Here is a 230,686-nt window from a genome sequence, read left to right as displayed (position 1 = left end):
CGGTGGCGAGGTTGCGCAGGAGTCGTCCGAACCCGAGGAGGGAATGCCTTCAGGGCCCTTGACGCCTCCCGAAGCCACCCCTACAGTCTCAACCCGAGCCTCTTGAAACGATTCATAAAGGGGTCGGATGAGCCCCCGGACGAGCGGGCGCCCGCCGGCAGGCGGAGGCGACCCCGTTCGTCGTCAACATCGAGGCACACCTCGGCGCCCCGACGGGAGAAGCACCATGACGCAGAGCGACGCGAACCGCGACCGGGTGGCACAGGCCTTGCGCGCGCAGCGCATCGAGACCCCCTCCTGGGCGTACGCGAACTCCGGCACCCGGTTCAAGGTCTTTCCACAGGAGGGCGTGCCGCGCGACCCGTACGAGAAGATCGCCGACGCGGCCGTGGTGCACCGGCTCACCGGGGTCGCGCCGACCGTCGCCCTGCACATCCCGTGGGACCGGGTCGACGACTACGCCGCCCTGGCCAGGTACGCGGCCGACCAGGGCGTCGCCCTCGGCGCGATCAACGCCAACGTCTTCCAGGACAACGACTACCGGCTGGGCAGCGTCACCAACCCGGACCCGGCGGTCCGGCGTAAGGCCATCGACCACCTGCTCGAATGCGTCGACATCATGGACCGCACCGGCTCCCGCGACCTGAAGCTCTGGTTCTCCGACGGCACCAACTACCCCGGGCAGGACGACATCCGCACCCGCCAGGACCGGCTCGCCGTCGCGCTGCGGGAGACGTACGACCGGCTCGGCGACCACCAGCGGATGCTGCTGGAGTACAAGCTGTTCGAGCCGGCCTTCTACACCACCGACGTGCCGGACTGGGGCACCGCGTACGCGCACTGCCTGGAACTCGGGCCGAAGGCGCAGGTCGTCATCGACACCGGACACCACGCGCCCGGCACCAACATCGAGTTCATCGTGGCGTTCCTGCTGCGCGTCGGGAAGCTCGGCGCGTTCGACTTCAACTCCCGGTTCTACGCCGACGACGACCTCATGGTCGGGTCGGCCGATCCGTTCCAGCTGTTCCGCATCATGTACGAGATCGTGCGCGGCGACGCCCTGCGCCCGGAGGCCGGTATCGCCTTCATGCTCGACCAGTGCCACAACATCGAGGCGAAGATCCCGGCGATCATCCGTTCGGTGCTGAACGTGCAGGAGGCCACCGCCAAGGCACTGCTCGTCGACGCCGACGCGCTCGCCGCCGCGCAGCAGGCGGGTGACGTACTCGGCGCCAACGCGGTGCTGATGGACGCGTACCACACCGACGTGCGGCCGCTGCTTGCCGAACTCCGCGCCGACCTGGGCCTGGACCCGGACCCGATGGCCGCCTACGCCCGCTCCGGCTACTTCGAGCGCATCCGGGCCGAGCGCGCCGGCGGACAGCAGGCCGGCTGGGGCGCCTGACGCCCACCCGCCCGACGACCCGCACCCCAGCCGGCGCAGTCACCGAGAACGCACACAGGAGACGTGAGGACAATGCATTCCCAGGTACAGGCGCTGATCGCGCGCAGCAACCGGCTCGGCGCCGACCCGACCACGACCAACTACGCCGGCGGCAACACCTCCGCCAAGGGCGACGGCGTCGACCCGGTGACCGGTGGCCCCGTCGAACTGCTCTGGGTCAAGGGCTCCGGCGGCGACCTCGGCACGCTCACCGAGGCCGGCCTGGCCGTGCTCCGGCTCGACCGGCTCCGCGCACTCGTCGACGTCTACCCCGGTGTCGACCGCGAGGACGAGATGGTCGCCGCGTTCGACTACTGCCTGCACGGGCGGGGCGGCGCGGCCCCGTCGATCGACACCGCCATGCACGGCCTGGTCGACGCCGCACACGTCGACCACCTGCACCCCGACGCCGGTATCGCCATCGCCACCGCCGCCGACGGGCCCGAGTTGACCAAGGAGATCTTCGGCGACCGGGTGCTCTGGGTGCCGTGGCGGCGGCCCGGCTTCCAGCTCGGCCTCGACATCGCCGCCGTCGCGCAGGCCAACCCGCAGGCCATCGGCGTCATCCTCGGTGGACACGGCATCACCGCCTGGGGGCCAGCAGCGAGGAGTGCGAACGCAACTCGCTGGAGATCATTCGCACCGCGCAGGCGTACCTCGACCAGCACGGCCGAAGCGAGCCGTTCGGCCCGGTCGTCCCCGGCTACGAGCCGCTGCCGGCGGTCGAGCGGCGCGCCCGCGCCGCGGCGCTGGCGCCGGTGATCCGGGGCCTGGCCTCGGCCGACCGGCCGCAGGTCGGGCACTTCACCGACACCGACGTGGTGCTCGACTTCGTCGCCCGCGAGCGGCACCCGGCGCTCGCCGCGCTCGGCACCTCCTGCCCGGACCACTTCCTGCGCACCAAGGTCCGCCCGCTGGTGCTCGACCTGCCACCCACCGCACCGATCGAGGAGACCATCGCCCGGCTTCGGGAACTGCACGCCGCCTACCGCGACGACTACCGCGCCTACTACGAACGGCACGCCACCGACGACAGCCCGGCGATGCGCGGCGCCGACCCGGCCATCGTCCTCGTCCCCGGCGTGGGCATGTTCAGCTACGGGGCCAACAAGCAGACCGCCCGGGTCGCCGGTGAGTTCTACGTCAACGCCATCAACGTCATGCGCGGCGCCGAGTCGGTGTCCCGGTACGCGCCGATCGACGAGGCCGAGAAATTCCGCATCGAGTACTGGGCCCTCGAGGAGGCCAAGCTCGCCCGGATGCCCAAGCCGAAGCCGCTGGCCACCCGGATCGCCCTGGTCACCGGCGCCGGCTCCGGCATCGGCCGGGCCATCGCCCACCGGCTCGCCGCCGAGGGCGCCTGCGTCGTCGTCGCCGACCGGGACACCGCCGCCGCCGAACGGGTGGCCGCCGAGCTGGGCGGCCCGGACGTCGCGGCCGCCGTACCGGTGGACGTCACCGACGCCGAGACGGTGGCCGCGGCGGTCCGCGCGGCGGTGCTCGCCTACGGTGGCCTGGACCTGGTGGTCAACAACGCCGGGCTGTCACTGTCGAAGTCGCTGCTGGAGACGACCGAGGCGGACTGGGACATCCAGCACGACGTGATGGCCAAGGGCTCCTTCCTGGTCTCCCGCGAGGCCGCCCGGGTCCTCATCGACCAGGGGATGGGCGGCGACATCGTCTACATCTCCAGCAAGAACTCGCTCTTCGCCGGCCCGAACAACGTCGCGTACGGTGCGGCCAAGGCCGACCAGGCCCACCAGGTTCGCCTGCTCGCCGCCGAACTCGGCGGCCACGGCATCCGGGTCAACGGCATCAACCCCGACGGGGTGGTGCGCGGCTCCGGCATCTTCGCCGCTGGCTGGGGCGCCCAGCGCGCCGCCGTCTACGGGGTGCCGGAGGAGAAGCTAGGCGAGTTCTACGCCCAACGCACCCTGCTCAAGCGGGAGGTGCTGCCCGAGCACGTCGCCAACGCGGTCTTCGTACTCACCGCCGGCGACCTGTCGCACACGACCGGTCTGCACGTCCCCGTCGACGCCGGCGTCGCCGCGGCCTTCCTCCGCTGATCCCGGCTGGCGCGCGATGGGGGCGACAGTGATCGTGGAAGATCCGGTGCTCGACGAGGAGGACCTGCGGTGAACGGCGTCGCCCACCTCGCCGCCGTCGACCTGGGCGCGTCCAGCGGCCGCGTCATGCTCGGTCGCGTCGAAGCTGGCCGGTTGACGCTGACCGAGGCGCACCGGTTCCCCAACGAACCGGTGCGCGCCGGGGGCAGGCTGCACTGGGACGTCCTCGGCCTGTGGCGTGGCGTCCTCGACGGCCTGCGCGCCGCCGGCCCGGTGACCAGCATCGGGATCGACTCCTGGGCGGTCGACTACGGGCTGCTCGACGCGTCCGGCGCGCTGCTCGGCAACCCGGTGCACTACCGCGACGCCCGCACCGACGGGGTGGCCGAGCGGGTCGCGAAGCAACTGGGGGAGGAGCGGCTCTACACCACCACCGGGCTGCAGCAACTGCCGTTCAACACCGTCTACCAGCTCGTCGCGGCGGTCGGCACGCCACAGCTGGACGCCGCCGACCGGCTGCTGCTGATCCCGGACCTGATCGCGTACTGGCTCACCGGGGAGCTCGGCGCCGAGATCACCAACGCCTCCACCACCCAGCTGTACGACGTCCGCCGCCGCGCCTGGGCCGTCGACCTGATGACCGACGCGGGCATCCGCAGCGACCTGTTCCCGCCGCTACGCGAGCCGGGCAGCCGGATCGGGCCGGTCCTGGCCGACCTGGCGCTGCCCGGCGAGCCGGACGTGGTGGCGGTGGGCTCGCACGACACCGCGTCGGCGGTGGTGGGCGTGCCGGCGGCGGGGGAGAACTTCGCCTACATCTCCTGCGGCACGTGGTCGCTGGTGGGGCTCGAGCTCGACGCCCCGGTGCTCACCGAGGCGAGCCGACGGGCCAACTTCACCAACGAGTCCGGTGTGGACGGCACCATTCGCTACCTGCGTAACGTGATGGGCCTGTGGCTGCTGCAGGAGTCGCTGCGGACCTGGGGCGCGACCGACCTGCCCGACCTGCTGCTCCGGGCGGCCCGGGAGCCGGCCTTCCGGTCGGTCGTGGACCCGGACGACCCGGCGTTCCTGCCGCCCGGCGACATGCCGGCGCGCATCGCGGACGCCTGCCGGCGCGCCGGTGAGCCGGTACCCGCCAGCCCGGCCGCCACCGTCCGCTGCATCGTCGACAGCCTGGCCCTGGCGCACCGCCGCGCCGTCCGTCAGGCGCAGCAGCTCTCCGGACGGCACGTCGACGTCCTGCACGTCGTCGGTGGCGGCGCCCGCAACGAACTGCTGTGCCAGCTCACCGCCGACGCCTGCGGACTACCGGTGCTCGCCGGACCCGTCGAGGCCACCGCCTTCGGCAACATCCTGGTGCAGGCCCGCGCGGCCGGTATCCTCGACGGTGACCTGACCGCCCTGCGCGCCGTGCTGCGCCAGACCCAGCACATCGTGCGGTACGAGCCGCGCGGCCACGAGGCGGCGTGGCGCGCCGCCGAGGACCGGATGGGCGGCTGAGGATGCGCATCGCTCTGTTCGTCACCTGCCTCGCCGACACGCTGTTCCCTGAGGCGGCGAAGTCGACGGTTCGGCTGCTGGAGCGCCTCGGCCACGAGGTGGTGTTCCCGCCGGACCAGACTTGCTGCGGCCAGATGCACGTCAACACCGGCTACCCGGACGACGCGGTGCGGCTGGTCCGCCGGCATGTGCGGGTCTTCGCGCCGTACGACGTGGTGGTGGCTCCGTCGGGCTCGTGTGTGGGGTCGGTGCGGCATCAGCACGCGATGCTGGCGCGCCGGGCGGGGGACGAGCGGCTGGCCTGGCGGGCGGAGGAGGTGGCCCGGCGTACGTTCGAGCTGTCGGAGTTTCTGGTGGACGTGTTGGGGGTGACGGACGTGGGGGCGTACTACCCGCACCGGGTGACGTACCACCCGACGTGTCATTCGCTGCGGATGATCCGGGTGGAGGACAAGCCGTTGCGGCTGCTGCGCGCGGTGCGGGGCCTGGATCTGGTGGAGTTGCCGCAGGCCGAGCAGTGCTGCGGGTTCGGGGGACGTTCGCGGTGAAGAACGCGGACACGTCGACGGCGATGCTGGCGGACAAGATGCGCAACGTGTTGGCGACGGGGGCCGACGTCTGTACGGCCGGGGACTCCTCGTGTCTGATGCACATCGGCGGCGGGTTGTCCCGGCTGCGGGCCGGGGTGCGGACGGTGCACCTGGCGGAGATCCTGGCCTCGACCGAACCCGGCGAGACCAGCAGCGCACCCGCCGAGACCGGCGGCGAACCCGGCGAGACGGGTGGAGAACCCGGCGAGACCGGCGGCGAGCGCGGGCGACCGGGGGTGCGGCCGTGACCCGGACGTTCCTCGGCATGCCCGCCACCGCACCGCGCGGGGTCGGGCATCTGCGCGGCGACGAGTCCTTTCCCGCGGCGGCCCGCCGGGCCCTCGGTGACGCGCAACTGCGCCGCAACCTGGGCCACGCGACCACGACGATCCGGGCCAAGTCCGGCGCGGTGATCGGCGAGGTGCCGGACTGGCAGGAACTGCGCGCCGCCGGCTCGGCGATCAAGGCCGACACCATGGCCCGCCTGCCGGAGCTGCTGGAGCAGTTGGAGGCGGCGGTGACCGCCGCGGGCGGCACGGTGCACTGGGCGGCCGACGCGGTGGAGGCGAACCGGATCGTCACCGACCTCGTCCGGGCCGCCGGCGCGGACCGGGTGATGAAGGTCAAGTCGATGGCCACCCAGGAGATCGGCCTGAACGAGGCCCTCGAGGCGGCCGGGATCGAACCGGTCGAGACCGACCTGGCGGAGCTGATCGTCCAGCTGGGCAGGGACAAGCCGAGTCACATCCTGGTGCCGGCCATCCACCGCAACCGGGCCGAGATCCGGGAGATCTTCCTGCGCGAGATGCCTGGCGTCGACCCCGGGCTGACGGACGAGCCGGTGGCCCTCGCCGCAGCGGCCCGGCAACACCTGCGGCGGACCTTCCTCAGTACGAAGGTCGCGGTCTCCGGGGCGAACTTCGCCGTGGCCGAGACCGGCACCCTCGCCGTCGTGGAGTCCGAGGGAAACGGGCGGATGTGCCTGACCCTGCCGCAGACCCTGATCACCGTGATGGGCATCGAGAAGGTCGTCCCGACCTGGGACGACCTGGCCGTGTTCCTGCAACTGCTGCCCCGGGCCTCTACCGGGGAACGGATGAACCCCTACACCTCGATGTGGACCGGGGTCACTCCCGGTGACGGGCCGCAGCAGGTGCACCTGGTGCTGCTGGACAACGGCCGCAGCGCGGTCCTGGCCGACGACGTCGGCCGGCAGGCGCTGCACTGCATCCGCTGCTCGGCCTGCCTCAACGTCTGCCCGGTCTACGAACGCACCGGCGGGCACGCCTACGGTTCGGTCTACCCCGGACCGATCGGCGCGGTGCTCTCCCCACAGCTCACCGGGGTGGCGGACAACGCCTCCCTGCCGTACGCGTCGTCGCTCTGCGGCGCCTGCTACGACGCCTGTCCCGTGAAGATCAACATTCCGGAGCTGCTGGTCCACCTCCGTGCCGAGGCCCCCCACCCACGCAGCGAGGCGATCGCGATGGCCGCCGCCGCGTACACCCTGGACCACCCCCGCCTGTACGCCGCCGCGCAACGTGCCGCGAAGCTGAGCCGGCTCGCCGGCCCGCGCGGCGGTGGCCTGCCACCGCCCCTGAACGGCTGGACGGCGAGCCGGGACATCCCGGCCACCCCGCCGCAGACCTTCCGCCAGTGGTGGGCGGCGCGATGAGCACCCGGGAACTCGTCCTCGGCCGCCTCCGGGCCGCGCTCGGTGAGCCACGGCCGACACCGGCCGAGGTGCCTCGGGACTACCGGCCCGCCGGCTCCGTCCCGGTCGACCTCGACGTGCTCGTGGACCGCCTCACCGACTACCGGGCCACCGTGCACCAGTGCGCCGACGCCGACGTCGCCCGGGTCGTCGACGAGGTGCTCGGGGGCGGGCGGGTCGTGGTGCCGCCGGGCCTGCCCCGGCGCTGGCTGCCGGACAGCGTCGTCCAGGTGGTGGACGACGACCTCAGCACGGAGGAGATCGCCGCCTCGAACGGCGTCGTCACCGCGGCGGCGCTGGCCGTCGCCGAGACCGGCACCATCGTGCTCGACGGGAGCCCGGACCAGGGCCGCCGTATCGTCACGCTGCTGCCCGACGTGCACCTGTGCGTGCTGCGGGCCGACCAGGTGGTCGCCACCGTGCCGGACGCCATCGCCCGCGTCGATCCGCACCGGCCACTGACCTGGATCAGTGGCCCGTCGGCCACCAGCGACATCGAACTCAACCGGGTCGAGGGCGTGCACGGGCCGCGCAACCTGCACGTGGTGATCACGACGTGAGTCCGGCCGGCGGGAGTGACGATCACGCCGGCCGTGCCGCTTCACCGACACCCTGCCGTAATAGGCTTCTGCGCAGCACTGATGCGCCACGACCGCCGGAAGGACCTGCCGTGTCGTCGACCCCGACAATCGCCACGCCGAGGGTGGTGGTGTTCGGTCTCGGTGGCACGATCGCCATGACCAGCGGCACCGGCGAAGGCGTCAGTCCCACCCTGTCCGCGCGCGACCTGCTCGACGCCGTACCGGGACTGGCCTCGGCTGGCATCGAGATCGAGGTGGTGGACTTCCGCCGCCGTCCCGGGGCGTCCCTCACGTTCGCCGACGTCGTCGCGCTCGCCACCGCGGCGACCCGCGAACTCGCCGCGGGCGCGAGCGGGGTGGTCGTCACCCAGGGCACCGACACGATCGAGGAGACGGCGTACCTGCTCGACCTGCTCCACCACCGACCCGAACCCCTGGTCGTCACCGGCGCGATGCGTAACCCCACGATGGCCGGCGCCGACGGCCCCGCCAACCTGCTCGCCGCCATCCAGGTCGCGGCCTCCCCGGCCGCTCGGGACCAGGGCTGTCTCGTCGTCTTCGCCGACGAGGTCCATTCTGCCCGCTGGGTCGCGAAGACCCACTCCACCAGCGGCGCCACGTTCCGCTCGCTGGACACCGGCCCGATCGGCTACGTCCTCGAGGGTGCCGTGCGGCTGCTGACCCGCGTGCCACACCGGCTCGCCATCCCCGCCCCGCATCCCGGTACGCGCGTCAACGTCGGTCTCTACCCGGTCACCCTCGACGACGATCCGAGCCTGCTCGACGCCATGGGTCTGCACTGCGACGGCCTCGTCGTCGGCGGCTTCGGGGTCGGTCACGTACCCGAACCCCTCGTCGACACCCTCACCGCCCTCGCCGGACGGATCCCCGTCGTCCTGGCCTCCCGGACCCCGGCCGGTCCGACGCTCACCCGCACCTACGGCTTTCCCGGGTCCGAGCGTGACCTCCTGACCCGCGGGCTCATTCCGGCCGGCTGGCTGCACCCCTACAAGGCCCGCATCCTGCTCCGCGCGCTCCTCGCGGCCCAGGCCAAGCCAACGGACATCGCCACTGCGTTCTCCGTTGCCGGTGGCCTCGGTGAACCTTCCTCGTGGCCCTGGCCCACACCGACCCTGCCGTGAGGTCCGGGCGATCCGAGCCCGCGGTCGACCCGGCAGATCGCGTTGCTGGCCTGCCGGTGGTCCCGCCACGGCCCGCCCGGGCTGTGCCGGCAGCAGCGGTACCGGCACAGCCCACGGACGGACGACGGGACGCCGTCAGAAGTTGACGACCCCCTCCACGACGGGGGTCACGCTCCGGAACGTGTATCGGCGGGCCGGGTAGAGCGACGTGCTGACCAGCCGCACCTTCGGCTCGGTGTCCATGGCGATCGACTGGCGTACCAGCAGTGGTTCGCCTCTTTCGATCTCGAGGATGATCGCGTGCGTCGGGTCGGCCAACCGCGCGTTGATGTCCGACTGCATGATCGTCACCCGGACGCCGGCCCGGGCCAGGACGGTGAACACCGGCGCCTTCTCAAAGTCCTCGCGCGTGGTGCGCTCGAACAGTTCGGCCGGCATCCATCGCCCGTCCCAGGCGACCGGCTGGCCATCCGCGCGCCGCAGCCGCTCCAGATAGGTCATGACCGTGCCCGGCGCCACGCCGAAACGCTTCGCGATGTGCTCGGGCGTCTCGCGCTGGTCGAACGTCAGCACCTCGGACGTTATCTCGTCGGCCTGCCAGGTTTCGGTGTAGGGACGCCCGGTCAGTTGGCCGAGGTCGTCGGTGATGTGGGTGACGGCCCAGGTGCCGCGGAACGGCTTTCTCGTCACCGCACCGGCGTTCACCAGCGCGTTGTACGCCTGGCGGACCGTCATGATGCTGACGCCGAACTCACGCGAGAGATCGACCTCGCTGGGCATCGCCTCGTTGATCCCGGCGCCGCTGTCGAGGAGCTCCCACAGGTGCCGCTCGATCCGCGCGTACGCGGGCTCCCTGCGCCGCGTGCTGGGTTTCGCGTCCCGGTCGGCCATTACCGAATCCCCCTCTAGATATGTAACACGACGACCGTATCCAATGGACGGACACGTGTCACGGCATGACGCCGCGAGACCCCGGCGTGTCAATCTGACGGTGCGGTCAACGCCGTCAACGCGTCCACCTCGTCGTCGTCCAGGACGAGTCCGGCAGCGGGCAGGATGTCGTCCAACTGCTCGAGCGTGCGCACGCCCGACAGCGGGAGTGCGACCGTGGGCCGGGAGGTGAGCCACGCGAGTCCCACGGCGGACATGGTCGTGTCGTGTCGACGTGCGATCGTCTCGACGGTGCCGAGCAGTTCCGTGCCGTATTTCTCTAGGTACGAGGTGGCGATCGACGTGTGCGTCGTCTCCTGCCAGGAGCCGCCCGGCCGGTAGCGTCCCGAGAGGAAGCCCTTGGCGAGGCTGCGGTAGGGGATGTTGACCAGCCCGAACTCGACGGCGACCGGCATTGTGCCGGTCTCGAACGGCTGCCGGTTGACCAGGCTGTACTCGTCCTGGATGACCTGGTAGCTGTGCAGGCCGCGCTGTCGCGCGAGGGTCAGGGCGCTGCGCAGCCGGTCGGGGGAGAAGTTCGACGCGCCCAGCGTGCGGACGAGGCCGGCGCGCACGAGCCCGTCGAAGGCCGCCGCGGTGTCCTCCTGGGAAGTGTTCAGGTCGTCCTGGTGGGCGTAGTAGAGGTCGATCCGGTCTGTGCGGAGACGGTCCAGTGAGCGCGCCAGCGCCTCGTCGATGTGCTTCCTGTCGAGGACGGTGTAGGGCTCCAGCATGCCCACCTTCGTCGCGACGACCATCTCGTCGCGACAGCCGCGGGACTCCAACCACTCACCGATGACGGTCTCGGACTCCCCGCCGACGTTGCCGGGCGCCCAGACGCTGTAGAAGTCGGCGGTGTCGATGAAGTTGCCGCCGGCCGACGCGTACGCGTCGAGAATGCGGAAGGACGTGTCCCGGTCGGCGGTGAAGCCGAGGGTGTTGCCGCCCAACTGCAGGGGGAAGACCTTCAGGCCGGTCCCGCCGAGGTTGATTCTCATTGCGCACCGTCCCCGAGGTGGGCCAGGGCGGCGACGGTCAGGGTGCGTACGCCGACGTCGAGCGTCCGACGCGCCTCCGGCGCGAAGCGCGCGTCGTGCAGCCGTGGGATCTCCTGCGCCACGCGGTCGCGCGCCAGCGCGTCGGCGTACCTGGCCGGATCGGTGCTGCCGATGAACCAGTACAGGTGCGGCACGCCCAGCCGCTCGCCGATGATGCCGAAGTCCTCGCTGCCCATCACCGCGTCCGGCACGGTCACCCGGGCCGAGGGGAGGTGCTCGCCGAAGGCGTCGGCCACGCGTCGGGCGACCTCCGCGTCGTTGACCAGCGGCGGGAGCCCTTCCTTCCCCACGTACTCGGGCGGCGTGGTGACGCCGTTGGCGGCCAGCGCGCCCTCGATCGTCCGCCGGACCGACTCCCACGTCCGGGCGCGTACGACGGGATCGAGCGCCCGGATGTTGACGGTGAAGTAGCCCTCGTTGGCCAGGATGTTCTCCTTGGTGCCGATGTGGATGTTGGCGATCGTCACCACCGCGGAGTCGCGCGCCGACGTCTGCCGGGCCACCACGTTCTGCGCCATGGTGATGGCGTTCGCCGCGGCCAGCACGAGATCGTCGCTCTGGTGCGGCCACGCGCCATGGCCGCCCTTGCCGCGCAGCACGACACGCCACGAGTCGGAGCTGGCCATGAGGGGCCCGGCGGTCACCAGCAGTTCGTCGAGCGGCCCGGCGTCGACGTGCTGGCCGAGCACGACCTCCGGACGGGGCACCCGGTCGAAGATCCCGGAGTCGACCACGGCCTGGGCGCCGAGGCCGCCCTCCTCCGCGGGCTGGAAGATCAGTACGAGGACGCCCGACCAGGCGTCGCGCGCCGCCGCGAGCAGGCTGGCCGCGCCGAGCAGGCTCGTGACGTGGATGTCGTGACCGCAGGCGTGCATGAGCGGTACCGGTGCGCCGTCGACGAGCTGGGTCGCGGTGCTGGCGAAGTCGAGGCCGGTCTGCTCGAGGATCGGCAGGGCGTCCATGTCCGCCCGCAGCGCGATCACCGGACCGTCGCCGTTGCGTAGTACGCCCAGCACACCGGTGCCGCCGACGCCGGTGTGCGTCTCGTAGCCGAGGGCGGACAGCCGCTCCGCGACGCGACCGGCGGTCTCGAACTCGCGGTAACCCAGCTCGGGGTGGGCGTGGAACCAGCGGTAGTCCTCGACGAGGCCGTCCAGGACGCGCTCGTCGAGGGTCGCGAGCACGTCCCTTGCGGGAGAGGAAGAAGTCTTCATGGCACCTTCCAAGTGATTGACGGGGCGACTCTATCTCCATATATAGTCATGGCGCCAGACAGCAGGTATGGCGAATCTCGCGCCTCGCCACGAGTGCCCGCCGCCCCGCTCCGGGGCAGCCGAGGTGGAGCGACGACGCCTGTACGAAGGAGGCCACGACGGTGCTGGCAATGGATCCCGCGACCCGAGAGAAGGTCCGGGCGCACGTCACCGGGAACCTCGACGCGACCATCGAAGAGCTGAAGGAGTACATCCGTATCCCGACGGTCAGCGTCGGCGACGGCACGGGCATGCGCGAGGCCGCCGAGTTCCTCGCCAGGCGCTACCGGGACTTCGGCTGTCAAGAGGTCGAGATCGTGGAGACGGAGACGTTCCCCGGCGTCTGGGCGTACTACGACGCGGGATCGCCGATCACGATCCTGAACTACAACATGTACGACGTCCGCGCGGTCGGCGACCTCACGGCGTGGGACACCGATCCGTTCGAGCCGGTCGTCGCCCCGCGTGGCGACATCCCGGCCGTCCTCTACGGCCGTGGCGCCCGGGTGCCGAAGGGTCCGGACACCGCGTGGATGGCGGGCCTGAAGGCGCTACGGGAGGCCGTCGGAGAGCTGCCCGTGAACATCGCGTTCCTCGCGGAGGGCGACGAGATCCTGGGCAGCATCTCGTACGCCGGACTGCTCGACCGCTACCGGGACCGCCTCGCCGACGTCGCGGGCCTCATCTACCTCCGGGCCGACCAGAACGACGAGAACGTCGTCTCCGTGCGGCTCGGGTACAAGTCGTTCATCACCTTCGAGCTGACGGCCAGCGGAGAGTCGTGGGGCCGTGGCCCCACCGCCGTCGGTGGCGCGCACAGCGCCCTGCGCACCATCGTGGACAGTCCGGCCCTGCGTCTCACCCAGGCGGTGGGAACGCTGTTCACCGAGGACGGCCGGATGGCCGTGGACGGGTGGGCGGAACACCTCGAGCCAGCGACGCCGCCCGCCGCCGACCTGACTGTCATCGAGGAGTTGCTGGCGCACTACGCCGGCAGGCCGATGAGCCAGGTCATCCCGGGCCTGGCGGGCACCGGGGTGACCGCGTACGTCGACGGGCTCGCCGACCGCGCCCTGCTGGAGCGCTACATGTACGGCTCGGCCCTGAACATCCAGGGCCTGCGCGCCGGGTACACCGGCCCGGGAACCCGCACCCACACGATCCCGGAGTCCGCCGTCGCGCGGCTCGACGCCCGGCTGTGCACGTCCGCCTCCCCGAGCGTCTTCATGGACGCGCTGCGCGCACACCTGGACGCACGGGGCTTCGCCGACGTCGAAATCGACGTGCTGAGCGCCTACCCGGCGTCGCGCAGCTCGCTGGACAGCCCACTGATGTCGGCGTTCCTCGACGCCGTGCGGGAGTGGGGTGGGAAGCCCGTCGTCTGGCCGGTGCAGGCGTACGGCGGCCCGTGGTCGTTCCTCGCCCACGACTGGGGGACGCCACTGGTGTTCGGCACCGGCATCGGACACGGCGGCGGGGTCGCCCAGCCGAACGAGTACGTCGTCGTCGACGGCGGCGGCCGCCGAAACGGGCTGGCCGAGGTCGCGATGTTCGCCGCCGACCTCGTGATGGGGCTGGCCGACCGGATGAAGGAGCGGAGCTGATGGCGTACCCAGGTATCCGTGCCGCGGTCGCCGACCGACGCGCGCGAGCGGTGAGCGTCAGTCGGGCGATCCACGCCGACCCCGAGCTCGCCCTCCGCGAGCACCGGTCGAGCGCTCTCCTGCAGGACTGGCTGCGCGACGAGGGCTTCACGGTGGCCGCCGGGGTCGCCGGCCTCGACACCGCGTTCGTCGGCGAGTGGGGCACTGGCAGGCCCCGGATCGCCTTCATGGCGGAGTACGACGCGCTCCCGGGCATCGGGCACGCGTGTGGGCACAACCTCATCGCCTCCGGCGGGCTGCTGGCCGCCGCCGCCGTACGCGCCGAGCTTGAGCGGACCGGCGCGGCCGGCACCGTCGTGGTCATCGGCACACCCGGCGAGGAGGGCGCGGGCGGCAAGGTCATCGAGCTGGACGCCGGGGTGTTCGACGGCGTCGACGCGGCGATGATGTTCCACCCCGCCGACCGGACCATCCTCACCCGGCGGATGCTCGCCTGCCTGCACTTCGACGTGCACTTCCACGGAGTCGCCGCGCACGCCGCGAAGAACCCCGCCGACGGGCGCAGCGCGCTCGCCGCGATGCTGCTGTTCTTCAACGGCGTCGACGCGCTGCGCCAGCATGCCGGCGACGGGTCGCGGATGCACGGGATCATCACCGACGGTGGCCAGGCACCCAACATCGTGCCCGAGCACACCAGCGCGACCTTCATCGTGCGGGACGTCACGCTGGAGCGCGCCCAAGCGCTCGCCGAGCGTGTGTACGAGGTGGCCCGGGGCGCGGCGGCCATGACCGGGACGCGCACCGAGATCGTCCCGACCTCGCCGCCGTACGCCCACCTGAACTCGAACCACACGATGGCCGCGCGGGTCGGGGAGCACCTGGCGACCCTCGGCCACCCGCACGAGGCGCCCTCGCCGACCGACGGCACCGGGAGCACGGACGCCGGGAACGTGAGCCTCGCGGTCCCGACGGTGCATCCCTTCATGCAGATCGCCGACCGTGGCACCCCCGGCCACTCGCGGGTGTTCGCCCAGGCGTCCGGGACGGAACGCGCCGAGGAGGCGATGGTCGCGATGGCCACCGCGCTGGCCGGACTGGGGTGGGACCTGTTCACCTCGCCGACCCTGCTCGCCGAGGCCACCGAGGAGTTCCGGGCGGGCGGGCACGACCCGGCCGCCGCGCTCGAGGCGGTGATCGCGTGACCGCGCGTACGCCGAGCCAACGCGTGCTCGACCGCAGCGTCGGCGAGAACCTCGACCGGCTCATCACCGTCGACGCGCGCGGCGACGGGATCTGCCGGGTCATCTACGACGCGGCACGCGCGCTGACCGACGAACCCCTCACCCTCACCGCGGCCCGCCTGCTCGTCGATCACGTCGCCCCCGGCGATCGGGTGCTGATCCTGACCGGTTTCCTCATTCCCCCGGGTGACGTGCCCGAGACCGACGGGCCCATCGGCAGCGCGGTGCTGGCCCACGCGCTGGTGCGCGCACTGCGCGCGGTGCCGGTGTTCGCGTGCGAACCACAGGCGTTCGCCGTGGTCGACGCCGCGCTGCGCGGCGCGGGACTCGCCGTCGTCGACGACGTCGCGACCGCCGAGGAGCGCGGCAACACCGCGGCCCTGGTGCCGTTCCCGCGCGACGCCGCTGATCCCGCCGCGCTGGCCGCCGCGCTCGCGCAGGACATCCGTCCCGCCGTCTGCGTCGCGGTCGAACGGCCCGGTGCGAACCGCCAGGGCCAGTACCACTTCGCCGGCGGTGCCAACGTGACGGCGTCGATCGCGCGCGTCGACGCGCTCTTCGCCGAGGTCGCCAGGCGTGGCAGCCGGACGGTCGCGATCGGTGACTTCGGCAACGAACTGGGGATGGGCGCGATCGCCGACGCCGTGCGGGCGGAGACGCCCGCAGGTGGGTCCTGCGGCTGTGGCTGCGGCGGCGGTACGGCGAACGAGGCGTCGGCCGACGCCACCGTCGCCTGCACGGTCTCCGACTGGGGGGCGTACGCGCTCGCCGCCGCGGTCGGCCACCTGACGGACCGTCCGGAGGCGCTGCCGACGACCGAGACGTACCGGCGCGTCGCCGAGGCGGCCTGCGCTGCCGGAGCCATCGACGGGACCTCCCGGCTGGCCGTACCCGACATCGACGGGGTTCCCGCCGCATACCACCTGCGGCTCTTCGACCAGTTGCGCGACGTCGTCGCCCTGCCGCGCCGCCCGTACCTCGACAACGCCGGCCGGGCCTTCCGCGCCGGCCGCTACTTCCCGGAGACGTCGGAATGACCATCAGCACGTACTTTCCGAACTCCCGCCGGCCCACCGGCGCCTTCAGTCCCGCGGTACGGGCGGGCGCGATGGTGTTCACCTCGGGTCACGTCGGCACCGACCCCGAGACCGGGCAGGTCGCCGGCGACGACATCGCCGCGCAGACCCGCGCGACCATGGAGAGCATCGGCCGGACCCTGGAGGCCGCCGGTGCCGGCTTCGCCGACGTCGTCTCGATGACGGTCTACCTCACCCACGGCGAGGACCTGCGCGGCATGGACGCCGTCTACCGGGAGTTCTTCGACGGCACCTTCCCGGCCCGCTCGACCGTCACCGTCGCCGGTCTGGCCCGCCCCGACTTCCGCGTCGAGATCGACGCGATCGCCATCGCCTGACCGGGAGTGGACACATGGCACCCAAGAAGATGATCATAAATCTGGATATCCGCGCCTCGCAGTTCAACGCGTTCTGGCGGCTGCCGGAGACCGACGTCGCGGCCCTGTACGACTTCGAGACGTACCGCCGTCTCGCGCAACGAGCCGAGGCCGTGGCGATCCACGCTCTGTTCGACGCGGACAGCCTCGGCATCAACCCCGAGGACGCCGCGTACACCCCTTCGCGGATCTTCGAGCCCACCGGCTACTTCAGCGCCCTGGCCGCCTCGACCAGCCGGATCGGTCTGATCGGCACCTGGTCGACGACCTTCAACGAGCCGTTCAACCTGGCCCGCAAACTCGCCTCGCTCGACCACCTGTCCAAGGGGCGTGCCGGGTTCAACCTCGTGACCAGTGCGCTCGACGCGGCCGCCCGGAACTTCGGCCTGGACGAGCTGCCCGAACACGACCAGCGTTACGCGCGCGCCGCAGAGTTCGTCGAGGTGATCCGCAAGCTGTGGACCAGCTTCGACGCGGACGCGCTGGTCGCCGACAAGGAGACGGGTCTGTTCACCGACCCCGGCCGGGTCCACCGGATCGACCACGAGGGCACGTTCTTCAAGGTCCGTGGACCGCTGACCACGTTCCGCCCGCCGCAGGGCTGGCCGGTGCTGTCGCAGGCGGGGGAGTCCGAGGCCGGCAAGGCACTCGCGGCCCGGTACGCGGAGCTGGTCTACACCGGTGCCCACAACCGGGAGACGGCGAAGGCGTACCGTGACGAGCTGCGTGTGCGTGCCGAGAAGGAGGGGCGCGACCCGGACTCGATCAAGCTGGTGCAGGCGCTGCACGGTGCGATGGCCGACACCCGCGCCGAGGTCGAGGACTACATGGCCCGGATCACCGCGTTGACGCCGGCAACGGACGAGTTGCGTCGGTGGGAGCGGATGACGGGCTGGGACCTCAGCGCCCTGGCCGAGAGCGACCCACTGCCGCCGCTGCCGGATCCGCGTTCCACCAACAACTACCAGACGCAGCTCATCCGCATGCACCAGATGGTGGAGTCCGAGGGCATCACGACCGTGGGCGAACTCATCGAGAACACGCGCCAGCGCAAGCACAGCAAGCTCGTCGTCGGCAGCGTCGGCGAGGTCGCCGACCACATGCAGGACTGGGTCGAGTACGGAGCCGTCGACGGCTTCGTCGTGGGACACGGCGACCAGACCCGGTACGGCGTGGATGCCGTGCTCGACAAGCTGGTGCCCGAACTGCAGCGTCGCGGGGCGTTCCGGACCGAGTACACCGGGACCACGCTCCGGGAGAACTACGGACTGCCGGCGGCGCCCTGATCTCTCCCCGCATCCGGCCTCTCCCCGTATCCGGGCGGGAGTACCCGAGGTGCCCGAAAGCCGCGCGATCCGTGGTTCCCGCTCGGTGAGAAGTCCGGCGCCGCTCGTCGGCGGGGCCGATGGCGGATCGACAGGATCGTATATCTAGATATGAAATCTTCGGGAGTTCTGCACGTAACAGGGGTGGAATCAGTGGGCCTTAAGGTTTTGTCATGGTCGAGTCATCTCTAGAGCTGGACGATGCCCTCGTCGTTGAGGATCTCACCATTCAGTACGGCGACGACGCGCCGGCGATCGACGGCGTGAGCCTCCGCGTGGGTCGGGGCGAGACGGTCGCGGTGGTCGGCGAGTCCGGATCGGGGAAGTCGACCCTGATCAGCGCCATTCTGGCGATGCTCCCGGCCAACGGCCGGATCACGGCCGGTCGCGTCGTCGTGGGTGCCCACGACGTCGCGCACCTCGAGGGCGATGCGGTCAGCGCGCTGCGCGGCCAGTGGGTCGGACTGGTTCCGCAGGATCCCATCGCGAACTTCAACCCGGTCGCCAAGGTCGTGTCGCAGTCGGTCGACGTCGACCGTGCCCACAGCGACCGCACCCGCGCCGAGGCCCGCCGGCACGTCCTGGACGCCTACGAGGAGGCGGGGCTGGCCGACGCGCACATGACGATACCGAACAAGTACCCGCACGAGCTCTCCGGCGGCATGCGGCAACGGGCGCTCATCGCGACCGCGCTGCTGCACAACCCGACGCTCGTGCTCGCGGACGAACCGACCTCCGCACTCGACGTGATCACCCAGCAGCGGGTGCTCGACCTGTTCGGACGTCTCACCGCCGAACACGGCTCGTCGGTCCTGTTCATCACGCACGACCTCGAGCTCGCGCTCGAACGCGCGGACCGCGTGATCGTGATGAAGGGCGGGCGCATCGTCGAGGAGAGCACGGGCGAGCAACTGCGGACGGCCCCCCGCACCGCCTACACGAAGGCGTTCCTCGCGGCATCCGAGCGGTTCACCCACGACCCGGCTGGCACCGACGACCATCTCCAGCGCCCGATCGTGCTGCAGGGCAGCGGGCTGCGTAAACAGTTCGGCCGTCGGTCGCGGCTCCGGCTCGGGCGGGGGTATCCGACGATTACCGCGCTCGACGGTGTCGACTTCGCTCTCCGGGCGAAGAGCACGCTCGCCGTGGTCGGACAGTCGGGCTCGGGAAAGACGACCCTGTCGTCGATCGCCCTGGGTCTGCTCAAGCCGGACGCCGGAGAGCTCCACTGGAACGGGCAGAGCATGCTCGACCCGTCGCGTCAGCGGCGTGCGGGGTTCCGGTCCGCGGTGCAGCCCGTCTTCCAGGATCCGCACACCAGCCTCGATCCGAGCTTCACCGTGGAACGCACGCTCTTCGAGTCGCTCGGTCAGGCGGGCGTCTCCGGGCGTACGGAGAAGACCCGCCGGGCCCGCGAACTGCTCGACCAGGTCGCGCTCCCGTCCCGGGTGCTGCAGAGCCTGCCCCACGAGCTGTCCGGTGGACAGAAGCAGCGGGTCGCGATCGCCCGTGCCCTCTCGCTCAGCCCGCAGATTCTCGTGTGCGACGAACCCGTGTCGGCGCTGGACGTCATCGTGCAGGCACAGGTCATCGACCTGCTCAAGCAGATCCAGCAGGAGAGCGACCTGAGCATCCTGCTGATCTCACACGACCTGGGCGTGGTGAGCAGCATCGCCGACGACGTGATCGTGCTCCGCGACGGTGTCGCCGTCGACGCGGGCACCTGCCGTGCCGTATTCGCGGCGCCCACCTCGGAATACACGAAGGCGCTCCTGGCGGCCATCCCCGGCCGTCCCCGGTCGCTGTCGCCCGCGGTGGGTGCCTGATCCCCCCGTAGCACATCCCCCAGTTGAACTAGGAGCGTCATGAAACGCAGAGTGGGCGCAGCGGTCGCCCTCGTAGCCGTGCTCGCGGCCACAGCATGCTCCTCAGCGGACTCCCAGAACGAGGACGCGGCCGCGGCCCGGGAACCGCTGCGCGTGGCGACGATGCAGCCGGCGAGCCTGTTCCCGCCGGACTCCTCCGGCGCGTACGCGTTCGAGGTACTCGACAACCTCTACGACGGCCTCATCCGGTTCGACCAGAAGACCGGCGAGCCGGTGATGATGGTCGCCGAGTCCATCAAGACCGAGGACAACGTCGTCTTCGACATCCGGCTGCGCACCGGATGGACCTTCAGCAGCGGCGAGGCGATCACCGCCAAGACGTTCCAGAAGTCCTGGAGCGAGGCGGCGACCGTCAAGAACGAGTGGCGCAACAGCGCGAAGTTCGCCCAGATCACGGGCTACGCGGAGCTGAACGCCGCGGGTGGCGCCGGGGAGTTCCTCAGCGGCGTCCAGGTCGTGGACGACCAGACCCTGAAGGTGACCCTCACCGCTCCCGACAACCAGTTCATCTACGCGCTGGGCACGGCGCCGTTCTACCCCCTCCCGGCCTCCGCGTACGACGACGTCGAGGCGTACACGAAGCAGCCCGTCGGCAACGGCCCCTACAAGATGGCCAAGGCGTGGGACGGTGAGGCGGAGATCGAGCTCGTGCGCGACGAGGCGTACAAGGGCCCGAAGCCGGCCGCGAACCCCGGCATCCACTTCACGATCGTGACCGAGGAGGCCACCCCCTGGGTGCAGTTGCAGGCCGACGAGCTCGACATCGCGCTGGTCGCCGCCGCGGACCAGCCGAACGCGAAGAAGCAGCTGAGCGACCGTTTCGTGCGCAAGGCGCAGAGCAACGACCTCGTCTACCTCATGGTGCCGACGCACCTGGCCGGTTGGAACGACCCGCGCGTGCGCCAGGCGCTGTCGATGGCGATCGACCGTGAGGCGATCATCAAGGCGTTCTTCGACGAGAGCACGGTTCCGCTCACCGACTTCTCCGTTCCGGCGAGCGTCGGGTACCGGCAGAAGACCGACCTGCCGTACCTGAAGTACGACCCGGCCGCCGCCAAGGCGCTCTGGGAACAGGTCAAGGCGGACGTCGGTGGGGAGGTCGCGCCCATCTCGCTGGGTGTGCCGGCCAACTACGGCTGGGACGAGTGGGGTCTCGCGGTGCTCAACGGGTGGCGCGACGTCCTCGGCATCGAGGTCGCCAAGTTGGAGCCGCTCGCGAACGTCTCGACGGCGTACGAAGGCGGCTTCGCCGACCCGGTCACCCGGTCCCGCTACTCGGACACGCCCAGCCCCGCGACCATCCTCGTCCAGCAGTTCACCAAGGGCGGCACGGCCAACTGGACCGACTGGCACAACCCGGAGTTCGAGACGACCATCCAGAAGGCCCTCCAGCAACGTGACCAGCAGGCCGCGGTGGCGGCGTTCGACGAGGCGAAGGACATCCTGATCGAGCAGATGCCGATCATCATGCTCTGGAGTCAGGGCGACGCCTTCGGACTGTCGGACCGGGTGGTCGACTTCCCGGTCGACAACTTCAACAAGAGCAACTACCGCGACGTCAAGGTAGTCGATCTGAACTGAGCCGCCAGGGGCGTCGGGCGCTCGAACGCGCCTCGGTCGCCGCAGCCGCCGGCCGTCGCGCCAGGCGCCCGGCGCCCCTCGAAAGAAGGTCGCACCATGCTCAACCGCATCCTCCAATCCGTTGTCACGGTGATCGGCGCATCCTTCCTGATCTTCGCCGCGGTCTTCGTCCTGCCCGGTGACGCCATCGACGCGCTCGTGGGCGACAACCCGGTCAGCCCGGAGGTCGAAGCGGCGCTCCGCGCGCGGTTCAACCTCGACGGTTCGCTCTGGGACCAGTACACCGGCTACGTCCAGGCGGTCCTCAGCGGTGACTTCGGACGGACGACCGACGGGCGCAACGTGTCGCGCATGCTGGAGCTCGCGTGGCCCGTGACACTGCTCCTCGCGGCGACGGCCTGGATCCTCGAACTCGTGATCGGACTCGGGATCGGGATCGCGTCGGCGCTCCTCCCGGGCCGGCTCGTCGACCGGCTCGGCTGGGCGCTCACGCTGCTGTCGCTGGCCGTTCCCACCTTCGCCGTCGCGCTGCTGCTGCAGCACTACGTCGGTCTCGGAACCGGGCTCTTCCCGGTCGCCGGCACCAGGGCGGGATGGCCGATGGCCTACATCCTGCCGGCGGCCGCGCTCGCGCTGGTCGGCTTCGGCTCGACCGCACGCCTCACGCGGGTCAGCGTCGCCAACACCATGGACAGTGAGTTCGTCCGACTGGCCCGAGCGCGGGGGATCAGCGGGTCACGGGTGATCTTCTCCTACATCCTCCGGCCGGGCATCATCCCCCTCGTCACCCATCTCGGCGTCTCGTTCGCGGGAATGCTCGGCGGCGCGGTGATCGTCGAGGCGATCTTCAACCTCGGCGGGGTCGGCGGCCTCATCGTGAACGCCGTCTCGCGCCGCGAGGGATCGACGATTGTCGGCCTCGTCACGATCCTGGTGGTGCTCGTGGCCGTCATCAACATCGTCATCGATCTCGCCTACCGCTTCCTCGACCCCCGGTTGCGGACCACCACGTGAGCGGGCACATGGCGACCAAACGGGAAGGACGGTAACGGACGATGACGGTGGACACGGCGAAGATCGATCCGGTCAGCGACGACGCGCCGAAGGTCGGACGTCGGTGGTCGCACCTGCGCCGGGACGTCGGATTCTGGACCGGCAGCGCGATCATCGGCCTGTTCCTGCTGGTCGCGGCGGTGCCGTGGCTGTTCGCCGGGCTGTTCGGCAACGGCGATCCGGACGCCTGCGCGCTCGCGGACAGCCGTCGACCTCCGGCACCGGGGCACCCGTTCGGGTTCACCATCCAGGGCTGTGACATGTACGCGCACGTGCTCCACGGAGCGAGCAACTCGATCGCGATCGGCCTCCTCGCGGCGGGGCTGGCCGGCGTGTTGGGCACGACCGTGGGACTGGTGACCGGGTACTTCGGCGGGGGGACCGACGCGCTGCTGTCCCGCCTCGCGGAGATCGTCTTCGCCTTCCCCATGGTGCTCGGCGCGATCGTCATCCTCGCCTCGGTCTCGTCGCGGGGAGTGGTCGTGGTCAGCGTGACGCTCGGCATCCTGAGCTGGGTGCCGATGATGCGGGTGGTGCGGTCGGCGACGATCGCGGCGAAGGCACGCAGCTACGTGCGTGCCGCGCAGGCGATGGGACGCCCCACGGTCGCCATCATCGTCCAGCACATCCTGCCGAACGTCCTCGGGCCCATCCTCGTGATCTTCACGACGTCGATCGGTGTGATCATCGGCGCGGAGTCGACCCTGACCTACCTCGGTATCGGCCTGCAGGTGCCGGCGATCTCGTGGGGCCTGCAACTCGGTTCGGCGCAGAGCTACTTCAGCTCGGCACCTCACCTGCTCGTCTTTCCAGTCCTCGCGCTCGGCTTGTCGGTGGCGGGCTTCATCCTGCTCGGCGACGCGATCCGACGCGCGTTCGGTGTACAGAGGGATGCGATCTAGTGACTGACTCCAGGAGTGCGGTTCCCCGCCATGTCTCCCAGTTCAAGCGGACCGGCCCGGAGTGGATTCGCGAGGCGACGAAGCTCTATCCGGCCGGGGTCGCGGCGATCTGCGCGATGGTCGACGGTCAGCCGGTCGGATTCGTGGCGACGTCGTTCACCGTGGGCATCTCCTTCGAACCGCCGCTGGTGCTCTTCGCCGTACAGAACAGCTCACGGACCTGGCCGCTCCTCCGGGACCGCCAGCACCTGGGCGTGTCCGCGCTGGCCGCCGACCAGATGCCCGCGGTCTACCAACTGGCCTCCCGGAGCAGGGACAGGTTCGCCGGTCTGTCCATCGCGCAGACCGACACCGGAGCGCTGTTCATCGACGGCGCGGCGCTGTGGCTCGAGTGTCACGTCGAGACGTCAACGCCGGCCGGCGACCACGAGGTGGTCATCCTGCACGTGGAGGGGGCGGCCAGCGGTGAACCGCGCACGCCGCTCATCCAGCACGGGCCACGGCTGTGGACGCTGGCCGAACCGCTGCAACGGTAGGCGTCGACCTGCCCGGCAACAGGTGACCACCGACAGACACGCCACCTTCCCTGCGGGGGAGTGTCGACAACGAGAGTGTTCCTGGGAGTGAGACATGCGGATTACGGTGCTCGTCGGCAACCCCAAGCCGGGGTCGCGAACCCTGGCGGTCGGCGCGGCGCTGGCCGAGCGGCTGGCGGCCCTGGCGGGCGGCGCGGAGGTCCTGGTCGTGGATCTCGCTGACGTCTCGGACCGGCTGTTCCGCTGGCCGGACGACGAGTTGGCGGCGCTCGGACGGACGGTGGCGTCCAGCGACCTGTTGGTGGTCGCGTCACCGACCTACAAGGCGACGTACACCGGGCTCCTGAAGGCGTTCCTCGATAGATACGGCGAGGCGGCCCTCACCGGAGTGCCCACCATCCCGGTGATGACGGCCGGGTCGGACCGCCACGCCCTCGCCTCGGACGTGCACCTTCGGCCGCTCCTCGTCGAGTTGGGCGCCTGTGTGCCGACGCCGGGCTTCTTCCTCCCGATGGCCGACCTGGAGCGACTGGACCAGGTCCTGGACACCTGGTTGGCGGTGAACGCCCGACCAGTTCAGCTCCTGCTGGCCGGGCTGCGCCCCCAGCCCGCCGTCGAGTGAGGAAGATCAGATGACAAGCGCCAACCCGCCGGCCATGTGTCCACCGGTCACCGACGCCGACCTGCTCGCGCTCGCCCAGAATCGTGGGCTCGCCCTGTTGCCCCGCTCCGAGGTGCCGCCGACAGTGGCCACCGTGGCCGGTCCGGTGCGCGTCCGGACCGTGCACGGGCCCGTGGACGCGTTCGTCTTCCAGTTCCCGGGCGAGTCGGCGGAACATCTCGTCCTGACCCGGGGAATCGCCTCCGGCCCGGAGACCGCTGGCCCCGTTCCCGCAGTCCTCGTCCACAACGAATGCGTCGCCGGTGACGTGTTCCGCAGCGGACTGTGCGACTGTCGGCGCAAGCTGACCGAATCGTTGGCGACCCTCGCAGGAGTTGATTCGGGTGCCCTGATCTACCTGCGGTCGACGGCGAACACGTCACTGTCCCACCGGGCCCACCTGACCTATCGGATTCTTGTCCGGCTCGGTCTGCCGCTGGTCAGTTTCGACGGTGTCGACGCCGCCGCGGGCGGGATCCTGCCCTCGCCCGCCGTGATCGAGCCACACGTCCGAGCCCGGATGTGCCGCACGCCGCACCTGCTGTAGACCGTGACCGGCGGCCAGAACCTCAGCCGGTCGCCGCCTCCTGCGGTACGACAAGCCGCACGAGGTGGTCGAGCCGTGGCCGGTCGGGGCGCGCGAGGACGCGCGGCAGGATCAGCGTGGTGATGCCCACCTCGGTGGCCCCGCCGTCGTTCGTGGCGAGGTCTCCCACCATCAGGGTCCGCTGCGGCGTGGTGCCCAGCGTCCGGAGGCCGATCAGGAAGAGCCGTGGATCAGGTTTCTGCAGACCGTGCTCGCACGACAGGACGTATCCGTCGAGGAGGTCAGCCGCACCGTGGTACGCCAGCAGCGGACGTAGGTCGAGGTGGATGTCGCTGAGCACCACCAGCCGGATCCGAGCAGCGCGGAGGCGGCGCAGGACGTCGAGGACGTCGGGGTAGAGCGGCCGGTTCGGGGCGTGCGCGTCGAAGTCGTACAGCTGCTCGGCCAGTTCGGCGTCGAGCCCGGCTGCGGCGTACCAGAGCATCTCGCCGCTGCGATGCCGCTATGGGCTGCAATCCTGGCCGCGCAACGCGTCCACGACCTCCGGTAGCTGGAGGGCCTGCTCCAGTCGGTCGACCAGCGGGTTCACCACGGCGTCGGCGCAGGGACGGTGCAACCGTCGGAGCGCCCAGCGGACCCCGTTCGCTGGGCTCGGGATCGTGCACGAGGGTCCCGCTCCAGTCCAGCAGCACACCATCGAACAACCGCATGAGCAACATCCTTCCTGGACTGCTGGGTTTCGGGCGACCCGAAGCTCGGCCGGTCACCACGGTGCGCCGCCGTTACGATCATGGTCCTGGCCGGGTTCTGTGGGGGAGGACCGGAGTGGGTGGCAGGGTTTTCGGCGCACGTCGGATGCGGCGACGTGTCGTCGGTGTCGGTGTCGTCGCGCTGCTGCTTGCCAGCGCTCCCTGGTTGTGGACGACGATTTCCGCGCAGGGCCACCTGTACGACGCCTCCGACGCGCCCACCGCGGACGTGGTCGTCGTGCTCGGGACGGCGGTCGCGCAGGACGGTCGCGAGCCGGGGGCGCGGCTGTCCGGCCGGTTGCAGACCGCCGCCGAACTCGTGCGCGACGGTCGGGCCCGGGTGGTCCTGGTGTCCGGGGACGGCGGGGGTACGTCGGGCGACGAGACTTCAGTGATGACCGCGTACCTGACCGAACGGCTGGGCGTCGATCCCCGTCGGGTCGTCGCCGACCCGCACGGCCTGGACACGTACGACAGTTGTGTGCGCGTCCGGGAGGTGTACGGAGTCACCCGGGTGCTGGTGGTGACCCAGTCGTACCACCTGGCCCGCGCGGTGACGCTGTGCCGGCACGTCGGTCTCGACGCCGACGGGGTGGCCGCGCGCTGCGACGACTGTTCGGCGACGCTGCTCGTGGGGAAGACGGTCCGGGACTACTTCGCCAGCGGGAAGGCGGCGTGGGACGCGGTGCGGCGTCGACCCCCGGCCGTGGTCTCACCGGCGGACCCGGGCGTGCGGGACGCGCTCCGGGACTGACCGGCGTTCCGGGTCGGGGTGCCGGTCCGGCCGGAGGTCAGCGTACGGACACCTGACCGCCGTCCACGGGAACAAGTTGGCCGGCGCGCGGGTGGTGCCTGGCGGTTGAACTCCCACCAGGCCGACCGAGGCTGCCCGTACGGGCGCTGCGGGCCGGCTCGGTGGGGCGCGGCGGGCGCCGGCCGGTTGGCGGGTTCGACGCGCTCGTCCCATCGACGGTGGTTGCCGCGTGTCCCTACCATCAGCGGCCAGGTGGAGCTGGTGTCTGCTGTGGACAGGAGCAGCCATGCGACGTCGTCAGCCGAAGCCCGATCCGGTACCGCAGCGACTGCGTCCGCGTACCCCGGCGCCCGGACGGCGCAGGTGGTGGCAGGGCTGGCAGCTCAAGACGGCGGTCGTCGCGGCGCTGGTCCCGCTCGTCATCGGCGCAGTGTGGGCCCAGGGCGCGAAACTGGTGCGGCACGCCTGGTCCGGTCCCGCGCCGAGCGCCTCCGCGTCACCGACTCCCGCGACCGTCAGCAGTCGCCCTGACGCCACCCCGTTGCCCGGCGGGCCGTCCTCGGATCGCGGGGAGTCGGGTGGCCCGGTGACGAGCGACGGTCCGTCCGATGACCCGATCGAGCCCACTGGGCCCGCGCCCGAACCGGACCGGACCACACCCCCGCAACCCCCGCCGACCACCGCCCAGGTCGAGGCGCAGGTGCGGCGGAGCGGGACGCTGGTCATGGCCGACTACACCGCGTACGACCTGGACTCGATGGCCGCCGACTGGAATCCGACCCGGGACGACTGGGGACCCGACCGCGACGCCGGGTACGCCTCCTGGCGGGACGACGCCAACAACAACGTGCTGGTCAGCCGGGAGGATCCGAAGTACGCGGCGGCGCTGTCGGGTGACGGACCATGGCGGCGTACCGACTGTGTCCGTGCCCGGTACGGCGATCCGTCGGCCCGTCCGGTGGGTGACCGGCTGCTGGAGGGGCGGGGAGTCTGTGTGGTCACGTCGGCCGGGCGCTACGCGCTGCTGGTGGTGACCAGGTCGGTGGAGAAGCAGCTCACCGTCCGGGTGACCGTCTGGGAGTGAGGCTTTCGGCCCTCACCGCCGTCGGGGTGAGGCCCCCGAGGGGGAGCCTCACCGGTGTGATGTTTCAGCGGAAGGAGAGCACCGCCCGGTCGATCGTGGTGGTGCTGGGACAGAGGAACCCGGAGACCCGGCTGGCGGTGTACGGGCCGCCGACGTAGTCGCGGGTGGTGCCCTGGCGGTTGAAGACCGGGTTGGTGACCCGGTACCGGCAGGTGATCCCGATGGTGACGCTCACGTCGACGGCGTCCGCGGTGGCGGTGGCGTTGGTGTCGTTGAACGTCACGGTGGGGCTGTTGTTGAGCGCCACGGTCGAGCCGCTGCTGCACGACAGGTTGCCGCCGGGCGGGTTGATGCTCGTGCGGTCGATGGTCAGCGTGCTCGGCGGATTGGCGCTGGTCCGACCGTTGGTCCAACTGCAGACCGAGCTGCCGGCGGTGATGCTGCCGTCGACCGTGTTGGTGGCGGCATAGGCCGGCTGCCCACCGGCGAAGACGATGGCCAGTGCAGAGAGTGCGATCAGCTTGCGGTGTCGCATGACTTTCCTCTCCTTGTGAAGGGCCGGTAGCCGAGACATGTCGCAGCTGTTAATTAACTAAATTAAATGAGGTCCATCAATGCGTCAAGGCTCCGATTTGGCGCTGACCAGGAAGTTCGGTGGTGGTTGGGGGGCCTAGCCGGTCTGCGCGGCCTGGTGGGAGCGCTCGATGATCTCGCGTAGCGCGGTCGGGTCGGCCTGGTCGACGCGCTTCAGGTAGAGACAGCCCTTGCCCATGGTGTGCGGTCCGAGGCGGGCCAACAGGTCCGCGTAGTCCTCCGGCACGCCGGTCAGGTAGAGCACGGTCTGGGCCTTGCGGGGGGAGAACGAGACAGCGGCGACGTCGCCCTCCCGCCCCGAGGCGTAGCGGTAGTGCCGGGAGCCGAAGCCGACGATGGAGGGGCCCCACATCACCGGCGGCTCGCCGGTGACCTCACTCATCAGGCCGGCCAGGAACTGGCCGTCCGCGCGTCGCCGCTCGTCGGGAACCGCGGCCAGGAAGGCGGCTACGTCGCCGTCGGTGGGCCGGGTCTTGTTCGCACTGTCCACCGGGCCAGGCTAGTACCGGGCCGGTGGCGCTCGGGCCGTAGGTCGGCAGGCCCGCTGCGTCAGCCCGCCTCGACGGTGTCGACCGTCAACGTGGGCTGCCAGAAGGCCAGGGCCAGGGTCAGCTCCAGCACCGAGGCCGGGTCGGTGAGCCGATCCCCGTACAACTCCCGGAGCTGGCCCATCCGGTACCGGACGGTCTGCGGATGGACGAAGAGATCGGCCGCGACGTCGTCGCGTCGGCCGTGCCGCAGTAGCCACGACCGCAGCGTCTCGGCGAGCCGGTGTGCGGTGGCCGGCGGCAGTGACGCCAGCGGCTCGAGCGCCCGCGTGCGCAGGTCGGCCAGCCCCTCCGGGTCCGCGCCGAGCACCAGCTCGGCCAGGTGGTGCTCGGTGTCCAGCGGCGCGCCGTCCGTCGGCGGGTCGACGCCCAGGGCCAGCAGGCGGCAGGCCCGCCGGAACGACACGGCGACCCGCTGCCAGGGGCGGGACGGCCCCAGCACCGCCCGGCGTCCGTGCAGTACCCGGGCCAACTGCCGGCGCCGGGCACCGTGCATGTCCGGGACGAGCAGCACGGCGGTCTCCGCGCCCGCCTCCGCTCCGGGCAGGTCTTCACCGGCCTCGAGGGTCTGCGAACTGAGCAGGGCCAGCGGCACGCGCAGGTTCGCCCGGGGAACCAGGACGGCGGTGAGCGTCTGCGGCGGCGGCCAGTCCGCCCGTTCGGCGCTGGCCAGCAGCACATCCTCGGGCTCACCGGTGAGCAGGTGCTGGGCCAGCCGCTCCAGGTTGCGCCGTCGGGCCCGCCCGGCGCTGGCCAGCTCGTCGGCGTGCCCGGCCACGCTGGCGGCGGAGAGTTCGTCGATGTAGGCGAAGAGCAGTTCGGCGAACTCCGCCACCGTCGCGGCGGGCAGCCCGCTGCGGACCGTGGTGGTGGACATCTCCCGCCAGGCGACCCGGGCCCCGATCCGGTACGCGGCCAGCAGCGCGTCCATGCTGCGGCCGGCGCGCGCCTCGCCGCTGCCCAGGGCGTACGCCGCCTCCAGCGCCGGGGCCAGCGGTGTGCTCGGGTCGCTGCCCTGGGGGTGGGCGAGCAGGTTGAGGAAGGTGCCCAGGGCGATCTGCACGGCGTTGGAGATCTTGTCGCGCATCTGGCCGGTGAGCGTGCCGGAGTAGCTGGGCACCTCGCCGGTGATCGCGGTCACCGTTCGTTCGGCCAGCAGCGGTAGCCGGTCCTGCAACTCCCGGGCCACCCGCTCGTCCAGGGCCAGCCGGGCCGCCTCGCGGGTGGAACGGAAGGTCTCTGACATGTTTGTTCCCTCGGTACAAGAAGGCAGGCCCTTTTTACCCTGCCGAGCCAAGATTTTGTACGAATGGTGCGGTCACCATGGTGACATGGCCACCACCGTTTCGCGTCGGTCCACCCGGATGCCCCTCCGGGACCGGCTCCTGCGGCTCGCCGGCGCGGTCACCACCCCGCTCCTGCCCGACGACTACCTCGACCTCGTCGCACCGTTGCGCGCCGGGGCCGACCTGCGTGGTCGGATCCTCGACGTCCGGCCGGAGACCCCCGACGCGGCGACCGTCGTGATCCGTCCAGGACGCGGCTGGCGTGGTCACCTGCCCGGCCAGTACGTCCGGCTCGGCGTGGACGTCGACGGGGTGCGCCAGTGGCGGGCGTACTCGCTCACCGCACCCCCCGGGCGGGGCAACGCCCCCGTCACGATCACCGTCAAGGCGATCCCGGACGGCGTGGTCAGCAACCACCTCGTCCGGCGGGTCCGGCCCGGCACCATCGTCCAGCTCGACCAGGCGCAGGGGGACTTCGTCCTGCCCCGGCCGGCACCGCCCCGGGTCCTGTTCGTCACCGCCGGCAGCGGCGTCACCCCGGTCATGGGGATGCTGCGCTGCGGCGCCCTGGCCGACAGCGACGTCGTCCTGGTGCACTCCGCGCCCACCCCGACCGACGTGATCTTCGGTGCCGAGCTGCGCGATCTCGCCGCGCAGGGCGTCCTGCGCCTGGTCGAGCGGCACACCGACCGCGACGGGCAGCTCGACGTGACCGAACTCGCCGACCTCGTGCCGGACCACCTCGACCGGCAGACCTGGGCCTGCGGCCCGGTCGGGCTGCTCGACGCGGTCGAGCGGCACTGGGCCGACGCCGGCGCCGCCGACCGGCTGCACACCGAGCGGTTCCGCCCGACCGTGATCACCGCCGGCGAGGGCGGGCCGGTCACCTTCACCCGCAGCGGCGTCACCGTCCAGGCCGACGGATCCCGGGCGCTGCTCGACGCGGGCGAGGAGGCCGGGGTGCTGATGCCCTCCGGCTGCCGGATGGGCATCTGCTTCGGCTGCGTCCTGCCGTTGCGCCAGGGGGCGGTTCGTGACCTGCGTACCGGGGAACTGACCACCGCACTGCCCGGCGACGGCGTGCTCGTCCAGACCTGTGTGTCGGCGGCGGCCGGCCCCTGCGACATCGACCTCTGACGACGGGAGTTGCGTGCATGACCGTGATCCAGAAGAAGCCGCACAATCCGATCGCCCACCTCACCCCGGCGGACATCGAGGCGCTCGCCGCCGAGCTCGACGCGATTCGGGACCGGGTCATGGCCAACCGGGGTGAGCGGGACGCCGCGTACATCCGCCGGGTCATCGGCACCCAGCGCAAGCTGGAACTGGGCAGCCGGGCCGTACTGCTCTTCTCGCTCTTTCCGCCCGCCTGGGTGGTCGGCACCGCCGGCCTGGCGGTGGCGAAGATCCTGGAGAACATGGAGATCGGGCACAACGTCCTGCACGGCCAGTGGGACTGGATGCGCGACCCGAAGATCCACTCGACCACCTGGGAATGGGACCACGTCTCCCCGGCCGAGCAGTGGAAGCAGTCGCACAACGAGCTGCACCACAAGTACACCAACGTCGTCGGCCGGGACAACGACCTCGGCTACGGCATCATGCGGGTCGACGAGGACCAGCCCTGGCAGCCGATGCACCTGGGCCAGCCGTTCTGGAACCTGCTCAACGCCTGCTTCTTCGAGTACGGCATCGCCGCGTACGACCTGGAGCTGGGCCGTCACCTCCAGGAGAAGAGCACCCGGGACCCGGTGTTCCGGAGCCGCGCCAAGGCGGTGCTGCGCAAGATCCGCCGCCAGGTGCTCAAGGACTATGTCCTCCACCCGCTGCTGTCCGGGCCGTCCTTCCTCAGCACCCTGGCCGCCACCTTCACCGCGAACCTGATCCGCAACGTGTGGAGCCACTCGGTGATCATGTGCGGGCACTTCCCCAGCGGGGTGGAGACCTTCGAGAAGACCTCCATCGAGGGGGAGACGAAGGGGGAGTGGTACCTGCGGCAAATGCTCGGCTCGGGCAACATCAGCGGTGGCCGGCTGCTGCACCTGATGGCCGGCAACCTCTCCCACCAGATCGAGCACCACCTCTTCCCCGACCTGCCCAGCAACCGCTACCGGGAGATCGCCCCGGAGGTACGCGAGGTCTTCCGGCGGTACGGGTTGTCGTACACCACCGGATCGCTGCCGAAGCAGGTGGCCTCGGCGTGGTGGAAGGTGATCCGGCTGTCCCTGCCGAACCGCTCCGCCGCCGGCCCGGTGGACGACCAGCCGACGGTGGTGCGCGAGCCTTCGCTGGTGGCCTGACCCGCCCGGACCCGCCGAGGCGCCCGGCCGGGCAGCCCCGGCAACGCCACCTCGACGGCGGCGCCGGTCGCCCGGGGGCGGTCAGCCCCGACGGACGACCTGGAGGTCGATTCGTCCGCTGTCGTACCAGTGCCGGCTGAACAGCGCCACCCGGTCCGTCCGGGTCGCCGGGAAGTGCCGCTGCTCGAGCAGCAGCACCGGCGCGTCGGAGGCCAGATCGAGCCGGTCGCGCAGGTCGGCGTCGGGAAGCACCGGTACGAGCCGCGCGACCGCCTGCCGCAGCGGCAGGCCCAGCGCGGCGAGCCGGTCGTGGAGCGAGTCCGCCGCGCCGAACGCGTCGAGCGCGGTGGGCTCGGGCAGCAGGTCCGCCGGGATCCACTCGGCGCAGTGCACCACCGGCACCTCGTCGGCGGTGCGGGTACGGCTGATCCGTACGAGCGGATCGCCCGGCGCGACGTGCAGCTGGGCGGCGATCGACGCGTCCGCGCCGACGTGTCGGACCCGCAATCCGGTGGTGCCCGGCCGCCGCCCGAGCAGCGCGATGCCGTGCCCGGTGCCGACCAGCCGCTCCAGACCGTGCGTCGAGCGGGGCACCGCCGAGACGAACGTGCCGACACCACGACGACGTACCAGGAGCAGGTCCGCGATCAGTTCGGTGACGGCCGCGCGCAGGGTCGGTCGGCTCACCCCGAGGCGGCGGGCCAGCTCCGGCTCGGCCGGCAGCCGCGCGCCGGGAGCGAAGACGCCGTCCCGGATCAGCTCCCGGAGGCGGGTCGCGGTACGGTCCCCGAGCGTCCGGGCCTCGGTGTCGAGTCGTACCGACCAGTTCGTGTCCATGGGGCCTCCCTCCTCAACCACGGCCTCGTGAGCCGGAGACATTCGTGTCGATCGGTATTCTCGCCTGTACGGTCCGTGCGCGCAGCCCCGGAGAGTGGATCTACCACCCGTCCGGCGGGCGGGACAGAATGCGGGCATGGACCCCGACGTGCAGACGTACCTTGACGAGCTGGTCGACGCCGCCCGTGACGTGCTGGGCGACAACCTGGTGGGCGCGTACGCCGCCGGGTCGCTCGCGCTCGACGCGTACGAACCGGGCCGCAGCGACATCGACGTGGCCCTGGTCTGCGCGGACCCGCCGGGGGTCGCGCGCGGCCGGGAGCTGGTGGCGCGGCTGCGGCACGAGGCACTCCCGTGCCCGGCGCGCGGCCTGGAACTGGTCCTCTACCGCGCGGCGGTGACCCGCTCCGGCACCCCCGAGCCCGGCTACGAGGTCGAGTTGAACACCGGACGGGCGATGCCGTTCCGGGCCGGGGTGGACGGCCCCGACCGGCCCGCCGCCGACGGGCTGTTCTGGTACGGGCTCGACCGCAGCATCCTGCACCAGCACGGACGCGTCCTGTTCGGACCGCCCGCCGCCGAGATGTTCGCCGACCCCGCACCGGCGGACCTGCGTCGCCTGCTGGTCGACGCGCTCCGGTGGTGGCTGGCGCTGCCCACACCCGACGGCGACGCCCCGGCCCCCGGGGCCGAGGACGCGGTGCTGGGCGCCTGCCGTTCCCTGGTGCGCTTCCGGGACGGGGTGTGGCTGTCGAAGACACAGGCCGGCCGTCGACTGGCGGACGCCGGCTGGTGCACCGAGGTGGTCGAGCGGTCGATCGCGGCCCGCAGCGGCGGTGTGCCGCCGAGCGGCCCGCAGGCGCGGGCCGTCCAGCAGCGGGTGCTGGCCGAGATCAGCGGGGCCGGCTGAGCCCGCCGGCTGGTCACGCGGACGGATCAGGGCGGTACTCCCGGTGATCGTCGACGCCTTATCCTAGGCCCCGACCATCACGGGGAAGGGAACGCATGCCGTCGCGGCAGGATCAGCTCCACTCGTACCAGTTCACCGTCCAACGCGCGGTCACCGCCCTGGTCATGCGGGAGACAGACCCGGCGACCTCCCCGTTCCGCCGGTCGGCGGGCGCCGCCCTGGCCAGCGTGCTGGTGGCGGTGATCGTGCTCGGCGGGGCGGCGCTCTACGGCCTGTTCGCCGGCGGGGGCTCCGGTTGGCGGAACGAGCAGGCCGTGATCGTCGAGAAGGAGTCCGGCGCCCGCTTCGTCTACCGGGACGACAAGCTCCACCCGGTGTCGAACTACGCCTCGGCGCTGCTGATCATCGGGGCCGAGCGGGCGAAGACCGTGCTGGTCTCCCGCCGGTCGATCGAGGGGGTGCCGCGCGGCCTGCCGCTGGGCATCCCGGACGCGCCGGACTCGCTGCCGGCCGCCGGCCGCCTCTCCACCGCGCCCTGGACGGTCTGCTCGGTGACCGGACCGGACTCGACGCTCCGCTCGGTGGTGCTGGTCGGCGCCGCGGCCCGGGACGGTCGGCCGCTCGGCGACGAGGCGGTGCTGCTGCGGCACCCGGACGGGAGCCTGCACCTGGTCTGGCATCGGCACCGGCACCGGCTGCGCGACGTGAACCGTGTGCTGGCCGCGCTGGCCGCGACCCGGCAGCGGGCGGTGCCGGTGGCGCCGGCGTTGCTGAACACCCTGCCGGCCGGCCCGGACCTCGCCCCGCTGGACCTGCCCGGCCTGGGTACGGCGTCCGACGCCGTCTCCGGCGCCGACATCGGGGACGTCTACCTGGTCGCCAACTCCGGCGGCGGCCGCCAGTACGTGGTGGTCGACCGGGACGGGGTCGCCGGGATCACCGAGTTGCAGGCGAGTCTGCTGCTGGCCCGGACCGGCCAGGGCGACCCGGAACCGTTGACCCTCGGCCGGTTCGCCCGGCTGCCGAAGCTGCCCGACCTGGTGCCGACCGGCCCCACCGCCCCGCCGACCAGCCCGCCCCGGCTGGCCCGTCCCGAGCCGGGCGCGATCTGCGGGCAGGCCGGCGACGACGGCGGCGTTCGGGAGGTACGCGTCGGCGCGACCGCGCCCGAGCCGGGGGCGGCTGCCCGGGGCGGGGGGTCCGACGGTGCGGCGGGCACGGTCGCCGACCACGTGGTGGTCGAGCCGGGTCGGGGCGCGGTCGTCGAGTCGGTCGCCGCACCCGGTGCGACCGGCGGTGCCGTCTCCGTGGTCACCGACCTCGGTCGGCGGCACGTGGTGGCCTCGGCCGAGGTGCTGGGCGTGCTCGGTTACCCCGGTGTCCGGCCGGTGCGCCTGCCCGCGAGCCTGGTCAGCCTGGTGCCCGCCGGCAGCCCGCTGGATCCCGAGGCGGCGCGGCAGATCGCCGGCTGAGCGGTCCGGTGGGGTCAGTCGGCCGGGCGGCGCAGCACGGTGACCGCGAAGTCGGCGTCGGCCCGCCAGGGGCGCAGGTCCCAGGTGGCGAACCGGTGCTCCTGGCGCAGACCGGCGGCAGCCGCGTCGGCGTCGAAGTCGGCGAGCGGATACCCCCGGCCGGTGCCGAAACCGACCACCAGCACCCCGTCCGGGCGCAGGTGGGCGGCGAGCCGGCGAAGCACCTCCCGCTCGGTGCCCGGGGCCAGGAAGGTCAGCACGTTGCCGGCGACCACCGCCGCGTCGAACGGCTCGCCCGGCAGGTCCAGTTCGGTCAGGTCGGCGACCAGCCAGGTCGGCCCGGGGTGGTCCACGCGGGCCGCCTCGACCAGCACCGGGTCGGCGTCCACCCCGACCACGGTGTGTCCCCGCTCGGCCAGCGCCGCGCCGACCCGGCCGGTGCCGCAGCCGGCGTCGAGGATCCGCGCGCCGGGCGGCACCATGGCGTCCAGCAGCCGTGCCTCACCGGCCAGGTCCGCCCCCTCGGCGGCCAGCCGGCGGAACCGGTCGACGTACCACTGCGAGTGGTCGGGTCCGGTATCGGTCACCCAGCGGGTCGGCTTGCCCATGGCGCCCACCGTAGCGGTCGGCGGCGGTCCGCGCGCCGGTGACCGCGACGCTCCCCGACGGCGGTCACCGGTCGGATCGGCGGAACCTGATGCCCGCCGACGCGCGACATCGACGGGGCGGCACCATCCCGCGACGGACCGTATGATGATCCGAGCGTCCACCCCCGGCTGGACAGCTGCCCCCGGACTCGGCCGATGGAGGTTTTCCCGACCAGGTCGCGTTTTCGCGAAAGATTGATCGTCTGGCAGCCCCTTAGGCCGTAACAAGCCGTTCAGGAGAGGGCTGATCGGATAGTTCTTCATGTCCGAAGTCCGACCCGGGGTCGGACCTTTGGTTTGACTCCTAATCGATGATCTTTTTCCCTAGCCAGGTAGGCATATGCTGCTTCCACTGTAGAAATCTTGGGGGATGGGTGGATGCAGGCGTCGGACGCTGCGCGCATGTCCGCCTACGGACGGCAGTCGGGCACTGACATGCCACAGTCGACGATCGTGCACCGCTTTACCGTCAGCGCGGCGCGGCATCCCGAGCGACCGGCCGTGCTCGGCGAGCGGACCGTCCACTACGCGGAGCTGCGGGACCTGGCCGGCGGGTACGCCGCGCTGCTCGCCGCCGCCGCGGTCCCCGCCGGGAGCCGGGTCGCCCTGCTCACCGCGCACGGCGTGCCCACCATCGCCGCCATGCTCGGCACGCTCGCCGCCGGCTGTGCGTACGTGCCGCTGGACCCGGGTTTCCCCGAGGACCGGCTGCGGCACATGATCGCCGCCGCCGACGTCGGCACCATCCTCACCGGAGCCGCTCAAGAACCGCTCGCGCGTCGGTTGAGTGACGACTGCCCCGATCTGCGGGTGGTGGTCACCGACGAACCCGCCGCCGCGCCGCTGGCACCCGTACCGGTCGACCCGGACGCGGTGGCGTACGTGCTGTTCACCTCGGGGTCGACCGGGGTGCCCAAGGCGGTCGGCCAGACCCACCGCAACCTGCGGCACGTGGTGGACAACCAGATCGCCGCCCTCGCCATCGGCCCGGACGACCGGCTCAGCCTGCTCGCCTCGTTCAGCTTCGACGCCGCCATCCCGGACCTCTGGCCGGCGCTGCTCACCGGCGCGGCGGTCGTCCCGGTCGAACTGCGCCGGCACGGGCTCGCCCACGCCGTCGACGAACTGGCCCGGCACCGGGTGACCGTCTATCACTCCACCCCCACCGTCTACCGGTTCCTGTTGGACACCCTCGGCGACCGCCGGCTCGACCACGTGCGCGTGGTGCTGCTCGGCGGCGAGCAGGCCACCTGGACCGACGCGGCCCGGGGCCGGGACCGGTTCGCCGCCGACTGCGTGCTGGTCAACGGTTACGGCGCCACCGAACTGACCTTCGCCGCCCGGTACGCGCTCCCGCTGGCCGAGGTGGACGGCACCCGCAGCGGTCCACTGCCGATCGGCCACGCCCTGCCCGGGTACGCCGTCGACCTCACCGCCGACGGCGAGATCGAGGTCCGCAGCACCTATCTGGCCCCCGGCTACCTCAACGTCGACAGCGACCGCTTCGGCGTCGACCCGGACGGGGTGCCCACGTACCGCACCGGCGACCTGGGCCAGCGGCTGCCCGGCGGAGAGCTGGTCTGCCTCGGCCGGCTGGACCGGCAGGTCAAGGTGCGCGGACACCGGGTCGAGCTGACCGAGGTCGAGGCGCACCTCGCCGACCAGCCGGGCGTCGCCGCCGTCCGCGCCATCGCCCGCGACGGCGAACTGCTCGCGTACGCCGTCCCGGCCGGCGGGCCGCTCGACCCGGCGGCCCTGCGCGCGGCGCTGGCCCGGCGACTGCCGGAGTACGCGCTGCCCCGGGCAGTCGTGGTGGTCGACGCGTTCCCGCTCACCGTCACCGGCAAGGTCGACGAACGCGCGCTGCCCGAGCCGCCAGTACTGGTACCGACGGGGGAGCAGCCGGCCACCCCGACCGAGCAGGCCGTGCACGACATCTGGTGCGCGGTGCTCGGCCGGTCCGCGGTGGGCCGCACCGACAGTTTCTTCGACCTCGGCGGGCAGTCCCTTCTGCTCGGCCTGGTGCAGGAGCGGCTGGCCGAGCGGTTCGGCGTACGACTGCCCATGCCCCGCCTGTTCGCGCACCCCACGGTGGCGGCGCAGGCCCGGCTGCTGGACGCCCCGGCCACCGGAGTCTCGGCTCCCGCCCTGCCCGTGCCGCCCGCGCCGCCGGTCTCCGACCGGGAACACACCGGCGACGAGATCGCCGTCGTCGGCCTGGCCGGCCGGTTCCCCGGCGCACCGGACGTCGCCACCTTCTGGTGGAACCTCTGCGCCGGGGTGGACGGCATCCACGACCACACCGACGCCGAACTGGCCGCCCTGGGCATCGGCCCCCGGCTGCGCGCGGACCCCCGGCACGTGAAGGCCGCCGGGCGGCTCGCCGGGGTGGCCGAGTTCGACGCCGACTTCTTCTCCTTCGGCGCGGACGAGGCGGCCCGCACCGACCCGCAGCACCGGATCTTCCTGGAGACCGCCTGGGAGGCCCTCGAGGACGCCGGATGCGACCCGGAGCGGTTCCCCGGCCTGGTCGGCGTGTACGCGGCGACCTCCGCGAACCGCTACTTCCTCTTCCACCTGATGGACAACCCGGCCGTGGTCGGTGACGTCGACCCGGACGACTGGGAGGCCCGGCTGGTCGGCCGGCAGTTCACCGACCACCTCCCTGGGCAGGTCGCGTACCGGCTCGGGTTGACCGGTCCGGCGGTGGCCACCCAGAGCGCCTGCTCCAGTTCGCTGGTGGCGGTCTGCCTCGCCGCGCAGAGCCTCGCCGACTACCAGTGCGACATCGCCCTGGCCGGCGGCGTCAACGTCACCTGGCCGCGCTACCGGGCCACCCCGGGCGGGCTGGCCTCCCCGGACGGCCGGTGCCGGGCCTTCGACGAGGCCGCCGCCGGCTCCGGGTTCGGCTCCGGCGCCGGGGTGGTCGTGCTGCGCCGGCTCGCCGACGCGCAGGCCGACGGGGACCGGATCTACGCGATCCTGCCCGGCTGGGCGGTCACCAACGACGGGGCGGAGCGAGCCGGATTCGCCGTCCCCGGACCGGCCGGGCAGGCCGCCGCCGTGGCGAACGCCCTCGCCGCCGCCGAGGTCGACCCCGGCGAGGTCCGCCTCGTCGAGGCCCACGGCAGCGGCACCCCGCTCGGCGACGCCATCGAGGTGGCCGCGCTGCACGAGGTCTACTCCGGCGCGGCCCCCGCCGAGAGCTGCGCGCTCGGGTCGGTCAAGACCAACATCGGCCACCTGGACGCCGGGGCCGGCATCGCCTCGCTGATCAAGGCGGTGCTCGCCGTGCAGCACGGGGTCATCCCGCCGAACCTGCACTTCACCCGCCCGCACCCGGAGGTCGACCTGGCCGCCGGCCCGTTCTACGTGCCGACCAAGGCCCGGGACTGGCCGGAGGGTCCGCGCCGGGTCGCCGGGGTCAGCTCGTTCGGCCTCGGCGGCACCAACGCGCACGTCGTCGTGGAACAACCGCCCCCGGCCGAGCCGGCGGCCGAGCCGTCCGGTGCGGCGTACCTGCTGCCGCTGTCGGCGCGTACCCCCGAGGCGCTGCGGGCGGTGGTCACCCGGCTGCGGGCACACCTGGCCGGCACCACCGCGCCGCTGGCGGACGTGGCCTGGACCCTCGCCACCGGCCGGCGGGCGTTCGGCTGCCGGGCGCTGGTCGCGGCGACCGACCCGGCCGGCGCGGTGGCCGCGCTGGACGACCTGCTCGCCACCGGTGGCCGGGCGGCTGGGGCGCCGGCGGGCCTGCTGGAGCAGGCTGCCGGGTGGCTGGCGGGCGGGGACGTCGACTGGGCCCTGCTGCACCCCGACGGGGGCGGCCGGCGCGTCGGCCTGCCCACCTACCCGTTCCAGCGGCGGCGGTACTGGATCGAACCCCCTCAGAAAGGCCAGCGGTGAACTGGTTCTCCTCCACCGGACGTCGTCCCGAAGCGCCGGTGCAGCTGTTCTGCCTGCCCTACGCCGGAGCCGGGGCCAGTGCGTTCCGCCGGTGGCGGGACGCCATCGGCGAGGACGTCGAGGTGCAGGCGGTGCAGCTGCCCGGCCGGGAGGTACGGATCGCCGAGGACCCGGACTTCACCGTCGCGGAGGTCACCGACGCCATCGCCGGGCAGGCCGACCGCCCGTACGCCATCTACGGCCACTCGATGGGCGGGCGGCTCGGCTTCGACGTGGTGCGGGAGCTGCGTCGCACCGGCCGGCCCCTGCCGGTCCGGCTGTACGTCGGCGGGGCCCGCGCCCCGCACGTCACCGACGTCAGCCACTTCGACGGGCTCTCCCGGGTCGACGACGAGGAACTGCTGCGGCGGCTGCGGGCCGGCGGCGGCCTGCCCGCCGAGATCCTCGAACACCGCGAGCTGGTCGAGTTGCTGCTGCCCCTGCTGCGGGCCGACTTCGGTCGGGTGGACAGCTACCGGTACACCCCCGAGGAGCCGCTGCCGGTGCCGATCGTGGTGTTCAGCGGCCGTACCGACCTGGCGGTGACCCGCGCGCACAGCGCGGCGTGGGAGCGGCACACCGCGGCCGGCTTCACCCTGCACGACATCGACGGCGGACACTTCTTCCTGCACGACGGCCTCGCCGACGTATTGGCGGTGATCCGGGCCGACCTGCGCGCGGCGGTCACCCCGCCGGCCCCGGCCACCACCGCCGCCGGGTCGACGGTGCCGGGCGCGGCCGCGTCCGTCGCCGGTGTGGCCGCGCCCGCCGGCATCGGAGCGTGGGGTCCGTCGTCCGGGCCGGGCGGGCACCGGGTGCCGCTGGGCGACACGCACTGGTCGGTCTGGCGGGACGCGCTGCTGCGGACCACCGGGTTCCCGGCCGACGGGCTGACCGCGCTGGCCGCCCCGAAGGCCGCTGCCGCCGCCGACGACCTGCTCGACGGCGGCCCCGCCGAGGTCTTCGACGTGGCGTTCACCGAGGCGCTGCGGGCCGGTGGCGAGACGCTGCGGCAGATCGCCGCCGACCCGCTGCTCCGCGAGGCGGTCACCTGGCAGAACCCGAACGTGCTCACCGCCCTCGACGGGCTGGTCGCCGCCGGGCCGGACGCCCCCCGCAACGTGCGCCGCCGGGACCGGGAGAAGGCCCTGCTGCGCTACTGGCAGCGCTACTGCGGCAAGAACGAGACGGTCGGCTTCTTCGGGCCGAGCTGCTGGGTGACCGTCGACCCGGACGCCACGACGCCGCTGACCGCGCGGCCGGGGGAGCGGCTGACCCGTGACCGCTGGGTGGCCTTCGAGTCCTGGGCGATGGCCGCGTACGCCGACGCGCTCGGCCGGGACCCGGCCGTACGGCGCTGGTGGCCGCCGATGCTCGCCCCCCACCTGGGCCTGGACGGCCGGACGGTGCGCCGGCCGGGCCGCCCGCCGCTGGAGCTCTCCGCCGTCGAGGCGGCGCTGCTGGCCGCCTGCGACGGTCGCCGGCCGGCCGCGCAGGTGGTCGCCGACCCGACCCTCGGGCTGCGTCGCCCGGACGACGGGTACGCCCTGCTGGAGCGCTTCGTCGACCGGGAACTGATCACCTGGGACGCGCTGCTGCCGGTGAGCCCGGCCGCCGAGCGGGTGCTCGCCGAACGGATCGACGCGATCGGCGACGAGCCGGCCCGTACCCACGCCCGGGACGGACTGGACCGGCTGCGCGCCGCCCGGGAGGCCGTCGCCGCGGCGGCCGGTGAGCCGGACCGGCTCCGGGTCGCCCTGGCCGACCTGGACGCCCTCTTCACCGAACTGACCGGCGCCGCGCCCCGCCGCCGCGACGGGCAGATGTACGCCGGCCGCACCCTCTGCTACGAGGACACCAGCCGGGACCTCGACGCCGTGGTCGGCGGGCCGCTGCTGCGGGAGATCGCCGCGCCGATGGCGGTGCTGCTCCAGGCCGCCCGGTGGCTGGTCGAGGCGCTGCGCCGCGCCTACGCCGACGCGTTCCGCGAGCTGTACGAGGAACTGCGCGCCGACGCGCGCGGCGGTGAGGTGTCCCTGGCCGACCTGTGGTTCCTCGCGCAGGGACTGTTCTGGGGCACCGGCGACCGGCCGGTCGACGCGGTGGCCGCCGCCTTCGCCGAGCGCTGGGCCGGACTGTTCGGGTTGGACCCGGTGCCGGCCGACGCCAACCGGGTCGACGTCCGGACCGACGAGATCGCCGACCGGGTCGCCGAGGTCTTCCCGGCCGTCCCGCCGACCTGGGCCAACGGCCGGCTGCACAGCCCCGACCTGCAAATCTGCGCGCGGGACGCCGAGGCGCTGGCCCGGGGCGAGTACACCGTGGTCCTCGGCGAGCTGCACGCCGCCTGGGCGTCGTTCGACTGCGAGGTGTTCACCCCGTCCCACCCGGACGTGGCGCGGCTGCGCGCCGCCCTCGACGAGGACCTGGGTGGCGGCCGGATCCGGCTGCTGGTGCCGGACGAGTGGCCGCGCCGCACCAGCCGGGTCGCGGAGAGCCTGGTCGGCCCGACCGACCGGCAGCTCGCCTTCGCCCCCGCCGCCGGGGCCGACCCGGACCGGGTGCTGCCCACCGTGGACCTCACCGTCGCCGACCGCGACGGGGAACTGGTCGCCGTCGCCCGGGACGGGCGGACGTGGACCCTCGACGAGATCTTCGCCGGCCCGCTCGCCATGCACGCGGTAGACGGCTTCAAGCTGGTCGCCGCCGCCCCGCACACGCCCCGGATCACCCTGGACAAGCTGGTGGTGGCCCGGGAGACCTGGCGGACCACGCTCGGCGAGACCGGGCTGGCCGACGTCACCGGCGAACGGGAGCGGTTCCTCGCCGTCCGGCGGTGGCGGCGCGAACTGGGCCTGCCCGAGCAGGTGTACGTGAAGCTCGGCACCGAGACCAAGCCCTGCTTCCTCGACCTGAGCAGCCCGTTCTACGCCTCGGCGTTCTGTTCGATGCTGCGTACCGCCCGGGGCGCGGGCGGTGACGCGGTGTCGGTGACGCTCAGCGAGATGCTGCCCACTCCCGACCAGGCCTGGGTGCCCGACCAAGCCGGCCGGCGGTACTTCAGCGAGCTGCGGCTGCACATCGTCGACGGCGAAGCCGTCGCCACCGGATCCGGAGCGCGCCGATGAGCCCCACCCCGTACCCGGCCGCCGCCCACGGTGCCGAGCTGCCCTGGCCGGACACAACCCTCGCCGACCTGGTCCGGGCACAGGCCGCCCGGACCCCCGACGCCACGGCGGTACGCCAGTGGGACGACCGGCTCAGCTACCGCGACCTGGTGGAGCGGGCCGCCGGAGTGGCCACCGCGCTGCGGGAGGAGGGCGTCGTCCCGGGCACCCCGGTCGGGGTGTGCGCCACCCGCCGGCCCGACCTGGTGGTCACCGTGCTCGGCGTGCTGCTGGCCGGCGGGGCGTACGTACCGCTGGACCCGGGCGGTCCGCGCGGGCGGCTGCGGGAGATCGTCCGGGACGCCGACGTGCGGATCGTGGTCGGCGACGCCGCCGAGGCGGAGTTCGGCGACGTCGCCGGGGTACGGACCGTCGGGCTGCCCGGCCCGGCCCCGCTGACGCCCTGCCCGGCCCGTCCCGGCGACCTCGCGTACGTGCTGTTCACCTCCGGCTCCACCGGGCGTCCCAAGGGCGTTCGGATCACCCACCGGGGTCTGGTCGAGTTCGTCACGAGCTGGGCGGCCCGCACCGGCGTCGACGCCGACACCCGGAGTCTGGCCAGCGCCTCGCTCAGCTTCGACGCCGCCGTCATCGACCTGTTCGTGCCGCTGGCCCACGGCGGCGCGGTGCAACTGGTCGGCGCGGACGACCGGGCCGACCCGGTCCGGTTGCAGCGGTTCGCCGCCGCGCACGACGTGACCTGGGGACTGCTCACCCCGACCGTGCTCGCCCTGCTCGACCCGGCCGCCCTGCCCGGCTGGCGGACGGTGCTCTGCGGGGCCGAGGCCGTCCCGGCGGAACTCGCCGCCCGCTGGGCCCCCGGCCGGCGGTTCGTCAACGCCTACGGCCCGACCGAGGCGACCGTCGCGGTGGTGGCCGGCGACCTCACCGGCGACGAGACCGACCCGGTGCCCATCGGTCTGCCGCTGCCCAACCACCGGGTGTACGTCGTCGACGCCGACCTGCGTCCGGTCGCGCCGGGGCAGAGCGGGGAACTGCTCGTCGGCGGCCCCGGCCTGGCCGACGGCTACCTCGACCGGCCGGCGCTGACCGGCGCGGCCTTCGTCCCCGACCCGTTCTCCGGCCTCCCCGGTGAGCGGCTCTACCGCACCGGCGACCTGGTCCGGCAGGGCCCGGACGGCCGGCTCGTCTACCTGGGACGGATCGACCGCCAGGTGAAGATCCGGGGGCAGCGCATCGAGCTGGGTGAGGTCGAGGCGGTGCTCGCCGACCACCCGGCGGTCGACCGGGTGGCGGTGGAGGCCGTCGACGGCCCGTCCGGCACCGAACTGGTCGCCTTCCTCACCCCCGCCGACGCCCCCGGCGACGAGGAGATCCGGGACTGGGCCGCCGACCGGCTCACCCCGGCCATGCAACCGGCCCGGCTGCTGCGCCTGGCCGCGCTGCCGGTCGACCCGCGTACCGGCAAGCTCGACCGGGCCGCCCTGCGGGAACAGGCCGCCGCGACCCGCCCTCACCCGGCCGCCGAGGTGGCCGCCACCGGTGATCCGGTCGAGACGGCGGTGGCCCGGCTCTGGACCCGACTGCTCGGTGCCGCCCCCGCCCCGGACACCGACTTCCTCGCCGCCGGTGGCAACTCCGTCGCCGCGATGCGCCTGGTCGCCGCGCTCCGCGCCGAACTGGACCGGCAGGTCGACGCCCGGGACGTGGTCGCCGCCCGCACCTTCGCCGGGCTGGTCGACACGGTCCGCGCCGCCGCCCGCGCCGAGGCGGACGGGTTGACCACCGGCAACCCGCCGACCCTCTCCGCGCCGCAGCGCCGGCTCTGGTTCGTCGACCAGATCGCCTCGTCCAGTGCCCCGTACAACATCGCGATGGCGCACCGGCTGCGTGGCCCGCTGGACGTACCGGCCCTGGGAGCGGCGCTGCGGGCCGTCGCCGAGCGGCACGACGTGCTGCGCTGGCGGATCCTGCAGACCGCCGGGGTGCCGTACGCGGTGTGCGCCGAACCGACCGACGTGGCCGTGCCGGTGGTCGACCTGACCGGCAGCGCCGACGCCGAGGCGGAGCTGCGGGGCATGCTGACCGTCGGTGCCGGGCACTCCTTCGACCTGGCCACCGGCCCGTCCTGGCAGGTCACCGTGTACCGGCTCGGCGAGCAGGAGCACGTGGTGGCGATCACCCTGCACCACGCGGTCTTCGACGGCTGGTCCGAGGGGGTCCTCTACGACGACCTCGCCGCCGCGTACGCCCAGGCGGTCGCCGGCCGGACGCCGAGCCTGCCGCCGCTGGCCGTCTCGTATGCCGACTACGCGGTCTGGCAGGCCGAGCGGGACCGGCGGCGCGGCCCGGCCGACGTGGCTTGGTGGACGACGCACCTGCGGGGCGCGCCGACCGTGCTGGAGCTGCCCCGGGACCGGCCCCGCCCGGCGGTGCAGACCTACCTGGGCGCGGAGGCCACGGTGACGCTCTCCGCCGAGGCGGACCGGGCGATCCGGACGCTCGCCGCCGACCGGGGCACCACCTGCGCGGCGGTGCTGCTGGCCGGGTTCGGCGTGCTGGCCGGCCGGCTCACCGGTGGCGACGACCACGTCCTCGGCGCGGTGGTCGCCGATCGGCGGCTGGCCGCCTTCGACGACGTGATCGGTTTCCTCATCGACACCGTCCCGCTCCGGGTCCGCACCGGCGGCGGAGTGGGCTTCGCCGAGCTGGTCGACCGCTGCGCGACCGAGCTGCACGAAGCCACCGCCCACTCGGGCGCGCCGCTGCAGAAGATCGTGGAGGCGCTCGGCATCGGCCGGAACACCTCCCACGCCCCGCTGGTGCAGGTGCTGTTCAACGTGCTCAACTTCGCCCCGCCCCGGCTGGCGCTCGCCGGACTGATTGGCGAACCGGTGCGGGTGGACAAGCCCGGCTCCCCGTTCGACATCACTGTCTACGTGGTGGAGCACGACGGCCGGTTCGGCGTCGAGGTGGTGCACAACCCGGACCTGTTCGACGCGGAGCGGATCGACGCGCTCCTGGCCGACCTGGCCGCGCTGGTCGGCGTGCTGGCCGCCGCCCCGCACGAGCCGGTCGACACGGTCGCCGTCGAGCTGCCCCGGCCGACCGTACGGGTGGCCCGGCTCGGCGCGATGACCGTCGCGGCCGGCGACGCGCCGCGCGGCCTGCTGCCCGCCGGGCCGGACGCGCTGACCGACACCGAGGAGCTGATCGCCGGGATCTGGCGGGAGGTGCTGGACCGGGACCGGGTCGGGGTGACCGACAACTTCTTCGACATCGGTGGACACTCGCTGGCCCTGACCGCCGTGCACGCCCGGCTGACCGCCGCCACCGGGCGGTCCCTGGCGCTGCTCGACCTGTTCCGCCATCCCACCGTGAGGGCGCTCGCCGCCCACCTCGACGGCGCCGTCGACCGGCCGGAGTTGGCCCGGGCCGCGCTCCGCGCGGCCGCCCGACGCAGTCGTACCCGTCGTACCCCACCTCGCCGCCCCGGCGGCGCTGCGGAATAGAGGAACCAATGGACAACCCGCTCACAACCGTTCTTCCCGGCGAGGAAGACGGCGTCGAGCCGATCGCGATCGTCGGCCTGGCCGCCCGCCTGCCGGGCGCGGCGGACGTGCACGAGTTCTGGCGCAACCTGGTCGACGGCGTGGAGTCGGTGACGACCTTCACCCGCGAGGAACAGCTCGCCCGGGGCGCGACCGTCGAGGAGGTCGACGACCCGAGCTGGGTCCACAAGGCCCCGGTGCTGGAGGCGTTCGACGAACTCGACGCCGGCCTGTTCGGCATGACCGCCCGGGAAGCGGAGATGACCGACCCGCAGCACCGGATCTTCCTGGAGTCCTGCTACACCGCGTTGCAGGACGCCGGCTACGACCCGGCCCGCTACGACGGCGCGGTCGGCGTGTACGCCGGCACCGGCGGGAACCTCTACCTGCAACTGCACGTCTCGAAGAACAAGCGGGTCGGCGGGGCCCTGCACTCGGCCGTCTCGGTGGCCACCGGCAACTCGCCGAACTACGTGGCCACCAACGTGTCGTACCGGCTGGACCTGCGCGGACCGAGCCTGACCGTGCACACCGCCTGCTCCACCTCGCTGGTCGCGTTCCACCTGGCCTGCGAGTCGCTGCGCAACGGCGAGTGCGACATGGCCCTGGCCGGCGGGGTCAACGTGGAGCTGCCGCACGGCGTCGGCTTCATGGGCATGGAGGGCTTCACCTCCCCGGACGGCCGCTGCCGCCCGTTCGACGCCGGCGCGAACGGCACCGTCTGGGGCAGCGGCGTCGGGGTCACCGTCCTGAAGCGCCTCTCCGACGCCATCGCCGACGGCGACACCATCCGGGCCGTCGTCCGGGGCAACGCCATCAACAACGACGGCGCCGGCAAGGTCGGCTTCACCGCGCCCAGCGTCGACGGGCAGATGGAGGCCGTCGCGCAGGCCGTCGAGGTGGCCGGCGTCGACCCGCGCACCATCACCTACGTCGAGGCGCACGGCACCGGCACCGCGATGGGCGACCCGATCGAGATCGCCGCCCTGGCCGCCGTCTACGGCCGGGACACCGACGAGCGCGGCTGGTGCGGCATCGGCTCGGTGAAGAGCAACATCGGCCACCTCAGCCAGCCCTCCGGCATCGTCAGCGTGATCAAGACCGTGCTGGCCATGGAGCACGGGCTGATCCCGCCGACCATCAACTACGAGACCGCGAATCCGGCGATCGACTTCGCCGACACCCCGTTCTACGTGGCCAACACCCTCACCAAGTGGGACAACGACGCCGGCCCGCGCCGCGCCGGGGTCAGCTCGTTCGGCATCGGCGGCACCAACGCGCACGTGGTGCTGGAGGAGGCCCCGGCGGTGTACCGGGCCGAGCGGCGGGTCCGCCCGGCCCACCTGCTGCACGTCTCGGCGCGTACCGCCACCGCGCTGGACACCGCGCTCACCCGGCTCGCCGACCACCTGGAGCAGGCCACCGGCGGTGGACCGGAACTGCTCGCCGACGTCGCGCACACCCTGCGCGTCGGCCGGCAGGAGTACGCCCACCGGGCGACCGTGGTCGCCACCGACCTGCCCACTGCAGCGTCCGGACTTCGTGATCGGAGGCGCGGACATCGCGGTCTGACCGATGGTCCAGCGCCGAGAGTGGGTTTCCTGTTCAGCGGCCAGGGCGCCCAGTACGCGGGCATGGGCGCGCAGCTCTACGCCGAGGAGCAGGCCTTCGCCGCCATGGTGGACGAGTGTGCTGAACTGCTCCGTCCCGAACTCGGCCTCGACCTGCGTGACCTGATCCTCGGCCGGGACCCGGACGCGGCGGAGCGGCTCACCGAGACCCGCTACACCCAGCCCGCCCTCTTCGTCGTCGAGTACGCCCTGGCCACCCTCTGGCAGCGCGCCGGGGTCCGCCCGGCGGCGATGATCGGCCACTCCATCGGCGAGTACGTCGCCGCCACCGTCGCCGGGGTGCTCACCCTCCCCGACGCGCTGCGGGTGGTCGCCGCCCGGGGCCGGCTGATGCACTCGCTGCCCACCGGCGCGATGCTCGCGGTCAGCCTGGACGAGTCGGTGGTCGCCGAGACCATCCCCGAGGGGCTGTCGATCGCCACCGTCAACGGGCCGGGCACCTGCGTGGTCGCCGGCCCCACCGAGGCAATCGCCGCGTACGCCGAGACCCGCAAGGGCAAGTGCAAGCCGCTACGCACCTCGCACGCCTTCCACTCGCCGATGATGGACCCGATCCTCGGCGAGTTCACCGCGCTGATGGCCACCGTGGCACTGCGGAAGCCGACCGTGCCGTTCCTGTCCAACGTGACCGGCACCTGGATCACCGACGCGCAGGCCACCGACCCGGCGTACTGGGCGGCGCACCTGCGCCAGCCGGTCCGCTTCGGGGCGTGCGTGGCCACCCTGCTCGCCGAGGGCACCTGGTCGCTGGTGGAGTGCGGCCCGGGGAAGCAGTTGGCGAACCTGGCCCGGATGCAGGTCGCCAAGGGCGCGCCGGAGCAGCGGGCGCTGACCCCGCTTGGCAGCCTCCCCGGACCGACCGAGGACACCGGCGACCTGGCCACCTTCCTCGCCACCGCCGGCGCCCTCTGGTGCACCGGCGTCGGCGTCCGGCTCGACCGGGACCCGGCCGCCCGGCGGGTGCCGCTGCCCACCTACCCGTTCGAGCGGAAGCGGTACTGGATCGACGCCGACCCGGTCCAGCCGGCCGCCGTCGCGGAGACCCCGTCCGGGCCCCGGCCGCTGCCGGAGTGGTTCGCCGTACCGGTGTGGCGGCAGGCCGCGCCCGAACCGCGCCGCGTCCCACTCGGCCGCTGCCTGGTGCTGGTTGACGGGGCACGCGGGGAGGCGCTGGTCGGCGCGCTGCGGGACGGCGGGGCCGACCCGGTCGTCGTGCGTGCCGGCGACGAGTTCGCCGCCACGGCTGACGGCTACCGGCTGCGCCCCGGGGTCCGCGCTGACCACGACGCGCTTGTCGCCGCGCTCGGCGCGGAGCTGCCCGACCGGCTCGTGCACGCCTTCGCCCTGGACGGCGACCCGACCGGCACCGACCTCGCCGCCACCTCCGCCGCCCTGGACCGGGGCTTCTTCGACGCGCTGCACCTGGTGCAGGCGCTCGCCGGGGCCGGACGGACCGCCGAGGAGCGGAACCTCACCCTGGACCTGGTCACCGCCGGCATCGGCGACGTGACCGGCCCGGACCTGACCCGCCCCGAACACGCCACCCTGCGCGGCCTGGCCCGGGTGCTCCCGGTCGAGCTGCCCGGCCTGACCGTGCGGCTGGTCGACGCGGACCCGGCGGCCACCGACGCCACCGCGCTCGCCGCCGAACTGACCCGCCCGACCGGCGACGTCACCGAGGTGGCGCTGCGCGGCACCCGGCGCTGGGTCACCGACCACGAGCAGGTCACCCTCGACGGGGAGGAGGCCGGCACGACCCTGCGCGAGGGCGGCCGGTACGTGATCACCGGTGGCCTGGGCGGCATCGGCATCACCCTGGCCGAGGACTTCGCCCGCCGGGCCCGCGCGAAGCTGGTGCTGCTGGCCCGCTCCGGCCTGCCGCCGCGCGAGGCGTGGGACGACCACCTGGCGGTGCACGGCGACGACCGGGCCGGCCGGGCCATCGCGGCGATCCGCCGGATGGAGGCGGCCGGCGCGCAGGTGCTCGTCCTCGCCGCCGACGTCACCGACCCGGCCGACCTGCGCCGGGTCCGCGTCGCCGCCGAAGAGGCGTACGGCGGGATCGACGGCCTCGTGCACGCCGCCGGCCTGCCCGGCGGGGGCATGGCCGAGATCAAGGAGCGCGCCGAGGCGGAGCGGGTCCTCGCCCCCAAGGTCGCCGGCACCCTTGCCCTCGCCCAGGTCTTCGGTGACCTGCCGATGGACTTCGTCGTGCTCTGCTCGTCGATCACCGCCGTGATCGGCGGCTTCGGTCAGGTCGACTACTGCGCGGCCAACAACGCCCTGGACGCGTACGCCCGTGCGGGGCTGGGCTGGCGGGCGCCGGTGCTGTCGCAGAACTGGGGCGGCTGGGCCGAGGTCGGCATGGCCGTCGAGACGAACGTGCCGGCCGGATTCCGGGCCGCGAGTCGGGACACGGTCACCACCACGGTCGACCACCCGGTCCTCACCACCCGGGTCACCACCGGCACGGAGACCGTGCTGCACGGCCTGGTCTCCGCCACCACCCACTGGCTGCTCGACGAACACCGCATCGGCGGGGTGCCGGTGGTGCCCGGCACCGCCCACCTGGAGGCGGTCCGCGCCGCCGTGGTCGCCGCCGTGCCCGCCCCCGCCGGGGACGCCCTGGTGGAACTGCGGGACGTGGTCTTCCTCGAGCCGTTCTCGGTGCCCGACGGCACGGTCGCCCAGTACCGGGTCGAGCTGACCGGCACCGACGAGGGGGTGGACTTCGCGGTCCGCAGCCTCGCCGCCGGTGAGCTGCGTACCCATGTCCGGGGCTCGGCCGGGTGGACCACCGAGCCCGCCCCGGCGGCCCGGGACCTCGCCCCGGTGACCGCCGCCTGCCGGCGGATCGACGACGACTCGTCCTTCGGGCGGGGCCGGACCAGCATGCTCACCTTCGGTCCCCGCTGGCACTCGCTGCGCGAGCACCACCTCGGCGCAAGCGAGGAACTGGCCCGGATCGAGGCCCCGGCGGCGGCGCGGGGCGACCTGTCCGCCTGGGGTCTGCACCCGGCGCTGCTCGACGTGGCGACCGCGTTCGGGCGGGGCCGGGGCTCCGGCACCTACCTGCCGCTGTCGTACGGGCGGATCGTGGTGCGCGGCCCGCTGCCGGCCACCTTCGCGAGCCACCTGCGCTACCGCGACGGCGAGACCGACGAGGTGGTCGCCGCCGACCTCTCCCTGGTCGACGCCGACGGGCGGGAACTCGTCGCGATCAGCGACTTCGTGCTGCGCAAGGTGGACCAGGACGCGGTCACCGGTGGACTCGCCACGACGGCGTCGCCGGCCCCCGGGCCGGCCGGTACCGGGCCGACCGAGGACATCCGCCCGGTCGACGGGGCGGAGGCGTTCCGCCGCAGCCTCGCCGCCGGCCTCGGCGCGCAGGTCGTCATCGCCACCCGGAGCGTCGCCGACCTCCGGCAGCGGGTCGGCCGGTTCACCACGGAGACGCTGGAGACCGAGGCGGAACCGACCGGGACCACCGCCGTCGCCGGCACCTCCGCCGCACCCCGCACCGAACTGGAGGCGACCATCGCCGGGGTCTGGCAGGACAACCTCGGCGTGGACACCGTCGGCGTGGACGACGACTTCTTCGCCCTCGGCGGCAACTCCCTGGTCGCGGTGCAGCTCATCGCGGCGATGCGCAAGGCCACCGGGATCCGCCTGCCGATGCGCAGCCTCTTCGAGACGCCCACCGTGGCGGGCCTGGCGGCCCGGATCGAGGAACTGCGCGCCACCGCGCCGGCCGAGGAACCGACCGCCGCACCGACCATTTCGGCCATCCCCCGACTGCCCCGCGCCTGAGAGAGAGGAGACCAAACATGAGCGACACGATCGCCACGCTGCCGGTGGTCGTCGAGAACGACGGCACCCCGCTCACCGACCTGATCGACCGGCGCCGGGCGGAACTGCGGACGACCCTGGTCGAGCACGGCGGACTGCTGTTCCGCGGCTTCGACGTCGGCGGGGTGGACGGGTTCGACCGGGTGGTCCGGGCCCTGGCCGGAGAGCCGCTGACCTACACCGAACGCTCCTCGCCCCGGCACGCCATCAAGGGGAAGGTCTACACCTCCACCGACTACCCGCAGGACGAGGAGATCTTCCTGCACAACGAGAACTCGTACCAGGCGCGCTGGCCGCTGACGCTGTTCTTCTACTGCATCACCCCGCCGGACACCCTCGGGGCGACGCCCCTGGCCGACGTACGCCGGGTCTACCAGAACATCGACCCGGCGGTACGTGAGGAGTTCGTCCGGCGGCGCTGGATGCTGGTCCGCAACTTCCACGCCGACTTCGGCACCCAGTGGCAGCACGTGTTCAACACCGACGACCGGGCCGAGGTCGAGGCGTACGCGGCGGCGAACCGGATCGAGCTGGAGTGGCTCGGCGCCGACGGGCTGCGCACCCGCGCGGTGCGGGACGTGGTGCACCACCGGCCCGGCTCGGACATCCCTCGCTGGTTCAACCACGCCACCTTCTTCCACGTCACCAGCCTCGCCAAGGACCTCCAGGAGGGGCTGCTGGAACTCTTCGGTGCCGAGGGGCTCCCCGCGAACACCTACTACGGCGACGGGGCGGAGATCCCCACCGATGTCATGGACCATCTGCGTGAGGCGTATCGTGCCGCCAGCGTCCGTTTCGACTACCAGCGCGACGACGTGTTGGTGGTGGACAACATGACCGCCGCGCACGGCCGCGAGCCGTTCACCGGTCCCCGCAAGATCGCTGTCGCCATGGCCGAACCGCACACCCCTGGAGAGAAGTGATGTCCGACCCCCGTTTCCTGGTCGTCCGCAACGACGAGGAGCAGTACTCGATCTGGGCGGCCGACCGGGAGCTCCCGGCGGGCTGGCAGGATGCCGGCTTCGCCGGCACCCGTGAGGAGTGCCTCGCCCACATCGACACCGTGTGGACGGACATGCGGCCGAAGTCCGTGCGGGAGGCCGCCGCATCATGACCGACGTGAAGGAGTGGACCTTTCCGGCGTCGTACGCGCAGGAGCGCGTCTGGATCGCCAACCAGCTCGACGCCGCCTCTCCGGTCTACAACGTCTCCCTGCTGTGGACCTTCCCCGAAGGGCTGACCGCCGAGCAGGCCAGCGCGGTGTTCGGCGCGGTGGTCGCCCGCCACGAGGCGCTCCGCACCCACCTGCGGGTCGACGACGGGACGCTGACCCAGGTCGTCCGCCCTGCCGAGCAGGTCGACCTCGAGGTGATCGACCTGCGCGACCTGCCGGAGCCGCAGCGGCGGCCCCGCTTCGACGAACTGCTCGCCGAGCTGGCCCGCACCCCGGTCCCGATGGACGCCGGGCCGCTCTGGCGGGCCCGGCTGGTCCGGATGGCCGACGACCGGGTGGTCCTCCAGGGCGTGGTGCACCACGTGGTCTTCGACAGCCGGTCCGCGGTGATCCTCACCGAGGAGTTGGCCGCGCTGGCCCGGGCCGCGCTCGGCGGCACCCGCCTCGACCTGCCCGAACTGCCCATCCAGTACGCCGACTTCGCGGTCTGGCAGCGTGACCAACTGGTCGGCGCGGAACTGGACCGGCAGCTCGGCTTCTGGCGGGAGCGGCTGGCCGGTGCCCCGGCGGCGACCACCCTGCCGCTGGACCGGCCCCGACCCGCGGAACTCGGCTATGCCGGGGACGAGCTGCACTTCACCCTGCCCGACGGTCTGCTCGACCGGGTCGGCGGGCTGGCCACCGGGTCGACGGCCACCCCGTTCATGGTGCTGCTGGCCGCCTTCACCGCCCTGCTGCACCGGATCTCCGGCGACCGGGACCTGGTCGTCGGGGTCTCCACCGCCGGCCGGGACAACCCCGAACTGGTCCCGCTGATCGGCATGTTCGTCAACCCGGTGGCGCTGCGCTGCGACCTGGCCGGTGACCCGACCTTCGCCGAACTGGTCGCCCGCACCCGGGACGCCCTGGTCGACGCGATGGAGCACGGTGGCACGCCGTTCCAGCGGATCGTCGAGGCGGTCGCCCCGCAGCGCGACCCGTCGGTGCAGCCGCTCTTCCAGACCGCGTTCAACTTCATCCCGGACTCCGGTCTGGACCCGGTCGCCCTCGGCACCACCAAGGACGACCTGGCCTTCGACATCACCACCACGACCAGCCGGCTGCTCTACCGGACCGCGCTGTTCGACCGGGCCACCGCCGAGGTGGTGGTCGCCCGCTACGTCCGGCTGCTCGACGCCGCCGTGACCGACCCGGGGCAGCGGGTCTCCGCGCTGCCGCTGCTCGACGACGCCGAGCGGGAGCGGGTGCTGCGGACCTGGAACGACACCGCCCGGGACGTCCCGGACTCCACCCTGGTCGCCGAGATCGAGCGGCAGGTGGCGGCCACCCCCGACGCCACCGCCCTGGTCGCCGACGACGTCCGGCTGACGTACGCCGAGCTGAACGCCCGCGCCAACCGCCTGGCCCGGGTGCTGGTGTCCCGGGGCGCGGGGCCGGGGGAGCTGGTCGCCCTGGCGCTGCCCCGCTCGGCGGAACTGCTGGTGGCGATCCTCGCCGTGCTCAAGTCCGGCGCGGCGTACCTGCCGGTGGACACCGCGTACCCGGCCGGGCGGATCGCGTACCTGCTCGAGGACGCGGCACCGGCGCTGGTGCTCGCCACGGCCGACACCGCCGCACTCGTCCCGTCCGGCGCGCTGGTGCTCGACGGGGCGCTGACCGTCGACGGGGACGGTGCCGATCTGACCGACGCCGAGCGGACCGCGCCGCTGCGGGCCGCCCACCCGGCGTACGTGCTCTACACCTCCGGCTCCACCGGCCGTCCCAAGGGCGTCGTGGTGGAGCACCGGGCGGCGCACGCGTACCTGGCCTGGGCCCGGGCCACCTACCCGGGGCTGGCCGGCACCGCGCTGCTGCACTCGCCGGTTTCCTTCGACCTGACCGTCACCGGCCTGCTCGGCCCGCTCACCGCGGGCGGCACGGTCCGGCTGGCCGGGATCGACGAGGCCGCCGCTCGGGCCGGCGGGCCGCCGGACTTCCTCAAGGTCACCCCGAGCCACCTGCCGCTGCTCGACGCCGCGCTGTCGCCCACCACCGACCTGGTCATCGGCGGCGAGGCGCTCACCGGCGAGCAGCTCACCGCCTGGCGGGCCGACCACCCGGGCGTCGCCGTGATCAACGAGTACGGCCCGACCGAGGCGACCGTCGGCTGCGTGGCCGCCCGGATCGCCCCTGGCGAGTCGGTGCCGGCCGGGCCGGTGCCAATCGGCCGGCCCACCTGGAACATGCGCGCCTACCTGCTCGACGCGACGTTGAACCCGGTGCCGCCGGGCGTGGTCGGCGAGCTGTACGTCGCCGGGGTCCAGCTCGCCCGGGGCTACCTACGTCGGCCGGGCCTGACCGCCGAACGCTTCCTGCCCTGCCCGTACGGGGCGCCGGGGGAGCGGATGTACCACACCGGCGACCTGGCCCGCTGGCGGGCCGACGGGACTTTGGAGTACCTCGGCCGCCGCGACCACCAGGTGAAGGTGCGGGGCATGCGGATCGAGCTGGGCGAGATCGAGTCGACGCTGCTCGCCCACCCGGGCGTCCGCGAGGCCGTGGTCGCCGTCCGCACCGACTCGGGTGAGCCGAGCCTGGTCGCGTACCTCGTCGGCACCGCCGCCGAGGCGGACGTGGCGGCCGAGGCGGCCCGGCAGCTTCCCGTGCACCTGGTGCCGGTGGCGTTCGTCCGCCTCGACGCGTTGCCGCTGACCCCCAACGGCAAGCTGGACCGGGCCGCGCTGCCCGCCCCGGCGGCGCCGACGGCCGAACCGTCCCACGTGGACCCGCGCACCGACGCCGAGGTGCTGGTCGCGGAGGTCTTCGCCGACATCCTCGGGGTGGAGAAGGTCGGCGCGTACGACGACTTCTTCGCCCTCGGCGGCAACTCGCTGCGCGGCATGCGGGCGATGTCCCGGATCCGCGCCGAGGTCGACGTGGACCTGCCGATGCGGGCCCTGTTCAGCGCCCCGGTCGTCGCCGACCTGGCCACCCAGATCGAGGCGCTGATCGCCGCCGAGGTCGACGAGCTCTCCGCAGCCGAGGTCGCCGCGCTGCTCGCGGCGGAAGAGGAAAAGCCCTGATGACAGACCTGAAGGACGCCGCGGCCCGGGACGCCGCCCGGCAGGCGCTGATCGCGTCCCGACTCCGCAAGCGGCGGGCCACCCCGGCGTCCGGGATCACCCCCCGGCCGCCGGAGGCGACGGTGCCGCTGTCGTACGCCCAGGAGCGGGTCTGGTTCATGGACCAGCTCGCCCCGGGCGAGGCGGCGTACCACATCGCGGTGCCGCTGCGGGTACGCGGACCGCTCGACGTGCCCGCCCTGCGGGCCGCGCTGACCGCGCTGACCGACCGGCACGAGTCGCTGCGCACCCGCTTCCCGGCCGACCCCGACGGGCGCCCTACCGTGGTCGTCGCCGACCACGTCGAGGTGCCGTTGACCATCGTGGACGTCCCCGACGAGGCCGCCGCGCAGGAACTGGTCGACCGGGCCGCCACCGAACCGTTCGACCTGGCCACCGGGCCGCTGCTGCGGGCAACGCTGATCCGGCTGGCCGACGACGACCACGTGCTCTTCCTCGGCAAGCACCACATCGTCGGCGACGGCTGGTCGGTCGACGTGCTGCTGCGCGACCTGATCACCTGCTACCGGGGCGGCGAACTGCCCACCCTGCCCGTCCAGTACGGCGACTTCGCCGTCTGGGAGGCCGGGCAGCTCGACGGTCCGCAGGCGCGGGGGCACCTGGACTACTGGACCGAGCGGCTGGCCGGCATCACCCCGCTGGAACTGCCGCTGGACCTGCCCCGCCCGGCCACCCAGACCTACCACGGCGACTTCGTGGAGTTCACCGTCGACCGGGCGGTCACCGACGCGCTGACCGCGCTGACCCGGGACGCGGGCGGCACGCTGTTCATGACGCTGCTCGCCGCGTACCAGGTCTTCCTGGCCCGGCACGCCGGCCAGGACGACTTCGCCGTCGGCGCGTCGGTGGCCGGCCGCTCCGCCCCGGAGCTGGAGGACGTGGTCGGCATGTTCATCAACATGCTGCCGCTGCGGGCCGACCTGGCCGGCGACCCGCGCTTCACCGAGCTGCTGGCGGGCACCCGGCGCAGTGTGCTGGACGGCTTCGAGCACGCCGAGGTGCCGTTCGCCCGGGTGGTGCAGGAGTTGGGCCTGCCCCGGGACGTCAGCCGCTCCCCGGTGTTCCAGTCGATGTTCGTCCTCCAGAACTACGAGATGGGCCGTTTCCGGTCCACCTCGGAGGGCGCCGAGGTCAGCTTCGAGTGGCAGCCGATGGAGCTGCGCGCCACCCGGTTCGACTTCGAGCTGCACGTGGTGGAGGTCGAGTCCGGGCTCTGGGGGAAGCTGGTCTTCAACACCGACCTGTTCACCCGGGCCACCGTCGAGCGGATGGCCGACCGGTTCACCACCCTGCTCCGGGCGATCGCCACCGCGCCCGACACCCGGGTCTCCGCCCTGGCGCTGACCACCCCGGCCGAGCGGTCCCTGGTCACCGGCTGGAACGCCACCGCCGCCGACTTCCCCGACACGGCCACCCTGCACGGCCTGGTCGAGGCGCAGGTCGCCCGTACCCCGTCCGCCCCGGCGGTCACGTTCGACGGACGCACCTGGACGTACGCGGAGCTGAACGCGGCGGCCAACCGGATCGCGCACCGACTGCGCGTTGCCGGCGTCGGCCCGGAGACCCTGGTCGGGGTCTGCGCGGAACGCTCCTTCGAGCTGGTCGCCGGGCTGCTCGGTGTGCTCAAGGCCGGCGGGGCGTACCTCCCCCTCGACCCGGAGTACCCGGCCGACCGGCTGGCCTTCATGGTCACCGACGCGGACGCCCCGGTGGTGCTGGTCCAGGACCACCTGCGCGACGTGCTGCCGGCCACCGACGCCACCGTCCTCGCGCTCGACGACGCGGGCGTCTGGGCCGACCAGCCGACCGACGACCCGACGCCCACCGCCGGCCCCGGCAACCTGGCGTACGTCATCTACACCTCCGGCTCCACCGGCCGCCCCAAGGGCGTGCCGAACACCCACCGGGGCATCGTCAACCGGCTGGACTGGATGCAGCGGACGTACCGCCTCGGCGGCGACGACGCGGTGCTCCAGAAGACCCCGGCCAGCTTCGACGTGTCGGTGTGGGAGTTCTTCTGGCCGTTGCAGACCGGCGCGCGGCTGGTGCTCGCCAAGCCCGGCGGACACAAGGACGCCGGCTACCTGCGTGACCTGCTGGTCGCCGAACGGGTCACCACCGCCCACTTCGTGCCGTCGATGCTGACCGTCTTCCTCGCCGAGGACGGCGTCGAGGCGGCAACCGCGCTGCGCCGGGTGATCTGCTCCGGCGAGGAGCTGCCGCTGGCCTCGGCGGTCGAGTTCACCGCCCGGCTGCCCTGGTGCGGCCTGCACAACCTGTACGGCCCCACCGAGGCGGCCATCGACGTCAGCGCCTGGCCCTGCGAACCGGCCGCCCTCGCCGGCCTGACCAGCGTGCCGATCGGCGGGCCGATCGCCAACCTGCGGCTGCACGTGCTCGACCCGGCCGGCGCCGAGTGTCCGGTCGGGGTCGCCGGTGAACTGCACATCGGCGGGGTGGGGCTGGCCCGGGGCTACCACCGCCGGCCGGCGCTGACCGCCGAGAAGTTCGTACCCGACCCGTTCTCGGGCGAGCCCGGTGCCCGGCTCTACCGCACCGGTGACCTGGCCCGCTGGCGGATCCAGCCGGACGGCAGCGGCGTGATCGAGTTCCTCGGCCGGATCGACCACCAGGTCAAGCTGCGCGGCCTGCGGATCGAACTGGGCGAGATCGAGAGCGCGTTGCGCGACCAGTCCGGGGTGACCGAGGCGGCGGTGATCGTCCGCGAGGACACGCCGGGCGACAAGCGGCTGGTCGCGTACCTGGTCGGGACGGCCGAGCCGACGGCGCTCAAGGCGGCGCTCAAGGAACGCCTGCCCGAGTACATGGTGCCGAACGCCCTCGTCACCCTGGACGCCCTCCCGCTCAGCCCCAACGGCAAGCTCGACCGGAAGGCGCTGCCCGCCCCGGTGGTCAGCCGGGAGGCGTCGGTGGCCCTGGTCGAGCCGCGTGACGACACCGAACGGCTGCTCGCAGGCATCTGGTCGGAGGTGCTCGGCGTCCCCACGCTCGGCATCGACGACGACTTCTTCGACCTGGGCGGGCACTCCATGCTCGCCACCCAGGTGGTGGCGAAGATCCGCAAGGCAAACCTGGACACCCGCCCGGTCGGCGTGATGGACCTGTTCCAGCAGCGCACCATCCGCGACCTGGCCGCCTTCATGACCGGCGACGCGGAGGCCGACGGCCCCCGTCGGCTCCTCTACGAGCTGACCAAGCCGATCCCGGCCGCCCAGCGCACCCTCACCTACGTCTGTGTCCCGTACGGCGGCGGCAGCGCCATCGTCTACCAGCCCCTCGCCGACGCCCTGCCGGCCGGGCACGCCCTCTGGTCACTGGCGATCCCCGGCCACGACGTCGGGCTGGACGAGGCGGCGCTGCCCTTCGACGAGCTGACCACCCGGGTCGCCGAGGAGATCCTGGAACGGGTCGAGGGACCGCTCGCCCTGTACGGCCACTGTGGCGTGGGCAGCGCCATCGTCGCCGACGTGGCACGCAAGGTCGAGGCGGCCGGACGGGAGATCGAGGCGCTCTACATCGGCGCGATGTTCCCGTTCGCCCGGCCGAAGGGACCTCTCGCCGCGCTGCGTACCCGCCTGGAGAAGCTGCGCAGCAACCGGCACTACGCGAGCTGGCTCAAGTCGATGGGCGTGGACACCGACGAACTGGACCCGGAGCAGGCGGACCGGATCCTCAGCAATATGCGGGCCGACTCGCGCGCCTCGGAGGAGTACTTCACCGGACTGCTCGACCGGCAGGCGGTGAAGCTGCGGGCCCCGATCGTCTCGGTGGTCGGCTCGGAGGACCCGGTCACCGACTACTACACCGAGCGGTACGCCGAGTGGCAGTTCCTCAGTGACACCGTCGGCCTGGTCGTGCTCGACCAGGCCGGGCACTTCTTCCTCAAGTACCGGGCCGACGAGCTGGCCGAGGTGGTCACCTCGACCCACCGGGCGGTGACCGCCGGGGACACCAGCGCGCTGGAGCCCGCCGCGAAGGGGGAGGACGCCGCCTGGACCCTGCGGGACTGGCAGCGGACCGGGGACGAACGGCCGACGAAGGACGTGGTCAAGCCGAGTATGGCCCGGTTCCTCGCGGTGACCGTCGGGCAGCTCGTCTCCACCACCGGCAGCGCGCTGACCGCGTTCGCCCTGCCGATCTGGTTGTTCACCGAGACCCGCTCGGTGACCAATCTCGGCGTGCTGTGGGCCCTCGCCCTGCTCTGCGGCGTGCTGATGCTGCCGGTGGCCGGCGCGATCACCGACCGGATCAGCCGGCGCCGGATCATGATGATCGCCAGTTCCTCGGCGGGTGCGGTGCAGCTCGTCCTGGCCGCCCTGCTCTGGACGGACAACCTCGTCCTCTGGAACATCTACCTGCTGGTCGCACTGAGCCAGGTGGCCGGGTCGTTCCAGCGGATCGCGTACCAGTCGTCGGTGCCGCAGCTCGTGCCCAAGCGCTACCTGGGGCACGCAATGGGCCTCGCCCAGCTCTCCAACGGCTTCGCCCTGCTGCTGATGCCGGTCTTCGCGGCCGGTCTGCTCGCCGCGATCGAGCTGAAGGGCATCCTCCTGCTCGACGTGGCCAGCTACGTGGTGGCGGTGGCGACCCTGGCCGTGGTCCGCTTCCCGGACCTGCTCGGCTGGCGTCCCCGGGAGCGGCTGCTGGTGGCCATCGCCAACGGCCTGCGCTACTCGTGGAACCACCGGGGCTTCCGGACGATGCTCGGCTACTTCGCGCTGGGCAACATCTTCCTGGCTCCGGCGCTGGTGCTGACCACCCCGCTGGTGCTGTCCTTCGCCACCGCCACCGAGGTCGCCCAGGTGGCCCTGGCCGAGGCGCTCGGCGCGGTCGCGGGCGGCGTGCTGATGTCGCTCTGGGGCGGCCCCCGGCACCGCCGGATGATCGGGGTGCTGGTCGGCAACCTCGGTACCGCCCTCGGTTGTGTGATCGTCGGGCTGGACGCGTCGGTGGTGGTGATCGCGGCGGGGGCCTTCTGGCTCGCCATGTCGATGACCACCGCGCAGAGCATCTACGCCACCATCGTCCAGGTGAAGGTGCCGCAGCGGTACCACGGTCGGGTGTTCAGCCTGAACCAGACCATCTCCTGGTCGACCCTGCCGATCGGGTTCGCCCTGCTGGCCCCGGCCGCCACCGCCTGGTTCGAGCCGATGCTCGCCCCGGGCGGGACGCTGGCCGGCTCGGTGGGCGCGGTGATCGGCACCGGCGAGGGGCGGGGGATCGGCTTCGCGTACGTGGTCTTCGGCGCGATGCTGGTCCTGGTCACCCTGGGTGGCTTCGCGATCCGGCTGCTGCGCCGCTTCGACCTCGAGGTCGAGGACTCGCTGCCCGACGACCTGATCGGCGCGCAGGAGCGGGAACGCCGCCGTGCCCAGCGGGCGGCGGAGCAGTCGCAGGAGGAGGAGCGGGTGCCGGCCGCGGTCTGACGGTCACGACGCAGCCGGGCGGCGATCTGCCGCGATGACCGACCGGCCCGACGGACCCCCGGCACGCGTGCCGGGGGTCCGTCGTGTCCGGACGCCCGGGTCACGGCCGTGGGGTGCGGCCCGCTGGGCGGCCGTGCCGCCGGGCGTCGTCTCGGCGTCGACTCCGATGCCCGATCCGGCCGGGGCGGTGTCCAGGCCGGCCGGGCGCGGTCGACGGTCAGTGATGGACGGTCATCGGGTCTATGTGGTGGGTGTCGACGTGGTGGGTGTCGACCAGTTGGCGGGGCGGACGCGCTGCCCCGAGGCTCTTCGCCCGGTACATCGCGGCGTCGGCGCGGCAGAGCGCGTCGGCGAGCTGGGCCGGGCAGCGTACCGGCGCCAGGCCGACCGAGGCGGTGATCCGCAGGCTGACCGTGCCGTGCTGGATCGGCGCGGCGAGCGCGTCGCCGAGCCGGCGGGCGGTGTGGTCCATCCACCGGCGGTCCTCGGTGTGGCTGGCCAGCAGCCCGGCGAACTCGTCACCGCCGAGCCGGGCCACCAGGTTCTCCCCGGCGAACGCCGCGAAGCGCTGCGCGACGCTGACCAGCACCTGGTCCCCGGCGGCGTGGCCGTACCGGTCGTTGACCAGCTTGAAGTCGTCGAGGTCGAGGACGACGGCGATGAGTGGCTGCCCGGCGGCGTCGGTGAGCAGGGTGGCGGCGAGGCGGTAGAAGGCCCGGCGGTTGGGCAGGCCGGTCAGTGGGTCGTGGCTGGCGGCGTGCCGTTCGGCGGTGAGTTCCGCCTGGAGCGTATCGAGCCGCGCCTCGGCGCGGATCGCTCGCTGCCGGAGTTGCAAACCGGCGGCGACAGCTCCGGCGGCGCAGATGCCGGACACGATGGTGAACGGATCTGGCACCGACGTCCCCCCGTCATCGCGTCACGGGGCGCCGTGGGACGGCCGGCACATCCCCTGTGCCGGACCTCTTTGCCCTGGTCGCACCCGGGTATGGGTAACTGATAGTGAACGGCCCGGTACCGCTCATGTGCGTTATCATGCTCGCTGTCCAGTGCAGATGCAATAGCAGATGCACGTGCATCTGCCGATCAGTCGATATTTTGTGCACCCTTCGTCGTCGCCCCGCCGCACGCGGTGGCGGACGGCCAACCGAACGAGAGACGCCCATGCAGCAACCACAGAACGGCGTTCCCAGCAGTGACCTGCCTCCGCTGAAGTGGCAGAAGAGCCGTCGGAGCAACCCCAGCGGCAACTGTGTCGAGTTGGCCGAGTTGCCGGGCGGTGGCGGGATCGCGATGCGCAACTCGCGTCATCCGGAAGGCCCGGCGTTGATCTACACGGTCGACGAGATCGCGGCCTTCGTGCTGGGTGCCCGGGACGGGGACTTCGACCATCTGATCACGTGAGTCGATCCCGTCACCAGGGCTCTCGCGTGTCCGGTCGGCTACGCCTGACTCTGGGTTCATGGCATGCTTACACGTCAGCCGGTCGGGGCGTCCGGCTCGGGGAGAGCGGGCATGTGGAGGTCACCACGTGACGACGGGTCCAGCCGAGGGCGGTCCGACGAGTGGGCCGACCGTGCTGCGCATGTTGCTCGGCGCGCAGCTGCGCCGGTTGCGCGAAGGTAGTGGGGTCACCCGGGAGAACGCCGCCTGGGAGATCCGCGCCTCCGAGTCCAAGATCAGCCGGATGGAGCTGGGTCGGGTCGGTTTCAAGGAACGTGACGTCGCCGACCTGCTCACTCTCTACGGCGTCAGCGAGCGGGGAGAGCGCGACGCGCTGCTGAAACTGGCCCGCGACGCCAACAACCCCGGCTGGTGGCACCGCTTCGGCGACGTCCTGCCCGGCTGGTTCCAGTCGTACCTCGGTCTGGAGGCCGCGGCGGCCCTGATCCGCAGCTACGAGGTCCAGTTCGTGCCCGGCCTGCTACAGACCCGCGACTACGCCCGCGCGGTGGTCATGCTCGGGCACGGCGCGGCCGGCGCGGCGGAGATCGACCGCCGGGTCGGCCTGCGCATGGAGCGCCAACGGCTGCTGTACCACCCGGACGCGCCGCTGCTCTGGGCAGTGGTGGACGAGGCCGCCCTCCGTCGGCCGATCGGCGGGGCGGAGGTGATGCGCGGCCAGGTCACCGCGCTGATCGAGGCGACCAAGACGCCCAACATCCGGCTCCAGATCGTCCCGTTCGACGCCGGCGGGCACGCGGCCGCCGGCGGGGCCTTCACCATCCTGCGCTTCGGTGACCAGGATCTGCCCGACATCGTCTACATCGAACAGCTCACCAGCGCGCTCTACCTCGACAAGCGGGACGACGTCGACCACTACGCCGCCGCGATGGAGCGACTCTGCGTGGAGGCCGAACCGCCGGAACGCACCCCAGACATCCTCCGCCGCATCCTCGACGACCTGCGCCACGCCTGACCGGCGCGCGTCGCCCGACTGCGACGCCGACTGCCAGGTCGTGTGGTTGTCGCCGAGTCCGCGGACAATGACCCCTGGTCGTGGCTGGCGGCCCCGCCGGGTGGGCGGAGGTTGGTGCTGGCGCTCAGGAGAAGGCAGACTGGAGCATCATGTCGCCGCCCTTCACGCCCGGCCTCCGGCTGCACGACCGGTTCGTCCTGCGCGAGCGCATCGGCCTCGGCGGGATGTCCGAGGTGTGGCGCGCCGATGACGACGTACTGCACCGTCCGGTCGCCGTCAAGGCCCTCGCCGGTCAGCTCGCCGCCGACCTGGAGTTGCGCGCCACCATCCAGCGCGAGGCCCGCGCGGCGGCCAGGCTGACCCACCCCCACGTCACCCAGGTGTACGACTACGGCGAGGCGACCCTGCCCGGCGGTGTCGTGGTGCCGTACCTGGTGATGGAACTCGTCGAGGGGGAGAACCTCGCCGACCGGCTGAACCGGGGGCCGCTCGCCTGGCCGGACGCCGTTCGCCTCGGTGGACAGGTCGCGGCCGCCCTCGCCGCCGCCCACCGGATCGGGGTGGTGCACCACGACATCAAGCCCGGCAACGTGATGCTCACCGACACCGGCGCGAAGGTCCTCGACTTCGGCATCGCCGCGCTCGCCGGGCCAGGCCATCCGCTCGCCCGGCGGGGCGGGGGCGAACCGTTGCTGGGCACCCCCGCGTACATCGCCCCCGAACGGTTCGCCGCCGGGTCGCCCGATCCGGCCAGCGACATCTACGCGCTCGGCGTGCTGCTCTACCGGACGCTCACCGGACGCGCGCCGCTGCCCGTACAGAGCTGGGAGGACGCCCTGGCGGTACACGGCCGGGGAACCCCGGTCCCGCCGCTGGGTATTCCCGAGCTGCCCGTCGACGTCGACCGCCTGGTGATGGCCTGCCTGGCAGCCGACCCGACCCGTCGGCCGGCCGCGGTCGACGTCGCCTCCCGACTCGGTGCGGGCCGGCCCGCGCACCCGCCCACCGCGATCTTCCCGACCGTCCCACCCCCGTCCACCGCACCGCAGCCCACCCTCGTCGCGCCTGTGCCGCCGCGCGTCGACCGGACCCTCGTCGGACCACCGTCCACGCCCGGCTGGTCTCCTCGTCCGGGTGTCGATCCGACCCGGGTGGCCGCCCGACCGCCGGGCGGAGTACCGCCGCGCCAGTCCAACCGGCTGATCGGTGTCCTGGTCGCGGCCGGCGTGGCGCTGATCGTGGGCCTGGTGGGGGTGCTCGCCCGCAGCGACGACGACCCGTCCGGCCGGTCCACCGCAAACCAGGCCGGCGCCGGCTCGTCGGCCGAGCCAGCGCCCACCCCCGTCGAGTCCACCGCGCCCCCGCGCCCCGCCCCGACCACCGCCCAGCCCCAACCGACCACGGTGCGGGAACTGGCCGGCCAGCTCAGGGCGATCATCGACGAGGCGGAGGAACGGGGCGACATCGAGGAGCGGGCCGCCGACCGGCTGCGCGACACGATCGAAAAGCTCGAGTCGGACAAGCCGAAGGACCAGGCCAAGGGTTTCCGGGAACTGGGGGAACGCCTCGGCGAGGCGGCCCAGCGGCGGCAGATCGACGGGGCCACGGCGGTCCGGTTGCTGACCATGCTGGAGCAGTTCTCCGTCAACCGGGTGGACGCCGGAGGCGAGGAGGACGAGGACGACTGAGCGCCCGGTGCGGACCGGCGGCCCTCAGTCCAGCCGGACAGGATCGCCCACACCGACCGGGCCGGGTCGGACGACCTGGGCGTACGCGCCGACGCAGGGGAGCGGGCCGAGCTGCGGCACCGGGGCGACCCGGTTCAGTCGCGCCGGTACGCGTAGCGCGTCCGGTTCGGCGGGGAGGTCGCCGTGGGCCAGGGTCGGCACCGCGCAGCGTGGGGTGGGCGCCACCACCCGGAGCACCACCTCCCGCCCGATCCGCAGTTCCCGGCCGACCCAGTCGTTCTCGACGAAGCCCGGGAGGCCGGCGGTCCGGAGCACCAGGTTCGGCCGGTACCGGGTGGCGTCGACCGGCCGTCCCGGGCCAGCCGCCTCGGCGATCCGGTCCAGGGTGGCGGTGGTGACCAGGTGGAGCGGGGCGAAGTCCACGAAGGTCGTCCCGCCGCCGAGCGGGGTCTCGTCGACGGTCACCGGAGCCGTCACACCGGCCGCCAGGACCTCGTCCGGTCGGGCCCGGTCCAGGGCCGCGCCGGGCGGCACGGTCGCGATCAGGGAGACCGGCGCGCCGAGGATCCCACTGAGGACAGCGTCCACGTCGTCCCCGAGGTCCCGGCCGTCGGGCCCACTGATCCGGACCGGCCCGGGGACGGCACCCGTGGCGCGGAGGGTCAGCATGGCCCGCCACCGCCGGGGATCCTTGGCGCTGACCACTCGACCGGTCGTCAGGTCCAGCAGGGCCAGACGCCGGTCACCCTCGAGTCCGGCCGGGGTGACCTCCGCGTGGGTCAGTCGCTCGCCAAGCATCGACTTCACGGGGTAGCGCCGGATCCCCTCGAGGATCATGACGGCCGTTCACCCACGGTCACCCGGCCTCCGGACGACAGGACCGACACGGTACGGGCGACCGCCCCGCTCGGGGACGATGCCGGGACGCTGGAAAACACCCGCCCACCGTACCGGCGCGCGCCGTCACGAATCCGCCCGGACGTCCCCAGCGTCCACCTCCCGTTGGCTGACGTACGAGCTCCGCCCCGCCCGACGGGGCTCCGGTCACGGGCCCCGGAGCGCCGTGATCGATTCCGTTTCGGCGCACGGACGCCCGAGGCCGCCTTTTCAGCGAAGTAGGGCTGTCCGAAGCGGTGGGTGCCGCCTTTTCGGCGATATGGAGCCGATCAGGCTCGACGTCCCTGACTGGCCTGTTAGGCACCCGGTGTCTGGTTCGGGACCCGGTGGGGTGGGGCCCGGACGGGGTCCCCGGGTCGCGGGCTGGAATGTCGGCTGGTCGGGGGTCGTTACACCCTCCGGACGACCGAGGTAGCAGCCCCGGCACCCCCCACCCCCTCGGGTGGTGGTGGGGTGGAATGCCGGCGGGCTGGCGGTCGTTACATCTGGACCCGGCGTGGTGAGCCTCGCTCCCCGCCGCACCCCCCTCGAACTTCCCTTCCCCCCTTTCTTTTGGGCGCCGGACGGTGCTCGCACACCCCCTGCCCCCCTGGCGGTGTGCCGACCCCCGAATGGAGTACCCCTCATGGCTACGAAGCTGCTGCGTAAGACTGTTCTCGGTGTTGCTGGTCTGGCGTTCGCCGGTGGTGTCATCGGCGGTCCGGTCGGCACCGTCCTCGACAGCACTGCCGCCCACGCCGCCACCGCCACCCCGGTGGCCGTGGTGCAGGCCGACAAGCCGGACACCAGCAAGCTGATCCCGCACGGTGTGCAGGGCGCCCAGTCGCGGATCCCGCTCAACGCCGAGCAGACCGCCAACGCGAAGGCGATCATCAAGGCCACGAAGAAGACCGGCATGAACGAGCGGGCCGCCGTGGTGGCCATCGCCACGAGCCTGCAGGAGTCGAAGCTGGAGAACCTGGGTCATCTGGGTGACCGCAACGACCACGACTCGCAGGGCCTGTTCCAGCAGCGCCCGTCGTCCGGGTGGGGCACGGTGGAGCAGATCACCGACCCCGAGTACGCCACCACCGCGTTCCTGAAGGGCCTGAAGGGTGTGGACGGCTGGCAGGACATGCCGCTCACCCAGGCCGCGCAGACGGTGCAGGTGTCGGCGTACCCGGACCACTACGCCCAGTGGGAAACCCAGGCCGCTGACCTGGTCGCCCAGCACTGGAACAGCTGACACACGGCAACAACGCTGATGGGCCGGCACCCCGAACCCCGGGGTGCCGGCCCACGCGCGTGTCCGGGGCCTGGCCGCTGACGTAGGGTCGGTGGGATGGAGCAGGTCATGCCGGCACAGACCCGGCCCCCGGGTGCCGTACCCGCCGACCCGGAGAGTGTGCTGCTGCCCGGGCACGACGTGCCACTCGGCCGGTACACCACCGTCCGCCGGCTGCTGCCGCAGCGCACCCGGCGGATGGTCGGCGCGTGGTGCTTCGTCGACCACTTCGGGCCGGACGACGTCGGGGAACGGCTGGGCATGCAGGTGCCGCCGCACCCGCACAGCGGGCTGCAGACGGTCACCTGGCTGGTGGAGGGGGAGATCCTGCACCGGGACAGCCTCGGCAACGTTCAGCTGATCCGTCCCGGCCAGCTCAACGTGATGACCTCCGGGCACGGCATCGCGCACTCCGAGAAGTCCCCACCGCAGCGGCCGAGGACGATGCACGGCGTACAGCTCTGGGTCGCGCTGCCCGACGCGGCCCGGTCGGGCCCGGCCGACTTCAGCCACCACGCGGACCTGCCCCGGTGGCGCGACGGCGGCCTCGACGTGACCCTGCTCGTCGGGGAACTGGCCGGTGCCCGGTCCCCGGCGGTGGTGCACACGCCGCTGCTCGGCGCGCAACTGGAGCCCGGTGGGTCCGCGCCGGCCCGGGTGCCGCTGCGCCACGACTTCGAGCACGGCCTGCTGGCCATGTCCGGCGCCGCCGAGGTGGACGGCGTACGGCTGACCCCCGGCGCGTTGCTCTACCTGCCGCCGGGGCGTCGGACCCTGACCGTCGAGGGCGGGCCCGACTGCCGGTTGTTGCTGCTCGGCGGAGCGCCGTTCGAGGAGCCGCTGGTGATGTGGTGGAACTTCGTCGGGCGTACGCACGAGGAGATCGTGGCGGCGTCCGACGACTGGACGGCCGGGCGGCGCTTCGGCGTCGTGGTCGACGATTCCGACCCGCCGTTGCCGGCACCGGCCATGCCCACCGTCCGGCTCAAGGCCCGCGACCGGCACGGACAACTCCTCGGCTGAGCGGCCGGCGGGGCAGGAGTGGCCTGGCCCGGCACGGGTAGTCGCGGGCATGGCGACGACTGCGACCTCGACCATCGAAGAGAAGAAACGGCTGGTCCGCCGGTTGGCGGGCGGGGGCCGGGGCTTCGCCGAGGAGTACGGATTCCGCGTCACCAACAACCCGGGGAGCCTGTTCCAGGTGCTGGTGCTCGCCGTGCTGCTCGCCCGGCCGGGTGACTTCCGGCGCGCGCTGACCGCCACCCGCGCGTTCCAGGAGGCCGGCTGGGACAGCCCCGGCCGGATGTCCCGGTCCCGGCACGAGCAACGCACCCGGCTGCTGCGTGACAGCGGGTTCCGCGCGAACCCGGAGGCGATCGCCGACCTGCTCGGCGATCTGGCCCTCACCGTCGTCGAGCACTACCGCGGCGACCTGCGACGACTGCGGGCCCTGGCCCACCGCGACCCGGCCCGCGAGCGGGCACTGCTGGCCGAGCTGCCCGGCGTGGACGCCCAGGTCGTCGACCTCTTCCTGCGCGAGGCACAGGTGCTGTGGCGGGAGGTGGCACCGGTCGCCGACCGCCGGGCGCTCGCCGCCGCCCGCCGCCTCGGCCTTGGGCGGTCCGCCGGTGAGTTGGCCGGTCTCGCCGGCAGCGGCGAGTCCGAGCGGCTGGCCTGGCTGGTCGGGGCGCTCGCCCGGGTGGACCTGGAGAAGCGGTACGCCGAACTGGCCAGGTGATCTACGTCCCACAGTTACCCGATAATCGGCTGTTCAGGGGACATGGCATCGTACGCTGATGGCGGCAGAGCTGGCCGTTTGGTTCCAGCGAGTGCCGGCCGCCTGGCGGTCGTACCCGGGGGTACGCAGACCGGGTGGTGCATGTCGTGTGGTGCCCGGGTCGCGGTTCGTGACCCGGGCCCTCACCTGTCCGCCCGTCTCCTTCCGCGGCCCAGGTGTGCCAGTCGACGGGGCAGGACCGGGCCAGTCGACGGGTCAGGACCAGCCGGCGGTCAGTGGGCGAGGCCGGCCACCAGGTTCACCGTCGCGGCGATGATGATCGCCCCGAACAGGTACGACACCAGCATGTGCCGCAGCACGGTCCTGCGCATCTCGTGACTGCACAGGTCGGTGTCGGAGACCTGGAAGGTGGCCCCGACGGTGAACGCCATGTACGCGAAGTCTGCGTAGCAGGGTGGCTGGTCCTGGTGGAAGTCGATGCCGCCGTCCGGACCGGTGTAGTAGATCCGGGCGTACCGGGTGGTGTAGACGGTGTGCACGACCAGCCAGGACAGCAGCACGCTCACCATGCCGAGCGCGCTGTAGAAGTCCCGGGACGGCCCGGCCGGCTCACCGCGGGCACCGCTCATGATGACCCCGACCGCCACCAGGCTCGCCACGCAGGCGACCAGCAGCAGGACGTCCCGGACCGCCCGGTTCGGGTCCTCCTGGATGGCCAGCCGGGCGGTCCGTTCCGCGTCCATCGGCCAGAGCGCGCGCCAGGCCAGGACCAGGTAGGTCAGCGCGGCGACGTCCCAGCCGACGAGCGGGGCGAGGCGGGGCGAGACGAGCAGCCCGAACAGGGCCCCGGTGCAGAGCCCGATCAGGCCCATCACGGTGAGCTGCACCGAGGCCGGCGTCGACCGGTCCGGATGCCGGGCCGTCAACCGCCACACCGGTGTGCCCGTCCCCCGGTGCCGTCCCGCCCGCCGGTCAGATCCGGCGCAGGTGCTGCGAGACGCGGGTGTGCGGTTCGCGGGCCTGGGCCGCCCGCTGGGCGGGAGAGAGTTCCGGCGCGGCGTCGATACCGGCCGAGCGGGCGACCTCGTTGCCGTTGGCGTAGTCGACCGGCGGGAGCGCGCGCAGCGCCTGCAGCACCTCGGGGGGTGCCCCCTCCCGTTCGGCCTGGCGTACCACGTCGTCCTTGCCCGCCGGGTAGTCCAGGCTCGACAGGTACCGCAGCACGTCGGTGTAACTCGCCATGGCAGGACTCCTCCGCCGCCTCTCGTCGGTCACGACCGGCCGCGGTTACCCGTCCACCCGGCGGTCACGCCCGCCGTACCCAGGGAAAAGCGGCCCCGGCGGCCGTCGTTTTCCGGGTCGTCCACCGGGTACGCCTCCGGTTCGTCACAGCCGAGGGGAGCGCCGGCATGAACTACGACACCTTCGTCGACCAGGTCGCCCAGCGGGCTGGGGTGCCGTCCACCCGGGCGGTGGAGCTGACCCGTGCCACGTTGGAGACGCTGGCCGACCGACTCACCGGGGGCGAGGCCCTCGATCTCGCGGCCCAGTTGCCCAAGCCGTTGCAACTGCTGCTGAAGAAGACCCCGAGCACCGAGCACGCCGACCGGTTCGGCGCGGCGGAGTTCGTGGCCCGGGTCGGTCAGCGCGCCGACGCGGACCCATCGTCCGCCCGGTCGGGCATCCGGGCCGTCTTCAGCACCCTGCGGGAGGCGATCACCGGCGGCGAGTTCGACGACGTGGCGGCCCAGCTTCCCCGGGAGTACCGGGAACTCGTCGAGTCGACGCTGGCTCCTGGCACGGCCATCCGCCGCGCCTGACCAGGTCGGCCCGACCGACCGCCCCGGCGCCCGAACGGGCCGTCGTCCGCCGACCTTCCGCCCGGTGCCAGACCGGGCGCCGATTGGCGGAACGGAGCTGGCCCGGCCGCGTCAGGCGATGGCGGCGGCGGTCCGCAGCGCGTCGATCCGGTCGGGGGAGTAGCCCAGCTCGGCGAGGACCTCGTCGGTGTGCTCCCCGGGGTGGGGCGGCGGGCGGCGCAGCGCGGTCGGGGTGCCGGAGAAGCGCGGCGCGGGGGCCGGCTGCTCCGCCCCGTCGTGCGGGATGAAGACCTTCCGGGCGGCCATGTGCGGGTGCGCCGCGGCCTCCCGCCAGTCGAGCACCGGGGCCAGGCACGCGTCGGAGTCACCCACCAACGCGGCCCACTCGTCCCGGGTCCGGGTGCGGAACAACCGGGCCCAGGCCTGCCGCAACGCCGGCCAGTTCGTCGGGTCGGTACGGTCCAGCGGCTCGTCGGGCGGCAGCGGGAACCCGGTGCGTCGGACCAGCTCGTCGTAGAAGCGCGGTTCGAGCGCGCCCACCGCGACGTACCGCCCGTCGGCGCACTCGTACGTGTCGTAGAAGGGCGCCCCGCCGTCGAGCAGGTTCACCCCGCGCGGGTCCTGCCACATCCCCATCCGGCGCAGGCCGTGGATCATGGTGCTCAGCACCGCCACACCGTCCACGATCGCCGCGTCCACCACCTGGCCCTTGGCGCCGGACTGGACGGCATACAGCGCGGAGACCAGGCCCAACGCCAGCATCATGCCGCCGCCGCCGAAGTCGCCGAGGAGGTTCAGAGGCGGCACCGGGCGCTCCCCGGCCCGCCCGATCCCGTGCAGCGCGCCGGTCAGCGCCAGGTAGCCGATGTCGTGCCCGGCGTACGGCGCGTTCGGGCCGTCCTGGCCCCACCCGGTCATCCGCCCGTACACCAGCCGGGGATTCACCGCGAGACAGTCGGCCGGCCCGACGCCGAGGCGCTCGGTCACCCCCGGCCGGAACCCCTCGATCAGCGCGTCCGCGTCCCGTACCAGCGCCAGCACCACCTCGCGCCCGCCGGGGGACTTCAGGTCCACCGCCACCGAGCGGCGGCCCCGGTTCAGCAGGTCGGGGTGCGGGGTGCCGAACGCGGCGGGGTCGACCTCGGCCGTCCGGTCCACCCGGACCACGTCCGCACCGAGGTCGGCGAGCATCATCGCGGCGAACGGCCCGGGCCCGATGCCGGCCAGCTCCACCACGCGCAGCCCGGTGAGCGGACCGGTGGGCGCAGTCTCGTCGGTCACCGGGCCACCATAGGGCACCGGGAGCGGGCCGTGGGGGCCCGGAACGGGCCCGCACCGGGTTTCCCCGCCGCCGGCCGGGGAAGTCACCGCCGCCTCGGAAACGCCACGGACCGGACGGGGAGGGAGGCGCGGTGGCCGGCAGCGACCGGATCCGGGTGGCCATGCCGCTCGGCCCGGCTCCGGTGGACCACGACGGGGTCAGCGACTACGTCGCGCACCTGGTCCGCGCGCTGGACGAGGCCGGGGTGACGGTCGTCCCCGTGCCGGTCCGCCCCACCGGGGGAGGGTCGCCGCTGCGCTGGTTCACCGCCACTGTCCGGGCCGCCGAGCGGGTCCGTCGCCTCGACGTCGACCTGGTGCACGTCCAGTTCGCCCCCTCGGCGTACCGGTTCTCCGGTCTGCCCGGCCTGCTGCCGTTCCGGCTGCCCCGGGGCGTCCCCCTGGTCACCACCGTGCACGAGTACGGCTCGTGGGCGGTGCCCGGCTGGCTGCCCGGTCCCCTGTGGTCGGTGCTGGAACGCGCCGGGCTCTGGGACCGGGAGACCGGTCGACTGGTGCCGGCCAGCGCGACGGTGGTGGTCACCAACGACGGACACGAGGCGGCCGTCCGAGGCCGCTGCGGGGTGCCCACGGCGCACGTCCCGCTGGCCCCGAACGTGACCGACTCACCCGGCGCGGCCGACGCCGGCCGGCGGCTGCGGGCGGAACTTGGCCTGTCCCCGGGCACGCCGCTACTGGTCTTCTTCGGCTTCGTCCACCCCGTCAAGGGGATTCGTCACCTGATCGGGGCCCTGCCCGCGCTCCGTCGCACCCACCCCGACCTGCGGCTGCTGGTGGCCGGCGGGTTCACCTCGCAGGCCATGCCGGAGGCGGAGGCCCGCGTGTTCCGGGACGAGCTGACCGCGCTGACCCACCGGTACGGCGTCGCCGACGCGGTCACCTTCACCGGGTACCTGCCCCCGGACCGCGCCTCGGCGGCCCTGCACGCCGCCGACGTGGTGGTGCTGCCCTTCACGGCGGGCGTGACGGTGAAGAGCGGGGCGTTGCTCGCCGCGCTGGGCCACGGCCGACCGACCGTGGTCACCGCGCCTGAGGACGGCGGCGACGAGCTGCACCGTAGCGGGGCGGTGGCGGTGGTTCCGCGACGCCGGGACAGCGACGCGCTGGCCGCCACCGTCGGCCGGGTGCTGGCCGACCCGGTGCTGCGCCGCCGGCTCGCCGAGCGAGGCCGGACGCTCGCCGCCGGCCACGCCTGGCCCCGGGTCGCCACCGCGCACCGCGACCTCTACCAGCGGTTGCTCGGACGGCCCGATGGCTGACCGGTACGCCGAGATCCTGGTCGTCGACCTGCTCGGCGGGATCGGTGACCTGCTGATGCTGCTGCCGGCGATCCACGGGCTGGCCCGGCGTAACCCGTACTCCCGCCTGCGCGTGCTCACCCACGAGCCCGGCGCCGAACTGGCCCGTGTCGACCCGGCGGTGACCGAGGTCCGTACCCCGAGGCACGGCCGGCCCGGCGCGGAGCGGGCGGCGGTCGTCGAGGCGCTCGCCGCGCGGCGGCCGGACCTGGCGGTCACCACCACCCGGTACGACGGCATCCCCGACCTGCTGCTCGCCGCCGCTGCCCGCTGCGTCACCGACCTGTGGCGGGGGCCGCCGCCGGACGAGCCGGTCGGAGCCCGCTACCTGCGCCTGCTGCACGCCGAGGGACTGCTGACCCGGGCGGACCTGGACGCGCGGCCCCGGGTCCACCTGCCCGCGGCGGCGCGCGCCGCCGGAGAGACCAGCGTCGGCCGACTGGTCGCCGCCGCCGACCGACCGGCGGCCCCACCGGTCGTGCTGGTCACCGACGCCGGCATGGCGGTGAAGCGATGGCCCGACGCCTCCTGGCGGACGCTCGCCGGCCGGCTCGCCGCCGACGGCCACCCCGTGCTGGCCGTCGGCGCGGGCGACGACCCGCCCGGCGTGCCGCTGCCCCGGGGCGACCTGCCCACCCTTGCCGCGCAGTTCGCCGCCGTGGCCCGCCGGGGCGGGGTGGTCGTCGGGCCGGACACCGGGCCCCTCCGACTCGCCGCTGCGGCGGGCGCGGCGACGGTCGGTCTCTTCGGCCCCACCGACGCGCGCCGGTACGGAGTGGGCGGGGGCGTCGACCTCCAGGGGCTGCCGGGGTGCCCGCACCGCCGGGCCACCGCGATCACCGAACAGCCCTGCTGGTGGGAGGCGCACTGCCCGCTCGACCCGACCGGCCCGGCCTGCCTGGCCGACCTGGGCGTGAAGCTGGTCACCGACGCCGTGCGGGCGGCGACACGCCAGTCGTCCCCGGTGTGGCGGCCCCCGCCGGGCTGACCTAACCTTGCCCTCACGAGGGGAGTACTTCCCACGAATCATTCCGGTCAGTACGGTCGCCCGGAGCGACCCCGGGTGGTTGCCCACCGACGGTGGGTGAAGGAGACCTCGAACATGGAATGGTGTTCGAGGAGGCTCCATGAGCGATGTCATGTACCTTTCTGCCGGTTTGTCCTCGGTCGGCACGCCCACCCTCTGGGCGGTCACCATCGTCGGTGTGCTCGTCCTGCTGGTGCTCGACTTCGTGGTCACCCGCCGGCCGCACGAGGTGACGATGCGGGAGGCCCTGGGCTGGTCGGCGTTCTACGTCGCCCTGCCGCTGGCCTTCGGCGGCTGGGTGTGGGCCCAGTACGGCTCCAAACAGGGTGTCGAGTACCTCACCGGTTACCTGGTCGAGAAGTCACTGTCGGTCGACAACCTCTTCGTCTTCATGCTCCTGCTGGCCGCCTTCGCCGTCCCGTCGGCGCTGGCCCAGCGGGTGCTGCTCTACGGCATCGCGGGGGCGCTGGTGCTCCGGGGCGTGTTCATCGCCCTCGGCGCGGCGGCGTTGCAGACCCTCGACTTCGCCTTCCTGCTCTTCGCGATCATCCTGATCGCCACCGCGGCCAAGCTGTTGCGTGACGCGCTCTCCGGCCACGAGCAGGAGGTCGACATCGCCACCATGCGGTCGGTGCGGCTGCTGCGTAAGTTCATGCCGGTCACCGACGAGTACCACGGACCCAGGATGACCGTCCGTCAGCACGGCCGGCGGGCGCTCACCCCGATGGCCCTGGTCGTGGTCGCCGTCCTCGCCACCGACGTGGTGTTCGCCGTCGATTCGGTGCCGGCGGTGTACGGCATCACCGAGGACCCGTACCTGGTCTTCGCCACCAACGCCTTCGCCCTGCTCGGGCTCCGGGCGCTGTACTTCGTGCTGCACGCCGCGCTCAGCCGGCTGGTCCACCTCAGCTACGGCCTGGCGGTCATCCTCGCCTTCATCGGTGTCAAGCTCGGTCTGCACTGGGCGCACGGCATCTGGTCGGGGGTGCCGGAGATCCCGACCCTCGCCTCGCTCGGTGTGATCATCGGTGTGCTGGTGGTGGTCACCCTGACCAGTCTGCGGGCCACCCGCAAGGCCGAACCCGGCCCCCGCGAGGTGGTCGACGAACGGCGGTGAGCAGCCCCGGAGCGGGTCGGCCAGCCGGCCCGCTCCGGGTACCCGCCGTCAGATCACCCGCTCGTTGCCGCCGTCGACGGGGACCTGCGCCCCGGTGGTGGCGGCGAACGCGTCGCCGCACAGCGCGGCGGTCAGGTCGGCGACCCGGGCGCTGGTGATCTCCGTACCGAGCAGGTTCCGTCGCTTGTACTCCGCCACGGTCAGCCCGTAGTGCCGGGCCCGGCCCTCGAGCACCTCCGGGCTCCACAGCCCGGTGTCGAAGACCGCGTCGGGGTGCACGACGTTGACCCGGATGCCGTCCGACGCCCACTCCAACGCGGCCACCCGGGCCACCTGCACCACTGCCGCCTTGGAGGCGGAGTAGGAGACCGCACCGGGGCCGGGGGCCACCGCGTTGCGCGAGGCGACCACCACGACCCGACCGCCCCGGGGAGCCAGGGCCAGCAGCGGGTGGGTCCGGGCGAACAGGTGCGCCACCGACTCCGCGTTCACCGCCATCGTCCGTTGCCACGCCTCCGGGTCCAGGCCGGCGATCTCCTGGCTGGCCGGGAAGATTCCGGCGGCGGCGACGACGATGTCCACCCCGCCGAAGTGGTCCACCGCCGTGTCGAGCGCAGCGTCCATCGCCGCCCGGTCGGTCACGTCGACCTGGAGGCCGAGCCGGGCCAGCCCGCCGGGCTCGGTGACCGAGGGGTCCCGGTCCAGCGCGACGACGCACGCCCCCCGGGCCTGGAGGGCGGCGGCGCAGGCCCGACCGATGCCGGAGGCCGCCCCGGTCACCACTGCCACCTCACCGGTGAACTCCGGCGCCGGGCCGCCGCGCCGCAGCTTCGCCTGCTCGAGTTCCCAGTACTCGACGTCGAAGATGTCGCCGGCCGGCAGCGCCTGGTAGCCGCCGATCGCCTCGGCCGCCTCGATGACGTCGATGGTGTGCCGGTAGATGTCCTGGGCGATCCGGGCGTCGGCCGCCCGCCGGCCGGCGGTGAGCAGGCCCAGTTCGGGGTCGAGGAGCACCCGGGGGGCGGGGTCGAGCACGGTCAGCGTCGTGCGGGCCCGCTCCCGGTGCTCATCGACGTACTGCTGGTACTCCTTGGCGTACCCGGCCACGTCGGTACCGACCAGCGGGACGCGCTTGGTCCGCAGCACGTGGTCCGGGGTGACCGGGCCACGGGTGGCGATTGCCGCCAGGTCGGGACGGTCCAGGAACGCCCGGACCGTCGGGTCGTCGTACCGGCTGAGCACCATCGGGGCCCCGGCGACCTCGGAGATCTCCTGGCGCAGCCGGGCCAGCCGGACCCGGTCGACCGACACCGGCCCGGCCGGCGCGGCGACCCGGGCCGCCGGCCGGGACAGCCGCTCCTCCGCCAGGCCGACCAGCTCGATGTGCCGGCGGTACGCCTCCTCGGCGTCCGCGCCGAAGGTGAACAGGCCGTGGTTGAGCAGGACCATGCCGACGGTCCCCGGATGGGACTGCGCCGGGAAGAGTTCCGCGCAGAGCCGGGCGAGGTCGAAACCGGGCATCACGTACGGGACGACGACCACCCGGTCGCCGTAGACCTCTTCCACCAGCCGACGGCCCTCGGGCTGGTTGGTCAGGGTGAGCAGCGCGTCGGCGTGGCTGTGCAGCACCGCCGGGTGCGGCAGCAGCGCGTGCAGCAGCGACTCGACGCTCGGGTCCGGCGCGGTCGCGTCGAGGCGGGCGCAGCGCAGCTCGTTCATCATCTCGCTGTCCCGCAGCCGCTCCAGGCGCAGCAGCGCCCGCAGCCGGGCCAGCCGCAGCGCGGTGAAGCCGGAGGCGCCCATGGTGGCCAGGTCCGAGCCGCTGCCCTTGACGTGCAGCACCTCCACCGACTCCCCGGTGAGGTCGGTGACCGTCGTCTTGACCGAGGTGTTGCCGCCGCCGTGCAGCACCAGGTCGGTGTCGGCGCCGAGCAGCCGGGAGGCGTACACGAGCTGCGCGACCGGGTCGGACCGGTCCGGGGCGTCGACGGCGGACCAGCGGTTGAGCATGGCGGTTGACTCCTCGCGGACGGGTCTGACCGGCCGGCCGCTGCCGGTCGGGTGGGGCTACCGACGGACCGGTGCCCCCCGGGGCCGGTGGCCGTCGGGGGAACCGGATCCGGTCGGTGGGTGGGACCGGCGGGTCAGCTCCGGTCGATCGGGTCGTCGGGGCGGCCACCGGCGCCCGGCAGGATGACCCGGCGCTCGGTGACGATCGCGGTGACCAGGTCGGCCGGGGTGATGTCGAAGGCGTAGTTGAGCGTCTCGGTGCCCTGCGGGGCCAGCGCCGCCGCGCCGAGGGCGGTGATCTCCTCGGCGGCGCGGACCTCGATGGTGACGTCCCGCCCGGACGGCGTGGCGAGGTCCACGGTCGACTCCGGCGCGGCGACCACCATCGGCACTCCGGCCCGGGCCGCCGCCAGGGCCAGCGGATACGTCCCCACCTTGTTGATCACGTCACCGTTGGCGGTGATCCGGTCCGCGCCCACCACGACCGCGTCGACCAGCCCCTGCGCCAGTACGGACGCGGCGGCGGAGTCCACCACCAGGGTGTGCGCCGCGCCGATCTGCGCCAGCTCCCACACGGTCAGCCGTGCCCCCTGGAGCAGGGGACGGGTCTCCGAGGCGTACACGTGGCCCAGCGCGCCGTGCTGCTGGAGGGAGCGCACCACGCCGAGCGCGGTGCCCCACTCGACGGTGGCCAACGCACCGGCGTTGCAGTGGGTCTGCACCGCCACCTTCGGCCCGACCGTCTCGACCAGCCAGCGCGCGCCGCGCTCGCTGAGTTCCCGGCAGCAGCGGGCGTCCTCCTCCAGCACGGTCAGCGCCTCGGCGAGGGCCGCCTCCGCGCCGTCGGCGTCCAGCCGGGCCCGGACCCGGTCCACGCCCCAGGCGAGGTTCACCGCGGTCGGCCGGGCCGCCCGGATCGCGTCGGTCGCCGCGTGCAGCGCGGCCGGGTCGTCCGGGTGCAGGCGGGCGGCGAGCGCCACCCCGAGGGCCCCGGCGACGCCGATCGCGGGCGCGCCCCGGATCGCCAGCGAGCGGATCGCCGCGATCAGCTCCTCGACCGTGTCGATCTCCAGGAACTCGACGTGGTGCGGAAGTCGGGTCTGGTCGATCGCTACGATCCGACCATCCCGCCAGTCGATGGTGCGCATCCACTCTCCTCACTTCCGGGTCCACAATCTACGGGGCGACCCGGTCCGGATCAACGAGTCGGGCGGGTGAGGTCCGTTCCGGCGAACGGTGCCGGGCGGGCCCGCCGGGTGGTAGGACTGACCGGGTGGGAATCGTGTCTCCCGGCTTCCGGGGGCGGCGTCGCTCGACCGCCCCGGACCTGCCGCCCGGCCAGTACCTGACCACCGACTTCCCGGTGCTCTCCGCCGGTCCGACGCCGAAGGTGCCGGTGGACCGCTGGGAGTTCGTGATCAGCACCGAGGCCGGTGCCGAGTACCGGTGGACCTGGGACGAGCTGATGGGCCTGCCGCAGGAGACGCCGACGGTGGACATCCACTGCGTGACCCGCTGGTCCAAGCTCGGCACCCGCTGGCAGGGCGTCTCGCTGGACACCCTGTTGGCCGGGATCGACACCGACGCCCGGTACGCGCTGGCCCACTCGTACGGCGGCTACACCACCAACCTGCCCCTGACCGACCTGCGCGAGGGGCGGGCCTGGGTGGCGCACCGCTTCGACGACGCCCCGCTGGCCCCCGAGCACGGCGGCCCGGCCCGGCTGCTTGTCCCGCACCTGTACTTCTGGAAGTCGGCCAAGTGGGTGCGGGGCATCCGGCTGCTCGTCGACGACACGCCGGGCTTCTGGGAGACTGGCGGCTACCACGACTACGGCGACCCGTGGCGTGAGCAGCGCTACCAGGGCGACTGAGGTGACCACCCCCGATGGCGGGCGCGGCCCGCTGACCTGGCGGGTGGCCCGGCTCGTCGAACGCCGGGTGGAGACACCGACCGCGCAGACCCTGGTCCTCGACGTGCCCGGCTGGCCGGGGCACCTGCCCGGCCAGCACGTGGACGTCCGGCTCACCGCCGAGGACGGCTACCAGGCCGCTCGGGCGTACTCGCTGGCCGCCCCGGTGGACGGCAGCCGGATCGAGCTGACCGTGCAGCGGTTCCCCGACGGTGAGGTGTCGCCGTACCTGACCGACGTGTACGCCGAGGGCGACCCGGTCGAGGTGCGCGGCCCGGTGGGCGGCTGGTTCGTCTGGCGTACCGACCAGACGGCGCCGGTGCTGCTGGTGGCCGGCGGGTCCGGGGTGGTGCCGTTGATGGCGATGGTCCGGGCCCGCCGCGCGGCCGGCAACCGGACGCCGTTCCGGCTGGTCTACTCGGTGCGGGCCCCGGACGACGTCGTCTACGCCGACGAGCTGCGCCGCCGGGCCCGCGACGACGGAGGCCTGGACGTCGCGTACGTCTACACCCGGCGGGCCCCGGACGGCTGGCGGGGGGAGCCGCACCGGATCGGCCTGGCCGACGTGAACCGCCACGGCTGGCCGGCCGACCTGGCGCCGCTCTGTTACGTCTGCGGGCCCACCGGGTTCGTGGAGACGGTGGCCGACCTGCTGGTGGGGCTGGGCCACCCGACCCGCCGGGTCCGCACCGAGCGGTTCGGCCCGACGGGATGAACCGGTGCCGGGGGGTACGTCGCAGCCGGGGTCGTCGACGGGTGAGCCGCTGACGGGGGGTGAGCCGCCGACCGGCCCGGGTCGCGTTCGGCGGCGGAGCGAAGGAGGAACCGATGACCGACATGTCCTATCAGGACGGCAACGTGCTGGACGGGCCGCTGCGCGAGCTGTTCGCCGTCGACCTGAGCGGCGCGACCGGCCGGTGCGCGTCGTGCGGACGGACCGGTCCGATGGCCGGACTGCACGTGTTCAGCCACGCGCCCGGCCTGGTGGCCCGCTGCCCGGCCTGCGAGGCGGTGATGCTGCGGCTGGTCCGGGGCCCGGACCGGGCCTGGCTGGACCTGCACGGGGCCACCTTCGTCGAGGTGCCGATGCCGGCGGAGCCGTACCTGCCTCCACGCTGACCGGTTGTGGGAATGCCCGCCAGGGGGATTGGCGTCGACAGACGGACGGTACTGACCGCGCTGGGACCGTGCCCGGGATGCCTGCTCTCGCATGATGGTTGACGAAACGGCGTCGCAGGATGTGTGACGCCAGGGCCGTGAGCGGATTTGGCTGGTGGTCGTATCGAACATATGGGATGGCGGGTGCGGGGTTGGCTGGCTAGCGTGCGGGAGTGCATCTTGACTCCGCCGTGCTGAAGGGCCTACCCGAGGTGGTTGGGGTGCAGGTTGTTGGCGTCTTGGACTTCTACGACGGCCCTTTGGACGGGTTGGCGCTCTACGAGGGCCACGAGTACTGGTTTGCGGCGGTGCCTGAGTGGATTACCGGAGCCCAGGTGTCGGAGCCGCGAGTATTGGTTCTGCATGAGATCACTGCGGAACAGGCGGCGCGGGTCTGGGGGGAGCATCGCCAGCTCACTGCGTTCGCGCAGGGCGAAGGCGACCGTGAGGCGTGGGCTCGGGCGTGGGACTCGCGGACCACCTGCGACGACGCACCGGCTGTGGGGTGGTTCTATCTCCCGCCTACCTACGTCGAGTGATGTGATGACCTGCTGCGGGGTGGCTGCCGGGGGCGGGACTGCGGATGCTGGGCGGGCGTTGCGGATGCGGCCGAGCGTGGTGGGTGGTAGGGGCAGCGCAGGGTGCGGCGCAGTTGCCCGGCTTCGTCGATGACGAGCAGGAGGATGCCGCCGGGGCGGATGCGTACCCGTGGCCTCCGCGCGGTGGAGGTGGCCAGCGCGTCGTCGTTCTTAGGGGCACCGCCAAGGTGCGGCCGAGATAGGCAGCAGGATGATCTCGAAGACGTGGGGGGTGCGCCGACCAAAGTGTGGTCGCCGTCACACCGCAATTGGTAACGGAACCTGCGGCCAGGTACCCGTACCGATCGATCAGCTCGCGCTACCGGCGCGAGGACGACCGGGAAGGGACCCCCTGATGATCGACCCTTGGACGGTGACCGGGTTGGCCGCAGCCGTGCCTGCGGCGGCCCGGCTCGCTGGCGCCGCAGCCGACGCGTGGACCGTGCGTGCCCGTATCCGGCTGGTGAAGGCGGCAGCCGAGTTGCCCCCGGGTTCCGAGGTCGGCGGTAGCGGCCGTGGCGGTACCTGGTACGTGCGGGTGGCGGGAGCGCGGGAACACGTCAGTGGCTGCTGACCATGCGCTTTCGTCCGTTGGTGCTCCGGTGTCGCCGGGCGACGGCCCCCCACAGGAGGGGTCTGCTGCGGAGGCCGAGAAGATCAGATTCTGTGTGGCCAACCGGGAACGGCTGCGCCGCTTCGCGGCCAAATGGCTGGCCATCTGCGGTGTGCCGGGGTCGCGGCTGTCGGACGAGGATGTCGCGCAGCACGCCATCGCCGAGGTCCTCGGCCGGTGGTCGACCGTCCGCCAGCCGGAGCGCTACGGCTTCACCGTGGCGCGCCGCTACATCTACCAGGCCCGGCGAGAAGACGCCCGGTTCACCGGCTCGCTACCTACCGATCCCGATGCCGAGCCGGCTGGGCCGCACACCGTGCTGGACCAGATGGCGTGCCGGGCACCGTGGGTCTCCGTCGCCAAGCTGCCCGACCCGGTGCAGGCGTACAACGAGCGTGAACTCGCCGACGAGATCAATGCGGCGATGCAGAGCGCCGGGCTGAGCGGTATGCAACGCGAGGCGATTGAGTGGACCTTCCGGAAAGACCGGTCCCGTGCGGAGATGGCCGGGTGCCTTGGCATGGCGGAGAACACCGTCTCCTCCCACCTGCATCGAGCCAAGACCAAGCTCAAGCCGGTACTGGAGGCCCTTGGTAGGGCGGCCCTCGTGTTGCTGGTGCTGCTCGGCCTCCTCGCCGGCGGCGTCGGCACTGCCGTCGCGGTAGCCCAAGTGCTGGAGGATCCGAGTTGGGCTGCCTTGCCGACGGCGGCGTTGCTGATCAAGGCGGTGATCGACTTGTGGATTCAGGCTGAGAATGATCTGCGGCCGAGGGCGGCGGTGTCTCGTCGTGGCCAACCAAGACGTCCTAGCGGTCGGCCCGGATCCATTCGGCTCGGACGGCCTCGTCGGCACTGGTGAGGGGCGTTCGTCACCGGCACCCCAACACGGTAAGGCCCCCACAGCGTGGATGCTGCGGGGCGCGGCTACCTGCACGAGGAAGTTCCCGGCGGTCGGCGTGGCCCACCCTGGACGGGCAGAGACTACCCGGACCTGGCCGGGGTCTCGCCAGCCAACATCGTCAACCGGACGCTCACGGGCCGGCGCCCAACTGGAGCCGACCACGCCGTTGCGCACCGCCATTTTCGGCACCAACACCCGAGCCCAGCGCAAGAACACCACGTTGCCGCTGTTCTGGACGTTTGTCGGGGCCACCCGGACCGCCGTTGCCCGCCGCGCCGCCGCATGACCCCTGACGGGTGCCGGCGGCGACGCCGGCACCCGTCAGGTGGTCCGCTGGCCCCGGCGCTGCCCCTTGAGGCGTCGGCCCAGCTCACGGGCGATCTCGCGGTTGGCGTCCCGCTCGGCGAGGGTCTGCCGCTTGTCGTACGACTTCTTGCCGCGCGCCAGCGCCAGCTCGACCTTGGCCCAGCCGTTCTCGAAGTACATCGACAGCGGCACCAGCGTCGCCCCGCCGTCGCGCAGCTTCTCCAGGATCCGGGCGATCTCCACCCGGTGCAGCAGCAGCTTGCGGGTACGGCGGGGCGCGTGGTTGGTCCACGTGCCGAAGCCGTACTCGGCGATGTGCAGCCCGTACAGCAGGATCTCGCCGTCGCGTTCCTGGGCGAACGCGTCGACCAGCGACGCCCGCCCGGCCCGTAGCGACTTGACCTCCGTGCCGACCAGCACGATGCCCGCCTCGTACGTCTTGAGGATCGTGTAGTCGTGCCGTGCCTTCTTGTTGGACGCGATGAGCGTGCGTCCCCGCTCCCTGGCCGTGGCCGCCTCCACCCGTCGGTGCCATCCCTCTTCCGGGCCGACGGTACCGCCCGCTCCACCCCCGCGTGCGGAGCGGTCCACTCCGCCGCGCCGCGTCGGTTACCGGCCGCGTCGGCGTAGTCGGGCGGCCAGCCGGGCGGCGGTCACCGGCACCACCGCCAGCACGAGTTGACCGGTCCGGCCGTCGAGGCCGGTGGTGACCGCGTACAGCCGGGTGCCGTGCCGGCGGATCCGGGGCCGGGACGGCGCCAGCCCGGGGGCGCGCAGCGCGGCGGCCCCCCGGCCGGCCGTCCCGGCGACCTCGACCCGTAGCGGGTGTCGTTGCCCGGTGGCGACGCTGCCGGCCAGCAGCCGCTCCACCGGGAAGCGGACCCGCACCAGGCTGCCCCGCCCGCTGGCGGTGACGTCGAGGGTGTCGCCGACGATCCGGCCGGCGCGGACGGTCAGCGGCCCACCGACGGCCGACGCCAGGTCGGGGTGCGGGCTGTGGGCGGTGACGGTCAGGCTCCGGGTGCCCGCCCAGGTCACCGCGACGGCGTCCAGGCGGGCCAGCCAGTCGGCGTGGACCCTGGTCACGTCGGTCCACGCGGGCAGCCCCACCCCCGGGTAGCCGGCGTGCCAGCGCCCCCCGGTCACGACGGTCGGTGGCACGCCCCGCTCGGCGTCCTGCTCGATCACGGCGAGCAGATCGGCCAGCCCACCGTCGGCGACGGCGGCCAGCCGCAGCCGGGCCTCGATGTCGAGCCGGTCACGCAGGTCGTCGGTGAGGTAGCGGTCGACCAGCCGCCGGACCACCCGGTACACCCGCTCCTGGGTCGGCCGGTCGAGCCGACGCAGGTCGTCGCCGACCAGGTGGGCCACCTCCAGGCCGAAGTGCCGCCGCAGCACCGCGTTGCGCTGTTTGCCCGCCGGGATCAGGTCGGCCACCCGGTCGACCAGCAACTCCACGCAGCGCAGCCGCTGCTCGAGCCGGCTGCGGTAGGTGATGTTGCCGGCGTCGAGGCGGCGTACCGCGTGGTAGTAGTCGTAGTCGGCGAGCACCGAGATCCGTCGCGCCCGGTAGCACGCCTCGAGGGTGAACGGCTGGTCGCTGAGGATCGGCATGTCCTCGGGGAACCGCAGGTGGTGGCGTTCGACCAGGTCCCGGCGGAACAGCTTGATGTTCGCCAGCGACCAGGGCAGCGCCGAGTCGAACAGGTCCACGTCGACCCGGCTCTCGGCGAAGATCTCCTGGAACATGTGCCGGCTGTTGACCCCGACCGCCCGACCGAGCACCACGTCCGAGTCGTACCGGTCGGCCGCCGTGACCAGGCGTTCCAGGGCCTCCGGGCCGAGGCGGTCGTCGGAGCCGACGAAGAAGATGTACCGTCCCCGGGCCAGCTCCAGCCCCCGGTTGCAGGGGTGCGCCGGGCCTCCGGAGTTGGCCTGGTGGCGCACCCGCACCGTGTCCGGGTACCGCGCGGCGAACTGGTCCAGCAGTCGCCCGCCACCGTCGGTGGAGCCGTCGTCCACCGCGACGACCTCCATCCGCCGGCGGCCGATCGTCTGCCCGAGCAGCGACGCCAGACACGCCCGCAGGTACGGCATGGTGTCGTAGACCGGGACGACGACGCTGACGTCGGGCACCTGCACGATCGCTCCTTCGCGTACCGCTGGCGGCGGCCGGGCCGGGTGCGGAACGGGGGACACGTGACCCTGCTACGAGGATGCCCCTCACAGCCGACACGGACTGGGGTTTTGGCAGGTCAACCTCGCTCGTGTCGGCTGGCAGGTCAGCGCCGGCCCGGTGCTGGCCGGCGTCGTAGCCGATGAGCGGGTGCCCGGTTGTTACAGGTGTCCGGTTCTGTCGGGCGCGGCCGTTCGGTCTTGTCGTTGGGGGCCGCATGGGGCCCCCAACGCCGTAGCCTGGAGCTGCGGCTCGGTTCCACGATGACGCGACGATGGCGGCTGCTGAGGCGGGCATCGCGCGCAGCAAGTCTCGAATGCTGAATCACCGCCTCCCGCGCACTGCCCGGCGGATGGCCTGACTGTCAGAGGCGCTCTCACGGAAGGTCAAGGCTCATGCCGGATCGATTGAAGGGCAAGGTCGCGGTGATCACGGGCGCGGCGAGCGGCATCGGTCGCGGCGGCGCCGAGCTCTTCGTCGCCGAGGGCGCGAAGGTCGTCGCCGCCGACATCAACGACGAAGCCGGCGCGACGCTCCAGAGGGAGTACGGGGGCTCGCTCGTCTACGTCCATACCGATGTCACGAGCGAAGCCGACATTGCTGCGGCAGTCGACCGGGCGGTGAGTGAGTTCGGAAAGCTCGACATCATGTTCAACAACGCGGGCGCGCAGGGAGATCCGTCTCCGTTGGTCGAGATCGGAAGTGAGGGCTTCGACAGGACGATCGCGTTGCTGACGCGCTCGGTTGTGCTCGGCCACAAGTACGCGGCGCAGCAGTTCCGGCGCCAGGGCACCGGCGGCTCGATCGTCTCGACGGCGAGCGCCGCCGGCCTGCAGGGCGGCTGGAGTGCCGCGGGATACACGATTGCGAAACACGCGATCGTCGGGGTCGTGCGGCAAGCCGTCGCCGAGCTCGCACCGCTCGGCATCCGGTCCAACGCCATCGCCCCCGGGATCATCCGCACGCCCATCATGGCGCGCAGCTTCGGCGTTCCCCCGAACCAGGCGGATGCGTTCAGCGACTTCCTCGAGGAGAAGCTGGGTGCCTCGCAGCCGATCGGGCGCCTGGGTTTGCCGTCCGACATTGCCGAGGCCGCCCTGTGGCTCGGAAGCGACGCGTCGTCCTTCGTCACGGGGATCGTATTGCCGGTCGACGGCGGCGCAACGGCAGCGTACGCGGGCGGCTTCGCCGCCGACGTGGTCGCGGCCGCAAACGAGTTCACCACCCGTTGACGACCTGGCGTCCCCGCACCGGTCGGTTACTGCCAACGAGCAGTTCGGCGGCTACCCGGACACCGACTCGGGTATTTCCCGCGAGTCGGGCCGCAATCCCGGCGGCTGGTGACGGCTCCCCGGGCGGGCCAGGAGCGCCACGCCGGCCGCCAGGACCCAGAGCAGCAGGCCCAGGAAGGGCAGTCGCTCCGGGCCGGTGAACTCGCTGGTGGCCAACCCGATCGCCGAGACCACGAACTCGGCGGCGGCGAGCAGGGCGAGAGTGGCCCCGAACGGCCGGGCGAGCACCCGGGTCCGCAGCAGCAGCACGGCGAGCGCCGCCTGCCAGAGCGCGTTCGGCAGGTGCATGAAGTGGTCGATGTGCGGGGCGAGCCGGAGCAGCCGGACGGCCTCGGCGACGTCCCCGTCCCGGCCGATGTTGATCCCCGAGATCAGCATGACGCTGTTCACGGTCAACGTGGCCAGCACCAGGATGCCGCCGGCCAGCACCAGCGAGGAGGCCAGCCCGCCGGCCGGCTGTGCCTGCCGGGCCAGACCGACGACGAAGACCAGCAGCAGCCCGAAGGCGACCAGGCCGGCCCAGGTGCCGACGGCGACTCCGGTGCCGTGCGCGTCCAGGTACCGGCCGACCGGCTCCAGCGGACCGGCCAGGTCGGGACGCTCCGTCGTAGCAAGCTGGACGAAGCGGCCCACGGTCAGTACGACGAACCCGATCCCGGCCAGGCCGACCGCCCGACTGCCGCCCATTTCCGCCTCCGCTGGTCGCGTCAACCGTGCGCCGCAGCGTAGCGTCGGGCACACCATCCGTCCTCGAAGCGCAATCGAGTCCCGCCGGACCGGCGAGCAGCGCCGGGGAGGTAGACCACCGCGTACCGGTGCGGTTCGGCCCAGGCGATCCAGCCGCCTTCCCGCGAAAGGTACCGGTAATTGTCCGCCTGGCCGAGACTGTCGCGCATGCGTACCTACGGCCAGTTGTTCCGCACGCCCGAGTTCACCCCGCTCTTCTTGAGCGCCTGCCTACAGACCGCTGCCGGCACGGCGAGCGCCTTGGCGTTGAGCACCCTCGTCTACGCGCGTACCGGTTCGCCGCTGCTGGCCGCGCTGGGCCTCTTCGGGGGTGCCTTCGCCCAGTTCGTCGGGGCGATGACGGTGCTCTCGGTCGCCGATCGGGTGCCGCCCCGGACCGTGCTGGTGACCACCGGCCTGCTGTACGCCCTGATCGGTGCGGCGCTCGCCGTCCCGGGGCTGCCCGGCTGGGGGATGGTGCTGCTCGTCCTCGGCACCGGGCTGGTCGCCTCCGGCTCGGCCGGGGTGCGTTGGGGCCTGCTCGGGGAGATCCTGCCCGACGATGCGTACCTGTTCGGCCGGTCGGTCTTCGGTATCTCCTCCGGGGCGATGCAGATCCTCGGGTTCGGCCTGGGTGGGCTGCTCGTCGGTGTCCTTTCCACGCGGGCCACGTTGCTGGTCGCGGTCGCCCTCTATCTCGGTGCCGCGCTGGTCGCCCGTTTCGGCCTGACCGCCCGGCCGCCGCGTGCCACCGGCCGTCCCTCGGTCCGGTGTACCTGGCAGGTGAACCGGCGGCTCTGGGCGTTGCCCGCCCGCCGGCACGTCTACCTGGCCCTGTGGGTGCCGAACGGGCTGGTGGTCGGGTGCGAGGCGCTCTTCGTCCCGTACGCCCCGAACTGGGCCGGTGCCCTCTTCGTCACCGGTGCGGTGGGCATGATCGCGGGAAACACCCTGCTCGGGCGGGTCGTCCCGGGGCACTGGCGGCCCCGACTGGTGACGCCGCTGCGCGTGCTGCTCGCCGCGCCGTACCTGTTCTTCGCACTGCCGTTGCCCGCACCGGTGGCGCTGACGGCCGTCCTGCTGGCCACCGCCGGGTTCAGCGCCGGGCTGCTGCTCCAGGAACGACTGCTCGCCCTGACCCCGACGGAGATCCGTGGCCAGGCCCTCGGTCTGCACTCGTCGGGGATGCTGGCCATGCAGGCGGTTGCCGCGACGCTCGCCGGTGCCGTGGCGCAGTACCTGACTCCGGGTACCGCGATGACGGTGATGGCGGTGATCTCCCTGGTGGTGACCGCCGTGCTCACCCCGGCCCTGCGCCGCCCGCTCCCCACGTCGGACATCCCGACGGCCCCCACTACCCCGCCCGCCCCGGCCGTCGCCGCGTCCGTCCCGCCCGCCCCGGCCGACTCCGTTTCGGCGAAGTAGCGCGGTCAGGGTCGGTGGGACGGCCCGGTTTCGGCGAATCGGGGCCAACCGCAGTTGGCAGATTTGCCGGATCTGCCACGTTTGTCCCAACGGACGGTGGGAAGGGCAGCGGGCATGACGAAACCTCGTGTGGTGATCGTGGGAGCCGGGTTCGCCGGTTACCACGCGGCGAAGAACCTGGCCCGGCTCGCCCGTGGCCGGGCGGAGATCGTGGTGCTGAACTCCACCGACTACTTCCTCTATCTCCCACTGCTGCCCGAGGTGGCCGCCGGCGTGGTGGAGCCTTCGCGGATCTCGGTGCCGCTCAACGGAACCCTGGACGGGGTCCGGGTGGTCATCGGTGAGGCGGACCGGGTGGACCTGCACAACCGCTGGGTCGGCTTCACCCAGCCCGAGGGGGACCGGGGTCAGTTGGCGTACGACCGCCTGGTGCTCGCCGTCGGCAGCGTCAACAAACTACTGCCGATCCCCGGGGTGACCGAGTACGCGCACGGCTTCCGGGGCCTGCCCGAAGCGCTCTTCCTGCACGACCACGTGGTCCGCCAGATCGAACTGGCCGAACAGGCCACCGATCCGGCCGAGCGGCAGGCCCGAGCGACCTTCGTCGTGGTCGGCGCCGGCTACACCGGAACCGAGGTCGCCGCGCACGGTCAACTCTTCACCGACCAGCTCGCCGCCACCCGCTCCGGGCTGCCCATCCGGCCCCGCTGGATGCTGCTCGACGTCGCCCCCCGGGTCCTGCCCGAACTGGACGAGCGGATGTCCGTCACCGCCCACCGGGTGCTCACCCGGCGGGGCGTCGACGTGCGGATGGGCACCTCGGTGGCCGAGGCCACCGCCGACGGGGTGAAGCTCACCGACGGCGACTACGTGCCCACCTGCACGCTGGTCTGGTGCGTCGGGGTCCGGCCGGACCCGCTCGTCGCCGACCTGGGGCTGCGGACCGAGAAGGGCCGGCTGGTGGTCGACGAGTACCTCGGGGTTCCCGGGTTCCCGGAGGTCTTCGCGTGCGGCGACGCCGCCGCCGTACCGGACCTGACCCGGCCGGGCGGCATCTGCGCGATGACCGCCCAGCACGCCCAGCGGCAGGGCAAACTGGTCGCCCACAACATCGCGGCCTCGTACGGACGGGGACGACGCAAGCCGTACCGGCACCACGACCTGGGCTGGGTGGTCGACCTGGGCGGCCGGGACGCCGCCGCGAACCCGCTCAAGGTATCGCTGTCCGGGCTGCCGGCGAAGGCGGTCACCCGGGGCTACCACCTGCTCGCCATGCCCGGCAACCGGGCCCGGGTGAGCGCCGACTGGATGCTCGACGCGGCGCTGCCCCGTCCCGCCATACAGCTCGGCCTGGTCCCGGCGAACGCCGTGCCACTGGAGAGCTCCTCACCCGAGGTGGCGGTCCGCCGCCAGTAACAACCGGGCGGGCCCCGGGGCACCCCGCTCCAGCGAGGGCGGGGTGCCCCCGGTGTTCAGGGGACGGACCGGCTCAACCCGGCCGGTGGAACAGCCGGCGGGGCAGGTCGGCCTCCCGGAGCAGGATCTGGAGGATGCCGGCCGCCGGGATCGCCACCAGCGCGCCGAGCAGACCGGCGAGTTCGGCCGCGAGCAGGACGCTGACCAGCACCGTCAGCGGGTTCAGCCGGACCGCCCGTCCCATGATCACCGGTTGCAGCAGGTGGTTCTCGACCTGCTGGTAGAGCACGAAGAAGACCAGCGTGACGATGCCGGCGGTGGGGGAGTGCAGGAACGCCGCCCCGGCGGCCACCAGCGCGCCGACCGTCGCGCCGACCAACGGCACCAGGTCCGCGACGGCGACGACCAGGGCGATCACGGCGGCGAACGGGACGCCCAGCGCGAGGAGGACGACGAAGGTCAGGCCACCGCAGATCAGACTGATCACCAGGTTCCCGGTGACGTACCCGGTGACCGCCTGGCCGCACTCCCGGCCGATCCGGCGTAGCCGGTCGCCGGCTCCGTCCCCGCTCAGGGCGAGCAGCGCCGCGCTCATCCGGGGCGACTCCAGCACCATCAGGTACGCCAGCACGGCCACGGTGATCGTCGCGACCACCGTCTCCACCGCCCCGCGCGCCAGGCTCAGGGCCGGTCTGCGGAGCCGCTCGCCGTAATCCTGGAGCTGCTCGCCGTGGGTCTCGGCGTACCGGCGCAACCCGAAGCGGTCCACCAGTTCGCCGAGCCGCCCCCGTCCGGCCCGGACGTCCCGGGCCAGCTCCGGCGCCCGCTCGACCAACCGGACCACCTCGTCGACCAGCGGCACGACGATCAACGCTCCCACGGCGGCGAGCAGCACGAACGCCGCGAGGAACACCAGCAGCGTGGCGAGTGCCCGACGGCGGACGAGACGGTGTTGCAGATGGTCCACCGCCGGCTTCAGGGCGGCGGCGAAGAAGGCGGCCAGCAGGATCCACACCAGCACCCGACGGACGGCCCAGAGCAGCCCCAGCCCGAGCAGGGTGGCCAGCACCAGACCGATGACGATGGCCGCCCGGCGGGCGGTGCGCCGGTCGTCGGGGCTGCTCATCCGGCGCGGCTACCCGGATCGGGCCGGTGGAAACGGTCGACACCGGCCGTCGACGGTGGGTGGTCAGGTGGTCGGCGGGACCGCGTCGGTGGCCGGTGCCGCGCCGGCCACGAAATCGGCCAGCGCCGGTCCGTGCAGCACCGTGCCGGGCACCGCGTCCCGGGTCACCCGGGTCGCCAGCTTGCGCACCGGCAGCCGGCCGGGTCGTACGGCGGCGGCGAGCACCACGTTGCCGTACCGCCGCCCGCCGAGCATCCGCCGGGCGGCGACCAGACAGACCTCGGCGAAGACCGCGCCGAGGGTGGCCGCCTGCACCCGGGAGAAGACCAGCGGCGGCAGGTCGGTCAGGTTGACCAGGTAGAGCCCGTCCGGGTGCAGGACGCGGGCCACCTCGGCGACGAACTCGACAGTGCCCACGTGCGCCGGCATCCGGGCCCCGGAGTAGATGTCGGCGAGCACCACGTCGTACCGGCCGGCCGGTTGCCCGGCCAGGGCGGCCCGCGCGTCGCCGACCTCGAGGTGGACCTCCGGTGGCGGGGCAGCTCCCGCACCACCAGGTCGAGCAGATCGGCGTCCCGTTCCACCACCCGCTGCGTCGAACCGGGGCGGGTGGCGGCCAGGTATCGGGGCAGGGTCAGCGCGCCGCCGCCGAGGTGCAGCGCCCGCAGCGGTACCCCGGACGTGGCCGCGAGGTCGAGCACCGCCGCCATCCGCCGCACGTACTCGAACCGCAGGTGGGTCGGGTCGGCGACGTCCACGTACGACTGCTCGACGCCCGCCGCGAGCAGCGTGCGCCCGGTCCGGCGGGTCGGGTCGACCACCAGCACCGGTCCGTCGCCCGCCCCGCTCATCACCGCACGGTAGCCGACCGGCCGGAGCCGGGGACACGCCGGCATCCGGACGGTGGCCGTCATCCGTTCTTGCGCGTCGCGGGACGGCGACAACTCCGCCCGCGCCGGCCCGGCAGCTCAGTCGGCGATGCCCGCGCCGACTTCCTCGATCGCGTCGTCGACCAGGTGGGCCAGGTCGATGTCACGCGCGGTGACCGCGTCCGCCTGCCGGCTCCGCACGGTGAGCACCGCGCTGGAAGCGGTCTGCCGGCTGACCGTGGGCCCCCGGCCGGTGTCCGGCCGTAGTTGGTCGATCCGGTCGAGAACCCGGTCCAGGTTCGGCGGAGGCAGCGCGATGCTGCGCGACATCGTCGGCCCCCGCGCCGACCAGTAGGGCAGGTCGGCCAGGGCGGCGCGCAACTCGGCCGCGGTCAGCGGCGCGGCCGCCGCGGTCGTCCCGACCAGGCCACCCCCGGCCTCCGGCAGCTCGAGCAGGTCCCGCAACCCCTCCGGTACGTGCAGCGACGCCACCAGGCGACCGTCGCGCGTGGCCAGCGCGGCGAGGGTCGCCTGGGCCTGGTAACGGGCCTGTTCCGGGGGCCGGCCGCTGATCCGGGCCACCTCGGCCAGGAAGCCCGGCAGGTCCCGGTGCCGTTCGATCCCGTCGACCGGGGTCACGTCGTGCAGTGACATCGGCACCGCCTGTAGCAGTCGCTGCCGGTCGTCCTCGTCCAGCGCCCGGGCCAGCACCAGCACGGTCGCCTCCGCGCCGACCTTGGCCTCGCGGAAGTTCACCCCGGTACGGCGGCTGACGTCGCCGACCAACTCCCGGTACCCCAGGCCGATGGTCCCGGGAGCGCCCGGACCGGGACGGGGTCCCGGCCGGGTGGCCGGGGGACGGGCGACCGGCGGCGGCGCCGGGCCGCCCCGGCTGCTGTCCGGCTTACGGGCACCGGCCGGCGGCGGTCCCGCCCGCTTGCCCCGGTCGAGGGAGGTGAGCTGCTTGGAGGCGCCGAGGGTGGCGGCGTCACGGCTGGGTCGCTGGCCACCTTCCCGGGCCTGGCGGGCCAGGGTCCGGCGCCGCTGGTTGTCCCCCTCCATCTGCTTCCTCATCGCGTGACCTCACTTCCTGTCTCGGCTCGCTCCCGGCGGCTTCCCGGCCCCGCGTGGGCCGAAACCGGCCCGCCCGGGGCGGCCGGCGACGGTCGTCGGTGGTTCATGCCGGCGGGGTGAGGAGCGCTCACCCCGCCGAGGCGCAGGATCGGCACCGGACCGTGAGAACTTCCGAGGTACGCGGAAGGGAAGGTCGTCATGAAGCAGATCGTCGAGATCGTCCCCGCCCGACCCGGGTGGTACGCCCGCTGGCAACTCGCCCCGGACGACACCCGCTGCTATCCGGTGACCGTCTGGGCCTTGCTCGAGGAGACCGGCGGTGCCGGCCGCGAGGTGATCGGCGTCGACTGTGAGGGCCAGTGGCCCGGCGCGGAGGACAACGAGGCGGGTGCGGAGTTCGTCCGTTATCTCTTCCAGGCTCCCGAGGCGGGACGACCGGACGATCTCGCGCCGGAGCCCGCCGAAGGGCGCTCCTCGTTCGCGCCGCGCCGGAAACCGGTCGGCACGGGGTGACCGGGGCCGGACCGACAGGCACCTGGCCGCCTCAGCCGACCTCGCGCGCCTCGTCGTCGGGACGGGAGCCGGTCAGCCCCTCGTCGTCGCCGGGACGCGGGCCGGCCAGCAACTCGGCCAGGCCCGTCCGGTCCAGCAACTGTTGGACCTGGGGGCTCACGCCGGTGAGCCGGACCGACCGCGCTGCGCTGCGGTAGAGCACGACGATCGCGCTCAGCCCCGACGAGTCGCAGAGCGTCACGTCGGTCAGGTCGACCGTGAGTTCGTCGTGCCCCTCGGTCCGGACCTGGGTGGCCGCCCGGATCAGCTCCGGGGAGGTGTCGAAGTCGAGTTCGCCAGCCAGCCGCAGCAGGGCGTGCCGGGGCGTCACCCGGCTCACCTCGATCGTCAACAGCTGGCGTGGCATCTGCACCATCTTCCCAGGTCGTGTCGGAGGGACACCTCCGGGGCCGTCCCGGTCAGGCCGGGGCGGCCGGCCGTTCGCGTTCGTCCTCCCGGGACGCCCGGGCCAACAGCCCGTTGACCCCGGTGATGTCGAGAATGGTCTCCAGGAAACGGGGGGTGGAACGGAGCCGGATGACGGTGCTGTTCTGGTGCCCCTCGCGCCAGGCGTGCACGATCACCGCGAGGCCGGTGCTGTCGATGAAGAGCAGGCCGCCGAAGTCCAGCACGATGGTCGACGGCTGGCTGGTCAGCAGGTGGTCGAGGGCGGTGCGCAGCGGCGTGGCCGTGGTGAAGTCGAGGTCGCCCGCGACGGTGACCAGGGGTGCCGTGGAGTCGGAGTCGTCGATCGACATCGTCAACGGCGTCGACTCGGGTTTCCTCCGCTGGGGCACCGTTACCACGCCTCTCCGCAGGGCTGCCGGTCGGGCAGTTTTCGGCATCCTAACAACCCCGGGTGACGTCCGCCCGGTACACCGAACCTGGCCACGGGTGGCGTTACCGGCATACCGGCGTAGGCTGGGGCGAGAGGAATTGGATCACATACGCCACAACCGGCGGACCGAGGGTGTCGAGAAGGAGTGGGGCTTAGCTGGTGACTGCTGCCGACGTCAGGGACTGGGACCCGGGCGACGGACGGATCTCCACGCCGAGTACCGCACAGGCTCCGGCGTGGTCCGCCGGCGTCGTGGACCACCCTGGGCAGCCCCTGCCACCCCTCGACCCGGACCGCGCCACCGAGCCGGACTGGTCGGAGGTCGTCGAACACTTCCGCGAGGGCTTCGTCGTCTGCGACTCCGGCGAGGTGGTACGCCACCTCAGCCCGGTCGCCGAGCGACTGCTCCCCGAGGTCGTCCTGGGGGAGAACCTGACCGCCGCCGGACTGGCGGCGCTCACCTCCGCCGGCGACCCGGTCGAGGTCACCCACCACGACCGGCGACTGCGGATCCGCCGGGTGTCGCTCTCCGCCGGCCGGAGCTGCCGGTACGTCGAGGACGTCACGGACCGCGTCAGCCGGGCCGACGCCCTGCTCGCCGAACGGGCCCGCTCGGCGTTCCTCGCCACCGCCGGGGAGAAACTCGGCAACCCGCTGCACCCCGATCGGGCGGCGGCGGTCACGGTCCGGCTCGCCGTACCCGCCCTGGGCGACGTCGCGGTGCTGGTCCTCGCCCCGCGCGCCGGACGGGTCCGCTGGTGGCGGGCGGCTCGGGTGGACGAGGACGTGCCCACCGTCGACAGTGGTGTCCTCGGCACCGCCGACCTGCCGCCCGCGATCGACGAGGGACTCGCCGGCATCGAGCCGCACGCGGTGGACTGGCTGGTCGACCAGGCGGCGGAGGCCGGCTGGCTGCCGGGGCTCGCGGTGTCGGACGTCTGCGCCCGGCTGGTGCCGCTGCCCGGCCGGGGCGCGCCGACAGGTGTGCTGCTCGTCGCCCGCCGGGCGGCCCGCCGCTACGACGAGGCCGACGTGGACCTGGCCCGCGCCTTCGCCGCCCGGGCCGGCGCGGCGCTGACCTCGGCGATGCTCTACCGCGACCAGGCGGAGGTGGCCGACACCCTCCAGGCGAGCCTGCTGCCGGTCGAGCCGACAGAGGTGACCGGGGTCCAGTGGGGCACCGCCTACCGGCCGGCCCAGGCCGGGCTGCGGATCGGCGGGGACTTCTACGGCGCCCACCACCTGCCGGACGGGGGCTGCCTGTTCTATCTCGGCGACGTCTCGGGCAAGGGCGTCGAGGCGGCGGTCTTCACCGGGCAGCTCCGGCAGTGTCTCCAGGCGCTGCACCGGGTCGAGTTCCAGCCCGCCCGGCTGCTGGGGCTGCTCAACGAAGCGCTGCTGGAGACGACCCTCGCCAACGGCCAGGGCCGGTTCGCCACGATGGTGCTCGGGGTGGTCCGGCCGCTGCGCGACGGCGGTCTCTCGCTCACCATGGCCGGTGGCGGCCATCTGCCGCCACTGCTGCTGCGTGCCTCCGGCGAGGTGGAGCCGATCGCCCTCAGCGGCATGCTGATCGGGGTGGTGCCGGACCCGCGCGTCGGTGAGGTGACGGTCCGGCTTGCCCCCGGCGAGACCTGCCTGCTCTACAGCGACGGGGTCACCGAGGCCCGGGGTGGCCGGCGGGGCGACGAACTGTTCGGCGTGGACCGGCTGACGCACACGATCAGCGGCTGCCACCAGATGCCCGCGCCTGCCCTTGCCGAACGGATCCAGCAGGTCACCAGCGACTGGCTCGCCCACGGCGACCACGACGACATCGCGGTGCTGGCGCTCCGGGCGGTCGGTGCCACCGGGCGTGGATCCCGGCACCTGCACGCGGTGCCGGATCTGGTCGGTGCCGCCGCTTCGACCCCGCGGCCGGCCGGCCAGGGACTCCGGGAACCGAGGACGTGACGACCGTGACCAGCGTGACCCGTACCGACCTGACCGCCGCCTACCCGACGTACCTGGGCTGTCTGGCGGACGCCGACGAGTACGCGGCGGTGGACGTGGCGATGGACCTGCTCGCCGACGGGCTGCCGGCCGAGCGGATTCTGCTCGACCTGGTCGCCCCGGCGCAGGCCGAGGTGGGGGAGCGCTGGGCGCGCAACGAATGGAGCGTGGCGCAGGAGCACGCCGCGACACACATCAGCGAGCGCGTGGTCGCGGCGGTCTCCTCGTCCGCCAGCCCACGCCCGACCCGTGGCCACGTCGTGGTGGCGTGCATGGACGGGGAGTGGCACGGCCTGCCCGCCCGGCTGGTGGCCGAGGTGCTGCGGCTGCGCGGCTGGCAGACGACCTTTCTCGGCGCGAGCGTGCCCGCCGCGCACCTGGTGGGGTACCTCCAGCGGTACGACGCGCACGCGGTCGCCCTGGCCTGTGCCCTGCCGATGCGGCTGCCGTACGCCCACCGCATGATCGAGGCCTGTCGCCGCTCCGACGTGCCGGTGCTGGTCGGTGGTCGCGGCTTCGGCCCGGACGGCCGGTGGGCCCGACGGCTCGGGGTGGCGTGGGCGCCGGACGCCCCGGCCGCCGCAGAGCTGGTCGCCGACGAGCGCACGCTGCGCCGGGTGCCCGCCGCCGACCTGGCCCACCTGGCCGACGACGAGTACGGCGGTCTGCTGCGGCAGCGGGCCGAACTGATCGACTCCGCCCTGGCCGACCTGCGGGACCGGTTCCCGCGGCTGGCCGACTACACGCCAGCCCAGCTCGACTCCACCGTCAGCGACCTAGGCTACATCGTGGACTTCCTCGCCGCTGCGGTCTACGTCGACGACAGCGACCTGTTCACCGAGTTCGTCGACTGGTTGGCGCTGATCCTCACCAGCCGGGGCGTGCCGGCGGCCACGGTGGAGGCCACCCTGACCCACTTCCGGCAGGTGTTGCGGGACTTCCCCCGCGCGGGTCGGTTCCTCGAGGCAGGGCAGGCGGTGTCCGCCGCCGCCCCGGACACCAGTCGCCGCTGAGGTGCTCCTGACCAGGGCGGACAGTCGGCGGTGAGGTACCCGCCCGCCCGGGACGACGGCGGGCGCCGAGGTGCCCACCGGCCTGGACGGACAGTGGGCGCTCGCGTCCCGGCGTTCGGGCCCGCTTATACTTGCTCCACCGCAAGCGTCCGCCTGTGGCCGGAGCGAGAGGGAGCACGTTGACGTTCACCGTCGCGCATGCCCAACGGGACGGCGGTGAGGTCCGCCTGCGGCTCGCCGGTGAGCTCGACCTGAGCACCGCGCCCGACCTCGCCACGGCGATCGACGGTCTCCTCGCCGACGGGCAGGTCAACCTCCTGGTCGACCTGGCCGGGCTGACCTTCTGCGACTCCACCGGGATCGCGGCCTTCGTCCGTGGCGACAACGCGTGCACCGCAGCCGGCGGCTGGCTGCGCCTCACCGGTGCCACCGGACGGGTGGAACGGGTGCTGCGGATGACCGGCCTGGCCGAGGTGCTCCGCTACGACCCGGCGTCGCAGGCCCACCACTGATCGACTAGATTTCCCCGCTGGCAGGTGATCGAACGGTCACCCGCCAACCCACCACCACGCAGAGGCAGGTAGTCATGGGGGCAGACAGGTCCGGACCGGTCCGCATCCTGGTGGTGGACGACGACCCGGGCGACGTCCTGATGATCGAGGAGGCCCTGGAGGACTCCGACGTCGAGAAGATCATCGACGTGGTCAGCGACGGTCAGGAGGCGATGGAGTTCCTCCGCCGGGAGGGCCGGCACACCGACGCCCAGCGCCCGGACGTCATCCTGCTCGACCTGAACATGCCCCGGATGGACGGCCGGCAGGTGCTCGGCGAGGTGAAGACCGACGGCGACCTGCGGACGATTCCGATCGTCGTGCTGACCACCTCCAACGCGGACACCGACATCGTCGGCAGCTACACCCTCCAGGCCAACGCGTACGTGACCAAGCCGATCGACCTGGACGACTTCAACGACGTGGTGCGGCGCATCGACGAGTTCTTCGGTCGCGTCGTGGTGCTGCCGAAGCGGTCCTGATCGCCGCCAGGGGGGATCAGCGGTCCCTGACCGCCGGCAGGGGGGATCAGCGGTCCTGACCGCCGCCAGGAGGAACCGGTCAGGTCAGCGCGTCGACCACGGCGGTGGCCCGACGTTCGTGCTTGGCGTACGCGCCGGGGTAGGCCGACTGCTGCACCGCCTGGGCGGCGGCGGTGACACTCAGCTTCTGCCACCCCGGCACCTCGCGCAGCGCGCGGTAGAAGGCGCTGGCGGCGTACGTCGGTTGCATCAGCTCCCGGACGCTGCCCCAGCCGCTGCTCGGCCGCTGCTGGAAGAGGCCGACCGAGTCGTGGTCGGTGCCGGTGCCCTGGTGCGGGTATCGGAGCGACTCGGCGATCTGGTCATTGGCGACGTTGTGCAGGTTGCTCTCCTGCATCGCGGTGGCGACCGCCACCACCAGCGCCCGGCGGGGCATCCGCGACCGGACGCCGACGTCCACGATCGTCTTGGCGTTGTCCATCTGGCGCTGGCTCAGCCCGGCGACCGGCTTCGGCCGGGCGGGTCGTTTCGGGCGGGCCGTCGGTGTCGGGCTGGCGGTGGCGCTCGGGGTCGACGCTGGGGTGCGCTGGTACGAGCGGGACGCCCGCTGGTCGGCCTCGGCGGCGCTGATCGCCCGGTCGGCCAGGGACTCGCGCAGCGGCTCCTCGTCGCCGGTGACGGCCTGTGATCCGACGACGGCGCCGACGCCGAGGCAGCAGGTCACTCCGGCGGCGAGGGCGACCCGGACGCCGGTGGCGGCGTGCCACGCCCGGCCCCGGGGCCGACGGTCCTCGGCGCGGTGACGGCCGCTCCGCCGTACGGAGGATGCGGATTCGGCCGAACGGGCGTCTGGTCGGGTGGGGGTCAGTTTCTGGTCAGTGGGGTCGTCGGGGTGCACCCGCCGAGGCTAGAAAAGATCCGGACCGTTGCCATCGGTGTGGAAGGTGGCATCAGCCACAATTAGCCGCACTCGCACCCTTAATACCGCCAGATATGCGACCAGACTCGGCTATCACGGCCAATACCGGCAAATCCTGAAATAGACCAGGCGGTCACCCCCAATCCGGCGGCTTTGTGGGGGCGGTGTCACCCGATCAAGCCATCCACCGGTCGGGGTGGCTGAACTGACCGATCGTCTGATGATTCGTCGGCTGTTCGGAGTGCAGCCGGGCGGCCATGCGGGAGCGTCCGCTCAGTGCCGCCCGTTCTCCGCCGCGGTGACGGTCAGCCGGTGCCGGCTCAGGTCGCCGCTGGAGAACGGCCACAACCGGTCCGCCTGCCGGACCAGACCAGCGAGTTGGTCGCGGCTCAGCCCGGTCGAGGCGATCGAGGCGTGCACGTCCGCCTGGTACCGGCCGTCGTCGGCGCGACCCAACCTGACCTCGGCGCGTACCTGCACGGTGTGCGCCTCGTCGGTGATGTCCTTGGCCGCCTCCACCGCCGCGTGGTGCAGGCACGAGGCGAAGGCCGCCGCGAGCAACTGCTCCGGCGTGAGCCCCGAGCAGTGCGGCGCGAGCGGGGAGGCCAGCGTTGTGGAGAGCCCACCGTCGTCGGTGCGTACGTGACCGCCCTCGGCGGTCGCCATGGCCTCGTGGAACCAGGAACTCGGGTCCGACATCGCGTTCCTCCCGTCATCCCGGCACGGCTACCCGGCACCCGCCCGGCGAAACCGTGGGTGGGGCCGGCCGGACGCCAGGGCGACCGTGGGCGGGGCCGGCCAGACGCGGGGGCGGTCAGCCCTCCGCCGGGCCGCCCTGGTCCACCGCCACCGCCACCTCGGTCGGCTCGGCGGCGGCCCGGGCGCTCCACGGCGACACCGCCCCCGCCGCCCGGGGCCGGGGCGGCACCGTGGCCAGCGGCACGTACACCCGGGCGTCCACCGCCTCGGCCAGCACCAGCGCGGCGACCAGGCTGGTGGGGCGGGCCAGCGGGTCCTCGACCAGGCAGCGCCGGCACAGGTCGGCCACCTCGGCGGGTAGACCGTCGATCGGGGGCAGCGGCTCCGGCGACTGCCGGCGACGCCTCACCAGCAGTTGGGTCGCCGTCGACGCCGGGTGCGGCAGGCGGCCGGTCAGGCAGTAGTACAGCAGCACGCCGAGGGCGTACATGTCGGCGGCGGTGGTGGCCGGCTGCCCGGTCAACTGCTCCGGGGCCAGGTACGCCGGAGTGCCGACCACCATCCCCGCCGGGAGCGGGTCGGCCGTCCCGGCGGCGGTGGCGATGCCGAAGTCCAGCACCTTCACCCCGACCGGGGTGAGCACCACGTTCGCCGGCTTCACGTCCCGGTGCACGATGCCGTGGGCGTGCGCGGCGGCCAGCGCCGCACTCACCTCGGCGCAGACCCGTACCGCGATCCGCCAGTCCAGCGGACCACCACGAATGTGCGCGGCGAGGGTTTCCCCCTCGGCCAGCTCCATCACGATGTACGGCACCACCTGCCCGGTGACCGTCGCCGACGTGCCGAAGTCGTGCACGCTCGCCACGTTCGGGTGCACCAGCCGGGCCGCCGAGCGGGCCTCGGCCCGGATCCGCTCCACCGAGGTCGGCCCGTCCTCCTGGCCGGGAGAGATCAGTTTGACCGCCACGGTCCGGTCCAGCACCACGTCGTGTGCCCGCCAGACCTCCGACATCCCGCCGACGCCGATCCGCTGTTCGAGCCGGTACCGCCCGTCCAGCGTCCTCATCCGTCGCTCCTCGCCCTCGTCCGGTGCCCACCGGCCAGGTCTCACCCCCGCCGGCCATGCCGCTCCCGCAGCGGTACCCGAGGCCGGAGCAGGACAAACCGGCGACCGACGATCTTGGTGCCCCGCGCGGATTCGGCGCCCCGAACTGCTCCGCCAGCCGGCGACGCTGCCGAGCGGACGGTCAGCAGGTGGAGTCGCCCGCCAGCGGTTCGGGCCGGATGCCGGCGGGGCCGGTGTGAGCGGGGCCCGTGCCGGTGGGGCCGGTGTCAGCGGGACGGGTGTCAGCGGAGCCGGTGTCGGTGGGGCCCGTGCCAGTGGGGCCCGTGCCGGTGGGCAGCGCCGTGGTCACGCCGAACCCGCGCCCCAGGGCCCGCACCTGCTCCTCCAACTCGGGTACGGCGCGTCGCGCGTGCCGGGCCATCACCAGGTCGGCCAGCGGGCTGACCAACACCGCGCGACTGGCCTGCAACAGCCCCACGGCCCGGGGCACGTACACCCGTCGCTGCCGTCGCTCGACGGCCCGGACGAACGCCTCCGCGCACTCCCGCACCGACGTGGTCCGCCGCATCGGCCAGGGCAGCTTCGCCAGCAGTTCGGCGACGGCCGGCAGATCGGCGCGGGCATCCCGGACCAGGTCGGTGTCGACCCAGGACATGTGCGCGGTGCCGACGGCGACCCCGTGGTGGGCCAACTCCAACCGGATCGACGTGCCGAACTGCTCCACCCCGGCCTTCGACGCGCAGTACGCGGCCATTCCGGGCGCCGCGGCGAACGCCGCCGCCGACGAGACGAGCAGCAGGTAGCCCCGCCGGGCGATCAGCGCGTCGACCGTCGCCGCCGCCGTCCGCATCACCCCGATCAGGTTCACCTCGACGGTCCGCACCATCGCCTCGACGTCCCCGACCGCCAGGGTGCCCCGGTTCGCCACGCCCGCGTTCGCGACCACCGCGTCGATGCCGCCCAGCGCCGCCACCGTGCCGTCCACGGCCGCCCGCAGGGCCGCCTGGTCGGTGACGTCGGCGCAGAACCAGAGATGTCCGGGCCCGAGTTCGGCCGCGAGCGCGGCCAGGCGCTCCGGCTCCAGGCCGACCAGGCAGACCCGGGCGCCCCGGGCGGCGGCGACCCGGGCGGTGTGCGCACCGATGCCCCGGGCCGCCCCGGTCACCAGGACGACCTTGCCGGCCAGAGGGCTCGCCGTACCGCCTCGCTGCCGCCGCATCACCGGAAACTACCATCCGGTAACAGTTCGCTGGGGACGCGTCGGGGCCGGTCGTGGACGCGGGCCGGCCCGCCTACCGGGTCCGGCCCGCGCCCACCCCGGGGTACGGCGACAGTTCGGCCCGGTCCGGGTCGACCCACCAGGCGCAGTCCTGCCCGGCGAGCCAGCCTGGGCCGTCCGCAGCTCGCACCAGGGCGGTGATGGCGAGGGTGGCCGCCCGCACCGTGTCCGGGGCGGCCACGGTCACCGCGTCCCAGGGCAGCTCAGGTGCCCCGCCGGACCGCGGATCGAGCACGCCCCCACCGTCCGGACGGCACGCGGACGCGGTGGCCAGCCCACCCCCGCGGAGCCGGATCGTCCGGCCGCCCACCGGCACCGGCCAGCCGCCGCGCGGCGCCGGACCGGCGGTCGCCACCCGGGACCCGATGGCGACCAGCACCCCGCCCGCCGACCGCTCGGCGATCCGCGCGGCGCAGTGTTGCGCCAGGTACGCCGTCGCCGTCCCGCCCAGGACCAGCAGCAACGTCGGCGGCACGGTCAACCGGTCGTTCCGCAGCGACACCGACCGCCAGTCGTCGGTCGGCAGCGGAACTCCGGTGCCGAAACCGCAGACGGGCAGCGGGCCGCCCCGGGCGGCCAGCCGGATCCGGGCCGCGCCGATTGTCGGATCGCAGGCGCCGTCGCTGGCCCGCGCCGCGTGCAGAGCGACCGCCACCAGGTCGCGCAGCAGCGGCCCGACCGGCACCGGACGGCCGGCGGCCCGGTGTACCCGGGCCAGCTCGCCCCGCCCAGGTGCGGTGACCCGGTCCAGGGCGGCCAGCGCTCCGGCGACCACCCGCCGGGCCGCCGTCGCCCGCCGTGCCCCGGCCACCGCCACCCGGACCGGTCGCCCCCGGTACGACCAGTGCGTCTCGCATGCCCGATCAATCGTGTCCACGGGGCCGAGCCTGCCGGGTGATACTGGGACCGGATCAGGTCCAAGCTGTGTGTCGGCTGTGTGCCCGGGACGGAAACACCGTTCTCACACCTCGGCGGTGACCAGAGTTCACGCCTCTGCGGTGACCAGGTAGAACGTGAAGCCGGCGAGGACCGGACCGGTCTCCAGCCGGTGCAGCCACGCCCGCCCGTCCGTCTCGGCCAGCTCGCCCGCCTGCACCGCCCGGGCCGTGTTCCGCCGTAGTCCGAGGATCTGGTCGGCGGTGTCGAAGTCCCGGAACAGCACCGCCATCGGATCGACCGACCGGACCCGGAAGCCGGCCCGGGTGGCGAGCCCGACCAACTGCCGCCCGATCGTGGCGTTGCGGACCCGACCGGCGGTGAACCGCGCGAAGCGGCGGCTCGTCGCCACGTCCTCGTCCGCGACGGCGAGGGTGTCCCAGTCCGGCTCGGCCATGCCGAAGAAGCCACCCGGCCGCAGCGCCCGCCGGGCCTCCGCGAACACCCGCGCCGGGTCGGACAGGTGTTGCAGGACCCGGTCCACCCGGATGCGGTCCACACTCGCGTCGGCCAGCGGCAGCTCGTGGACGTCGCCCGCCCGTACCTCGACGTTCGGTCGGTCGGCGTGCCGACGGCTCGCCTCGGCGACCATCCGGGGCTCGAGGTCGACGCCGAACACCGTGCCGTCCGGTCCGACCGCGTCGGCCAGTGCGGCCAGGTCCGTCCCCGGCCCGCAGCCGAGGTCGACCACGGTCTGTCCCGTCCGTACGTCGAGCGCCTCGACGAGACGTCGCTTGTAGTCCAGGCCCACCGGTGTGGCGGCGGCGGTGTCCAGGTAGGTGATCTGGTCCGGTGCGGCGGTCGGGCTCCCGAGTCGGCTCATCCGGCCATCTCACCACAAGCACCGCGTCCCGCCGCCCGCCCATGTCCGGCCAGGCAACCTCCTCGTCGACAGCGACCACGGGGCCGACGAAAAGTCAGTGCGGCCTCGCCAACAGCGACGATACGGTGCTGCACATGGATCTTGAGGTGTACTCGCTGGCGCAGCGACCGGAACTCGCCCCGCTGCTCGAGGACTTCGACGGCGCCTGGCCGGAGTTCATGACCTGGGATCCCATCGCGTCGCTGTACTACGCCGTCGCCGACGAGGTCTACCCCGAGTTCGTGCTGGTGGCCATCGACCCCGCCAACCCCGGCCGCGCGCTCGCCCGTGCTTACAGCGTTCCGCTGGCCTGGGACGACGCCGAACCGCTGCCGCCCGGCGGCTGGGACCGCGTGGTGCAACGCGCCACCCTCAACCGGCTCGCCGGCACGAAGGCGACCATCGTCTCGGCGCTGGAGATCTGCATCCAACCCGACCAGCGCGGCCGTGGCCTGTCCGCACGCATGCTGGAGGAGATGCGCGACCACACCGTCCGACTGGGCTACCACACCCTCGTCGCCCCGGTACGACCCAGCGGCAAGCACACCCGCCCCGACGAGGCCATGACCACGTACGTCGCGCGGACTCGGGCCGATGGTCTCCCCGAGGACCCGTGGCTCCGCACCCACGTACGTGCCGGCGGCCACATCGAGTCGATCGCCCCGCGCTCCATGACCATCCCCGGAACCCTCGCGGAGTGGCGTGCCTGGACGGGTCTGCCCTTCGACACCACCGGCCCGGTGCACGTTCCCGGTGCCCTCGCCCCCGTGCACTGCGACACCACCCACGACTACGCCGTGTACGTCGAACCCAACGTGTGGGTCCGCCACCCCCTGTGACCCGCGCTCGTCGCGGCGCCCCTGACCATCCCGTCGATCATGGAGTTGTGGCACCTGATTGGTGGCATTTGTGAGCCTTGTGAGGTGCCCGAAGTCCATGATCGACGGGGTGGGCGCGGGGCTGCTCAACGCGCCTCGGCCGCGACGCGCACGCCGAAGCCGATCAGTACGCAGCCGGTGACCCGGTCCAGCACGGTGCGGACTCCGGGCCGCCCCAGCACGGACCTGGACCTCGACAGAACGGCTGCGTATCCGACCAGCCAGGCAAGCGAGAGGACCGCGTGGGTGAGGACGAGCAGAGGCAGCCACAGACGGGGTGAACCACCAGCGGGAACCAGCGACGGCAGCAGGCCGGTGTAGAAGACGGCGATCTTGGGGTTGAGCACGTTCGTGAGCAGGCCGCTGCGGGCGGCGTGACCAGCCTCCGCCGGCCGCGCGTCCGTGGGAAGGCTGTCTCGCCGGCGGCTGCGCCACAGCATCCGGACGCCCATTCCGACGAGGAAGACTGCGCCAGCGAGCTTCACGACCGTGTACGCGGTGGCTGACGCGGCCAGCACAGCGGCGAGTCCCACCACGGTCAGTACGCCCCAGGCGGCCAGCCCACCGACCACGCCCACCGCCGCCCGCGCTCCGGCCGCGACACCGCCACCGAGGGCGAAGCGCGTGACGACCGCGACGTCCGGGCCCGGCAGGAGCGTCAACAGCACCAGCGCGCCGACTGCGGCCAGGTAGAAGGTGAACACCCGTCCAGTATTCGACATCGAGCCGGTCCGCTGGCCCAGCGCGCGGGTGGGCCAGCGGACCGGGGTCGGTCAGGCCACCGACTTGTTGTAGCTGTCGATCGCCGGCTGGACGCTCGTGGCGGCGTCCTTCATGGCCTGCTCGGCGGGCTTGGTGCCGACGATGGCCGCCTCCAGCCCGTCCTCGGCGGCCTTACGCGCCTGCGGCATCACGCCGAGCAGACAGCCGGCCGAGGCGACCGACGGCGGCAGCGAGTGCAACTGGTCCACGGCGGTGCGGAACTGCGGGTACTTCGTCACCCATGCCTTGTCGACCTGGTCCAGCGCCCGCACGTTGATCGGCACGTAGCCGGTGCCGGTGTGCCACTGGGCCTGCGGGGTGGCGTCGGCGGAGAACTTGGCGAACTCCCAGGCGGCCCGCTTCTCGGCGGCGCTGTGCCCGACCCCGTTGATCCAGAGCGACGCCCCGCCGATGATCGGTCCGCCGGTGGAGGCGTCCGACACCTTCGGGTACGGGGCGGTCAGGACGGTGAACTTGCCCGCCGCCGCGTCGACGTAGCCGCGCAGCACGCTGGTCGACTCCAGGTGCATGGCGACCGTCCCGGCCTTGAAGGCCGCCTGGGCGTCGTCGGTCTTCCGGCCGGTGTTCGTCGCGTACCCGTTGCGGACCAGGTCCGCCCACCACTGGGCGACCTGCACCGCCGCCGGCTGGTCGAACTGCACCCGGGTGGCGAGCTTCTCGCGTCCGTTGCCGTTGTCGCAGTACTCCTTGCCGTCGGTGGCGAGGAGCTGTTCGAGCAGCCAGCCGTAGATGGCCGCACCGAAGCCGAACTGGGTGGTCTTGCCGCTGGCGTCCTTCACGGTGAGCTTCTTGGCCAGCTCGCCGATCTCGGCGAGGGTCTTCGGTGGCTTGGTCGGGTCGAGCCCGGCGGACTCGAACGCCTCCTTGTTGAGGTACAGCAGGGGGGTGGAGGTGTTGAACGGCATCGACCAGAGCTTGCCGTCGACCGAGTAGTAGCTGGCGATGTTCGGTTCGATGTCGCCGGCGTCGAACTTGTCCTTCTCGATGAACCGGTGCATCGGCACGACCTGCTTCGAGTCGACCATGAAGCGGCTGCCGATGTCGTACACCTGAACCAGGGCGGGGGTGCTCTTCTGCTGCACCGACGCCTTGTACTTGGCGATCGTCTCGTCGTAGCTGCCCTGGTAGACCGCCTTGACCTCGATCTTGCCGCCGTTGGCGGCGTTGAAGTCGGCGACCAGCTTGTCCACGGCGGTGGCGTTCGCGCCCTTCATCGAGTGCCAGAACTCGACGGTCGTCTTCCCGTCGGCGTTGTTGAGCGCCTCGGCGCCCGGCGCATTCAGGGCGTCGGATGCCTCGCCGCCGGACTCGGCGCCGCCGCAGCCGGCGACCAGCGCGGTGGCGGTGAGCAGGGCGAGGATGACTGCGCCGGTACGGCGTGGTCGGGGAAGTGCCATTGCCTCTCCTCGGTGGGGGTTCAACGCAGTGCGCCCGCGGTGAGACCACGGACGATGTACCGCTGGCCGAAGATCACGACGGCCAGGGTGGGGAGCAGGGAGAGCGCGACGCCGGCCAGGATCAACCCCGGCTGGGCCGCCTCAGCATCGTTGAGCTGGGAGATCCCGATCTGGAGGGTCTGGTACTCGGGATCCCGGATGAGGATCAGTGGCCAGAAGTACTGGTTCCATGCGGAGAGGAAGACGTACACCCCGACCGCCGCGATGGACGGCTTGGACAGCGGCACCACCACCCGCCAGAGCAGCCGCCAGTGCCCGCAACCGTCGATCACGGCCGCGTCGCGCAGTTCGCCGGGGAACTGGAGGAACGCCTGGCGCAGCAGGAAGGTGCCGAATGCCGAGGCGAGGAACGGCAGCACCAGGCCGAGGTAGGTCAGCCCACCACGGGCCAGTCCCCAGTCCGAGATGGCCAGGTAGTTGGGGATGATGATGCTCTCCCACGGGACCATCAGCGTGGCCAGGAAGAGCGCGAAGGTCGCCGCCTTCGCCGGCATCCGCAGGAACGCGAAGGCGTACGCGGCGAGGATGCTGGTCACCACCTGGGCGAGGGTGATCACGCCGGCCTGCACGGCGGAGTTGACGTAGAACCGGCCCAGGGGCACGGCGTCGAACACGTCGCCGAAGTTCTGCCAGTGCAGGGCGTGCGGCACCAGCGCCGGGGGATAGGTGGCCAGGTCGCCGGGGCCCATCACGGCACCGGCGAACGCGTAGTAGACCGGGAACAGCACCGGGACGAGCGCCAGTCCGAGGACGACGTAGACGGCGATCCGGCCGGGCGAAATACGTCGGCTCATCGGTAGTGCACCCGCCGTTCCAGGACGCCGAACTGGATGGCCGTGCAGATCAGCATGATCAGCAGCAGCACGACCGCCTGGGCGCTCGCCGCACCGAAGTCGGCGGAGCCGAACGCGAACGCCTCCTCGTAGATGGAGTAGACCAGGGTGGTGGTGGCGTCGTCCGGCCCGCCCTTGGTGAGGATGTGGATCTGGCCGAAGCTCTGCAGCGCGTGGATCGTGGAGACCACGACGAGGAAGAACAGTTGCGGGGAGAGCAGCGGGATGGTGACGCTGGTGGCGAGCCGCCAGCCGGTCGCGCCGTCGAGCCGGGCCGCCTCGACGACCTCCTGCGGGATGGCCGCCACGCCGGCGGAGAGCACCAGCACGTTGTACCCGAGGTTCATCCAGACCGTGGCGAGGCCGACGGCGGGCAGGGCGATGGAGGGGTCGGTGAGCCAGTTGACCCGGTCGACGCCGACCGCGCCGAGCATCCCGTTGGCGATGCCGATGGCCGGGTTGTAGATCACCGCGAACACCACGGAGGCGGTGGCCACCGAGAACGCGAACGGCAGCGCGAAGGCGGTGCGCAACGCCCGTACGCCCCGGATGCGCGACTCCAGCAGCAGCACCACCACCAGCGCGCCGAGCACCGCCGGTAGGACGCTGATCAGGGTGAACATCGCGGTGGTGCCGAGCACCCCGAGGAATTCGCCGGACAGCATTTCCGTGTAGTGGGCGAAGCCGACGTAGGCGCTCGGTGCGCCGAAGATGTCATTGCCGTGGGTGGACAGGTAGAAGGTCCGTCCGAGCGGCCAGAAGATGAACAGGGCGAAGACCGCGACCGATGGCAGGAGCAGCAACCAGGACAGGCCACGCTCGCCACGTGGCCGGCCGGGCGTGGGGGCGCCGGCGGTCGCGGCCGCCGTGGTCCCGGCGTCTTCGACGACCGTAGGGGGAGGCACCGCCGCACCCTACCAACGGTTTCCCTTGAAAAAATGCTCCGGACACCTCTGCGTTACCTGACAGCAACCTTCATGCTCTGGGTGCCCGATGTCGCGGCCGTCCCGTTTCCGGAGTTCAGGTGGGGGAAACGTCGGTCGATGGCCCGGTCGGTGGGTCGGGCGCCGGGGATTCGTCCACGACATTGACGTACGCGAGAGTGGGGTCGACCCGGTCCGGCGTCCCGGATGGCGGGCGCACGTATGACGTGAAGCCGGATCAGAAGGGTGGTCTGGCGGGCTCCGGTGGCCGGCCGTGTGCGCGTCGGGCATCGGCCACCGCGGCGGCGAGCAGCACCGCGGCGGCGAGCCCCGACGCGGCGACGGGCGGTGCGAACGTGAGCAGCGGGTAGGGCAGGATGAGCGCCGCGAGGGTCACCAGGCGGGCTGGGGAGACCCGGCCGAAGACCTCGTATTCGAAGCGGGCGCGCCCGGCGATGAACAGAGCCGGACCGAGCAGGACGGGTGCGATCCAGGTCGCCGGGGCGTGGCCGACGGGGTGTTGGATGGTGATCTCGTAGCCGAGGGCGGTGGTCACCACTCCGATGATCATGACGAGATGGGTGGTGGCGGCGGACCTGCCGATGGCCGACGGCTTGTTCGAGTGGGCGATGGCCTCGGGGAGGATCCGCCCGGCGCGGTGGTAGTAGACGCGCCAGAGCAGGGCCGAGGTGATCGCGGCGGTCGCGAAGGCGAGGGTGTGCTCCAGATTGAAGGGGCCGGTGCTGTAGGACACGCCGATCACCAGGATCGTCTCGCCCAGGGCGATGAGGAAGAACTGTTGGTACCGCTCGGCGAGGTGTTCCGCGGCGATGTCCCACCGGGCGGTCGCGGAGCGTCCCAGCCCGGGTACGGGCCACCCGTACCGTTCGGCCGCGTACTCGATCGCGAGCGCGAGCGCCCACAGCGTGATCAACGTACGCCCGTCGACGAACGCCCCGACGATCCACAACGCGCCGATGACGCCGTACGTGACCAACATCCGCCATTTCAGCAGTCGTCGCCCCTGCTCGCGGAGCGAGAGCCGGAGCACCAGGGGCCGGGCGACCTGGCCGATGACGTAGGCCATCGCGAACGCTTCGGCGTAGCCGTGGAACGCCTGCGGAACGGCCACTCCCATCACCAGCCCGGCCCCGAGTGCGACGGCGACCACCGCCTGGATGGCGTTCGACTCCGGGTCGTAGCGGCTGGTCGTCCAGGCGGTGCCCTGCCACAGCGCGTACAGGGCCAACAGCAGCAGGAGGGTCTTCCCGGCCCCAGGCAGCGCCCGTGACCACATGCTGCCCCCCGGCTCGACCACAAGGTCCTCGAACGCCCGGGCGACGATCCGCGTCAACGCGAACACGAACACCAGGTCGAAGAAGAGCTCGAGGAACGTCACTCGCGTCGCGTGAGCCTGCGCGGGCAGCGGCTCGGCAACCCTACGTCTCCACATGACCACCAGACCCCCCGCTGCCTGAGGCAGTCGTAACACACCGAGTGACGGACACACCGCCAAATCCGGGCGCGAGACCAACCTCAGCGACTGCCTCGTCCGGGCGGACGTCACCGCTGTCCCCGTTATTGGTCTGCCACGGCCCCTGGGTCGACCCTGCCAGCGAGGCGGCGGCCTGGTGGGGGGAATGGCGGTGGGGGCGGTTCGGGGCCTGGAGTTGTTGGGCACCGCCGAGGCGCGACGGTTGCTGTGGCAGTGGCGTCAGGGTGGGTGTCGGCCGGGAGCCGTTGCCGGGCCGGCTGCTTGATCCACTCCATTACGCCGAAACGGCGGTGTCTGGCGTTCTTGGCAGCCCCATTTCGCCGAAACGGAGTCGATCAGCTGGGGCCGGCTGCTTGATCGACTCCGGTTGCGGCAAGTTGGGGTCACCCGGGCCGTGGAGACCCCGACATGCCGCAAATTGAGGGCCGGGCCGAGGGACGGGCCGGCGGCGGACGGTCCGGCGTCCGGCGGGCGCGTCGGCGGACGGGGCCGGTCGGCGGCGGACGGGGCGGGCGGCCGGTGGGAATGGCGGCGGGGGTGGGGTGGTTGTATCCCCCGTGCGGCTGTGACCCCGCCCCTGGTGAGTGGGCGGGTGGGCCGGGCCCCCGGGGAATGGGGGCGGCCGGTTGGTCGTTATACCTTGTCCGCGCCGATGCAGTGGCCCCCTGTGTGGCGGGCCTGGCGGATCCCCCGATCCCCCTCGTCTGGTGCGGTGAGTATCCCCCTGGATCTTTCTCAGAGCGCCCTTACGTGTGGTGCTTACGCGCTTGTCCGGTATCTGCCGAGATGGCCGGCTGTGGTGCGTCGACCCCCGAACGGAGCTTTGATCATGAACAAGCTTATCGAGCGTGGTGTGCTGTCCATTGCCGGTCTGACCGCTGTGGTGGGTATGGCGGCTGGTTCGGGTCTGTCGCAGGACGTGACTCCGGCAGTGACGACGAAGCCGGTGGCGGCGACGCAGCAGGTGTCGGCGGACAGTGGCAAGCAGGTGTCGATGGACAAGTTGCTGCCCAACGGTGTGCCTGGTGGGCAGTCGGCGATTCCGCTGAACGGTGAGCAGAAGGACAACGCGAAGGCGATCGTCGAGGCGACGAAGAAGGCCGGGATGGACGAGCGGGCCGCTGTGGTGGCGATCGCGACGAGCTTGCAGGAGTCGAAGTTGGAGAACCTGGGTCATCTGGGTGACCGCAACGACCATGACTCGCAGGGTCTGTTCCAGCAGCGTCCGTCGAGTGGGTGGGGCACGGTGGAGCAGATCACCGACCCGGAGTACGCGACGACCGCGTTTTTGAACGGGTTGAAGGGTGTGGACGGCTGGGAGGACATGCCGCTCACTGAGGCCGCGCAGACGGTGCAGGTGTCGGCGTACCCCGACCACTACGCGCAGTGGGAGAAGCAGGCCGCTGACCTGGTCGCCGAACTCTGGACCAAGTGACGACAGCACCGAGTCACGACAGGGCCAAGTCACGATAAGACCAAGTCACGATAAGACCAAGTCACGACAGGACCGAGTGACGGCCGGGCCAAGTCGCGACAGGACCAAGTGACACACGCACGAGGGCTCCTTCCCGGACGGGAAGGAGCCCTCGTGCTGTTCCCGGGGGTGCGGAGGTCCTGCCGGTTGCCACGGGACCTTGCGTTTCCCCTCAGGGTGATGGTTACCGACGGTACAGCCTGCCTAACTCAGGGACTCGGGTGTCGAGCCACACGGAGACGGCGGGACGAACGTGCAGGAGCGAGCGTGGCCGGACGAGGAAGAACCGCCGTCGGATCCCACCGCCGAATTCTTCCGGCACGTGAGCCAGGAGCACCCGGTCATGCTTCCGGACGACATAACGACGACCCTCCGGATCGATCTGGAACACGACGACGGTCGGACCACCCACTGGTTCATGTCCATCGATCGCGGGAGCATCCGGGTGGTGGAAGAGTGCCGTGCGGCGGACGCTGTGGTGCGGACCAGTAGACAGTTCTTCGATCGGCTCGTCCTCGGTAGGGCGAACCTCTTCGCGGCGCTGGTGCGCAACGAGATCACCAACGATGGCGACGTCACCAGCCTGGCGCACCTCCGGAAGATGCTCACCGGGATGGCGCGCATGCACGACCCGCCCGGGATAAACATCACCGACGGGGGGCCGGGATGAACGGATACGTCAGCAGCCTGGACGGCATCGATTTCGTCGTGAGTGACGGAAATGGCGACATCCACCCCTCGAAGACCTTTCCGACCGGATTCTTCTCGTACGACACCCGCTTTCTCTCGACCTGGCGGTTGACCATCAACGGTGAGCCGTTGAATGCGCTGTCGAAGGACGACCTACAGTATTTCGAGTCCCGCTTCTTTCTCGTGCCCGGTTCGCCCACCCACTACATCGACGCGAAACTGTCCGTCATTCGGCACCGCATGCTCGGTGGCAGTTTCGCCGAGAACCTGACGATCTTCAATCACGGCAGAGAACCGGCGGATCTGACGGTCTCGCTGGAGGTCGCCTGCGACTTCGCGGACCTCTTCGAGATCAAGGACGTGAAGCCGAAGATCGGGCGGGTGAACACCTACATCCGGGACGACCTGCTGCACTTCTGCTACGAGCGGGAGAACCGGCGACAGCGGAATGGTGCGAAACTTCGAGTTCGAGGCACGGTTGGCCCTGAAATGGCTGGACACCTACGCCGACCTGGTGGGCAACGGCTACGTCTGGTACGAACGGCGGAACACCGTCAACGGCCTGGACAACCACTGCTGGAAGGACTCCTGGGACTCCATCTCCTACCGTGACGGGCGGATACCGGAGACCCCCCGAGCCATTTGCGAGATCCAGGGTTACGCCTACGACGCCAAGCGGCGCGCCGCCCGCCTCGCCCGAGAGTTCTGGAACGATCCGGCGTACGCCGACGAACTCGATCGGCAGGCGGACGACCTGAAACGGCGCTTCAGCCGGGACTTCTGGGTCGGCGATGGCGAGTACTACGCGCTTGCCCTCGACCCCGACGGCCGGCCGGTCGACGCGCTCTCCTCGAACGTCGGCCACCTGCTGTGGAGCGGCATCGTCGAACCGGACCGGGCCGGCCGGGTCGTCGAGCACCTCCTCGGCCCCGACCTGTTCTCCGGTTGGGGGATCCGCACCCTCGCCCGGAGCGCGGAACGGTACAACCCCATCGGTTACCACGTCGGCACGGTGTGGCCGTTCGACAACTCGATCATCGCCTGGGGGTTGTGCCGCTACGGCTTCCGACGGGAGGCGAACCTCGTCGCGAAGGCGATCCTGGACGCGTCACGCTACTTCCAGGGACGCCTGCCAGAGGCGTTCGCAGGCTACGACCGGGAACTCACCCGGTACCCGGTCCAGTACCCGACCGCGTGCAGTCCGCAGGCCTGGTCGGCCGGGGCGCCCCTGCTGTTCCTCCGTACGATGCTCGGCCTCGAACCGGACGGCGAGCGGCTGACCTCCGACCCCGTCCTGCCCGATCGGATCGGCCAGATCGACCTGTACGGCATCCCCGGACGCTGGGGAAGGGCCGACGTCGTCACCCGCGACCAGGAAAAGCAGCGTTCGGTCTGGATCGGCAACTGAGTCAACGCGCGCCGGCGGTCGCCCTGCTCGAAAGGCTGGTCGATCGGCTTTGCGGGCGTCGGAGGCCGCCCGGCCCCCGACGCCCCGCGTGCTCACTCGACGCCGAGCGCCTCCACCACCGGCCGGGACAACGCCCGTCGGGCCGGCAGCACGGACGCGGCCAGCGCGGCCAGCACCGCGACGGCGAGGATGCCGCCGAGCTGCCCCCACGGCAGCACCAGGGTGAACTCGCCGCCCAGTTCGGCGAGGAAGGCCATCGCCCCCGCGCTCACCCCGACGCCCAGGGCCACCCCGAGCACCGCGCCGACCAGGGCGGTGAGCACCGCCTCGGCGGCGAGCATGGCGCGCATCCGGCCCCGGGTCAGCCCCACGGCCCGTAGCACCGCGTTCTCCCGGGTGCGTTCCACCACCGACAGGCTCAGCGTGTTGGCCACCCCGACCAGGGCGATCACCACGGCCAGCCCGAGCAGGGCGATCACGAACGCGAGCAGCATGTCCACCGTGCCGGTGAGCATCCGCTTGTACGCCGCCTGGTCCATCAGGTTCACCGTCGGGTACCGGGCCAGCACCGACTCGACCGCGTCCCGCGCGGCGGACGCGGCCACCCCGTCGGCCGGATCGACCTCGGCCAGGTAGCCCCGGACGGCGGGGAACAACCCGGTGAAGTCGGCGGCGCTCACCTCGACCACGTGCCCGGCCGGCACCGGCCCGTCTGTGTTGGACGGGTCGGCGGCGACCACGGCGGCCACCTCGAACGACCGGCCGCCCAGGGTGACCCGGTCGCCGGTCGACCAGCTCCGCTCCCGGGCCAGCTCGCGGTGCACCAGCACCCGACCCGGCCCAAGCCGGTCGACCCGCCCGGAGTCCACCCCGGTCAGGGTGCGGCCGACCAGCGCGGGGTGGGCGGCCCGGAACTCGACGCCGTCGGTCACCTCGCTGCGCTGCTCGTGCACCAACCCCAACTCGGGGCGGCCGGTCAGCTCGTCGACCACTCCGGCGGGCAGGTCCCCACCGATCCCGGTGACCAGGAAGTCCACCCCGACCTGGGCGTCCACGCTGCGTTCGATGGCCGTCTTGGTGCTCTGCGCGCCGACCACGAACGACGTCACCAGACCGATCCCGATGACCAGGGCGGTCGCCGTGGCGGCCACCCGCCGGGGATTGCGGACCGCGTTGGCCACCGCCAGGGCGGCGGTGGTGCCGAAGACCCGCCGGGCAGGGGCGCCGATGACCCGGACCAGTGCCGGTACCAGCACCGGACCGAACAGGACGATGCCCAGGAAGCTCAGCACGCCACCGAGGGCGACCAGCAGGAGCTGCCCGACCGAGGCGGCCCCGACCAGCGCGGCGACCCCGGCACCGAGGACCAGCGCGCCGGCGGTCAGGCGTACCCGCCCGGCGCGGCGGGTCACCTGCACGGCGGCGTCGGTCAACGCGGCCACCGGGGCGACCCGGGTGCCCTGCCAGGCCGGCACGCAGGCCGCACCGACGGTGAGCACGGTCCCGGCGAGCAGACAGCCCAGCACCGTCGTCGCAGTCACCGTGAGGGTGCCGGCCAGTGGCACGTCCAGCGCGGCCAGCACCGCGGTCATCCCCGCCGCCAGGCCGGCGCCGGCCAACACACCGAGCGCCGACGCGGCCAACCCGACCAGCGCCGACTCCAGCAGGGTGGCCCGGAACACCTGGCCCCGGGTGGCGCCGACCAGGCGCAGCAGCGCGGTCCGGCGGGTGCGCTGGGCGAGCACGATGGTGAAGGTGTTGGCGATGACGAACGCGGCCACCACCACCGCCACCCCGGCGAAGGTCAGCAGCACCAGGTTGAACTGGCGCAGGTCGCGGACCGCGTCGGTGACGGCGGCGTCGAGGATCTGCTCCCGGGTGCGCACCGTGCTGCCGGTGCCGGCCACCTCGGCGACCCGGTCGGCCAGGTCACTGGCCGGCACGCCCGGTTCGGCCGCCACCATGATCCGGCCGTACCCGCGCTCGCCGCTGACGGCGAGCGCGTCGACGCCGACCAGACCGATGAACGGCCCACCGACGTCCCGGGTCGTGTCGGCCACGTCGACCGTGCCGACCAGCGTGTACGGGCGGGCCGCCCCACTGGCGCCGCCGATTCGTACCGGCGTGCCGAGGGCGAACCCCTCCTCGGTCACGGTGCCCTCGTCCAGCACCACCTCACCGGGGCGGGCCGGCAGCCGACCGGCCACCACGTCGTACGACTGGAGGGCCGGAGTGGTGGGGACGGCGGCGAGGAAGCCGAAGCCGAGCACCGGGCGGCCGTCGGCGCCGACCACCCCGGCGGTGCCGGTCAGTTCGCCCTCGGCGGCGCGTACCCCGTCGACCGCGCGCACCTTGTCGACCAGGGCGGCCGGGATGGGGTCCTGCTCGGCGTAGACGCCGACGTCGGTGTGCCGGTCGAAGGTGCCGGCCCGCTCGTACGTGCCGGCGCGCATACCGTCGATGAAGATCAACGTGCCAGCGACGAAGGCCACGCCGAGCACCACGGCCAGCGCGGAGAGCAGCATCCGCAGTGCCTCGGCGCGCAGTGAGCGCAGGGTCAGGCGGAACACGTCACCACCCCCGCGCGTCGCCGGCGGTGGCCGGGTCGAGGTGGGCCAGCGTGTCGAGAACCCGTTCCGGGGTCGGCGCGGTCAACTCCCGCACCAGCCGGCCGTCGGCGAGGAAGACCACCCGGTCGGCATGGGCGGCGGCGACCGGGTCGTGGGTCACCATCACCACCGTCTGCCCGAGGGTGTCCACCGCCTCGCGGAGCAGCCGCAGCACCTCCGCGCTGGCCCGGGAGTCCAGGTTGCCGGTGGGCTCGTCGGCGAAGATCACCCACGGCTTCGTGACCAGGGCCCGGGCCACCGCGACCCGCTGCTGCTGGCCGCCGGAGAGCTCGGCCGGACGGTGCCGCAGCCGCTCGGTCAACCCGACCGCCGCGACCACCTGCCGCAGCCACGCCGGGTCGGGGCGCCGGCCGGCGATGGCCAGCGGCAGCACGATGTTCTCCTCGGCGGTGAGCGCCGGCAGCAGGTTGAACTTCTGGAACACGAAGCCGACCCGGTCCCGGCGCAGCAGGGTGAGCCGACGGTCGTCCAGCTGGGCCAGCTCGGCGTCGCCGATGCGCACCGACCCGGCGGTGGCCCGGTCCAGGCCGGCCAGGCAGTGCATCAGCGTCGACTTGCCGGAACCGGACGGCCCCATGATCGCGGTGAACCGGCCGGCGGTGAAGTCGACGTCGACGCCGTCGAGGGCGACGACGGCGGCCTGGCCGGTGCCGTACCGCTTGGTCAGGCCCCGGGCGGTGACGGCCACCCCGGCGACGGCGTGGACGGGTGGTGCGACGGACACGTGCTGCTCCCCGTACAGATGGAAGGTCTCGGACGTCTCCGACGCTATGGCCGGCACCGGTCCACCGAGATCAACCCGTACGCTCGACTCCCGTCCACCCCGGGTCGCCCACGCCGCGCGGCCCCGTACGCCTCAGGTCGTACGCCGGGTCAGCCGCCGGGGGTGACCAGGCCACTCTCGTACGCCAGCACCACCGCCTGCACCCGGTCGCGGAGCTGGAGCTTGGCCAGGATCCGGCCGACGTGCGTCTTCACCGTCGCCTCGGCCACGTGCACCCGGGCGGCGATCTCCGCGTTGGACAGGCCCTGCGCCACCAACAGCAGGACCTCCCGTTCCCGCTCGGTGAGCTGGGCCAGCCGGGGGTCCTCGGTGGGGCCGGTGCCGAGCTGCCCGGCGAACCGGTCGAGCAGCCGCCGGGTGATCGACGGGGCGACCACCGAGTCGCCCCGGGCCACCACCCGGATCGCGGCGAGCAGTTCCTCCGGCGGGACGTTCTTGAGCAGGAAGCCGCTGGCCCCGGCGCGCAGCGCGGCGAACGCGTCGGCCTCGGTGTCGAAGGTCGTCAACACCAGCACCCGGGGCGACCCGGTCGGGCGGTCGGCGCAGAGCCGCCGGGTGGCCTCCACCCCGTCCATGGTCGGCATCCGGATGTCCATCACCACCACGTCCGCCTCGACCCGGGACAGCACCCGCAGCGCGTCCGCACCGTCGATCGCCTCGCCGACCACCGCCAGGTCGGGCTGGGAGCCCAGCACCATCCGGAACCCGGCGCGGACCAGCGCCTGGTCGTCCACGATCACCACCCGGACCGTCACGCCGCGATCACCTCCGTCGTGGGGGCCGACGGCAGTGGCAGCCGCGCCCGTACCTGCCACCCGCCGGCCAGCCGGGGCCCGGCGATCAGGCTGCCGTCGTACACCGACACCCGCTCGCGCATGCCGACCAGGCCGTGCCCGCCGGATGGCGCCGGGGTGACCGCCGGACGGCCCTGCCCGTCGTCGACCACGCCGAGCACGACGGCGTCGGCGACGTGTTCCAGGGTGACCTCGACGACGGCACCGACGCCGGCGTGCTTGAGCGTGTTGGTCAGCGCCTCCTGCACCAGCCGGTACACGGTCAGATCCAGGGCCTGCGGCAGCGTTCCGGGCGGGCCGTCGACGGTGTACCGCACGCGCAGCCCGGCGGCGCGGAACCGGTCCAGCAGGGCGGGCAGTTCGCCCACCGAGGGCCGCCGGTGCACCGGCTCGGCGACCAGTCCCGCAGTCGGTGGCGGGGCGCCCCCGGCGGCACGCTCGCCGGTGCCATCCGCGCGGTCGACCAAGGTCCCGGCGTCCGGATTGGCTGGATCGCCGGGTCCGGGCTCGGCCGGGCTCGGCTCGCGCAGGACGCCCACCAGGCGGCGCATGTCATCGAGGGCCTGCCGGCCGGTGTCCGCCACGATCCGGACGGCGTTGCGGGCGGTCTCCGGACTCTGGTCGATCATGTACCGGGCCCCGTCCGCCTGGACGATCATGACGGCCATGCTGTGCGCCACCACGTCGTGCAGCTCACGGGCGATCCGGGTGCGTTCCTCGGCCACCGCTGCCCGCGCCTCAGCCTCCCGTTCCCGCTCCAGGGTCGCCGCCCGCTCCTCCAGGCTGAGCACGTACAGCCGGCGGGTGCGCACGTTCAGCGCCGCCAGCCACACCGCCCCGGTCACCAGCCCGTAGTAGATGGCCGGGAAGTACCACTCGACCTGCGACGGGGTCTGCACGGCGGCGAGGACCACCCCGATCGCGGCGACGACTCCGGCGACGATCCCGGCGCGCAGCTGTTCGGCGTACTTGACCACGCTGTACAGGGCGACCAGCACCGCCAGGTCGTACGGCAGCGCGCCCCAGCCGAACGCGACCTGGGTGATCGCCAGCGCCGCCACCACGACGGTGACCGCCACCGGCCGGCGCCGCCGCCACACCAGGGCCGCCGCCATCACCAGGCCGACGACGGCCGCCGCCCAGCCGCCGGCCTGCGTGGTCGCGGCGGCGAGCGCGAGGAGCGCCACCGCGCCGACGACGGCCAGGTCGAAGACGACGCTGCGTAATGGCAAGCCCAGGATCCTGCGGGTCATCGTGACCCAGCGTACGGGTTCCCCGGCTACGGCCCGCTCGGCCCCTCGGGCCGGGTGGCACCGACCACGGCGGCGTCCGGTTCTGCGGCCGGCGGTGGGTCGTCGGGCGGCTGGGGCGGCGAGATCCAGGTGACCAGCACGACCGAGATGATCATGAGAAGGAACCACGACGCGAGCTTCGCCGGCGAGACGAGGTGCCAACCGCCCACCTGGCTGGGGTAGAGCCAGGCGTTCGACCAGGTGGCGATGTTCTCCGCGAGCCAGATGAAGAAGGCGACGAGGAGGAAGGCGAGCAGCAGCGGCATGCGCCACCGGAACCGGAGGATGCGGAACTGCATGACACAGCGGCCGAACACCAGCGCGACGATGGCGACGAGCAGCCAGCGGATGTCGTAAACGTAGTGGTTGGTGAAGAAGTTGACATAGATCGCGGCGGCCAGGACAGCCGTGACCCAGCGTTTCGGGTAGCGGGCGAAGCGCAGGTCGAACAGCCGGTTGACCCGGACCATGTACGAGCCGACCGCCGCGTACATGAAGCCGCTGAACAGGGGCACGGCACCGATCCGCAGCACGCCGTCCGGCTCGTAGGTCCACGATCCGACGTGGGTCTTGAACACCTCCATCACCGTGCCGACCACGTGGAACAGGATCACCACCCGCAGCTCACGGAGGGTTTCCAGCCGCCCGGCCACCATCGCGATCTGGATGGCCACCGCGGTGAGGGTCAGGAAGTCGTTGCGGGCGAGCACGGCGTCGTCCGGGTACGCCAGGTGCGCCGCGAAGATGACCGCCAGCATCGCCCCGCCGAAGACGCACGCCCACGCCTGTTTCAGCCCGAACGCCACGAACTCGGTCAGCCAGGCGGCTGGCCCGTGCCGGGGGAGCCGGGCCAGGATCGCGTGGGCGCGGGCGTCGATCGAGCGTTCGGTGGTGGTCAGGGTCACTCGTCGACCCATTCGAGCAGGTCACCGGGCTGACAGTCGAGCACCCGGCACATGGCCTCCAGGGTGCTGAACCGGACCGCCTTGGCGCGGCCGTTCTTCAGCACCGCCACGTTCGCCGGCGTGAGCCCGACGCGTTCGGCGAACTCGCCGACGCTCATCTTGCGTTTGGCCAGCTCGACGTCGATGCGGACGACGATGGGCATCAGATCACCGCTTCCATGTCGGTCCGCAGCGTCGTGGCCTGCCGCAGTAGCGCGCGCATCACGATCATCAGGAGTCCCAGCGCGGCGACGCCCACCAGCAACAGGAACAGCAGGAGCGGCAGTCCCGGGTCGGACGCGTGGACGCCGACGTAGAGGAACACGCCCAGCAGCACCGCCCAGGCGGCGACGATCGCCCACACGATGGCGTCCACCCAGACCAGGGACGCGTCGCTGAAGATGCGGTCGTTCCTGACCAGGGTGAGCAGCTTCCAGGTGCACACGATCACCACCTGGACACACAGCACCCAGAACACCGAGATGGCGGTCATCGGCCACCGGAGGTGGGCGAGCTCCGGGGACTCCCGGGCCAGGTGCGCGAACTGTCCGGGCAGGGAGAAGGTCTGGAGCACGACCAGGATCCCGAACAGCAGCAGGAGGAAGACTCTGAGCGGGGCTACCGCTCGATGCTCGGCCAACATGCATCGACTATCGCTTGCATCCTATCGATAGTCAATCGGTCCGGTGATTTCCCCGCAGGGTTCAGTGGGCGTTCAGCGTGGCCACCATCCCCTCGCAGCTGCGCACCACCACCCGCGCCGCCCGTCGCCGTGGCAGGGGCAGCCGCGGGTCGTCGGCCCGGCCCTGCCACTGGCGCAGCGCCTCGAAGGCCAGGCGCCACAACCGGTCCGGTGCGGTGCCGTGCTCGACACCCAGCCGCGCGGCCAGGACCGTGCCGTTGCCGCCCAGCAGGCGCTGGGCCTCCGGGAGGAGGTCGGCGTCGACCTCGGCGGTGCCGGCCTGCAGCGATGCCAGCAGTCGCAGCTCCCGGAAGTCGTGCGTGCTGGCCAGCAGGTGCTCGATCCGGGCGAGCAGCCCGCCGGTGCCGGGTCGGGGCTGGGCCCGCAGCAGGGGCTCCAGGGCCGCCAGCGCGGAGCGCGCCTTCAGCACGTCGCACCGGTCGACGAAGCACCGGCTGACGGCTTCCCGCAGCTCGGTGAAACCGCTGCGGCGGATCAACTCGCCGGAGAGCCGGACCCGGCTGTCGTGACCGGTGCGGATCAGGCTGGTGGCCAGCCGTATCCCGAAGATCCCGAACCGGTCCAGCAGCGCCGCGCGGGTCCCGGCGTCGAGCCCCGTCTGGGGCGTGCCGGCGAGGAACCGGTCCGCCGAGAGCAGCGCCTGCTCCAGTTCCGCGCGGGGCGTGGCGGCCAGCGTCGCCAGGGCGGCGAAGTCGGCCTCGCCCATCACCCGGCCGGCCAGGCCGACCAGGCCGCTCAGCGCGACCACGTTGACGCAGAGCGCGTCGATCCGCGGGTCCCGGCGGAGCCGGCGGGCGAGCTGGCGGGCGGTCACCAGCGCGTCGACGCGGCCGCCGTTGAGTTCGTCGGCCCGGGAGAGCACCAGGAGTACGTGGATCGGCGTGGCCTGGTCCACCATGCTCGTCCGGGTGGCCTGGAGGCTCTGCAGGTCGCTGTCGCGTCCGTCCCGGGTCAGGTACAGCACCGCGTCCGCGTCCCGCAGGATCCGGTCGACGACCGGGGTCCGGCCCTCCGGGCCGGGAGGAGTGACCGGGGGCGTGTCGATCAGGGTGGCCTGGCGTAGCGCGCGGGTCGGCCACTGCACCATGATGTCGTTGACCTCGCCCGGACGCCATCCGACGAGGTCGACGTGCATTCCGGTGGCCGACCTGGTGATGGCGAGTTCCTGGGGCGGCCCGTCCGACGAGTACGCCGTGGCGCGGGGGTGCGGGGCGTCCGCGTACCAGGTGAAGACGGAGCCGCCATCCGGTACCTCGACCGGCGCGACCTCCTCGCCCATGATCGCGTTGAGCATGGTCGACTTGCCCGACTGCCAGGCGCCGGCGATCGCGATGTGCAGCGGCGCCTCCAGCCGGTCGAGCTGGTGCCGGAGCAGGCCGACGGTACGGGGGTCGTCCCGGAAGTGGTCCAGGGCGTCGCGCAACAGTTCGTAGACCGCCTCGTCGAGGCGGGGGACCGGGCTCACGGCTGGGGCTCCAGCGACACCGGCCGGGCCGAGGTGAGCCCCTGCGCCTGCTCGTAGAGGGCGGCGAGCCGCCGCATCCGCTGTTGGATCTCGACCTGCCGCTGCTCGCGGAGGGCGGCGTCGGCGTCCGCCGCCTGCTTGGCGCTACGGAACGAGTGGACGATCGCCTCCTGGAGTTCCTCGGTGAGCCCGGTGAAATGGTCCCGGACCACCCGTTGCACCTGGCGGGCGGTGTCCCGGTAGTCCTTGCTCATCCGGATGAAGAAGTCGTCGACATGCCGCTGGACGGCCGTCTTGACCGTCGCCTGGCGCCGACGCAGCAGGGTCTTGCCCTCGTCCCGGATGCTCTTGCCCGCGAAGACCACGCCCGCCCCGATCGACACCGGGTTGATCATCGGCATCCCGGCCAGCGTCATCGCCAGGCCGAACATCAGCAGTCCACCGTAGGAGCCGCGCATGCCACTGATCACCTTCTGGCTGACCGTGAAGCGGTCGGTGGTCGGGCGCTCCAGCACCGGCAGCCGGTCCAGGGCGTCGTCCGGGGCGGGCACCGGCCACTGTGGTGGGAGGTCGTAGCCGTACCGGGTGAAGTGACCCGCCACCTGCGCCGCGACCCACTCGCACCGCTGGGCGAACCACTGGTGGTTCGCCTCGGCCGCCTCGACGAGGGTGTCGTCCAACCACTCCTGGAAGGTCTCCCAGCCGACCAGCGGATCGGCCCGGTCGAACGCCTCGTCGACCTCGCGCAGAATCGTGCGGGTCCGGTCACGCAGGTCGTACTCGATGTCGGAGAGCAGGCTCGCCATCTCGTCGGAGAGCGTGTTCTGCCACCGGGTCGTACACCGGCGCAGCTCGTCGACCTCGCGCTGCGCCGCGTGCAGCCGGGCGATCGGACCGCTCCGCTCGGGGGAGTCCTGACTGGACAGCTCGGCGCGGAGCGGGGCGGCCAGTTGCTCGATCACCGTCTGGGCGACCAGCGTCACCGACGTACGCGCGAGGCGGTCGGACTTGTCCCGGTGGTCGCGGACGAGCCGCGCGATCAGCGAGGGGAAGCCCGACTCGGCGTTGAGTGCCCGGTCGTCGGTGCCGGCGGCCCGCAGCCGCAGCAGCGCGGAGACCGGGATCAGCGGCGCCGGGATGCCGGCGCTGGCGAGGTGCTGCCGGTTGCGGTCCGCCACCGTCCGCCAGTGCGCCACCAGGTCGGTCTTGGTCTGCACGACCGCCACGTTCGGATGCGACCGTACGACGTGCAGTAGGAGGTTCAGCTCGCCGACGGAGAGTTCCCGGGTCGAGTCCGAGACCACCAGCACCGTGTCGGCGCGGGCGAGCGCGGCCGTCGCGACGGCGCCCCGGACCGTGTCCACCTCGTCGGTGCCCGGCGTGTCGACCAGTACCAGACCGGTGCCGAGCAGCCCTCGGGGCAGCCCGATCTCGACGTGCAGGGCCTCGGTGGCGGGATGGCCGGGTGCCCGTCCAGCGATCTCGGCCGCGACCTGGGCGATCGGTATCGGGGTCCGGGCGGCGGGCAGCGCGGCGGGGCCGGCGGGCCGGCCCGCCGCCGGCAGGGGCGTACGGACCAGGGCGGCGGTGGGGGCCTCGGCGTGCTGGACGACGGTCGGCAACGTGGTGGTGCGGCCGTCGCCGACCGGGCAGGCAGGTGCGTTGACGAGGGCGTTGACGAGCTGACTCTTGCCCTGCTTCGGCTCCCCGATGACCAGGACCCGCAGGGTCGGGTCGAGGAGTTGGGCGCGTCGCTGCCGCAGCCAGTGGAGCAGGTCGCCGCGGTCGTGGGCGGCACACGTCCGGGCGATGTCGTCAAGCACATCGAGCCACATTGGCGCAATCACCGCACCAAGTGTGCGGACTTCAGCGGAATTATCAAGAGGAAGCCGGATACGAACGCTACCGGGCCGGACCGCGCGGAGCGCGATCCGGCCCGGTAGCTGGGCCCCCTCTCAGAGCAGCCCGTCGGTGAGACCCAGCAGGCCACCCCCGGCGGGTGCGCCGTCGTTGATCTCGACACCGCCGCCCAGGTCGCCGCCGACGCCGCCCAGGTTGCCACCCAGGCCGCCGCTCACGCCACCGGTGATCTCCGTGCCGGTGACGCCGTCGACCACCCCACCCACGTGGTCCGTGACGCCACCGACCTGGCCCGTGACACTGTCCACCGTGCCCGGTACGTCCGGGGCGAGCCCGCCGCCGCCGAGCTGGCCACCGAGCCCACCGATGGTGCCCAGCGGGTCACCGCCGAGCAGGCCGTCCACGCCGCCGAGGGGGCCGGTGACCGGGTCGAGCGTGCCGCCGGACGGCGGGAGGACCGGGTTGGTGACGTCGTCGACGAGGTCGTCGACCGCCGGACCGCCGACGAGGTCCGCGTCGAGGGTGTTCACCACGTCGTACGTCGCCGACAGGTCCGCGTCGACGGCGGCCGGACCAGTGCCCACGGTGAGGCCGAACGGCAGCTCCGCCCCGGCGCTGAGGCCGGCCGGGTCGACGCTGATCGCCCCGAGCACGCCCGCGTTGACGTCCACGTTCGTCGCCGGCGTGGTGACGGCGACCTGCTGGGTGACGTTCTGGAGCTGTCCGATCACGTCGGTCGGGTCGGTCACCGGCACGACCGAGCCGAGCTGGTCACCCAGCGGCGCCAGCGAGGTGACCCCCTGGACGGGCGCGTAGTCGACCACGAGCGGAACCACGTCCTGCACGTCCGTCGCCGTGATGTCGGTAAGGCCGGCCTCGCGCAGCGCGCCCTCCGGGTCCAGGTCGAACGCCGACCGGGCGTCGGGGTTGGTGAGCAGGTCGAGCACGAAGTCGTGCAGGGTCTGGGCGGGCATCGGTGGTTCTCCTCAGGGTGTCGCTTCGGTCTGTGGTGACCATGGCGACAGTAGGGACGACCGCACGAACCGGACATCGGGGACGAGCCCCATGTTCGACCGGGCCCCGCCACTAGGGACTGGGGGGTCGTTCGTTAGGGGATTAGGGGCGGCTGACCGTCGGACGTGGGGGGCCAATAATGTACGGGCCCTGATACGAACGGAGGATGCCGAGCGATAGAGCCAGGGTGGGTTGTCGTTCGATGCCGACGTGTCCGCCCCGGCGTGGCACGTCCCGGCGGAGGTGGAAGCGCATGCCGTACGTCCTCGGGATCGACCTCGGTCGCACCAGCACCGTCGCCGCCCTCGCCCGGCGCCAGGGCGGCGACTGGGCCCGGCCGGAGGTGGTGTGGTTGCACGGGCAGTCGGCGGCCGTGCCCTCCGTGCTGCGGGTCGAGGCGGACGGCTCGTTCACCGTCGGCGAGCCGGCCGTGTCGCCGCTCGGCACCGACGACGGCCGGACGACCCGGGACTTCGTCGGCCGGGTCGGCGACGACGTGCCGCTGATCGTGGGCGGTGAGGCGTGCCCGGCGCAGGCGCTCGTCGCGGTGCTGGTCCTGTGGGTGGTCGAGCGGGTGACCAGGCGGGAACAGGAGCGCCCGGAGACCGTCGTGCTCAGCCATCCGGCCGGCTGGGGACCGTACCGTCGGGACCTGCTGCACCGGGCGCTGTGGGAGATGGGCCTGACCGACGTGACCCTGCTGCCCCAGCCGATCACCGCCGCCGAGGGACACGCCGCCCGTGGGTTCACCGGTGCCACGGCGGTCGTGTACTGCCTGGGTGGCGCCGGGTTCGAGGCCGGTCTGGTGCAGCGGGCCGCGCACGGCGGCTTCGAGCTGCCCGGCCTACCGGCCACCGCGGACCGGCTCGGCGGCGCGGACTTCGACGAGGCGCTGGCCGAGCACGTCCGGGGCGTACTCGGTCGGCAGGCCGCCACCCGCCTGTCGCGGGACGGGTTCGCGGCGGCCGACCTGCCCGCCCGGTGCGCCCAGGCCAGGCACGACCTGACCGTGGCGACGGAGACCGACGTGGTGCTGCGACTGCACCAGGGGCCGGCCCGGGTCCCGGTGACCCGGCCGCAGTTCGAGGAGCTGATCCGACCGGCCGTGCAGGCCACGGTGGAGCTGACCGTCCAGGCGGTGCACGCCGCCGGCCGGTCGCCCGCCGACCTCGACGGCGTCCTGCTCACCGGGGGCTGTGCGCGGATCCCGCTGGTCACCGAGCTGCTGGCGGCCCGGTTCGGTCGACCGGTCGAGGTGGAGGCCGAACCGCAGACCACCTCGGCGGTGGGCGCGGCCCTGGCCGCCGGCCAGATCGTGTCGCCGCGCCCGAACCGGCCGGAGCCCCGGAACGGACGCGGCCGGGACGTCCGGGACGTCCGGTCCGCCCGCCCCGAGCCGGCCCGGCGGTCGGAGCGGATGTCACAGCGCCACGAGAACGACCGGCCAGCACCGCCGCCCCGCCCGCCCGTGCGGATCGCGCCCCTGGAACTGCCGAGCGCCTCCCGACTGACCGCCCTGCGCGGCCGGGGACGGGACCGCCGCCGATGACCGCCGCCATCCTCCGCCCTCCACGCGAGCTGCCCGTCGTGCTCGACGGACCGAGCCGGGCCCTGCTCGACGCGGTGGCCGCCGACCCTGCCGCGCCGCTGGCGGCCACCGTGGTCGGGCCCGGCGGCCACGGCAAGAGCACCCTGCTGCGGGAGGTGGCCCGGGCCTACCGGGACGCCGGCGCGAGCGTGCTGCCGGTCGGACCGGACACCATCTCACTCGACCAGGACAGCGTGCTGCTCGTCGACGACGCGCAGGCGCTCAATCCGGCCCGACTGCGCGAACTGCGTGCCCTGGTCGGCGCGGAGGGCTGCCGGATGGTGGTGGCCTACCGGCCCTGGCCCCGCCCGGCGAGCCTGGTCGAGTTGTCCGACGCGCTGGGCCGGGACGGACGGTCGCTGCCGCTGTGTCCGTTCACCCGGCAGCAGACCACCGCCTACCTCGCCGGCGTCCCCGAACTGCGGCAACCGTCGACGTTGGCGGACTTCGTGCAGGCGCAGACCGGTGGGGTGCCGCGCGACGTGGACCGTCTGGTGCGCGCCCTGCGCGAGCAGGTCACCGCCCCGCCGGACGACCCCGGACGGCTGGAGGTGCCCGAGGCGGCCGTACTGGGGTTCGGCCCGGAGCTGGCGGACCTGGATTCCGGCGTACGGCAACTGCTGCTGGCCTTGGCGGCGGGTGTGCCCCTCCCGGCCGACCTGCTCGGCGTCCTGCTGGACGGCGCCGCGGACCGCATCGACGAGTTGTCGGCCACGGCGAAGGCAGCCGGACTGCTCGGCCCGGACGACCGGCTCGCGCCGCTGGTGCGTCGCGCGGTCGCCGCGCTCAGCCCCACCGCCGAGCGCGGCGAGATCTGGCTGCGCCTGACCGAGCTGCAACTGGCGCGCGGCGGACCGCTGCTGCCGCTGGTGCGCGCGCTGCACCGGGCCGGCGTGACCAGCGGCTGCCCGGCCGGGGCGGCGGAAGCGGCCGCCGAGGAAGCCCTGTCGGACGACCCCGGCCTGGCCGCCGAGCTGCTCGCCGTCGCCGCTGCCGCCGGGCGCCCGGCGGCGGGCCGGCAGGCGCGGGCCGCCGCGCTCGCCGGTGACCTCGACTCCGCCCTCCGGCTGGCGGACCGGTTGGTCGCCGACCCGGCCGACCCGGCGGTCCGGGCCGAGGCAGCCGCCGTGGCGGCCACCGCCCTGGTGCACCGGGGGCACCTCGGCCGGGCCGTGGAGCTGTACCGCTGGTCCGGTTCCGCCTCGTCGATGGCGTTCGCGGCGATCGGCGCGATCGGGACCGGGCAGCCCGACGCGGCGACCCCACCGCCGGACGGCCCGCCCACCCTGCTCGCCAGCGCCACGTCGTTGATGGCCGAGGGAACCCGGGAGAGCCTCACCAACCCGGCCAACGCCCTCGCCACCTTCGTGCAGGCGTCCGCCCTGCTGGAACCGACCGGCCGGGCGGTGCTGCTGCCGGACAGCCCCGCCGCCCTCGCCGCGCTGGTGGCGGCGCAGAGTGGCGAGCTGGACATCGGCGAGCGGGTGCTCGACCGGGCCATGGCGCACCGGACCGGCGGGCCCCTGCTGGCCCGGCGGCACCGGCTGTTGCAGGCCTGGATCCTGATGGTGCGCGGCCGGACGGCCGCGGCCGCCGAGTCCCTGGCCACGGCCGCCCACGGTGGGCCGATGGAGTCGCGGGACCTGCTGTTCGCGACCGCTCTCGAGGTGGGCATCGCGCGCCGGGAGAGCGACCTGCCGGCGCTGCGCCGAAGCTGGGAACGCGCCGTCGAGGCGATCGTCCGGCACGCCGTCGACCTGTTCACGCTGCTGCCGCTGGGTGAGTTCGCCATCGCGGCGGCGCGACTCGGCGACCTGGAACGGCTCAGCCCGTACCTGTCCGAGGCGTACCTGCTGCTGGACCGGCTCGGGAACCCGGCGCTGTGGACCGTGCCGCTGCACTGGAGCGGACTGCACGCCGCGATCCTCACCGAGGAGTCGGCGACCGCCGACGACCACGTCGCCGCGCTGGCCCGGATGGCCGACCAGAGCCGGTACGCCGCAGCCGTGTCGGTCGCCGCGCACAGCTGGGTCGAGGTGCTCCGTGGTGTCGTCGACCAGGCCCGGGTGGAGGCCGCCGCCCAGGGGCTGCACGGCGTCGGGCTCGGCTGGGACGCGGCCCGACTCGCCGGGCAGGCCGCGATCCGGACGGCCGACCGGCGGGCGATGACGGCGCTGCTGGAGTGCGCGCGGATGCTGCACGGGCGCCCGGCGGGGGCCACCGACGCGGCCTCGGGCAGGGGCGTCGGCGCGGACGCGTTCGGCCCGGCCGACGTGGACCGGCTCAGCGGGCGTGAGCAGGAGGTGGCGGAACTGGTGCTCGCCGGTCTGACCTACAAGCAGATCGGCGACCAGCTCTTCATCTCCGCGAAGACGGTCGAGCACCATGTCGCCCGGATGCGCTCCCGGTTGAACTGCGCGAGCCGCAGCGAGCTGCTGGCGAGGTTACGGAGCATCGTGCCGGACCGGGGCGGCAGCGCACCGGGCCGGGGCTTCCCACCGGCCCGGGGCTGACGCCCGGTCCGGCGGGAGACCCGGCCAGCGGGCTACCGTACGGGGTCGGCGTTCAGCCGAGCGCGTCCCCGTCCGACAGGGGCAGCCCGGGGAGCGACGGCAGCGGCAGGGGTAGCGAGGGCAGCGGCAGGCCGGGGAGCGACGGCAGCAGGCCCGGCTGTGACGTCGCCGAGGGCGACGGGGTCGGTGCGCCCGACGGCCGCGGGGCCGGTGTGGTCGGGCCCGAATCCGGAGCGCGGCTCGGGTCGGCGGATCTGCCGGTCGTCGTGGGCGCCGGCGCCGGCGGCGCGAGGCCGGGCGGCGACGACGACGGCGTCGAGGTGGCGGCGGCGAGGTCGCGCAGTACGGCGTCCAGCTCGGCGCGAAGCCGGGCGGCGGTGCCGGGATCGGTGACCCGGCCCAGTTCCCGCGCCGCCTGTTCCGCCAGTTCCCGGGCCGTGTCGAACCGACCCGCCGCGACAGCCGTGCGGAGGCGTTCGATGGTGTGCTCGACGCCGCGCGCCTCGGCCTGCTCCGGGTAGAGCACCTTGGTCAGCGACCACAGGGGACTGGTCGGGCCGGACTCCCGGCTGGCCAGCCCGAGCCCCGTGGCCAGCACCAGGACGGTGGACGCCGCCGCGGCCAGCCGTACGGCTGGCCGCCCGAGCCGGCGCGACCAGGCGGACCGGGCCCGGCCAGCCGGTCGTCCGGCGTCCCGCACCGGGCCCGGTCGCTTCACGTCGCGCACCGGGCCGGCGGGTCGCACCGCGTCGTGTACCGGGTCGGTTCCGTCGTTGACGGTGTCTGCGGTGAGGTCGTCGGTGTCTGCGGTGAGCTGGTCGATGAGGCCGGTGACGTCGAGGGTCGCCTCGTCGACGAGCACGTCGACGCGCCAGGAGGCCAGCATCGCCGCCAGGTCGTCGCCGTCGGTGGGCTCCTCGCCCCGGCCGAGCGAGTCGAGGAACAGGTCGTCGCGGGACACCGTCGCCAGGTCCGGTTGCTCCCCGCCGTCCGTCTTGTGCTCCGTCACGCTGCCACCTCGTTGAACTGTCCGCCGGCAAGCGTACGGAGCCGGGCGAGAGCCCGGGACTGGGCCACTCGTACGGCCGCCGCCGACATGCCGAGGATCGTCCCGACCTCCTCCGCGGTGAGGCCGACCGCCACCCGGAGGGTGACGATCTCCCGCTGGACGTCGGGCAGTCGGTCCAGCAACACCGAGATCTGGCGGGCCAGGTCGACGGCGATGGCCTGCTGCTCCGGTCCGGGTGTGGTGTCCGGGCGTTCCGGCATGGTGTCGGTCACCGTGACGGCCGTGGCGCGCACCGCGACGCGCTGGGCGTCGACCACCTTGTTCGCGGCGATGGCGAAGACGAACGCCGAGAAGGGTTTCCCCTGCTCCTTGTAGCGGGGTAGGGCCCGCAACACCGCCAGGCACACCTCCTGGGCGACGTCGTCGGCGGTGGTGTACGCCCCGCCGATGCGGCCCAGTCGGGCCCGGCAGTAGCGCACCACCCGGGGATGCAGATCGGTGAGCAGGTCGCCCATCGCCGCTCGGTCGCCTCCGGCGGCCCGACGGACGAGCTCTGGCTCGATCGTTGTGGTCATGGAATGTGAGACACCTTCAATGCCGGCCGGTTGCCCGCACGTTATCGATTTCGGCGGCCATTTGCATAGTTCACCGTCAGTGCCGGGGTCGTACCGGAAAGAAAGTCTGTTACGCGTCCGCCGGCCGCCGCGATGTCTCAGGTGGAGAGAGGAGGGGCGGATGGGCGTCGAGGTGGCCGTACAGGGGCTGACCAAGTCCTTCGGTGGCCAGCCGGTCTGGTCCGATGTCACGCTGACCCTGCCGGCTGGGGAGATCTCGGTGCTGCTGGGCCCGTCCGGCACCGGCAAGTCGGTGTTCCTCAAGACCCTGGTGGGGCTGCTGCGCCCCGACCGTGGCTCGATCTGGATCGAGGGCAAGGACCTGCCCCGGCTCTCCGAGCGCGCCCTGTACGAGGTCCGCAAGCTGTTCGGTGTGCTGTTCCAGGACGGCGCCCTGTTCGGCTCGATGAACATCTACGACAACGTGGCCTTCCCACTGCGGGAACACACCCGCAAGTCCGAGTCCCAGGTCCGGCGGGTGGTCGCCGAGAAGCTCGAGATGGTCGGCCTGACCGGGGCGGAGAAGAAACTTCCCGGCGAGATCTCCGGCGGGATGCGCAAGCGGGCCGGCCTGGCCCGCGCGCTCGTACTCGACCCGCAGATCATCCTGTTCGACGAGCCGGACTCCGGGCTGGACCCGGTGCGCACCGCGTACCTGAACCAGCTCATCATCGACCTCAACCAGCAGACCGGCGCGACGTTCCTGATCGTCACGCACGACATCAACACCGCCCGCACGGTGCCCGACAACATCGGGTTGATCTACCACGGGCGGCTGGCCATGTTCGGGCCCCGGGAGATGCTGCTGTCCAGCACCGAGCCGGTGGTGCGGCAGTTCCTCAACGCCCAGCGCATCGGCCCGATCGGGATGGCCGAGGAGAAGGACGCCGACGAGCTGCGGGCCGAGGCGGACGCCGGGGTGGAACTGCCGCCGCTGCCGCCCATCCCGCCGCAACTGCCGCCCTCGAACGGGCAGCCCCGCCCCGCCGAGCGGCCACCGGGCCAGTGGTGCCGGGAGAACGGCGTCACCCCGCCCCCGGGCTCGTTCGACGGCCACCCCGACCACGGTGCACACACCGACCACGATTCGTTTGCCGAGGAGCCGGGGTGGGCGCACTCCGGGTGGTCCGAGGTGGAGCGATGAGCTGGCCGGTCGTCGTCGTCCGCAGCGCCGGCGAGTTCTTCGCGTTCTGCCTGGACGCGTTGCGCGGCCTGTTCCGCCGCCCGGTGCAGGTACGCGAGTTCGTCCAGCAGGCCTGGTTCATCAGCTCGGTGTCGATCCTGCCGGCCGCGCTCGTCTCCATCCCCTTCGGCGCGGTCATCGCGCTGCAACTCGGCTCGCTGGTCCGGCAGCTCGGCGCGCAGTCGTTCACCGGGGCCGCGTCGGTGCTCGCGGTGGTCCGCGAGGCGGGGCCGATCGTCACCGCGTTGATCATCGCCGGGGCGGGCGGCTCGGCGATCTGCGCCGACCTCGGCTCCCGGAAGATCCGCGAGGAACTGGACGCCATGCAGGTCCTGGGCATCGACCCGATCCAGCGTCTCGTGGTGCCCCGGGTGCTCGCCTCGATGCTGGTCGCCGTCCTGCTCAACGGCCTGGTCAGCGTGGTCGGCGTGAGCGGCGGCTACCTGTTCAACGTCGTCATGCAGGGCGGTACGCCCGGGGCGTACCTGGCCAGCTTCCAAGCTCTCGGGCAACTGCCTGACCTGCTCGTCGGCGAGGTCAAGGCGGTGTTGTTCGGCGCCGCCGCCGCGCTGGTTGCCTGCTACAAGGGGATGAACGCGCGCGGTGGCCCGAAGGGCGTCGGCGACGCCGTCAACCAGAGCGTCGTCCTCACCTTCATGCTGCTCTTCGCGCTGAACTTCGTGGTCACCGCGATGTACTTCCAGCTCGTACCGCAGAAGGGGAGCTGACGTGCCGGTGCTTCGACTCCTCGACGACCTGGGCGGACAGCTCGCCTTCTACCTGCGTTCGTTCGCCTGGGCGCCGCGCACCGTACGCCGCTACAAGCGTGAGGTGATCCGGCTGCTGGCCGAGGTGAGCTTCGGCACCGGCGCGCTCGCCGTGCTCGGCGGCACCGTCGGCGTCATCTCCTTCCTCACCTTCTTCACCGGCACCGAGGTCGGACTGCAGGGCTACCAGGCGCTCAACCAGATCGGCAGCAGCGCCTTCACCGGCTTCGTCTCGGCGTACTTCAACACCCGGGAGATATCCCCGCTGGTGGCGGCGCTGGCGCTGTCGGCCACCGTGGGCTGCGGGTTCACCGCCCAACTCGGCGCGATGCGGATCTCCGAGGAGGTGGACGCCCTGGAGGTGATGGGCGTGCCCTCGCTGCCGTTCCTGGTCACCACCCGCATGATCGCCGGCTTCATCGCGGTTATTCCGCTGTACGTGGTGGGCCTGCTCTCCAGCTACCTGGCCACCCGCACCATCGCGATCTTCTACTTCGGGCAGTCCGCCGGTACCTACGACTACTACTTCCACCTGTTCCTGCCCCCCGAAGACGTGCTCTGGTCCTTCGCGAAGGTGCTGGTCTTCAGCGTGATCGTGGTGCTGGTGCACTGCTACTACGGCTACACCGCCAGCGGTGGCCCCGCCGGCGTCGGGGTCGCGGTCGGTCGGGCCGTCCGGCTCGCCATCGTGACCGTCACCATCGTCGACTTCTTCCTGTCGCTGGCCATCTGGGGCGCGACGACCACCGTCCGGATCGCGGGGTGACCATGAGACATCGGATCCTCGGCATCGTCTTCGTCGCCGTGCTGACCGCGGCGCTGAGCGCCTCGGTGCTGCACTACAACAAGGCGTTCACCCCGGTCGACCGGGTCACGCTGCGCGCCGACCGGGCCGGGCTGCAACTCCTCGAGGGCGCCGACGTCAAGCTGCGCGGGGTCCTCGTCGGCGAGGTGCGCGCGATCGCCAGCGACGGCACCGGCGCGACCGTCCGGCTGGCCCTCGACCCGGCCCTCACCCCCAGGATCCCGGCCACGGTCACCGCGCGGCTGCTGCCCAAGACCCTCTTCGGTGAGCGTTACGTCGAACTCGTCGCGCCCGCTGGCGACGCGGGTGTCCCCATCCGGGACGGCGCGGTCATCACCCAGGACCGCAGCCGCACCGCCATCGAGCTGGAACGGGTCGTCGACCAGGCGTTTCCGCTGTTGCAGGCGATCCGGCCGGACCAGCTCGCCGCGACCCTGGGGGCCATCGCCACCGCGCTGGAGGGGCGCGGCGAGCAGCTCGGCGCGAACCTGGTCCAACTCGGCGCCTACCTCCGGCAGCTCAACCCGGCGATGCCCACCATCGCCGAGGACGTGCGGAAGCTGGTCACCGTGCTGGACAGCTACGACGCCGCGCTGCCCGACCTGCTCGCCCTGCTGCGCGACGTCACCGTCACCGCGCGCACCGTCCACGACCAGCGGGCCGAGCTGGCGGCCTTCCTGGCCGACGCGACCGGCACCGCCGACGTCACCCGCGACTTCCTCGACCGCCACGACGACCAGATCATCTCCCTCGGTGAGGTGAGCCGGCCGGTGCTGGAGCTGCTCGCCGTCTACGCCCCCGAGTACCCGTGCCTGGTCAGCGGTCTGGTCGCCCTGCAACCCCGGGCCGAGGAGGTCTTCGCGGGCGGCCGGATGCACATCACGCTGGAGGTCACCCAGAACGGCGGCAAGTACGAGCCGGGGCGGGACGAGCCGGTCTACGGAGCGCGCAACGGCCCACGGTGCCACGGCCTGCCCCGGCCGAAGCCGCCCGCGCCCGAGGTACGGGTCAACGACGGCTACGACCACGGCCCCCGTCCGCGTGACCTGATTCCGATTGGCCCGCTGCCGGGCCTGACCGCCACCGGGGCGTCGGCCGGCCAACCCCCGGCCGGCGGTTCACCGGAGATGGGCCAGGCCGGCACCGCCGAGGAACGCGCCCTGGTCAAGCCCATCGTCGGGGCTGTCACCGGCACCCTGCCGGCGGAGGTTCCGGACATCGCGGTCCTGCTCTGGGGACCGCTGCTACGCGGAGCGGTGGTGAACGCCCGATGACCTCGAAGACGACGGCCCCACTGGTGAAGCTGGTGATCTTCGCCGTGGTGACGCTGCTGCTGACCGGGATGCTCGCGCAGACTCTCGGCGCGTTCCCGTCGGCCGGCGTCACCTACCGCGCCCGGTTCACGGACGTCACCGGCCTGCTCGTCGGTGACGACGTGCGCATCGCCGGCGTCCGGGTCGGCCGGGTCAAGCAGATCAGCGTGGTCGACGACACGATCGCCGAGGTGGCCTTCACCGTCACCGACGACGTTCCGCTGGCGACCAGCGTCCGCGCCAAGATCCGCTACCGCAACCTGGTCGGCCAGCGGTACGTGGCACTGACCGAGGGACCGGGCGACGGGCGGCCCCTGCGGGAGAACGGCCTCATCCCGCTCGCGCAGACCACGCCGGCCCTGGACCTGACCGTGCTGTTCAACGGGTTCCGGCCACTGTTCACCGCCCTGAACCCGGACGACGTCAACAAACTCGCCTACCAGATCGTCCAGGTGCTCCAGGGCGAGGGCGGCACCGTGGCCAGCCTGTTGAGCAACGTCGCGTCGCTGACCAACACCCTCGCCAACCGGGACGCCGTCATCGGGCGGGTGGTCACCAACCTGAACAGCGTGCTGACCACCCTCGCCACGCGGGACCGCAACCTCGACCAGACCATCGGGCAGCTCCAGAAGTTCGTCTCCGGGCTCGCCGTCGACCGTAAGGCCATCGGCGAGTCGCTGGTCAGCATCGGCGAACTCACCACCGCCACCGCCGGCCTGCTCGGCGAGGTGCGACCGCCGCTGGCTGCGGACGTCCGTGCCCTGGACGAACTCGCCGGCACCCTGGACCGCAACGCGGCCGTCATCGACGCCACCCTCGGGCGCCTTCCCGGACGGTACGACGCGCTGACCCGGGTCGCCTCCTCCGGCTCGTGGTTCAACTTCTACCTCTGCGACTTCAACGGCCACGTGGCGGTCGCCGGCCACGCGCCGATCGACACGCCGACCTTCAGCGCCCCCGCCGCCCGCTGCAGCACCGGAGGCAGCCGATGAAACCGTTCCGGGAACGCAACCCCGTCGTGCTCGGCGCGGTCGGGCTGACCCTCACCGTCGCCGTCCTGCTGGGCGCCTTCCAGTTCGACCGGCTGGCCGGGCTGACCGGCCGCGCGTACCAGGCCGCCTTCCGCGACGCCAGCGGCCTCGCCACCGGCAACGAGGTGCGCGTCGCCGGGGTCCGGGTCGGCGAGGTGACGGCCGTGGAACTCGCCCGCGAGGGGGAGCCGTTCGTCCGGGTCCGGTTCCGGGTGGACGACGACAGCGTCCGGCTCGGCTCCCAGACCGGCGCCACGATCAGGATCAAGACGGTGCTGGGCCAGAAGTACCTCGCGCTGTCCCCGGCCGGGCCGGGCCGGCTCCCCGAGGGCGGGCAGATCCCGCTGGCCCGTACCGCCGCCCCGTTCGACGTGGTGCAGGCGGTCACCGGGCTCGCCGACACCCTCGACCGGATCGACACCGAGCAGCTCGCCGCCGCCTTCGCCACCCTGGCGGAGACGTTCGCCGACACCCCCGGCAGCGTCGACACCTCGCTGGTCGGGCTCTCCCGGCTCTCCCGTACGGTCGCCAGCCGGGACGCGGAGCTGCGTTCCCTGCTCGCCCGTTCCAAGCAGGTCACCGCCGTGCTGGCCAGCCGGGACGAGGAGTTCCGCAAGCTCGTCACCGACGGCAACGCGCTGCTGGCCGAGGTGACCCGGCGACGGGACGCGATCCACAAGCTGCTCGTCGGCACCGACAACCTCGCCACCCAGCTCTCCGGGTTGGTGCGCGACAACCGCACCCAACTCGAACCCGCGCTGCGGAAGCTTCGCGCGGTGGTCGCCGTACTGGAACGCAACCGCACCGACCTGGAGCAGACCATCCGGAAGATGGCCCCGTTCGTCTCCGCCTTCGCCAACGTGGTCGGCAACGGCCGCTGGTTCGACAACTACGTGGCCGGACTGGTCCAGGTCTACACGCCGACGGGAGGCCGCTGATGTCCCTCTCCCTGCGCCGGTGGCGGCCGGTCGCCGCCGCCACCGTCCTGCTGGTCGGCGTCGCCGCCGGGTTCGTCGCGCTCAGTGACGACACCCCGCCGAAGCGGGTGGTCGCCCACTTCACCCGTGCGGTCGGGGTGTATCCCGGCTCCGACGTGCGGGTGCTGGGCGTACGCGTCGGCGAGGTGGTCGCGGTGACCCCCCGGGGCCGCACCGTCGAGGTGACGATGCGCTACGACCCCGAACTCGACGTACCCGCCGACGCGCAGGCCATCATCGTGCCGCCCAGCGTGGTCAGCGACCGCTACGTGCAGCTCACCCCCGCGTACGCCGGTGGCGCGGTGCTGCCCGACGGGGCCGAGATCGCCCTCCACCGGACCGTCGCGCCGATGGAGATCGACGACATCTACCAGGCGCTCGACGAGTTCAACCGGGCGTTGGGCCCGGCGGGCGCCAACCGGGACGGTGCCCTGTCCGACCTGGTCACCACCGGTCGCGAGAACCTCGACGGCAACGGCCAGAACCTGCACGACACCCTCGACGGGCTGTCCCGTGCCCTGACCACCCTCTCCGACGGCCGGCAGGACCTCTTCGGCTCCGTGGCCAACCTGCAACGCTTCACCACCGCGCTGGCCCGCAGCGACCAGCAGGTCCGCGCCTTCAACCAGCAACTGGCCGACGTCGCCGAACAGTTGGCCGGCGAGCGGGAGGAACTGGCTGCCGCGCTGCGTAACCTCGCCACCGCGCTCGCCGACGTCACCACCTTCGTCCGGCAGAACCGCACCCTGCTGACCTCCAACGTCGCCGCGCTGACCAACATCACCAGCGTGCTGGTCCGTCAGCAGCGGGCGGTCATCGAGATCCTCGACGTCACGCCGCTCGCCCTGAGCAACCTGAACCTCGCGTACAACGCGCGCTCCGGCACCCTGGACACCCGCGACAACGTGACCGGCCCGTACGGCGCGGTGGGTTTCGTCTGCTCGCTGCTGGCCGACGCGCTGCCGGCCGCCGAGGTCCCGAAGAAGTGCCTGTCGCTGGCCCAGACCCTGCACGCCCAGGGGGTGCCGTTGACCGACAAGCTGCGCAAGCTGGCCAAGCTGCCCGCCCGACCAGCGGGGCCCACCACCCCGAAACCGGACGACCCGCCGCCGGCCGCCCCCACCACCCCGTCGCCCGACCTGGGCGACGTCACCAGCGGCGGCGACCGCACCCTCGGCGGCATCCTGCGGGGTGCGTCGTGACCGCCCGGGCCCTGCGGGCCCTGGCCTGCGCCGCCGCGGTGGTGCTGCTCCCGGCCGGGTGCGGCCTGCCGGACCTGGCCGACCTGCCGCTGCCCGGTGGCGCCCCGAAGGGCGACGGGTACGCCGTCACCGCCGAGTTCGCCGACGTGCTCGACCTGGTGCCGCAGGCCGCCGTCAAGGTCGACGACGTGACCGTCGGCAGCGTCGAGCGGATCAGTCTGGACGGTTGGACCGCCCGGGTCACCCTGCGCCTCGACGCGAAGGTGCGGCTACCCGCGAACGCCACCGCCGCCGTACGCCAGAGCAGTCTGCTGGGGGAGAAGTACGTGGCCGTGGCCGCGCCCCCCACCGGCGCCGCGAGCGACCGGCTCGCTGACGGCGACGTCATCCCGCTGCCCCGGACCAGCCGGGGAACCGAGGTGGAGGAGGTCCTCGCCGCGCTCGGTCTGCTGCTCAACGGCGGTGGCCTGGCCCAGTTGCGGACCATCAACCGGGAACTCTCCGCCGCCCTCGACGGTCGGGAACCCGCCGTCAAGGACACCCTGCACCAGCTCGACACCTTCATCGGTGGACTGGAGAAGCAGAAGGCCGACCTGGTCCGCGCCATCGAGGCGCTGGACCGGCTGACCACCCGACTCAACCAGCAGAAGCAGGTGCTCGGCGACGCGGTGGACTCCCTCGCCCCGGGCCTGACCACCCTGGCCGGTCAGCGCGCCCAACTGACCGGCGCGCTGACCGCGCTCGGTGAGCTGGGCCAGGTCGGTACCCGGGTCGTCAACCGCAGCCGCGACAACACCGTGGCCAGCCTGAAGGCGCTGCAACCGATCCTGGAGCAGTTGGTCCGCGCCGGCGACGACCTGCCGAAGTCCCTGGACTTCATGCTGTCGTTCCCGTTCCCGCCGAACGTCACCGGCGCCGTCGTCGGCGACTTCGTCAACCTCTCCATCACCGCCGACCTCGACGCGGCCTCGATCCTGGCGAACCTGCTCGCGGCGGCGCCCCCACCGGCATCGACCACCAGACCGCCGACCGGGTCCACCCCGAACCGGCCCCCGGCGGCCGGCGGCGACCGGCCCACCCCGCGCCCAGGCACGGGCCCCGGCTCCGGTACCAACCCGCTGCTGCCCGGACTCCCGATCCTCGACTGCCTGCCCGATCCGGACGACTTCCCGGCGATCTGGACGCCACCGAAGGACTGCCTGCTCCCCAAGGGATGTGTCCTGCTCAAGCCCGGCTCCATCATTCCCATCGGCGGGCTGATCCTGCCGAAGGGCCTGGTGCCCCGGGGAACGGTGTTCCCGCCCGGCACCGAACTTCCCGCCGGGACGATCCTGTCGCCCCAGTGCGTGCTACCCGTGACCGGCGCGATCGACGGAGTGATCGGCGGCCTGACCGACGTCCTGGGAGGAGGGCTGCGGCCATGATCGGACGTACCGCGAAACTCCAGGTCCTGGCGTTCGTCCTGGTGAGCCTGCTCGGTGTCGGCTACGTCGGGGTCCGCTACGTCGGGCTCGGTGACCGGCTGCTCGACGACAACTACGTCGTGCACCTCGATCTCGCCCGGGCCGGCGGTATCTTCCCCAACGCCCCGGTCACCTACCGTGGGGTGCCCGTCGGCCGGGTCACCGACGTCACCCTGCACGGCACCGGCGTCCGCGCCGACCTGCGGCTGCGCCGCGACGTCCGGGTGCCCGACGACCTGTGGGCGGTGGTGACCCAACGGTCCGCCGTGGGGGAGCAGTACGTGGACCTGCGACCGGAACGCGACACCGGGCCCTATCTGGCCGACGGGGCGGTGATTCCGGCTGACCGGACCGGAGTCCCGCTCGCCCCGGAGGCGCTGCTGACCAACCTCGACGCGCTGGTCCGCTCGGTCGACCCGGACGACCTCAACGTCCTGATCACCGAACTCGGGGCCGCGTTCGAGGGCAACGAGCAGGCGCTGAGCCGGATCCTCGACGCCGGGGACGCGCTGCTCGCCGACGCCACCGACCGGCTGCCCGAGACGCTCGCGCTGATCCACGACGCGCGGACCGTGCTGACCACCCAGGCGGAGTCGTCCGAGGCGCTGCGCCGCTGGGCGGCGGGCCTGGCCGCTCTGGCGGCGACCGTCCGGGCCAGCGACCCGGACCTGCGCCGGCTGCTCGCCAACGGGCCGCCGGCCGGAGCCGAACTGGTCGCCCTGCTGCGCGGGCTGGAGCCGACCGTCGGCACCCTGCTCGGCAACCTGGTGACCGTCAACGGCATCGCCGCCCGGCGGCTGCCCGGCATCGAGCAGCTTCTGGTGGTGTACCCGGCGTCCGTCGCCGGCAGCTTCACGGTCATGCCGGGCGACGGCACCGCCCACCTCGGCCTGGTCGTCAACCTCAACGACCCGCCGGGCTGCGTGTACCGGGGCGGCAGCACGCAGTGCTCGCCCGCCGACGAGGCGGCCGGCGCCGGCGTGCGGGGCACCGGCAACGCGCCCCGGGCGGGCGGCCCGCCGCCGGCCCAAACACCGCCCGCCGCGCCGCCGGCCGCCCCCGGCGGGTACGACCCCGCGACCGGCCTCGTGCTCGGCTCGGACGGCCGGCCGTTGCAGTTCGGCGGGACGGGCGGGCAGGCCCGGCTGGCCGGGGACCAGTCGTGGAAGCAACTGCTGCTCGCCGGGGTGACCCCGTGACCATGGACGAGGAGGAGAAGGAGCCGATGCAGGCCCCGAAGGACCGCACGCTGAGAGTCATCAAGGGGGCGAAGCCCGCCACTCCCGGTCGGGCGTCGCAGCGCCGGCTCGTCACTCGGCGGATGCCCCGGCCGGCCGGACCGATCGAGGACATCCTGGAACGGCTCGACCAGGAGCCGGTCGAGGACCCGGTGCAGCTGCCGGAACCGGTCGAGCGGCCGGCGAAGCCGACGGCGGCCGACGAGCCGGAGAGCGTCCAGCCGTCCGAGACCGACGAGCCGGAGGGCGAAGACGCCCCCGAAGACCGGGACGACCTCCCGCGCCGGCGCACTCGCGACCGCCGCGCCGGAGACCCGGACGGGCCGGCGGGACGGAACCGGCTGCGTGTCGGCCTGCTCGTGGTTCTGCTGGCCGCCGCGCTCGCCGGGGCCGGCGTGACCGGTCACCGCTGGTACGTCGACCGGGCGACGGACCAGGCCCGGCAGGCTGCCCTCGCCGCAGCCAAGCAGACCGCCGTCAACTTCGTCTCGGTCAGCGCGGCCAGCGTGGACCGGGACCTGCAACGCGTCACGGCCGGGGCGACCGGCGACTTCAAGGAGGAGTTCACCCGGGGCCAGGCGCAGGTGCGCGCCGCCGTGGTCGAGAACCGGGTCGAGTCGCACGGGTCGGTGCTGCGGGCCGGGCTGGTCTCGGGTGACCGCCGCCGGGCCGTCGTACTGGTGGCGGTCGACGCCACCGTGAAGAACGTGAAGGTCCCCGACGGTCGGCCGTCGCACTACCGGATCCAGATGGACCTGGTCCGGGACGGCGACTCCGGTCGTTGGCTCGTGTCCCGCCTGCAGTTCGTCGGTTGAGGAGGGGAAAACCGTGCGTACCCTGATCGAACGCGCGCGGCGGCTGCGCATCCCGCGCCGCGGCTCCGGCCGGATCGGACCGGTCCCGGCGCTGGTCGTTGCGATCGTGGTCGCGGCGGTCGTGGCCGGGCTCGGCTGGTGGGGAAACCACCGCACCGACCAGCGGGACGCGGCCGTACGCCAGGCGCTGGCCACCGCCCCGGCGGCGGCCAAGGCGATCTTCTCCTACGACTACCGCACGTTCGACGACAGCATCGCCAACGGGCGGACCTTCACCACCGGATCGTTCGCCGACGAGTACGCGCAGACGACGGCGGCGCTGAAGGAGACCGCCGCCAAGCAGCAGGCGGTGGTGGCCGCGGAGGTTTCCGCGACCGGCGTGGTGACCGCCGCCGCTGACCGTGTGGAACTGCTGGTGTACCTCAACCAGTACCGGCGCAACGTCAGTACCGCCGGGGAGAAGGTCGACCAGAACCGGGTGGTGCTCACCCTGGTGCCGGTCGACGGCGAGTGGAAGGTGTCCCGGGCGACCGCGATCTGACGCGGTCACCGGCGGCTGGGTAGGAGGCGTCCCGGCGACCGCGTCGAGGTCGGTCCCGGACTTCGACGTAGGTGGTCGGGACGCCGCCCCACCAGCGCCGGTCCACCCGGCGAGTGGGTGGGCGGAACGGCCGCACGGCGGGCGGTCGGTGTCCGCGAGCACAGTCTTTGCCGGCCGACCGAATCATTGATGCTGGACGATCAGTTCGACCAAGTGTCACCATCCCGACACAGTCGTTGTGAGTGCTGCTTGCGATCGGTGTGCTGACGCGCACCAGCGCCGTCGCCGACGGCGATCGGAAGAACGAGGTGCCTCATGGCGGCTCTACGGCGGCTGCTCGGCGCGACGATCGCGATGGTGACGACCGCGGCGATGGCTCTGGTGTGGACACCGGCGCCAGCCCACGCCGACGAGGCGTGGGAGACCGCGCTGAAGACGACGATGTCCCGGACCGCGACCTGGGCCGAGGGCGGGCTGGCCCAGGTGGGGCTGCTCGGTCAGCCGTTGCCGCTGCTCGGGGTCAGCCCCGGCGCGCTTGTCGACGTCGACGCGCTGGCCAGGAGGGCGTCCGACGCGCTGGCCAGCGGCCTGACCAAGGACAACGTGGACCTCGGCGGTGGCACCCGGCTGACCAGCTCGGTCACCACCAGCGGTGGTGACCACCTGCTGGACGTCCTGCTGACCGCGAAACGCGAGGTAGTCGACAAGGACCTCACCCTGGCCGGGGTGACGCTGGACAAGGCGGTCAGCGTCACCGGCTGGGCCACCCTGCACCTGCGGGTCCGGCACACCGCCGCCGGAGAGACCTACCTGGTCCGCGACGGCGACACCCCGCGTATCGACATCGACGCGGCGGCGCGGCTCCGCGCCGACCTGGACCAGGCCACCGCCTCGGTCGGCATCCTCGGTGTCACCCTCACCGCCGGGAGCACCCTGACCGCCCGGACCCACGTCAAGGTCACCCTCACCGACCCCAACGGCGACGGCCGCCTCGCCTTCGATACCGCCGCCGGTGCGAACACCGGCGAACTCGGTGCGCCCGGCTCCCTCGCCGGCCTGGTGCAGGTGGCCCTCGACAACTCGGGTGGCGGGAAGATCTCCGACACCGAGACCGAGCCCGGCCCCGGCTCCGTGCACGGCGTCGCCAAACTCGGCGCGGCCACCACCGGTGTGCCGTTCGCCCTGCCCACGGTCGCCGCGACGGTGACCGTCGACTGGGACGACATCAGCGTCGGCACCCCGACGGTCACCACCACCGGCCTGAACGAGACGATCGCCAAGTTCGGCAACATGAGCCCGCTGGACCTGGCCTCCGGACTCGCCCAGCTCGCCACCCTGCTCAGTGGGGTGCAGCAGAGCGGACCGGCCGGCAACCTCAACCTGCCGTTTCTGCGCGGCACCTTCGCGGACGCGGTGAAGGTCAACGAAAAGCTCACCGACTTCCTCCGCAAGTACGTCCATCCCCGGCCGGAGGACCCGCAGTTCCGGCCCGGCGAGGACGACCCGGCGCTGGCCGGGCAACCGAAGTTCAGCTCCATCCAGGAACTCGTCGCCCTGCTCGCCGCCGAGGGACTGCCGGTCGACAACCTCTCCTTCGACAACGGCAAGCTGGTGTTCCGGCTCACGCTGGAGCGGGAGTCCACGGTGGAGGTACCGCTCGACCCGGGCGCCGCGGAGCTGTCCGGTCGCGGGGCGACCTTCACCGCCAAGGGCTTCAGCGTCAGCGGCGACCGGTTCACCCCGGGCGCGCTGGTCGGCCAGCGGGTGGTGGCCGGCACCTCCGCCGGTACCGTCGCCGCCAACACCGCCGACTCCGTCACCCTCACCGGGGACTGGATCGGCGGGCAACCGCCGAACGACAGCGTGTGGGTGATCAGCGGCTCCAGCCCGAACATCGGCGCGGTCGAGCTGGCCGGCACGCTCGCCAAGCCGGTCGGCGGTGACAAGAGGGTGGGCCTGCGGGAGGCGAACGCCCAGGCCAGCTTCGCCACGGTGAAGCCCCGCTACCGCGCGTCCGTGACGCTGGTGCTCGACCTGCGCGACGGCCCCGGCAGCCCGGCGCCCGCCGACCGGGTGCTGCTGCGCACCGACCCGGCGACGCCGCTGTTCGCCGCCGACTTCCCGATCACCACCGGGGTGGACTTCTTCGCCACCGCCGGCTTCCTGAAGGTCAAGCTCGCCGGTAACCTCGCCGTCGGCCCGGCCGCCTCCGGCGACCGGATGCTCCAGGTCAGCTTCAAGCAGGCGCAGGACATCAGCCTCGGCACGCTCTTCGAGCGGTTGAAGTCCGACCCGGGGAACCTCCTGGCCGTGTCGTCGTCGGTGAAGACCACCGGGCGGGTCGCCGTCAGCGTGCCCGGCGCCACCGGCGCCCTCGGCGAGGGCATCGGGGTCGACGTGAGCTGGACGGCCGGTGGACAGCCGGTGGTCGACACCTCCGCGCTCTCCGGGCTGTTCGCCGCCGACTTCAACCCCGACGACCCGAAGGCGCTCTTCGCGGTGGTCGTCGAGGCGCTGCGGCTGATCAACGCCGCGCTGTCCCAGCCGGGCGGCGGTAGCGGCCCGCTGGACAAGGAGATTCCGTTGCTCGGCCGCTCCGCGCGGCAGCTGCTCGGCGGCGACGAGAGCGGCGTCGGCAAGGCTGTCACGTTCGTCGCCGACGGGGCGAACTTCCTGCTCAAGGACGCTTCCCGCGACGACGACTCCGGCTTCGACGCCCGGCTCGAGGGCCGGACCGTGGTGATCGGCAGTAAGGCGTACCGGGTGCTGAACCGGATCGACGGACAGACCCTGCGCGTCGAGGCCGCCGGTACGCCGAAGCCGACCGACGGCAGCGCGTACGCCCTGCGCCCGGAACTGGCCGACGCGCTGGACCAACTGCTCGCCTCGCCCCCGGACAACCTCCAGGACGTCCTCGACAAGCTCAACGCGGTCATCGGCGAGGACAGCGGGATCAGCTTCACCCTGGACCAGCGCGAGGGCGGGCCGTTCCTGCGGCTCGGGCTGGACTGGAAGCGTAAGTTCCACACCGGCGGCCCGCTCAACTTCGCCTGGGACGCCCACCGCGAGCTGATCACCCTGGACAGCTCCGGCACCTTCGCGGTCGACGTCGACGCCCGCGCCCAGCTCGGCCTGCTGCTGCCCCTGCGACTGAACGCCGCGCCGCTGCTGGATCACAACTCCTCGGCCAGCGTCACCGTCGCCGGCGGGGTCACCGACGCGGCGATCGCCGCGCGGGTCGGGCCGCTCGCCCTCGACCTCGGCAAGGACCCCGACTTCGCCACCGTGAAGGCCAACCTGAGCGTCGGCCTCGACGGGCTGACCGAGGACGGACCGATCAGCGGCCTGCTCGGGCTGACGCCAAAGTTCACCACCGCCGGCGTCGACTGCGGCGGGGTTGGCGGCGAGAACGTGCCGCTCTGCGCGAAGGCGCCGCTGTTCGTCAACAACTGCGACCCGGCCGACGACACCAACCTGCTCACCTTCGCCGTCGCCCTGGACCTCACCCCCACGGCCGGCATCCCGAACCTCGACTCCTGCTTCGCGAACCTGTCGCTCAAGCTCACCGACTTCAACGTCGGCATCGACGGCTACCTGGCCAGGATCGAGGAGGCGCTGCGGCTGGCCAGCTTCGACGGCAAGCTGCCCCTGGTCGGCGACGACCTGCAGCAGGGCCAGCGGTTCGTCGCGCAGCTCCGCGAGGACATCAAGGCCGCGATCGGGCCGGTGCTGGCCAACGCCACGCTCGACAGCGCGGGCGTGCAGACAGCCCTCAACGAGGTGCTCGCCGACCTGGACCCGGGCGTGAGCGCGGTGGTCAGCTGCCGCACCGGAGTGACGGCGCCCTGCGCGCCCGAGGACTTCCAGTCCATCCGGATCAAGCTCATCTCCGCCAAGGGTGCCCCCTCCGCGGCCACCGGCTGCGCCGACGCCGGCACGAACACCTGCCTCGGTCTCGACGTGCCGCTCGACCTGGGCATCCCCGGCCTTTCGCTGAAGGCGAAGAAGGGCGCCCCGGACGGCATCCAGGCCAAGCTGGGCTGGAAGCTGCACCTGGACCTGGTCCTGGACCGGGACGAGGGCTTCTATGTCCCCACCCACGACGGTGACGCCTCGCCCGAGGTGCAGGTCGGCGCGCAGTTCGACATGACCGGCGACCTCGCCGCCCAGCTCGCCTTCATCCAGGTGACGGCGACCAAGCGGACCACCGACCCGCTCGTGAAGGCGTACTTCGGCATCGACCTGAAGGGCTCGCCGGGGGAGAAGAGCTGCTTCGATCCCACCGTCGCCGCCGACTGCACGGCCAACCCGGACGACCGGCTCACCCTGGCCGAGTTCGCCGACCTGGGCTCGCTGCTCGCCACCGACCTGACCGCCCAAGTCAAGATCGACTGGAAGCTGGCGGCGGCCGTCGACACCGGTGGTGAGGACTCGGCGCTGCCCGGCATCAGCGCCAACTTCGGCCTGCACTGGGGTCTGGAGCACAAGCGGGGCGGGCTCACCGCCACGGGCGACGGCGTCACCACGCCGCTGAAGGTGACGTTCACCGACATCGCCCTGGACGCCGGCGCCTTCTTCGACAAGATCCTCAAGCCGGTGGTGGAGAAGCTCAAGGCCGTCACCGGTCCGCTCCAGCCGGTCATCGACACCCTGTACGCGCCCATCCCGGTGCTGTCGGACCTGTCGAAGGCCACCGGCGGCCCCGACATCACCCTGGTCTGGCTCGCCAAGACCTTCAGCACCCTCAACGGCGGGCCGAAGCTCGACTTCATCGACACCGTCCGCGCCGTGGTCACCTTCGTCAACCGGATACCCGACTGCGACTCGGGCTGCTCCATCCCGCTGGGTGCGTTCAAGATGGACAGCGCCAAGGCGTTGACCACGGAGGTCTCCCCGGCCTCGGCCGAGAGCCTGATCGACCGTACCTCCGACTACCACCCGGCCTCCGGCGCGCAGGTGAAGGAGAAGGTCGACGAGGCCGCCGGCGACGACGGCGAGAAGCTGTTCACCCCGACCGCCGACGGCGAGAACAACGCCCAGAAGACCGGCTTCAGCTTCCCGATCTTCGACAACCCGGGCTCGCTGTTCGGGCTCCTGCTGGGCCAGGACGTCGAGCTGATCAGCTTCGACTCGGGTCCGCTGGCGCTCGGCTTCAGCTGGCGGCAGTCGTTCGGCCCGGTCTACGCCCCGCCGCCGGTCTTCGTGACGCTCTCCGGCAGCGCCTCGGTGACCGCCCGGTTCATCGCCGGCCTGGACACCGCCGGCATCCGGCACGCGATCGAGGCGGCCACCGACGGCACGTCCGTCGACGCGGTGAGCCTGCTCGACGGGCTCTACTTCAAGACCGCCGACAGCAGCGGCAAGCCGGTACCGGTGGTCACCCTGACCGGTGAGATCGCCGCCGGAGCCGAGGTGAGCGTGCTGATCGTGAAGGTCGGCATCGAGGGAGGCATCCGGCTCACCGTCGGCTTCAGCTGGAACGACCCGAACAACGACGGGAAGTTCCGTACCAGCGAGTTCCTCCAGGCGCTGCTGAACAACCCGATCTGCCTCTTCACCACCAGCGGACGGCTCTCGGTCTTCCTGCGGGTCTACGTCACCATCAACCTGTTCCTGTTCAAGAAGAAGTTCAACTTCACCCTGGTCGACGCGACCCTGCTCGACTTCCGAGCGCAACCGGACTGTTCCCCGCCACCACCGGAACTCGCCGGCACCGCCGGGGACACCCTGGTCGTCTTCGCCGGCAAGTTCGGCAAGAAGGAACAGCGCGGCGACAAGGCGTGGGACAACGGCGCCGGCACCTACGCCGGTGACGTGGTCAAGGTGTACGCGCTGCACCACGCCGACGCGGGCACCCCGGGCGCCACGGACGACTTCGACGGCTTCGCGGTCGAGGCCCTCGGCCGTCGGCAGGAGTTCCTCGACCCGGCCCTGACCCGGGTGGTCGTCGACGGGCGCGGCTACGAGGCCGCCGACCCGAGCAACACGTCCCTGTCGGTGCTGCTGCTCGGCGACGGCGACACCAGCGGCGACGGCACCCGGACCTCCGCGTTCGACAAGACCGCCGTGGTGCTCGGCTCCGACGGCAAGGACCGGATCCGGACCGGGACCGGGCCGGCGTACGTGGACGGCCGTGGCGGCGACGACGTGATCGTCACCGCCGAGGCGGCCGGCGTGGTCAGCCGGGTCGCCGGCGGCGCCGGGAACGACAGCATCACCACCGGGGACGGCGACAACGTGGTCGCCGGCGACAGCGGCCTCGGCGGCACCGACCGGGGCGCCACCACCGTGCGCACCGGGGCCGGCGACAAGACCCTCACCGGGCTCGTCGACTGGACCACCCTGACCGCCCCGACCGCCGACCAGGCCGATGCGGACGCGGACGACCACGTCACCGTCGGGCACGGGGCCAGCACCGTCTACGGCAACGGCGGCGACGACGTGCTCGGCGTGCTGGTCGACGACCGGCCCAACGGCGGGAACACGCTGGTCGGCGGCTCCGGCGCGGACACCGTCAACGGCGGTAAGGGCGACGACACCATCCACACGTACGACACCGACGTCCCCGCCGACGCGGACCAGGCCGGCACCGGCGACGCCGGGCTGGTCAACCAGGTCGACACCGGCGCCGGTCAGGACACCGTGCACGGCAGCGCCGGTGTGGACCTGGTCATCTCGCATTCGGCCAACGGCCAGACCGGCCGGGTCTTCGGCTACGGCGGCGACGACGTGCTGGTCGGCGGCTATGGCACCGACGAGCTGTTCGGCGGCCCCGGCGAGGACTACGTCATCGCCGAACCGTCCCAGGTCGGCGAGGCGGACGGCACGGACGGCTACGGGCCGTTCCGCCAGGTCACCCACGAGCCGCTGCCGGCGAACACCCAGCCGCAGACCAAGCTGCTCGTCGGCGGTCTGGGCAGCGACCACCTGATCGGCGGCGACGGCGGGTCGACGGTCTTCGGGGACCGGCACCTGCCCGCCGAGACCTGCGCCGACGCCACCCTCGCCGAGGCCCAGCCGACCCCCGCCGACCAGGGCGCGGCCGACCTCATCCTCGGCGGCGCCGGGACGGAGGTCGTCACCGCCGGTGGCGGCGACGACCGGGCCGACCTCGGCGGCGGCGACGACCGCGCCTGCGGCCAGCTCGGCGACGACACCCTGCACCTGGGCGGCGGGACCGACCGGGCCTGGGGCGGCAACGGCGTCGACCAGCTGCACGGTGACGACGGCGACGACCTGCTCTTCGGCAACACCGGCGACGACGGCCTCTTCGGCGGCCCCGGAGCCGACACCGCCGAGGGCAACGCCGGCGGCGACCAGGTCCTCGGCGGCCCGGACAACGACGTCCTCTACGGCGGCGGACGCGCCGCCGGCCTCACCGACGGACGGGACCACCTCTACGGCGAGGACGGCACCGACCGGATCGTCGGCGACAACGGCACCCCGCGCATCGGGGACGTCGGGCCGTACCCGCTGGACCTGGCCGGTGACGACGCCGGGGCCGGCGCCGGAGACGTGATCTCCGGCGGCGGGGACGCCGACCTCGTCTACGGTGGCCTGGGCGACGACCGGATCAACGGCGACGGCGGAGACGACCAGCTCGAGGGCAACAACGGCGCCGACCTCGTCCACGGCGACCAGGGTCGCGACGAGATCGTCGGTGGCTCCGGGCAGGAGCCGGCCGCCGGTGTCGGTCGACCGGACACCGGCGACGAACTCCACGGGGACGCCGACGCGGACCTGATCGCCGGGGACAACGCCCGCTTCGCGCCGGCCACCACCGACGCCACCCGGATCACCCAGGGGCGGACCGGCCCGCCACGCAGGATCACCCTGCTCGACCTCGGGTTCGCCCCGACGGCCGGCACCAGTGGTGGGGACCTGGTCTTCGGTGGGGACGGCGACGACGTCCTCCTCGGCCAGGGCGGACCGGACCGGATCCACGCCGACGCCGGCGCCGACTTCGCCGAGGGCGGCCCGGGCTCCGACTGGGTCGAGGGCAACGCCGGTGACGACGACCTGGTCGGCGGCTCCAGCACCGCGTACGACGGGAGCGGCGCGACCACGACGGGCCAGCCGGACACCGCGGACGCCCTCTTCGGTGGACCCGGCTCCGACGCGGTCATCGGCGACAACGGCGCGGTTCTCCGCCCGCTGCCCGGTGAGCAACCGACCCCGGTGACCGTCCGGCTCGCCGCCGACGGCAGCCCGTTCGGCCCACGGATCGTGGTGCTGCTGGACCGGGCGGCGGCCGTCGCCAACCGGTACGGCGCCGACCGGATCAGCGGCGGCGACGGTGTCGACACCCTCTGGGGCCAGGACGGCGACGACGCGCTGACCGGCGACGGTGACGGCGACTACGCCGAGGGCAACGGCGGCGCGGATCTCCTGCGCGGCGACAGCGCCCTGACGGCGGCCGGACGGGCCACGGTCACCGCCCTGCCCAACCCGGGCTGGCCGGGGACCCCGGCGGCCGCCGCTGACCTGGTCGGGGCCGGCGCCCCGGCCGGTCAGGACGACCTGATCGGCGGCAGCTCGGCCGCCGGCTTCCGGGACACCGGGGACGTGGTCGAGGGCAACGGCGCCGACGACGTGCTCCTCGGCGACAACGGCTCGCTGCTACGCACGGTGACCACGGTCAACGGCAGTCAGGCCGAGAAGGTCTACACCGAGCGGTACCCGACCGGCGCGGTGCCGGCCGACGCCACCCGGGTCCGCACCCACGACCCGGCGCTGCCCGGCCCGGCCACCCGGTTCTGCACCACCGCCCAGGCCACCTGCGAGCCGACCGGCGCCTTCGGGGCCGACCAGCTCTACGGAGATGCCGGCAACGACGGCGTCTGGGGCCAGGACGGCGACGACATGATCCGGGGCGGTGACGGCGACGACGACATCTTCGGTGAACTCGGTGCCGACACCCTGTACGGCGACGACGGCGCCGACGCCATCCTCGGCGACCGGGGCGGCGTGATGAACCAGTACCTCAACGCCGACGACGTGGCGGCGCTGGGCTTCACCGCGACGCTGTCGTCCGTCCCGCAGGAGACGTTCACCGGGTTCCGGGCCGGCGACTACGACCGGCGGGTGGACCTGCTGCACGACACCGACGGCGACGCCTGGATCGGCAGCTCCACCTCGGCGCCCATGCCGCACGCTGGGCTGACCGCCGGGGCGGGCGACTGGATTCGTGGCGGCGCCGGGTCGGACAACATCCACGCCGGCTTCGGTGACGACGTCGCCAACGGCGACAGCGGCGGCGACCAGCTGTTCGGGTCGGAAGGGTCGGACGTGCTGTGGGGCGGCAAGGGCTGCGACCCGGTGCTCGACGCGGCCAACCCGCAGTGCCAGGTGAACGGCGTCTTCAGCGCCGCCGCCCGGGGCGACCGCGACCAGTACGTCGACCACCTCTTCGGCGGCGCCGGGGCGACCAGCGGCCCGGCCGTGACCGCGGTGCTCAGCTCCGACCTGCTGGACTTCCGTCCGCGCGGCTCCTACCCGGACAACTGCGCGGCCGGGGCCTGGCCGGTGGACCTGGCGGAGGGCACGGTCGACCCGTGCCGCTGGTTCGAGATGACGGGCCTGGACAACGACGTGGTGGCCGACAACCAGCACCACCACGGCACCGACTGGATGTACGGCGGCTGGGACCGGGACGTGATGCAGGGCGACGTGACGGCGAACGGGCCGAACAACGGGGACCGGATGTTCGACTGGAACGGCGCTTACAACCTGTTCACCCACTGCAACGCGGCCTACGGCGGGTTCAACGACATCCGCCAGCACAGCCCGGCCATGCAGGACTTCCTCACCCGGCTGGCCTGGGCCACCGGCGCCGGTCGTAGCGCGACCGACGTGACCACGGCCGGCACCTCGGCCTTCCTGGAGCTGTCCTACGTCTACCCGCGCGACAACGCGGATCAGGGAGCCGGAAAGGCGTTCCCGGGCACTCCGGGACACTTCGACGCACCGTCCTGCACCGACTGATCCGCCCGGGGTCCGGCTCCCTACGGGGCCGGACCCCGCACCGTGCGTCGGGCTCGTTATCGGTCCACGACGGGCAGGATGGTGCGGCTGCGGCCGGGCCGGGGGTGCGCGTTGGCGGCCGCGGCCAGCCGGGCCGCGTGGTCCCGCTGCTTCTGCCAGTGGCCGTACAGGGCGCCGCGCTGGGAGAGCCGGTCCACCTCCCGGATGGTCTCCGGAGCGACGTCCCCCGGTGGCGCCTCCCGCCAGGGAGTGCCGGGCAACGGCATGAAGGTGTGCGCGTGGATCCGGGCCCCGAGGTCGGCCAACTCCTGGGCCAACCGCAGGGACGCCGTCACGTCGGCCTGGTCCTCGCCGGGCATGCCGAAGATCATGTCGACGTTGATCCCGAAGCCCTCCTCGACGCCGAGGCGTACCGCCCGTCGCACCTCCTCGACGCCGTGCCCACGCTTGGCGGCGTCCAGGATCCGGTCCGAGCCGGACTGCGCGCCCACGATGATGTTGGTGTTGGCGCAGTACTTCCGGACCAGCCGCAGCGCGTCCCGGGTGAGGTGCTCGGGGCGGATCTCGCTGGGGAAGGAGCCGAAGAAGACCCGTCCGTTCGGGCCGATCCCCTCCCGACAGGAGGCGAGCAGCTCCTCGACCGCGTCGAGGTTCGGCTCGTCCGTCTGACTCCCGTACGACAGCGCGGTCGGGGTGATGAACCGGACGTCCCGCAGCCCGCGCTCGCGCATCGCGTCGACGTGCCAGCGGACGTTCGCCACACTGCGGTGCCGGAACTTGGCGGAGAACATGAACGGGGTCTGGCAGAACCGGCAGGAGAAAACGCAACCCCGCGTGATCTCCAACGCGTTGAACCGGTTCCACCGCAGCGAGAAGCCCCGGAACTCGTCGAGCGGCCGGCGCTCCGGGCGCCGGGTCCGGACGACCGCCCCGGCGGGGTCACGGTACGCGAGGCCGGGGATCCCGGTCGGGTCGCCGGCCGCGTCCACCAGGCGCAGCAGCGTCGTCTCGCCCTCCCCGACCGCGGCGACGTCCCATCCGGCGTCCAGGGTCTGCCCGGGCTCGGCGGTGGCGTGCACCCCGCCCGCGACGTGCGCCACGTTCGGGGCGTCGACCAGCCCACGGATCAGCGCCAGCTCCTCGGCCAGCGCCTCGGCGTCCGGCGAGTAGAACGACCAGAGCACCAGCACCCGCCCCGCCCCGGTGCCGAGGGCGGCCCGGACGTGGGTCGCCGTCGCCTCCGGGGTCTCGCCGAACCGGACCTCGTACCGGGTGCTGGTCGGGTGTTCCTCCAACGCCCCGAGCAGGACGTGGAACCCGTACGTCACCGCCTTGCGGTAACGCAGCACCAGCACGAGATCGGGAGCGTCCATGGCGGCGATTGTGCCAGGCGGTGCACGATGCCGGCGCCGTGCACCGCCTGCGGGTCAGCGTCCGGTGTCAGGTGCAGGAACGGGCTCCCAGGTAGGTGCTGCCGTCGCCGTTGCCGCCCTCCGGGTCGAGGGCGTAGACGTGGATCTGGGTGCCCGGTGAGCAGCCGGCGAGCGTGAACCGGAAGCCGTGCACGCCGGTGATGCCGAAGTAGGCGTTCACGTCCGGGCGGTTGGTCGCGGTCGGGAAGTCGCCCAGGTATGTGCCCACGCCCGCCGGTCCGCCCCGGTACACGGCCACCGCCGAGGAGGTGGCGGGCTGGTCCAGGTCGGCCGCCCAGCCCTCAACGGTGGCGCCGGTGAGCAGCTCGAAGTTGCCCCGGGGCGGCGAGGTCCAGCGGAACACCCGCGTGTCGCCCTGGTTGAACGGCAGGTTCGCCAGTTGCGTGCAGTTGCGGCACATCTCGACGTCACTCGGGTACAGGGCGGTCTCGTAGACCCGGGGCATGCTCTGCGGCAGCCGTACGGTCTTCGTGCCGCTGCTGCCCGCGTGCACCATCAGCATGTTGCCGGCCGCCTCCACCGTGTCGCCGGCCGGCGCGAAGTGGTGCACACCGGCGTCCTCGCTGATCCGGCGCAGCGCGGCCAGCGGCAGTTTGGGCGCGGCAGCGTAGACGGACGTGTAGCTGCCACCCGCGACCGGGATCACCTTGCGGGCCAGCGACACCCCGCCGACCTGGTAGCTGCCCAGGGTCGTCGCGCCCGGATCGGTGACGGTGAACCAGGGCGTCAGCGGGTACGCCGGGCCACCGCTCTGCCCGACGAAGGAGTAGTTCTGGCTCAGCGCGGGCGTCCCGTTGCCCCTCGCCACGGTGATGCCGGTGAGCGCGGTCATCGACGCGGTCGAGGCGGCCTGGTTGTCCTGCACGTACCCGGCGGCGTACTGGGACAGGACGGTGCGTCCGGGCGTCTTCAGCTTCGTGTTGATCGCCGAGCGGAGGGTCGAGGAGACCACGTACGCGTTGGGCAGGATGGCGAGCTTGATCGCGCTCAGGTCCAGGTTGCCCTTGGTCAGGTCGCTGAGCAGGTAGTGCCGTACCGGGGTGCCGAGCCGGGTCAGGTCGTCCACCAGGTTGGGTAGCTGGTCGACGGCGTAGCTGTAGGTGTGCTCGCCGGCCGGGGTGAGGCCGGGCTGGTGGTTGGGGGACACGTCGTCCACGAAGACCGCGACCTGCGGTTGGTAGGCGTTCGCACCGCCGTGCTGGATCTTGTCGATGGCCCGGAACACCGACTGGAGGTTCGCCCACAGGGTCTGCGACTCGTCGGCCCGGTCCGGGTCGCCGAACCAGCCACAGCCCTGCAGGTCCAGGAAGTACTGGGCCCGGCCGCCGATCGCGGTGGTGGCCAGGTTGCGGCGCAGCAGGCGGATGCTGTCCCAGAGGTTCGTGGCGGTCTGGAAGCCGGGCGGCGTGGGGCAGGGACGGGCGAAGAGGGTACGGGTGTCGTCCTCGTCCATCCACAGCTTGTTCGTCAGCCGCATGCTGTCCGGTGGTCCCTGCGGGACGAAGCCGTAGCCCAGGTGACGACCGTTGCCGTAGGAGTAGGGGGCGCTGACGAGATCCACGTACGGGCTGTCGACCAACGTGGTGAGGTCGTTGTGCCCGCTGACCGGCAGTTCGGCGGCCAGACCGTAGAGGTAGCCGTAGAAGACGCCGGTCAGCACGCGGTTCCCGGTCACCTGCTTGGCCTTCGCCAGCAGCCGGTTGATCGCCGCGACGTTACGCGACGACAGGTACTGGTGGTACTTGGCGGCCCGCAGCGAGTTCAGGTCCGCCGGGTCCAGCACGGTGCCGCGCGACGCACCGGAGAGCGGCGGCGATCCACCGGGTACGGCGTTGTTGCGCTCGGTCGTCGTCGCCGCCCGGCAACCCGGCACCAGGCTCGCCGGGAGCCCGCTCCACGAGCAGAAGCCGGCCTGCGTGCTGCTGGCGTAGTCGCCCAGGTGGAACGAGTGGCGCCCGCGCGGGCCGGGCCGCGTGCCGGCGTCGTTGGTCCAGGGGTGCAGCCCGCAGGCGCGTACGCCGTCGGTGCCGGTGGCGCAGAGGTTCGGGTCACCCCACTCCAGCATCTTGCCGGTGGTGTCGTTCCATCCGTACGGCCGGTAGAACCACTCGCCGCCGTTCGCGTACTTGATCATCACAGCCATCACCCGGCCGGGGTACTGGGCGTCCATCCGGGTCAGCACCCGGGTGATCTGCTGCTCCTGGTAGGCCAGCCACGCCTCGTCGAGCGTCCACGGATGGCCCGCGCCATTGGTGTCGTCGCGCACCGTGCCCTGCAGGTCCTGCATCCGCATCGGCTCGGCGCCGGGCGGCCCGTCCTGGAGGTAGAAGCGGACCATCAGGTACGGCCGGGGGTTGAGCTGGTTGAGTCGGCCGGCCAACTGGTCGATGAACGCGTCACTGGTGCTCGCCAGGTGCACCTGGAGCATGGGCGCGACGTTCATGTCCGCCGCGGCGGTGTTCGCCGCCGCCAACTGGGCCTGGTAGTCGACGTACCGCCAGTCGCCGTTGTTGACCGGCTGGCTCTGCGAGTTCAGGGCCATGAAGAACGGCGTGGTCGTGCGGCAGGCGCCGCCCTGGTCGCACAGTCGGATCACCTTGCGGCCGTTGCGGTTGACGATCGTCGTCTGTGGGCCGGACCAGGCGTCGGCCTGGGCGGGTCCGGCCGGCACGACCAGCGTCAGCAGCGCCATGACCAGCGCGAGCAGAAAGGCGGTGGGGCGTCTCATGCGCCCTCCCGACGCGGGCCCAGGGCGGCCAGTCGCCGCCGATGCGCTCCAAGTGAATTCATGACAGTCGATAATTGGGATCGGCTTGGAGCCTGTCAACGCGCCAGGGTGCTCGTGCCGGCCCGGCACCGGCAGAACGGCGGGAGCGGCCACCGGAATGTTCGCCTGTCGGCAATTCGGGTCGGGCGACCACGACACCGGCTCCCTGTTGTGCATGGCCGGGCCGGCTACCACACGCGGACGGCCAGCAGGGCGAAGGCGACCACCAGCACGGCACAGCCGCTGACGGTGATCGTCCGCAGCCGGGCCCGGAGGTCCGCGTCCCACCGGTCGCCCGAGCCGGCGGCGCGGCGGGTCAGCGGGGTGAGCGCACGCCCGACGCCGAAGCCGACCCCGGCGAGCACCGCCACGGTCAGGTGCTGACCGGCGAGGAGGAGCGCGGCGGCCAGCACGTACGGCGCGCTTGCGGAGACGTAGGTGCGGACGCCGGTGCCGAGTTCGAAGCCGAACTGCAGTGCCCCGCGTCGCGGGTTGCGTTGCAGGACGTCCTGCGGCACCTGCCGGGCGTTCTGTGGCAGCCGGACCGGCACGAGGCCCAGTTCGCGGAACAGGCCCAGCATCGCCACCGCCACGATGCCCGCGTACCGCGCCGGCGGGGGCAGGGGTGCGGACAGCCCGGAGAGCAGCCCCAGCACCAGTCCGCTGAGCAGACCGCCGGCGACCAGTCCCGTGCTGAACAGGGCGAGCAGGACGCCCTGTCGGTCTCGATCCCGCCACCCGGGCGAGGCCAGCGCGTACGCGCTGTTGTGCGTTCAAACGGAGCCGGAGAGCGTGTAGCCGGTGAGCGCGCCGATCACCGCCCAGGTGAGCACGTGCCCGGCTCCGGCCGCGCCGAGGACGCCGACGGCGAGCAGCAGGAAGGGCACGAGCGGATCGGTCACCCGGCGACGGGCGGCCCGGCCGGGGCGTACCGTCGTCGGTCGCTGACCGGTCACGTCGGAGCGCCGGTCAGGGTCCGCCAGGTGTTCGCCCCGACGATGCCGTCGGCGGTGAGCCCGTTCTGCCGCTGGAAGTCCCGCACCGCGCTGTCGGTCGCCGGGCCGAAGACCCCGTCGACCGACAGCCCGTAGGCGTGCTTGTTCAGTTGGCGCTGGGCACCCCGGACGGCGTGGCTGTTGTCCCCGGAGCGGACCGTGATCACGAGGGCCGGCCAGGTGGTGGCGTCGACGACACCGGTGGCCGCGAGACCGGCCGTCGTCTGGAAGCTCTTCACCTTCGTCTCGGTGTCGCTGCCGAAGATCCCGTCGGCAGTGGTCGTGTGGCCGCGCGCGGTCAGCAGGTGCTGGATGGTGTAGACGTTGGCCCCGGTGGCACCCCGTCGGACGGTGGGCCAGGCGTACGAGGTCAGACAGCCGCAGTCGGTGTTCCACCGGCAGATCGACCGCACCCAGCCCGAACTGGTCTTGCGGTACCCGTCGTGGCAACGGCGCTCGACCGAGCACGCGCAGGCGCCGCACGCCCCCTGGTAGCGCCACAGCCAACCGTCGTACGTCCCGGCGTAGCACTCGTTCGGCCGCAGGATCCAGGTGACCCCGTCGTTCTTGTGGAACCCGAGGTAGGTCCCGCTGGTGTTGCAGGAGTCGGCGAAGATCGGGCTCGGGCCGCAGCCCGGCGAGCAGTTGTGGTCGCTGGCGTAGCTGGGGCACCCAGCGTAGATCGTGTAACCGTCGGCGTACGCCCGCCGGGCCGCCGGGAAGACGCTGAGCGCGGCCATGCCCACCGCGGTGCCGGCCCGCAGCACGGCGCGTCGGGACAGCGTCCAGGCGGACCGGGCGCGGCTGCCGGTCCGCACCGGCGGGCGCCGGACCGCGGCTCCGGTCCCCGGGTCGACCCCGCGCAGGGCGGGAACGGCGTCGAGAGTGGTCATGCCCGGCCTCCGTGATGGCTCGTCGCGACGGCCGGTCCGGAGCCGCCGGGTGGTGGGCTGTCCAGGCTGTCGATCAGGCGGCGCAGTGCCGCGCGGGATCCGATCGGCTCGGCGCGGAGCACCCGGCCGGCCGGGTCGACCACGGTGGCGAACGGGGTGGCGAGGACGTCGTACCGCTCGAACAGCTCCGCCTGCCCGTCGAGCACCGTGATCGGCAGTCCGGCGGCCCGCGGCGACGCGCTGTCCCGGTAGAGGGCCCGGAACTCCGGGCCGCCACGGCTGACCCGCCCCGCCGCCTCGGCCAGCACCTCGCCGCAGGTCCCGCAGTCGGGATCCAGGAAGAGCAGCACCAGCGGAACCGCCAGCGGCGTCGGCGCCAGCCGGGCGAACCCTGGCGCCGTCGCGCCCGCCGGCAGGCCGACCGCCTCGGGAGGCCGCTGGACCATCCCGCTCGACAGCGCGTGCACCTGGCGTACCAGGCCGGACACCACGAGAGCCAGCAGGAGGATCGCGATCCAGCTCAGGATCAGCGCGCTGGTCTGGAAGCTCATCCGAGTCGGCCTCCTTCGGTCACGCCCGTGGGTCGGCTGACCGCCCGGGGTTGGTACATCGCGGACGGCAGGTGCCACAGCAGCGTGGTGAACGTGGCGGCGGCCAGCAGCACGACGGCGAGGGAGGTGTCGGCCTGTCCCCACCCGACGACCGCGCCGGACCGGGACAGGCCGACCAGTGCCAGGCCGGCCAGGATCGCGGCCCGCGCCACCACCCATCCGGTCATCGGCAGTTCCAGCCGGGAGCACCCGCACGGGCCACCCCGGCCGGTCGACCGGAGGTGCAGGCCGTAGCCGGCGTACAGGCCGAACAGCGCGGTGCCGCCGAGCAGGACGGCGACGCGCAGGCCGCTGCCGCCACCCCCGCGCAGCGCCACGATCCCGGCGCCGGCGAGCACCCCTTCGGCCGCGACGACGAGGACGGCGACCGTGGCCGGCGCCGGGAGCACCCGGTGCGCGGCCAACGCCCGGCCGAGCGCGGCCGGCTGCGACAAATGCTCGGCGACGGCGACCAGCAGGGTGAACACCACGGTGTACGTCGCCACGCTGGCCAGCAGTACGGACATCGGCGACCTACCGGACCGTCTGGACCCGGAGCCGGTCCACCAGCGTGGGCACCTGCTCCAGGTCGGTGTCGGCGAGCGGCACCAGGCTGAGCCAGGTGTCCGCCGTGGCCAGCACGAAGTAGGGCTTCCCGTCGGAGAGGGCGTCCCGGTAGAGCTCGCCGGCCTGGGTGCGCAGGCCCCGCCAGGACGGCAACCGTTCCGCACGCTCCCTGGTGAGCGGGGCCATCTCCAGCAGACCGAGCCCGGGAACCTCCTTGAGCACGGTGGCCGGTGCGGCGAACTTCGCGCCGCCTACAGAGGTCGGAAGCAGCGCGAGGCCGTCGTCGTGCTCCTCGACGCGCAGGGTCCGCAGCACCCCGAGGAGATGGGCGCTCGTCGCGCCGTACAGTTCGGTGAAGAAGGAGTGCCGGCGACCGCGCCAGACCGCCACGAGCCGGTCCTCGGTCAGCTTGATCTGCGGGTCGTAGGGGCGGGTCCGCGCGGTCAGCAGCGTACCGCCCTGGTAGGTGAGTTCCTCGTCGAACCGGTCGACGCCGAGTGCCCGGACCACGTCGTCCGCGAGCCCGGTCGAGCCGGCGGTGAACTCGTGCAGCCGGCCGTTGATCGTCACGTCGGCCACGGACGTGACCGGCGCGCTGAGATCGAGGGACCCGTCGAGCCGGAAACGGGAGCCGTCGACCGACCGATGGGTCACCGGTGCCCCTGCGGTTGCCATCCGACCGACCTCCGCCCGGGTCCGATGTTCCTGACGCCGGCATGATATCCACGAACTTTGATATTGCACAAGATCGATCGGTCTACCGGGCGGAGCCGCCCACCGATCCGATCGGTCGACCTAGTCGCCCTGCGGTGGATTGCGGATCAGGGAACCGGTGGCCGGGCAACGCTGCTGGTCCACCTCACCGAGGCAGGCCCACCCGGTGCCGGGAATACGCTCGAAGTACTGGACGGGCTGCCGTGGAATCGCCTCGGTGGTGAACGTGTCGGTGCCGCTCGGGATGCGTTGCTCGTGCGAGCCGGTCGTGTCGGTGTACGAGGCGACGATGTGCCAGTCGCAGGTGTGGGTGGACACCTCGGGCTGGATCCGGAAGGCCATGTTCGACTGACCGTTGCCCAGTTCGACGACGTTGCGGCGGAAGTACAACTGGCCCTGCGACTCGCCCTCGTCCAGGACGTACGGGCCGCGCGGCCGGTCCGTCGGCCCACCGGTCAGGTCCCACAGCAGGCCCTGCCGGGACTCGGCGCCGGCCGGGGGGATGTTGACGACGGTCTGCGCGGTTGGTGGACGGCACGAGTCCTTCACCGCGGTCATGCTGTTGATGGTGAGTCCGGCGGCGCGGTCGCTGTTCAGGTTCAGGTCGAACGTCTGGGCATCGCCGCGACGTTCGTTGCCGTCCTCGAACGGCGCTACATAGGACGCGTGCTCGACGATCCGGCCGCCCAGCGGTTCCAGGAACGCCCACACCTGCGGCGCCTCGCCCCTCATGGCGGTCAGGGTGGCCTGCTCGTCCTCGGTCAGCGGCCGGTCGAGCAGCACGGCGACGGCGTCGGGCAGGTACTGGTCGTCGAGGGGGGTGACGGTGGACACGAACGCGGGTTGCTCGCGGTCGACCGCCTGCTCGGCCTGCTTGTCCGAGCGCGCCCGGTCGGCGGCCGTCGACCGGTCCAGGAGCAGGTTGGTGTAGTAGGCGAGCAGCACGCCGACCACCACGACGACGGCGGCGACGGTCGCGTAGACGGCACGCTGCTTCGGCGGCAGCCGGCGGAACCCGGGCAGACGTTCGTCGGCCAGCACGGCCCAGGCTCTCGGCCCGGGCGACGGCTCTGGCGACTGCCCCGGCTGCTTGGACGGCGGCCCGGACGAAGCCGCGGACGACGGCTCGGGTGACTGTCCCGGCTGTCCGGACGGGAAGGCGGAGGACTGTTCGGACGGCTGTTCAGGCTGGTCAGACCGGTCCATGCCGCCAGTCTACGACAGGCCACCGTCGATGCCGTGGAGTCGACCGGGCGACCGGAGCCCGGTGACGACAGGAATCCGGACCCGTTCCGCACGGTTTCGGACACGATCGAGGCCGGCTCGTGCGGGGCGGCGGCGGGACGGCCTAGGTTCCGTGAGGCATCGACAGCAGTCGTGCCGTCGGGGGCCCCGGCCGCCGGATGCCGGGACGGCGGAGGCCACCGGTTCGACGTGGACGGAACCGTTCGATCCGACCGCGAGGGCGAGAGAAGTAGAGCCGAGCCGACGGGTGTCCGGCTTCGGCCCGGCAGGAGAGGACGCGACATGGGGCGGACCACGGGGGGCCGGGCAGGCCGGGCGTGGCGGATGGTGTCAGCCGTGGCAGCGGTGGTGCTGATGGCGGTGACGCCCGGCATGGTGGGCGGGCAGCGGCCCGGCCCGGCGGGCGCGGCCGGTCCCGTACGGGTGGCGGAGGCTCCGGACCAGGGCACGGCACTGCGGCTGGCGCGCGCGCAGCGTAGCCGGGTGGAGGCGGTGGAACTACGCAGCCCGACCCGGGCGGTCTACGCCGAGCCGGACGGCACGATGACCGCCGAGGTGACCGCCCGGCCGGTCCGGGCGAAGCTGCCGGACGGCCGCTGGGCCACCGTCGACACGACGCTGGTGCGCCGCCCGGACGGCAGGGTCGGCCCGAAGGCGGCGACCGTGCCGCTGTCGTTCTCCGGCGGTGGCAAGGGCGGGCAGATGGTCCGGTACGGCGACCCCAAGCGCCGGATCGAGCTGTCCTGGCCCGGAGCGCTGCCGACGCCGACGCTGGCCGGGGACACCGCGACGTACCCCGAGGTCCTGCCCGGCGTCGACCTGCAACTGCGCGCCGAGGCCGACGGGTACGCCCAGTACCTGGTGGTCCGGGACCGGACGGCGGCGGCGAATCCGAAGCTGCGGACCGTACGGCTGGGTCTGCGGACCACGGGGGTGACCGTGCGGACGACCCGGGCCGGTGGCCTGGAGGCCCGGGACGGCGGGGGAACCGTGCGCCTCGCCGCCCCGGTGTCCCAGATGTGGGACGCCGGCGCACCCCGCCGCGAGGCCACGGTGGGCGTCGCGGTCGAGCGGGGCGCGCTGGTGCTGCGGCCGGACCGGTCGTTGCTGGCCGACCGGGCCACCCGGTACCCGGTCACCATCGACCCGCTCTGGCACACCGCCGACAAGCAGTCCTGGACGTCGGTGCTCTCCGGCAACCCGGGGACGGCGTACTGGAACAGCAGCGGAAGCCCGCCGTGGGCGCAGGTCGGCCGGTGCTACGAGGACGGCACCTGCAACGGCATCGGCGTCGCCCGCACCTACTGGCACTTCGACACCAGCTTCCTCGCCGGTCGGCTGGTGGTCTCGGCCGACCTGCGGCTCACCGCCGTGCTCAGCCCGAGCTGCGGCACCCGTACCCACCGGGTGTACCTGGCCCCTGCCGCGATCAACTCCGGTACCACCTGGAACAACCAGCCCGGCCAGACCGGCACGGCGGTCGACTTCACCGCACCCGCCGTGTACACCGGCTGCGCGGGATACAAGGAGGTCGGCATCGGGGTGGCCGGGCTGGTCAACCGGGGCGGCACCACCACCTTCCAGGTCCGGGCCGCCGACGAGAACGACCAGTTGGCGTGGCGCAAGTACGACAACAACGCCAAGCTCACGGTCAACTTCAACCGGGTGCCGGACGTGCCGACCAACCTGGGGACCGACCCGCCGCTGGCGGCGCCCTGCCAGTGGTGCGGCGGCGTGCGGTACGTCGGCGACGACAACGTGCGGCTGATGGCCAAGCTGGTCGACCAGGACGGCGACCAGATGCAGTCGCTGTGGAACGTGAACGTCGGCGGCACCGTGTACCAGTCGCGGAGCGCCTTCCGGAACTCCGGCGAGGTGCACTCGTACACCGTCGGCACCGACGGCCGGCACGGCAAGGCCGTCGAGTGGGCGGTGAAGGCGGAGGACACCGTCGGGCACGGCGGCGACTGGGCACACGGCACCCGGTTCGTCATCGACCGGAACGCGCCGACGGTGAAACCCGTGGTGCGGGCCGTGCTGTACCCGGCGGACAACCGCTGGCACGGCGGGGTGAACGTGCCGGGCCGGTTCGTCCTCGAGTCCGGCGGCGTCAACGACAACGGCGTCAACGACGTCGACCACTACCTGTGGGGGTGGACGGACCCACCCACCAACAAGGTCGCCGCCAACGCGCTGGGCGGCACGGCCACCCTGGACCTCGTCCCGCCCGGGGACGGCCCCCGGGACCTGTTCGTACGCAGCGTCGACCGGGCCGGGCACCCCAGCCCCACCCAGCAGCATCACTTCTACGTCCGGGCCGGCAGCGGGCCGCTGGCCCAGTGGTCCCTGGACGGCAACGCCGAGGACACCGCGTTCCTCGGTGACCGCGACGGCGTGGTGGTGGGCGGCGTGACGTACGCGCCCGGCGCGGTCGGCCAGGCGGCCCGGTTCGACGGCGCGACCACGTACGTGACGCCGGAGAACGCGGTCCGCACCGACGCCAGCTTCTCCGTCTCGGCGTGGGTCAGGCTGGACAGCGCCGGCGCCGCGCGGGCCGCGGTGAGCCAGAGCGGCACCAACTTCGCCGGCTTCGTGCTCTGGTACCGGCCGGAGAACGGCGGCCACTGGGCGTTCGGGATGCCGAGATCGGACGCCAGCTACCAGGGCACCGACCTGGCGACCTCGGCGCAGCCGGCGCGGACCGGGGCGTGGACGCACCTGGCGGGGGTCTACGACGCCGGCCAGCGGGTCCTGCGGCTGTACGTCGACGGGGTGCTCGCCGGCACCGCCGCCCGGACGGTGCCCGACTTCAACGCCGCCGGCCGGATCCAGATCGGCCGCACGATGTGGAACGGCAGTCCCGGCGTGGACCACTGGCCGGGTCTGCTCGACGAGGTGCGGGTCTACGACCGGGTGGTGACCGCCGAGGAGGTGCGGGCCGCGGTCGGCACCGACGACGTGCGCGCCGGCCACTGGAAGCTCGACGAGCTGTCCGGCACGACCGGCCGGAACGAGGCGGCCGGCGGCGAGATGGTCGCGTTGCACGGCGACGCCGCGTTCACCGGTGACGGGGACGGCGACGGCCTGCCCGACGGCGGCGCGGTCGGTGGCGCGCTGCACCTGAGCGGCGACGGCCACGCCGCCACCACCGGCCCCGCCGTCCACACCGACCAGGCCTTCACGGTCGCCACCTGGGTCCGGCTGGAGCAGGCCCCGCCGGTCGGGCAGGCCGCCACCGCGGTGTCCCAGGACGGCACGGCGGTCAGCGGCTTCTCCCTCGGCTACCGGAGCCTCGCCTCCGGCGGTGTCTGGGAGTTCCGTACGCCGTCGGCGGACGCGCCCGACGGCCAACGTCCGACCGACCCGCTGGTGCAGTCCGCCGGGCAGACCGGCACCCCCACGCACCTGGCCGCCGTGTACGACCCCGACCCCGATCCTGCCGTCACCACCGATCCGCCGGTCATCCGGCTGTACGTCGACGGCGTGCTCGTGGGCTCCGCGAACCGGACCGGCGGGTTCGACGCCACCGGCGCGCTGACGCTCGGACGGGGCCGCGACGGTACGCCGGGGGCGTACTGGACGGGCTGGGTGGACGAGGTCCGGGCCTACAGCCGGGCGTTGAGCACCACCGAGATCCAGGCGGTGGTCAGCCGCGACGACGTGGCGCTCGGCGAGTGGCGGCTGGACGGCAACGCCGACCCGGTCACGGGTGGCCCGGCCGGTGTCCTGACCGGCACCCCGGCCTGGACGGGCGGACAGAGCGACGCCCCGGACCCGACCGACCTGGCGCTCCGGCTCAGCGGCGACGACCACGTCGGCCTGCCGCACACCGTCGACGTCCGGCAGAGCTTCTCGGTGGCCGCGTGGGCGAAGCTGGACCAGGTCGGCGGCACCGCGACCGTGGTGTCCCAGGACGGCAACCAGGTCAGCGCCGTCCAACTCCAGGCGATCCCGGCGGGTCGCTGGTCGTTCTCGATGCCGAGCGCCGACGCCGGTGGCGGTGTCGTGGACCGGGTGGACGGCACGGCGGTCCAGGCGGGCGTCTGGACGCACCTGGTCGGGGTGTACGACGCCCCGGCCCGACAGCTCTCCCTCTACGTCAACGGGGTCCGGGCCGGCACGAAGGCGCACCACCAGACCTGGGACCACGCCGCCGGTGGGATGCAGATCGGGGCCGGCCTGGGGAACGGCACCCGGCTGAACCGGTTCGTCGGCGCGGTCGACGACGTCGCCGTCTACGGCCGGACGCTGTTCGCCGAGGAGATCCGGGCGATGGCCGGCCGTGACCTGACCCTCGCCCACAACTGGCGGCTCGACGAGGGCAGCGGCAGCCAGGCCGCCGACGCCGTGGGCCGGCACACCGCCAACGCGGCCGGCGGGGTCACCCGGGTACCGGGTCGGCTGGGCAACGCCGTCCGACTCGACGGCACCGACGGCCGACTCGCCACCGGCGGCGTCGACATCCGCGCCGACGCCGACTTCACCGTCGCCGCCTGGGTGCACCTGGACAGCACCTGCCCGATCGGCGCCGACCAGACCGAGTGCAAGCTGGTCGCGGTGAGCCTGGACGGCGCCACCGGCGGGGCCAGCAAGTTCCGGCTCGGGCACTGGCGTGACCGCGACCAGCACGTCGAGGGCGTCTGGGTGTTCGAGATGCCGGAACCCGACGGCCGGATCACCAAGGCGGCCGTCCCGGTCCGGCCGTCGGACTTCGACACCTGGGTGCACCTGGCCGGGGTCTACGAGCGGACCACCGGGAAGCTGTGGCTCTACGTCAACGGCACCCGCAAGGGTGACGGCACCCTCAGCCAGTCGTGGACCACCACAGGCGGGCTGCAGATCGGCCGGGGCCGGGACGCCACCGGCGCCGCCGGCCAGTACTTCCCGGGCATGGTCGACGACGTGCGGCTGTACAGCGGCGGGCTGGACGACGGACGGATCGGCAACCTCTACCACTCGTACCCGGTGCAGTGCGGCACCATCGCGGACCCGAAGCCCTGCGCGCTGCCCACCGCCGGGGCGGGCCGGTGGCGCTTCGACGAGAACAGCGGCACCACCGTCGCGGACTCCTCCGGCCGGGCGTTGACCGCCACCATGAGCGGCGGGGCGGACTGGACCGGCGGCCGGATCAGCGCGGCCGGCCGGTTCGACGGGGCGACCGGACACGCGCGGACCGCCGGGCCGGTGCTGGACACCACCGGCAGCTACTCGATCTCGGCCTGGGTGTACGCGGCCACCGACAGCATCACCGCCAACCGGGTGATCCTCGCCCAGTCCGGCACCCAGGCCAGCCCGTTCTACCTCTACCAGGAGGCGGGCGGCCGGTGGGCGGCGGCCACGAGCAGCGGGGACTCGGCCACACCGACGCTGGTCACCGCCCTGTCGACCGAGCGCGTCTGGCCCGGACAGTGGACCCACCTCGGGCTGGTCCACGACGCAGGCGTCGGGCAGCTCCGGCTGTACGTCAACGGTCGCCTGTCGGCCGCCCAGACCGGTGTGACGGCCTGGGCCGCCAGCGGACCGTTGACCGTCGCGCTGGGCCGCTGGGGCGGCAGCGACGACCTGCACTTCTCCGGCGGCGTCGACGACGTGCGCGCCTTCGGCACGGCGCTGCGCGACGGCGAGATGAGCCAGGTGTACGCCGACACCGCGCCGACCATGCTCGGCAACTGGACGTTCGACGACCAGACCGTGCGCGACTCGTCGTGGCGGGCCAACCCGACGGCCGCCACCGGCACCGTCTCGTACGTGGACGGGGCGGTGGGCAAGGCGCTGGCGCTCGCCGACTCGGCCGCCGCGACCAGCGAGCGCCCGGTGGTGGTGCCGCTGTCCACCAGCTTCACCGTGTCGGCGTGGGTCCGGCTGACGTACGAGCCGGCGGTGCAGACGGTGGTGGCCCAGGACGGCACCCGGATGAGTGGCTTCGCCCTCCAGTACCGCCCGGAGCTGGACACCTGGGCGTTCGGGGCGTGGAGCCAGGACGCGGACGCCGCCGAGTTCACCCACGCCCGCTCCCGCGCGCCGGCCGTGCTGGGGGAGTGGACGCACCTGACCGGCGTGTACGACCACGCCGCCGGGCAGCTCCGCCTGTACGTGAACGGGGAACTGGCCGGCAGCCGGGACGGCGTCACCCTGTGGCCGGCGACCGGCGGGCTCTCGATCGGCCGCGGCACCCTGCGCGGTGCCCCCGCCCAGTACCTGACCGGCGAGATCGACGAGGTGCGCGTCGACCTCGGGATCGTGCCGGACAGCCAGATCGCCCAGCGGGCCGTCCGCGCGTGACCGGAGGAGGAAGCATGTCGTATTCGACCCCGCGCCGGTGGCTGGCAGCGGCCGTCACCGTCCTGACGGGCGCCGCGCTGGCGGTGGCGGTGCAGCCGTCGCCGGCCACCGCTGCCAGCCCGTCGGTGGGCCTGCCGAGCACTCCGTCGGTGCCGGTGACCCAGGAGACGATGGCGGCCCGACCGACCGACCCGGCGACCAGCCAGGCCCTGACCGGCGACCAGGCGGCCGGCAGCGGAGCGCCCGACGGCGGCGGCACCCCGACCGCCACACCGCTGTCGCCGTCGGCGACCTGGGCCGTCGCGGCGCAGTCCGGTGACTTCCAGTGGTCGTACCCGCTGCGGGTGCCGCCGGTGCCGGGCGACCTGACGCCGGATCTGGCGCTGTCCTACCAGTCGTCCACCGTGGACGGCCGGACCAGCGCCGCCAACAACCAGCCCTCCTGGGTGGGGGACGGCTGGCACCTCAACCCCGGCTTCGTGGAACGGTCCTACGGCGCCTGCGCGGACGACAAGGCCGGCGGTACCACCCCGCCGGTCACCGGCGACCTCTGCTGGCGCAGCGACAACGCCACCGCTTCGTACGGTGGCGGGGGTGGCATGCTCGTCTGCTGCGACGCGGACGGCCGGTGGCGGACCGCCAGCGACGACGGGTCCCGCATCGAGCGGCTCGACGGAGCCGGCAACGGCGACGACGACGGCGAGTACTGGAAGATCACCACCGTGGACGGGCTCCAGTACTTCTTCGGCTCCCGTCCCGAGGCGAAATCCACCTGGACGGCGCCGGTGTTCGGCGACGACGTGGGGGAGCCCTGCCACGGTGCCACCTTCGCCGCCTCCCGCTGCACCCAGGCGTGGCGGTGGAACCTCGACAAGGTGGTCGACCGCAACGGCAACACGATGCTGTTCAGCTACCAGACCGAGACCAACTCCTACGGGGTCAACCTCACCGACACCGCCGTCTCGTACGTGCGCGGCGGCTGGCTGGAGCGCATCGAGTACGGGCTGCACGCCACGGCGGCGGGCACGCCGGCCGCGCAGGTGGTGTTCGCGGTGGCCGACCGGTGCGTACCGGGCAGCACCTGCGTCGTCGAACGTCCCGAGAACTGGCCGGACACCCCGCTCAACCAGCGCTGTGTCGCCGCCACCTGTCCGGGCAAGCACTCCCCGACGTTCTGGTCGACCAAGCGGCTGGCCAGCGTCACCACCCAGGTACGGCGGGACGGCGCCCTGGCCGACGTCGACCGGTGGACGCTCGAGCAGGCGTACCCGAAACCCGGCGACGGGGAGCCGTCGGCGGCCCTCTGGCTGCGCTCCGTCACCCACACCGGGCTGGTTGGCGGCTCGGCGGCCCTGCCGCCGGTGACCTTCGAGGGCGCCGCGCTACCGAACCGGGTATACCAGGACGACCACCTGTCGCCGCTGCTGCGGTACCGGCTCACCGGGATCGTCGCCGAGTCCGGCGGGCTCATCTCGGTCCACTACGCCGAGCCGGACTGCGTGCCGGGCACGTCCATGCCCACCGAGGCGCACCGCAACACCCACCGGTGTTTCCCGGTGACCTGGAGCCGGCCGGGCCACGCGGAGCGGACCGACTGGTTCCACAAGTACGTGGTGGAGACCGTCACCGTCGGCGACCGGATCAGCAGCAGCACCGACCAGGTGTTCGCCTACGAGTACCTGGACGGCGCGGCCTGGCACCAGGACACCTCCGAGTTCACGCCGGCCGACAAGCGGACCTGGAACGAGTTTCGGGGCTTCGCCCGGGTCCGGGTCCGTACCGGCACGAGCGACGACCCGGCCGGCCCGGTAAGCCTCTCCGAGCAGCGGTTCTACCGGGGTATGCACGGGGACCCGCAGCCCGGCGGCGGCACCCGGTCGGTGACCTTCGAAGACTCGGAGGGCACCGCGCACACCGACCACGACTGGTTGCGGGGCCTGGAACGAGAGGCGATCACCTACCTCGGTGACAGCGCGACAGTGGTGGCCAAGACCCTCACCGATCCCGTCTGGCAGGGCCCGACCGCCTCCCGGGGCGCCTTCCACGCGTACGTCGTGCGGCCCGGCACCGAACGCACCTTCACCACCCTGGAGAACGGCCGGCGGGAGACGAAGGTGGTCACCGGCTACGACAACCGGGGTCTGGCCACGACGGTCGACGACCTCGGCGACGTCGGCACCGCCGCCGACGACCTGTGCACCCGGGTCACCTACGCGCGTAACACGACGCCGTGGCTGCTGTCGCTGCCGTCGCGGACGCAGACGGTCTCGGTGCGGTGCGCGGCGACCGCGTCGCCGCCCACCCACACCGTCACCGACCGGTACACCTCCTACGACGGGGAAGGCCGGGGAACCGCCCCGACGGAGGGCAACCCGACCCGGCTGGAGGTGCTCGACCGGTTCGACGACGACCAGCCCGTCTACCTGACCGAGTCCACCGCCACGTACGACGCGCACGGCCGCCCAACGGAGACCGCTGACGCGCTCGGCCGGCGGACTCGCACCGCATACACGCCGACGACCGGCGGGCCGACCACCGCGACGGTGGTGACGGACCCGATGGGGTTCACCACGACCACCGCCCTGGATCCGGCGGCCGGGCAGCCGGTCACCGTCACCGACGTCAACGGCCGGCGCACCGACACCGGGTACGACCCGTTGGGCCGGGTCGTCGCGGTCTGGACGCCGGACCGGCCGCGCGGGCCGGGTGTCGAAGCCGGCCACAAGTTCACCTACCTGGTCCGGCGGGACGCGCCGACCGTGGTGACCACCACCCGGCTCGGCCCGAACGGCACCTACGTCAGCGACAAGGAGATCTACGACGGGCAGTTGCGGCTCCGGCAGTCGCAGGAGCCCGCGGTCGGCGGCGGTCGGCTGCTGACCGACACCCGGTACGACTCGCAGGGACGGGCGTACAAGACCACCTCCGCGTACTTCAACGACGCGTCCATGGACGACAACCTGTGGCGGGCGTCCGACACCCAGGTTCCCGGAATCACCGAGGCCAAATTCGACGGGGCGGGCCGGGCGGTCGAGGCGATCTTCAAGAGCGGCGCGGTGGCGACCTGGCGCACCACCACCCGCTACGGCGGCGACCGGATCCACGTCACGCCGCGTGCCGGAGGCACCCCGACCACCACCGTCACCGACGCCCGCGGTCGCACCGTCGCCCTGCACCAGTACCGGGGCGGCACCGTCGACGGACCGTCCGACGTCACCCGGTACGCGTACGACCCGGCCGGGCGACTCACCACGATCACCGACCCCGCCGGCAACAGCTGGAGCTACCAGTACGACAAGCGAGGCCGGCAGATCCGGACCGACCACCCCGACCGGGGCGAGACCCGGATGACGTACGACGCGGCCGGGCAGCTCCGCACCGTCACCGACGCCCGCGACCAGACCGTCAGCTACGCCTACGACGACCGGGGTCGGCCGCTGCGCGTCCGCTCCGGCGACGCCGGGCCGCTGCTCGCCACCTGGACCTACGACACGGTGCCGGACGGCTTCGGTGGGGTGGTGAAGGGCCAGCCGGCGACCACGACCAGCTACGACGCCGACGGCAACGCGTACACCAGCGCCGTGCTCGCCTACACCGCGCGGTACCAGCAGCGGAAGACCGCCATCACCATCCCGGCAGCGCAGGGGGCGCTGGCCGGCACGTACACCTCGTACGCGTCGTACCACCCGGACGGCAGTCTCGCCGGGACGAGCCATCCCGGCGTCGGCGGCCTCTTCGACGAGGAGGTCTTCCACACCTATGACGACAGCGGCCGACCGCTGACCACGTACGGCGGGCCGGACGGGCAGACCGTCACCTACGCGAGCAGCACCCAGTACACCCGATACGGCGAGATGCAGCGCCTGCAACTGGGCACCGGCACCAAGCGGGTCTGGCTGTCCCGCTACTTCGACGCCCACACCCGGCGGCTGGACCGCACCATCGTGGACGCCGAACTGCCCCGACCGATGCAGTCGGACGTGCACTACACCTACGACGACATGGGCAATGTCACCTCGGTCGCGGACACCCCACTGGAGCAGCCGGCCGACGTGCAGTGCTACCGCTACGACCACCTGCGCCGGCTCACCGAGGCGTGGACGCCGGGCGGGGACTGCGCCGCCGACCCGACGACGGCCGGACTGGCCGGGCCGGCGCCGTACTGGCAGTCGTTCGCCTACGACCTGGTGGGCAACCGGCTCGGCAAGACCGAGCACACCGCCGCCGGCGACGTCACCACCGGCTACACGTACCCGGCCCCGGGCGGTGACCGGCCGCACGCGCCGACCGCCGTCACCGGCGCCGGCGCGCAGAGCTACGCGTACGACGCCGCCGGCAACACCACGGCGCGCGGCGACCAGCGGCTCACCTGGGACGCGCTCGGCCGGCTCGCCGAGGCCACCGAGAACGGCCAGACCAGCAGCTTCGTGTACGACGCGACCGGCCAGCGCCTCGTCCGCCGCGATCCCACCGCCACCACCCTCTACCTGGGGGACCAGGAGCTACGGCTCGACCACGCCACCGGCGCGTTGACCGGCACCCGCCACTACCGGCACGGCGGCACGCGGATCGCGGTGCGCTCCGCCACCGGCCTGCACTGGCTCGCCGGCGACCAGCAGGGCACCGCCCAGGTGTCGATCGACGCGTCCCGGCTGGCGGTGACGAAGCGCCGCTTCGACCCGTTCGGCAACCCGCGCGGCACCCGACCGGCCTGGCCGGACGAGCGGGGCTTCGTCGGCGGCACGATCGACGACAGCACCGATCTGACCCATCTCGGCGCCCGCGAGTACGACCCCCAGCACGGCCGGTTCATCTCGGTCGACCCGGTCCTCGGCAACGAGCCGCAACTGATGAACGGCTACGGCTACAGCAACAACAACCCCGTCACGTTCAGCGACCCGACCGGCCTGTACTGCGACAGTTGCGACTTCTACGCACACACCAAGGGCGAGTACAGCGTCTGGACGCCCGAGCCCAAGCGGAAGTCGTTCTGCGACAGCTGCGAGTACTACTCCCGCCGGGACGGCACCCGGAGTCCCTGGAACCGGCCCCGGATCAACCCCCGGCACCGGCCGACCGTGTTCGCCGAGAGCGACCGGATCAACAAACTCAGGGCGCAGGACCGGACGGCGGGCCGGATCACCGACGAGGTCGACAAGCTGCTGGGTGACCTCGAGGACGCCGGCATCAGCGCCGCCGTGGACGACGAGCAGATCCGCGCGGCCGCCGACCAGGTCGCCGCGAACCCCGAATGGTCGGCGTCCATCTGCCTCGAGTTCAGCGGAGCGGTCGTCTACGGCTTCGTCACCGAGGGGTGCGTCAACTTCGACTCGGTGGGGATCACGTTCAGCCAGTCGGAGAAGTGGGGGTGGGTCGTCGGGGCGGAGGTGCACGCCACCGCGGTCTTCCGGCTGAACCACTCAAGCGCCGCCGACGTGGCCAGTTCGAGCGGCGGAAAGGTGATCAGCGTCGCCACCGAAGGCGGGCTCGGCCCGTACGGGGGTCTGGAGCACGAGCAGAAGTTCCCGGTGCCCAACGACAACGCCGGTTCGATGGCGCTGAAGCTCGGAGTGGGCGCGGGCGCCTCGGTCGGCTCGCTGATGACCGTCACGTACGCCGAGAACTCGGGCTACCGCGTCCGGTGGGACGACCCGCCGCGGTAGCCGGGGGGACCGGAACCGGGGGGTTCGACACGTCGTCGTCCGACGTGCCGAACCCCCCGCTCGGCGTCGGGCCGCGTCGCGCGGCGGGGGCGGTGGTCCGCCGCTCGGCCCGGAAACGCGCGGGCGGCATGGCGTAGCGGGCGAGGAACGCCTGCCGCAACGACTCGGTGGACCCGAAGCCGCAGCGCCGGGCCACCGCGAGCAGGGGCAACGTGGTGGAGCCGAGCAGGTGTGCGGCGGCCTCGGTACGGACCTGACGCACGTACTGCGCGGGCGTCGTGTCCAGGTACGTGAGGAAGAGCCGTGACAGGTGCCGTTCGCTGACTCCGGAGAGGCGGGCGAGGGCGGCGGTGCCCAGGTCGTCGGTCAGGTGGCCGGCGATGTGGTTGCTGAGGCGGCGTACGACGAGGTCGTCGCCCGAGCACCGGGTCAGGAACATGCTCAGTTGCGCCTGCGTGCCGGGCCGTTGCAGGTAGGTGACCACGCCCAGCGCGACGCCCCGCGCCAGGGTCATGCCGTGGTCCTCCTCGATGAAGGAGAGGGTCAGGTCGAGGGCGCTGGTGACGCCGCCCGAGGTCGCGACGTCTCCGTCGCGGATGTAGATCGGCTCCGGGTCGACGAGGACGTCGGGATAGCGGCGGGCGAGTTGTTCGGCGTACATCCAGTGGCTGGTCGCCCGGCGGTTGGCCAGCAGGCCGGCCTCGGCGAGCACGGTCGCCCCGGTGCAGACCGACGCCACCCGGCGGGCCAGCGCGGCCAGGCGTCGCACGTGCCCGACCAGGAGTTGGTTCGCCGCCGCCCGCTCGTGGCCCAGGCCACCGGAGACGATGACGGTGTCGATCGGGGCCTGCCACCGCTCCAGGCTGTCCTGCCCCTGTAGCTGGAGTCCGGAATCGCAGGTGATGCTCTGCCCGCCGGGCGTGACCAGCACGGACCGGTACGGCGGGTTCGCGCCGATGCGGTTGGCGAGGTCCAGGCTGGAACTGACGCAGGCGATGTCGATCAGTTCCGCACCGTCGTAGCCGACAATGAGGACGATTCGTTCCCGCATCCGTTCACCGTACGTGTCGCGGCCGTCCCGCTCGGTCCGGGGTCGGCGTCCGGTCGCTGACCGCAGGCGCGTGGGGCGGGGCCGTCGCCGGGCTGACGTGCCCCCGGGTGCCGCGGGGAGGCCCGCCCGGCAGGGGAGCCGGTCGGTTGACCGGTCGACGCCGAACGTATCGCCGCCACCCGCCACCGGCCATCCGGCACCGACGGAAAGGGTCCGGAAAAGCGGATTACGGCGAATTCGGGAGGCCGTTTTCGGTCGGCAAAAGTCCCCTTGTCGCAAGCGCCGGGCCGGTCAACGGGTCGCGCGGATCAGCCATTCGGCACGACTAGCCGCTGAAACGTGCTCTTAACCACGCTTTTACTTTTCATCCATTCCTGCCGCCGACCGCGTTGCTAAATTCTGCGAGGCCCTATCCAGGAGATCATTCGCATCCCGCCTATTCGATTGTGGACGGACGGCGGGATGCCGTGCATCGACGATTAGGAACAATCACATACCGCCTCGTCAAGGGGATTGATGTCCGGATGTCTCCGCCCCTCCCACTGATGCCACGAGCCTGTCGCGGCACGCATGTAGCTGTTGTGTCCAACCGGGGAGCTGGTCGTGTCGGAGTATCTTGACGCAATCTGGTCGTGGATCGTCCAGGCGGTCGGCGAGACGTCGTGGCGCGAACTGATGCCGCTCGGTCTCGCCGGCATCTTCGTCTGGCTGCTCTGGCTCTACCGGGCGGTGCTCTCCCGCTTCGCCCGTCCGGTGGTCAACAACTTCCGGACCACGGTCTCGGTGGTCGTACCGGCCTACCGGGAGGACCCGGACATCCTCCTGGAGTGCCTGCAAAGCTGGCTCGCCCAGGGGCCGGACGAGGTCATCATCGTCCCGGACGTCGCGGACGTGGAGGTGCAGCGCCGCCTGGCCGCGGTCGGTGACCCCCGGGTGCGGGTGCTCGTCTTCAACCATCGGGGAAAGCGCTCCGCGCTCGGTGTCGGCATCCGCGCGGCCCGGTTCGAGACGATCGTCCTGGTCGACTCCGACACCCGGTGGCAGCCGGGTCTGCTCGCCGCCGTGCAGATGCCGTTCGTCGACCCGAAGGTCGGCGGCGTCGGCACCCACCAGAACGTGTACCTGCGGCAGACCAGCGTCTGGCGGCGGATCGCGGACTGGCTGGTGAACCTCCGGTACTACGACTACGTGCCGGCGATGGGGCGGGCCGGGGCGGTGGCCTGTCTGTCCGGCCGTACCGCCGCCTACCGCCGTTCGGCGATCCTGCCGCTGCTCGAGCACCTGGAGAACGAGTTCTTCCTCGGCCGGCGCTGCGTCGCCGGTGACGACGGACGGCTCACCTGGCTGGTGCTCGCCGCGGGCTACAAGACGGTGCACCAGCCCACGGCCCGGGCGCTGTCGATGTTCCCCAGCTCGTTCCGGGCCTTCGTCAAGCAGCGGGTCCGGTGGAGCCGCAACTCGTACCGCTGCTACCTGACCGCCCTGTACAAGGGCTGGCTCTGGCGGACGCCGCTGGTCACCAAGATCACGGTGCTGCAGATCCTGCTCACCCCCGTGACCATGGGGATGGCGCTCGGCTACCTGCTCCTGAGCCGGCTGGAGCTGACCGGACGCGGTGCCCTGCTGGTGGCGTTCTGGCTGCTCGCCGGACGGGGCATCCGGGGCTACTCCCACCTGCGCCGGCACCCGAAGGACCTGCTCCTGCTGCCGCTGCTCGCCCTCGTGGTCATCATGATCTCCCTGCCGATCAAGCTGTACGCGTTCCTCACCATGAACAAACAGGGCTGGCTCACCCGGACCAGCGACCAGGTCGGTGGCGAGGGTCAGGACGCGCAGTCCCTCAGACGACCGACCGTGGGGCGGCCCGTCCCCGCGCAGCAGGCCGGGGCGGTGCGGTGATGACACGTCGATCCGAGGGAGTCGGCCCGGCCACGACGGCCCGGCGGTGCGCCCGACCCGTCGGCCGGTTGGGCTCTACGGCGCTCGTCGCCGGCCGGTTGGGCTCTTCGGCGCTCGTCGCCGGCCTGTTGGGCTCGGTGGCGCTCCTCGCCGGCCCGGCCGTGCTCGCCGTCGCCGCTTCCGCACCCGCCGCCGCCAACACCGGACAGCAGGCGACCCGCCAGGAGGACGGCGAACGGCAGGCGGCGTTGGTGGCGGCCGAGGACCGTCGGCTCAACCAGGTCCGGGCGATCACCGCCGTGGCGCCGCTGCGGGGCGCGCAGTGGAACCGGCCGTACCGGCTGGACACCGGCAGCGGCTACACGTTGGTGCTGACCGAGCGGACCGCCCCGTACACGGTGGCGGACCTGCTGCGGCTCGCGCCGCAGACCTTCACCCGGCAGTCGGACGGCAGCTACCTGCTGACCGAGAACATCTACCTCAACTCCGGCGCGAAGCTGCAACTGGCCAACCCGGGCGGCCTGACCCTGCGGATGGCGAGCACCAAGGACGGCTTTGTCTCGATCGTCTCGTTCGGCGGCGGGCTGAACCTCGCCGGCACCGCGCAGGCCCGGCTGAAGATCAGTAGCTGGAACAAGGCCGACGGCGCCACCGACAAGGACCCGCTGGACGGCCGGGCGTACATCCGGGCCATCGGCGGGCAGTTCGCCATGTCGTACACGGAGGTCTCCGACCTCGGGTTCTGGAGCGGCCGGACCGGCGGGATCGCGTTGACCGGCACCGACCGGCCCAACACCGGCAACCTGGAGGGCCCGACCGACGTCGACTCGGAGGAGGAGGAAGAGAACGACCGGCTCCGCTCCGGCGAGGTCACCGCCCAGCCGAGCGGCAAGCTGGACACCCCGGACAGCCGGTTCACCGTGCCCAGCCTCTCCTACGTCTCCGGCCGGATCACCAACTCGACGGTCTCCGGCAACGCCTTCGGTATCTTCGTCTCCAGCGCGGACGGCATCGTCATCGGTGACACCACCATCCAGGGGAGCGCGAACGACGGACTCGTGTTGCACCGCTTCGTCACCGGCGCGGTGGTGGAACGGGTCACCGCGAAGAACAACAGCGGCGACGGGTTCATCCTTTCCCGGGCCACCCAGCAGGTCCGGGTCACCGGCTCCACCGCCGAGGGCAACACCGGCAACGGGTTCACCCTCAGCGGCGAGCCGCTCGCCCACGGGCCGTCCGCCTCCGGCGCCTCCGTCACCAGCTACGGCGGCAACTCGGTCTCCAGCAGCACCGCCCGCAACAACGAGCGCTACGGCGTGGAGGTGGTCGGCGGGCTGGACGTCGGGGTGCAGAACAACACGATCGAGGGTGGGGACATGGGGATCGTCGCGCGGCGGTCGACCCGGAACGTGAACATCACCGGGAACCAGTTGAGCGGTCAGGAGCGGCAGGGCATCGCGGTCCGCGACGGGGTCACCGGAGCGGTCGTCACCGGCAACGTGGTGACCGGGACGCGGACCGGCATCTACCTGCGCGACTCGGTCGCCGAGATCCGTGGCAACACCGTCCAGGACGTGACCAATCACGGGATCACCCTGGTCGGCAACGGCGAGGGAAGCACGGTCTCCTTCAACGTGGTCGCCGGCGTCGGCCCGAGCGCCATCGACACGCCCCGGTCCCACGGCGACATCGAGATCAAGGAGAACCAGACCTTCGCCTGGTACGACACCCGGTCGTTCTGGGCCAAGTTCCGCCACTACGCGAGCCCGATGACGCTGCTCTGGACCGGCATCCTGCTGCTCATCGTCTTCTCCGCGCTGCGGGGGACGGGCGCCCGGCGCAGGTCGGGCGTCCGCGACCCGTACGCGGACAAGCGGCCGGTCAGCGACGGCGTGACCCACGAGATCACGGCCGCCGCCGCGCGGGGCCGGGCGCAGGTTCCGGTGGGGGTCCGATGAGCGCCCCGATTCCGCCGAATCCGCTGGATCCGCCGCCGGGCACCGGGTGGCCGGCGGCGACGCCCCCGCCGGAACCACCCCACGGCGGTCCCGAGGTGCCGGCCGCCGCCGAGCCGGTGCCGGCCGGTGCCGCCCGGCCGGCGTGGCGCACCGTCTCCGGTGGCCTGCCGCTCTGGCTCGCCGCCAGCGCCTTCGTGCTCGCGCTGATCACGCTGGTCGTCACGGTGTTCGACGGCGACGCCGCCGACCCCGGGCCGGGCGCCGGGCTGTCCGGCCCCACCCGGACGCCGACCGGGTCGGCCCCGGCGGCGCCGTCCGAGCCCGAGCCCGTGCCCACCACCGCACCCGCGTCGCCCTCGGCGGCGGGCTCCGTGGCGGCGCCGGCGCGGGCCACCACCACCTGCCCGGCCCCCACGGTGACGGTCAACGACGCCTCGTCGCTCGCCGAGGCACTGGCCACCGCCGCGCCGGGCACCAGCATCCGGATGGCCGGCGGTGTCTACGCGGACCGGTTCGTCGCCTCGACGGCCGGCACCGAGGCACAGCCGATCTTCCTCTGTGGCGCCGCCGACGCGATCATCGACGGGGGCGGTGTCGACGGCGGATACGGCTTCCACCTGGACGGGGCGAGCTACTGGCGACTGGTCGGCTTCACCGTCCGCAACTCGCAGAAGGGCGTGATGGCCGACGGCGCGCAGCACGTGGTGATCGACGGTCTGACCGTGGAACAGATCGGTGACGAGGCGATCCACCTGCGCAAGGCGAGTTCCGACAACATCGTGCGCAACAACACCGTCCGTGAGACGGGCAAACGACGCGAGCGGTTCGGTGAGGGGATCTACGTCGGTTCGGCGGAGTCGAACTGGTGCGAGATCAACGGTTGCGCACCGGACGCCAGCGACCGGAACGTCATCCAGGGCAACGAGATCACCGCGGTCACCGCCGAAGCCGTCGACATCAAGGAGGGCACCACCGGCGGGGTCGTCTCGGGGAACACCTTCGACGGCAGCGCGCTCAGCGGCTCCCACGCCGACTCCTGGGTCGACGTGAAGGGTAACGACTGGACCATCGAGAACAACATCGGGCGGAACTCCATCGAGGACGGTTTCCAGACCCACGAAATCCTCGAGGGCTGGGGAACAGGAAACGTCTTCCGGGGCAACACGGCCGAGGTGAACGGCCCGGGATTCGGCTTCAATCTCACCCCGGTCAACGACAACCGGGTCAGTTGCGACAACAAGGTGACCGGCGCGGCAAAGGGCCTCGCCAACGTCGACTGCCACTGACCGGAATTCCGACGGATGCCCGCGGGCGGCTGTGCCGCCCTGGGCGTATCTCCTCGACCAACAAGCTGACGGAGGCCACACCCGTGACCATTCCCTATCCGACCACCGTGCAGACGCCGGCGATACCGGCGCTGACGCCGCCGTCCGGTGCGCCCCGGCCCCGGCTGACGTTCCTCGGGACCGGGTACCTCGGCGCGACGTACGCGATCTGCTTCGCGGAGCTGGGCTACGAGGTGATCGGCTTCGACGTGGACGCGGAGAAGATCGCCCGGCTCGCCGCCGGCCAGGTGCCGTTCCACGAGCCCGGCCTGGACGAGCTGCTGCGGCGGAACCTGGCGACCGGCCGGTTGCGCTTCTCCACCGACATGGCCGAGGTGGCCGAGTTCGGGGACGTGCACTTCATCTGCGTGGGCACGCCTCAGCGTCCCGGGGGGATGGGCGCCGATCTGTCGTACGTCGAGTCGGCGGTGACGGAGCTGTCGCAGCACCTGACCCGCAAGGCTCTCATCGTCGGCAAGTCCACCGTCCCGGTGGGCACCGCCGAGTGGATCGAGCAGTTGGTCGAGAAACACGTCCCGGCCGAACTGGGCGTCGAGGTGGCGTGGAGCCCGGAGTTCCTCCAGGAGGGCTTCGCCGTCGAGGACGTCCTGCGACCGAACCGGGTCGTCGTCGGGGTGCGGTCGGACTGGGCCAACGGCATGCTCTACGCCGTACACAAGGGGGTTTTCGACCTCGCGGTGACCGAGGACCGCGAGGTGCCGCTGGTGGTGACCGACTTCGCGACGGCGGAGCTGGTCAAGGTCGCGGCGAACGCCTTCCTGGCGACGAAGATCTCGTTCATCAATGCGATGGCGGAGGTGTGCGAGGTCGCCGGCGGCGACGTGACCCAGCTCGCCAAGGCGATCGGGTACGACCCCCGGATCGGCAACCGGTTCCTGCAGGCCGGCATCGGTTTCGGCGGCGGCTGCCTGCCCAAGGACATCCGGGCGTTCCAGGCGCGGGCGCAGGAGCTGGGGGCCGGTGAGGCGCTGCGGTTCCTGCACGAGGTGGACCTGATCAACCAGCGGCGCCGGGCGCGGGTGGTGCACCTGGCGGCGGAACTGCTGGGCCGCCGGTCGGGCCCGGCCGGCCCGGACCTGTCGGGGACCCGGGTGGCGGTCCTCGGGGCCACGTTCAAGCCGAACTCCGACGACGTGCGGGACGCGCCGTCGCTCGCGGTGGCGGTGGCGCTGCTCAAGGCGGGCGCCCAGGTGCGGGTGTTCGACCCGGAGGGAATGGCGAACGCGCGGCGGGCGCATCCGGAGCTGACCTACGCGGCGGGCATGGCGGAGGCCTGCCAGGACGCGGATCTGGTGTGCGTGTTGACCGAGTGGACCGACTTCCGCAACGCGGACCCGGTCGCGTTGGGGGAGATCGTGGCCGGTCGCCGGGTGGTCGACGGCCGCAACTGCCTGGACCCGGGGATGTGGACACGGGCCGGCTGGGAGTACCGGGGCATGGGCCGCCCCTGACGATGGGCCTGCTCGGCCCGGTCGACGTCGGACCGGGCCGAGCACACCGGTGGGGTCAGGCGAAGTCGAACAAGGGTGGGAAGGCGAGGACGACCATCCAGGCCCAGGCGGCGTACACCACGACGTACCGGGTCTGCCAGCGCTCCAGGCGGCCGAAGGGCATCCGGCCCCGGACGAAGCCGAGGAACAGCCAGGCCGACCAGGCCAGGTTGGCGAGCAGGATGACGTTCTCGCCGAGGGCGGCGGTCTTGTTGGGGCTGAGGCCCCATTCGGTGATCCGGCCGGTGATGGCGAGCAGCACGATGGCGTCGATGACCAGGGCGCTGACGACGAGGACGAGTTGCAGGCGGTCGAAGAGACCGGGCCTGGCCGTGAGGTCACGGGCGGAGATGGCGTACAGCAGCAGGCCCAGCACGACGACGAGCAGCAGGTCGAAGAGGATGAGCACGTCGCGCTCGACGTCGATGCCGTTGCTGGTCCAGACGAAGGCGCCCAGGAACGCCAGCAGGGCGGTCGCGAACAGCGGGGTGAAGACGCGGGTCAGCACCGGCGCCATGTTCTCGATGACGCTCTGCTTGGCCTCCACCAGCCAGGCCGCCACGACGACCGCGGCCATGGCCCCGCACGGGAGCAGCCACAGGGAGACGAAGTCCTCGACGTCGAGGCCGATGGCGGCGAAGACGTTCACGGTGACGGCGGTGAGCACGCCACCGCCCAGCGCGAGCAGGACGAAGTAGATGAACCACTCCCCGGTGAACCGGATGAAGTCCATCCGCCGTCGATCGGAGCGCCAGTCGCCACCGGTGTAGGCGACGCCGACCACCAGCCACAGCGCGAGCGGCAGGTGGATCGCCGTGAGCACGGTGCTCTGCGCGTCGTCGGCCAGCGGGTACGCGTTCGCGGCCACTGCGGCGAGGACGAACAGCACCGCGAGCACCCCGACGACGCGCAGGCCGACCCGGCGCTGCCAGACGAAGTACGCGGCCAGCGCGGGCAGCGCGAAGAGGCTGATGTTTCGGGCGTAGAAGCTGCCGTCGTCGTCGAGGTCGGTTCCGAACCAGCTCGGCACCTTGATCGCGAGCGCCGCGACGACCGCGCAGAGCACCATGACGGGCAGTTCGCGGCGGGACCGGGCGGTGGCGGGCGTGTCCGGCTCCCCGGGCAGCACGAGTTGCTTCCACAACCGCTCGGAGTGCTCGCGCGCGAACTCCCGCGACAGGGCGTCGAGGCTGCCCATCCGCTTGACCGCGATCAGGAACGCCTCGTCGGTGCGCAGGCCGCCCTCGGTCAGCTCGGTGATCCGGCTGCGAAGGTGGTCCTCCAGCTCCTCGGCATCGGCGTGGTCCAGCTCCCGGCGGCGGTGCATGTACGCCCGCCACTCGGCGATCTGGCCCTCCAGCTCGTCGTCGACGGTCATCGTCCCGCCTCCCAGGCCGGTGCCATGATCGGCGTGATGCCCGGCGTCGCGCTCCAGACGCCCCGTAGCGCGTCGACGACGGCGGCCCACTGGCGGCGCTGCTCGGCGAGTTCGGCCCGGCCCTGGTCGGTGATGCGGTAGTACTTGCGGCGTCGTCCGCCGGGCGGAACCTGCCAGGTCGACTCGACGTGGCCGAGCCGCTCCAGGCGGTGCAGCAGCGGGTAGAGCAGGCCGTCGGTCCACTCCAGTTTCCCGCCGGACAGGTCGTTGACCTGCTTGAGGATCGCGTAGCCGTAGCTCTCGCCCTCGGCGAGGATGCCCAGCACGAGCGGTGTCGCGGAGGCCGCGACGAGGTCTTTGGTGATGTGCATGCGACCGCCCCAAACCCTAGAAGTGCAATGCATAGTAGTTCTAGGTATTGTGGCGGCGCAATCAGGTCCGCCATCGCCGCATCATCCCGACGGATCAGGCCTGTCCGACCGCCCGGGGCAGGGGTCAGGTCGGCCCTGACCCCTGCCCCGGACCGCGTCGCGTTCCGCGTCAGGCCAGGTCGTAGGAGAGGCCGGGCCAGAACCTCGGCAGCGCGCTGAACCACGCCTTCCGCGGCGTCGCGTTGCATCCCGACGTGCTGCGGCTGTGCAGGCCGAACGCGTACCGCTTGCCGGACGACGGGAGCCAGTAGACCCCGCCCCCGCTGTCGCCGGAGCACGGGTCGTAGCCCTCGTACCTGGTCAGGCCGCGCACGGCCGCGTCGCTGGTCTTGGTGACCACACCGCACGGGTTGCCGGACGTGGCGGGCGCCGCGTAACGGGCGGAGACGCAGACCACGTCGCCGACCCAGATGAACGACATGGTGTGCGCCCGGCCCTTGACCGGCACCCAGGACGAGCCGGAGATGGCGATCCGGCCCAGGGTGTCCGCCGCGTACCCGGCGTTGGTGACCTGGATGGCCCCGGCGTCGACCGGGCCGGAGTTGATCGCGTTGACCGGGTGCATCGGGCCGATCGGCGTGCCGGCGGTGGACCAGTTGGTCACCGAGCCACCGCCGCAGTGGCCGGCGGTGAGCGCCCAGCGCACGCCGCTGCTGCGGGCGGTGAAGCCCACCGAGCAGCCACCGCCGGAGCGGTGGATCACCAGTCCGGCGCGCAGGCTGTCGTTGCAGTTGGCCCGCGACGTGCAGACGTCCTCTTCGATCTCGTCGGTGCTCGCCGGCACGATGGTGACCCAGCTCGGCACCGTGCCCTTGGGGAGGCTGGCCTCCTCCTGCGCGGTCAGGGCGACGGTGACCGTGTTGCTGCTCACCTCGACGCCCACCCGGCCCTTGGCCAGGACAGCGAGTTCGTCGGTGCCGGCGCGCACCGTGTCGGCGAGCCGTTCCAACTCGTCGTAGCTGCGCTCGACCACCCGGGCGTCGACGGTGAGCCCGAGTGCCCGGCCCGCCTCGGCGGCCCGGTCGGCGCTCTCCTTGCTGGTCAGGGCCACGTGGGTGATCCCGGACAGCGGGTCGAAGTGACCCCCGCCGTACGTCTGGGGCTCCTTGGCCAACTGCTCGTGCAGTTGCTTGCGGGTCTCCTGCTGGGTGGCCGCGACCTTGGCGGCATCGTCCGAGATCGTCGGGTACACGGCCTTGTAGGCGACGATCGCCGCCTGGGTCTCGTCCCGTCCCGTGTCGGCGGCGACCGGATCCGCCGCGTGCGCCGGCGCGACCACCATCGACGCGGACACCACCGCGACGACGGCACCCGCCAACAGCCGGATACTCCTCATGGCGCTCCTCCTGTTCGGAAGGTTGACTACCGGTACGGAGTCAGGAGCGCCGGGAAAAATACATCCGGGTGTGTCAACGGAGCTGGTGCGACTCCTCGGACGACCCGGCCCGGGCGCGCGCGGCCGTCAGGCCGCCCCGGAGGGTGAAGATGAACGCGCCCGACGCGAGGCAGCCGCCCACCATCAGGACGAGGTACCAGACGGGTGTGGCAGCGCCCAGGAGCACGCCGGAGAGGACCGGGCCGGCGAAGAAACCCGCGTTCCAGGCGAGCGCGGAAGCCGCGTTGTACCGTCCGCGCAGCTCGTCCGGCGCCATGTCGTTGATCAACGCGCTGTGCACCGGCTGGAGGATCGTCTCGGCGGCGGCGAAGACGACCTGCGAGCCGATCACCACGACCAGCGCCCACATCGTGCCGGTGATCCCGTCCACCAGCGCGATCCCCAGCACCACCCAGCTGACCGCCCAGGCGACGGCCACGGCGGCGAGCGCCTTCGGCGCGTCGGAGTTCCCGAGCCGCCGCAGGACCGCGAGCTGGACGATGACCACCACCACGGTGTTGGCCGTGAAGAGCAGGCCCACCGAGCTCTCGTCGAGCCCGGCCGCGTCGATCGTGAACGCCGGGATGCCGGCGTCGAGCTGTCCGTACCCGACCGCCATGAGCACCGCCATCGCCGCCATCAGCAGGACGAAGCGTCGGTCGGCCAGCAGCATCCGGTAGGTGCCGGTGGTCTTCTCGTCCGTCGTCTCCGTCTCCGCCGTGGTCCCGCCGGTCGACTCGGTGGGGACGAACCACCAGAGCAGCAGGAAGCTCAGCGCGTCGGCGAAGATGAGGAGTTGGAAGGTCAGCGGGCGGGAGATGTCGGCGGCGAGGGCGGCGACCAGGCCGCCGATGCCGATGCCGGCGTTGACCGCCAGGAACCGCAACGCGAAGGCGCGTTCCCGGTTCTGGACGGCCAGGCGCGCCAGCAGCGAGGAACTCGCCGGCCAGAAGGCGGCCTCGGCCGCGCTCTTGATCACGATGGCCAGGACGTACAGCGGCAGCGTGGACACCCCGGCGAGCAGGGCGACGCCCAGGGCCTGCCCCACCGCGGCGAACCTGAGCGCCCGGCGCGCGCCGATCCGGTCGATCAGCGCACCGGCCGGCAGCGTCAGCAGGAAGGTCGTCATCGGCGCGATCGCGACGACCAGCGACGCCTTGGGCAGGCTCAGCCCCTCCACCCGGTAGAGGTAGATCAGCAGCAGGGGCATGAAGACGCCGTCGCCCAACGCGGACAGCGCCTGTCCGGCCAGCAGCTTCCGTGCCGCCGGCGGAACGTCCCGCAGGAGTCGCGATCGCGTGACGGTCGCCATCAACGAGCAACCCCTCTCCACACAGTGGACACTGAGCGGCACCAGACCGTACGCCCTCCGTGATTTCGGCGTCAAGACGGGTCCGGCGAAGCGCCGCATAACCGGCCCACAACCCACCCTGCCTAGCGTTGGCGGCTGTCGCGGCGCCGCCGCCGTCCGAGCCACCTTCAGCGGGGGGTGTAACTGGTGCAGCAGGCCAATGGCGTGGTGGGCAGTATCCGGCAGTGGGCCATTGAGGACGGTGACCGGGCCGCGCTGACCTGGCTGCCACACCTCGACGCCGCCGGTGTGACGACGACCTTCGCGCAGTTGGACACGCAGGCCGGGGAGGTGGCCGCCGCGGTACGCGCGCACACCCGGGGCGGCGACCGGGTCCTGCTGATCCAGCCACCGGGCCCGCGGTTCGTGGCCGCCTTCGTGGGCTGTCTCTACGCCGGACGGGTGCCGGTCCCGGTGTATCCGGCGCTCGACTCACCCGAGGGGCGGTCGCTGATCGCGCGGGTCCGCGAGGACTGCGAGCCGGCCCTCGCCTGGGTCACCGACGCCGAGGTGGCCGAGGGCACTGCCCGCCTGCTCCGCGTCCCCAGCGAGTGGCGGACCACGCCGGGACTCGTCCACCTGCCGGACCGCGCGCCCGATCCGACGGCCGTCGCGTTCCTCCAGTACACGTCGGGCTCCACGAGCAGTCCCAAGGGCGTCGTCGTCACCCACGGGAACCTGGCCGCGAACGTCGCCGCGATCGCCGAGACCTTCCAGCACGACCGGGACGAGGTCATCCTCAGTTGGCTGCCCGCCTACCACGACATGGGCCTCATCGGGAACATCCTGCACCCGTTGACCCTGGGCAGCGGCACGATCCTGTGCCCGCCGACGGCGTTCATCCGCCGTCCGCTGTCCTGGCTGACGTCGATCCACCGGTTGGGCGTCACCACCAGCGGCGCCCCGAACTTCGCGTACGAGCTGGTCGTCGCCGCGCTGGAGCGGGAGGGCGTACCGGAGGTCGACCTGCGCCGGTGGCGCGTCGCCTACAGCGGTGCCGAGCCGGTCGTCGCGGAGAGCATGCGCCGGTTCGCCGAACTGCTCGCGCCACACGGCTTCGACCCGGGCGCGATCATGCCCTGCTACGGGCTGGCCGAGGCCACCCTGCTGGTGGCGTCCGCCGACCGGGGCGACGGCGTGCGCAGCCGCGAGGCGGCCGACGGCGGCAGCGCGGTGGCGTGCGGGTGGCCGAGGGGCTGCGAGGTGGTCGTTACGGACGCCGCCGACCGTCCCCTGGCCGAGGGGCAGGTCGGCGAGATCCGGGTCAGCGGGCCCAGCGTGGCCGCCGGTTACTGGGGTCGTCCGGACGACGACACCTTCGCCGGTCCGGTCCTCGGGCGGGACGGAACCTGGCTGCGTACCGGCGATCTCGGCTTCCTCGCCGACGGAGAACTGCACGTCGCCGGCCGGAGCAAGGACGTCATCATCGTCCGGGGCCGCAACCACCATCCGCACGACATCGAACGGCTCGCCGGCGGCCTGGTGCCCGCCTTCCGGCCGGGACACGTCGTGGCGTTCGCGTCGCCGGACGGCGAGGGCGTCGTCGTCGTGGGCGAGGTCCGACCCGGCGCCGGGCTGACCGAGGCCGACTCGGCCCGGCTCGCCCGGAGCGTCGCCAACGCCTTCGGGCTCGCGGTACGCGACGTGGTGGCCGCGCCCCGGCGCGGCATTCCCCGGACGACCAGCGGCAAGCTGAGACGGGCCGAGACCCGGCGACGGTACGAGGCCGGGGAGTACCCGACCGCCGCGTCCCCGGCCACCGACCCGGAGGCCGTGGCGCACCTGGTGGCGGAGGCTCTCGGCCACCGACCGGCACCGGACGAGGCACTCGTCGAGGCCGGACTCGACTCGCTGCGCGCCGTGTGGCTCTCCGGCGCGCTCAGCAGCCGGGCGGGGATCGAGGTGCCGGTCCGGGACCTGCTCGCCGGTGCCACCCTGGCCGAGTTGACCTCGTGGACGCCGACGGCCGCGACGCCCCCGGCGACCGGCGCGGACCCGTACCGGCTCGCCGCCGCCCAGCAGGCGCTGGTCTTCCTCGACCAGCTCGCCCCGGACAGCGACGAGTACACCATCTCGTTCGCCTGCGAGCTGGACCCGGCCGGCGACGTGGCCGCCTTCGAACGGGCCCTCCGCTCGGCGCTGCTGGCCCAGCCGCAGTGGGGCCGACGGATCGTCCGGAACGGTCCCGCCATCAGCGCGGAGCCGGTGCCGGAGCGGGACTTCCACGACGTCCTGGCCCTGGTGCCCGTACCGGTGCGGGCGGAGCGGCTGGCCGAGCACCTCGCCGACGCCGCCGCGTTGCCGTTCCGGCTGGCGGCGGGGCCGCTGGTGCGCGTGTACCACTGGCGGGTCGGCGCGCGCAGCGTCTACCAGCTCGTGGCGCATCACATCGCGACCGACCTGTGGTCCCTCGGCCTGCTCTTCGAGGACGTCGCCGCCCGGTACGAGACGCTGCGCCACGGCCTCGCCGACCGTCCGACGCCGGTCGTCGACCGGTACCCGGCGTACGTCGCCGAGCAGGAGGCGTACCTGACCTCGGACGCGGCGGCGGCACGCGACTCCTACCTGCGCGACCTGATCCCGTCCGGCCACCCGCCGCTGGCCGTCCGGACCGACCGGCCCCGGGGGCCGAAACGGGACGCCCGGGCCGGGCAGATGCGGCTGTCGCTGCCCGAGGACGTGTCGGCCCGGCTGGGCTCCCGGGACGCGGTGGCCCTGCTGACCGCCCTCTGGGGCGTCTGCCTGCACCGCTACGGTGGCCCGAGTCCGGTGGTGGTCGGCACTCCGGTCACCGGACGGACCACCGGCGCGCACGCCGCCGTCGCGGGGCTGTGCACCAACACCGTGCCGCTGGCCATTCCCACGGATCCGGAGCTGTCCCTGGACGCCCTCGTCCGGCAGGTGCGGGCCCAGCTGCTCGCCGGGGTGAGCGCCGGGCTCTACCCCCTCTCCCGGGCGGTGGAGGTGCTGCGCCCGGCGCGCGACCCCGGCCGGAACCCGCTGGTTGAAACCCTGGTCACCGTGCAGGAGAGCCCGATTCCCCGACTTCCGCACCTGATGGGGGCACTGGCCGACGCCGACTGGATCGAGCTGGGCACGCTGCGTCTGCGCCCGGTGCCGGTTCCGCGCGGAACCTGCCGGTACGACCTCGACCTGGTCGTCACGCCCCGGGAGTCCGGCGGTCACCTGCTGACCCTGGACTACGCGGCCCACCTGTTCGACGGGGACACGGCCGAGCGGGTCCTGCGCACCTACGCCGCGATGGTGGTGGCCGCCACCGCGCCGTCCGCGGTCACGCTGGCCGACGCGATGGTTCTGTCCGCCGAGGACCGGGCGCGCTACGAGACCGCCGGACACGGTCCGGGCCCGGTGCCGCAGGGGTCGCTGGTGGAGCTGGTCCGCCGGCACGCGGCAGCACGGCCGGACGCGCCGGCCGTGGTCGACGACGGGACGGCGATCGGATTCGGGCAGTTCGCCGCGCGCGTCGACCGGCTCGCCGGCGTACTGGCGGCCGTGGCGGCACAGGACGAGAGGACGGGCCGATGAGCGGACGCCAACGAGGGTCGACGACGCCCGGACAGGTCGGGCTCCTGATCGGGTCCTCGGCCGACTTCGCGGTCGCCATGTTCGCGGCCTGGCGTACCGGGCTGGGTATCCTGCCCCTGCCGGTCGGGTTCCCCGACGACCGGCTGCGCGGCATGGTGGAGGACAGCCGCCCCCTTGCGGTGCTCGCCTCGCCCGACCAGCTCGCGCGCGCCGCCCACCTGGTCGGGAACTGTCCCGGCGTGCCGGTGGTCGCCCTCGACGCGGCAGGGCCACCGGCGCCACCGCCGCCGGCCACGGACCATCCGTCCTTCACCGTCTACACCTCGGGGTCCACCGGGCGGCCGAAGGGCGTGGCGATCCGTCAGCGGCAGACCGAGATCCTGGTGGCCTGGGAGGCGCAGGCGTGGCAGCTCGGGCCCTGGGTACGGATGGCGCAGACGCTCTCCCTCGGCTTCGACTTCGGGCTCCAGGAGGTCTTCACCGCCCTTCCGGGCGGCGGTTGCCTCGTCGTGCCCACCGCGGCCGACCGGCGGAACGCGCTCGCCTACGCGAACTTCCTCCGCCGGGAGGCGGTGACCGTCCTCTTCACCACCCCCTCGTTCGCCGACGAGTTGGGCGCGGCCCGGGTACCGCTGCCGGACCTGCGCCTCGTCCTGATCGGCGGCGAGGTGCTCCGCTGGTCGACCGTCGAGGCCCTGGAACGCCTGGTCGGCCCGGAGTGCCGGCTGGTCAACGGCTACGGCCCCACGGAGGCGACGGTGAACTGCCTGGCCTACGACATCCCCCGTGGGCGGTCGGGTTCCGCCGAGGTGTCGGACGTGGTGCCCGTCGGGCGGGCGTCGAGCGCCGCCACCATCCACCTGCTCGACGAGCACGGCCTGCCCGTACCGGTGGGCGCGGTGGGGCAGATCTCGATCGGCGGGCCCGGCGTCGCCGACGGTTACCTGAACCAACCGGAGCTCACCGCCCGACGCTTCGTGCCCGGTCCGCCGGGCACCGTCGGTCCGGTGTACCGCAGCGGCGACCTGGCCTACCTGCGGCCCGACGGTCACTTCGTGGTGACCGGGCGGACCGACCGGCAGGTCAAGCTGCGCGGCTACCGCGTCGAGCAGGGCGAGATCGAGTGGGCGCTACGCCAGGTGGACGGGGTCGTCTCCGCCGCCGTCCGGGTGGTGGGGCGACCGGCCCGGCTGGTCGCGGTGGTCACCGGGACCGTCGAGGTCCGGGCGGTGCTCGACGACCTGGCCCGCCGGCTGCCCGCGCCGATGCTGCCGGACAACGTGCTCGTGCTCGACGAGCTTCCGCTGACCCCGAACGGCAAACTCGACGACGACGCGGTCCAGCGGCTCGCCGAGACGGTGGCGCAGCAGGCCCTGCCGGTGACCGAGGTGTCCACCGCCCAGTTGGAGGAGATCGTCTGTCGGGTCTGGCGGGAGGTGCTCGAACTCGCCACGGTGGACCCGGTCCGGAACGTCTTCGACCAGGGCGCGCACTCGCTGGCCGCCACCCGGGCACACGGGCAGTTGCAGGCCCTGCTGGGCCTGCCGTTCCCGGTCAGCGACCTGTTCGAATACCCCTGTCCCCGGCAGCTCGCGGCCCGGCTCGGCGGCTACCGGCGCGAACCGGCCGACGCCGCGCGGGCGACGTGAGCGGTGTTCGCCACGGGAGTCGTCGGCGAAACGCCAGCCGGACATACCGGCCGGTCCACTGGTGACGGTTAGGATCGCCGAGCGCGGCATGCGGCTCGGGACGCCAATAGCGGCCCACTCGCGGGAATGCGGAAAATGTTGTCACGCACCTTGCGGGCGCGGGCGGGAAACAGCGGACCGAGAAACGCGGTGGACCGGAGAAACGCGGTGGACCGACAAGCGTGGTGGACCGAGAAATGACGAGGCTGAGGTGAGGGAATGGTAGACCAGGCCGAACAGAACCGGACAATCGCCGGTACGGAGATCGGAACCGGAGAGACCCTGGACCTGGGCGACGGAAAGGTGTTGGCCGTCCACCGCTTGCCGAGCCGGCTCGGCCGTCCGATCCTCGAGGTCGAGGAACTGCGGCACAACAAGGGCAACGACGCCACGTTCGGGATCTGGCGGGTCCGGGGGGCGGACGCCTCGGCCGTACTCAAGATCTACAAGCCGCCGTCGGCGGGGTTCACCGGCTACTGGCCCACCAGCGAGGTGCCGAGTCACTGGAACCACTGGCGGCGGGAGTCCCTGGCGTACGCCGAGGGGCTACCGGCCACCGCGTACGGGGCGGCCGGCGTCGCGGGGCCGGAACTGCTGGAGACCCACATCCGCGCCGACGGCATGGTGGAGACCTGGTTGGCCCACGTGCCCGGCGTCGAGGGGTTCGGTTGGTCGCCGGAACGCCTCGCCCGGTTCGCCTACGAACTCGGCGTGGGGCAGGCGCGGTGGGTGGAGCGGGTGCCGGACCTGCCCTGGCTCTCCCGGAACTGGCTCGGGCAGTACCTCACCGAGGGGCCGCCGCGCTGCGTCGAGATCACCGACACCGACTGGGACAACCCCGGCATCGCGAGCTGGCCGATGCCGGTGCGGGAGGGGCTCCGGCGGCTGTGGACCGAACGCGACCACATGCTCGCCGTCGCGCAGGCGACCGAACGGACGCTCTGCCACCTGGACGTCTGGCCCGCCAACCTGATCGACGCGGACGGCCGGTCGGTGCTGGTGGACTGGGCCTTCGCCGGTGACGGCGCGGTGGGGGAGGACATCTCCAACCTGATCCTGGACAGCTTCACCGACGGGCTGATGGACCCCGACCTCCTGCCGGAGATCACCGAGGGCGCCACCGAGGGCTACCTGCGAGGGCTGCGCGACGGCGGCTGGTCCGGGTCGGCCGACGACGTGCGCCGCGCCATCGCCGCGTGCGGCGCGGCGAAGTACAGCTGGTACGGCCCGGCGGTGCTCGGTCGGGTGGTCAAGAACGACGTCGGCACGTCGAACTACAGCAAGGACAACTCCGTCGAGACGGCGGTCCGGCGGGTGACCGGCATGGTCACCCTCATCGCGGACTGGGCCGACACGGCCTGGAAGAAGTAGCGGCGTTCGGGGAGCCGGTGGCCGGGCAGGCGACCGGCTCCCGCGCGGCCTCTCCTGAGGTGCGCGGCGGCCGGACCGCCGCCCAGCGTGCGGTCGGCCTCAGTCGCGTGCCGCCGCGATGATCTCGCTGACCGCCAGCGCGGTGGCCCGGTCCGGCGCGCAGACGAACGGCAGGGCGTTGCCGCCGGCGAGCCGGAACGCGGAGCCGTCGGCGGTGACGGTGACGCCGCCCGCCTCGGCGTACAGCAGCAGCCCCGCCGCGTGGTCCCAGGGGGAGTCCCAGACGCCCACCAGCGCACCCCGTTGCCCGGTGGTCAGTTCCACGTACTCCAGGCCGGCGGCCTTCATGTAGTCCACCGCGACGCCGTGGGCGAGCAGCGCGTCGTGGCCGCCGCGCCACTCGTCCTCCCACCACCGCTTCTGGGAGGTCACCACCTCGATCGCTCGCAGGTCGGCGGGGGCAGGGGGTACGTGGACCCGTCGGCCGTCGACGTACGCTCCCGCCCCCTGGGCGGCGGTCGCCCACTGCTCCAGCGCGGGCAGGTAGGTGCAGGAGGCCAGCAGCTCACCGCCCCGGGCGAGGGCCACGAGGACGCCGAAGTTCGGGCTGCCGTGGACGAAGTTGTGCGTACCGTCGATCGGGTCGACGATCCACACCGGATCGTCGCCGGCGAGCGCGTCGAGCAGCGACGCGTCGCCGGCCACCGCCTCCTCACCGACCACCACCGAGCCCGGCAGCAGGTCGGTGAGCCGCTCGGTCAACGCCGCCTCGGCCGCCTGGTCGGCGATGGTCACCAGGTCGCCCGGCCCCTTCTCGCTGACGTCTCCCTCGGCCAGCGCGCCGAACCGGGGCATGATCTCCCGGTGGGCGACGTCCCGGACGATCTCCGACACGGCGGCGAGGAGCTGCGGCGTTACGGCGGGGTGCGTCAAGAGACTGTCCTTCCGGTCAGAACGCCGGCCGGACCGCCGGCTGGGGCCATGATCCTCCTGCCTCGGCCGGCGCGCACACCCTCAGGTCAGCACACCCTCGCCGGTGCTGACGCAGAACTCGTTGCCCTCGGGGTCGGCCAGGACGGCCCACTGGTTCTCCTCGGTCATCGGGCTGACCACGGTCGCGCCGAGGGCCAGGATCTCGTCGACGTCGCCGAGGATGTCGACGTGCATCCGGTTCTTGACCGTCTTGACCTCCGGCACCCGGTTGAACCAGATCAGCGGGCCCTCGCCCTTCGGGTCCTCGATCGAGCCGAGCCACTTGCCCTTCATCTCGTGGGCCGTGCCGAGCTTGAGCCGGTAGCCCAGGACCGAGCACCACCACTCCGCGAGCTTCTGCTCGTCCGTGGCGTCCAGGCAGATACCCCTGATCATCGCGGCCATCGCAGACTCCCATCATCGATCACGGCCAGGTCGGCGCACCGAACACGTCAGGCAGGCAGACGCTACGAAGCCCCGGTTCCGTCGCAGTTACGCGGGCACCCCGGCCGGTCGCTCACCCGCCGCCGGGTGCCGACGGAGCTGGTCGAGGTGGCGCAGCGACCGCAGCACCTCCTCCTGCGGCACGCCGAAGTCGATCAGACAGGCGATCTCGTCGATGCCGATCGCGGCCAGCCGGTGGACCATCTCGGCGCCGTCCGCCACCGTGCCGAAGAGGCCGCTGGTGGAGAAGTAGCGGTCGAAGGAGCGGGCCACCAGGAACTCCCTGTCCCGCTCCGGTAGTCGGCTCGGGTCGAAGCCCACCGGCAGCCCCGCCGTGCCCACCACCAGGTCGATGGAGCTGCGCAGGTAGGCGCTGAACGGTTCCCGGACGAGTTCCCGCACCCGGGCCCGGTCCTCCCCGATCAGGGTGTGCAGCATCAGCGCGACGTGCCCAGGGGCCTGCTCGCCGTGTGTCGCCGCCAACTCCTCGCGGTACGCCCGGATGTTGCGTGCCAGCGCCTCGACGTCCTGGCCGAGGAGGTGGGTCAGCACGCCGCCGCCGAGCCGCCCGGCGAGCCGGAAGGTGTCCGGCGAGCCGGCGCTGGTGATCCAGACCGGCAGCTCCGGCTGGACCGGGGCCGGCTGGGTCCGCACGGTACGCTCCTCGCCCGTGCCGTCGACGAACGCGACCGGCTCGCCCCGCCACAGTCTCCGGACGGTCTCGACCGCCTCGACCATGACCTTCTTCCGGTCCTCGTAGCCTTCGGGCCGGAGCACGAAGTCCACCGCGTGCCAGCCGGAGGCGAAGGACACGCCGACCCGGCCACCGGACAGGTTGTCGACGACGGACCATTCCTCGGCGATCCGGGCCGGGTGGTGCAGCGGGGCCACCACGCTGCCCGCCCGGATGCCGATCCGCTCGGTTATCGCCGCCAGTGCGGCGCCGGTGACGGCGGCATTGGGATACAGGCCGCCGAACGAGTGGAAGTGTCGCTCCGGGGTCCAGACCGCGGTGAATCCGTTGGCGTCGGCGAACCGGGCGCTCTCCAGCAGCAGGCGGTACCGGTCGTCGCCGGAGGTCCGGCTGTCGGCGAAAAAGAAAAGGCTGAAATCCATGTCGGCCGTCCTTTTGGCAATAGGCTCCGGCAGCCGGGTCGACGTCGACCGGCTCTGTGGGACATTGCGTTTCGACACTTGTCGACCGGCAATCTGGTCGATAGGGTTTCCTCAATTTCCTGGCGATGGGTAATTGTTCGTGCACCTGACGACGGAGGGCTCAATGGCAGCGGATTCGGCGAAAGGCGCAGGCTCCGACGGGAACGGCCTCGCGGTCCTGCTCGAGTTCTCGGCCTCCGACCCGTCGCAGAGCATCTCGAGCGCCCTGGGTGGGTCCCTGCCGGTGCCGACGGTGGAACTCGACCTCATCGGCGTCGACTACGGCCGTGAGGCGGACCTGGACCGACGGGCGGCCCTGGTCGCCGCCGAGGTCGCCGCGACCGGCGCGGGGCGGGTGGCGCTGGCGGCCTCGTGCGCGGCGAGTCCCATGCTCGCGCCGGTGGCCCGACAGCTCACCCGGTGCGGAGTCTCGGTGACGCTGGCCGCCGCCGTGGATCCGCGGCCGGTCACCGACGGGCACATCCGGGAGACCCTGGCGCAGGTCGCGGACCGGTTCGGCGTCGCCGACGGCCGGACGTCGGCCGCCGGGCTCGACCTGGCCGGTCCGGTCGAGGTGGTGCTCGGCCGGATCGAGGCGATGCTCGGTGACTGGGTGGAGGGTTTCCTGCGGTCGTCGGACCTGGACCCCGAGACCCACGAACTGGTCCGCCTCGACCTGGTGGACCGGTACCTGCGCTGGAACTCGTTCCTGCTCGCCGCGCTCGATGCCCCGGCGCAGCACCTGCCGTGTCGCGTCGACGTGTTCCTCACCGATCCGTCCTCCGACGTGGTCGCGTTGTTCGGTCCGGACACCACGGTCCGCCGGCACCGGTATCCGCGCCGGGACAGCCCCGCGCTCGACCGCGACGACCTCCTCGACGACCTGCGGACGGCGCTGACCGCCGGAGTCGCCACCGGCTGACCCGCCGGCACGCCGGAGCGTGCCGTGCCGGCCAGCCTTCAACAACACGGTTAGCCGAGGGTTACGTCCGGCCCCGGTGGGGTGAGTTCCGCGAGCACCCGGCCGACCTCGCCGAGCACCGCGTCCTCGGACTCGTCGACGAGGAAGAAGTGCCGGCCGGGAAACATGCTCGTGGTCACCGACCGGCTGCTCCACCGACGCCACTGGTCCAGCTCCGTACCCGGGATGTCGTCCTGCTCGCCGCCGAACACCGACAGGGGGCAGGGCAGCGGCCGTCGGGGCGGGCGCACGCCGGCGCAGACGCGAAGGTCCGCCCGGAAGGTGGGCAGGACCATCCGGCGCAGCTCCTCATTCGCCAGCAGCGCGGGATCCGTACCGCCCATCATGGTCAGCGCCGCGATCAGCTCGCCGTCGCTGGACGCCGCCGTGAACGCCGGGCGGAACAGGTGCGGTGGCCGGGTGCCGCAGAGGAAGAGGTGCCGGGGCGGCGGCAGGCCGGCGGCGACCCGCGCACCGGCGACCGCGAAGGCGAGGTGGGCCCCCATGCTGTGCCCCAACAGCGCGTACGGGCCGGACCCGCACTCCCCGAGGGCGGTCGACAGGGCCGCCACCGCGGCGTCGAAGTCCTCGACGAACGGCTGCCGTAGCCGGTTCTCCCGGCCGGGCATCCGGACCAGGGCGACGTCGACGGTCTCGGGCAGCCGGTCGGGCCACCGCCGGTACATCGCGGCGCCGCTGCTGGCCGAGTGGAAGCAGACCAGCGTGACCCGGGCACGGGGTCGAGAACGGGGCCGTACGATCCAGGCGGCCGGGCCATCGGTGACCGCGCGGGTGATGCTCATCGACGCTGCCCTCCGGTGTCGACACCGGACTCCGTGCGCCCGGCGACCGGTTCCCATTCGTCCTGGTCGACGAAGTCCGGCCGGAACAGCTCCTCGGCGCGGGCCACCGCCACCGGGTCGAGCAGACAGCCGTCGAGCCGGCGGATGCCGTGTCCCACGACGGCACCGCCCCAGCCCATGCCGAGGTAGTCCGCCGAGCGGCGCAGCGCCTCCAGGAGCGGACCGGCACTGGTCGGATCCTGCCCCCCGAACGCGGTCACCACCCACATCGTCTTGCCCCGCATGCGCGGCCGGAAGGCGACGTCGGGCAGGCGCAGCCAGCCACCCCAGTAGTCGAGGTAGAGCTTCATGCTGGCCGACACGCTGTACCAGTAGAGCGGCGACACGACGACCAGGTCGGTGGCCGCCAGCGTGGCGTCCAGCAGGATCCGCTCGTTGCCGGTGGGGGTGGCACCGGTGGGTTCACCCGCGTAGCCGGCGTCGTGGAACGCGGCCAGGGGCAGCTCGGTGAGCCGCTTCCAGTCCTGCGGCACCCCGGGCGGCAGCGCGGTCGCCGCGTGCCGGGCGAGCAGTTCGCTGCTTCCGCCGGCCGCGGTGGCGCCCAGCACGAACAGGAAACGGCGTCCGGCGTACCGGCCGTCTGACATCGTCGTACTCCTTCCGGGTCCGCCGGCCGGCCGGTGGCTGGTCGCGGCGTCAGTGGCCCCGGCGGGTGTCACCGGGTGGCATCGGCGGTGGGTGCCCCCTGACGGTTCGACCGGGCCGCCCGTACCAGTTCGGTGAGCGCCCGGCGGTCGACCTTGCCGTTGGGGTTCTGCGGCAGCCGGTCCAGCACGGTGACCGTGTTGGGCAGCATGTAGTCGGGCACCGTCTGCGCCAACGCGGCCCGTAGTTCGCCCAGCTTCGGCGCGTCCCCGACGTCCTCGGTCGGCACCACGCACGCGCCGATGACCGGTTCGCCCCGGGGCGAGTGGACGACGACGGCGGCGCCGTCCCGAACCCACGGCACCTGCCGCAACGCGGCGTCGATCTCGCCGAGTTCGATCCGCAGACCGCGCACCTTGACCTGGTCGTCGGCCCGCCCGAGACAGTGCAGCACCCCGTCGGCCGTGGCGAACCCGAGGTCTCCGGTCCGGTACCAGCGGCCTGGCAGGCCGTCGATCCGCAGGAACCGTTCCGCGGTCAGCGCCGGGTTGTGCAGGTAGCCCGGGGAGACCTGCCGTCCGCCGACGACGAGTTCGCCCGGTTCGCCCGGCGGCAGGGGACGCAGGTCCGCGTCCAGCACCACGATCGGGCTGTGCCGGTAGGCCCGTCCGATCGGGGCCGGGGTGACCGGCTCGCGCAGCTCTTCGGGCGTGAAGGCGTGGAAGGTGTTGTACACCGTCGTCTCGGTGATCCCGTAGACGTTGACGAACCGTGGCACCGGGCCTGGCACCCGGGCGAGCCAGGTCTGGATCGGCCGGTGGTTGACCGCCTCACCGCAGAACACCACCGCGCGCGGGTTGATCCACTGCTCGGCGGCGACGACGGCGTCGGTCAGGTGCCGGAAGACGCTCGGCACGATGTGCAGCCGGGTGGGGCGGTGCCGGACGAGGGCCTCGGCCAGCCTCGGCGGGCTGGCCACGGTCGCGCCGTCCAGGGCAAGGAGACGGGCGCCCACCGCCACGCCGGCCCACATCTCCCAGACACTGACGTCGAACCCGTACCCGTGGACGAGCGGCCACACCTCGTCGTCGCCGTACCGGAACAGGCCGAGCGCGTCCCGGAGCAGGGCGACGAGGTTGCCGTGGGTGACGGCGACCCCCTTGGGTATACCGGAGGATCCGGACGTGAACATGACGTAGGCGATGCCGTCGGCGTCCACCTCCGGCTCGGTCCAGCGCGGCGGTGGCCCCGACGCGGCGGCCCGTACGTCGTCGACGTCCACCAGCAGGGTGGCGGTGGGCAGGCCGCGCAGGGCGGCCTGACTGCTCTCGTCGCACAGCGTGGTGTGCAGTCCGGCGGTCGCCACGACGTGTCGCAGCCGTTGGCGGGGATGACCCACGTCGAGTGGCACGTACGCGCACCCGGCCCGCATCACCGCGGCGGCGAGGACCAGCGGCAGCGGACCCCGGTCCACCGCGAGGCCGACCAGCTCGCCGGGGCGCAGACCGCTGGCGGCGAAGTCCGCGGCGAGCCGGCTGACGCAGGTGTCCAGTTGGCCGTACGTGAGGGTCAGCCCGCAGCCGGTCAGGGCCGTTCGGTCCGGGTGCCGCCGGGCGGCAGCCCGCAGCACATGGGGGAGCGAACGAGCGTCGATGTCCACCTCGGGTCTCCTCTGCGCGGTCGACGGCCGGGCAGAGCAGACCACACGGCGGTAACGCGGCGGTTCGGCGTAACCGGGACGGAACCCCGTTGCGCCAGTTTTTCCGTGTGAAGACTCCACTGGCGGCCGACCCGCACCTGCTGGACTCCCTGGACCTGACCAGCCCGCACCTGCACGCTCGGTACGACCTCACCCCGGTGTGGGACCTGTTGCGGGCCCGCGACGAGATCTTCTGGCACCCGCCGAGGAACCGGGACACCGGCTTTTGGATCATGACCCGGTACGCCGACGTGGCCGCCGCGTACCGGGACCCGGTCGCCTTCGGTTCGGCGCAGGGCAACGTGCTGGACGTGATGCTCGACGGTGGCGACTCGGCCAGCGGCCGGATGGTCTCGGTGTCCGACGGCCAGTACCACGCCGAGGTCCGGCGCGTGCTGATGCGGGGCTTCACGCCCGAGGCGCTGGCCGGCACCGCCGAGCGGATCGAACGGGTGGTGCACGACCTGGTGGCCGCCGCGGTGGCGGCGGGGCAGTGCGACTTCGCCCGGGACGTCGCCGCCGCCATTCCCCTCCAGGCGATCTGCGACCTGCTGGGCGTCTCCGAGGCGGACCGGCGCTTCATCCTGGAACAGACCTCGTCGTCGGTCGGCTCGGAGAGCCCGACGGCCACCTCCGCCGACGCCTGGAAGGCCAAGAACGAGATCCTCTTCTACTTCGCGCACCTGGCGGAGACCCGCCGCTACGCCCCGGCGGCCGACGTGGTGACGATGCTCGTCGAGGCGGACATCCGTGGTCGCCGGCTGGCCGACGACGAGATCATCTTCAACTGCTACAGCCTCATCCTCGGTGGGGACGAGACGACCCGCCTGGCGATCGTGGGCGCCGCTTTGGCGTTCGCGCAGCACGACGACGCCTGGGCCGACCTGCGTAGCGGGCGGGTCGACGTCGACCAGGCCGTCGAGGAGGTTCTCCGGTGGACGACGCCCTCCATGCACCAGGCCCGGGTCGCCCGGGAGGACGTCGACTGGCGTGGGCAGACCATCCGCGAGGGGGACATCGTCACCCTGTGGAACGTCGCCGCCAACCGGGACGAGCGGGTGTTCGACCGGCCCGGCGAGTTCCGGCCCGCCCGTACGCCCAACCGGCACCTGACCTTCGCGGCGGGCACCCACTACTGCCTCGGCGCGCACCTGGCCCGACTGGAGATCGCCGCGACGCTGCGCGCCCTGCGGGACCAGGTGGCGCGGATCGAGCTGCTGGCGCCGCCGAGCCCGGTGTTCTCGAACTTTCTGGGCGGCTACAGCAGCCTACCGGTGCGCCTGCACCCGCACCGGTAGCCGCGTCGGTCCCAGCATGAAGTTGGAGCGCAGTCGCCGTACCGGCCCGGCCACCTCGAAGCGCATCCGCCGCTCGACCAGCTCCTCGAGCAGGATTCTGATCTCCATCCACGCCGCACCGAGCCCGATGCAGCGGTGCGGTCCGCTGCCGAAGGCCAGGTGCCGGTTGGGGTGCCGGCCGACGTCGAAGACCTCCGGCCGGGCGAACACCTCCTCGTCGAAGTTCGCCGAGACGTTCCACAGCGTGACGGACTGGCCCGGCGTGATGCGCTGACCGCCGATGGTCAGCTCGGTCTTGGCGGTGCGCTGGACGTAGGAGTTCGTCGAGGTCCACCGGAAGATCTCGGCCAGCGCGCTGTCGAGCATCGCCGGATCGGCGAGCAGCCGGTCGAACTGCTCCGGGTGGTGGGCGAACGCCTCGACCGCCGCCGCGGCGGTGAACGGGGTCGTCTCGTCCCCGCCCACCGCGACGTTGAGGCAGTTGTAGAGGATCTCGTGCTCGGTCATCGGCCGACCGTTCAGCCGCGCCCCGACGAGGATGCTGACCAGGTCGTCGCCGGGCCGGCGGCGGCGCTCGGCGACCAACGCGCCGATCAGGTCGAAGATCTCGACCTGCGCCGCGACCAGCGTCATGGTGTCGTCGCCGTCGGTGTAGAGCGGGTCCTTGAAGCCGATCATGTGCCGGGTCAGGGTGAGCATCCGCGTCGCCTCGTCCCGGTCCAACCCGAACATGGCGGCGAGCAGCCCGCGCGGCAGTTCGAGGGCCACCTCGGCGAAGTCCGCCGCACCGGTGGCGAGCACCTCGTCGAGCGCGGCCGAGACGTACCGGCGCACCACTGTCCCGGCCCGCTCCAGCAGGTCCGGCAGGAAGGCGCGGTGCACCTGCTGCCGCAGCAGCCGATGCTCCGGTGAGTCCGACGCGATCAGCATCTGCCCACCCGCCGAGTCGGCCGAGCGGCGGTACGAGCCACCCATGACCGTGCCGTTGCGGGAGGAGAGCCGCGCGGCGTCGTTGTAGGCGGCGGCCACGTCCCGGTACCGGGTCAGCGCCCAGAACCCGCCCCCGTCCGGGGTCGCGTTCCAGTACACCGGACTGTGCCGGCGCAGCCGGGCGAAGGTGCCGTGCACGTCGCCGTCGGTGAACAGGTCGAGGTCGGTCAGGTCGACGTCGAGGGTGGGGGTGGTCATGGGGTCACCTCGCGGCAGGAGTCGACCATCTTCGCCTGGTCGGCCAGGACGCTGTGCTCGAACAGGGCCTCCGGCGGCACGCGTACGCCGAGTTCGCGTTGGATGGACATCCGCAGCCGGACCGCGAGGATCGAGTGACCACCCAGGGCGAAGAAGTCGTCGTGGGCGCCGACCGACTCCCGGGCGAGCAGGTCCTCCCAGGAACCCACCAACCACCGTTCCGTGCTGGTCCGGGCCGGCACGTACTCGCTGCGGGCGGCCGACAGTTCCTCGTGCAGGTCCCGCAGACGCTGCCAGTCGCGTTTGCCGTGCGCGTCCATCGGCATCTGCTCGATCACCACGAACTCGGCCGGCACCAGGTACGGCGGCACCTCGGCGGCGAGCCCGGCGCGTAGGTCGCGCAGGAGCACGCCCGCCTCCGCCAGCACCACGAACGCCACCAGCCGCCGGCCGCCGGCCGGGCCGACGGCGAGGACGGCGGTGGCCCGCACCCCGGGACGGGCGCAGATCAGCCGCTCCACCTCGGCCGGCTCCACCCGGTACCCGCTGACCTTCACCTGGCCGTCGACCCGGCCGAGGAACCGCAGCGCACCGTCGGCGCCGGCGGTCACCCGGTCGCCGGTGGCGTACATGCGGCTGCCGTCGGCGGCGAACGGGTCGGCCACGAAGGCGGACGCGGTCAGCTCGGGCCGGTTGAGGTAGCCGCGCCCGAGCCCCGCGCCGGCCACGTAGAGCTGCCCCGGGGTGCCGGGCGGGCAGGGCTGGAACTGCTCGTCGAGCACGTACAGCCGGGCCCCGGCCAGGGGGAACCCGATCGGCACCACGTCACCGGGCTCGCCGTGCTCCCCGATTGGGTAGGCGGTGCAGGCGACGGTGCCCTCGGTCGGGCCGTACAGGTTGTAGAGGATCCCGGTGAATCCGCCGGCCCGCAGGTCCCGCGTGGTGGCCGGCAGCAGCACGTCCCCGCCGGAGCAGAGCACCCGCAGCGACGAGAACGCCTCCCGGTCGTAGCGGACGACGTGGTTGAGGGCGGTGGCCGGCGCCAGCATCGCGGTGATGCGGCGCCGCCGCAGTTCCCGCTGGAGGTCCCGCTCGATCAGCTCGGCCATCGCCGGGATCACGGCGGTCTCCGCGCCGGCGGCGACGGCCCGCCACACCTCGAAGGTGAAGGTGTCGAACGAAATGCTCGCCGCCTGCCCGACGCGGTCCCCGAGCTGTAGCGGGGGCACGGCCGGGTCGGTGGCGAACGCGACCATCTGCCGGTGCTCGAGCACCACCCCCTTCGGCGTCCCGGTGGAGCCCGAGGTGAACAGCACGCAGGCCGCGTTGGCCGGCTCGATCGGGCCGAGCCGCCCGTCCTCCGGCTGGCCGTCCGTTCGGCTGTCCCATTCCAGCGCGGGGACGCCCAGGTCGTCGAAGCGCCGCGCCCACCCCGGCGCCGTCACGACCAGGTCCAGCTCGGCGTCCCGCATGAGTTGGGTACGCCGGGCCGCCGGGTACTGGTCGTCCACGGGTACGTAGGCCGCGCCGGCCAGCACGATGCCCATGACCGCCACGACCGTCTCGCTGGACCGGGGCAGGTGTACCGCGATCCGCCCCTCCGGCCGGACACCCGCCGCGCCCAGTCGGGCGGCCAGGCGGCGGCTGCGGCGCCAGAGCTCGTCGTAGTCGAGTGCCTGGTCCGCGCACCGGACCGCCGGCGCGTCGCCGTACCGCAGCACCGTGCGGTGCAGCAGCTCGGCGAGCGTTCGCGGCGGCGTCTCGCTGAGGCTTCCTGTCATCTCCGCTCCCCGGAATCTGTGGCGTTGGCGAGGAGTTCCTCGGCCAGGACGTCCATCAGCGGCTGCGGCGCGCGGATGAACGTGAGCTTGTCGCCGTCGAGCGTGTGGTGGTCGACCCGGCCGTAGCGTTCCCAGACCGTCATCTCGTACGGGGCGACGTCGGGGTCGCGGCTCCAGCCGACTGTGGTGATCGGGCAGCGCACCGGCGTGGGCTCGGCCGGCGCGTACCGGTAGCACATGTCGAGGTCCCGGCGCAGTGTCCGGACGGCCAACGGCAGCAGCTCGGCGAGGATCTCCGGTTGGCCCTGGGCGCGTGCGACCCGCCGGATCTCCCCGGTCAGCTCCGCGTCCGTCATCGAGGGGTGGTAGATGCCCTCGGCCGCGGTGCCGGGCGGCCGGTACCGGGTCTCCGGCGGGAAGTGCGGGGGGAGCGAGGACGAGACGACCAACCGTGCCGGCGGCCGGACCGGTCGGGCCTCGAGCGCGACGGCCAGCCGGTGCGCCAGCAGCGCGCCCATGCAGTGGCCGAACAGCGCGTACGGCCGGTCCAGGTAGGGAGCCAGGGCCTCGGCGGTGGTCTCGGCGAAGGTGTCGAAGTCGGCGAACGCCTCCTCACGGATGCGGTTCTCCCGGCCGGGCAACTGCACCCGGCACACCTCCACCGGTCCGATCCGGTGCGGCCACTGACGCAGCAGCCCCGCACCGGTGCCGGCGAAGGGCAGGCAGAAGACGCGGGCCGTCGACTCGGCCCGTGGTTCCTGCGCCAGCCATCGACTGCGCCGTGGCATGCCGTTCCCCTTCCGTCAGCGCCCGTCGAGGTACGCGCTCAGTTGCCGCAGCGTCGGATGCTCGAAGACGGCGACCATCGGCACGGCGCGGTGGAACTCCGCGCGCAGCCGGGCGGCCATCCGAATCGCCAGCGCGGACTGGCCGCCGAGGTCGAAGAAGTCGTCGTCGAGGCCGACGTGGCCAACCCCGAGCAGGTCCGACCAGATCACCCCGACCGCCTGCTCGGTCGGCGACAGCGGAGCGTCGAGTGCGGTGTCGGGCGTGGCCGGGGCCGGCCGCAGCGCCGCCAGCGCCTCCCGGTCGACCTTGCCGGCGACGGTGAGCGGCAGCCGGTCGAGCAGCACGAACGATGCGGGCACCATGTACGCCGGGAGGGCCGCGACCGCCGCCGCGCGGAGCCGGTCGACGGTCAGTCCGGTGCCCTGGCAGTACGCGACGAGAGCCGGCTCGCCGGAGGTGTCGCGTTCCAGCCGCACCACCGCGCGTCCGACGTCGGGGGAGCGTTCCAGCACCGCCTCGACCTCGCCGGTCTCGATGCGGTATCCGCGCAGCTTGACCTGGAAGTCGGTGCGTCCCAGGTAGGTCAGTCGCCCGCCGGTGCGCCGGACGAGGTCGCCGGTCCGGTACATCCGGGTACCGTCGGCGGCCACCGGGTTGGCGACGAACCGCTCCGCCGTCATGCCCGGTCGCCGCCGGTAGCCCCGGGCCAGGCCCCGTCCGGAGATGTAGAGTTCGCCCTCCTCGGCCGGTCGGAGCGCGTCGTCGAGCACGTGCAGCGTGACCCCGTGGAGGGGTCCGCCCAGGTGCGGCGGGTCGGCCCCGGTGACCAGCGCCGCCGTCACGTCGACGCTGCACTCGGTCGGTCCGTAGAGGTTCACCGACCGGACCCGTCCGCTCTCGGCGAGGACGCCGAGGCGCTTCCACAGCGCCTCGCCGACGGGTTCGCCCCCGACGAGCAGCCGAAGCGGGCGCCGGACCGGCGCGGTCTCGAGCCGGTCGACCAGCAGCAGCAGGTGGGAGGGGCTGATGTCCAGTTCGGCCAGTTCCCGCTCGACGATCAACCGGACCATCGTCTCGGGGTCGGCTCTGGTCTGCTCGTCGATCAGCACCACGGTGTCGCCCCGGAACAGGCGCAGCCACTGCTGGACGGAGGCGTCGAAGGACATGCTCGCGTTCCAGCCGACGGTGACCGCCGGCCCGTCCGTGTACACGGACGTCTCCAGCGCGGTCAGCAGGTTCTCCAGCGACCGGTGGGTGATCTCGACGCCCTTGGGTCGGCCGGTGGAACCGGAGGTGTAGATGACGTAGGCGAGTTCCTCGGCCGGCGGGATGACCGGGCGGGTCGCCGGCGGGCTGGTGCGCAGCTCCGGCACCCGGACGACCGGCACGCCCGCTGCCGCCGGCACGACCGCCGGGTCGGCGTCGGTCACCGTCAGGCGCGCTCCGCAGTCCTCGATCATGAAGGCCAGCCGGTCGGCGGGCAGCGCCGGGTCGAGGGGCACGTAGGCGGCTCCCGCCCGCAGGACCCCGAGCAGCGACACCACCAGGTCGACGTCGCGGGTGAGGTGCAGCCCGACCACGGAACCCGGGCCGACGCCCCGGCCGCGCAGGGCCGCCGCGACCCGACCGGACGCCGCCGCGAGCTGCGCGAAGGTCAGTGACCCGGACCTGGCGACCAGAGCGGTCCGGTCCGGCTGGCGGGACACCGCCCGCGCGAACCGCTCGCCCAGGCGTAGCGGGGTGCTCATAGCGCGAAGCGGGCGGGTGCGATGTCCAGCCCGGCGACGTCCGCCGCGAACTGCTTCTCCAGGTCGCGGACGGTGTCGGAGCGCCCGGTCCGGTCCCGCTCGCTCATCAGCTTCTGGGTGGTCCGCAGCAGTGGTTTCAACGCCTCGGCCTCCAAGCCCTTGCCCTGTAGGTACGGCAACGACCAGAAGTCGAAGTCGTAGAGCGGCAACCACACCGACTCGGTCACCGCGTCGAACATGACGTCGGTCTGGGCCGCCGCCTCCGCCGAGGTCATGGTGTGGTGCGACCAGCTGTAGCCCGCACCCGTGATGCCGTACAGCTCGGTGTTGCGGTAGACCGGCGAGCGCGGGTTGGCCCACCAGGCCTGTGCCCGCCAGAAGTCGGGCGCCGTCTCGTTGAGGAAGTCGACGGTGTTCCGTACGGTCCGTTCGGTCTCGGTGGGGAAACCCACCAGGACCGAGGCGAACGTGGTGATCCCGCGTTCCTTCAGCCGGTGGATCCCGGTCCGGTACTGGTCGTCCTGCGCCTTCTTCTGCATCGACCGCAGCACGGTGTCGTCGCCGGATTCGATGCCCAGGAAGACTCCCGTGCAGCCGCTCGCCGCGGCCAGGTCGAAGGCTTCCTCGTCGCGCGCGTTGGAGCAGCGGAAGTAGGAGTACCAGTTCAGGCCAAGATCCTCGTCGATCATCATCTGGCAGAGCTGCTTGAACCGTTTCGGCGGGACGTTGAACGTGTCGTCGACGAACACGACGTTGCCGACCCCCAGCTCCGCCAACTGCCGCAGCTCCCGCCGGACGGTGTCGATGGAGGCGGTGGTGAGCGCGCCGGCCCGGGAGGGGTAGTCGCAGAAGCTGCACTTGAACGCGCAGCTACGCGCGGTGCGCACCTGGGCCGTACGGCCGATCAGCCTCGGGTCGAAGCCGGTCCAGTCGATCGAGCACAGGTCCAGGTCGTTGTTCTCCTGCCGACGCCGGGTCATCGTCCACCGGCCGTCGCGGTGGACGATGAGGTTGTCGACGTCGTCCACTGGTCGCCCGGCGCGGACCGCGTGGCAGAGCGCGCCCAGGGCGTGTTCGCCCTGCGACTCCTGGATGTAGGAGTCGGCGCCCATCGCGAGCAGGAAGTCCTGCGTCTGCTCGGTGATGCCGTCCCGGCAGAGGTTGTCGATCAGGGGACCGCCGACCACGATGTGGCTCTCCGGGGAGTGCGCCCGGACGAACTCGACGACCGGTAGGACCGGCAGGATGGTGACGTAGAAGGTGGTGGTCACCGCCACCACCGCCGGCCGCTGCGCCAACAACTCCGTCAGGCGGTCGCGCTCGGCGTCGAACAGGGACACCGAGTCGGCACTCAGGCCCTGCCGCCGCAGGTTGCTACAGAGGTAGACCGACGCGAGGTTGTAGACCTCCCCGACGTGGTAACGGTCCCGGCGGCCGGTGGTCTCGGCCCGGTGGGTGCTGAAAGCGTCCATCCAGCTCATCGCGGTGCCGTCGACGACCAGGTGTTCCTTGCGGTAGATCTGCATCTCCGGCGAGTCGCTGCCGGCGCGTTCGCACATGACCCGGTATTCGTCGAAGTCGCCGCTGTTGTAGCCGATGACGACGCAGTCGAGGGCCGCCATGTTCGCCACCTTCCTCGTCAAGTGGTCACGGCGCGTCGCTGGGCGACACGACGACGGTAGGGACAGGGGGTTCGTTGCCGGTTACGCCGCTGTCGGCGGCCGATCACCGCGGGCCCACCACCTGGTGGCCGAACGCGCGGACCAGGGCGGCCAGCCGCGCCGCCAGCGCCGCGACGGCGTCCGGCTGCCAGCGCCGCACCGGGTAGATCAGTTCGGGTCCGCCCCCGGGGTCGCGCGGCACGCTGAGCAGCAGGTCGTGCCGGGTCTGGAACTCGCCGCGCGGCAGCGCGGTCACGGTCAGCCCGCCCAGCCGCCAGCTCCCGCGCGGGGAGCTGTACTCCTCGCAGGAGACGTTGGTCAGCGGGTCGGCGAGGGACGTGGTGAACGACGGCTCGGCGGCACGGATGATCTCCCGGTACGGCACGTCGAGCAGGCCCAGCGCCGACACCACCGCCGCCCGACCGGCCGCCGCCGCGTCGGCGGGCGAGGCGATCGGACCGAACCGGATCGGGACGGCGTTGATCGTGCACCCGAGCACCTGGGTCGCCTCCGGGGTGAGCCGGTCGGCGACGGGCGCGGAGACGACCAGGTCCGGTGTGCCGGCGAGGTCACCCACGAGGTGGGCCAGCAACCCGGTCATCGCCATGAAGCGGGACACCCGGACGCTGGCACACGCGGCGTCGAAGGCGGCCAGGTCGTCCGGCTCCACGGGCAGGGCGAGGACGCCGCCACGGGTGCCGGTCGCCCCGGTGAGGCCAGGCAGGGCGATTCGCCGTGGGGTGGTGCGCAGCCGGGTGGCGGCCTGGCGGGCCCGGTCGGTGATGCCCGGCGCGTTCTCCGCCGCCACCCGCCGGAGGGCCCACTGCCGGAAGGACGGTGCCGGCGCGGCGGGTCCGGGAGCACCGGCGAGACGTGCCCCGTACCGGGCCAGGACCGACTGGAGGAAGACCCCGTGTGACCATCCGTCGGTCATCAGGTGGTGCAGCACGATCAGCAGCCGGTGTTCCTCGTCGGCCAGGCGCAGCAGCCGGGTCCGCCAGAGCGGGCCGTCGGCGAGGTCGAACGGCTCGGTGCAGTCGAGGGCGAAGCGCCGCCGGCAATCCGCCGCCTGGCGGTCCGGGGCCAGCCCGGTCAGGTCCTGGGTACGCCACGTCGGTGGTGCCGCGTCGAAGGTCTGGGTGAGCCGACCACCGCGTTCCTGGATCCGCAGCCGGAGCGCGTCGTGCCGGTGGTGGCAGTCCAGGAACGCCTGCCGGAGCGCCGCCAGGTCCAGCGGACCGACCAGGTGCAGGGTGACCGCGTCGTGGTATCCGGACCGTCCCGGATCCAGCCGCTCGGCGAACCACATGCCCTCCTGGGTCGCGGTGAGGGGTACCGGCGCCGGGTCGGCGGGGTGCTCGCCGCCGTTGGTCCCACGTTCCATGCCGCCTCCTTCGCGGGAGACCGCAGCCTCACCCGGCGCAGTTCCGGCGCGGTTACGCGCCTGCCGCCGCGTAACCCACGCCTAACCCGCGCCGCACGCCCCCGTGCTGTGCTGCGTCGGTGATGGAAACGCAGCGATCCAACGCGGAAACGGCCTCCGCCGTGGACCCCGCTCACCGTCGATCCGGTGCCGCTGACCCGTCGCCCCCGGCGGCCGGTGTCGACGATGGTCCGGGCTCGACGGCCGACGAGCTCGCGGCGTCCCTCGCCGGGGTCTGGCGTACGGTGCTCGAGCTGGACGAGATCGACGACGACGCGAACTTCTTCGAGCTCGGCGGCCACTCGATGCTCGCCGCCCTGCTCATCTCCCACTGCGAGCGGACCATCGGCACGGTGATCCCGCTGCAACTGGTCTTCGACAACCCGGTCTTCGGTGACTTCGTCGCCGCCGTCGCGCGGTACGACGACCAGCAGGGCCCGGCCCTGCCCCGGCTGGTGGCCCAGGGCCTGCGCCGGGCGCCGCTGTCCCTGCAACAGGAGCAGTACCTGCAACTGGAACAGGCACTGGCCCTGCCGTCGGTCAACAACATGGTGGCCGTGGTGGAGGTCGGGGCGGACCTGACGCTCGACGCCCTCCAGGCGGGAGTGGACGCCCTGGTCCGCCGGCATCCGGCTCTGCGCACCGCGGTACGTCCCGACGGCGACACGGCCGTCCAGATCGTCCTGCCGGCAGACGGACTGCCCCCGGTCCCGTGTACGGAGATCGACCTCGGTGCGCTGTCGCCCGAGCGGCGGGCGGCGACGCTGCGTAGTCGGGTGATGCGGCAGTTCCTGGTGCCGTTCGACCTGGCCGAGGGCGTCCTGCTCCGGTGCCAGGTCTTCCGCAACGGCGCGGATCCGGACGTCCTCGTGCTGCACCTGCACCACTCGGCCTGCGACGGGAACTGCATCGGCTTCGTCCTCGACGACCTGGCGGCGTCCTGTGTGGGCCGCCCGATCGCCGACGCGGCGGCCGACGACCCGGAGCACCTGGACTACTGCCGGTGGCAACGGGACAACCTTCGGGAGCTGCTCGACGACTCCCGCGCGCACTGGCGCACGGTGGTGCGGGCGCTGGCCGAGGACCTGGTGGAGCCGGTGGAACGCCGCGCCACCGCCTCGTACGTCCGGCTCACCACCCACCTGCCGGTCACCGAGACCCAGCAACTGCGGACCTGGACGGCGGCGGCCGGACTGACCGAGTTCAGCACGGTGGCCGCCGCCGCGGCCCTGGCCGTCGGCCGGGTCGGTGACCGGTCACGGGCCGGCATCGGGATGATGCTCGACAACCGCAACCACGCGGGTCTGGAGCGTACGGTCGGCTCGTTCGCGCTGAGCAGCCTGATGGCGGTCGACCTGACCGGGGTCGAGGTGGCGCGGGACCTGGTCGCCCGGGTGCAGGACGAACACCTGGCGGCCCGCCGCCGCACCCAGCTTCCCCTGGAGACGCTGCTGGCCGAGCCGGCCGACGAACTCGGCGTGACGCCCAACGACCTCATCGACCTGGTGGTGGACTTCGAGCGGATCTACCGGATGAACCGGCCCGGCCGGCTTCCGCTCAGCGTCGGCGTCGACCTCAGCGAGCTGCTGCGGATGCCGCTGCTCGGACCACGGCGGACGCTCACCGCCGTGGTGCAGGACGACGAGCGGCTGGCGCTGACCATCGAGTGCGTCGACGAGCCGGCGGAGCGCGCCGAAGCCCAGGCGCTGCTCGACGCGACCGTCCAGGCGCTGGCCGACTTCGCGAAGGGCCCGGACGTGCCGATCGGGACGGGCCGGTGACCGCCGGGGACGGCACCGTCCAGGTGCGCGGACGCGACGGCTCGCACGCCGTCGTCCACCACCCGGGTGCGGTGATCAGCGCCGAGGACTGGACCGGCGCAGCCCTGGGCCTGGGCTTCCAGATGGCGACCGACCGTCCGGGCCAGTTGGACTTCCTGCGACGCAGCGCGCGTGGCCGGCTGGCCCAGCTCGTCGGCCGGGACGCGCTCGACGCCGACGTCCGCCAGCGTCGGCTCGGGCTAGAGGCGGTCGCGCGGCGCTGCCTGACGCTGCTCCCGCCGGACCAGGTCCGCCTGCTGGACGCCTTCACCGACGGGGTGAACACGGCGCTGCGCCAGCGGGGCTCCGCCATGACCTGGGCCCCGGTGGACTGCGTCCACGTGGCCCAGGTGCTGTTCCAGGCGATGGGCTCCAACGGGTCCGAGCTGCACATGACCGAGGTGATGCGCCGGTCGCTGCCGTCGGCCGTCGTCGACTTCCTGCTCGACGCCGCCGACGGGTACGCCACCGCTCCCGACGGATCCCCGGAGGTCGACGTCGGGGTGCCCCTTCCGCTGGCGGAACTGCGGGTGCTGTTCCGGCAGCCGGCCGACCAGTCGGGTGGACCCGTCGTGGCCGACCCGCGACCCGCCGGGAGCAACGCCTGGGCCGTCGCCGCCCCGGACGGCGCGGTCCTCGCCAACGACATGCACCTGCAACTCGGGGATCCGGCGCTGATGTACGTGGTGCGCCTGCGCGTCGGGGAGACCGAGGTCAGCGGGGTCACCGTGCCCGGCCTGCCCGTCGTGCTCGCCGGCACCAACGGCCGGGTCGCCTGGGGACTCACCCGACTGCCCGGCGACACCGCGGACCTGCGGTCGCTGGGTCCCCAGGACCTGGCCGACGTCGAGGTCCGGCGGGAGACGATCGAGATCCGGGGCGAGTCGCCGGTCACCGTGGAGGTCACGCAGAGCCGGTGGGGGCCGGTGACCTCGACCCTGGCCGGCGAGCCGGTCGCCTTCACCGCCACGCTGCTCGATCCCCGGGCGTTGGACTTCGGGCTGCTGCGCCTCTGCGACGCCGCCGACGTGGAGACCGCCCTGGACATCGTCAACGACTGCGGCCTGCCACCGGTCAACGCGATCGTGGCCGACGCCGCCGGGCGGGTCGGCTGGACGGTGGGCGGGCGCTTCCCGCATCGAGCCGAGGCCGGCCGACCGCGTGGGTTCTCGGACGCCCAGGAGCCCGTGCCCTACCGGTTCGTCCCGCCGCACGAGCTGCCCCGCCTCGTCGGGCCCCCCACCGGCATGGTGGTGAACTGCAACAACGGCAACCACGCCGTACGCCGCGCCGGGCTCGCCTGGAACCTGCCGCCCGGCATCCGGGCGCGTCGGGTGGCCGTCGGCGTCGACGGCGGTGGCCGGGACGCCGCCGCCGCCCGGGACCTGCAACTGGACGTCGACGCGTCCTGCTACGAGTTCTACCGGGACCTGGCCCTGCGGTACCTGCCGCCGGAGCCCCGGACGGCGGCCCTGCGGGAGATCCGTGAGGACGTCATGGCGTGGGGCGGAACCGCGCACGCGCGGGAGCCGGGCCTGGCGCTGCTGACGGTGTTCCGGGAACTGCTGCGGGAGGCGCTCGTCGCCGCGGCGACCGGCCCGGCCCGCGCCCTCGACGACCGCTTCACCTACTGTTTCGCGGGCGCCGAGGGACCGCTGCGGCGGCTGGTCGCGGCGGTGCCCGACGGCCTGGTGCCGGCGCCGTGGCGCGACGACCGGCACTTCGTGGTGGGGCAACTGCTGATGGCGCGCATGATGCTGCTCCGCGACGTCGGTACGGACCGGCTGCCCCAGTGGGGGCAGCGCAACCGTCTCCACCTCGTCCCGCTCGCGGGGTATCCGCCGGAGGCCGTCGACCTCGAGTTGTCGGGGTGCGCTGAGACAGTTCGCGTCGCCCAGCCCGACTACGGTGCGGTGATGCGTCTGGTCGTCGACCTTGGGCGCCCCGGCGACAGCTCGGTCTGCATTCCCGGTAGCCCACGGGAGGGCGTACCGATGGCCGAGGCGGTGAGATCCTGGGCGGTCGGGTACGGCCAACCCCTGACCGTGGTCCCGGCCGGCTACTCCGGATGAGGTCGGGTCGCCGGACCCGCAGGGGGCCAGCGGCCGCGACGGGCGGCGTCCCGCCTCGCCGGCGGGCTCGGCACCGGCGAGGCGGGATCCTCGCCGACCGGATCGGCGCGTGGCGATCAGGCGAGGACGGTGTCGAGGATCCGGGCGATCTCCGCCAGGTGTTCGGGACGGCCGATGTCGCGGTGGGTGCAGGGCAGCGGGTGCACCCGGGTCCGGCCGCTGACGTACGGCGACCAGCGGGAGGCGTCCACGGCCGACTCGTCGCTGGCGGCGAAGAACTCGAGATCGCCGTCGAACAGGTCGGGACGGTAGCCGTCCATGGCGCGGTGGTTGTTGGCGAAGACCTCCAGGACGGCGTTCACGTGTGCCGGCTCGAGGTACGCCATCGCGCTGCTCTCCTGGCGCAGCAGGGCGACGACCCGGTCCGGACGCAGCGGCATGCTCGCCAGGTCGCGTCGGTCGTACCCGAACTCCTGTAGCAGGCCGAGCATCAGCTCCCGGGCGGTCGGCGGACCGGTCGGCCCGGCCGTCGCGACCGGCTCGGCGTCCATCACCGCCAGCAGGCCCACCTCCTCCCCGGCCTGCTGCATCCGGCAGGCCAGGGCGTGGGCGACCGTGCCGCCGAACGACCATCCGAGCAGGTGGTACGGCCCCCGGGGCTGGACGTCGCGGATCAGCCGTAGGTAGTCGTCGGTCATCTCCGGGACCCCGCCCCTGGCCGGCTGCTCACCTGGTCTGAGCCCGCGTGCCTGGAGGCCCACCACCGGACGGTCCGCGTCCAGGCTGCCCAACAGCGAGGTGTAACACCAGCTCATCCCGCCGCCGGGGTGGACACAGAACAGCGGCGGTCGGCTGCCGTGCGGACGCAGCACCAGTACCGGGTCCAGGGCGTCGGTGCCTTGGTTGTCGATCTTCAGTTGCTCGGCCACCGCCAGCACGGTCGGGTGGCGGAACACCGTCTCGGGGCCGATCCTGACCCCGAAGGTGGTCCGGACCCGACCGACGATCCTGATGACGGTGAGGGAGTTCGCGCCGGCCTCGAAGAAGTTGTCGTCGACCCCGATCCGAGCGGTGCCGATCTCCTCGGCGACCAGCCGACACAGGGCTTCCAGTTGCGGTGACCGGGGCCCGGTCGAGTCGCTCATCGCCGTTCCAACGAGGGCCCGGACATCGCGGCCAGCGGACCGAGGCGGCGGCTCTGCTGGGTCACGGTGACCAGCCCGCCGCTGACGGCCTCCCGGTACACCGTCCGGGTCGCCTCGTTCGGGCCGATCCCGACCACCTCGCGGAGCCGCGACGAACACAGCTTGTACCAGCGGTGGGCCTGGCCGAGCTGGCCGAGCTGCCCGTGTAGCTGGATCAAGGTCCGGTACGTCTCCTCGTGCAACGAGTCGATCTCCAGGATCTTGTGGCAGTAGTTGAGCACCTGGAGGGTGTCGTCCGCCTCGGTCGCGGCCACCACGAGCCGGTTCAGCGCGGACAACGCCAGGCTCCTCAGCCACTCGCGCTGTGGTTCGGCCCAGGGCATGGTGACTCCGGGTAGGAAGTCCCCCTGGTACAGCGCGACGGCCGCCCGCAGTTTCGCCAGCGAGTCCTCCTGCGCCCCGTTGGCCTGCTCGTCCTGCGCCTGCAGGATGAGGGCGCCGAATTCCTGGAAGTCGACCCATACGTCGGTCGTCTCGATGGAGTAGCCGCATTCCTGGGTCAGTATGCTTATTCCGGATCCGTTTTTTCCGGCCGTTGCGGCGGCACCCGAGTCGGCCAGTATGCTGCGCAGGGTGTGTACCGCGACCTTGAGTGATCCTCGAGGTGGGTCGAGCGCCGGCCAAAGGGCTTCGAAAAGGACGTCCCTGGGCACCACGCGACCTGGCCGTAGCAGTAGGTACTGAAGGAGGTTGCGCGCCTTTCCCGCGCGCCAGCGGGTGACTCGGCGTCCCTTTATGAACACTTCGAACTTGCCGAAGGTGCGAACTTCCACCAGGTGCGTCGATTGGTTGCCAGTGTCCATGATCGGCCCCCCATTCGATCAGTCGTGGTGGGCTCGCGAACGCTGGGAACCCGCCGCTTGGCATCGGCGGGTCTAGTTCCCTCGCGAGTCCTTTGCGCAGGTAGCAGTGGGGTTGATCGTGCGTTCCGGTGTCCGCGTGCCAGTGCGGTCGCCGACTTCCAGGCACACCGACCCGTTGCTCCGGTGAATTCTGCGGCCACCCGGAAACGGTTGGCGTACCGGATCTTGTGGTCAATCGGCGGGCGGTGGCCGGTTGGTGTCGCCGAGGTTCTGCCGCAGTTCGTCGGCTTATGGGGGACTCGCGGGTGAATTGCGCGTCCCAGCGGCTGCTCCGGTCCAAGTAAAAAACGACACGGGGGCTGGCCGTCGGTAATTCGAGCCAGGTGGTGATGGATGCCAATAGCCTTGGTGGGAGCAACCAAAAAGAGTCATGTTACACCTGCTTCTGGACTCCAACGTATCTATCCCGATCAACGGATATACGGATGACAGTGGCTCAGGCGGCCATCGATGTCAAGCGCCGGTTGGTTGACCTCGGGTGGCGCGCGGCCCGGAGGGTCGTCCCTCCCGGGTGTCGCGAGGGAGGGCGCGAGGTGGGTGTATGCGCACGCGTTCGCGGCGCGAGGTGGCCGGCATCTCCCGACCTCCCCCGGGCTGGAAAGTGATTTACGCCACACTGTCTCGTGCGCGGCGGGCGCTCCTGCTATGCGCGCGAGGAGCTGACTCGCGGCGCCGGCACGGACCCGGCGCCGGCGGCCACAGCCGCCGACCCGGGCCCGTTCTCGCAGCTCACGCCGGCAGTCGCCGCGACGCGTAACTGTCGCGCAACCCTCTGCTCCTAGCGTCCCAGCGCGGTGTCGCCGCGTACGAAGGTCAGCCAAGGTCGGAGCGATGGAGCGGGTGAAGACCACGGGACAGGACAGCAGGGACGCGGTGCGGCCGGAGCCCACCGTGGTCGACCACCGTGACCAACCGGTGCGGCCGTGCACTGCCGACACTCCCGACCCGCACACCGTCATCGCCCTCCTCGGCTGCCCGTATGGGAACCCGGCGGGACGTACCGGTGCGAACCGGCGGGAACGACCCCGCCGCCATCATGGAACGTCGCGGTAACGAGGAGCGCAATGACGACCCAGCCGTTGGAAGAACATCCTGGCGCGATCGCCGTCGTCGGCATGGCGGCGCGATTCCCCGGTGCCAGGAACACCACCGAATTCTGGCGCAATCTCTGCGAGGGCGTGGAGAGCATCCAGCGCCACAGCCGCGAGGAGGCGCTCCGCCACGGCATGACGCCGGAGCAGGTGGACAGCCCGGAATACGTGAACGCCTCGGGCGCGCTGGAGGACGTCGAGTGCTTCGACGGAGCCTTCTTCGGCTATTCGGCCCGCGAGTCGGCGATGATGGACCCGCAACACCGGATCTTCCTCGAGTGCGCCTACCACGCCATGGAGGACGCCGGTTACGACGGCCGCCGGTGCGACGTACCCGTTGGTGTCTACGGCGGCTGCACGATGGACACGTACCTGGTGCACAACGTGCTCGGCTCCGGCGGTGACGCGCTGCGGGCGGTCGGCGACATGGCGGCCATGCTCGGGCACGACAAGGACTTCCTCACCACCAGGGTCTCCTACAAGCTCGACCTGCGCGGCCCCAGCATCGGCGTGCAGACCTCCTGTAGTTCCTCGCTGGTCGCCGTCCACCTCGCCTGCCGGGCCCTGCTCGACGAGGAGTGCGACCTGGCGCTGGCCGGTGGCTCCTCGGTCCGGCTGCCCCACGGCGCCGGCTACCTGTCCACCCCGAGCGACACGTCCGCACCGGACGGCCACTGCCGGGCGTTCGACGCCGACGCGGCGGGGCCGGTCGTCGGCAACGGCGTCGGCGTCGTCGTGCTGAAGCGGCTGGCCGACGCGATCCGGGACGGCGACCAGGTGCACGCCGTCATCCGGGGCTCCGCCGTCGGCAACGACGGGCAGGCCAAGTCCAGTTACACCGCGCCCAGCGTCAGCGGACAGGCCACGGTGATCGAGCGGGCCCTGGCGCGGGCCGCGGTCTCGGCCCGCGACATCGACGTCGTCGAGGCGCACGGAACAGCCACCCCGATCGGCGATCCCATCGAGGTCGCCGCCCTGTCCCGCGCGTTCCGGCAGGGCACCGACGAGACCGGCTACTGCCTGCTCGGCTCGGTCAAGCCCAACATCGGCCATCTGGACGCCGCCGCCGGGGCGGCGGGCCTGGTCAAGGCGATCCTCATGGTCAAGCATCGGCGGGTGCCGCCGGTGCTGCACTTCCGGCGCGCGAACCCCCGGCTGGAACTGGACTCCACGCCCTTCCGGATCCCGATGGACCTCACCGAGCTGTCGGCGGACCGACCGGTCCGCGCATCGGTCAACTCCGTCGGGATGGGCGGCACCAACGCCCACCTCGTCGTCGAGGAGGCCCCCGCCCGCCCGCGACCGGAGGCGTCGCGCCGGTCGCGACACCCGGTCCTGCTCTCCGCCCGTTCCGCCACGGCGCTCGACGAGCTGAGCCGGTCGATCGGCCAGCACCTGCGGGAGGACCACCGGGCCGACCCGGCGGACGTCGCCCACACCCTGGCCACCGGACGACCGGAGTGGGAGTTCCGGCGGGTCCTGTCGGCCTCCTCCCGGGCGGAGATCGCCGACGGACTGCTGACGAAGGGCAGCCGTCGGGTACGGGACGGCCACGCCGACCCGGCGATCCGCGCCGCCTTCCTGCTCGCCGGCCAGGGCGCCCAGCGACTCGGCATGGGACTGTCGCTGGCCGCCGCCGAGCCCCTGGTGAAAGCACACCTGGACACCGTGTTCGCACTCTTCGCCCGGCACGGCGTCGATCTCGCGTCGGCGTTGGACCCGGCCGCCGCGACGGCAGCGGACAAACGGGCCCGGCTCGCCGAGACCGACCTGACCCAGCCGGCGCTGTTCGCCGTCGAATGGGCGGTCGGACGGGCCCTGCTCGACTGCGGCGTCCGCCCGTACGCCCTCCTCGGGCACAGCATCGGCGAACTCGTCGGCGCCACGCTCGCCAACGTCTTCTCGCTGGAGTCCGCCGTCGAGATCGTGGCCGCCCGGGGCCGACTCCTTGCCGCGACGGCACCGGCGGCGATGGCCTTCGCCCCGCTGTCCGAGGCGGAGGCGCGCGCCGCGATCGAGGGCCGCGAGCTGGCCCTGGCGGCGGTCAACGGCGAGCGTCTGGTCACCGTCGCCGGCACCGAGGCCGAGGTGGACCGCTTTCTCCAGGAGGTGCCCGGCGGCCGGCTCGCCGTCACCCGGGCCTTCCACTCGCCCCTGGTGGCACCGGCGGCGGACGAGTTCGTCGAGGTGGTCTCCCGGCACAAGCTGTGCCCACCCGAGATCCCGGTGGTCAGCAACCTCACCGGTGACTACCTCACCGACGAGCAGGCCACCAGCCCCGAGTACTGGGGGCAGCAGATGTGCGCGACGGTCCGCTTCGCCGACGGCCTGGACCGGCTCAGCCGCGACGGCGTGACCTGCTGGTTCGAGCTGAGCCCGGACAACTCCCTCGACGCCATGCTGGGCTCCGGTGGCCAGATGGGCGGGGAGGATCGCGGCCGGGCGGCGCGGGACCTGCGGATCCCCATCCTGACCGGGCCGAACGGCGGCGACGCCGCCGATCTGCTGGACGCGCTCACCTCGTACTGGCTGGCCGGTGGAGAGGTGGCCTGGGCGCAGCTCTGGCACGGGGAGCGGCGGATGCGCGTGGGCCTGCCGCTGTACCCCTTCGAGCGAACCCGCCACTGGCTCGACCCCGGACGGCCGTCGCCAGCCCCGGCCACCTCCCCGCAGCCGATCCGACCGGTCACCGGCTCCCCGGACCCGGGCCGGACCGTCGCGGGGCCGACCACCTCCGACCGTACGCCCATGCAGGCCTACCTCACGGCACTGTGGCTGGAACTGTTGGGCGGGCAGGAGATCGGCCTCCAGGACGACTTCTTCCAGGCCGGCGGCCACTCACTGTTGGCGATGCAGATGGTCACGGCGTTGCAGCGCGACGGCGCCGAGGGACTGGCGATGACGACGGTCTTCGAGCTGCCGACCATCGCCCAGCTGGCCGCCCACCTCGAAGCCCAGGGCATGCGCCCACCGGAACCGGCCTCGGCTGTATTCCCGCCGGGACCCGCCGCAGCGGCGACCGCACCGCCTGTCCCGGCGGCCGTGCCCGGGGAACCGGACGATCCGGTCGCGCGACTGGTCGCCTCGCTGGCCGCGATGTCCGAGGACGAGGTGGAGGATCGGCTCGCCCGGATCCGGGAGGTCGGGGCATGACTGGCAACTCGCCCGACGCCCTTCGCCAGCTCTCCCCGAACCGACTCCGCCTGCTCGAACACCTGCTGCGCCAGCAGGAGCAGCCGAGCCGGGCGCCGCTCGCGGTCAGTCTCTTCTTCTTCTCCTCCGACCCGGACGACCGACCGGGGGAGAAGTACGAGTTGCTGCTGGAGTGCGCCGAGCGCGCCGACCGCGCCGGCCTGCACGCCATCTGGATGCCGGAACGCCACTTCGACGTCTTCGGGGCGCCCTACCCGAGCCCCGCCATCCTGCTGGCCGCCGTCGCCGCGCGGACCAGCCGCATCCAGTTGCGCGCGGGCAGCGTGGTGCTGCCCCTGCACGATCCCCTGCTGGTCGCCGAGGAATGGGGCGTCCTGGACGCCATCAGCCACCAGCGGATGGGGATGTCCCTCGCCTCCGGCTGGCACGCCGACGACTTCGTGCTCGCGCCGGACGCGTACGAGGACCGAAAGAACATCCTGCTGGAACAGCTCGCCACCGTGCGGGCCCTGTGGCGGGGCGAGGGGGTGGCCCGGGGCGGACCCGGCGGACGCGAGGTGGAGGTTCGCGCCTATCCGCGCCCCGAGCGGCTGCCCGACGTCTGGTTGACCAGTTCGGGCAACCCGGCGACCTGGGAGACGGCCGGACAGCACGACCTGCACGTGCTGACGGCGCTGCTGGAACAGACGGTCGACGAACTCGCCGGCAAGGTCGACCGCTACCGGCGGGCACTCACCACGGCCGGGCACAGCGTCGCCGACAAACAGATCACCTGCATGCTGCACACCCACCTGGCGGCCGACCCCGACGCGGTCCCCGACCGGATCCGGCAGCCGCTGATCCAGTACCTGTCGCAGCACCTGCGGCTCTTCGAGAAGTTCGCGGCGCACCACGACATCGGGGTCCGGCCGGACGCGGTCTCCGAACAGGACCGCGCCGTCCTGCTCGAACACGGGCTACGCCGCTACACGACCTCCGCCGGGCTGTTCGGCAGCGTCGAGACCTGCCGTCCGATGATCGACAAGCTGGTCGCGGCCGGCGTCACCGAGATCGGCTGCCTGGTGGACTTCGGCCTGCCGGCCGACCAGGTCCTCGAGTGCGTCACCGAGCTGGGCCGGTTGCAGGCCCTGGTCCGGGCATGATCACCGCCAGTCTCTCCACGCACACCCTCCACGAGGGTGACCGTGGCCGGGACGTCCCGTTCGGCGGCAACAGCATGCAGCACGGCACGGCGGTGTTCGAGGGGATCCGCTGCTACGCGGGCGTCGACGGGCCCCACGTGTTCCGGCTCGACGACCACCTGCGGCGACTGCTGCGCTCGGCGGAGCTGATCGGCATCCCCGAGCCGCCGAGCCTCGACGCGTTGCGTGGCCACGTCCTCGCCGCCGTCCCGCCCGACTCGCCGGACTGCTACCTGCGGCCGGTCCTCTACGCGCCCGATCCCGTCCTCGGCGTGAACCTGGGCGCCCTGCGCTTCCGGCTCGGCATCGAGGTCTGGCCGGCCGGACCGGTCACCGACCAGGCCGGTGTCGCGCTGACCGTCTCACCCTGGCGGCGCCCGCCACCGGAGTGCTTCCCGGCCGGCGCGAAAGCCACCGGCGCGTACGTCATGTCGGCGGTGGCGCGTACCGCCGCCGCGCGGGCCGGCTTCGACGACGCGGTGCAACTCGACCTGCGCACCGGCCGCGTCGTGGAGGCCACCGTGTCGAACATCTTCCTGGTCACCAACGGCCGGCTCGTCACCCCGTGGCTGCGGGACGGTCCGCTGGCCGGCATCACCCGCGCCACCGTCCTGACGCTCGCCGCCGACCTCGGCATCGAGGCGCGTGAACAGGCGGTGGACGTGCGAGAGCTGCACCAGGCCGACGAGATCTTCCTGACCGGCACCGCCATGGAGTTGGCCCCGGTGCGGTCGATCGAGAACCGGCCCCTCGACCCCGCCCGGCCGGTCTTCCGCCACCTGCTCGCCCGGTTCCGTGCCGCCGTCACCGGCACCGGTCCGGCGCCGGCCGGCTGGCGGACGCCCGCCCACTCGGAGCAGACCGCTGCTGAGTCCCCATGATTGGAGCAACCGTGTTCGAGCTGTTTCACTGCTTCGGCGCCAAGCCGGAGCACCAGGTGTCGGCCGACGTCGCGGCCCGGATGCTCGGCGCGAGCAAATGCCGCTACCTGGCCGTCAACACCCACACCATCGCCTCCGTCGAGACCGGTGACGAGCTGCCGGTGGGATACGCGGACGCGACCCTCGGCTCGGTGACCGCCCTGCTCGGCCCGGACCGGGCGATCACCCCGGTGCTGAACATCAACCACCCGGTCACCGCCGGGGAAGCGGTCCAGCGCGCCCGGCGGGCGGTGGAGCTGACCGGCGTCCGCATCATCAAGCTGGAGGTGCTGGACGCCGACACGCTCACCACGTCCCACAACGACGCCGTACTGGCGGCGGCGCGGCAGCTCGTCGACGACGGCCTGGAGGTGTGGCCGCTGATCTCCGCCGACGTCGCGGCCTACCGCGCGGCGCTGGAACTCGGCGTGCCGATGGTGCGGGTGATGGGTTCGCCGATCGGCGCCCGCCGGGGGATCGACGACCGGGTACGCGCCGCGATCGATGTGATCCTGGCGGGCGACGAGGTCCCGGTCATGCTGGACGGCGGCATCGGCTCGGTGGCCGACCTGACCGAGGCCATCGAGCTGGGCTTCGAGTCCGCCCTGGTGAACTCGTGCCTGTTCACCGACGGCGCCGACCCGGTCGAGGTGCTGGCGCGGATGCGCGCCGCAGTCGACGCCGCGGCACTGGTGCCGCGCGGCTGACCGGCCGTCGGGGCACCAGCGGACGCCAGCAGGCATAACCGCCGGTGAACCCCGCGCGCCTACCGTTTCGGCGTCGACGCCCGCACCTGGTGCTGCGGCGAGAGGAGGTCCCCGTGGCGACTCAGGAAGCACCGCTCTCCTTCGCCCAGGAGTCCCTGTGGCTCACCGAGGAGATCGTGCCCGGACTCACGCAGTACCAGATGGTGGTGGTCTTCGAGATCGGCGGCCCGCTCGACCGGGGCCGGCTGGAACGTTCCGTCGCGGCGACGGTCCGGCGGCACGAGCTGCTGCGGTCGCGCTTCACCCGCGTCGACGGGCACCCCCGGATCACGGTCGGCGAGGTCGAGGGAGACGTCCTCGGCTTCGTCGACCTGTCCACGGTGCCGGCGGGGCCGGCGGCGGACGGGGCCGTCGGGGCGGTGGTCGGCCGCTGGTACCGGCAGCCGATCGACCTCCACTCACCCCCGCTGCTGCGTGGCGAGGTCGTTCGCCTCGAACCCGAACGCCACCTGCTGATCCTCGCCACCCACCACATCGTCGGCGACGAACAGTCCATCGGCATCGTGCAACACGAACTCTTCACCTGCTACGAGGCGTTCGCCGCCGGCACCGAGCCGGAGCTGCCCGAGCTGCCCGTCCAGTACGCCGACTGGACGACCTGGCAGCGGGAGCAACGGGAACCCGAACTCGACGACGGCCTGACGTACTGGGCCAAACGTCTCGCGGACCTGCCCACCGTGCCGCTGCCCGTCGACCACCCCCGGCCGGCGGTACGCACCTTCACCTGCGCCTGGGCCGACGTGGACCTGGACCCCGGGGCCGTCGACGGGCTCCAGCAGTTGGCCCGCGACCGGGGAACCTCCCTGTTCAGCGTGCTGCTCGCCGCCTTCGACCTGCTGCTTGCCCGGTGGACGGGGGCATCCGAGGTGGTGGTGGGCACGCCGGTCGCCGGGCGACCCGAGCCGGAACTGGAGAACCTGGTCGGGTTCTTCGTCAACAGCGTCGTCCTGCGGACGCGATGCCATCCCGACGAACCGTTCCTGGACCTCCTCGACCGGGTCAAGCGGGACCTCGCCGAGGATCTGGCCTACGACCACGTGCCCTTCCACCGGGTGGTCGAACGGATCAACCCCCCACGGGGCCGACACGCCCACCCGCTGTACCAGACCGCCTTCCACATCGTCGTGCCCGAGGGCGGGGACTCCGGCACGCTGGCCGACCTCACCGTTCTCGACCGCTCCGACGAGTTCCTCCGGGCCAGCGGCGTGACCTCCGAGTTCGAGCTGGTCGTCCAGGCCATCGTGGCGAAGGACCGGCCCCGCGTGCAGCTCCAGTACGCCGTGGAGCTGTTCGCGCCGGCGACGATGGCCGAACTCGCCGACCAGTTCGGCCGGCTGGTCACCGCGATCGCCAGCGATCCGACGATCGCACCGCCGCTGCCCGGGTTCCGCGCCCGGCCGACACCGAGCGCTCCGGCGGTCCGTGCCGCACCACCGGCCGACGCGGGGGGCACCGTGGCCGGTCCGGTCGCCGTCGCCCCGGCCGAGGTGCTGACCATCGTGGCCGAGGAGCTGAACCTGCCGCGCGTCGACGCGGACGACGACTTCTTCGCCCTCGGCGGCAGCTCGCTCACCGGGTCCCGGGTGGTGCAGCGGCTCCGCGACGAGCACGGCCTCGCGGTGACCCTGATCGACCTGTTCGACGCGGAGACCATCGGTGACCTGGTCACGGCCTGCGGCATCCCGGCCGGGACGTCCGACCAGCCGGGCGAGGCCGCACCGGAGCCGACCGGATCCCGGTCGCCGACCCCCTACGCGAACGCCCGGCTGTGTGCGCTCAACGAGCTGGCCGGAGCGGGCGCCGGGGTCTACCACACCTCGATCGCGATGCGGCTCACCGGCGAGGTGGACGTGCCCGCCCTGCGGGCGGCGATGGCCGACCTCGCCCGGCGCCACGAACCGCTACGTACGACCTTCGAGCGCCGCGACGGCGTGACCGAGGCGGTGGTGCGGGACGCCGCCACCTCCGAGCCCGACTTCGCGGTCGAACGGGTGGCCGCCGAGCGGCGGGACGAGGCGATGACCCGGACCGCCGCCGAGCCGTTCGACCTGCGCCGCGAGCCGCCGTGGCGGGTGCGCCTGTTCGAGTCGGACGGCGAGCGCGTCCTGCTGATCGTCCTGCACCGGGTGGCCGCCGACGCGTGGTCCACGCGACCGCTCTTGGCCGACCTGATATCCGCGTACACCGCCCGGGTCCGGGGCGGACCGCCGGACTGGGCGCCGCTGCCGCTGACGTACTCCGCCTTCGTCGCGCGCCACCCGGAGCGGTGCGTGGCCGGGCCGGCCGGGCACGCGGCGCAGTTGGAGCACTGGCGGACGGCGCTCGCCGGCCTGCCGGCCGGTGCCGGCCTGCGCACCGACCGGCGGCTGCCGCCCCGACCGGCGTACCGGTCCGACCGGGTGGTGTTCGACGTGCCGGCCGAGGCGTACGCCGGGCTGACCGGCGTCGCCCGCCGCTACCGGGCGAACCTGTTCATGGTGTTGCAGGCCGCGGTCGCGGCGCTGCTCACCGCCCACGGGGCCGGGACCGACGTAGCCATGGGCTGCGCCGTCGCCGGCCGGGGTGACCGCAGCGTCGACGAACTGGTGGGCTCCTTCGCCAACACGCTGGTGCTGCGCGTCGACACCAGCGGGGACCCGTCCTTCAACGACCTGGTGGGCCGGGTACGACACGTCGCCCTGGCGGCGTTCGCCAACCAGGACGTGCCGTTCGCGCGCCTGGTCGAGGAGATCGCACCGCCTGCCGGGGCGCGGGAGCAGTCGCTGTACCAGGTGTCGATGAGCCTGTGCACCGAGCCGGTGGTCCCGACCGATCTGGACATGCCCGGCCTGCGCGCCGAGCTGGTCGAGTCCGGCCCCGGTCTGGTGGCCCAGGAACTGGCCTTCGAGTTCACCGAGCTGACGTCGGCGGACTCCGGGCAACTGTGGGGCGTGCTCGAGTACGCGACCGAGCTGTTCGACCGGACGACGGCACAGGGCCTGGTCGACCGGCTGGTGACGATGCTGGGCGAGTACGGCGCGGACCCGTCGAGGCCCGTCCACGGGTGAGCCGACCGGCGGGCGTGTCCGGCTCGAAACCCCCATCCGGAGACGTAGGAAACCGGAGACGTAGGAAAGAGGTGGAGTGCATGTCGAACCCGTTCGACGACGACGAGGGCGTGTTCCTCGTGCTGCGCAACGACGAACTGCAGTACTCGCTCTGGCCCCAGCAGATCGCCGTACCCGGTGGTTGGGCGGTCGTCTTCGGCCCCGACTCCCGGCGGGCCTGCCTGGATCACGTCGAGAAGCACTGGGTGGACCTGCGTCCGCGCAGCCTGATCGAGGCCACCGAGGGTGTCTGAACCGCGCGCCCACCGATCTGCCGGTGGCACCCTCGCCGAGCTGGTCCGCCACCAGATCCGGTCGACCCCCGACGCCCCGGCCGTGGTCGCCGGTGACGTCGAGCTGACCTACGCCGAACTGGGCCGACGGGTCGCCGTCCTGTCCGCCCGGCTCCGCGCCCTGGGCGCCGGCCGGGGCCGCACCGTGGCGGTGGCGCTGCCACACGGCGCCGCGCAGGTCACCGTCCTGCTGGCGCTGGTCGAGACGGGTGCCACCTACCTGCCGCTGGACGTCACCCACCCCGCCGAGCGGATCCGGCACATGCTCGACGACGCCGCCCCGCACTGCGTCGTCGCCGGGGACGACGTCGCGCCCGTCCTGGACGCGGCGCGGCTGGACCCCTCGGTGCGCCGGGTACGCCTCGAGGACCTGACAGCCGAGAACGAGACACGCGCCGAGGACGGGGCACCCGCCGAGCACGAGACACCAGCCGAGGAGGGGGCACCTACCAGGGAGGGGACACCCGCCGAGGGCAGGACGCCGACCGTGGCCGTCACGCCGGGAGCGGGGGCGGCCGTCCCGTCGGACATCGCCTACCTCATCTACACCTCGGGCTCCACCGGCCGTCCCAAGGGCGTGGCCGTCTCCCATGCCAGCCTGGTCAGCAACCTGCGGTGGGTCCAGCGCCGCTACGACCTGCGACCGGGCGACCGGATGCTGCAGAAGACGCCGCTCGGCTTTGACGTGTCGGTGTGGGAGCTGTGCTGGCCGCTGGTCACCGGGGCCACGCTCGTGGTCGCCGAACCGGCGATCCACCAGGACCCCGTCGCCCTGGCGGAGCTGATGACGCGGCAGCGGGTCACGGTCGCGCACTTCGTCCCGTCGATGCTCGCCGTCTTCCTGGACAGCGCGTCCCTGTCGGGCTGTGCCACCCTGCGGATGGTCGTGCTGAGTGGGGAGGCGGTGCCCGCCCGGCTGTGCCGGAGCTTCTTCGACGCCTGCGACGCCACGCTGCACAACCTGTACGGGCCGACCGAGGGCACGATCCACGTGACCTCGTGGGACATCCCCCGCCCGCTGCCCACCGACACGGTCCCGATCGGCCGGCCGGTCGACCACACCCGGCTGTACGTGCTCGACGACCTGCTGCGCCCGGTCCCGACAGGGGAGAGCGGGGACCTATACCTCGGTGGCGCGCAGGTCGCGCTGGGCTATCTGAACAACCTCACGTTGACCGCCGAACGCTTCGTGGCCTGTCCGTTCGGGCCGCCGGGGGAGCGGATGTACCGCACCGGCGACCTGGCGCGGTGGAATCCCGACGGCGACCTGGAGTACCTCGGCCGCTCCGACTCGCAGGTGAAGGTCAACGGGGTGCGCATCGAGATCGCCGAGGTGGAGACGGCGCTGGAACGGCATCCGGCGGTACGTCAGGCCGCGGTGGTGCCGACCCGCGCCGACAACGGCGACCAGCGACTGTCCGCCCTGGTCACCCTGGACACCGCCGGCGCACCCGGGGCCGATCGGCTGCTGCGCCTGACGGAGCTTCCCGAGGCGTCCCGGCCGACCATCGTGGAGGTCGCCGCCGGACTGCCGGTCTGCGTGCCCGACGGCACCGACCCGCACGCCAGTTTCCGGGAGGTGTTCGACGACGAGGTCTACACGCGGGGCGTCGTGCTCCCGGAGAATGCCTGGGTACTGGACGTCGGGGCGAACGTCGGGCTGTTCACGCTCCTCGTCGGGACCCGGACCCCCGGTGCCCGGATCGTCGCCGCCGAACCGGTGCCGGAACGCTTCGACGCGCTGCGCCGCAACGTGAACCTGTACGGACTCGACGCAGTGCTGCTGCCGTACCGGCTCGGTGCCAGTCCCGGTGAGCTGGCCGAACCCTTCCCGGTGTCGGTGCGGACGATCTCGCAGGTCCTCGACGAGGAGGGCGTCGACCGGCTGGCGCTGCTCAGGATCGGCGTCGAGGCGGGCGAGGACGTGCTCGCCGGCATCGAGGACCGCCACTGGCCGGAAATCGACCGGATCAGTCTGCGGGCGCCCGGGACCGGCCGGCGGCGCGTCGAGGCGTTGCTCGCCGAACGCGGCTTCACCGTCCGGTCGTGGCGCTCGCCCGAGGGTGGCCCGACCTACCTGCACGCCACGCGGGGCGAGGGCCTCCCGCCGGCCGGGGACCGGGACGTCGACGTCGCGTCCCGGCCGACGCTGGTGTCCCTGCCGTCGTTGCTGGAGGAGATCCGCGCCGAGGCGGCCACCGTGCTGCCGTCCGCCATGCTCCCGGCCACCATCACCGCCGTGTCGCGGCTGCCGCTGACCGCGAACGGGAAGCTGGACCGGGCGCGGATCAGGAGCCTGGACCCGGTCGCGGTGCCGGGGTCCGGACGGCGGGCGACGACGGAACTCGAGCGGACCCTGTGCGACCTGATCGGGCAGGCGGTCGGCGTGCCGACGGTCGGCGCGGACGACAACCTCTTCCGGCTCGGCGCGACGTCGCTCAGCGCGGTCCGGCTCACCGGCGCGATCAGCAAGCGGTTCGGGGTGCCGTTCCGGCTGCGGATGGTGGTGGCGAGCCCGACGGCGGCCGGGCTCGCCCGGCAGGTGACGGAGCTGCTCGACACCGAGGGCACGGAGCTGCCCGGCACCGAGGGCGCGGACGCCCCGGCGGCGAATCCTTCCGGTACGGACCGAGGGAGCGGGAACTCGTGGAGATCTGGGAGCAGGTCCGCGCCGGCGTCGCGGTGACGGACGATCAGCCGACGCGGTCGGCCGTCACCCTGCCGGCGCTGTTCGAGGCGCAGGCACGACGTACCCCGGACGCGGTCGCGGTGGTCTGCGGTGCCGAGGCCCTGACCTACGCCGAACTGGACGCCCGCGCGAACCAACTGGCCCGTTGGCTGGTGGCGCGGGGCACGACGGTCGGGCAGGTGGTCGCGGTCGCCCTGCCCCGTACCCCCGATCTGGTCGTGGCGGTGCTGGGTGTGCTCAAGGCCGGTGGGGCGATGCTCTCCGTCGACCTTGGCTATCCGGCCGCCCGGATCGACTTCCTGCTGCGGGACGCGGCTCCCGCGCTGGTGCTCACCGACGCGGCCGGCGCCGGACGACTGCCCGAGGGGACGCCAACCCGCGTGGTGGTGCTGGACCAGACGGTCCGGGCGGAGGTCGGGCGCGGTCCGACGGCGGACCTCGGCGACCGTGGCCGCAGCCGTACCCTGCACGAGTTCGACCTGGCCTATGTCGTCTACACCTCCGGCTCGACCGGCCGCCCGAAGGCGGTCCACAACGTCCACCACGGGATTCCCCATCTCGTCGCGCAGCACCGGCGGTCGTTGCGGGTCGGGCCGGGCAGCCGGGTGTTGCAGTTCGCCTCGCCCAGCTTCGACGCGTTCGTCTCCGAGTTCTGCACCGCCCTGCTGACCGGCGCGGCCCTGGTGCTCTCCGGCCGGGCGGAGGCGGTCACCGGCGGGCAGCTCACCCGGTTGCTGTCCGACGGACGGGTCACCCACGCCATCCTGCCGCCGGCCCTGGTCGACACCCTGCCCGACGACGGGCTGCCGGCCGGAATGTGCCTGGTCGTGGCGGGTGAGACCTGCCCCGGGAGCCTGGTTCGGCGGTTCGCTGCCAACGGCCCGATGTTCAACGCCTACGGACCGTCCGAGTCGACCGTCTGCGCCACCATCAGCGAACGGCTCCCAGCCAGCGGCGACACCGATCCGCCGATCGGCCGGGCCCTCTCCGGCACCACGCTG

At 72.7% G+C, this 230,686-nt stretch carries 168 protein-coding genes and 4 pseudogenes (1 of these 172 only partly in view); 97 read left to right on the top strand and 75 right to left on the bottom strand.

What is annotated here, in order from left to right; genetic code table 11:
• The first annotated feature begins 226 nt into the window (after positions 1-226).
• The 8 genes and pseudogenes from rhaI (at position 227) to GA0074692_RS12200 (ending at position 9,040) form a co-directional block, all read left to right on the top strand.
• Positions 227-1,405 (top strand): L-rhamnose isomerase, encoded by a 1,179-nt coding sequence (rhaI, locus tag GA0074692_RS12230; protein ID WP_091643561.1) that lies wholly within the window; start codon positions 227-229, stop codon positions 1,403-1,405.
• Between the two features lie 72 nt (positions 1,406-1,477).
• Positions 1,478-1,999: pseudogene (locus tag GA0074692_RS35980) on the top strand (class II aldolase/adducin family protein); the annotation flags it as partial.
• Entirely contained in the window at positions 1,933-3,510 is a 1,578-nt protein-coding gene (gene rhaD, locus GA0074692_RS12225) for a bifunctional rhamnulose-1-phosphate aldolase/short-chain dehydrogenase (RefSeq protein WP_245730280.1), read from the top strand. The pseudogene GA0074692_RS35980 and the gene rhaD, both read left to right, overlap by 67 nt.
• Before the next feature lie 69 nt (positions 3,511-3,579).
• The gene (locus tag GA0074692_RS12220; RefSeq protein ID WP_245730279.1) at positions 3,580-5,013 is read left to right on the top strand and encodes a rhamnulokinase; all 1,434 of its coding nucleotides are present in this window, start codon (positions 3,580-3,582) and stop codon (positions 5,011-5,013) included.
• A gap of 2 nt (positions 5,014-5,015) precedes the next feature.
• Positions 5,016-5,740 (top strand): annotated as a pseudogene (locus tag GA0074692_RS12215) ((Fe-S)-binding protein); the annotation flags it as partial.
• 128 nt (positions 5,741-5,868) lie between these two features.
• Positions 5,869-7,278, top strand: coding sequence for a lactate utilization protein B (locus tag GA0074692_RS12210; protein WP_091653341.1), 1,410 nt, complete (start codon positions 5,869-5,871; stop codon positions 7,276-7,278).
• On the top strand, positions 7,275-7,877 hold the full coding sequence (locus GA0074692_RS12205) for a LutC/YkgG family protein (protein WP_091653343.1): 603 nt from the start codon (positions 7,275-7,277) through the stop codon (positions 7,875-7,877). The genes GA0074692_RS12210 and GA0074692_RS12205 overlap by 4 nt, the downstream gene beginning before the upstream one ends.
• Before the next feature lie 110 nt (positions 7,878-7,987).
• Complete coding sequence (locus GA0074692_RS12200) at positions 7,988-9,040, top strand: asparaginase (RefSeq protein ID WP_281198923.1); 1,053 nt, start codon at positions 7,988-7,990, stop codon at positions 9,038-9,040.
• A gap of 135 nt (positions 9,041-9,175) precedes the next feature.
• Here GA0074692_RS12200 and GA0074692_RS12195 read toward each other — a convergent pair whose 3' ends face one another.
• The 3 genes from GA0074692_RS12195 to GA0074692_RS12185 form a co-directional block, all read right to left on the bottom strand.
• Positions 9,176-9,931: a GntR family transcriptional regulator gene (locus GA0074692_RS12195; RefSeq protein WP_091643556.1), complete on the bottom strand. Its 756-nt coding sequence runs from the start codon at positions 9,929-9,931 to the stop codon at positions 9,176-9,178.
• Between the two features lie 89 nt (positions 9,932-10,020).
• A complete protein-coding gene (locus GA0074692_RS12190; protein ID WP_091643551.1) occupies positions 10,021-10,968 on the bottom strand; it encodes an aldo/keto reductase in 948 nt (315 codons plus the stop codon).
• Positions 10,965-12,242: an amidohydrolase gene (locus tag GA0074692_RS12185; protein ID WP_091643546.1), complete on the bottom strand. Its 1,278-nt coding sequence runs from the start codon at positions 12,240-12,242 to the stop codon at positions 10,965-10,967. The genes GA0074692_RS12190 and GA0074692_RS12185 overlap by 4 nt, the downstream gene beginning before the upstream one ends.
• A 170-nt stretch (positions 12,243-12,412) precedes the next feature.
• Here GA0074692_RS12185 and GA0074692_RS12180 point away from each other — a divergent pair, with 170 nt between their 5' ends.
• The 12 genes from GA0074692_RS12180 to GA0074692_RS12125 all read left to right on the top strand — a co-directional run bounded on the left by GA0074692_RS12180 (position 12,413) and on the right by GA0074692_RS12125 (position 25,070).
• Entirely contained in the window at positions 12,413-13,885 is a 1,473-nt protein-coding gene (locus GA0074692_RS12180) for a M20/M25/M40 family metallo-hydrolase (RefSeq protein WP_091643542.1), read from the top strand.
• Positions 13,885-15,087: a M20 family metallopeptidase gene (locus GA0074692_RS12175; RefSeq protein WP_091643539.1), complete on the top strand. Its 1,203-nt coding sequence runs from the start codon at positions 13,885-13,887 to the stop codon at positions 15,085-15,087. The genes GA0074692_RS12180 and GA0074692_RS12175 overlap by 1 nt, the downstream gene beginning before the upstream one ends.
• A complete protein-coding gene (locus tag GA0074692_RS12170; protein WP_176738424.1) occupies positions 15,084-16,163 on the top strand; it encodes a glutamate cyclase domain-containing protein in 1,080 nt (359 codons plus the stop codon). Before GA0074692_RS12175 ends, GA0074692_RS12170 begins: the two co-directional genes overlap by 4 nt.
• Positions 16,160-16,540, top strand: a complete 381-nt coding sequence (locus GA0074692_RS12165; protein ID WP_091643531.1) for a RidA family protein — start codon at positions 16,160-16,162, stop codon at positions 16,538-16,540. The genes GA0074692_RS12170 and GA0074692_RS12165 overlap by 4 nt, the downstream gene beginning before the upstream one ends.
• Before the next feature lie 29 nt (positions 16,541-16,569).
• Entirely contained in the window at positions 16,570-17,865 is a 1,296-nt protein-coding gene (locus GA0074692_RS12160; RefSeq protein WP_176738423.1) for an NtaA/DmoA family FMN-dependent monooxygenase, read from the top strand.
• A gap of 212 nt (positions 17,866-18,077) precedes the next feature.
• Positions 18,078-19,730: an ABC transporter ATP-binding protein gene (locus GA0074692_RS12155; RefSeq protein ID WP_091643525.1), complete on the top strand. Its 1,653-nt coding sequence runs from the start codon at positions 18,078-18,080 to the stop codon at positions 19,728-19,730.
• A gap of 39 nt (positions 19,731-19,769) precedes the next feature.
• Entirely contained in the window at positions 19,770-21,371 is a 1,602-nt protein-coding gene (locus GA0074692_RS12150) for an ABC transporter substrate-binding protein (protein WP_091643522.1), read from the top strand.
• 198 nt (positions 21,372-21,569) lie between these two features.
• Complete coding sequence (locus GA0074692_RS12145) at positions 21,570-22,385, top strand: ABC transporter permease (RefSeq protein ID WP_176738422.1); 816 nt, start codon at positions 21,570-21,572, stop codon at positions 22,383-22,385.
• 41 nt (positions 22,386-22,426) lie between these two features.
• Positions 22,427-23,326 carry an ABC transporter permease gene (locus GA0074692_RS12140; protein WP_091643514.1) on the top strand — a complete coding sequence of 300 codons (900 nt, stop codon included), beginning with the start codon at positions 22,427-22,429 and terminating at the stop codon, positions 23,324-23,326.
• Positions 23,326-23,862: a flavin reductase family protein gene (locus GA0074692_RS12135; RefSeq protein ID WP_091643510.1), complete on the top strand. Its 537-nt coding sequence runs from the start codon at positions 23,326-23,328 to the stop codon at positions 23,860-23,862. Before GA0074692_RS12140 ends, GA0074692_RS12135 begins: the two co-directional genes overlap by 1 nt.
• 94 nt (positions 23,863-23,956) lie before the next feature.
• Positions 23,957-24,484, top strand: a complete 528-nt coding sequence (locus GA0074692_RS12130) for an NADPH-dependent FMN reductase (protein ID WP_091643504.1) — start codon at positions 23,957-23,959, stop codon at positions 24,482-24,484.
• 10 nt (positions 24,485-24,494) lie between these two features.
• A complete protein-coding gene (locus tag GA0074692_RS12125; protein ID WP_091643500.1) occupies positions 24,495-25,070 on the top strand; it encodes a GTP cyclohydrolase II in 576 nt (191 codons plus the stop codon).
• Positions 25,071-25,092: 22 nt separating this feature from the next.
• Here the strand turns inward: GA0074692_RS12125 and GA0074692_RS12120 are convergent, their stop codons facing one another.
• The gene (locus GA0074692_RS12120; protein WP_091643497.1) at positions 25,093-25,554 is read right to left on the bottom strand and encodes an HAD family hydrolase; all 462 of its coding nucleotides are present in this window, start codon (positions 25,552-25,554) and stop codon (positions 25,093-25,095) included.
• Positions 25,555-25,925: 371 nt separating this feature from the next.
• Between GA0074692_RS12120 and GA0074692_RS12115 the strand changes: the two genes are divergently transcribed.
• Positions 25,926-26,573: a SanA/YdcF family protein gene (locus GA0074692_RS12115; protein ID WP_091643494.1), complete on the top strand. Its 648-nt coding sequence runs from the start codon at positions 25,926-25,928 to the stop codon at positions 26,571-26,573.
• A 286-nt stretch (positions 26,574-26,859) separates the two neighbouring features.
• Positions 26,860-27,657 carry a hypothetical protein gene (locus GA0074692_RS12110; RefSeq protein WP_091643491.1) on the top strand — a complete coding sequence of 266 codons (798 nt, stop codon included), beginning with the start codon at positions 26,860-26,862 and terminating at the stop codon, positions 27,655-27,657.
• 64 nt (positions 27,658-27,721) lie between these two features.
• Here the strand turns inward: GA0074692_RS12110 and GA0074692_RS12105 are convergent, their stop codons facing one another.
• From GA0074692_RS12105 to GA0074692_RS12095, 3 genes are all read right to left on the bottom strand, one after another.
• The gene (locus tag GA0074692_RS12105) at positions 27,722-28,192 is read right to left on the bottom strand and encodes a hypothetical protein (protein ID WP_091643487.1); all 471 of its coding nucleotides are present in this window, start codon (positions 28,190-28,192) and stop codon (positions 27,722-27,724) included.
• A 135-nt stretch (positions 28,193-28,327) separates the two neighbouring features.
• Positions 28,328-28,741: a DUF1801 domain-containing protein gene (locus GA0074692_RS12100; RefSeq protein ID WP_091643484.1), complete on the bottom strand. Its 414-nt coding sequence runs from the start codon at positions 28,739-28,741 to the stop codon at positions 28,328-28,330.
• Positions 28,742-28,800: 59 nt separating this feature from the next.
• Positions 28,801-30,045 (bottom strand): PucR family transcriptional regulator, encoded by a 1,245-nt coding sequence (locus GA0074692_RS12095; RefSeq protein ID WP_091643480.1) that lies wholly within the window; start codon positions 30,043-30,045, stop codon positions 28,801-28,803.
• An 85-nt stretch (positions 30,046-30,130) separates the two neighbouring features.
• On the opposite strand from GA0074692_RS12095, the gene GA0074692_RS12090 reads away from it, so the two are divergent.
• Both GA0074692_RS12090 and GA0074692_RS12085 read left to right on the top strand, forming a co-directional pair.
• Positions 30,131-31,222, top strand: a complete 1,092-nt coding sequence (locus GA0074692_RS12090) for a ferredoxin reductase (protein ID WP_091643475.1) — start codon at positions 30,131-30,133, stop codon at positions 31,220-31,222.
• Between the two features lie 17 nt (positions 31,223-31,239).
• Complete coding sequence (locus GA0074692_RS12085) at positions 31,240-32,385, top strand: fatty acid desaturase family protein (protein WP_091643472.1); 1,146 nt, start codon at positions 31,240-31,242, stop codon at positions 32,383-32,385.
• 81 nt (positions 32,386-32,466) lie between these two features.
• On the opposite strand, the gene GA0074692_RS12080 is transcribed toward GA0074692_RS12085, so the two are convergent.
• Positions 32,467-33,222: a GntR family transcriptional regulator gene (locus tag GA0074692_RS12080; protein ID WP_176738421.1), complete on the bottom strand. Its 756-nt coding sequence runs from the start codon at positions 33,220-33,222 to the stop codon at positions 32,467-32,469.
• Between the two features lie 136 nt (positions 33,223-33,358).
• Here GA0074692_RS12080 and GA0074692_RS12075 point away from each other — a divergent pair, with 136 nt between their 5' ends.
• Positions 33,359-34,132: a nucleotidyltransferase gene (locus GA0074692_RS12075; protein ID WP_091643464.1), complete on the top strand. Its 774-nt coding sequence runs from the start codon at positions 33,359-33,361 to the stop codon at positions 34,130-34,132.
• Between the two features lie 95 nt (positions 34,133-34,227).
• Positions 34,228-35,604: a type VII secretion protein EccB gene (gene eccB / locus GA0074692_RS12070; RefSeq protein ID WP_091643459.1), complete on the top strand. Its 1,377-nt coding sequence runs from the start codon at positions 34,228-34,230 to the stop codon at positions 35,602-35,604.
• Between the two features lie 14 nt (positions 35,605-35,618).
• Here eccB and GA0074692_RS12065 read toward each other — a convergent pair whose 3' ends face one another.
• On the bottom strand, positions 35,619-36,212 hold the full coding sequence (locus GA0074692_RS12065) for a class I SAM-dependent methyltransferase (RefSeq protein WP_091643456.1): 594 nt from the start codon (positions 36,210-36,212) through the stop codon (positions 35,619-35,621).
• Between the two features lie 441 nt (positions 36,213-36,653).
• On the opposite strand from GA0074692_RS12065, the gene GA0074692_RS12060 reads away from it, so the two are divergent.
• Genes GA0074692_RS12060 through GA0074692_RS12025 form a run of 8 tightly spaced genes read left to right on the top strand, consistent with a single transcriptional unit; the run spans position 36,654 to position 62,098 of the window.
• On the top strand, positions 36,654-40,157 hold the full coding sequence (locus GA0074692_RS12060; protein WP_245730278.1) for a beta-ketoacyl synthase N-terminal-like domain-containing protein: 3,504 nt from the start codon (positions 36,654-36,656) through the stop codon (positions 40,155-40,157).
• Entirely contained in the window at positions 40,154-43,324 is a 3,171-nt protein-coding gene (locus tag GA0074692_RS12055) for a thioesterase domain-containing protein (protein ID WP_091643453.1), read from the top strand. Before GA0074692_RS12060 ends, GA0074692_RS12055 begins: the two co-directional genes overlap by 4 nt.
• Positions 43,321-46,836: a non-ribosomal peptide synthetase gene (locus GA0074692_RS12050; RefSeq protein WP_091643450.1), complete on the top strand. Its 3,516-nt coding sequence runs from the start codon at positions 43,321-43,323 to the stop codon at positions 46,834-46,836. The genes GA0074692_RS12055 and GA0074692_RS12050 overlap by 4 nt, the downstream gene beginning before the upstream one ends.
• A gap of 8 nt (positions 46,837-46,844) precedes the next feature.
• Positions 46,845-52,316 (top strand): type I polyketide synthase, encoded by a 5,472-nt coding sequence (locus tag GA0074692_RS12045; RefSeq protein WP_091643448.1) that lies wholly within the window; start codon positions 46,845-46,847, stop codon positions 52,314-52,316.
• Between the two features lie 17 nt (positions 52,317-52,333).
• Positions 52,334-53,278 (top strand): TauD/TfdA family dioxygenase, encoded by a 945-nt coding sequence (locus GA0074692_RS12040; protein WP_091643445.1) that lies wholly within the window; start codon positions 52,334-52,336, stop codon positions 53,276-53,278.
• Positions 53,278-53,469: an MbtH family protein gene (locus GA0074692_RS12035; RefSeq protein ID WP_091643442.1), complete on the top strand. Its 192-nt coding sequence runs from the start codon at positions 53,278-53,280 to the stop codon at positions 53,467-53,469. Before GA0074692_RS12040 ends, GA0074692_RS12035 begins: the two co-directional genes overlap by 1 nt.
• The gene (locus GA0074692_RS12030) at positions 53,466-56,591 is read left to right on the top strand and encodes a non-ribosomal peptide synthetase (protein ID WP_091643439.1); all 3,126 of its coding nucleotides are present in this window, start codon (positions 53,466-53,468) and stop codon (positions 56,589-56,591) included. Before GA0074692_RS12035 ends, GA0074692_RS12030 begins: the two co-directional genes overlap by 4 nt.
• Positions 56,591-62,098, top strand: coding sequence for a non-ribosomal peptide synthetase/MFS transporter (locus GA0074692_RS12025; protein WP_091643435.1), 5,508 nt, complete (start codon positions 56,591-56,593; stop codon positions 62,096-62,098). The genes GA0074692_RS12030 and GA0074692_RS12025 overlap by 1 nt, the downstream gene beginning before the upstream one ends.
• A gap of 217 nt (positions 62,099-62,315) precedes the next feature.
• Here GA0074692_RS12025 and GA0074692_RS12020 read toward each other — a convergent pair whose 3' ends face one another.
• Complete coding sequence (locus GA0074692_RS12020; protein ID WP_091643432.1) at positions 62,316-62,993, bottom strand: GGDEF domain-containing protein; 678 nt, start codon at positions 62,991-62,993, stop codon at positions 62,316-62,318.
• Between the two features lie 266 nt (positions 62,994-63,259).
• Between GA0074692_RS12020 and GA0074692_RS12015 the strand changes: the two genes are divergently transcribed.
• From GA0074692_RS12015 to GA0074692_RS12005, 3 genes are all read left to right on the top strand, one after another.
• Positions 63,260-63,499, top strand: a complete 240-nt coding sequence (locus GA0074692_RS12015; protein WP_091643429.1) for a DUF397 domain-containing protein — start codon at positions 63,260-63,262, stop codon at positions 63,497-63,499.
• Between the two features lie 127 nt (positions 63,500-63,626).
• Positions 63,627-64,514, top strand: a complete 888-nt coding sequence (locus GA0074692_RS12010; protein WP_091643426.1) for a helix-turn-helix domain-containing protein — start codon at positions 63,627-63,629, stop codon at positions 64,512-64,514.
• 149 nt (positions 64,515-64,663) lie between these two features.
• A complete protein-coding gene (locus GA0074692_RS12005; RefSeq protein ID WP_091643423.1) occupies positions 64,664-66,202 on the top strand; it encodes a serine/threonine-protein kinase in 1,539 nt (512 codons plus the stop codon).
• A 24-nt stretch (positions 66,203-66,226) separates the two neighbouring features.
• Here GA0074692_RS12005 and GA0074692_RS12000 read toward each other — a convergent pair whose 3' ends face one another.
• Positions 66,227-67,039 carry an MOSC domain-containing protein gene (locus GA0074692_RS12000; protein WP_091643420.1) on the bottom strand — a complete coding sequence of 271 codons (813 nt, stop codon included), beginning with the start codon at positions 67,037-67,039 and terminating at the stop codon, positions 66,227-66,229.
• Between the two features lie 685 nt (positions 67,040-67,724).
• On the opposite strand from GA0074692_RS12000, the gene GA0074692_RS11995 reads away from it, so the two are divergent.
• The 3 genes from GA0074692_RS11995 to GA0074692_RS11985 all read left to right on the top strand — a co-directional run bounded on the left by GA0074692_RS11995 (position 67,725) and on the right by GA0074692_RS11985 (position 70,101).
• Positions 67,725-68,324 carry a hypothetical protein gene (locus GA0074692_RS11995; protein WP_091643417.1) on the top strand — a complete coding sequence of 200 codons (600 nt, stop codon included), beginning with the start codon at positions 67,725-67,727 and terminating at the stop codon, positions 68,322-68,324.
• Positions 68,325-68,432: 108 nt separating this feature from the next.
• Positions 68,433-69,386: a pirin family protein gene (locus tag GA0074692_RS11990; RefSeq protein ID WP_425413328.1), complete on the top strand. Its 954-nt coding sequence runs from the start codon at positions 68,433-68,435 to the stop codon at positions 69,384-69,386.
• A gap of 49 nt (positions 69,387-69,435) precedes the next feature.
• Positions 69,436-70,101 carry a hypothetical protein gene (locus GA0074692_RS11985; RefSeq protein WP_091643409.1) on the top strand — a complete coding sequence of 222 codons (666 nt, stop codon included), beginning with the start codon at positions 69,436-69,438 and terminating at the stop codon, positions 70,099-70,101.
• Positions 70,102-70,373: 272 nt separating this feature from the next.
• On the opposite strand, the gene GA0074692_RS11980 is transcribed toward GA0074692_RS11985, so the two are convergent.
• Together GA0074692_RS11980 and GA0074692_RS11975 are read right to left on the bottom strand one after the other, a co-directional pair.
• The gene (locus tag GA0074692_RS11980) at positions 70,374-71,036 is read right to left on the bottom strand and encodes a DUF1345 domain-containing protein (protein ID WP_218106634.1); all 663 of its coding nucleotides are present in this window, start codon (positions 71,034-71,036) and stop codon (positions 70,374-70,376) included.
• Between the two features lie 37 nt (positions 71,037-71,073).
• The gene (locus GA0074692_RS11975) at positions 71,074-71,343 is read right to left on the bottom strand and encodes a DUF2795 domain-containing protein (protein WP_091643406.1); all 270 of its coding nucleotides are present in this window, start codon (positions 71,341-71,343) and stop codon (positions 71,074-71,076) included.
• 167 nt (positions 71,344-71,510) lie between these two features.
• Here GA0074692_RS11975 and GA0074692_RS11970 point away from each other — a divergent pair, with 167 nt between their 5' ends.
• Positions 71,511-71,921, top strand: a complete 411-nt coding sequence (locus GA0074692_RS11970; protein WP_091643403.1) for a DUF2267 domain-containing protein — start codon at positions 71,511-71,513, stop codon at positions 71,919-71,921.
• A 111-nt stretch (positions 71,922-72,032) separates the two neighbouring features.
• On the opposite strand, the gene GA0074692_RS11965 is transcribed toward GA0074692_RS11970, so the two are convergent.
• A complete protein-coding gene (locus GA0074692_RS11965; RefSeq protein ID WP_091643398.1) occupies positions 72,033-73,202 on the bottom strand; it encodes a CaiB/BaiF CoA transferase family protein in 1,170 nt (389 codons plus the stop codon).
• Between the two features lie 131 nt (positions 73,203-73,333).
• On the opposite strand from GA0074692_RS11965, the gene GA0074692_RS11960 reads away from it, so the two are divergent.
• The 3 genes from GA0074692_RS11960 (at position 73,334) to GA0074692_RS11950 (ending at position 76,704) form a co-directional block, all read left to right on the top strand.
• Complete coding sequence (locus GA0074692_RS11960; protein WP_091643393.1) at positions 73,334-74,521, top strand: glycosyltransferase; 1,188 nt, start codon at positions 73,334-73,336, stop codon at positions 74,519-74,521.
• Positions 74,514-75,548, top strand: a complete 1,035-nt coding sequence (locus GA0074692_RS11955) for a glycosyltransferase family 9 protein (protein ID WP_091643390.1) — start codon at positions 74,514-74,516, stop codon at positions 75,546-75,548. Before GA0074692_RS11960 ends, GA0074692_RS11955 begins: the two co-directional genes overlap by 8 nt.
• 139 nt (positions 75,549-75,687) lie before the next feature.
• Positions 75,688-76,704, top strand: coding sequence for a TerC/Alx family metal homeostasis membrane protein (locus GA0074692_RS11950; protein ID WP_091643387.1), 1,017 nt, complete (start codon positions 75,688-75,690; stop codon positions 76,702-76,704).
• A gap of 48 nt (positions 76,705-76,752) precedes the next feature.
• On the opposite strand, the gene GA0074692_RS11945 is transcribed toward GA0074692_RS11950, so the two are convergent.
• Both GA0074692_RS11945 and mtnA read right to left on the bottom strand, forming a co-directional pair.
• Positions 76,753-78,714 (bottom strand): bifunctional aldolase/short-chain dehydrogenase, encoded by a 1,962-nt coding sequence (locus tag GA0074692_RS11945; protein ID WP_091643384.1) that lies wholly within the window; start codon positions 78,712-78,714, stop codon positions 76,753-76,755.
• A gap of 134 nt (positions 78,715-78,848) precedes the next feature.
• Positions 78,849-79,862, bottom strand: a complete 1,014-nt coding sequence (mtnA, locus tag GA0074692_RS11940; protein ID WP_091643380.1) for an S-methyl-5-thioribose-1-phosphate isomerase — start codon at positions 79,860-79,862, stop codon at positions 78,849-78,851.
• A gap of 134 nt (positions 79,863-79,996) precedes the next feature.
• On the opposite strand from mtnA, the gene GA0074692_RS11935 reads away from it, so the two are divergent.
• The 6 genes from GA0074692_RS11935 (at position 79,997) to GA0074692_RS11915 (ending at position 83,834) form a co-directional block, all read left to right on the top strand.
• The gene (locus GA0074692_RS11935) at positions 79,997-80,587 is read left to right on the top strand and encodes a sulfite oxidase-like oxidoreductase (RefSeq protein WP_218106773.1); all 591 of its coding nucleotides are present in this window, start codon (positions 79,997-79,999) and stop codon (positions 80,585-80,587) included.
• A 1-nt stretch (position 80,588) separates the two neighbouring features.
• The gene (locus GA0074692_RS11930; RefSeq protein ID WP_091643372.1) at positions 80,589-81,341 is read left to right on the top strand and encodes a ferredoxin reductase; all 753 of its coding nucleotides are present in this window, start codon (positions 80,589-80,591) and stop codon (positions 81,339-81,341) included.
• Positions 81,342-81,454: 113 nt separating this feature from the next.
• On the top strand, positions 81,455-81,745 hold the full coding sequence (locus GA0074692_RS11925) for a DUF6510 family protein (RefSeq protein ID WP_091653331.1): 291 nt from the start codon (positions 81,455-81,457) through the stop codon (positions 81,743-81,745).
• Positions 81,746-81,957: 212 nt separating this feature from the next.
• Positions 81,958-82,323 carry a hypothetical protein gene (locus GA0074692_RS11920; protein WP_141725247.1) on the top strand — a complete coding sequence of 122 codons (366 nt, stop codon included), beginning with the start codon at positions 81,958-81,960 and terminating at the stop codon, positions 82,321-82,323.
• Positions 82,324-82,717: 394 nt separating this feature from the next.
• Complete coding sequence (locus GA0074692_RS34680) at positions 82,718-82,936, top strand: hypothetical protein (protein ID WP_176738420.1); 219 nt, start codon at positions 82,718-82,720, stop codon at positions 82,934-82,936.
• Positions 82,926-83,834, top strand: coding sequence for an RNA polymerase sigma factor (locus tag GA0074692_RS11915; protein ID WP_176738419.1), 909 nt, complete (start codon positions 82,926-82,928; stop codon positions 83,832-83,834). Before GA0074692_RS34680 ends, GA0074692_RS11915 begins: the two co-directional genes overlap by 11 nt.
• Before the next feature lie 363 nt (positions 83,835-84,197).
• Here GA0074692_RS11915 and smpB read toward each other — a convergent pair whose 3' ends face one another.
• Both smpB and GA0074692_RS11905 read right to left on the bottom strand, forming a co-directional pair.
• Entirely contained in the window at positions 84,198-84,704 is a 507-nt protein-coding gene (smpB, locus tag GA0074692_RS11910) for an SsrA-binding protein SmpB (protein WP_091643361.1), read from the bottom strand.
• Positions 84,705-84,791: 87 nt separating this feature from the next.
• A complete protein-coding gene (locus GA0074692_RS11905) occupies positions 84,792-86,324 on the bottom strand; it encodes a glycosyltransferase family 2 protein (protein WP_091643357.1) in 1,533 nt (510 codons plus the stop codon).
• 429 nt (positions 86,325-86,753) lie between these two features.
• Here GA0074692_RS11905 and GA0074692_RS11900 point away from each other — a divergent pair, with 429 nt between their 5' ends.
• Positions 86,754-87,590 (top strand): SDR family NAD(P)-dependent oxidoreductase, encoded by an 837-nt coding sequence (locus GA0074692_RS11900; RefSeq protein ID WP_091643353.1) that lies wholly within the window; start codon positions 86,754-86,756, stop codon positions 87,588-87,590.
• A 51-nt stretch (positions 87,591-87,641) separates the two neighbouring features.
• On the opposite strand, the gene GA0074692_RS11895 is transcribed toward GA0074692_RS11900, so the two are convergent.
• A complete protein-coding gene (locus GA0074692_RS11895) occupies positions 87,642-88,337 on the bottom strand; it encodes a hypothetical protein (RefSeq protein ID WP_091643351.1) in 696 nt (231 codons plus the stop codon).
• Positions 88,338-88,544: 207 nt separating this feature from the next.
• On the opposite strand from GA0074692_RS11895, the gene GA0074692_RS11890 reads away from it, so the two are divergent.
• Positions 88,545-89,801 carry an MFS transporter gene (locus GA0074692_RS11890; RefSeq protein WP_176738418.1) on the top strand — a complete coding sequence of 419 codons (1,257 nt, stop codon included), beginning with the start codon at positions 88,545-88,547 and terminating at the stop codon, positions 89,799-89,801.
• 114 nt (positions 89,802-89,915) lie between these two features.
• Entirely contained in the window at positions 89,916-91,217 is a 1,302-nt protein-coding gene (locus tag GA0074692_RS11885; protein WP_091643346.1) for an NAD(P)/FAD-dependent oxidoreductase, read from the top strand.
• A gap of 73 nt (positions 91,218-91,290) precedes the next feature.
• Here the strand turns inward: GA0074692_RS11885 and GA0074692_RS11880 are convergent, their stop codons facing one another.
• From GA0074692_RS11880 to GA0074692_RS11870, 3 genes and pseudogenes are all read right to left on the bottom strand, one after another.
• Positions 91,291-92,343, bottom strand: coding sequence for an AI-2E family transporter (locus GA0074692_RS11880; protein ID WP_091643342.1), 1,053 nt, complete (start codon positions 92,341-92,343; stop codon positions 91,291-91,293).
• A 63-nt stretch (positions 92,344-92,406) separates the two neighbouring features.
• Positions 92,407-93,194 (bottom strand): annotated as a pseudogene (locus GA0074692_RS11875) (spermidine synthase).
• Between the two features lie 117 nt (positions 93,195-93,311).
• A complete protein-coding gene (locus GA0074692_RS11870) occupies positions 93,312-94,286 on the bottom strand; it encodes a DUF2267 domain-containing protein (protein ID WP_091643339.1) in 975 nt (324 codons plus the stop codon).
• A 198-nt stretch (positions 94,287-94,484) separates the two neighbouring features.
• Here GA0074692_RS11870 and GA0074692_RS11865 point away from each other — a divergent pair, with 198 nt between their 5' ends.
• Entirely contained in the window at positions 94,485-94,799 is a 315-nt protein-coding gene (locus tag GA0074692_RS11865) for a hypothetical protein (protein WP_091643335.1), read from the top strand.
• 31 nt (positions 94,800-94,830) lie between these two features.
• Here GA0074692_RS11865 and GA0074692_RS11860 read toward each other — a convergent pair whose 3' ends face one another.
• Positions 94,831-95,205 carry an STAS domain-containing protein gene (locus tag GA0074692_RS11860; RefSeq protein ID WP_091653328.1) on the bottom strand — a complete coding sequence of 125 codons (375 nt, stop codon included), beginning with the start codon at positions 95,203-95,205 and terminating at the stop codon, positions 94,831-94,833.
• Between the two features lie 52 nt (positions 95,206-95,257).
• A complete protein-coding gene (locus tag GA0074692_RS11855; RefSeq protein ID WP_176738417.1) occupies positions 95,258-95,596 on the bottom strand; it encodes an STAS domain-containing protein in 339 nt (112 codons plus the stop codon).
• Positions 95,597-95,835: 239 nt separating this feature from the next.
• Here GA0074692_RS11855 and GA0074692_RS11850 point away from each other — a divergent pair, with 239 nt between their 5' ends.
• The 4 genes from GA0074692_RS11850 (at position 95,836) to GA0074692_RS11835 (ending at position 99,714) form a co-directional block, all read left to right on the top strand.
• Positions 95,836-97,629, top strand: a complete 1,794-nt coding sequence (locus GA0074692_RS11850) for a PP2C family protein-serine/threonine phosphatase (protein WP_091643331.1) — start codon at positions 95,836-95,838, stop codon at positions 97,627-97,629.
• A gap of 14 nt (positions 97,630-97,643) precedes the next feature.
• Positions 97,644-98,681 carry a cobalamin B12-binding domain-containing protein gene (locus tag GA0074692_RS11845; RefSeq protein ID WP_245730276.1) on the top strand — a complete coding sequence of 346 codons (1,038 nt, stop codon included), beginning with the start codon at positions 97,644-97,646 and terminating at the stop codon, positions 98,679-98,681.
• A 179-nt stretch (positions 98,682-98,860) separates the two neighbouring features.
• Positions 98,861-99,193, top strand: a complete 333-nt coding sequence (locus GA0074692_RS11840) for an STAS domain-containing protein (protein WP_091643326.1) — start codon at positions 98,861-98,863, stop codon at positions 99,191-99,193.
• A 74-nt stretch (positions 99,194-99,267) separates the two neighbouring features.
• Positions 99,268-99,714: a response regulator gene (locus GA0074692_RS11835; protein ID WP_091643323.1), complete on the top strand. Its 447-nt coding sequence runs from the start codon at positions 99,268-99,270 to the stop codon at positions 99,712-99,714.
• A 79-nt stretch (positions 99,715-99,793) separates the two neighbouring features.
• Here the strand turns inward: GA0074692_RS11835 and GA0074692_RS11830 are convergent, their stop codons facing one another.
• From GA0074692_RS11830 to GA0074692_RS11805, 6 genes are all read right to left on the bottom strand, one after another.
• A complete protein-coding gene (locus GA0074692_RS11830) occupies positions 99,794-100,612 on the bottom strand; it encodes a hypothetical protein (protein WP_176738416.1) in 819 nt (272 codons plus the stop codon).
• A gap of 294 nt (positions 100,613-100,906) precedes the next feature.
• Positions 100,907-101,332, bottom strand: a complete 426-nt coding sequence (locus tag GA0074692_RS11825; RefSeq protein ID WP_091643319.1) for an OsmC family protein — start codon at positions 101,330-101,332, stop codon at positions 100,907-100,909.
• A gap of 115 nt (positions 101,333-101,447) precedes the next feature.
• Positions 101,448-102,398 (bottom strand): serine/threonine-protein kinase, encoded by a 951-nt coding sequence (locus GA0074692_RS11820; RefSeq protein ID WP_091643315.1) that lies wholly within the window; start codon positions 102,396-102,398, stop codon positions 101,448-101,450.
• 181 nt (positions 102,399-102,579) lie between these two features.
• Positions 102,580-103,617 carry an SDR family oxidoreductase gene (locus tag GA0074692_RS11815; protein ID WP_091643311.1) on the bottom strand — a complete coding sequence of 346 codons (1,038 nt, stop codon included), beginning with the start codon at positions 103,615-103,617 and terminating at the stop codon, positions 102,580-102,582.
• 73 nt (positions 103,618-103,690) lie between these two features.
• Positions 103,691-104,554, bottom strand: a complete 864-nt coding sequence (locus GA0074692_RS11810) for an FAD:protein FMN transferase (RefSeq protein ID WP_141725246.1) — start codon at positions 104,552-104,554, stop codon at positions 103,691-103,693.
• Between the two features lie 108 nt (positions 104,555-104,662).
• On the bottom strand, positions 104,663-105,436 hold the full coding sequence (locus GA0074692_RS11805) for a methyltransferase domain-containing protein (protein ID WP_091643303.1): 774 nt from the start codon (positions 105,434-105,436) through the stop codon (positions 104,663-104,665).
• A 134-nt stretch (positions 105,437-105,570) separates the two neighbouring features.
• Here GA0074692_RS11805 and GA0074692_RS11800 point away from each other — a divergent pair, with 134 nt between their 5' ends.
• Positions 105,571-106,314: a GNAT family N-acetyltransferase gene (locus GA0074692_RS11800; protein WP_091653317.1), complete on the top strand. Its 744-nt coding sequence runs from the start codon at positions 105,571-105,573 to the stop codon at positions 106,312-106,314.
• A 125-nt stretch (positions 106,315-106,439) separates the two neighbouring features.
• On the opposite strand, the gene GA0074692_RS11795 is transcribed toward GA0074692_RS11800, so the two are convergent.
• From GA0074692_RS11795 to GA0074692_RS11775, 5 genes are all read right to left on the bottom strand, one after another.
• The gene (locus tag GA0074692_RS11795; protein WP_176738415.1) at positions 106,440-107,075 is read right to left on the bottom strand and encodes a LysE family translocator; all 636 of its coding nucleotides are present in this window, start codon (positions 107,073-107,075) and stop codon (positions 106,440-106,442) included.
• A 51-nt stretch (positions 107,076-107,126) separates the two neighbouring features.
• Positions 107,127-108,533 (bottom strand): ABC transporter substrate-binding protein, encoded by a 1,407-nt coding sequence (locus GA0074692_RS11790; protein ID WP_091643297.1) that lies wholly within the window; start codon positions 108,531-108,533, stop codon positions 107,127-107,129.
• Between the two features lie 20 nt (positions 108,534-108,553).
• Positions 108,554-109,387, bottom strand: a complete 834-nt coding sequence (locus tag GA0074692_RS11785; RefSeq protein WP_091643293.1) for a carbohydrate ABC transporter permease — start codon at positions 109,385-109,387, stop codon at positions 108,554-108,556.
• A complete protein-coding gene (locus GA0074692_RS11780) occupies positions 109,384-110,331 on the bottom strand; it encodes a carbohydrate ABC transporter permease (RefSeq protein ID WP_218106633.1) in 948 nt (315 codons plus the stop codon). Before GA0074692_RS11780 ends, GA0074692_RS11785 begins: the two co-directional genes overlap by 4 nt.
• A 256-nt stretch (positions 110,332-110,587) precedes the next feature.
• On the bottom strand, positions 110,588-111,748 hold the full coding sequence (locus GA0074692_RS11775; RefSeq protein WP_245730275.1) for a low temperature requirement protein A: 1,161 nt from the start codon (positions 111,746-111,748) through the stop codon (positions 110,588-110,590).
• 925 nt (positions 111,749-112,673) lie between these two features.
• On the opposite strand from GA0074692_RS11775, the gene GA0074692_RS11770 reads away from it, so the two are divergent.
• The 3 genes and pseudogenes from GA0074692_RS11770 to GA0074692_RS11760 all read left to right on the top strand — a co-directional run bounded on the left by GA0074692_RS11770 (position 112,674) and on the right by GA0074692_RS11760 (position 115,416).
• The gene (locus GA0074692_RS11770) at positions 112,674-113,279 is read left to right on the top strand and encodes a hypothetical protein (protein WP_091643285.1); all 606 of its coding nucleotides are present in this window, start codon (positions 112,674-112,676) and stop codon (positions 113,277-113,279) included.
• A 292-nt stretch (positions 113,280-113,571) separates the two neighbouring features.
• Positions 113,572-113,988: an SCP2 sterol-binding domain-containing protein gene (locus tag GA0074692_RS11765; RefSeq protein ID WP_091643280.1), complete on the top strand. Its 417-nt coding sequence runs from the start codon at positions 113,572-113,574 to the stop codon at positions 113,986-113,988.
• Positions 113,985-115,416 (top strand): annotated as a pseudogene (locus tag GA0074692_RS11760) (amylo-alpha-1,6-glucosidase). Before GA0074692_RS11765 ends, GA0074692_RS11760 begins: the two are co-directional and overlap by 4 nt.
• A 92-nt stretch (positions 115,417-115,508) precedes the next feature.
• On the opposite strand, the gene GA0074692_RS11755 reads toward GA0074692_RS11760, so the two are convergent.
• The 10 genes from GA0074692_RS11755 to GA0074692_RS36490 form a co-directional block, all read right to left on the bottom strand.
• A complete protein-coding gene (locus tag GA0074692_RS11755) occupies positions 115,509-117,986 on the bottom strand; it encodes an ABC transporter permease (protein ID WP_091643276.1) in 2,478 nt (825 codons plus the stop codon).
• A 1-nt stretch (position 117,987) separates the two neighbouring features.
• Positions 117,988-118,770, bottom strand: a complete 783-nt coding sequence (locus GA0074692_RS11750) for an ABC transporter ATP-binding protein (protein ID WP_091653312.1) — start codon at positions 118,768-118,770, stop codon at positions 117,988-117,990.
• Between the two features lie 149 nt (positions 118,771-118,919).
• Positions 118,920-119,585, bottom strand: coding sequence for a response regulator (locus tag GA0074692_RS11745; RefSeq protein WP_091643273.1), 666 nt, complete (start codon positions 119,583-119,585; stop codon positions 118,920-118,922).
• Entirely contained in the window at positions 119,582-120,877 is a 1,296-nt protein-coding gene (locus GA0074692_RS11740) for a sensor histidine kinase (protein WP_091643268.1), read from the bottom strand. Before GA0074692_RS11740 ends, GA0074692_RS11745 begins: the two co-directional genes overlap by 4 nt.
• Positions 120,878-120,903: 26 nt before the next feature.
• Positions 120,904-121,833, bottom strand: coding sequence for a DUF817 domain-containing protein (locus GA0074692_RS11735; protein WP_091643264.1), 930 nt, complete (start codon positions 121,831-121,833; stop codon positions 120,904-120,906).
• Positions 121,818-122,024 (bottom strand): helix-turn-helix domain-containing protein, encoded by a 207-nt coding sequence (locus tag GA0074692_RS11730; protein WP_026874506.1) that lies wholly within the window; start codon positions 122,022-122,024, stop codon positions 121,818-121,820. Before GA0074692_RS11730 ends, GA0074692_RS11735 begins: the two co-directional genes overlap by 16 nt.
• Positions 122,024-122,503 (bottom strand): DUF2975 domain-containing protein, encoded by a 480-nt coding sequence (locus GA0074692_RS11725; RefSeq protein WP_091643260.1) that lies wholly within the window; start codon positions 122,501-122,503, stop codon positions 122,024-122,026. Before GA0074692_RS11725 ends, GA0074692_RS11730 begins: the two co-directional genes overlap by 1 nt.
• Before the next feature lie 61 nt (positions 122,504-122,564).
• Positions 122,565-124,028, bottom strand: a complete 1,464-nt coding sequence (locus tag GA0074692_RS11720) for a GTPase family protein (protein WP_091643256.1) — start codon at positions 124,026-124,028, stop codon at positions 122,565-122,567.
• A complete protein-coding gene (locus GA0074692_RS11715; RefSeq protein ID WP_245730273.1) occupies positions 124,025-125,875 on the bottom strand; it encodes a dynamin family protein in 1,851 nt (616 codons plus the stop codon). The genes GA0074692_RS11720 and GA0074692_RS11715 overlap by 4 nt, the downstream gene beginning before the upstream one ends.
• A gap of 108 nt (positions 125,876-125,983) precedes the next feature.
• On the bottom strand, positions 125,984-126,862 hold the full coding sequence (locus tag GA0074692_RS36490) for an IniB N-terminal domain-containing protein (protein WP_091643252.1): 879 nt from the start codon (positions 126,860-126,862) through the stop codon (positions 125,984-125,986).
• A 293-nt stretch (positions 126,863-127,155) separates the two neighbouring features.
• Between GA0074692_RS36490 and GA0074692_RS11705 the strand changes: the two genes are divergently transcribed.
• Both GA0074692_RS11705 and GA0074692_RS11700 read left to right on the top strand, forming a co-directional pair.
• Positions 127,156-128,451 carry an Hsp70 family protein gene (locus GA0074692_RS11705; RefSeq protein WP_176738414.1) on the top strand — a complete coding sequence of 432 codons (1,296 nt, stop codon included), beginning with the start codon at positions 127,156-127,158 and terminating at the stop codon, positions 128,449-128,451.
• The gene (locus tag GA0074692_RS11700; protein WP_091643243.1) at positions 128,448-131,003 is read left to right on the top strand and encodes a helix-turn-helix transcriptional regulator; all 2,556 of its coding nucleotides are present in this window, start codon (positions 128,448-128,450) and stop codon (positions 131,001-131,003) included. The genes GA0074692_RS11705 and GA0074692_RS11700 overlap by 4 nt, the downstream gene beginning before the upstream one ends.
• Positions 131,004-131,055: 52 nt before the next feature.
• Here GA0074692_RS11700 and GA0074692_RS11695 read toward each other — a convergent pair whose 3' ends face one another.
• Both GA0074692_RS11695 and shbA read right to left on the bottom strand, forming a co-directional pair.
• A complete protein-coding gene (locus GA0074692_RS11695) occupies positions 131,056-132,012 on the bottom strand; it encodes an anti-sigma-D factor RsdA (RefSeq protein ID WP_091643239.1) in 957 nt (318 codons plus the stop codon).
• Entirely contained in the window at positions 132,009-132,587 is a 579-nt protein-coding gene (shbA, locus tag GA0074692_RS11690) for an RNA polymerase sigma factor ShbA (protein WP_091643234.1), read from the bottom strand. Before shbA ends, GA0074692_RS11695 begins: the two co-directional genes overlap by 4 nt.
• A gap of 160 nt (positions 132,588-132,747) precedes the next feature.
• Between shbA and GA0074692_RS11685 the strand changes: the two genes are divergently transcribed.
• The 12 genes from GA0074692_RS11685 (at position 132,748) to GA0074692_RS11630 (ending at position 153,945) form a co-directional block, all read left to right on the top strand.
• Positions 132,748-133,770 carry an ABC transporter ATP-binding protein gene (locus GA0074692_RS11685; protein ID WP_091643231.1) on the top strand — a complete coding sequence of 341 codons (1,023 nt, stop codon included), beginning with the start codon at positions 132,748-132,750 and terminating at the stop codon, positions 133,768-133,770.
• Positions 133,767-134,537: an MlaE family ABC transporter permease gene (locus tag GA0074692_RS11680; protein WP_091643228.1), complete on the top strand. Its 771-nt coding sequence runs from the start codon at positions 133,767-133,769 to the stop codon at positions 134,535-134,537. Before GA0074692_RS11685 ends, GA0074692_RS11680 begins: the two co-directional genes overlap by 4 nt.
• A 1-nt stretch (position 134,538) precedes the next feature.
• Positions 134,539-135,342 (top strand): MlaE family ABC transporter permease, encoded by an 804-nt coding sequence (locus GA0074692_RS11675; protein ID WP_091643225.1) that lies wholly within the window; start codon positions 134,539-134,541, stop codon positions 135,340-135,342.
• Between the two features lie 2 nt (positions 135,343-135,344).
• Positions 135,345-136,655: an MCE family protein gene (locus GA0074692_RS11670; protein WP_091643222.1), complete on the top strand. Its 1,311-nt coding sequence runs from the start codon at positions 135,345-135,347 to the stop codon at positions 136,653-136,655.
• Entirely contained in the window at positions 136,652-137,686 is a 1,035-nt protein-coding gene (locus GA0074692_RS11665) for an MCE family protein (RefSeq protein WP_091643219.1), read from the top strand. Before GA0074692_RS11670 ends, GA0074692_RS11665 begins: the two co-directional genes overlap by 4 nt.
• Positions 137,683-138,663 (top strand): MCE family protein, encoded by a 981-nt coding sequence (locus GA0074692_RS11660; RefSeq protein WP_091643217.1) that lies wholly within the window; start codon positions 137,683-137,685, stop codon positions 138,661-138,663. Before GA0074692_RS11665 ends, GA0074692_RS11660 begins: the two co-directional genes overlap by 4 nt.
• The gene (locus GA0074692_RS11655; RefSeq protein ID WP_091643214.1) at positions 138,663-139,904 is read left to right on the top strand and encodes an MCE family protein; all 1,242 of its coding nucleotides are present in this window, start codon (positions 138,663-138,665) and stop codon (positions 139,902-139,904) included. The genes GA0074692_RS11660 and GA0074692_RS11655 overlap by 1 nt, the downstream gene beginning before the upstream one ends.
• Positions 139,901-141,328: an MCE family protein gene (locus tag GA0074692_RS11650; RefSeq protein WP_245730272.1), complete on the top strand. Its 1,428-nt coding sequence runs from the start codon at positions 139,901-139,903 to the stop codon at positions 141,326-141,328. Before GA0074692_RS11655 ends, GA0074692_RS11650 begins: the two co-directional genes overlap by 4 nt.
• On the top strand, positions 141,325-142,566 hold the full coding sequence (locus GA0074692_RS11645; RefSeq protein WP_176738413.1) for an MCE family protein: 1,242 nt from the start codon (positions 141,325-141,327) through the stop codon (positions 142,564-142,566). The genes GA0074692_RS11650 and GA0074692_RS11645 overlap by 4 nt, the downstream gene beginning before the upstream one ends.
• Positions 142,563-143,420 (top strand): hypothetical protein, encoded by an 858-nt coding sequence (locus GA0074692_RS11640; protein WP_141725245.1) that lies wholly within the window; start codon positions 142,563-142,565, stop codon positions 143,418-143,420. Before GA0074692_RS11645 ends, GA0074692_RS11640 begins: the two co-directional genes overlap by 4 nt.
• A 13-nt stretch (positions 143,421-143,433) precedes the next feature.
• Positions 143,434-143,961 carry a hypothetical protein gene (locus tag GA0074692_RS11635; RefSeq protein WP_091643203.1) on the top strand — a complete coding sequence of 176 codons (528 nt, stop codon included), beginning with the start codon at positions 143,434-143,436 and terminating at the stop codon, positions 143,959-143,961.
• 315 nt (positions 143,962-144,276) lie between these two features.
• Positions 144,277-153,945, top strand: coding sequence for a calcium-binding protein (locus GA0074692_RS11630; protein ID WP_091643199.1), 9,669 nt, complete (start codon positions 144,277-144,279; stop codon positions 153,943-153,945).
• Between the two features lie 56 nt (positions 153,946-154,001).
• On the opposite strand, the gene GA0074692_RS11625 is transcribed toward GA0074692_RS11630, so the two are convergent.
• From GA0074692_RS11625 to GA0074692_RS11585, 9 genes are all read right to left on the bottom strand, one after another.
• Positions 154,002-155,318 carry a TIGR04013 family B12-binding domain/radical SAM domain-containing protein gene (locus tag GA0074692_RS11625; RefSeq protein WP_091643194.1) on the bottom strand — a complete coding sequence of 439 codons (1,317 nt, stop codon included), beginning with the start codon at positions 155,316-155,318 and terminating at the stop codon, positions 154,002-154,004.
• 67 nt (positions 155,319-155,385) lie between these two features.
• Positions 155,386-158,106, bottom strand: a complete 2,721-nt coding sequence (locus tag GA0074692_RS11620) for a hypothetical protein (protein WP_091643191.1) — start codon at positions 158,104-158,106, stop codon at positions 155,386-155,388.
• A 227-nt stretch (positions 158,107-158,333) separates the two neighbouring features.
• Entirely contained in the window at positions 158,334-158,801 is a 468-nt protein-coding gene (locus GA0074692_RS11615) for a hypothetical protein (RefSeq protein ID WP_218106632.1), read from the bottom strand.
• A gap of 117 nt (positions 158,802-158,918) precedes the next feature.
• Positions 158,919-159,047, bottom strand: coding sequence for a hypothetical protein (locus tag GA0074692_RS36485; protein WP_281198896.1), 129 nt, complete (start codon positions 159,045-159,047; stop codon positions 158,919-158,921).
• A 50-nt stretch (positions 159,048-159,097) separates the two neighbouring features.
• The gene (locus GA0074692_RS11605; protein WP_091643185.1) at positions 159,098-160,033 is read right to left on the bottom strand and encodes a peptidoglycan-binding domain-containing protein; all 936 of its coding nucleotides are present in this window, start codon (positions 160,031-160,033) and stop codon (positions 159,098-159,100) included.
• Positions 160,030-160,584 (bottom strand): hypothetical protein, encoded by a 555-nt coding sequence (locus tag GA0074692_RS11600; RefSeq protein ID WP_176738412.1) that lies wholly within the window; start codon positions 160,582-160,584, stop codon positions 160,030-160,032. The genes GA0074692_RS11605 and GA0074692_RS11600 overlap by 4 nt, the downstream gene beginning before the upstream one ends.
• Positions 160,581-161,150, bottom strand: a complete 570-nt coding sequence (locus GA0074692_RS11595; protein ID WP_091643182.1) for a MauE/DoxX family redox-associated membrane protein — start codon at positions 161,148-161,150, stop codon at positions 160,581-160,583. The genes GA0074692_RS11600 and GA0074692_RS11595 overlap by 4 nt, the downstream gene beginning before the upstream one ends.
• 7 nt (positions 161,151-161,157) lie before the next feature.
• Positions 161,158-161,844, bottom strand: a complete 687-nt coding sequence (locus GA0074692_RS11590; protein WP_218106631.1) for a hypothetical protein — start codon at positions 161,842-161,844, stop codon at positions 161,158-161,160.
• Between the two features lie 141 nt (positions 161,845-161,985).
• Positions 161,986-162,945, bottom strand: a complete 960-nt coding sequence (locus tag GA0074692_RS11585) for a hypothetical protein (protein ID WP_091643175.1) — start codon at positions 162,943-162,945, stop codon at positions 161,986-161,988.
• A 540-nt stretch (positions 162,946-163,485) separates the two neighbouring features.
• On the opposite strand from GA0074692_RS11585, the gene GA0074692_RS11580 reads away from it, so the two are divergent.
• Together GA0074692_RS11580 and GA0074692_RS11575 are read left to right on the top strand one after the other, a co-directional pair.
• Positions 163,486-169,431, top strand: coding sequence for a LamG-like jellyroll fold domain-containing protein (locus GA0074692_RS11580; RefSeq protein ID WP_141725244.1), 5,946 nt, complete (start codon positions 163,486-163,488; stop codon positions 169,429-169,431).
• A 14-nt stretch (positions 169,432-169,445) separates the two neighbouring features.
• Entirely contained in the window at positions 169,446-175,094 is a 5,649-nt protein-coding gene (locus tag GA0074692_RS11575; protein ID WP_091643171.1) for an RHS repeat domain-containing protein, read from the top strand.
• Here the strand turns inward: GA0074692_RS11575 and GA0074692_RS11570 are convergent.
• Positions 175,039-176,145: a GlxA family transcriptional regulator gene (locus GA0074692_RS11570; protein WP_141725243.1), complete on the bottom strand. Its 1,107-nt coding sequence runs from the start codon at positions 176,143-176,145 to the stop codon at positions 175,039-175,041. The two genes, GA0074692_RS11575 and GA0074692_RS11570, sit on opposite strands and share 56 nt — an antisense overlap.
• 603 nt (positions 176,146-176,748) lie before the next feature.
• Here GA0074692_RS11570 and GA0074692_RS11565 point away from each other — a divergent pair.
• From GA0074692_RS11565 to GA0074692_RS11550, 4 genes are all read left to right on the top strand, one after another.
• Positions 176,749-178,044: a glycosyltransferase family 2 protein gene (locus tag GA0074692_RS11565; protein WP_091643168.1), complete on the top strand. Its 1,296-nt coding sequence runs from the start codon at positions 176,749-176,751 to the stop codon at positions 178,042-178,044.
• Positions 178,044-180,002 carry a right-handed parallel beta-helix repeat-containing protein gene (locus tag GA0074692_RS11560; protein ID WP_091643165.1) on the top strand — a complete coding sequence of 653 codons (1,959 nt, stop codon included), beginning with the start codon at positions 178,044-178,046 and terminating at the stop codon, positions 180,000-180,002. Before GA0074692_RS11565 ends, GA0074692_RS11560 begins: the two co-directional genes overlap by 1 nt.
• The gene (locus GA0074692_RS11555; RefSeq protein ID WP_091643162.1) at positions 179,999-181,288 is read left to right on the top strand and encodes a right-handed parallel beta-helix repeat-containing protein; all 1,290 of its coding nucleotides are present in this window, start codon (positions 179,999-180,001) and stop codon (positions 181,286-181,288) included. Before GA0074692_RS11560 ends, GA0074692_RS11555 begins: the two co-directional genes overlap by 4 nt.
• Before the next feature lie 83 nt (positions 181,289-181,371).
• A complete protein-coding gene (locus tag GA0074692_RS11550; protein ID WP_091643159.1) occupies positions 181,372-182,799 on the top strand; it encodes a UDP-glucose dehydrogenase family protein in 1,428 nt (475 codons plus the stop codon).
• A gap of 55 nt (positions 182,800-182,854) precedes the next feature.
• Here the strand turns inward: GA0074692_RS11550 and GA0074692_RS11545 are convergent, their stop codons facing one another.
• The 4 genes from GA0074692_RS11545 to GA0074692_RS11530 all read right to left on the bottom strand — a co-directional run bounded on the left by GA0074692_RS11545 (position 182,855) and on the right by GA0074692_RS11530 (position 187,334).
• Positions 182,855-184,216, bottom strand: coding sequence for a permease prefix domain 1-containing protein (locus tag GA0074692_RS11545; protein WP_091643154.1), 1,362 nt, complete (start codon positions 184,214-184,216; stop codon positions 182,855-182,857).
• Entirely contained in the window at positions 184,213-184,587 is a 375-nt protein-coding gene (locus GA0074692_RS11540; RefSeq protein ID WP_091643150.1) for a PadR family transcriptional regulator, read from the bottom strand. Before GA0074692_RS11540 ends, GA0074692_RS11545 begins: the two co-directional genes overlap by 4 nt.
• Before the next feature lie 169 nt (positions 184,588-184,756).
• Positions 184,757-185,983 carry a S1 family peptidase gene (locus GA0074692_RS11535; protein ID WP_141725242.1) on the bottom strand — a complete coding sequence of 409 codons (1,227 nt, stop codon included), beginning with the start codon at positions 185,981-185,983 and terminating at the stop codon, positions 184,757-184,759.
• A gap of 73 nt (positions 185,984-186,056) precedes the next feature.
• A complete protein-coding gene (locus GA0074692_RS11530; RefSeq protein WP_176738411.1) occupies positions 186,057-187,334 on the bottom strand; it encodes an MFS transporter in 1,278 nt (425 codons plus the stop codon).
• Positions 187,335-187,520: 186 nt separating this feature from the next.
• Here GA0074692_RS11530 and GA0074692_RS11525 point away from each other — a divergent pair, with 186 nt between their 5' ends.
• The 3 genes from GA0074692_RS11525 (at position 187,521) to GA0074692_RS11515 (ending at position 193,978) form a co-directional block, all read left to right on the top strand.
• The gene (locus GA0074692_RS11525; protein ID WP_091643138.1) at positions 187,521-190,919 is read left to right on the top strand and encodes an AMP-binding protein; all 3,399 of its coding nucleotides are present in this window, start codon (positions 187,521-187,523) and stop codon (positions 190,917-190,919) included.
• Positions 190,916-192,568 (top strand): non-ribosomal peptide synthetase, encoded by a 1,653-nt coding sequence (locus GA0074692_RS11520; protein ID WP_091643134.1) that lies wholly within the window; start codon positions 190,916-190,918, stop codon positions 192,566-192,568. Before GA0074692_RS11525 ends, GA0074692_RS11520 begins: the two co-directional genes overlap by 4 nt.
• 258 nt (positions 192,569-192,826) lie before the next feature.
• Complete coding sequence (locus GA0074692_RS11515; protein WP_141725241.1) at positions 192,827-193,978, top strand: phosphotransferase family protein; 1,152 nt, start codon at positions 192,827-192,829, stop codon at positions 193,976-193,978.
• A 99-nt stretch (positions 193,979-194,077) separates the two neighbouring features.
• On the opposite strand, the gene GA0074692_RS11510 is transcribed toward GA0074692_RS11515, so the two are convergent.
• The 3 genes from GA0074692_RS11510 to GA0074692_RS11500 form a co-directional block, all read right to left on the bottom strand.
• Complete coding sequence (locus tag GA0074692_RS11510; protein WP_218106630.1) at positions 194,078-194,911, bottom strand: inositol monophosphatase family protein; 834 nt, start codon at positions 194,909-194,911, stop codon at positions 194,078-194,080.
• Between the two features lie 81 nt (positions 194,912-194,992).
• The gene (locus GA0074692_RS11505; protein WP_091643129.1) at positions 194,993-195,355 is read right to left on the bottom strand and encodes a VOC family protein; all 363 of its coding nucleotides are present in this window, start codon (positions 195,353-195,355) and stop codon (positions 194,993-194,995) included.
• A gap of 87 nt (positions 195,356-195,442) precedes the next feature.
• The gene (locus tag GA0074692_RS11500; protein WP_091643125.1) at positions 195,443-196,510 is read right to left on the bottom strand and encodes a MupA/Atu3671 family FMN-dependent luciferase-like monooxygenase; all 1,068 of its coding nucleotides are present in this window, start codon (positions 196,508-196,510) and stop codon (positions 195,443-195,445) included.
• 163 nt (positions 196,511-196,673) lie between these two features.
• On the opposite strand from GA0074692_RS11500, the gene GA0074692_RS11495 reads away from it, so the two are divergent.
• Complete coding sequence (locus GA0074692_RS11495) at positions 196,674-197,471, top strand: hypothetical protein (RefSeq protein ID WP_091643122.1); 798 nt, start codon at positions 196,674-196,676, stop codon at positions 197,469-197,471.
• A 50-nt stretch (positions 197,472-197,521) separates the two neighbouring features.
• Here GA0074692_RS11495 and GA0074692_RS11490 read toward each other — a convergent pair whose 3' ends face one another.
• From GA0074692_RS11490 to GA0074692_RS11480, 3 genes are all read right to left on the bottom strand, one after another.
• Positions 197,522-198,313 (bottom strand): thioesterase II family protein, encoded by a 792-nt coding sequence (locus GA0074692_RS11490; RefSeq protein WP_176738410.1) that lies wholly within the window; start codon positions 198,311-198,313, stop codon positions 197,522-197,524.
• On the bottom strand, positions 198,310-198,960 hold the full coding sequence (locus GA0074692_RS11485) for a flavodoxin family protein (RefSeq protein WP_091643116.1): 651 nt from the start codon (positions 198,958-198,960) through the stop codon (positions 198,310-198,312). The genes GA0074692_RS11490 and GA0074692_RS11485 overlap by 4 nt, the downstream gene beginning before the upstream one ends.
• 68 nt (positions 198,961-199,028) lie before the next feature.
• Positions 199,029-200,618 carry an amino acid adenylation domain-containing protein gene (locus GA0074692_RS11480; protein WP_176738409.1) on the bottom strand — a complete coding sequence of 530 codons (1,590 nt, stop codon included), beginning with the start codon at positions 200,616-200,618 and terminating at the stop codon, positions 199,029-199,031.
• Positions 200,619-200,725: 107 nt separating this feature from the next.
• On the opposite strand from GA0074692_RS11480, the gene GA0074692_RS11475 reads away from it, so the two are divergent.
• Positions 200,726-201,955 (top strand): cytochrome P450, encoded by a 1,230-nt coding sequence (locus GA0074692_RS11475; protein WP_176738408.1) that lies wholly within the window; start codon positions 200,726-200,728, stop codon positions 201,953-201,955.
• Here GA0074692_RS11475 and GA0074692_RS11470 read toward each other — a convergent pair.
• The 6 genes from GA0074692_RS11470 to GA0074692_RS11445 form a co-directional block, all read right to left on the bottom strand.
• Entirely contained in the window at positions 201,926-203,143 is a 1,218-nt protein-coding gene (locus tag GA0074692_RS11470) for a cytochrome P450 (protein ID WP_091643104.1), read from the bottom strand. The two genes, GA0074692_RS11475 and GA0074692_RS11470, sit on opposite strands and share 30 nt — an antisense overlap.
• On the bottom strand, positions 203,140-204,924 hold the full coding sequence (locus tag GA0074692_RS11465; RefSeq protein ID WP_091643101.1) for a non-ribosomal peptide synthetase: 1,785 nt from the start codon (positions 204,922-204,924) through the stop codon (positions 203,140-203,142). The genes GA0074692_RS11470 and GA0074692_RS11465 overlap by 4 nt, the downstream gene beginning before the upstream one ends.
• Complete coding sequence (locus GA0074692_RS11460) at positions 204,921-205,712, bottom strand: thioesterase II family protein (protein WP_091643098.1); 792 nt, start codon at positions 205,710-205,712, stop codon at positions 204,921-204,923. The genes GA0074692_RS11465 and GA0074692_RS11460 overlap by 4 nt, the downstream gene beginning before the upstream one ends.
• 15 nt (positions 205,713-205,727) lie before the next feature.
• Positions 205,728-207,461 (bottom strand): non-ribosomal peptide synthetase, encoded by a 1,734-nt coding sequence (locus tag GA0074692_RS11455; protein WP_091643093.1) that lies wholly within the window; start codon positions 207,459-207,461, stop codon positions 205,728-205,730.
• Positions 207,458-209,083 carry a PhpK family radical SAM P-methyltransferase gene (locus tag GA0074692_RS11450; RefSeq protein WP_091643088.1) on the bottom strand — a complete coding sequence of 542 codons (1,626 nt, stop codon included), beginning with the start codon at positions 209,081-209,083 and terminating at the stop codon, positions 207,458-207,460. The genes GA0074692_RS11455 and GA0074692_RS11450 overlap by 4 nt, the downstream gene beginning before the upstream one ends.
• A 103-nt stretch (positions 209,084-209,186) precedes the next feature.
• Positions 209,187-210,506 (bottom strand): condensation domain-containing protein, encoded by a 1,320-nt coding sequence (locus GA0074692_RS11445; RefSeq protein ID WP_091643084.1) that lies wholly within the window; start codon positions 210,504-210,506, stop codon positions 209,187-209,189.
• A 161-nt stretch (positions 210,507-210,667) separates the two neighbouring features.
• On the opposite strand from GA0074692_RS11445, the gene GA0074692_RS11440 reads away from it, so the two are divergent.
• On the top strand, positions 210,668-212,326 hold the full coding sequence (locus tag GA0074692_RS11440) for a condensation domain-containing protein (protein ID WP_176738407.1): 1,659 nt from the start codon (positions 210,668-210,670) through the stop codon (positions 212,324-212,326).
• Positions 212,323-214,437 carry a penicillin acylase family protein gene (locus tag GA0074692_RS11435; protein ID WP_176738406.1) on the top strand — a complete coding sequence of 705 codons (2,115 nt, stop codon included), beginning with the start codon at positions 212,323-212,325 and terminating at the stop codon, positions 214,435-214,437. The genes GA0074692_RS11440 and GA0074692_RS11435 overlap by 4 nt, the downstream gene beginning before the upstream one ends.
• 116 nt (positions 214,438-214,553) lie before the next feature.
• Here GA0074692_RS11435 and GA0074692_RS11430 read toward each other — a convergent pair whose 3' ends face one another.
• Together GA0074692_RS11430 and GA0074692_RS11425 are read right to left on the bottom strand one after the other, a co-directional pair.
• Positions 214,554-215,582 (bottom strand): alpha/beta fold hydrolase, encoded by a 1,029-nt coding sequence (locus GA0074692_RS11430; RefSeq protein ID WP_091643072.1) that lies wholly within the window; start codon positions 215,580-215,582, stop codon positions 214,554-214,556.
• Complete coding sequence (locus GA0074692_RS11425) at positions 215,579-216,445, bottom strand: AfsR/SARP family transcriptional regulator (RefSeq protein ID WP_091643069.1); 867 nt, start codon at positions 216,443-216,445, stop codon at positions 215,579-215,581. The genes GA0074692_RS11430 and GA0074692_RS11425 overlap by 4 nt, the downstream gene beginning before the upstream one ends.
• A 1,124-nt stretch (positions 216,446-217,569) precedes the next feature.
• On the opposite strand from GA0074692_RS11425, the gene GA0074692_RS11415 reads away from it, so the two are divergent.
• The 8 genes from GA0074692_RS11415 to GA0074692_RS11380 form a co-directional block, all read left to right on the top strand.
• Complete coding sequence (locus GA0074692_RS11415; protein WP_091643062.1) at positions 217,570-220,749, top strand: type I polyketide synthase; 3,180 nt, start codon at positions 217,570-217,572, stop codon at positions 220,747-220,749.
• Entirely contained in the window at positions 220,746-221,891 is a 1,146-nt protein-coding gene (locus tag GA0074692_RS11410) for a MupA/Atu3671 family FMN-dependent luciferase-like monooxygenase (RefSeq protein ID WP_091643059.1), read from the top strand. The genes GA0074692_RS11415 and GA0074692_RS11410 overlap by 4 nt, the downstream gene beginning before the upstream one ends.
• The gene (locus GA0074692_RS11405; protein ID WP_091643057.1) at positions 221,888-222,811 is read left to right on the top strand and encodes an aminotransferase class IV; all 924 of its coding nucleotides are present in this window, start codon (positions 221,888-221,890) and stop codon (positions 222,809-222,811) included. Before GA0074692_RS11410 ends, GA0074692_RS11405 begins: the two co-directional genes overlap by 4 nt.
• Positions 222,812-222,822: 11 nt before the next feature.
• Positions 222,823-223,557 (top strand): beta/alpha barrel domain-containing protein, encoded by a 735-nt coding sequence (locus GA0074692_RS11400; protein ID WP_176738405.1) that lies wholly within the window; start codon positions 222,823-222,825, stop codon positions 223,555-223,557.
• Between the two features lie 113 nt (positions 223,558-223,670).
• Complete coding sequence (locus GA0074692_RS11395; protein WP_176738404.1) at positions 223,671-226,664, top strand: condensation domain-containing protein; 2,994 nt, start codon at positions 223,671-223,673, stop codon at positions 226,662-226,664.
• An 80-nt stretch (positions 226,665-226,744) separates the two neighbouring features.
• Entirely contained in the window at positions 226,745-226,957 is a 213-nt protein-coding gene (locus GA0074692_RS11390; RefSeq protein WP_091643048.1) for an MbtH family protein, read from the top strand.
• Entirely contained in the window at positions 226,950-229,682 is a 2,733-nt protein-coding gene (locus GA0074692_RS11385) for an amino acid adenylation domain-containing protein (protein ID WP_091643044.1), read from the top strand. Before GA0074692_RS11390 ends, GA0074692_RS11385 begins: the two co-directional genes overlap by 8 nt.
• On the top strand, positions 229,643-230,686 hold the beginning of the coding sequence (locus GA0074692_RS11380) for a non-ribosomal peptide synthetase (RefSeq protein ID WP_091643040.1). Its footprint extends 6,711 nt past the window's final position; only the first 1,044 of its 7,755 coding nucleotides appear in the window; it begins with the start codon at positions 229,643-229,645; the stop codon falls past the right edge of the window. Before GA0074692_RS11385 ends, GA0074692_RS11380 begins: the two co-directional genes overlap by 40 nt.

It is taken from the genome of Micromonospora pallida, assembly GCF_900090325.1.
Lineage (GTDB): Bacteria > Actinomycetota > Actinomycetes > Mycobacteriales > Micromonosporaceae > Micromonospora > Micromonospora pallida.
The sequence above is the reverse complement of the archived record's forward strand: the minus strand, read 5'-3'. Positions and strand labels throughout refer to the sequence as shown.

Bases quoted from the DNA above. Each gene is read 5' to 3' on its own strand.
- rhaI (WP_091643561.1), top strand. From the start codon at position 227: ATGACGCAGAGCGACGCGAACCGCGACCGGGTGGCACAGGCCTTGCGC.
- GA0074692_RS12210 (WP_091653341.1), top strand. From the start codon at position 5,869: ATGCCCGCCACCGCACCGCGCGGGGTCGGGCATCTGCGCGGCGACGAG.
- GA0074692_RS12205 (WP_091653343.1), top strand. From the start codon at position 7,275: ATGAGCACCCGGGAACTCGTCCTCGGCCGCCTCCGGGCCGCGCTCGGT.
- GA0074692_RS12195 (WP_091643556.1), bottom strand. From the start codon at position 9,931: ATGGCCGACCGGGACGCGAAACCCAGCACGCGGCGCAGGGAGCCCGCG.
- GA0074692_RS12190 (WP_091643551.1), bottom strand. From the start codon at position 10,968: ATGAGAATCAACCTCGGCGGGACCGGCCTGAAGGTCTTCCCCCTGCAG.
- GA0074692_RS12185 (WP_091643546.1), bottom strand. From the start codon at position 12,242: ATGAAGACTTCTTCCTCTCCCGCAAGGGACGTGCTCGCGACCCTCGAC.
- GA0074692_RS12180 (WP_091643542.1), top strand. From the start codon at position 12,413: ATGGATCCCGCGACCCGAGAGAAGGTCCGGGCGCACGTCACCGGGAAC.
- GA0074692_RS12175 (WP_091643539.1), top strand. From the start codon at position 13,885: ATGGCGTACCCAGGTATCCGTGCCGCGGTCGCCGACCGACGCGCGCGA.
- GA0074692_RS12165 (WP_091643531.1), top strand. From the start codon at position 16,160: ATGACCATCAGCACGTACTTTCCGAACTCCCGCCGGCCCACCGGCGCC.
- GA0074692_RS12160 (WP_176738423.1), top strand. From the start codon at position 16,570: ATGATCATAAATCTGGATATCCGCGCCTCGCAGTTCAACGCGTTCTGG.
- GA0074692_RS12155 (WP_091643525.1), top strand. From the start codon at position 18,078: ATGGTCGAGTCATCTCTAGAGCTGGACGATGCCCTCGTCGTTGAGGAT.
- GA0074692_RS12150 (WP_091643522.1), top strand. From the start codon at position 19,770: ATGAAACGCAGAGTGGGCGCAGCGGTCGCCCTCGTAGCCGTGCTCGCG.
- GA0074692_RS12140 (WP_091643514.1), top strand. From the start codon at position 22,427: ATGACGGTGGACACGGCGAAGATCGATCCGGTCAGCGACGACGCGCCG.
- GA0074692_RS12130 (WP_091643504.1), top strand. From the start codon at position 23,957: ATGCGGATTACGGTGCTCGTCGGCAACCCCAAGCCGGGGTCGCGAACC.
- GA0074692_RS12125 (WP_091643500.1), top strand. From the start codon at position 24,495: ATGACAAGCGCCAACCCGCCGGCCATGTGTCCACCGGTCACCGACGCC.
- GA0074692_RS12120 (WP_091643497.1), bottom strand. From the start codon at position 25,554: ATGCTCTGGTACGCCGCAGCCGGGCTCGACGCCGAACTGGCCGAGCAG.
- GA0074692_RS12115 (WP_091643494.1), top strand. From the start codon at position 25,926: ATGCGGCGACGTGTCGTCGGTGTCGGTGTCGTCGCGCTGCTGCTTGCC.
- GA0074692_RS12110 (WP_091643491.1), top strand. From the start codon at position 26,860: ATGCGACGTCGTCAGCCGAAGCCCGATCCGGTACCGCAGCGACTGCGT.
- GA0074692_RS12105 (WP_091643487.1), bottom strand. From the start codon at position 28,192: ATGCGACACCGCAAGCTGATCGCACTCTCTGCACTGGCCATCGTCTTC.
- GA0074692_RS12095 (WP_091643480.1), bottom strand. From the start codon at position 30,045: ATGTCAGAGACCTTCCGTTCCACCCGCGAGGCGGCCCGGCTGGCCCTG.
- GA0074692_RS12090 (WP_091643475.1), top strand. From the start codon at position 30,131: ATGGCCACCACCGTTTCGCGTCGGTCCACCCGGATGCCCCTCCGGGAC.
- GA0074692_RS12085 (WP_091643472.1), top strand. From the start codon at position 31,240: ATGACCGTGATCCAGAAGAAGCCGCACAATCCGATCGCCCACCTCACC.
- GA0074692_RS12080 (WP_176738421.1), bottom strand. From the start codon at position 33,222: ATGGACACGAACTGGTCGGTACGACTCGACACCGAGGCCCGGACGCTC.
- GA0074692_RS12075 (WP_091643464.1), top strand. From the start codon at position 33,359: ATGGACCCCGACGTGCAGACGTACCTTGACGAGCTGGTCGACGCCGCC.
- eccB (WP_091643459.1), top strand. From the start codon at position 34,228: ATGCCGTCGCGGCAGGATCAGCTCCACTCGTACCAGTTCACCGTCCAA.
- GA0074692_RS12065 (WP_091643456.1), bottom strand. From the start codon at position 36,212: ATGGGCAAGCCGACCCGCTGGGTGACCGATACCGGACCCGACCACTCG.
- GA0074692_RS12060 (WP_245730278.1), top strand. From the start codon at position 36,654: ATGTCCGCCTACGGACGGCAGTCGGGCACTGACATGCCACAGTCGACG.
- GA0074692_RS12050 (WP_091643450.1), top strand. From the start codon at position 43,321: ATGAGCCCCACCCCGTACCCGGCCGCCGCCCACGGTGCCGAGCTGCCC.
- GA0074692_RS12045 (WP_091643448.1), top strand. From the start codon at position 46,845: ATGGACAACCCGCTCACAACCGTTCTTCCCGGCGAGGAAGACGGCGTC.
- GA0074692_RS12040 (WP_091643445.1), top strand. From the start codon at position 52,334: ATGAGCGACACGATCGCCACGCTGCCGGTGGTCGTCGAGAACGACGGC.
- GA0074692_RS12035 (WP_091643442.1), top strand. From the start codon at position 53,278: ATGTCCGACCCCCGTTTCCTGGTCGTCCGCAACGACGAGGAGCAGTAC.
- GA0074692_RS12030 (WP_091643439.1), top strand. From the start codon at position 53,466: ATGACCGACGTGAAGGAGTGGACCTTTCCGGCGTCGTACGCGCAGGAG.
- GA0074692_RS12025 (WP_091643435.1), top strand. From the start codon at position 56,591: ATGACAGACCTGAAGGACGCCGCGGCCCGGGACGCCGCCCGGCAGGCG.
- GA0074692_RS12015 (WP_091643429.1), top strand. From the start codon at position 63,260: ATGCAGCAACCACAGAACGGCGTTCCCAGCAGTGACCTGCCTCCGCTG.
- GA0074692_RS12005 (WP_091643423.1), top strand. From the start codon at position 64,664: ATGTCGCCGCCCTTCACGCCCGGCCTCCGGCTGCACGACCGGTTCGTC.
- GA0074692_RS12000 (WP_091643420.1), bottom strand. From the start codon at position 67,039: ATGATCCTCGAGGGGATCCGGCGCTACCCCGTGAAGTCGATGCTTGGC.
- GA0074692_RS11995 (WP_091643417.1), top strand. From the start codon at position 67,725: ATGGCTACGAAGCTGCTGCGTAAGACTGTTCTCGGTGTTGCTGGTCTG.
- GA0074692_RS11990 (WP_425413328.1), top strand. From the start codon at position 68,433: ATGCCGGCACAGACCCGGCCCCCGGGTGCCGTACCCGCCGACCCGGAG.
- GA0074692_RS11985 (WP_091643409.1), top strand. From the start codon at position 69,436: ATGGCGACGACTGCGACCTCGACCATCGAAGAGAAGAAACGGCTGGTC.
- GA0074692_RS11975 (WP_091643406.1), bottom strand. From the start codon at position 71,343: ATGGCGAGTTACACCGACGTGCTGCGGTACCTGTCGAGCCTGGACTAC.
- GA0074692_RS11970 (WP_091643403.1), top strand. From the start codon at position 71,511: ATGAACTACGACACCTTCGTCGACCAGGTCGCCCAGCGGGCTGGGGTG.
- GA0074692_RS11955 (WP_091643390.1), top strand. From the start codon at position 74,514: ATGGCTGACCGGTACGCCGAGATCCTGGTCGTCGACCTGCTCGGCGGG.
- GA0074692_RS11950 (WP_091643387.1), top strand. From the start codon at position 75,688: ATGAGCGATGTCATGTACCTTTCTGCCGGTTTGTCCTCGGTCGGCACG.
- GA0074692_RS11945 (WP_091643384.1), bottom strand. From the start codon at position 78,714: ATGCTCAACCGCTGGTCCGCCGTCGACGCCCCGGACCGGTCCGACCCG.
- mtnA (WP_091643380.1), bottom strand. From the start codon at position 79,862: ATGCGCACCATCGACTGGCGGGATGGTCGGATCGTAGCGATCGACCAG.
- GA0074692_RS11925 (WP_091653331.1), top strand. From the start codon at position 81,455: ATGACCGACATGTCCTATCAGGACGGCAACGTGCTGGACGGGCCGCTG.
- GA0074692_RS34680 (WP_176738420.1), top strand. From the start codon at position 82,718: ATGATCGACCCTTGGACGGTGACCGGGTTGGCCGCAGCCGTGCCTGCG.
- GA0074692_RS11900 (WP_091643353.1), top strand. From the start codon at position 86,754: ATGCCGGATCGATTGAAGGGCAAGGTCGCGGTGATCACGGGCGCGGCG.
- GA0074692_RS11895 (WP_091643351.1), bottom strand. From the start codon at position 88,337: ATGGGCGGCAGTCGGGCGGTCGGCCTGGCCGGGATCGGGTTCGTCGTA.
- GA0074692_RS11890 (WP_176738418.1), top strand. From the start codon at position 88,545: ATGCGTACCTACGGCCAGTTGTTCCGCACGCCCGAGTTCACCCCGCTC.
- GA0074692_RS11885 (WP_091643346.1), top strand. From the start codon at position 89,916: ATGACGAAACCTCGTGTGGTGATCGTGGGAGCCGGGTTCGCCGGTTAC.
- GA0074692_RS11880 (WP_091643342.1), bottom strand. From the start codon at position 92,343: ATGAGCAGCCCCGACGACCGGCGCACCGCCCGCCGGGCGGCCATCGTC.
- GA0074692_RS11870 (WP_091643339.1), bottom strand. From the start codon at position 94,286: ATGAGGAAGCAGATGGAGGGGGACAACCAGCGGCGCCGGACCCTGGCC.
- GA0074692_RS11865 (WP_091643335.1), top strand. From the start codon at position 94,485: ATGAAGCAGATCGTCGAGATCGTCCCCGCCCGACCCGGGTGGTACGCC.
- GA0074692_RS11860 (WP_091653328.1), bottom strand. From the start codon at position 95,205: ATGCCACGCCAGCTGTTGACGATCGAGGTGAGCCGGGTGACGCCCCGG.
- GA0074692_RS11855 (WP_176738417.1), bottom strand. From the start codon at position 95,596: ATGTCGATCGACGACTCCGACTCCACGGCACCCCTGGTCACCGTCGCG.
- GA0074692_RS11835 (WP_091643323.1), top strand. From the start codon at position 99,268: ATGGGGGCAGACAGGTCCGGACCGGTCCGCATCCTGGTGGTGGACGAC.
- GA0074692_RS11825 (WP_091643319.1), bottom strand. From the start codon at position 101,332: ATGTCGGACCCGAGTTCCTGGTTCCACGAGGCCATGGCGACCGCCGAG.
- GA0074692_RS11820 (WP_091643315.1), bottom strand. From the start codon at position 102,398: ATGAGGACGCTGGACGGGCGGTACCGGCTCGAACAGCGGATCGGCGTC.
- GA0074692_RS11815 (WP_091643311.1), bottom strand. From the start codon at position 103,617: ATGCGGCGGCAGCGAGGCGGTACGGCGAGCCCTCTGGCCGGCAAGGTC.
- GA0074692_RS11805 (WP_091643303.1), bottom strand. From the start codon at position 105,436: ATGAGCCGACTCGGGAGCCCGACCGCCGCACCGGACCAGATCACCTAC.
- GA0074692_RS11800 (WP_091653317.1), top strand. From the start codon at position 105,571: ATGGATCTTGAGGTGTACTCGCTGGCGCAGCGACCGGAACTCGCCCCG.
- GA0074692_RS11795 (WP_176738415.1), bottom strand. From the start codon at position 107,075: ATGTCGAATACTGGACGGGTGTTCACCTTCTACCTGGCCGCAGTCGGC.
- GA0074692_RS11790 (WP_091643297.1), bottom strand. From the start codon at position 108,533: ATGGCACTTCCCCGACCACGCCGTACCGGCGCAGTCATCCTCGCCCTG.
- GA0074692_RS11785 (WP_091643293.1), bottom strand. From the start codon at position 109,387: ATGAGCCGACGTATTTCGCCCGGCCGGATCGCCGTCTACGTCGTCCTC.
- GA0074692_RS11770 (WP_091643285.1), top strand. From the start codon at position 112,674: ATGAACAAGCTTATCGAGCGTGGTGTGCTGTCCATTGCCGGTCTGACC.
- GA0074692_RS11740 (WP_091643268.1), bottom strand. From the start codon at position 120,877: ATGACCCGCAGGATCCTGGGCTTGCCATTACGCAGCGTCGTCTTCGAC.
- GA0074692_RS11735 (WP_091643264.1), bottom strand. From the start codon at position 121,833: ATGGGTCGACGAGTGACCCTGACCACCACCGAACGCTCGATCGACGCC.
- GA0074692_RS11730 (WP_026874506.1), bottom strand. From the start codon at position 122,024: ATGCCCATCGTCGTCCGCATCGACGTCGAGCTGGCCAAACGCAAGATG.
- GA0074692_RS11725 (WP_091643260.1), bottom strand. From the start codon at position 122,503: ATGTTGGCCGAGCATCGAGCGGTAGCCCCGCTCAGAGTCTTCCTCCTG.
- GA0074692_RS36490 (WP_091643252.1), bottom strand. From the start codon at position 126,862: ATGCCCGCCCAGACCCTGCACGACTTCGTGCTCGACCTGCTCACCAAC.
- GA0074692_RS11705 (WP_176738414.1), top strand. From the start codon at position 127,156: ATGCCGTACGTCCTCGGGATCGACCTCGGTCGCACCAGCACCGTCGCC.
- GA0074692_RS11700 (WP_091643243.1), top strand. From the start codon at position 128,448: ATGACCGCCGCCATCCTCCGCCCTCCACGCGAGCTGCCCGTCGTGCTC.
- shbA (WP_091643234.1), bottom strand. From the start codon at position 132,587: ATGACCACAACGATCGAGCCAGAGCTCGTCCGTCGGGCCGCCGGAGGC.
- GA0074692_RS11685 (WP_091643231.1), top strand. From the start codon at position 132,748: ATGGGCGTCGAGGTGGCCGTACAGGGGCTGACCAAGTCCTTCGGTGGC.
- GA0074692_RS11680 (WP_091643228.1), top strand. From the start codon at position 133,767: ATGAGCTGGCCGGTCGTCGTCGTCCGCAGCGCCGGCGAGTTCTTCGCG.
- GA0074692_RS11670 (WP_091643222.1), top strand. From the start codon at position 135,345: ATGAGACATCGGATCCTCGGCATCGTCTTCGTCGCCGTGCTGACCGCG.
- GA0074692_RS11665 (WP_091643219.1), top strand. From the start codon at position 136,652: ATGACCTCGAAGACGACGGCCCCACTGGTGAAGCTGGTGATCTTCGCC.
- GA0074692_RS11660 (WP_091643217.1), top strand. From the start codon at position 137,683: ATGAAACCGTTCCGGGAACGCAACCCCGTCGTGCTCGGCGCGGTCGGG.
- GA0074692_RS11655 (WP_091643214.1), top strand. From the start codon at position 138,663: ATGTCCCTCTCCCTGCGCCGGTGGCGGCCGGTCGCCGCCGCCACCGTC.
- GA0074692_RS11645 (WP_176738413.1), top strand. From the start codon at position 141,325: ATGATCGGACGTACCGCGAAACTCCAGGTCCTGGCGTTCGTCCTGGTG.
- GA0074692_RS11630 (WP_091643199.1), top strand. From the start codon at position 144,277: ATGGCGGCTCTACGGCGGCTGCTCGGCGCGACGATCGCGATGGTGACG.
- GA0074692_RS11625 (WP_091643194.1), bottom strand. From the start codon at position 155,318: ATGGACGCTCCCGATCTCGTGCTGGTGCTGCGTTACCGCAAGGCGGTG.
- GA0074692_RS11620 (WP_091643191.1), bottom strand. From the start codon at position 158,106: ATGAGACGCCCCACCGCCTTTCTGCTCGCGCTGGTCATGGCGCTGCTG.
- GA0074692_RS11605 (WP_091643185.1), bottom strand. From the start codon at position 160,033: ATGACCACTCTCGACGCCGTTCCCGCCCTGCGCGGGGTCGACCCGGGG.
- GA0074692_RS11600 (WP_176738412.1), bottom strand. From the start codon at position 160,584: ATGAGCTTCCAGACCAGCGCGCTGATCCTGAGCTGGATCGCGATCCTC.
- GA0074692_RS11595 (WP_091643182.1), bottom strand. From the start codon at position 161,150: ATGTCCGTACTGCTGGCCAGCGTGGCGACGTACACCGTGGTGTTCACC.
- GA0074692_RS11575 (WP_091643171.1), top strand. From the start codon at position 169,446: ATGTCGTATTCGACCCCGCGCCGGTGGCTGGCAGCGGCCGTCACCGTC.
- GA0074692_RS11570 (WP_141725243.1), bottom strand. From the start codon at position 176,145: ATGCGGGAACGAATCGTCCTCATTGTCGGCTACGACGGTGCGGAACTG.
- GA0074692_RS11560 (WP_091643165.1), top strand. From the start codon at position 178,044: ATGACACGTCGATCCGAGGGAGTCGGCCCGGCCACGACGGCCCGGCGG.
- GA0074692_RS11555 (WP_091643162.1), top strand. From the start codon at position 179,999: ATGAGCGCCCCGATTCCGCCGAATCCGCTGGATCCGCCGCCGGGCACC.
- GA0074692_RS11545 (WP_091643154.1), bottom strand. From the start codon at position 184,216: ATGACCGTCGACGACGAGCTGGAGGGCCAGATCGCCGAGTGGCGGGCG.
- GA0074692_RS11540 (WP_091643150.1), bottom strand. From the start codon at position 184,587: ATGCACATCACCAAAGACCTCGTCGCGGCCTCCGCGACACCGCTCGTG.
- GA0074692_RS11535 (WP_141725242.1), bottom strand. From the start codon at position 185,983: ATGAGGAGTATCCGGCTGTTGGCGGGTGCCGTCGTCGCGGTGGTGTCC.
- GA0074692_RS11530 (WP_176738411.1), bottom strand. From the start codon at position 187,334: ATGGCGACCGTCACGCGATCGCGACTCCTGCGGGACGTTCCGCCGGCG.
- GA0074692_RS11520 (WP_091643134.1), top strand. From the start codon at position 190,916: ATGAGCGGACGCCAACGAGGGTCGACGACGCCCGGACAGGTCGGGCTC.
- GA0074692_RS11515 (WP_141725241.1), top strand. From the start codon at position 192,827: ATGGTAGACCAGGCCGAACAGAACCGGACAATCGCCGGTACGGAGATC.
- GA0074692_RS11505 (WP_091643129.1), bottom strand. From the start codon at position 195,355: ATGGCCGCGATGATCAGGGGTATCTGCCTGGACGCCACGGACGAGCAG.
- GA0074692_RS11500 (WP_091643125.1), bottom strand. From the start codon at position 196,510: ATGGATTTCAGCCTTTTCTTTTTCGCCGACAGCCGGACCTCCGGCGAC.
- GA0074692_RS11495 (WP_091643122.1), top strand. From the start codon at position 196,674: ATGGCAGCGGATTCGGCGAAAGGCGCAGGCTCCGACGGGAACGGCCTC.
- GA0074692_RS11490 (WP_176738410.1), bottom strand. From the start codon at position 198,313: ATGAGCATCACCCGCGCGGTCACCGATGGCCCGGCCGCCTGGATCGTA.
- GA0074692_RS11485 (WP_091643116.1), bottom strand. From the start codon at position 198,960: ATGTCAGACGGCCGGTACGCCGGACGCCGTTTCCTGTTCGTGCTGGGC.
- GA0074692_RS11470 (WP_091643104.1), bottom strand. From the start codon at position 203,143: ATGACCACCCCCACCCTCGACGTCGACCTGACCGACCTCGACCTGTTC.
- GA0074692_RS11465 (WP_091643101.1), bottom strand. From the start codon at position 204,924: ATGACAGGAAGCCTCAGCGAGACGCCGCCGCGAACGCTCGCCGAGCTG.
- GA0074692_RS11460 (WP_091643098.1), bottom strand. From the start codon at position 205,712: ATGCCACGGCGCAGTCGATGGCTGGCGCAGGAACCACGGGCCGAGTCG.
- GA0074692_RS11455 (WP_091643093.1), bottom strand. From the start codon at position 207,461: ATGAGCACCCCGCTACGCCTGGGCGAGCGGTTCGCGCGGGCGGTGTCC.
- GA0074692_RS11450 (WP_091643088.1), bottom strand. From the start codon at position 209,083: ATGGCGGCCCTCGACTGCGTCGTCATCGGCTACAACAGCGGCGACTTC.
- GA0074692_RS11445 (WP_091643084.1), bottom strand. From the start codon at position 210,506: ATGGAACGTGGGACCAACGGCGGCGAGCACCCCGCCGACCCGGCGCCG.
- GA0074692_RS11430 (WP_091643072.1), bottom strand. From the start codon at position 215,582: ATGAGCGACTCGACCGGGCCCCGGTCACCGCAACTGGAAGCCCTGTGT.
- GA0074692_RS11425 (WP_091643069.1), bottom strand. From the start codon at position 216,445: ATGGACACTGGCAACCAATCGACGCACCTGGTGGAAGTTCGCACCTTC.
- GA0074692_RS11415 (WP_091643062.1), top strand. From the start codon at position 217,570: ATGACGACCCAGCCGTTGGAAGAACATCCTGGCGCGATCGCCGTCGTC.
- GA0074692_RS11410 (WP_091643059.1), top strand. From the start codon at position 220,746: ATGACTGGCAACTCGCCCGACGCCCTTCGCCAGCTCTCCCCGAACCGA.
- GA0074692_RS11405 (WP_091643057.1), top strand. From the start codon at position 221,888: ATGATCACCGCCAGTCTCTCCACGCACACCCTCCACGAGGGTGACCGT.
- GA0074692_RS11390 (WP_091643048.1), top strand. From the start codon at position 226,745: ATGTCGAACCCGTTCGACGACGACGAGGGCGTGTTCCTCGTGCTGCGC.